The following is a 228,315-nucleotide window of genomic DNA, read 5'->3' as shown; positions in this document are numbered from 1 at the left end:
ATCCGGGCTTGCGCAACATGGGCTGGGGCGTCATCGACGTTTCCGGCAACCGGTTGACGCATGTTGCCGACGGGGTCGTGCATTCCGACGACCGGGATGACTTGGCCCGCCGTCTCGTCACGCTGTACGACGGCCTGCAGGACGTCATCCGGACCTGGACGCCGGACGAGGCGGCGGTGGAAGAGACCTTCGTGAACAAGAACCCCGTCTCCACCCTGAAGCTGGGGCAGGCGCGGGGCATCGCCCTGCTGGCCCCGGCGCGCGAGGGGCTGCCCGTGTCGGAGTACCCGCCCAACCTGGTGAAGAAGTCGGTGGTGGGCGCCGGTCACGCCGACAAGACGCAGGTGCAGGCCATGGTACGCATGCTGCTGCCGGGCTTCCAGCTGTCCAAGGCGGACGCGGCCGACGCCCTGGCCGTGGCCATCTGCCATGCCCACCACAGCCAGACCCGGCGCCTGGTGGGCGGCATCATGGCGGGGGCGGCAAGATGATCGCGAAACTCAAGGGTCTGCTCGACAGCACCGGCCTGGACTGGGCCATCATCGACGTGGGTGGGGTGGGCTATCTCGTCTCCGCCTCCTCCCGCACCTTGCGCCGCCTGGGCGGGGTGGGGGAGGCCGTCTCGGTCCTGACTGAGATGTGGGTGTCGGAAGACAAGATGCAGCTGTTCGCCTTCGCCGACGTGGCGGAGCGGGACTGGTTCCGCCTGCTGACCACGGTGCAGGGCGTGGGCGCCCGCGTCGCCCTGGCCGTGCTGTCCGTGCTGTCGCCGGAGCAGATCGCCCAGGCGCTGATGGCCCAGGACAAGACGGCGTTGACCCAGGCCGACGGCGTGGGCCCCAAGCTCGCCACCCGCATGATCAGCGAACTGAAGGACAAGGTGCCCGCGCTGGCGCTGGCCCCCACTTTGGCGGGCACGCCGGCCGGCAAGACGGACGCGGCGGCCGCGCCCGCCGTCAACGGTGCCGTGGCCGACGCCGTTTCCGCCCTGGTCAACCTGGGCTACAAGCGGCTGGAGGCCTTCGCCGCCGTCACCACCTGCGCCGCCCGTTTGGGCCCTGAGGCCGGCGTTTCCGAACTGATTCGCGCCGGCCTCAAGGAACTGAGCGCATGAGCGGCCCGGAGTCGGACCGTTTGGTGGGCCGCGAACGGGCCGCGGGCGATGGGCAGGACGTGTCGCTGCGCCCCTTGTCCCTGGCCGATTTCACCGGCCAGAAACAGGTACGCGAAAACCTGTCCATCTTCATCCAGGCAGCCCGCTCACGGGGCGAGTCGCTGGACCATGTGCTGCTGTTCGGCCCGCCCGGCCTGGGCAAGACCACGCTGGCCCAGATCGTGGCGAAGGAGATGGGAGCGGGGTTCCGCGCCACCTCCGGCCCAGTCATCGCCAAGGCGGGCGACCTGGCGGCCCTGCTGACCAATCTGCAGCCGCACGATGTGCTGTTCATCGATGAGATCCACCGCCTGTCGCCGGCGGTGGAGGAAATCCTCTATCCGGCCATGGAGGATTTCCACCTGGACCTCATCATCGGCGAGGGGCCGGCCGCCCGCTCCGTCCGCATCGACCTGCCGCCCTTCACCCTGGTTGGCGCCACCACCCGCTCCGGCCTCATCACCCGCCCCTTGCGGGAGCGATTCGGCATTCCCCTGCGCATGCAGTTCTATGAGCCGGAGGAGTTGCAGCTGATCGTCAGCCGTGCTGCCCGCCTGCTGGACATGACGCTGCTGCCAGAAGGGGCGCTGGAGATCGCGCGCCGCTCGCGCGGCACGCCCCGCGTGGCCGGCCGCCTGCTGCGCCGGGTGCGCGATTTCGCCGCCGTGGCCGGCGCCACCGAGATCGACGCCCGCGCGGCCGACATCGCCCTCACCCGGCTGGAGGTTGACCGCCTGGGCTTCGATGCCATGGACCGGCGCTATCTCAATTGCATCGCCAACAATTACGGTGGCGGCCCGGTTGGGGTGGAGACGCTGGCGGCCGCCCTGTCGGAACAGCGCGACGTGCTGGAAGAGGTAATCGAGCCCTATCTGATCCAGCAGGGTCTGCTGCAGCGCACGCCGCGCGGCCGCCTGCTGACCGACATGGGCTATCGCTATCTGGGCCTGCCCGCCCCAGTGAGCACCCCGGCGCGCCAGCTGGACCTGCTGGGGGCAATGGATGTGGAAGGGCCGGATGCGGAGGAGGGGCCGGATGTCTGAGGCCCTTAACACGCTTGGGGGCCATCTCTCCGGCCACATGGTGGGCGATGTCCACCATTTCCCCGTCCGGGTCTATTACGAGGATACGGACGCCGGCGGCATCGTCTACCACGCCAATTATCTGCGTTATGCCGAGCGGGCGCGGACGGAGATGCTGCGGGTGCTGGGCGTGCCGCATGCGGAACAGGTGGCGACGACCGGCGTCGCTTTCGCCGTGCGCCGCTGCATGATGGACTTCCTGGCTCCGGCCCGGCTGGAGGACACACTTTTGGTGCGCAGCCGCATCACCAGTGTCACCGGCGCCACGGTTTTAGCGGAACAGACCATATACCGGCCACAAAGTGGTGGCATCGTGCCACCCGGCCAGGCCACGGAAGACGACCAGGTACTGGTCCGGCTGACTTTGAAACTGGCCTGCATCAACGCCCAAGGCCGGGCGGTGCGGGTCCCAACGCCAATGGCGCGGGCCTTCGCCCGTTTGGGTATTGGTGGCGCTGAAGGCGAAAAGATCAATTCGAAGGGTGACGGCGCGTCGGCGGACGCCCCGTCCGAAGAGTGAGAGTGGCGATGCAGCATCAGATCATGAATTTCGTGGCCCTGGGCGCCAATCCGGCGGCGGACCTGTCGGCCCTCAGCCTGTTCATGACGGCCAACTGGCTGGTCAAGGCCATCATGCTGGGGCTGCTGGCGGCCTCGGTCTGGGTGTGGGCCATCATCTTCGACAAGTCGATCAAGCTGCGCCGCATGAAGGCCGCCGCCGCCGATTTCGAGGAGCAGTTCTGGTCCGGCGGTTCGCTGGATCAGCTGTATGAAGAAGTGGGCAAGGCCCCCAGTGACCCGCTGTCCGCCACCTTCGCCGCCGGCATGCGCGAATGGCGCCACGCCAACGAGCGCGGGCTGACTTCCTCCGGCGCCATGCGTGCCAACCTGGCCCAGCGCATCGAGCGCGTCATGTCCGTGACCGTCAGCCGCGAGATGGCCCAGACCGAGCGCTACATCACCGTGCTGGCCACCGTCGGGTCCAACGCCCCCTTCGTCGGCCTGCTGGGCACGGTGTGGGGCATCATGCACAGCTTCACCAGCATCGCGGCGGCCGGTAACACCAGCCTGGCGGTCGTGGCCCCCTCCATCGCCGAGGCGCTGTTCGCCACGGCCCTGGGCCTGGTGGCGGCCATCCCGGCCAGCATCGCCTACAACAAGTTCTCCTCCGACATCGCCCGCTTCGGCGATCGGCTGGACTCATTCGTGACAGAATTCAGCGCCATCCTGCAGCGCCACCTGGAAGAGCGGGGCTGACATGGGCGCGTCGCTATCGGGAAAGCAGTCCACCGGCCGGGGGCGCCGCCGCGCGCGTCCCATGGCCGACATCAACGTGACGCCCATGGTGGACGTCATGCTGGTGCTGCTCATCATCTTCATGGTGACGGCGCCCCTGCTGACCGTGGGCGTGCCGGTCGACCTGCCCAAAAGCAAGGCCCCGGCCGTCCCGGGCCAGGATGAACCGCTGGTCGTGTCCATCCGCGACAACGGCGACGTCTACCTCAACGAGACCAAGACGGACCTGACCGACCTGGTGCCGCGCCTAGCCGCCATCAGCCAGAACAACCCCGACGCGCGCATCTTCGTGCGGGGCGACAAGTCCCTGGCCTACGGCCGCATCGTCGAGGTCATGGGGGCGATCAGCAGCGCCGGCTACAAGAAGGTGTCGCTGATCGCGCAATTGCCTGACACCCCGGCCCGTCGCTAGCAGGAAGCCAGACCGATCCCATGCGTCCGGCCATCATCTTTTCAGTCGTCCTGCACGTCGCGCTGCTGCTGCTGGCGATCCTTGGCCTGCCTTTGCTGAAAAGCGAACCGCTGGTCATGTCTGAGCCCGTGGCGGTGGAGATGGACATCAGCGAGCTGACCAACACATCGGTCAAGCCGCCGGAAACCCCGCAGCCGCCGGCACCCAGGGCGCCCGAGCCGCAGCCCGACCCGACCCCGCCCACCCCGCCGCAGCAGCAGGCCGAGTCCGAGCCCACCCCGCCGCCGCCGGAAAAGGTGCCGGAAAAGCCGACCCCGCCCGAGCCGCCTAAGCCGGAACCGCCCAAGCCCGCGCCCACCCCACCGCCCCCGCCGGAGCCTGAGGCCCTGCCCATCAAGAAGATGGAGGTGCCTAAGGTGGAGGAGCAGAAGACGGTGGAGCTGGAACAGCCCAAGCCTGTGCCGAAGCCGGAACCAAAGCCTGAGCCCCCCAAGCCGGAACCCAAGAAGCCTGAGCCGCCGAAGAAGGATACGCCGTCGCTGGACAGCATCCTGAAGAACGTGGACAAGCTGAAGGAAGACAAGCCCAAGGACACGGCGAAGGACACCCCGGCGAAAGACACGCCGAAGACACAGCAGACCTCGGTGGCTCAGCCTCAATCCGACCATCTTTCGGCGTCAGAACAGGATGCCTTGCGCTCGCAATTGGCGGGTTGCTGGGCGGTGCCGGCTGGCGGCAAGGATGTGGACAAGATGAGCGCCGACATTCGCGTCACCTTCGACAGTTCCATGCGCGTCACCAAGGTGGACTACGTGTCCGGCAACGGCTCGCTGTCCAACCCGACTTATCGCAGCTTCGTGGAAAGCACCCTCCGCGCGCTGCAGAAGGATCAATGTTCGACCTTGCGCCTGCCCAAGGAAAAGTACGGCGGGGCCGGGTCCATCGTGTTCACGTTCAGCCCGAAGGACATGTTCTGATGACCACGCGACAGACGCTAACCGCCTTACGGCGCGCCATCGCCCTGGCTGCCGTGATGATCATGGCGGTCGCGGTTCAGGCCAAGGCCGAGCTGCATCTCGATATCACCCAGGGCAATGTCCAGCCGCTGCCCATCGCCGTCACCCAGTTCTATGGTGAGGCAGTGGGCGCGCAGATCGCCAACGTGGTCGAGGCCGACCTGGAACGCTCCGGCCTGTTCCGCCCGCTGGACCACCGCGCCTTCATCCAGACGCCGGACCAGCTGGCCAACGGCCTGCCGCGCTATGGCGACTGGAAGGTCATCAACGCCCAGGCCCTGGTCAGCGGCACGGCCAGCGTGCAGCCCGACGGCCGGCTGAAGGTGGAGTTCCGCCTGTTCGACGTGCTGGCGCAGCAGCAGCTGACCGGCCTCGCCTACTTCACCCAGCCCGACGGTTGGCGCCGCATCGCCCACATCATCGCGGACGCCATCTATAAGCGCATCACGGGCGAGGACGGCTACTTCGACACCCGTATCGTCTACATCGCCGAATCAGGTCCGGCGACGGCGCGGCAGAAGCGGCTGGCCATTATGGACCAGGATGGCGAGAACAACCTGTATCTGACCGATGGCCGGGTGCTCGTGTTAACGCCGCGTTTCTCCCCCACGGCTCAGGAAATTACATACCTGAGTTACTTCAACAACAGGCCTAGGGTGTACATCTTCAACGTGGATACCGGCCGGCAGGAGGTTTTGGGTGACTTCCCCGGCATGACCTTCGCCCCGCGCTTCTCGCCTGACGGCAACAAGGTCATCATGAGCCTGGCCCAGAATGGCAACACCGACATCTATCTGCTGGACCTGCGCACCCGCCGTCAGACCCGCCTGACCGACAATCCGGCCATTGATACCGCGCCATCCTTCTCGCCCGACGGAAGTAAAATTACTTTCGAATCTGACAGAGGCGGAAGTCAGCAGATCTATACGATGAATGCTGACGGCACGAATGTTCAGCGCATTACTTTCGGCGCCGGCAAGTATGGCACGCCGGTGTGGTCACCCCGTGGTGACCTCATCGCCTTCACACGGATCAACGGTGGCCGGTTCTCGATCGGCGTGATCCGCCCCGACGGTTCCGGTGAGCGCGAATTGAGCACCGGCTACTTGGTTGAGGGCCCGACCTGGGCGCCCAACGGTCGTGTCCTTATGTATTTTAAGGAAAAGCCGACGGGTGAGGGCGGTCGCCAGCGCCAGGTCCGCCTCTACTCCATCGACCTCACCGGACGCAACGAACGGCAGATGCTGACGCCCACGGACGCCTCCGACCCCGCTTGGTCGCCCTTGATTCCGTGATAAGCCCACAGTACTTTCGCAGCGCAAGAGCGACGTAAGACTTGTCGGTCTACAGAGACGGGAATAAGTGGCGGTGGCGGCTTGACAGCTGCCGCCGCCACCTCACTTCAATCGAGATCGCGGTCGCGATAATAGCAATCCCACTTTAAAGTTGTCCGTAGGGGGTCTCAAACTATGCGCATGAACTATCTGAGCCTGTGTGCTGCTCTGGCCCTGGTGGCCGCTTGCTCCTCCACGCCGGAGAAGAAGGCCGAAGTCGCCACCGGCGGTACCGCCACCACCACCACTGCTCCGCAGCCGACCAAGCCGACCGGTCCGGTCCCGGGTTCCAAGGAAGACTTCGTGGTCAACGTTGGTGACCGCGTGTTCTTCGGCTACGACAAGTTCGACCTGACCCCGGAAGCCACCGCGACCCTGGATAAGCAGGCCGCCTGGCTGAAGAAGTATGGCCAGGTCACGATCACGATCGAAGGCCACGCTGACGAGCGCGGCACCCGCGAGTACAACCTCGCCCTGGGTGAGCGTCGCGCCAACGCCGTGAAGAACTACCTGACCGCCACCGGTGTCGACCTGGCCCGCGTGCAGGTGATCAGCTACGGCAAGGAGCGTCCCGCCGTCCTCGGTTCCAACGAGGCCGCCTGGGCGCAGAACCGTCGCGGCGTGACGGTCATCAACTAAGCTGCCCCACTCGGGTGGTTGGTTAAAAGGGCGCCGTTCGACCCCGTGGGGGTCGGGCGGCGCCTTTTTTCTTGGCGTCCGCTTTACTGTCCGCTTACTGGGCGAATAGTACTTTTGGGCAGAATAATACTGCTTATGAGGTAAATGGGCCTGCGGACGCCCCTTCCGGGCGGGCGAGTCCCGCGCTAAGGTCGCGCTTGGCGGGCCGCCTGGCCCTTGCCAAGCTTGTCTTCCGTTCCCCGCTGATCCTTCCCCGGAACCGATCCATGACGCCGTCGCTGTCGTCCCCGACCCTTTCCCCTTCCCACAACCGTCGCGGTCGCCGCTGGTGGCAAGGCGCTTCCCGCTGGATGGCGCTGTGCGGCATGGCCGCCCTGGTCGCCGTCCCGCTGCTCGCGCCGGCGCCGGCCGGGGCGCAAAGCCGGGACATGCAGGACCTGCTGAACCGCCTGTCCCGCCTGGAGACGGACGTTCAGACCCTGTCGCGGGACGTCTACCGCAACGGCGTCAAGCCCTCGGGCCCGATGACCGGCACCCCCGGTGGCGGCGGCTCCTCCGCGGCGGCGGAGATCGAGGTGCTGAAGCTGCAGATGGAAACCCAGACGCAGCAGCAGACCGGCAAGTATGAGGAGCTGGCCTACCAGGTCAGCCAGATGAAGGAGCGGCTGGACAAGCTGTCGGCCGACATCGACCTGCGCCTGCAGAAGCTGGAGGACAAGGCCGGTATCGGCTTGGGCGCCTCCACCGGTGGCGGCGACGCCGGCACCCCGCCATCACCTGATCTCAAGGGCGGTGGCAAGCCGCCGCTGCCTGGCACCGACACCGGCCCGGTGCCGCCCCCGGGCGGCAACAAGGGCGGCGCCCCGGCCACGGCGCCCGCCGATTCCGGTGGTACCCTGCCGGCCGGCCCGGCGCAGGACCAGTACGACTACGCCTTCAACCTGCTGCGCCAGGGCGACGCCCCCAACGCGGAAAAGGCCTTCACCCAGTTCCTGAAGCAGAACCCCGACAGCCCGCTGGCCTCCAACGCCCAGTACTGGCTGGGGGAGACCTTCTATATGCGCGGCAACTACAAGTCCGCCGCTGTGGCCTTCGGTGACGGCTACAAGAAATACCCGAAGAGCAACAAGGGCGCCGACTACCTGCTGAAGCTGGCGCTGTCCCTGGACGGCCTGGGCGACAAGGCCAGCGCCTGTGTGGTGCTGAAGCAGCTGGACGCCGACAAGGACGCCGCCCCCACGCTGAAGCGCCGGGGCGAGGACCAGAAGAACCGCCTGGGCTGCAAGTAAGAGGGAGGGGGGCGCCATGGGCGACGGCCGGGCGCCCCCCGCATCATTCATGGAGCCAGGCGAGTCGCGGGGTGTGGCGGTCGATGACGCCCAATTCGCGCGCCTTTTGGCCCCGTTGGGCCCGTTTGAGACCGCCCCCACCCTGGCCGTCGGCGTTTCAGGCGGCCGCGACAGTTTGGCGCTGACCCTGTTGGCCGACCGTTGGGCGCGCGCCCAGGGCGGCCGGGTCGAGGCTTTGACCGTGGACCACGCCCTGCGGCCGGAGTCGGCGGCGGAGGCGGCACAGGTCGGCCGCTGGCTGGCGGCGCGGGGCATTTCCCACACCATCCTCACCTGGACGGGCGCCAAGCCCGCCACCGGCTTGCAGGCGGCGGCACGGCAGGCGCGCTACGACCTGCTGGCCGCCGCCTGCCGGGCGCACGGCATCCTGCACCTGTGCCTGGCGCATCACCGGGAAGACCAGGCGGAGACCGTGGCCCTGCGCCAAGCCGGTGGCAGTGGGGTGGAAGGCTTGGCCGGCATGGCCGCCGCCCGCGCCCTGGCTGATGTGCGCCTGCTGCGTCCCCTGCTGACCGTCAGCCGCGCCGATCTTGGTGCAACCTGCCGGGCTCTTGGCCAGCCCTGGATCGACGACCCCTCCAACCTTATGGAGCGCTATGCCCGGGGCCGGCTGCGGCGCCAGGGCGTGCCGCTGGGCGAGCTGCTGGCCCAGGCGGCGCAGGCGGGCCGCGCGCGGTCGGTGCTGGAGTCCGGCCTGGCCGACGCTGTGGCCCGCCATGTGCTGCTGGCGCCCGAAGGCTATGCCGTCGTGGATGTGGATACCCTGGGGGAGCTGCCTAGGCCCGTGGCCTTGCGCCTGCTGGCCGGCTTGGCGGCGGTCGTGGGCGGGCAGCCCTACCTGCCGCCGATGCAGGGGGCGGAGCGTCTGCTGACGGCCTTGCCCGGCTTGTGGGCACCCGAGGCTGGCGCCTTGGCGCTGACCCTGGCCGGCACCCAGGCGCGGCGGCTGGGCGGTGCCGGGGACAGGCGACGCTTGTTGTTATTGCGCCAGGCGGGACGCATGGCGCCGCCGGTCCCCCTGACGCGCGCGGCCACCCGCTGGGATGGGCGTTTCCAGGCGGTCGGGGACTGTGGGGAGGGGGCGCTGACGCTGGGCGCCCTCGGCTCGGTCGAGGCGCGCCGGCTGGCGGCGCTGGATCTGCCGGCGCTTGTCCGGATTCCCAAAGCGGTTTGGCCCACCCTGCCGGCCCTGCGCCGGGACGGCCTGCTGGTGGCGGTGCCACATTTGGCCTGGACCGTGGAGCCGCTTTCGACGGGCGAGGGGACGCCGGTGGGGGAGGGAACCTTGCCCCGGCTGGCGTTCCGCCCGCTGTCGCCCCTGGCACCTCCCCCGTTTTTGCCGCCTATGGAGGCCGGCCTAGACGTGATGGCAGTTGTCTCTGACGCCCGCGTCATTATCTAATGGAAACGGTCCCGATGGATATCCGCGTGAAATGCGCGAAATCCGCCGGGTGGGCTGCGACCCCCGCCATTGAAACCGGCCATGCGGGCCGGGTGGCAGGGCGCAGTTGGTCGAGGAAAGGCTGAGAGACGTGAACAACTTCGGTAAAAATTTGGCGCTGTGGGCTTTTATCGGCGTCTTGCTGTTCGTTCTGTTCAACCTTTTCCAGACTTCCACCAATCGGACGACGCAAGCCAGCATCCCCTTCAGCGAACTGCTGGAAGAGGTTGATCGCGGCACCGTCGCCGACGTGACGATCAAGGGCCCGCAGGTCACCGGCCATTACCGCGACAACCGCACCTTCTCGACCTACGTGCCGCCGGAAAGCAATCTGGTGACCCGGCTGGCCGACAAGAACGTGAAGATCACTGCGGTGCCGGACGACAGCGGCAACCCGACCCTGTTCAGCATCATCATCTCCTGGCTGCCCATGCTGGTGCTGATCGGCGTGTGGATCTTCTTCATGCGCCAGATGCAGTCCGGCGGCGGCAAGGCCATGGGCTTCGGCAAGAGCCGCGCCCGCCTGCTGACCGAAAAGGTGGGACGCGTCACCTTCGACGACGTGGCCGGCATCGATGAGGCCAAGCAGGAACTGGAAGAGATCGTGGAGTTCCTGAAGGACCCGCAGAAGTTCCAGCGCCTGGGCGGCAAGATCCCGAAGGGCGTGCTGCTGGTGGGCCCGCCGGGTACCGGTAAGACCCTGACGGCCCGCGCCGTCGCGGGTGAGGCCAACGTGCCGTTCTTCACCATCTCCGGCTCGGACTTCGTGGAAATGTTCGTCGGCGTGGGCGCGTCCCGTGTGCGCGACATGTTCGAGCAGGGCAAGAAGAACGCCCCCTGCATCATCTTCATCGACGAGATCGACGCCGTCGGCCGCCACCGTGGCGCCGGCCTGGGCGGCGGCAACGACGAGCGTGAGCAGACCTTGAACCAGCTGCTGGTCGAGATGGACGGGTTCGAGGCGAACGAGGGCGTCATCCTCATCGCCGCCACCAACCGTCCCGATGTGCTGGACCCGGCCCTGCTGCGCCCCGGCCGCTTCGACCGCCAGGTGGTGGTGCCCAACCCCGACGTGCAGGGCCGTGAGAAGATCCTGAAGGTCCACATGCGCAAGGTGCCGCTGGCCCCCGACGTGGACGCCCGCACCATCGCTCGCGGCACCCCCGGCTTCTCCGGCGCCGACCTGTCCAACCTGGTGAACGAGGCGGCCCTGCTGGCCGCGCGCGCCGGCCGCCGCGTGGTCGGCATGGGCGAGTTCGAGGCCGCCAAGGACAAGGTCATGATGGGCGCCGAACGCCGGTCCATGGTCATGACCGACCGGGAAAAGAAGCTGACCGCCTATCACGAGGCCGGTCACGCCCTGGTCGGCCTGTTCATGCCGGAGAGCGACCCCCTGCATAAGGTCACCATCGTGCCCCGCGGCCGTGCCCTGGGCGTGACCATGAGCCTGCCGGAGCGTGACAAGTACGCCTATTCCAAGATCGAGCTGGAATCCAAGCTGGCCATGATGTTCGGTGGCCGCGTGGCGGAGGAGCTGATCTTCGGGGCGGAGCAGGTGACCACCGGCGCCGGCAACGACATCCAGCAGGCCACCAACATGGCCCGCCGCATGGTGACGGAATTCGGCATGAGCGCGCGGCTGGGCCGGGTGCGCTATAACGCCAACGAGCAGGAGGTGTTCCTGGGCCATTCCGTGACCCAGCAGCAGAACATCTCCGAAGCCACCTCTCAACTGATCGACGAGGAAATCCGCCGCATCATCGAGGAGGCCGAGGGCCATGCCCGCCGCATCCTGACGGAGCACATGGACGACCTGCACAACGTCTCCAACGCCCTGCTGGAATACGAGACGCTGTCGGGTGACGAGGTCCGCGCCCTGCTGCGGGGCGAGAGCATCGTGCGTCCGGAATCGACGGAGCCGCCCAAGGTGCCGCCGCGCGGCGTCGGCCGCCGCACCTCGGTGCCCACCACCAGCGGCACCACCAGCGCGGAACCCGGTCCCTTCACGCCGGAGCCGCAGCCCGGTACCTGATTCGGGTTTGGCTCGTTCACAGAACCCCCGGTCGCCCTGGCGCCCGGGGGTTTTGTTTTTTCGGTGGCGATCCGCCGTGGGGCAGGGCTGTCGCCAGGGCGGATGACGCCGGCGCGGGCAGGGGACTAGGATCGCGGCATCGCGTGAGAGGACATTCATGCCATCCGACCTGCCTTCCGTCCCGTTGGACCCGTGGACTTCCGGGGCGCCCGTTGCCGCCGAAGACGTGTACCTGACCCCTGTGGGCCTGCTGTCCGGCTTGCACGCCCCCGATGGCCATCCGCTGGCGGGTACGGTCTTGTCCTTCACGCAGGTGGAGGTGGCGGTGCGCCGCCCTGGTGCCGTCGCCCGCAAGGTGATGGAGTCGCGCGAGTTGGCCGCCTGGGCCGCTGCCGCCGGGGTGGGCGAGGCTATCGGCCGGCGCCTCGCCGCCCTGTCAGCGCCGCGCCCGGCCTTTGCCGGCCTGGACCTTTCCCGCCCCCTGGTGATGGGTATCGTCAACGTCACGCCCGACAGCTTCTCCGATGGGGGGGACTACGCCGCCGCCGATGCCGCCATCGCCCATGGACGGGCCCTGATGGCGGCCGGCGCCGATATCCTGGACATCGGCGGCGAGAGCACGCGGCCGGGCGCCGCCCCGGTGTCGCCGGCGGAGGAGGCCGCGCGAGTGGTGCCTGTCATCCGCGCGCTGGCGGCGGTGGGGGCGGTCGTCTCCGTCGATACCCGCCACGCCCCGGTCATGGCGGCGGCGCTGGATGCCGGCGCCCGCATCATCAATGACATCAGCGCGCTGGAGGGTGATCCCCACAGCCTGGCCCTGGTGGCGGCGCGCGGCTGCCCGGTCGTGCTCATGCACATGCAGGGCGACCCCCGCACCATGCAACTGGAGCCGCGCTACGCCGACGCCGCCCTGGACGTCATGGACTATCTGCTGGCGCGGGTGGAGGCGTGCGTGGCCGCCGGCATCCCCCGTGCACGTATCGTCGTCGATCCGGGCATCGGCTTCGGCAAGACGGTGGCGCATAATCTGGACATTCTGTGCCACACGGCGCTCTATCATGGCACCGGCTGCGCCCTGCTGGTGGGCCTGTCGCGCAAGCGATTCCTGGCCGCCCTGTCGCGGGGAGAGGCGCCCAAGGACCGGTTGGCCGGATCGCTGGCCGGCGGCCTTGCCTGCCTGGACCGGGGCGCGCATATCCTGCGGGTGCACGATGTAGCGGAGACGGTGCAGGCGCGGGCCCTGTGGCAGGCGCTGCACGGCCACAATGTTTAGACTTTTGACGGCGGCGTGAAAGACGATGGCGCGTAAACTCTTTGGTACCGACGGCATCCGGGGCACGGCCAATAGCGAGCCCATGACGGCGGAGACGGCCCTGAAGGTGGCCATGGCCGCCGCCCTGCAGTTCCGCCGCGGCAACCACCGCCACCTGGTGGTCATCGGCAAGGACACCCGCCTGTCGGGCTACATGCTGGAACCGGCGCTGGTGGCCGGCTTCGTCTCCATGGGCATGGACGTGACCCTGGTGGGCCCCATGCCCACGCCGGCGGTGGCCATGCTGACGCGGTCGCTGCGCGCCGACATGGGCGTCATGATCTCCGCCTCGCACAATCCCTATTACGACAACGGCATCAAGCTGTTCGGGCCCGATGGCTACAAGCTGTCCGACGAGGTCGAGGCCGCCATCGAGGCGCGCATGGTGGAGGGCTTCAGTGATCTGGCCGGTGCCAAGGATCTGGGCCGTGCCCAGCGCCTGGACGACGCCATCGGCCGCTATATCGAGCAGGCGAAAGCCACCTTCCCGCGCGGCCTGCGCCTGGATGGGCTGAAGATCGTGGTCGATTGCGCCAACGGCGCCGCCTACAAGGTGGCGCCCAAGGTGTTGTGGGAACTGGGGGCCGAGGTCATCCCGGTGGCAGTGGCGCCCGACGGCTTCAACATCAACAAGGAGTGCGGCGCCACGGCGCCCAAGGCCATGCGCGACGCCGTGGTGGCCCATGGTGCCCACCTGGGCATCGCCCTGGACGGCGACGCCGACCGCCTGATCCTGGCGGATGAGACCGGCACCCAGATCGACGGCGACCAGGTCATGGCGCTGATCGGCTGCGCCTGCGCCGATGCCGGCACCCTGCGCGGCGGCGGCGTCGTGGCCACCGTCATGTCCAACCTGGGCCTGGAACTGCACCTGAAGGGCCGGGGCCTGAGCCTGGCCCGCACGCCGGTGGGCGACCGCTATGTCGTGGAGCATATGCGCGAGCATGGCTACAACGTCGGTGGCGAACAGTCCGGCCACATCGTCCTGTCCGACCATGGCACGACGGGCGATGGCCTGGTGGCAGCCCTGCAGGTGCTGGCCGTAATCCAGCAGTCGGGCAAGCCAGCGTCGGAGGTGCTGCGTGTCTTCCAGGCCCTGCCGCAGGTGCTGAAGAACGTGCGGTTCGAGCCGGCGGGCGGCACCACGCCCCTGGCTGCCACCCGCGTTCAGGACGCCATCCGCGCCGGCGAAGCCCGGCTGGGCGGCACCGGTCGCGTCCTGATCCGCAAGTCGGGCACCGAGCCGCTGATCCGCGTCATGGCGGAGGGCGACGACCAGGGCCTGGTGACGGCGGTGGTGGACGACATCGTCGCCGCCATCAAGGACGCCGCCCCGGCGCCCGCCTCCAAGGTCGCGGAATAAGGCCATGCGCGGCCGTGTCCTGATCGTCGCCGGGTCCGACAGCGGCGGCGGCGCCGGTATCCAGGCGGACATCAAGGCGGTGACGGCGCTGGGTGGCTACGCCATGACGGCGGTGACGGCCCTGACGGCGCAGGACACCCATGGCGTCCAGGCGGTGATGCCCGTTCCGCCAGAGTTCATCGCCCTGCAGATGCGGCTTTGCCTGGCCGATATCGGCGCCGACGCGGTCAAGACCGGCATGCTGGCCTGCGCCGAGGTCATCGAGACGGTGGCCGAGGTACTGAGCGAGGTGGGCGTGCCCGCCCTGGTGGTCGATCCGGTCATGGCGGCCAAAGGCGGCCAGCGCCTGCTGGAGGATCGCGCCGTGTCGGTGGCGATCACGCGGCTGCTGCCCATCACCACGCTGCTAACCCCCAACACGGTGGAGGCGGCGGCCCTGACCGGCCTGCCCCTGGAAAGTTTCGAGGGTGACAGCCTGGACGGCATGCGCCGCGCCGCCGACCGCCTGCTGGACTTCGGCACCCACGCCGTGCTGGTCAAGGGCGGCCACCGCGCCGGCCCGGTGGTGACCGACCTGCTGGTCACCCGGGGTGGGGAACACAGCTACAGCGCCCCCCGCTTCGACAGTGTGCACACCCACGGGACCGGCTGCACCTTGGCGTCGGCCATCGCCTGCGGCTTGGCCCAGGGGCTGGCCGCGCCCCAGGCGGTGGAACGGGCGCACGCCTACGTGCAGGAGGCCATCCGCACCGCGCCCGGCTTCGGCGGCGGCCATGGCCCTTTGAACCACATGCACACGGTCAGGCCGTTTCCCTAAACAAAACTCTCCCCCATGGCGGCGGGCTCTGAGAGCAGATCGGCCAGGATGCGCAGGCCGTGTTCCAGCACCTCCACCCGCTCCACCCCGCCGATGCAGACGCGCACGGCGTGGGGCGTGTCGCCGCGGGCCACGGCGAAGGCGTCGGCCGGCGTGACGCGCACGCCCCGGCTTAGCAGCGCGCGGGCGAAATCCTCGCGCCGCCAGGGCTCGGGCAGGGGCAGCCACAGGTGCGGGCAGGCGGGGTCGGAGGCGGCGCCAGGCAACAGGCGGCGGGCCTGGGCCTGACGGTCCGCTACCAGGGCGCGACGCTGAATGGCGCTTTCCATGGCCGCGCCGGACAGGATGAACTCCGCCGACAGCTCCGCCCCCAGCGGGTTGACCCCCAGCAGGGTGGCGCGCAGCAGGGTACGCACCCGGTCCATCAGGGGCGGCGGGCACAGCAGGAAGCCGGTGCGCAACCCGGGCATCAGGTTCTTGGACAGGCTGGTCAGGAACAGCACCCGCTCCGGATCCAGCGCCACCAGGGCCGGCGGGCCGGCGTCGTCGGCCAGGAAGCCGTAGACGTCGTCCTCCACCACCCGGATGCCGGCCTGCCGGCAGACGGCCATTACCGCCTGGCGGCGGTCGGGCCTTTGCGTCACCGTGGTGGGATTGTGCAGGCGCGGCATGCAATAGAGCGCGTGGGCGCCATGGGCGCGGGCCGCCTGCTCCAGCGCGTCGGGCAGCAGGCCCCCGTCATCCATGGCCACGGGTACCAACCGCAGATCCAGCAGCCCGGCCAGGGGCTTCACCGCCGGATAGGACAGTTGCTCCACCAGCAGGCTGTCGCCGGGCCGGGTGATGGCGGCCAGGGCCAGGTGCATGGCGTTCTGCCCCCCGGCCGTGGGCAGCACCAGGGCCGGGTCCACCGTCAGGCCTGTGGTCTGGGCGATCCACGCCGCCCCGGCCTGGCGGTGGCGGGCGCTGCCGTTCACGGGCGGGTAGTGCATGAGGCCCGACAGGTCGTTGCGCGACGCCAGGCCCAGCAGCGCCTGGCGCAGCCGTTCCTCGTTGGGGTGCTGCGCCAGGGCGTTGACCGACAGGTCGATGATGCCGGTGTTGTCCACCGGCGCCTCCGTCGGCCGGGGATCGCGCACGAAGGTGCCGCGCCCGACCTCCCCTCCGATCAGGCCGCTGCGCTCGGCTTCCGCGTAGGCGCGGGTGACCGTGCCCACGGTGACGCCCAGGCGCCAGGCCAGATCCCGATGGGTGGGCAGCTTGGCGCCGATGGGCAGGGCGCCGCTGCCGATGTCGTCCTGCAGGGCGGCGGCGATGGCGCGATAGCGCGGGCCCGGGCGGTGGCTGATGTCGGGCAGCCAATGTGGCTGCTTCTCGGTCATTGTCATGGCGACAATATCGGCATTGATGAAGATATGTCTCTGTTCTATTCCGGAATTGTCCCCATTGTCATCCGCCATAATGCGCCGACACTGTCATTGCCGCCCTACCGGAGGAGGTTTCCCCATGCGCCTGCCCATCTATCAGATCGACGCCTTCACCAGCGCCGCGTTCGGCGGCAACCCCGCCGCCGTGGTGCCGCTGGACGCCTGGCTGCCGGATGCGACGCTGCAGGCTATCGCCATGGAGAACAACCTGTCGGAGACGGCCTTCTTCGTGCCGCCGGGGCCGCAGGATGACGGCGCCTGGGGCCTGCGCTGGTTCACCCCGGCGGTGGAGGTCGACTTATGCGGCCACGCCACCTTGGCCACCGCCCACCTGATGATGAACATCCTGCACCCGGGTACGGAGCGCGTGGTGTTCCGCACCCAGAAGGCCGGCTTGTTGACCGTGGCGCGGGAGGAGGGAAGGCTGACCCTGGACTTCCCCGCCCGCCCGCCTCAGACGCCGGACAGGGTGCATGATGGCCTGGTCGCGGCCCTGGGCGGGCCGGCTCCCGCCGCCATCCTGGCCGCGCGGGATTACCTGGTGGTCTACGACGATGCTGCCGCCGTGCGCGCCTTGACCCCCGACATGGCCGGGCTGCTGGACATCGACCGTTTCGCCGTCATCGTCACCGCGCCGGGGGATGAGCCGGGCGTGGATTTCGTCTCCCGCTTCTTCGCGCCGGCCAAGGGCGTGCCGGAAGACCCGGTGACGGGGTCGGCCCATTGCACCCTCATTCCCTATTGGGCGCGGCGCCTAAACACCGACCGCCTGTCCGCCCGTCAGGTGTCGCGGCGGGGCGGGGCGCTCACCTGCCGGCTGGATGGCGATCGCGTGCGCATCGGCGGCGACGCTGTCCTGTTCCTGGAGGGGTATATCCATATCTGACCCCGCGCCCGCTGGTTCCGAGCGTCCGCCCACTGCTTCTCACTGGAAAGGGGAGCGGTCTATGCCGTTCAGCCGATTGATCCGGCCCCCATCTTTTGGGGAGGATGCCCGAATGCTTCGGAGTCGGAAGGGGTATGGCGTCGGTTGGTCTGCCCCCAACTGATGGTTTGGCCCTTCCGCTCCGGGTGACCCCGACCACAGGGTGCAAAATCCCTCCGTTTTCGCCGGCATGCCGGTTACGGAAGGGGTGGTTGCGGACATAGCCGTTTACCCGGCCCTGTGGATGCGGGATGATGCGCGACGCATTCATAAAACCGGGCGTTCAAGCTGTATTAACACTACGGCCGCGCCCAGCTATTCGTTGGAGCCAGGGTCCCGGTGGAAAGGCAACAGCAACTGGTCGGAACGGTGAAAACCGCGTTCGAGCTGCACAGCCTGCACAATGACCAGTGGCTTCTGGTCAAGGAAGGGCCTGACCTGCGGCAGATTGAGCCCGCGGCCGCCCTGCTGATCGACCGCAAGGAGGTCGACGGCGTGCGTATCGTGCGCCGCCGCGATTACCTGGACCACGACTTCAAGAGCCACATCACCGTGCGCAAGCGCTTGCGCCCCGGTGTGGCGGAAACCGACCCGCTGCAGATCGCCAACCCCGGTCGCGACGCCTCCTGGTGCGACAAGCCGGAGGATTTCACCGGCGACGTCCAGCGGCAGGTCATCCGCGGCCTGTTCGCCCGCTATCTGGACGATGTGCGCGTGACCCCGCTGGAAGTGCTGTATTACGAGGTGGCGGCCCGCGCGCTGGACAACGCCGGCACGCTGGTCCAGGGCGCGCTGCAACGCCTGGCCAGCCAGCAGGTGCGCGGCAGCCAGCAGAGCGCCGTGTCGCGCATGAAGGAACTGATGGCCATGGTGGACGACGGCCTCAGCCGTCTGTTGGCCAAGGCCAAGGGCAACCCCGTGCCGCCGCTGGCGCCGGGCGGCCTGAAGGCGTTGTCGGACAAGCTGGCCGCCGGCGGGGCGGACCCCATCCCCGGCCTCTATCGCGCCACCGCCGCCTATCTCGCCGGCTGCAAGAGCTGGATGGAAAAGCTGGACCGGCTGTTCCGCCTGTTCAGCCCCGAGCTGACGGTGCGCGAGATGCGCATCATCGACAGCATCGCCGCTGAGATCATGGGTTCCTCCCTGGCCTTGCGCGAGTTGGTGGGGAAGGAGGCCGATCGCATCGAGCTGGTGCTGAACGCCATCAACCTCTATGTCGGCAAGCTGGGCAAGGTGGAGATGGACGCCGCCGGCAGCCACCTGCCGGGCGTCATCACCCTGTCGGAACTGCTGGCGCAGGGTGTGCTGCCGCGCACGCTGGCGGAGCTGCGCCTGGGCCTGCTGCGCCACCTGCACGCCCGCCTGCCGTTCCATGGCGAGCGTAACATTCAGGACGAGTTGCGCGCCCTGGTGCGCATCCAGGACCACCTCAAGGTCACGGCGCCCACCCTGGTGAATGACGAGGAAATCCAGGAAGCCATCGCGCTGCGCGCCGACAAGCTGATCCAGCCGGAAGCCATGTCGGACGTCATGGCCCTGGCCCGCGGCACCTATTCCAAGATCAACCTGATCCTGAGCCTGGTGAACATGGCGCCGGGCCGCCAGGCCAAGGCCAAGCTGGCGCCCTACCTGCGCTCCCTCATCGTGCCGGACGACATCGTCTGGGACATGGGCTGCCAGAATCGGCGTATGGACATCATCCAGCCGCTGAGCGAGCTGTCCGACCGTATCCAGAACGCCGGCCTGCCGGAAACCTCCAAGCGGGAGATGCTGGACATTCTGGACAGCGCCCTGTTCGAGACGGTGCGAACGGAGATCGTCGGCAACCAGGCCATGGGCTTCGCCGACCGCATGCTGGCCCTGATCAACACCTGCGGCGGCCTGCCGGAGGGCAGGGCCCGCACCTTCGCCAGCGAGACGCTGACCACCGCCCTGCGCCGTCCGGAGTTCATCCTGAACTATCTGGAGCGATTCGAGAGCGCCACGGAGCGGCGGGACAACTACTTCAAGCTGTGTGAGAATCTGGCCGCCAGCCGCCTGGTTCCGCCGGCCCTCATCCCCCACGCGGCGGCCTGATCCCGCCACCCTGTCCATATTCGAAAGGATGTTTCGCCGCGCGTTCCGGCATGGCAGCAATGTGTCGCCACCATGCCGTCATGATTGACGTTCTTGCGCGGCGCCCATAATGTCCGCGGCGGGACACGCCTCCCCAACGAGGCGCAACTATTCTGCAAGGAATAGCATCATGACCGTACCGCCGAAGCCCGAGAGCCGGCCGTCGAATCCGAATTTCTCCTCTGGTCCCTGCGCCAAGCGTCCGGGTTGGACGCTGGAAGCCTTGAAGGGCGCCCTGGTGGGCCGCTCGCACCGGTCCAAGCCCGGCAAGGCCAAGCTGCAAGAGGTCATCGACCGCAGCCGCGCCCTGCTGAACATTCCGGCCGATTACCGCATCGGTATCGTCCCGGCCTCCGACACCGGTGCCGTGGAAATGGCCCTGTGGTCGCTGCTCGGCGCCCGTGGCGTCGACATGGTTGCCTGGGAAAGCTTCGGCAAGGATTGGGTGACCGACGTCGTGAAGCAGCTGAAGCTGGCCGACGCCCGCACCTTCACCGCCGGCTACGGCAAGCTGCCGGACCTGACGCAGGTCGATTTCAAGAACGATGTGGTCTTCACCTGGAACGGCACCACCTCTGGCGTGCGTGTGCCCGATGGTGAGTGGATCGCGGCCGACCGCGAAGGCCTGACCATCTGCGACGCGACCTCCGCCGCGTTCGCCATGGACCTGCCCTGGGACAAGCTGGATGTCGTCACCTGGTCCTGGCAGAAGGTGCTGGGCGGTGAGGCGGCCCACGGCATGCTGGTGCTGAGCCCCCGCGCCGTCGCCCGCCTGGAAAGCTATAAGCCGGCATGGCCGCTGCCCAAGATCTTCCGCATGACCAAGGACGGCAAGATCGTCGAAGGCATCTTCAAGGGCGAGACCATCAACACCCCCTCCATGCTGGCGGTGGAAGACGCCCTGGATGGCCTGCGCTGGGCCGAGTCCGTGGGCGGCCTGAAAGGCCTGATAGAACGGTCCGAAAGCAACCTGGCCGCGGTGGCCGATTGGGTTGCGGCCGGCACCACCGCGGCCTTCCTGGCCGAGGTGCCCGCCACCCGCTCCTGTACCTCCATCTGCCTGAAGTTCGCCGACCCGAAGCTGGCCGGTCAGACGCCGGAAGTCCAGGCTGAGGTGGCGAAGAAAGTGGCGTCCCTGCTCGAAAAGGAAGGCGTTGCGCTGGACGCTGGCGCCTACCGCGACGCCCCGCCCGGCCTGCGCATTTGGGGCGGCGCCACGGTGGAGCGGTCCGACATCCAGGCGCTGCTGCCCTGGATCGACTGGGCGTACGCCACGGTCGCGGCCGAACTGGTCGCCTGAGCCGCACCTTAGCGTCTTACACGCCTTTCCTGACATACGGCCTGGCGCCGCCTGGTACACCCGGAGTCCATCCGGGGGCGGCGCCGGCCCATCCTCCAAAAGGATCGCAGAGCCATGCCCAAGGTTCTCATTTCGGACAGCCTGAGCCCCCGCGCCGTCGAGATTTTCAAGGAGCGCGGCGTCGAGGTCGACGTCATCACCGGCCTGAAGCCCGACGAGCTGAAGGCCATCATCGGCAAGTACGATGGCCTGGCCATCCGCTCGTCCACCAAGGTCACCAAGGAAGTGCTGGCCGTCGCCACCAACCTGAAGGTGGTCGGCCGCGCCGGCATCGGCGTCGACAACGTGGACGTGCCCGCCGCCACCGCCAGCGGCGTGGTGGTCATGAACACCCCGTTCGGCAATTCCATCACCACCGCCGAGCACGCCATCGCCATGATGTTCGCGCTGGCCCGTGAAATCCCGGCCGCCAACACCTCCACCCATGCCGGCAAGTGGGAAAAGAACCGCTTTATGGGTGTCGAGCTGTACGGCAAGACCCTGGGCGTCATCGGCTGCGGCAACATCGGCTCCATCGTCGCCGACCGCGCCGTGGGCCTGAAGATGCGCGTCGTCGCCTTCGACCCCTTCCTGTCGGCCGAGCGCGCGCAGGACCTGGGCGTGGAGAAGGTGGAGCTGGACGAGCTGCTGCGCCGCGCCGACTTCATCACCCTGCACACGCCGCTGACCGACGCCACCCGCAACGTCCTGGATGCCAAGGCCCTGGCCAAGACCAAGCCGGGCGTGCGCATCATCAACTGCGCCCGCGGCGGCCTGATCGTCGAGGCCGACCTGAAGGCGGCGCTGGACAGCGGCCATGTCGCCGGCGCCGCCCTGGACGTGTTCGCCGAAGAGCCGGCCAAGGAAAGCATCCTGTTCGGCAATGAGAAGATCATCTGCACGCCGCACCTGGGCGCCTCCACCACCGAGGCGCAGGAGAACGTGGCCCTGCAGGTGGCCGAGCAGATGTCCGACTTCCTGGTGACCGGCGCCGTGGTCAACGCGCTGAACATGCCCTCGGTCTCGGCCGAGGACGCGCCCAAGCTGAAGCCCTACATGAAGTTGGCCGAACAGCTGGGCGGCTTCGCCGGCCAGATCACCGAGACCGGCCTGAAGTCGGTGACGGTGGAGTATGAGGGCCAGGTTGCCGACCTGAACACCCGCCCGCTGACCGCCATCGTCCTCATGGGCCTGCTGTCACCCCTGCTGGCGTCGGTCAACATGGTCAACGCCCCCGTCATCGCGCGCGAGCGGGACATCAAGGTGGCGGAGACCAAGCGGGACGACGCCGCCGACTATCAGACCTTGATCCGCGTGGTGGTGCAGACCGAGCGGGCGACCCGCACCGTGGCCGGTACCCTGTTCGGCGGCGAGAAGCCCCGCATCGTGCAGATCGAGGAAGTGCCGGTCGAGGCGGAGCTGAGCGAGCACATGCTGTTCATCCGCAACGAGGATAAGCCCGGCTTCATCGGCAAGCTGGGCACCACCCTGGGCGACGCCGGCGTCAACATCGCCACCTTCCACCTGGGCCGCACCGAGGCCGGCGCCAACGCCATCGCCCTGGTGTCGGTGGACCAGGAGGTGGCGGACGGGCTGCTGGAACGCATCCAGGGCCTGCCCAGCGTGGTCCGCGCCAAGGCCCTGCGCTTCCAGGCCTGAGGCGGAACCCGCATCATCATCAGGAAGGCCGCCTCGGAGAGACCTGGGGCGGCCTTTTCTTATGCCCACAGCTTCGCGTCAGGATTGTTTCGGAACCGAACCAAATAAATCCGGCTATATGCGCAAGGGTTGATTTTGTGCGTCCCGGCCCCTGTTCTTCTGTGGTATTAGAAGGCACCGGGTTGGCCGTTCCGGCAGGGGACACCCGGCCACCATTCCCGGCCACCGATCCAGCGACACCCTAATCAACCTCAGGTGCCATCGATGAGCTCCACGCCCACCAGTCTGTCGAAGACCGAGTTGTCCTCCGCCCTCCAGGAAATCAGCCGGGAACTGGAAGGCCTGCGCGCCGAGATCGAAAAGGTGGGCACCGTCGCCCAGCAGATTGACGCCATTGCCAAGCAGACCAACCTGCTGGCCCTGAACGCCACCATCGAAGCCGCTCGCGCGGGTGAGGCGGGCAAGGGCTTCGCCGTCGTCGCCGGCGAAGTGAAGAACCTGTCGGGCCAGACCGCCGCCGCTACCGCGGAAATCTCCGCCGTTCTGCAGAGCCTGACCAAGCGCACGCAGCACCTGGGCCAGCTGGTCGAGCGGGCGATCACCTCCGCCTGATAAGGTTGCGGCGGCTCGTTCAAGAGTCGCCCTGGTATTCGCGGGCCCGCGCGGGGGATGCACCCTCAAGCGCGGGCCTGTTTCTTTGCAGGCCCCCACAGGTTTTTTGAGTGACCCTTTGACGGTGCGGCTCTGGGGCAACGAACAATTTCGGATATGGCGACTCTTTCCGATTTTCCGTCATTTCCATCCCCGCCGTTTTGTGACTTATTCTTACGGGGTAGGGGCGGCGGGCGGCCGTCCTAAAAAAGGCTATCTATAGGGGTAGCAAATCGACAACCGCCCAGCCCGCATGAGGGGGCCGTGGATCGCGCCCCGGACCAGATGGCGTAGGGAGAGCACGTGCTGTTCGCGGAGGGACCACAGGCGGCCGGCCATCTCGCCCAACGGGCGATGGAGCGCATGCGCGCCGAGGCGGTGGCCCCGCACCCGCACAACTTCACCGTCTGGTACGCCTACTGCAGCGGCCGCTATCCCGACCTGACCCGGGCGGTGGACATCATCGCCAGCAACGGCCTGGCCTTCACCGAGGCGCGCTGCGCCGACCTCTATCACAAGTTCTTCGCCGCCGATGACGAGATCCAGGCCATCCAGGAGATCGGCGTGAAACTGACCGAGGCCTTGGCCGGCGTCACCGGCGCCGTCGCGTCCGCCGGCAGTGATGTGGGTAATTTCGGCGCGGCCCTGAAGGTGTTCCAGGGCCAGGTTGACCTGTCCGACACCCTGGATCAGTTGCGCGGCGTCATCCGCGCCATGACGGAACAGGCGCAACGCGTGGCCGTGCGTAACCAGTTCCTGCAGACCCAGCTGAGCGACAGCGCGCAACAGCTGGAAACCATGCGCCGCGACCTGGACACCGTGCGGCGCGAGGCCATGACCGACGCCCTGACGGACCTGGCCAACCGCAAGCAGTTCGACCAAGCCCTGCGCGAGGCCGCCGCCACCGCCATGGAGGATGGCCGGCCCCTGTGCCTGCTGATGATCGACATCGATTTCTTCAAGAAATTCAATGACAACCACGGCCATGTTGTGGGCGACCAAGTGCTCAAGCTGGTGGGGCGCACGTTGAAGGACTCCGTGCGCGGCCGCGATACCGCCGCCCGCTTCGGCGGTGAGGAATTCGCCATCATCATGCCGGAATGCACCCTGGACGAGGCGCTGGCCTTCGCGGAGAAGACGCGGGCCACCATCGCCAACCGCCGTATCGTCAAGCGCACCTCGGGCGCCGCCATCGGCAACATCACCCTGTCGGTGGGCGTGGCGCTGTATGAGCCGGGGGAGTCGCTGGGCCGCTTCGTCCAGCGCGCGGACGAGGCGCTTTATATGGCCAAGCACGAAGGCCGTAACCAAGTGCGCGCCCACGTGGATACCGAAGCGGCGTTTGTTTGAGTCCCTCAAACGGCGGGCGCGGGCATCCGCCCGCTTGCCTCATCCTCGATTTCCAGTCCGCTGACGCTTCCCGGAAATCTGCGGCGGCCGCAGTCGCGGCCTAGTTTTACAAGCCAATGGGAAGGGTGAAGATGCCTTCAGCGCCTCACCACTTGCGCTCGGTCTTCATGCCGCCGGCGTTGATGGCGTCCAGGAAGGGGCTGCCGGTCGACTTGCGGTCACGCGTGGCGCGCAGGGTGCCCTGGGCCCGGGTGGCGGCCACTACCTTGATGGCGGCCTCGGTGGCGTCGGTGTGGATTTGGTGCCGCACGTCCGATTCCAGCGACTCGAACGCCTCACGGGCGAAGACCAGCGCATTCTCCGACCGGGTTTCCAGAACCTGGCGCAGGGCGTTGGCCGCCATCAGGCATTCCAGCCGCTCCGGCCCCGACAGATCGTCCAGGACGTCGGCCAGGATGCCGATCGCTTGCAGCGTCTTGGTGTCGTTCAAGCGCAGGTTCATCGGTTCACTCCCCGCTTCGCCAGCCGCCGCCCGAAGGGGCTGCGGAACCGTACGAACGGCTTCATCACGTTGATCATTATCTTTCCACCATATGAACCTCTCGCGCAACGGGATAGGTGCCCGGCCTTTAGGGGAGGGCCCCCCGGCGAAAGAGGGAGAGGACAGGGAAAAGGCCACGGCGGGGGCAGACGAGCGCCGCCTTGTGCTATATATGTTCCCATCATGACCGATCTGTTTTCCCGTCTGGACCCGCCCGCCCCCAAGCCCGCCGAGCCGCAGAAGGCGGAGCCGGTGCCGCCTGCCGCTACTCCCGTGATGACGCCCCGCCCCGCCCCAGCTCCGCCCCCCTCAATGCCTCCCCATGGGCCGGCCGGCTGGTCGCCCGCCTATCTCGATGCGCTGAACCCGGCGCAGCGTGAGGCGGTGGAGTCGCTGGACGGCCCCGTCCTGGTGCTGGCCGGCGCCGGCACGGGGAAGACCCGGGCCCTGACCACACGCTTGGCGCACCTGCTGATGACCCGGCGCGTCAGCCCCTGGAACATCCTGGCCGTCACCTTCACCAACAAGGCGGCGCGTGAGATGCGGGAGCGCGTGGGCGCGCTGATGGGCACGGACACCGAGGGCTGGTGGATGGGCACCTTCCACGCCCTGGCCGCCCGTATCCTGCGCCGCCATGCCGAGCTGGTGGGCCTGACCTCCAGCTTCACCATCCTGGACACCGACGACCAGCTGCGCCTGCTGAAGCAGCTGATGGAGGCGGAGGGGGTGGATGCCAAGAAGTGGCCGGCCCGCCTGCTGCTGTCGGTCATCGAGCGCTGGAAGGACCGGGCCCTGCCGCCCGACCGCCTGCGCCCCGAGGACGCGGGTGAGGCCGCCGGTGGCAAGGTGCTGACCCTCTACCGCCAATACCAGGACCGCCTGCGCACGCTGAACGCCTGCGACTTCGGCGACCTCTTGATGCACAACATCACCCTGTTCCAGGCGCATGCGGACGTGCTGGCGGATTACCATCGCCGCTTCCGCTACATCCTGGTGGATGAGTACCAGGACACCAACGTGGCGCAGTATCTGTGGCTGCGCCTGCTGGCCCAGGGGCATCACAACATCTGCTGCGTCGGCGACGACGATCAGTCCATCTACGGCTGGCGCGGGGCGGAGGTGGGCAACATCCTGCGGTTCGAGCAGGACTTCCCCGGCGCCAAGGTTATCCGCCTGGAACAGAACTACCGCTCCACCGGCCATATCCTGGGCGCCGCCGCCGGTGTCATCGCCCACAACCAGGGCCGCCTGGGCAAAACCCTGTGGACCGAGGCCGAGGGCGGGGAGAAGGTGCGCCTGCGCGGCCTGTGGGACGCCGACAGCGAGGCCCGCTGGGTGGGGGACGAAGTGGAGGCGCTGCAGCGCAAGGGCACCAGCCTGGACCAGATGGCCGTGCTGGTGCGCGCCGGCTTCCAGACCCGCGAGTTCGAAGAGCGCTTCATCACTCTCGGCTTGCCCTACCGTGTGGTGGGTGGCCAGCGCTTCTATGAGCGCCTGGAAATCCGCGACGCCATGGCCTACCTGCGCGTCGTGGCCCAGCCGGCCGATGATTTGGCGTTCGAGCGCATCATCAACACGCCCAAGCGCGGCATCGGGCCCGCCACCATCCAGCAGCTGTACCAGACCAGCCGGGTGCTGGGCGTGCCGTTGCTGGAGGCCACCTGGCGCCTGACCGAGACGGATGAGCTGAAGCCCAAGGTGCGCGGCACCCTGCGCGGCCTGGTGGAGGATTTCGCCCGCTGGCGGGCGCAGATGGACACCGTGCGTCACACCGACCTGGTCCAGTCCATCCTGGATGAGAGCGGCTATACCCGCATGTGGCAGGAGGACAAGACGCCGGAGGCGCCGGGCCGCCTGGAAAACCTCAAGGAACTCGTCAACGCCATGGGCGAGTTCGAGAACCTGTTGGGCTTCCTGGAGCATGTTAGCCTGGTGATGGAGAACGCGGAGACGGTGGATTCCGCCCAGGTCTCGCTCATGACCCTGCACGGCGCCAAGGGACTGGAGTTTGACGTGGTCTTCCTGCCCGGGTGGGAGGAGGGCGTGTTCCCCAGCCAGCGCACCCTGGATGAGAACGGCATCGCGGGATTGGAGGAGGAACGGCGCCTGGCCTATGTCGGCATCACCCGGGGCCGCAAGCGCGTCTACATCAGCCACGCCGCCAACCGCCGCATCCACGGCACCTGGTCCACCAGCCTGCCGTCACGCTTCATCGGGGAACTGCCGGATGATCACATCGCGGTGGAGAACGATCCCGGCCTGACCTCAGGCCATTGGGGGCAAGGGATGGCTGGTGGCGGCAACGATGGCGGCTACGGCCGGGGCGGTTCTTCCTGGGGTGCCCGCAGCGACAGTTTCAGCGACAGCTTCAACCGCATGGGACGCCAGGCGCCCGCCGGGAACCGCACTAGCCGCCTGATCGAGGGCACGGCCCTGGACGTCACCCCGCGCGCGCGCCCCGACGCCCCCTTCCGCCCCGGCGCCCGCGTCTTTCACCAGAAGTTCGGCTACGGCGTGGTCAAGGCGGTGGAAAACGACAAGTTGGAAATCTACTTCGAACACTCCGGCACGAAGAAGGTTATGGACAGCTTCGTCGTGCCGGCGGACCAGGCGGGGAAATAGAAATAGGGTCAGGGGCGCAAACCCTCACGCCCGCTCGTACGTGCCGGTCAGGGTGCCCCAGGCCAGCACGGTCTGGGGCGTCAGGGCGGCCAGCAGGTCGGCCAGGCTGGGCAGGTCCGGCAGGGCCAGCGGGTGTTCCAGGGCCAGCAGCTGGAAGACGTAGCGGTGGGGGCCGTGGCCGTGCACCGGACGCGGCCCGGCATAGCCGACGCGGCCGAACAGGCCCCGGCCCAGGATGACGCCGTTGCCCACCTGGGGGCACAGCTCCCCCTCCTCGAAACCCTTGCGTTTGGGGGCGATGGCCGTGGCCAGCAGGTGGGTCACCGGCCGGGGCAAGGGCGCGTCCGGGTCCTGCATCACCAGGGCCAAGGCCGCCGTGCCGGCGGGCACGCCCGTCCAGGTGAGCGTCGGGGATAGGTTCTCGCCCACGCCGCTGCCGGCATGGCGTCGGGGAATGGCCGTGCCCTCGGCGAAAGCGGGGCTGCTGAGGCACAGGCTGGCCGGCGCATCCTTCACCAGGGGATGGTTGACGACCAGGCGGGCATCCCCCGCACGCAGGCCCCGCAGCAGGCGGCCCAGCCAGTGGCGTTTGGGCGCGGCGGGGCGCGTGCCGTGGCCGCGGTCCAGGATCAAGGGGGGCAGGCCGCTGTCCAGGGTGGTCCTCATGCGGTTCCTCCCGCGTCAGGGTGATGAGCGGCGCCCAGGTGAGGAGGTGACGGCGGCGGCGGCCCGTGTTATGCGAGGATGGTCTCGCATAACGGATAGTTGAGGATGCCCTCGCAAAAGTCAACAGCCGCCCCGAATACCGCCCCCGATGCTGCCCCCAACGCGGCCGGGCGGGCGCCCAAACGGGCGCGCGGGCGGCAACGCGTTGCTGCCTTGCTGGACGCCGCCACCGTGGTGTTCGCGGAAAAGGGCTATGACGCGGCCACGATGACGGAGATCGCGGCACGGTCCAGCACGGCCATCGGCTCCCTCTACCGCTTCTTCCCGTCCAAGGAGGCCCTGGCCGAGGGGCTGCTGCACCGCTATGGTGAGCGGGCGGGGGCCGGCCTGGATGCCATCGCCGCCCGGGCGCCCGCGCTGACAGCGGCCCAGATGGCGGATGCGCTGCTGGATTTGATGATGGCGCTGAAAAGCGAGCGCACCGCCCTGAAGGTACTGATGGATGCCCGGGTGGACGGCGCCAACCGGCGGCAGTACCTGCGCGGTGTCATCCGCGGCCGTATGGCCGGTGTACTGTCCGCCCATGCGCCTGGACTGTCGGCGGAACGGGCCGACCTCCTCTCGGTCATGTTGCTGCACCTGATGAAGACCATTCCTGAATTGGCGGAGGAGGCGGAGGCCGCGGCCCTGTTCCAGGAGATGCGGCTGGTGCTCTCCGCCTATCTCGCGGCGGCGGTGGCCGGAGGCTGACACGCCGCTAGGGTCAGCGGCAGAACGTCCCTGGCAGAATGCCCCCCTGCTAAAACGCCCACTGGCGGCCGGGGGTCGGGTTGCTGTTATGGTGGCCATCACGCGGCGCGGTTGGAAGTCAGGTCAGCGATGTCGGCATCAGGTCCTTGGGAACGGTTCGTCTGTGGCGAGCCTGTGCCATGGTTCAACGGTCCCACCCATACACATCCCCGGTTCGCGCTGGACACGGTGGCCGGCCGCCATGTGCTGCTGGGCTTCTTCGCGTCGGCCGGGGAGGCGGTGGGGGCCGGCATGCTGCGCACGGTGGCCGCGCACCGCGCCTTGTTCGATGACGACCGGGTCTGCTTCTTCGGCGTCACCACCAACCCCGGTGACGATGCCGCCGGCCAAGTCACGCCGCAGCTGCCCGGCATCCGCTATTTCCTGGATTACGATTCCAGCCTCAGCCGGGGCTATGGCGCCGTCGGCGCGGATGGTGTCCACACGGGCTTCTGGCTGCTGCTGGATCCCACCCTGCGGGTCCTGATGGCGGCACCCGCCGCCGAGGCGGACCGGGTGATGTCGGCGGTGGCGGCCCTGCCGCCCCCTGATCTGCACGCCGGCATGGCGGTGCAGGCGCCCGTGCTGGTGGTGCCCCGGGTGTTCGAGCCCGACTTCTGCCGCCTGCTGATCGCCCTGCATCAGGATCGCGGCGGTTTGGATTCCGGCGTGATGAACGAGGTCGATGGCCGGCTGGTGGGGGTCTACGATTATAGCCGCAAGCGCCGCCGCGACTATTTCATGGAGGAGGAGGCGCTATGCCAGGCGGCGACCCAGCGCATCGCCCGTCGCCTGTTGCCCCAGGTGCGCCAGGCTTTCGCCTTCGAGGCCACGCGCATGGAGCGTCATGTGGTCGCCTGTTATGACGCGGCGGAGGGCGGCTATTTCCGCCCGCACCGCGACAACACCTCCGCCGGCACCGCCCATCGCCGCTTCGCCGTCACCCTGAACCTGAACACGGAGGACTATGAGGGCGGGGAACTGCGTTTCCCCGAATTCGGCCCCCGCACCTATCGCGCGCCCACCGGCGGCGCCGTGGTCTTTTCCTGCAGCCTGTTGCATGAGGCCCTGCCGGTCACCCGGGGCCGCCGCTATGCCTATCTGCCCTTCCTGTTCGATGAGGCGGGGGAGCGACAGCAGCGCGAATACCGGGAATGGGCGGCGCAGGCCGACGCCCGATCCACCGACTAAAGCGTATCCAGCGCTTCCACCACTGCCGCCATCACGGCCGGCCAGTCGCCCGGTGCCGGCTGGCGGAACAGGCGCATCGACGGGTACCAGGGGCTGTCCGTGCGATCGTCCATCCACCGCCACTCCGCCACGTAAGGCAGGAGCAGCCAGGTGGGCCGCCCCAGAGCCCCTGCCAGGTGGGCCACGGCGGTGTCCACGGTGATGACCAGATCCAGGGCGCTGATGGCCGCCGCCGTCTCGGCGAAGTCGGTAAGGTCCGGTCCCAGGGGGCTGAGCCCTGCTACCGGCGCCCCGTCCTTCTGCAGGCTGTGCCAGGCGATGTCCGCGCGGCGCAGCAATGGCGCCAGCGTTTCCGGCGGCAAGGAACGGTGGCGGTCGTTCCAGTGGCCGGGATTGCCCTGCCACACCAGCCCGGCGGTCAGGCGCCGGCCGTTCCGGCTCTCCGCGATGCGCGGGCCCCATCGCAGGCGACTGTCTTCCGGCGCCCGCAGATAGGGGACGGACCCGCCGGGCAGGGTGTCGAGCGTGACGCCCAGGCGCCCGGGCAGGCTCATCATCGGCAGGTGGGCATCGGCCTGGGGCAGGTCGCCGATGCCGGGAAAGTCTGCAGAAAGGGGCAGCAGGGCAGGGCGAACCGCCGCCAGGTCCAGCAAATCCCAACTGGCCTCGATCAGCCGGATCAGTTCCGCCCGCGTTTCCACCACCAGGCGCGCGTTGGCGGCCCGCGCCGCGGGCGCCAGGAAGCGCAGCATCTGCAAGGTGTCGCCCCAGCCCTGTTCGGAATGGACCAGCAAAGCGCCGCCGCCCAAGTCCTCGCCCATCCACAGGGGCATGGGGAAGGGGCGGCGCTGCGCCGCCAGACCCGCATTGCCCGTCCAGCGCCATTCGGCTTCGGCCCAACCCTCGGCCAGGCGGCCAAGCTTCAGCAGAACCTGCGACCGGTTCCACCGGATCTTGGCGTCGTTGGGGGCCAGCGCCAGGCCGGCGTCATAGGCGGCGAGCGCGCCCATGCTGTCGCCGGTGTGATCCAGGATCGTGCCCAAATTGATCCAGGCGGGCCGGTGGGCCGCGTCCGCCGCCACGGCATGGCGATAGGCCTGGATGGCGGCGGGGCCGTCGCCCAGCCCCTCATGCACCTTGCCCAGATTGTGCCAGGAATCGGCGCTGCCCGGGGCCAGCGCCACCGCCCGCTCCAGGCAGCGCCGGGCGCCCTGCAGGTCACCTTGCTCCGTCAGGCAGACGCCCAGATTGCTGTAGGCGTTGGTATGGTTGGGATTGGCGGCGATGGCCTGGCGGTGGTGGTCCGCCGCCTCGGCCAGCCGGCCCAGGGACTTCAGCGCGATGCCCCGGTTGTCCAGCAGGGCGGCGTCGCGGGGTGCCAAGGCCAAACCCGCCTGGAACAGGCGGTCGGCCTCGGCGGCATCACCTTGGGCCAAGCGCAGGGCGCCCAGGTTGCTGAGCGCGTCGCGGTGCTCCTGCCGCTCCGGCCCCGTCTGCTCCATCAGCCGCTGATAAGCCGCCGCCGCCCGGGACAGATCCCCTGCGCGGTGCGCGATCAACGCTACTCGGAACAGGGCTGCGGGGGTGCTCATCTTGGGGGCCGGTCCTTGCCGTGGCGTGCCGTGATAAGACCGGCTGCCCGGCGGCAATTCAAGGCAATTGGGTGGAGGGGTCGCAGGGCTTCGCCGTTACGCCCGTGTTACAAACCACCCCGCGCCTTGGCCGCAAGTGCCTGATATAAAGGGCCCAACCTGCGGAAGCCCGGGTCGCCGGCTTCCGCCCATGAACATCGGGGGCTTTGCTGAATGTCGGGCAAGATCACTCTACGCCGCGCCGTCCTGGCGGCGGCGTCCACCGTTTCCCTGCTGACGCTGACCCTGCCGGCGCGCGCCGCCGACGATCCCAAGGTCGATCCCAAATACATCTGGGACCTGAGCGACTACTACAAGTCGCCGGCGGACTGGGACGCCGCGCGGGCCAAGATCAAGGCCGAACTGCCGGGCCTGGCCAAGTACAAGGGCACGCTGGCCAAAGGGCCGGCGGCCACGCTGGCGGCGCTGGAGGCCATCTACGGCGTCTATCATGAGCTGGAGCAGGTGGGCACCTACGCCAGCACCATCGCCAGCACCGACACGCGCGACGCGCCGGCGCAGGAGCGGGACGGCCTGGCCCAGGACCTGTCGGGTGAGGTCTCGGCCGCGACCGCCTGGCTGTCGCCGGAGATCCAGGCGCTGGGCACCGCCAAGGTCGATGCCTACCTGAAGGCCGAGCCCAAGCTGGCCAAGTTCGGCTTCGCCCTGCATGACGCGCTGCGCCTGAAGCCGCATACCCTGGGGGCGGAGGCCGAGGGGGTCCTGGCGGCGCTGAGCCCGGCGCTGGGCGGCGGCGGCACCACCTACAACCTGCTGTCCAACGCCGACATCGACTGGCCCACCATCACCCTTCCCAATGGGCAATCGGTGAAGCTGACCCAGGCCAATTACCAGAAGTATCGCGAGGATCCGGACCGCGCCGTGCGCAAGGCCGTGTTCGACGCCTTCTGGACCAAGTTCGGCCAATACGCCAACACCATGGGCTCCACCTTGGGCAACACGGTGCAGGGCGACGTCATCCAGTCCAAGCTGCGCCATTACCCGTCGGCGGTGGCGGCCTCGCTGTCCAACAACGACATTCCCGAGGGCGTCTACCGCACCCTGGTGGCGGAGGCCAACAAGGGCCTGCCCACGCTGCACCGCTATTTCAAGCTGCGTCAGCGCATGCTGAACCTGCCCGACCTGCACTATTACGACATCTATCCGCCCCTGGTGTCGTCCGACGCCAAATTCCCCGTCGAGGAGGGCGAGAAGCTGGTGCTGGCGGCGGTGAAGCCGCTGGGGGACGACTACCAGAAGGCGCTGGCGGACGGCTTTGCCCATCGCTGGATGCATGCCTATCCCCAGGAGGGCAAGCAGTCCGGCGCCTACCAGACGGGCGTCTACGGGCTGCACCCCGTTGTTTTCCTGAACTATCAGGACAACTACAACTCCGTCTCCACGCTGGCCCATGAATGGGGCCACGCCATGCACACCACCTTCGCTAACCGCACCCAGCCCTATGAGCTGGCGGGCTATTCCCTGTTCATGGCGGAGATCGCGTCCACGGCGAACGAATTCCTGCTGTCCGACTACATGCTGGCCAACGCCAAGACGCGCCAGGAAAAGCTGCTGTACCTGGGCAATGAGCTGGAGACCATCCGCGCCACTTTCTTCCGCCAGACCATGTTCGCCGAGTTCGAACTGCAGGTGCATGACGCGGTGGAGAAGGGCGAGCCCATGTCGGGCAAGCGCATGACGGAAATCTACCTGGGCCTGCTGCGCAAGTACCACGGCGCCGACCAGGGCGTGATGCAGATCGATCCGGTGTACGCGGCGGAATGGGCCTTCATCCCCCATTTCTACCGGCCCTTCTACGTCTACCAGTACGCCACCTCTATCTCCGCCTCTGCCTATTTCACGGAGAAGATCCGCGACGGGGGGCCGGCGGCGCGCGACACCTACCTGGCGGCGCTGAAGGCCGGCGGGTCGGACTATCCGGTCAACGTGCTGAGGAAGGCCGGTCTGGACATGGCCTCGCCGGCCCCCTACCAGGCGCTGGTGCGGCGCATGGACGCCGTCATCACCGAGATGGAACGGTTGCTGGATCAGAAGGACAATTGAGGCGCCTTCCTGGCGGAAGGCTGCGTTCACACGCCACGCAGGCTCACGGCCCACCGGGCCGCGGACGCAGTCACGTCCGATACATATCCCGGCTGTTCGGCCGGGATATGTATGAGGCTTCACAGGCGAATCAGCACCGTCTATAGAGAAACAGCAGGTTCCGGCGGGGCAGCCCGCCGGAACCTTTTGCCATGGGCTTTCATGATTTTGCGGGAGTGTGGTGATGTCGGGCATGTGGCGGGTCGCACTGACGGTGCATGAGGATGTAGTGCAGAACTTCGCCCAGGTGCTGGAGAGCCATGTCGACGCCGTGTCCACCTTCGAGTTGGAAGAGGGCGGCAACTGGCTGATCGAGGGCACCAGCCATGGCGAGCCCGACCAGTCCCGCCTGGTGGCCCGTGTCACCGTCCTGGCCATGGCCCTGGGCGTGCCGCAGCCCCAGATCGAGGTGGAGCCGCTGGCCCCCATCGACTGGGTGACCCAGACCTACCTCAGCTTCCCGCCCATCCGCGCCGGCCGCTTCTTCGTCCACGGAAGCCACCACAAGAAGCCGGTGCCCGCCGGTGCCATCGGCTTGCTGATCGAAGCCGCCATGGCCTTCGGCTCCGGTGAGCACGCCACCACCCAGGGCTGCCTGCGCGCGCTGAGCGACCTCAACAAGTCCATGCCCGTCACCCGGGCGCTGGACATGGGCTGCGGCTCCGGCATCCTGGCCTTCGCCATCGCCAAGCTGTGGCACGCCCCGGTGGCGGCGGTGGACATCGACGCCCTGTCCATCATGATCGCCGCCGAGAACGCCCGCCTGAACAAGGTGGACAAGCTGGTGACCTGCCGCGGCGGCGACGGCTACCGCACCCCCATCGTGCGGCAGAAGGGCCCCTATGACCTGATCGTCGCCAACATCCTGGCCCGCCCCCTGGCCCGCATGGCGCCGCAGCTGCGCCGCAACCTGCGCCCGGGCGGTGTCGCCGTGCTGTCCGGCCTGTTGGCCCGGCAGGAGAAGCTGGTCATCGCCGCCCACCGCCGCCAGGGTCTGAAGCTGGTGCGCCGCTACCAGATCGGCGAGTGGAACACGCTGGTGATGAAGGGCTGAGGCCCCCAAATCCAAAACTTCTAGAATCCAAAATTTCCATGATGTTGAACGCCGGTCCCGCCCAGGGCCGGCGTTCGTCTTTTCCGGGCGCGTTTTCACGCCTGTAAATTCATGTAACGCGTGTGTAAACGCGGCAGACAGGGGCGGGCTGCCAAGCGTATCACGAAGGCCTTGGGCACCACCGTCCCGCACGGACGTACGGCCCAACGGATACGGCATCGGGCGACCGGCGCCGGTAAGTCGCGGCGGGGGTCTTCTCCCCGCGTTGGTCCCCGCCGCGACGCTTCCCCCCCCCTCGCATGAGGGCTTCCCACCAAAAAATTTGATGCTGTCAAAAGCCTCGCCTACACTGGCGGCAAGGGGGCTTTAGGGTGGTCACGGGGCAAGGCCCGCGACGTCCGGGATGCCAACAGGCGCATGTCCTTGCGCGCGTGCGTGCCGCGTCCTAGCTTCGTCCCCCAAATCAATCGGCCGCCGATCCTCGCGGCCTTGAGAGAGGCGTCTTATCCGTGGATAGCACCCATCATACCCCGCACCCCGCCGTTGAACCCTACCGGGGCGATGCCGAACTGGCCCGCCTGCTGAAGGCCGCCGGCATCGACCGTGACGTGGCCGGGGTGCGGGAGTTGCTGCGCGGGGTGCGGGCGGCGCCGGAGGATGTGGACCCGAGCCATTTCCTGGCCCTGTTCGGCCGCGACCTGCCGGAGGAACTGGCGGCCCAGCTGGCCGCCTTGAAGTCCTTGATCGAGGCGCCGCCCCCGCCGCAGGTGGGCGACATCGCCGCCCGCGTGGCGGCGCTGCGCGCCGAACTGGCGCGCATGGATTTGGACGGGTTCGTCATTCCCCGCGCCGATGAATTCCAGGGCGAGTACGTGCCCGCCCGGTCGGAGCGCCTGGCCTGGATCACGGGCTTCACCGGCTCGGCCGGTGTCGCCGTGGTGATGCGCGACCGCGCCGCCGTCTTCGTCGACGGCCGCTACACCCTGCAGGCCGAGGCCCAGGTGTCCGCCAGCCTCTATGAGCGCCACCATCTGACCGAAACCTTCCACGGCGACTGGATCGCCGGCATCGTGAAGAAGGGCGGCCGCATCGGCTATGATCCGTGGCTGCACACCGTGGGCTGGATCGACCGCATGAAGACGGCCCTGGGCCGCGCCGGCGCGGAACTGGTGGCGGTCGACACCAATCCGCTGGACGCCATCTGGCACGACCGCCCCTCCGCCCCGCTGGGGCCGGTGGTGGCCCAGGCCCTGGCCCAGGCCGGCCAGTCCTCCGCCGACAAGCGGGCGGAGATCGCGGCCGAGCTGAAGCGCAATGGGGAACTGGCGGCCGTGCTGACCCAGCCGGACGGTATCGCCTGGCTGCTGAACATCCGCGGCGGCGACGTGCCCAACACGCCCCTGCCGCTGTCCTACGCCCTGTTGACCAACGACGGCGACGTCGACCTGTTCATCGACAGCCGCAAGCTGGTGCCGGGGCTGGAGGTCCACCTGGGAAATCAGGTCTCCGTCCGCAAGCCGGAGGAATTGCGCGGTGCCTTGGAGGCCATCGGCGCCACCGGCGGCAAGGTGCGGGTCGACCCCGTCTGGACGGCGTCCTGGGTGTTCGACCGCCTGACCGAGGCCGGTGCCCGGGTGGTGAAGGAACGCGACCCCACCGTCTTCCGCAAGGCCGCCAAGAACACGGTCGAGATCGCCGGCACCCGCGCCGCCCATGCCCGCGACGGTGTCGCCGTCACCCGTTTCCTGCACTGGCTGAGCGGTGCGGCGGCGGCCGGGACCCTGACGGAGATCGAGGCGTCGGACCGCCTGTTCGAGTTCCGCAAGGAACAGCCCATGTTCCGGGGCACCAGCTTCGACAGCATCTCCGGCGCCGGGCCCAATGGCGCCATCGTCCATTATCGCGCGGCCCCCGAGACCAACCGCGTGCTGGAGAAGGACAGCGTCTACCTGATCGACAGCGGTGGGCAGTACCTGGATGGCACCACAGACATCACCCGCACGGTGGCCGTGGGCACCCCGCCGGCCGACGCCAAGCGCCACTTCACCCTGGTGCTGAAGGGGCACATCGCGCTGGCCACCCTGCGCTTCCCCAAGGGCACCACCGGCTCGCAGATCGACATCCTGGCCCGCCAGTTCCTGTGGGCCCAGGGCCTGGACTATGACCATGGCACCGGCCATGGCGTGGGCAGCTTCCTGTCGGTGCATGAGGAATCGGCCCGCATCGCCAAGGCCCCCAACGCGGTGGCCATGGTGCCGGGCATGATCCTGTCGAATGAGCCCGGCTATTACCGCACGGGCCAGTACGGCATCCGCATCGAGAACCTGGTGCTGGTGCGGCCGGCGGCGGACATTCCCGGCGGCGACCACCCCATGATGGCGTTCGAGACCCTGACTCTGGCGCCCATCGACCGCAATCTGATCGAGCCCGCGCTGCTGACGGAGGCGGAAAAGGCTTGGCTGAACGCCTATCACGCCCGCGTGGCGGAAAAGGTGGGCCCCCAGCTGGAGGCGGACGCCGCCGCCTGGCTGGCCACCGCGACGGCGCCCATCTGAGATAACCGGCGGGTTTGCGCGGCCGCCGGCATCCTTTAAGCTGCCGCCCTCAAGGCAGGGGGCGGCAGTATAGGGGGGCGGCAGTGGATCGGCGTTCATTCCTGACGACAGCGGGCACTGCCGCCGTCATCGCGTCTTCGACTCCGGCGGCGGCGGGCGGCCCGGCCTCGATCAAGCCGCCCATGCTGCGGCCCCCGATGTTGCGGGCGGGCGACAAGGTGGGCGTGCTGGACCTCAGCACTGCCGTCTATGACCCCGCCGTCGCCGACCGGGTGGCGGCCGTCATCCAAGCCCTGGGCCTGGTGCCGGTGCTGTCGCCGCATCTCTTCGACCGCTCGCGGGCCTTCAAGGCTTCCGTCCAGGAGCGGCTGTCCGACCTGCACGGCTTCATCACCGACCCCGCCATTCGCGGTGTCTTCTGCGCGCGCGGCGGCTATGGCATCAGTGAGATCGTGGACCGGGTGGACTACGACCTCATCCGTCGCAACCCCAAGATCTTCCTGGGCTTCAGCGATCCGACGCTGCTGCACCTGGCCATCGCGCGCAAGGCGGGCTTGGTCGCCTTCCACGGCCGCATGCCGGGCCTGGCCAAGTTCACGCCCTTCTCGCTGGAGGCGCTGCGCCGCGCCGTCTGCGCGCCGGAGCCCCTGGGCCTCCTCTCCAATCCGGAGGAGGGCAATCTGCTCCGCCCCAACTACCCGCTGCGCACCATTGCGCCCGGCCAGGCCGGTGGCCGGCTGGTGGGTGGCAACCTGTCCATGATCATGGCCGCCATGGGCACGCCCTGGGAGATCGACACGCGCGGCGCCATTCTCATGGTCGAGGATGTGGACGAGGCGCCTTACGCCATCGCCCGCATGTTGTGGACCCTGCGGCACGCCGGCAAGCTGCAGACCGCCGCCGGTATCGTCGTCGGCGCCTGCGCTGGCTGCGACAAGCCCTCCGACGCCTCGCCCTATGGCCTGAACGAGGTGTTCGACCTAGTGCTGGGCGACCTGGGCATCCCCGTCTTCTCGGGACTGGCCTTGGGCCACACCGACGAGACCCTGACCCTGCCCCTGGGCGTCGAGGCCCACCTCGACGCCACGGCCCACACCCTGACGGTGCTGGAGAGCGGGGTGGTGGGGTAAAAAGGAGGGGGAGTGGATGAGACTTCTTGCTAAATATACAAATCACACCGGGTTCTTAGACAATAATTTATTTCGATTCTCGCAACCGAAATCGCTGAATGACTTTCGGGAAGCGCTGCCGGAGGTTCTATTTAGCGGATATTCTGATGAAGATTGGGCGGTGGCGTACGCAGACGCAGCTAGTGTTGGTCTGGATGGAGCTCCTCGAAGCACGATTGAGGCGTTATTTCTAGCGTCGTGCCCAGCCCATCGCTACGATGAAGAGAGCTTCCCTGGCTTGTGGCCAATGTCGGAGCCACGTTTAAGAGCGGAACCTTTTTCTAAAATATCGGAATTTGATCAGGCGATATCCGAGCGAGTTGTCGAATTATATAACAATTATGCTAACGAGAATTTTGCCATTTTTAGTCTTTCGTCTAAACTTATTTCAGAGCCAATGTGGGCCTATTATGGTGGAAGCCATTCAGGTTTGCAGGTCCGCTTTTGGCAAGATCACCTATTCTTTAGGGATCGCTCGCATCCTGTTCAATACAGTGACGAGCCTGTTCGCGTATCTAATCAAGGTGGAATGCTACGTATCTGTGGCCAAAGAATTAGCATCGAAGAAGCTCTGGATCGGAAAATTGAAGAGGCCATAAAATCTAATGGGTTCCCGCTAGCAATATTATTAAGGAAGAAAATTGATTGGCAACATGAAGAAGAGGTTCGCCTGCTAAGAATGGTGAGTGAGGCAGTGAGGTCCGATAGCATTGACAAATTTGGAAATCGAGTCTTCCTATTTGAAATTCCATCGCAGGCGATACATTCAATCGTGATAGGTTACGATGCTGGAAAAGAATTTATTGATGAAATAATAGGAAAAGTCAAATCATCAGATCGATGGGGAAATATTGAGATTTATCGTCGTGTGCGCGGACTTATCGGCGTATTGGAAGAGAGAATTCTATAGAAATCGATACTTTTTCTCGTAGAAAAAGGCCCGACGGATCGCTCCGCCGGGCCTTGTCTTACACTCTGGGCTCTAAAGGGCTCAATGCCCGCCCGACATGGCCTTCACGATCTCCTCGGTCACCTTCTTGGCGTCGCCGAACAGCATCATGGTGTTGGGGCGGAAGAACAGTTCGTTCTCCACGCCGGCGTAGCCGGCACCCATGGACCGCTTGATGAACAGCACGGTCTTGGCCTTTTCCACGTCCAGGATGGGCATGCCGTAGATGGGGCTCGAGGGGTCGGTCTTGGCGGCGGGGTTGGTGACGTCGTTGGCGCCGATGACGTAGGCGACGTCCGCCTGGCCGAAGTCGCGGTTGATCTCCTCCAGCTCGAACACCTCGTCATAGGGCACGTTGGCCTCGGCCAGCAGCACGTTCATGTGCCCGGGCATGCGACCCGCCACCGGGTGGATGGCGTACTTCACGTCCACGCCTTCCTTCTTCAGGATGTCCGCCATTTCGCGCACGGCGTGCTGGGCCTGGGCCACGGCCATGCCGTAGCCGGGCACGACGATGACGCTGGAGGCGTTCTTCATGATGAAGGCGGCGTCGTCGGCCGAGCCGGACTTGAAGCTGCGGTCGCCCGCCGGGCCCGCCGCGGCGCCGGCGGCGGCGTCACCGCCGAAGCCGCCCAGGATGACGTTGAAGATGGACCGGTTCATCCCCTTGCACATGATGTAGCTGAGGATGGCGCCGGAGGAGCCGACCAGCGCGCCGGTGATGATCAGCAGCGGGTTTTGCAGGGTGAAGCCGATGCCGCAGGCCGCCCAGCCGGAATAGCTGTTCAGCATGGACACGACCACGGGCATGTCGGCGCCGCCGATGGGCAGGATCAGCAGGAAGCCCAGGCCCAGCGACACCAGGATGATCAGCCAGAAGAAGAAGGCGCTCTGCGTCGTGCACAGCAGCAGGATCAACAGCACCAGGCCCGCCGCCAGCGCCGCGTTCAGCGGGTGCTGCATGGGGAAGACCAGGGGCTTGCCGCTCATGCGGCCGTCCAGCTTCAGGAAGGCAACCAGCGAGCCGGTGAAGGTGATGGCGCCAATGGCGATGCCCAGGCTCATCTCGATGAGGGAGCCGACATGGATGTCGCCGTCCGTGCCGATGCGGTATTCCTCCGGCGCGTAGAAGGCGGCGGCCGCGATGAACACGGCGGCCAGGCCCACCAGGCTGTGGAAGGCTGCCACCAGCTGGGGCAGCGAGGTCATCTTGATGGTGCGGGCGATGTGGGCACCCGCGGCACCGCCGATGGCAATGCCGACGATGATCAGCACCGCCGCCAGGACGGAGAACTGCGGCAGCACGAACAGGCTGGTGATGATGGCGATGGCCATGCCGGCGATGCCGTAGGCGTTGCCGGTGCGGGCCGTTTCCGGGCTGGACAGCCCGCGCAGCGCCATGATGAAGCACACGGCGGCCGCGAGATAGGCGAGCGAAGTCGCGATCAGCATGATGGTCCGGCCCCCTTACTTCTTGGCGCCCTGGGCAGGGGCCTTTTTCTTGTACATGGCCAGCATGCGCTGGGTGACCATGAAGCCCCCGAAGATGTTCACCGACGCCAGGATGACGGCCAGGAAGCCCATCACCATGGAGAAGCCGAAGTGGTGGGCGCCCGTGGCGATCAGCGCGCCGACGATGATGACCGACGACACGGCGTTGGTGACGCTCATCAGCGGGCTGTGCAGGGCCGGCGTCACCCGCCAGACCACGTAGTACCCAACGAACACCGCCAGGACGAAGACCGTCAGGCCGGTGACGATGAAGGGCATGCCCTGCTGGGCCTGGTCGGTGGCAATCTGGGTCGCCTGGTTGGCCACGTTGGCGGCCTGCTCGGCCAGCTTCTGCGCGTTGGTGGCGAGGTCGGCCGCGTTCTTGGCGTAGTTTTGCGCGTCCATGGGGCTTACTCCGCTTTCTCAGGCGCGGCGGCCGGTTCGGCGGCCGGGGCGGGTTCAGGCGCGGGCGCCGGGGCGGGCGGCGGGGCGAAGGTCGGGTGGACGACGGCGCCGTCACGCGTCAGGGCCGTGCCCTTGATGATGTCGTCGTTCCAGTCGATCTTCAGCGCCTTGGATTCCTTGTCGACCAGGGGGGTGAGGAAGTTCAGCAGGTTCTTGGCGTAGAGCGCGCTGCTGTCCACGGCGATGCGGCTGGGCACGTTGGTGTGGCCCACGATCTTCACGCCATATTTCTCGACGATCTTCCCGGGCTCGCTGCCCTCGACATTGCCGCCCTGTTCCACTGCCAGGTCCACGACCACGGCGCCGGTCTTCATGGTCCGCAGCATGGCGTCGGTCACCAGCACCGGGGCCTTGCGGCCGGGGATCAGCGCCGTGGTGATGACGATGTCCTGCTTCTTGATGGTCTCGGCCACCAGGGCCGCCTGCTTGGCCCGGTACTCGGCGCTCATCTCCTTGGCATAGCCGCCGGCGGTCTGCGCCTGCTGGAACTCCTCATCCTCCACCGCGACGAAGGTGGCGCCCAGCGACTGCACCTGTTCCTTGGTGGCCGGGCGCACGTCGGTGGCCGAGACGATGGCGCCCAGGCGGCGGGCGGTGGCGATGGCCTGCAGGCCCGCCACGCCCACGCCCATGATGAAGGCGCGGGCCGGCGGCACGGTGCCGGCGGCCGTCATCATCATGGGGAAGGCGCGGCCGAACTCGTACGCCGCGTCCAGCACGGCGCGGTATCCGGCCAGGTTGGCCTGGCTGGACAGCACGTCCATGCTTTGCGCCCGGGTGATACGGGGGATGAACTCCATGGCGAAGGCGTCGACGCCGGCGTCGGCGTAGCTCTTCACCCGCTCGGCATCGCCGTAGGGGCTGAGAATGGCGGCCAGCTTGGCGCCGCGCTTGATCAGCGCCAGCTCTTCCGGTTCCGGCCGCTGCACCTTCAGCACCACGTCGGCGTCGGCCAGGGTGCTGGCGGCGTCGGGCGCGATGGTGGCGCCGGCGGCGGCGAACGCGTCATCGGTGATGGCGGCGCCGACACCGGCGCCCGTCTCGATGGTGACGTCGAATCCGAGCCCGACGAATTTCCGTACCGTCTCGGGCGAGGCGGCGACGCGCAACTCCCCCGGTCGACGTTCTTTAAGTACGCCGATTTTCATTGGTTACGCTCCCCATGATCGCTGGACCCCGTGACGCTGGGTTTGGGCCAGCTGGATTCAATTTGGCCGCGAGAACGTCCTTATCGCGGAAGGGTGATGACGCTGGGCCACCATGACCTATCCGGTAATCTTTGTGAAGAAGCGGAGGGGTGCGCGCATGGAACCGTCACGATACGTGCAAGGCTCCGCAGCAAAAGTGATTAATGCCATCCATTCGTCCCCCTCTCCATTGCCAGGGTGTACAGTCGAAAGTGGAATTGTCCACCGGTTACCATAAGGGCCAGCCATGCGAGACGCCGAGATGGGCCCCCATCGAATTGGGTGCCTCAGGAGGAGATAGGGTGGGCGAGGGCGCGCCGCGAGGCCAGGGGCGAAAAAGGCCTATGCGGGACATTGGGGTGGTTTGGTCCAAATCGCGCCGTTAAACTGCGCCCGGTGTTCCCCCGTCCGGCGTTGAACCGTCATCAGACAGCAACGGCCTTACAGGATGCGGGTGACGCCCATGTGGACGAGAGAGTTCGTGATGACCGATTCCCATGCACTGGCCGCGGCCGGGCGCGCCCTGTTCAAGGAACTGACGGAAGCCGGCCGCCCCGTGGTGGGCGTGGGCATCGGTGAGGGACTGATCTATCTGCGCGTCACGGCGCCGGACCATGGCGCGCCGGAGAACTACAACGGCTATCCCGTCGTGGTGTTCGGTGAGGACGGCGCGCGCCGCCATTAAGAGCGCTATACTCCCCCGGCCCATGATGGGGAGAGCCGGACGGGGTTGGATATGGGCCGGAAGTTCGGAAGGTTGGACGGGGCTGCCGCGGTACCGGCGCCGGATTCCCAGCCGGGCCTCTGCGCCCTGTGCGACCGGCCCCTGGTGCCCGGCCCCTCCGTGGAACAGCATCACCTGGTGCCGCGCAGCCAAGGCGGACGAGTGACGGTGCCGCTGCACCGCGTCTGCCACCGGAAAATCCATGCCGAATTGAGTGGGCGGGACCTGGCCGGGGCTTACGCCACAGTGGACGCCTTACGCGCCCATCCCGCCATTGCCGCCTTCATCCGCTGGGTGGCCAACAAACCCCCGGAGTTCGTGACCCGGACGGAGCCGCGGCGGCGCTGACCATCATAGGCCGCGACCCCGTGAAGGGTTCAGCGAAGACCCGTGCACGGTTCTTTAGGAAAATCATTTCAACGTACTTGAATACATTGATATATCCGGAAGTATTATGTCATCAAGAGGTTAAGGGAAAATTATCTAATCAGAACACAACATCCTCCTGGATAGGTCGGAGATATGCCTAAGTCTTAGCCGGGCGCGGGCCGGGAGGAAAAAATGTTCTCTTTTGCGAATATCAGAATAACCGCCAAGATATTAACTCTACTTGGAATATTGGGTGTTTTCGCCTTGATCGCGTCTGGGTTTGCCGCCACCCGGATGATGGCCATCGACGAAAGTTACGGCCGACTGCTGAGCGGCGCATCGAAGGCTAGCCTGGCGGTGGCGCGGGGCAACCGCAGTTTGGTGTTTATCGAGCGTTCCATCTATGAAGCTATGACGGTGACTGACGACGCCGGCAACGCCAAGGCCGACGCGAACTATCGCAAAGGCGCCGATGCCTATGAGAGCTTCATGGAGGAGGCGAAAGCGGCCTTGCCCTCCCGGGCGCCGGACATCGCGGCCCTCCAGCAGGAGATGCGGGCCTTGCTGGCACCATCGGGCATTTGCGGTCAAACGGTCGATGCCGCGACGAAGTCGAGTAATCCCGAAGAGAACGTTCGTATCAGCACCACCATGATGGGCCCCAAGTGCGACCCGGCGATGCTGAGCCTGCTGGACCGCCAGGCGAAGCTGGCCGATGACATTCGAGGGGAAGCCGGCGCCATCGCCAGACAGAATCATTCAGACACCATCAGCACCATCTGGTCGGTCTTCGGGGTCGTGCTTGCCGGGCTGGGTCTGGTTGGGGGCTTGGCGTCCTACCTGGCGATAACCGGCATCGGCCGTCCGCTGCAGCGCGTTGTGGGCGGCTTGATTGGCCTGGGACAGGGGAACTATGACCTGGAGATGGCCGGCGCGGAACGGCGCGACGAGGTCGGCCAAATGGTCCGGGCCTTCGATGAGTTGAAGGTCGGCCTCATCAGGGCGCGTGAGCTTGAAGCCGCCCAGAAGGCGGAGCAAGAGGAGAAAGCCCGCCGGGCGGAGCGGGTGGCCCGCATCACCCGGGGTTTCGAGGCCAAGATCTCGGAATTGTCCAACAGCCTTGCCGCCGCGGCCAATGAGATGGACGCCACGGCCAAGGCGATGTCCAACAATGCGGAGGAGACCAACCGTCAGGCCATGGTCGTGTCGTCCGCGGCGGAGCAGACATCCGCCAACGTGCAGACGGTGGCGTCCGCGGCGGAGGAACTGTCGGCCTCCATCCAGGAGATCGGGCGCCAGATGGGACGCACCATGCATACGGTCAACGACGCAGTCACCGAGGCGCGCAGTACCGACCAGGTGGTCCAGACCCTGTCCAGCGGGGCGGAACGCATTGGTGACGTGGTCCGGTTGATCGCCGACATCGCCGCCCAGACCAACCTGTTGGCCCTGAACGCCACCATCGAGGCGGCGCGGGCGGGGGAGGCTGGCAAGGGCTTCGCCGTCGTGGCCAGCGAGGTCAAGAGCCTGGCCACCCAGACGGCCAAGGCGACGGATGAGATTGGCGCCCAGGTCGGCGAAATCCGCCAGGCGGCATCCGACGCGGTGGGGGCCATACAGGCCATCGCCCAACGCATCCAGGACATCAGCGGCATCGCGTCGGCCATCGCCGCGGCGGTGGAGGAGCAGGAGGCATCCACCCACGAGATCGCCCGCAACGTTCAGGAGGCCGCACGGGGGACCGAGGCGGTGACGACCAACATCGCCGGCGTTTCGGAGGCCGCGTCCAGCACGGGGACCGCGGCCGCACAGGTTCAATCCTCGGCTTCGCTACTGGCGCGAGACTCGGATACCTTGAAGCGGACGGTCGGTACCTTCACCGCGGAGATGAGTGCCGCCTGATCCGGCGCTGTCCAATAATTTGATCCAGACGACTTTTACGCAGACGGCCCGGGTGTGCTCCCGGGCCGTTTCGTTTTGGGTCCGGTACCTGGGCTTGGCACCTGGGGCTTGCCATCTTCCAAAACGCAGGCATGACAAAAGCCGCCCACTGAGCTTCAGGGGCGGCTCCGTCCGTGCGTCTAACAGCGCGTGAGAGGCTTAGTAGCCCTCGCGCTCCAGACGCTTGCGCAGCAGCTTGCGGGCGCGGCGAATGGCCTCGGCCTTCTCACGGGCGCGCTTCTCCGAGGGCTTCTCGTAGTTGCGACGCAGCTTCATCTCGCGGAAAATGCCTTCGCGCTGCATCTTCTTCTTGAGAGCGCGGAGGGCCTGATCGACGTTGTTGTCACGAACCAGCACTTGCACGGGACGTCACCACTCCAAACAGAGTAAAAGGTTAACGGGTAATAGCCAAGACGCACGGTCGCGCAGGCAGCCCGATCGGAGGCCGGTGGTATAACACAGGCCCCCCGCCCTGTGAAGTGAATCCCGCCATGGCCGCGCGGGGCCCCCATGCGTTCCCGGGATGGGCGTTCCCGGGATGGGCGTTCCTAGGATGGTGGGGGGCGTGGAATTTCCCTGAGACCGCTTTATCCAAAGGACAGGCGGCGGGGTCCGGGGTGACAGGGCGCCGAATCCCGTGGAAACTACCGGGGTAGCACCTATATCGGGGTAAGGGCGCGCCGGCGCGGGGCCTGGCGGCACTTGATCCAAGATCCGGGGAAGGGGGAACGTTGGCCATCCTGAAGATCGCCCGCATGGGCCATCCGGTGCTGCGCCGTCCGGCCGTGCCGGTGGAGGAGCCGATACCCGCGGTGGTCCGCCAACTGGCCCAGGACATGATTGAAACCATGGTCGACTCCTCGGGCGTGGGCTTGGCGGCCCCCCAGGTGCATGTCGGCTGGCGCGTCATCGTCTTCCGCGTCCCGGCGGAGCGGGCGGGCGGGGAAACCGTCGATGTCCAGGTGCTGGTCAACCCGGTGGTGGAGCCCCTGTCGGAGGAAATGCAGTTCGGCTGGGAAGGGTGCCTGTCCATTCCCGGCCTGCGCGGCGCCGTGCCCCGCTACAACCACATCCGGTATCGCGGCCTGGCCCTGGACGGGTCGGTGGTGGAACGCGAGGCGCGGGGCTTTCATGCCCGCGTGGTACAGCATGAATGCGACCACCTGGACGGGGTGCTGTACCTGGATCGCATGAACGACCTCCGCTTCCTCAGCTTTACGGAGGAAATGAAGTATTTCGGCACCGAGTCGGTGCCCAAGCTGCCCGGTTGAGCCGATTCACCGTTTCCCTTTGAGGGGGTAGAGGCGGATGGCGGTGCGCGCCTATACTGGCGCAAACCCCGCGGCCGCCGGCCGCCCGTCCGTTGCAAGGGACAGCCCCATGGTCACCCCTGACACCCCCGCCCAGTCCACGTCCCGCCCTGACGATGACGTGGTGGATGAGCGCATGGTTTTGCGCGATCGGCTCATGCTGGCCGTCCTGCCGCACGTGGCCTTCGACGGCTGGTCGGCCGCGGCGCTGCGCCAGGGCGCGGCCGACGTGGACATGGGGGCGGCCCAGCTGGCGGCCCTGTTCCCCGGCGGTGTGGCCGACGTGGTCGCGCAGTTCAGCGACTGGGCCGACCGCGCCATGCTGGCGCAGCTGGCGGGCCGGGATCTGTCCACGATGAAGGTGCGGGCGCGGGTCACCCTGGCGGTGCGCGTGCGCCTGGAACTGCTCGCGCCGTGGGCGGAGGCGGTGCAGCGCGCCAGCTCCTTCCTGGCGCTGCCCACCCATGCCGGGTTGGCCGCCCGCCTGCTGTACCGCACGGTGGATGCCGCGTGGTACGCCGCCGGCGACCAGGCGACCGATTTCAACTATTACACCAAGCGGGCCCTGCTGGCCGCGGTGCAGACCGCCACCGTGCTGTATTGGTTGAGCGACCGGTCGCCCGACCATGCCGACACCTGGGCCTTCCTCGACCGCCGGATCGAGAACGTCATGGCGGTCGGCAAGGGCATCGCCACCCTGTCGCTTCCGAAGCTGTCCTCGCTGAAAGGCTGGGGCGGCCTTGTGCCTTCCCCCCTGCGCTTCTCCCGCCATCTGCGCCAACGGGTGTGATGGGGCGGGTGTGATGGGTAACGGGCGGGCGATCGCGTCGGCCACCCCATGAAGAAAGGGCCCGGACGGGGATGTCCGGGCCCTTCGCCATTCAGCGCCACAAGGCCGCGCTTACTTGTCGTGGCTGATTTCCGTGTCCTTGGTTTCCCGCACGAACAGCAGGCCGATCACGAAGGTGATGGCGGCCACGATGATCGGGTACCAAAGGCCGGCGTACATCTGGCCGGTGGTGACCACGATGGCCAGCGAGATGGCGGGCAAGAAGCCGCCGAACCAGCCGTTGCCGATGTGGTAGGGCAGGGACATGGAGGTGTAGCGGATGCGCGACGGGAACATCTCCACCAGCATGGCGGCGATGGGGCCGTAGACCAGGGTCACGTAGATGACCAGGACCCACAGCAGGAAGGTCAGCGCCGGTTTGTTGATGGCGGCATCATCGGCCTTGGCCGGGTAGCCGGCGGCCTTCACCGCGTCGGCCACCGCCGCGTCGAACGCGGCCTTTTTCTCCTTCGCGTCGGGGGCCTTGGCATCATAGCTGTCGATGACCGTGTCGCCGATCTTGATCTGCGCCACGGAACCGGCGCCGCCGTCGACCGCGCTGTAGGGCACGCTCTTGCCCACCAGCGCAGCCTTGGCCACGTCGCAGCTGGACGTGAACTTGGACGTGCCGGCCACGTTCAGCTGCCAGGTGCACTCGGCCGGATCGGCGGTGACCGTGGCCGGGCTGGCGGCCATGGCGGCCTCCAGCGCCGGGTTGCCGAAGTGGGTGATGCCACGGAAGATGGGGAAGTAGGTCAGGATGGCCAGGGCCAGGCCGGCCAGGATGACCTTCTTGCGGCCGATGCGGTCCGACAGGCTGCCGAACACCACGAAGAAGGGGGTGGCGAACAGCAGGGCGACGGCCGCCAGGGTGTCGGCGGTGTTGGGGTCGATCTTCAGCGTGTTCTTCAGGAAGATCTGGGCATAGAACTGGCCGCAATACCAGACGACCGCCTGGCCGGCGACGACGCCGAACAGGGCCAGCAGCACGAACTTCAGGTTATAGAGGTTGCCGAAGCTTTCCAGGATGGGGGAGGACGAGGTCTTGCCCTCGGCCTTCATCTTCTTGAACAGCGGCGATTCGTCCAGCTGCAGGCGGATCCACAGCGACACAGCCAGCAGCAGCAGCGACACCAGGAAGGGAATGCGCCAGCCCCAGGCCTCGAAGTCCGCCTTCGGCAGGCTCATGCGGCAGGCCAGGATGACCAGCAGGGACAGGAACAGGCCGCCGGTGGCGGTGATCTGGATCCAGGCGGTATAGGAACCGCGCTTGCCGTGCGGCGCGTGCTCCGCCACGTAGGTGGCGGCACCGCCGTACTCGCCGCCCAGGGCCAGGCCCTGCAGCAGGCGCAAGCTGATCAGCAGGATGGGTGACAGCACACCCACCGAGTCATAGCTGGGCAGGAAGCCGATGACGGCCGTCGACAGGCCCATGATGACGATGGTGACGAGGAAGGTGTACTTGCGGCCCACCAGATCGCCCAGCCGGCCGAAGACCAGGGCGCCGAAGGGTCGGACGAAGAAGCCGGCCGCGAAGCCCAGCAGCGTGAACACGTCCTTGGCGCCCTGCGTCGGCAGGCCCGAGAAGAAGCGGGCGCTGATGATGGAGGCCAAGGCGCCATACAGATAGAAATCATACCACTCGAACACGGTGCCGAGGGACGAGGCGAAGATGACCTTGCGCTCCTCCCTCGTCATGCTGGTCGAGGCCCCATTGGTACTGCTGCTGGCGATGTTCGCCATCGTGACTTCCTCCCATGGATGTTCTGGTATTGGCTGGCGGCGGGGCTGGTGCTGGCGTTCACGCTCCTGGCCCGGGACCGTCCCGGCCCGGTGGCGGCGCCGTGCCGCTGGTGGCCCCGCGGGGCCCGGTAACGGGCGTCCGGTTGGACGTCTTAAGTCGGATTGCTGCCGCTGGCCCCCCTTCGCGTATATGTCCCCCCGGCCCTGGACGCGCATGCCCCTGGGCCTGACACTCAACCGCTTTGGCGGACCCCGTTGGCCGGAGCCTCATGCGGGTCGCCCTGCCGGGGCCCGCGTTCGCCGGGTGTTACCGCTACCCCAGGTGCCACCGCGGCCATTTGCCGCCTGGACAAAGGATGCCGTCACCGTCCCAAGCCTTGCAAAGGTAGCACCTCAGTCTTGAGGCGGCAACATGGCATTCACCTGGCAACGCACGTCAAATCAAAAGGATAGCGGCGCGTTTCCAACGGTTTGGGCGGTGTCGTAAAAAATTTATGAAGGGTGTTGCAACCCGCTGCCTCACCCGGCAAAGTGCGCCCCGCGTGGGCCTGTAGCTCAACGGTTAGAGCCGGCCGCTCATAACGGTCTGGTTGCCAGTTCGAATCTGGCCGGGCCCACCAATCTTTTCAAAGACTTAGCTGTTTGCGGTGGGGAAGTGCGCCCCGCCTGTAAATGAGCTGTAAGTGCAACGCGCATTGGCGGATGCCTGTGACCTGCCAGGAAAATCCACAAACATTTCAGGGCAATGAAATCCGGAGGAGCGGACTGGTCGGGTGCGCCCGTTTCCCAGGCTTCCCGGCGAGTTAATGATTCAAACAGACGGTTAGCTAGGGTGGCCTGTATCGGTATGTAAAGCCACTGGCGGCCATACGCCATGATCGACTTCAGAAAGAATTAGGTGGATTTCCTATTATCTATTGGAATTTCATCTGCTTTTATGGAGTCTATTTAAATTTCACTCGATATCTGTCGTATTTGTCGCTGATTGTTCCATAAATTGTTAATCTTGAACTGACTTTGGGCCCAAGCAGGTGAAATTTTATTGAGTTTCCCCGCTCAGCCCCACAGGCATGACAGTGGCGCGGCCGCCAGCTTATCCCCAAAGGGAACGAAGTCGGCGCTGTCATACAGGATGACGCCATAAGCGAACCGCTCCCCGCAGGCTTCGGCCAGCGCCTTGAGGCCGGTGAAATCGGTGGCCTTGACGGTGGCGCTGGCTTTCACCTCGATGCCTACGATCATCCCATCATCACGTTCTAGGATGACATCCACCTCGCGGCCGTCGCGGTCCCGGAAATGGTGGGCGGTCACCCGCAGGTCTGAGCCGCTGATGAGCTTCAGCACTTCCGAGAAGACGAAACTTTCCAGCAGGGCGCCGAAGGCCGTGCGGTCGGCCTTGATCCGGTCGAACGTGAGCCCCCGCACGGCTGCCAGCAGGCCGGAATCGAGGAAATGCAGTTTGGGCGTCTTGACGATTCGCTTCAGGGCGTTGGTGAACCAGGGCTGCACCGTCGCGACCAAGAAAATCTGTTCCAGCAGCGCGACATAGCGCTGGCCGGTCTTGTGGCTGACGTTGATACCCGCGCCGAATTGCGAGTAGTTGACCAACTGGCCGGCGTGCTCGGCCAGTAGGCGCACGAATTTCGGCAGCTCGGTGAGCTTTTCCACATCGGCGATGTCTCGCAGGTCCCGCGTCAGGATCGACGTGAGGTAGGCGCGTGCCCAATCTTGTCGGCGCCGTTCGCTGTCGCGGCTGATCGATTCCGGGAATCCCCCGGCCAAGACGACGCGGATCAGCTCGTCACCGACAAGCGCGTCCGGTTGAGGGCCTAGCCTGCCGTCGAACAGGCGTTCCAAGAAGCTGGGTGTCCGGCCGGCGATTTCGGCTCTGGCCAAGGGCAGCATCTGGATGGTTTCCATTCGCCCCGCCAGGCTATCGGCGATCTTGGGCAGGGTGAGCACGTTCGCGGAGCCCGTGAGCAGGAAGCGACCGGGACGATAGTCCTCATCAACGGTCTTCTTGATCGCCAGCAGCAGGTCCGGCGCGCGCTGCACCTCATCGATGATGGCCTGATCTAGCCCCCGGATGAACCCAGCTGGATCGGATTGGGCGGCGGCGAGGGCGGTTTGATCATCGAGCGTGATATAGGCGCGGTTGTCCGTTCCCATCTTGCGGACGAGCGTGGTCTTGCCGGCCCGGCGCGGCCCCACGACCAGGACGACGGGGGTGTCGGAAAGGGCTTCCTCCACCCGATGCGCCACAAACCGTTCGAACATGCTCACCCTCAAAGCGTCGGCCGATTGGGAATATCATATTCGGCCAATTGGAAGTCAACAGTCCGCTAATTGGTAGTCAGATGAGCGCTGCCTGGGAGTGGTGGCCGGGCCAACGGCCCGGCTGTCGCGGGATCAGTCGCGCGCCAGGTGGGTGATCTTTTCGAACATGGCGGCGGCCAGGTCCCGTAGCTCGCGATGGGCGGCGTCTACCTTCCCCGCCAAGTCCCGGTTTCTCAAGCCCTTCTTTTCCCGTATCGTCTTCTCCAAGCGGCCCTGGATGCCGTCCGGTAACGATAAGGGGGATGGCATGGCGGTGGGGCGGATGAAGGGTCTGGCCGTTGGCGTGGGCCGGCGCGATCTGTTGGCCGGTGCGGGTGCGGCACTGATGCTGGCGGGTTGCGCAGTCAATGTAGAGGGGGGCCGGCATGGCGGCGTGACCGAGGCGGCGCGGTCGCCCCTGGCGCTGACGCCCATCCGGGCCACGCCGGATCGCATCACCCGCATCACCGTCTGCACGCGCCCCTTTCGCGCCCAGGGCCCCCGGCTGGAGGTGGAGCGCATCGGCCAGAAGCTGGTGGTCCACCATTACGGCCACGGCGGCAGCGGCTGGTCCCTATCCTGGGGGACGGGCCTGGTCGCGACGGAGAAGGCCATGGCCCTGGGGGAGCGCGACATCGCCGTCATCGGTTGCGGGGCCATCGGCCTGACCACGGCGCTGCAGCTGCAGCGCGCCGGTGCCAAGGTCACCATCTATGCCAAGGACCTGCCGCCTGACACCCGGTCCAGCTTCGCCACCGGCGTCTGGTCACCGGATTCGCGCATCTGCCTGGAACAATACGCCACGCCGGAGTTCAAGGCGCTGTGGGCACGCATGTGCCTGACCTCGTTCCAGGCCTATCAGAGCCTGCTGGGCCTGCCCGGCACCCCCATCGAGTGGGTGGACAACTACAACGTCTCCGACCAGGCCAACCGGGAGCGCCACGAGCCGGTGACCGACGGCCGGCCTCCCTTCGCCGACGCCTTGCAGCACGAGCTGTTGCCAACCCTGACACCCCATTCCGTTGATGTGCCGGCGGGTCTGCATCCCTTCGGCGCGCGCTTTGTTCGGCGCAACACCAACATGGTGTTCAACATTTCCAGCTACGCCCGCCTGTTGCTGGATGAGTTCCACGCCAACGGCGGCCGCATCGAGGTGCGGGAATTCCACACCCCGGCGGATTTCGCCGGCGTTGCTCAGAAGGTGCTGGTGAACTGCACCGGCTACGGCGCCCGCGCCCTGATGGGCGACAACTCCATCATCCCGGTGCGGGGCCAGCTGGCGCGCATGATCCCGCAGGAGGATGTGCACTACGGCCTGTTCTACAACGGCGTGTCCTTCGTGCCCCGGCGCGACGGCTTCGTCTTCCAGGCGGTAGGGCCGGATGATTATTACGGCTACAACGACGACACCATCGAGCCTGACCGCCCGCTGGCGGAGCAGTCGGTGCGCATCATCGCCGGCCTGTTTCCACCGCCGGCCTTCGGTTAGCAGCCCATCCCCTCCGCCACCGCCGCCACCTGTTGGCGCAGCCAGACATGGCCGGGATCGGCCTGGTGGCGGGGGTGCCAGGCGGCCATGAAATCATAGCTGCGCCGGTTGGGCAGGGGCAGGTCGAACAGGTCCAGCTTCTCGGCATAGCGGCGGGCCAGGCGGCTGGGCAGGACGCAGAGATAATCGGTGGCCAGCAGGATGGGCACGGCCAGCATGAACTGGTGGATGGACAGGGCCACCCGCCGCTGCCGCCCCAGCCGCTCCAGATCCTCATCCACGAAACCGACGAAGCCGCCGCCGTTGGTGGACACCAGGATGTGCTCCTGGGCGCAATAGCCGTCCAGGTCCAGGGGCCCGGCGCCGCGCGGATGGCCCTTGCGCTGGGCCACCAGATAGCGCTCCCCCGCCAGGCGGCGCACGATCATGCCGGTCTGGACCATGTTTTGCGAGCCGATCAGCAAATCCACCTCGCCCCGCTGCATCTGGCCCAGGATGCGTTCCGCGTTGGGCGCGCGGAAGGACAGGCGGATGCCCGGGCCCGCCACGGCGCGCAAGCGCTCCATCAAGCCCAGCCCCACCGCCACCGTGCTGTTGTCACTGGCGGCGATGGCGAAATCGCGGGTGGCCGTCAGGGGGTCGAAGGCCGGTGGCCGGCGCACCACCGTCTCCAGCTCCTGCAAGGCGGCGCGCAGGGGAGTCTGCAGTTCCAGCGCGCGGGTGGTGGGCACCATGCCCCGGCCGGTTTCCGACGGCACGAACAGGGGATCGTGGAACAGGTCGCGCAGGCGGGCCAACTGCGCCGACAGGGCCGGCTGGCTGATGCCCAGGCGCGCGGCCGCCCGGGTGACGTTGGCCTGGTCCAGCAGCGCGTCCAGCGAGACCAGCAGGTTCAGGTCCACGCCCCTCAGATCGATCATGGTTATGGGTCCAATATTGACGATCGATTTCAATTATAGCCAAACGGAAACTATCTCACCAGGGCATCGCCTAACCCTGATCGTGAGGCAACCATGTCCCAATCCCGCTCTCCGGATGCCGCCGCCGATTGGCCCGCTTGGCCCCTGCGCCTGCTGGCGCTGGCTTATTTCACCATGGGCACCGGCACCCTGGCGGTGGTCGGGGCGTTGCCCCCGATCGCCGCCTCGCTGTCTTTGCCACCCAGCGCGGTGGCGCTGATGGTGTCCGCCTTCGCCGCCACCTTCGCCGTCGCCGCCCCGGTGGTGCAGATGGTGGCGGGACACCTGCCGCGCCGCACCCTGTTGCTGGCCGGCCTGGGCATCCTGGGCGCCTGCACCCTGCTGTCGGCCGGGGTGGGCAGCTATTCCGTGCTGCTGATCTTGCGCATCGTCTCGGGCGTGGGGGCCGCCTGCGTCGGGCCGGTGGTGTCGGCCCTGGGCAGCACCCTGGTGCCGCCCCAGCGGCAGGGCCGGGCCCTGGCCATTGTCTTCAGCGGCATGACCATGGCGTCGGTCGTCGGCCTGCCGCTGTCCGCCTGGCTGGGGGAACAGATCGGCTGGCGCCCCATGTTCGTCGGGCTGGGCGTGTGGACCTGGGGCGTGGCGCTGGCCATCGCGCTGGGCGTCAAGGACCGGGGGCGGGGTCATGCCCTGGGCTTGGGGCAGCTGGCGGCCGTCCTGCGGCGCCCGGGGGTGGCGGGGGGCGTCGCCCTGATGGTCTGCCAGATGGCGGGACTGTTCACCACCATCACGCTGATCAACCCGCTGCTGCGCGACCGCTTCGGCGCCGATACGGCGCAGACGTCGCTGGCCCTCATGGTGCTGGGGCTGTCGGGACTGGCCGGCAATTACCTCGCGCGCTGGCTGGCCGACCTGTGGTCCGCCGACCGGCTGGTGGCCGTCAGCCTGGGCGGCCTGACCGTCATGTTCCTGGCCATGGCCGGCGCCCCGGCGCGGCTGTGGGCCGCCTTGGCCCTGCTGGTGCTGTGGGCGCTGGCCAACGATCTGTTCATGCCCTCGCAGCAGCGGCGCATGGTGGAACTGGCGCCGGAGGTGCGTGGCCTGGTGCTGGCCCTGAATTCGTCGGCCCTCTATGTCGGCATGGCCGCCGGCTCCTTCACTGCCGGCGCGGTTGAGCCCCTGGCCGGCGTGGGCACGCTGCCGCTGGTCTCGGCCGGCTTCATGGCCGCGGGCTTGGGGCTGCTGGCCGTCACCCGGCGGCGGGGCGCCGTGGCGAGCGCCACCAAGACTGTCCAAACCCGGGCCGCCTGCCCTGCGGCGCGATGACCCGGCGGTTGCAATTCCGTCGTTTTTTCAGAGATGTGGGATTGATTTATGGCGCCGGCTCCGCACTTTCTAGCGGCAGCCGGCCGCAAGGGACCTGATCGGGGACCCATCCTTGGCCAAAGGCTGACATCCAGGGAGGGAAGGGAACAATGTCTCGCGTCTCCGTCATCGCGCTGGCCCTGGGGCTGGCCGTGTCCAGCCTGGCGCTTACCGCCAGCGCCGCCACCGCGCCGTCACCCGCGATCACCGCCGCCGTCGCCGACAGCAACCGGCCCCAGGCCGACAAGGATCGCGACACCGACCGCAAGCCGGCCGAGATGCTGGCCTTCGCCGGCGTGAAGGCGGGCGACAAGGTGGTGGACTTCATGCCGGGCGCCGGCTACTTCACCCGCCTGTTCGCCAAGGCGGTCGGCCCCAAGGGCCGGGTCTATTCCCTGCTGCCCAATGAAATCGCCACCCGCTCGCAAAAAGCGGTGGACGGGCAGAAGGCGCTGGCGGGGGACAAGGCCTATGGCAACATCGTGCCGCTGGTCGAGCCCGTGAACGCGCTGACCTTCCCTGAGAAGGTGGACGTGGTCTGGACCTCGCAGAATTACCACGACGTCCACGCCTTCATGGGCGCGGAGGCGGCGGCGGCCGTGAACAAGGCCATCTTCAACGCGCTGAAGCCCGGCGGCGTCTATATCGTGCTGGACCATGTGGCCGAGGCCGGTTCCGGCGTGCGCGACACCAATACCCTTCATCGTATCGATCCCGAAACGGTGAAAAAGGAGGTGGAGGCCGCGGGCTTCGTGCTGGAAGGCCAGGACGATGCCCTGCATAACACGTCGGACAACCACACGCTCAAGGTCTTCGACCCCGCGCTGCGCGGCCACACCGACCAGTTCATCTTCAAGTTCCGCAAGCCGAAGTAATAAGAGTCCCTCATGACCGGGGCTGCGCCAGGGCCGTTTTGGCCATTGCGCAGCCCTTTGTTTTTGCGGACCCTTTAGCCATCAAGACCAAGAAGGGGGACGGGGCGTGGCGAAGGGAATCGCGGCATTGGCCGTTGGTCTGGTGATGGTCACCGTAGCTGCGGCTACTGGGCAGATGACGGGCGTGGCGCTGGCCGGTACGGCCGAGACCCCCTACCGGGTGCTGGACGGCTATGCCCGCCACGGCCACCAGGAACGGCTGAACACCCCGGCCGATGAGGTCGACTGGCTGCGCAAGAACCGCTTCATGCATGGCGAGCTGGACGATTTCCCGGCCGACGCCATCGTGCTGCACCGCGTGGATGTGGAAACCTACTTGGACCAGGCGGGCTTCCAGGGCAGCTACACCCATTTGTCCTACGGCTTCACCGACCCAACCGACCTGTGGGTGGTGCGCAAGCCGGGCACGGCGCCCTTCACCGTGGTGCGCGGCTTGCCCGGCGCCGGCGGCATCACCACCCAGGTGGCGGAGTTGCAGGCCCTGGGCGCGCGCCGGGTCATCCATGTCGGCACGGCGGGCCTGCTGTCGCCGGACGTGCCCTATGGCCAGATCATCGTATCGGATGGCTCCTACCGCGATGGCGGTGCCTTCCTGCTGGCGCCCGACGCCAAGCAGCAGGTGGCACGGCCGGACCAGGAGTTCACCGCCCGGGTGCGCGCCGCCGCCGCCCGCTCCGGCCTGCCCAGCGCCCGGGGCATCGGCTACACCATGCCCATCTACTATTTCCAGCCGGGCAGCATCTTGCGCGACCTGCTGGCCATCAAGGGTTCGGACAAGCCCACCTTCGTGGAGATGGAGGAGGGGCCGTTCTTCACCCTGGCCACCCTGATGGGCCTGAAGGCGGCCAGCGTGGTCGTGGGGTCCGACCGTCTGGTCAACGACGGCGGGCGCCTGCACCAGTCGCTGTGGGACGGTGACCTGGACGCCCTGGAACTGGCGGCGTTCAAGGTGGCGGTGGATGCGGTGCAGCGGCCTTGAACGGGAACCGGAACCCTGTGACCGGCCTCACCTCGAAAAGCCGCGCGGGCGTGCTTAGGTAACCCTTGGCAGTTCCGTCGCGGTTCGAAGAAAGGCCGGTCCCCCCGTGTCGCTTCCCATTCCCTTGTCCGTCCTGGACCTTTCCCCCATCGTCGAGGGCGGCACCGCCGCCCAGGCTCTGCGCAACACGCTGGATCTCGCCCGCCATGCCGAGGCCCTGGGCTACCGCCGCTTCTGGGTGGCGGAGCATCACAACATGACGGGCATCGCCAGCGCCGCCACCTCGGTGGTCATCGGCTACATCGCCGGCGGCACCAAGAGCATCCGCGTGGGCGCCGGCGGCATCATGCTGCCCAACCATGCCCCGTTGGTGATCGCGGAACAGTTCGGCACGCTGGAGTCCCTCTATCCCGGCCGCATCGACCTGGGTCTGGGCCGCGCGCCCGGCAGCGACCAGCGCACCGCCTGGGCGCTGCGGCGCGACCGCTCGGACAACGGCGACAACTTCCCCCGCGATGTGCAGGAGCTGCAGGCCTATTTCCGCCCGGCCCAGCCGGGGCAGGCGGTGCGGGCCGTGCCCGGCGCGGGCCTGGACGTGCCCCTGTGGATCCTGGGCTCCAGCACCTTCGGCGCCCGGCTGGCGGCGGAGTTGGGGTTGCCCTACGCCTTCGCCTCGCACTTCGCGCCCGACCAGCTGCTGGAGGCGCTGCACGTCTACCGCCAGTACTACAAGCCTACTGCCGCCAATCCCAAGCCCCACGCCATGGTGGGCGTCAACGTCTTCGCCGCCGAAACGGATAAGGAGGCGGAGGTGCTGTTCACCTCCCTGCAGGATCGGTTCGTGGCTTTGGCCCGCGGCAACCCCGGCCCCTTGCGCCCGCCGCAGCCGGGTGTGGAGTGGAGCCCGGAGGAACGCGCCTGGGCCGACCGGGCGCTGCGCTGCTCCGTCGTGGGTGGGCCGGAGACGGTGCGCCATGGCCTCGGCGCCATCCTGCAACAGACCGGCGCCGATGAGATCATGGTTACCGCCGCCATCCACGACCATGCCGCCCGGCGGCGGTCGTTCGAGATTACGGCCCAGGTCGCCGGGCTCGCGCCGCGTATCAATTGAGGCACCGGGCGGAACGCGCCGGACTGGATTAAAAAAAGGGCCGCATCTCCGGTGTGGGGATGCGGCCCTTCTCGTCACTCAAGGGGCTACTTCCCCATGGACTTGTCGCGGGCGGCCTTGAACTCCGCCTTGTCGTACCATTTCGGCCAATCGGTGCCGAAGGCCAGCGGGCGGCTGAGGTCATAGATCATGTTGACCTCCATGGCGCCGCCGCTGAGGTCCAGGTCCGGCGACCATTTGTCCGACGGCTGGTGGTAGTGGAGGCGGGTGAACTCGTCCTCCTTGGTCTTGCCCCACTCGGCGCCGTTGGCCACGCTGTCGATGCCGCTGTGGGCGTAGATCACCGGGATGCCGATCTTGGCCAGGTTGAAGTGGTCGGAGCGGTAGTAGTAGCCGCGCTCGGGGAAAGGCTCCTGGTTCAGGGCCATCATGTGGGCGTCGGTCCAGGCCTTCAGCCTGTCCTCCAGGTCGGACTTGCGCCCGCCCACCAGCACGATGTCGCGGGTCAGGCCCACGCTGCTCAGCATATCCATGTTGAAGCCCGCGACCGTCTTGTTGGGCGCGAACAGGGGATGCTGGGCATAGTACTCGGACCCCAGCAGGCCCTGCTCCTCCGCCGTGTAGGCGATGAACAGCAGGGTGCGGTCGGGCTTGGGGCCCTTGGTGTAGCGCTTGGCCAGCTCGATCAGGCCGGCGACGCCGGAGGCGTTGTCCATGGCGCCGTGATAGATGGTGTCGCCGTTGATGGCGGGGCCGATACCCAGGTGGTCCCAGTGCGCACCGACCAGGACCATCTCGTCCGGGTGCTTGGTGCCCGGGATGGTGCCGATGACATTGTGGGAGATGACGTCGCGCTCCGTCGGCGTGATGCCGACCGACATCTTCAGGGGCAGGGGCACGGCCTTGAAGCCGCGCCGCGCGGCGCTGTCCTTGAGGGTGTTGAAGTCCAGCCCGGCGGCCTGGAACACGGCCTTGGCCTGGTCCAGCTGCATCCAGCCTTCCACGGCGGAACGGGTCTTCAGCCCGCCGTCGGCCGGCATCAGGCTCAGCTTGGGGATGCTGCCGCCGTTGGCGACCACGCCCCAGGGATAGCCCGCGGCGCGCGTCTCATGCACGATGATGGCGGCGGTGGCGCCGTGGCGGGCGGCCTCCTCGAACTTGTAGACCCAGCGGCCGTACCAGGTCATGGCGCCGCCGCCGAACAGGGCGGGATCGCCGGTGGCATAGCCGGGGTCGTTCACCAGGATGACCACCGTCTTGCCGCGCACATCGACGCCGGCATAGTCGTCCCAGCCGAATTCCGGCGCCGTGATGCCATAGCCCACGAACACCATGTCGTTGTCCTTGACCTCGACATGGGGGGTGCGCTGGCGGGTCCAGACGATCATGTCGCTGAAATACTCCAGCGACAGCGGCGCGGCCTTGGGGCCGGTGATGACCATGGGGCCGTCGGCCTTGCTGACGATCTCCGTCAGCGGGACGTCCTGCAGATAGCTGCCGTCCACGGCGGGCTTCAGGCCGATCTTCTTGAACTGGTCCTGGATGTAGGCGATGGCCTTGTCCTCGCCCGCCGTGCCGGGCTTGCGGCCCTGGAATTCATCGGATGCCAGGATGCGGATGTGCTCGGACAGGGCCTGGGCCGTCACCGGGGCCACGTCCTTGGTGACCTTGCCGGCCGCCAGCGCCGGCGTGGCCACGGCCACTGCGAGAGCCAGCGCCGCCGTGCCTTTCAGCAGGCGGGCGCGTCTGGTGTGGGTTCGCATGGGTTTCTTGCGTTCCTTATCTTTCCCGGGGCGCGTCCATTGGCGCCCCTCAAACCGCCCATACCCCCTGCCTGGGGTTACAGGCGCCGGCAGGGTTACGGCCCAGTTGGGCCGCTCCCCCGACTGAAAAAAGGCCGCCGCACCCCTCTGCCGGGGTATGGCGACCTTTACACTCATTTGCCCTGGGACTTGTCCCGGGCGGCCTTGAACTCGGCCTTGTCGTACCACTTGGGCCAGGCATCGCTGGACGCCAGGTCGCGGCTGATGTCGTACCACATGTTGACCTGGACGGCGCCGCCGCGCAGGTCCATGGCCGGCGACCATTCGTCGGACGGCTGGTGGTAGTGCAGGCGGGTGTACTCCTCCTCCTTCGCCTTGCCCCACTCCGCGCCGTGCTCCACGCTGTCGATGCCCATGCCGGCGTCGATGACGGGGATGCCGACCTTGGCCAGATTGAAGTGGTCGGAGCGGTAGTAATAGCCGCGCTCGGGGAAGGGCTCGGGATTCACGACCATGCCGTGGGCATCGGTCCAGGCCTTCAGCCGTTCCTCCAGGTCGGACTTCTTGCCGCCGACCAGGACCACGTCATGCACGGGACCCAGCACGCCCAGACCGTCCATGTTGAAGCCGGCCACCGTCTTGCCCACTGGGTACAGGGGGTGCTGGGCATAGTATTCCGAGCCCAGCAGGCCTTGTTCCTCGGCGGTGTAGGCGATGAACATCAGGGTGCGGTCCGGCCTGGGACCGTGCATGTAGCGCTTGGCCATCTCGATCAAGCCGGCGATGCCCGTGGCGTTGTCCAGCGCGCCGTTATAGATGGTGTCGCCGTTGACCGCCGGGCCCACGCCCAGGTGGTCCCAGTGCGCGCCCACCAGCACCACCTCGTCCGGACGCTTGGCGCCGGGGACGATGCCGACCACGTTGTGCGAGACGACGTCGCGCACCACCGGGGTGATGCCCACCGACATCCTGGCGTTCATGGGCACGGCCTTGAAGCCGCGCCGGGCGGCGCTGTCCTTTAGCGTGCCGTAGTCCAGGCCGGCGGCCGCGAACAGCTCCTTGGCCACGTCCAGCTGCACCCAGCCTTCCACGGCCGACCGGCTCTGCAGCCCGCCGTCGGCGGGCATCAGGGTCAGCTTGGGCACGCTGTTGCTGTTGGCGACCACGCCCCAGGGGTAACCGGCGGCGCGCGTTTCATGCACGATGATGGCGGCCGCGGCGCCATGGCGGGCCGCCTCCTCATACTTGTAGGGCCAGCGGCCATACCAGGTCATGGCGCCGCCGCCGAACAGGGCGGGGTCGCCGGTGGCGAAGCCCGGGTCGTTCACCAGAATGACGACCGTCTTGCCCTTCACATCCACGCCGGCATAGTCGTCCCAGCCGAACTCCGGCGCCGTAATACCGTAGCCGACGAAGACCAGGTCGCTGTCCTTCACCTCGGCATGGGTGGTGCGCTGCCGGTTCCAGACGATCATCTGGCTGAAGTATTCGTACGACAGGCTCTTGGCCTGGCCGTCCTTGCCCGTGGCGGTGAACACCATGGGGCCATCGGCCTTGCTGGTGATCTCGGTCATGGGCACGTCCTGAAGGTAGCCCTTCGCGCCGCCGGCCGCGGGCTTCAGCCCGATCTTTTTGAACTGGTCCTGGATGTAGGCGATGGTCTTCTCCTCGCCCACGGTTCCCGGCTTGCGGCCCTGGAAGTCGTCGGAGGCGAGGATTTTGACGTGGGCCGACAAGGCCTCGGGCGTTACCGGGGCGGCGTCCTTGGCCTGCCCCACCGCCGCGGCCCCGACATCGAGCGCGAGGGCCGCGGCGAACAGCGCCTTGGTCCCTGTGCGTAGTCTGGCTCCCATAAGTGCGAATCCCCATTGTCTTGGTCGTGTCGCCGGCGGTTACCCCGCGATAGCGCCGCTTGGGGCGAGAGCATACGGGGGTACCGGCCGGGATTCCAAGACCCTGGGCGGGCTTGCTGACGAAAGTTGGATATTGGATATGGCGGCGTGACCGCCCTGTCGCCATGCCGGTACGGAAAAGGCCGGCCATCACTGGCCGGCCCCATCACTTCAATAAGGACTGGTGGGACAGGGTTCAGGGCGGGGACTTAGGCGTCCACGCGGGTGCCCCACAGGTCGTATTCTTCGGCGTGCTCCACGGTCACCTGGACGATGTCGCCCACCGCGACGCTGGTGTCGCCGTTCAGGAAGACGCTGCCGTCGATTTCCGGCGCATCCGCCGCGGAGCGGCCGATGGCGCCTTCCTCATCGACCTCGTCGATGATGACGTCGATGGTGCGGCCCACCTTGGCCTGCATGCGCTCCTCGCTGATGGCCTGCTGGTGGGCCATCAGGCGGTTCCAGCGCTCTTCCTTCACCTCCTCCGGCACGGCGCCCTCAAGGGCGTTGGCGGGGGCGCCGTCCACGGCCTCATACTTGAAGCAGCCCAGCCGGTCGATCTTGGCTTCCGACAGCCAGTCCAGCAGGAACTGGAAATCCTGCTCCGTCTCGCCGGGGAAGCCGACGATGAAGGTGGAGCGGATGGTCAGGTCGGGGCAGACGTCGCGCCAGCCGCGAATCCGGTCCAGCACCTTCTCCTGGTTGGCCGGCCGCTTCATGGCCTTCAGCACGTTGGGGCTGGCGTGCTGGAAGGGAATGTCCAGATAGGGCAGCACCAGGCCTTCCGCCATCAGGGGAATGACCTCGTCCACATGCGGGTAGGGGTAGACGTAGTGCAGGCGCACCCAGGCGCCCAAGGACCCCAGTTCACGGGCCAGGTCGGTCATGTGGGCGCGGACTTTGCGGCCCTTGAACTCGCTCTCGGCATGGCGCAGATCCAGGCCATAGGCGCTGGTGTCCTGGGAGATGACCATCAGCTCGCGCACGCCGGCGTTCACCAGCCGCTCCGCCTCGCGCAGCACATTGCCGGCCGGCCGGCTGGCCAGGTCGCCGCGCAGCGAGGGGATGATGCAGAAGCTGCAGCGGTGGTTGCAGCCCTCGGAAATCTTCAGATAGGCGTAGTGGCGCGGCGTCAGGCGCAGGCCCTCGGGCGGCACCAGGTCGGTGTAGGGGTTGTGCACCGGGGGCAGGTGGTCATGCACCGCCGACACCACCTGCTCGTACTGGTGGGGGCCGGTGACGGCCAGCACGTTGGGGTACATCTCCCGGATGCGGTCCTCTTCCACGCCCATGCAGCCGGTGACGATGACGCGGCCGTTCTCGCGCATGGCCTCGCCGATGGCATCCAGGCTTTCCTGCTTGGCGCTGTCCAGGAAGCCGCAGGTGTTGACCAGAACCACGTCGGCGTCGTCATAGCTGGGCGACACCTCATACCCTTCCGAGCGCAGCTTGGTCAGGATGCGTTCGCTGTCCACCAGCGCCTTGGGGCAGCCCAGGCTGACGATGCCGACCTTCGGTGCGCCATTGGGGGACGGGGTATTGGTGATGAGGGTGGGCTTGCTCATGGCGGCGCTCGGGAATCCAAAAGGGCGCCAGCAGGGGGACCTTGTGCCGCATGCGGTCGGCGGGGTCTCTCTCGAAAGCGCGCTTACACTATACTATAAGGTGAGCGTCCGACCTTGGTGGTGCCGCCGCCCGTCTGGCCCGGGTATATAGCGGCACCGGGGCCGTTTGCCCATCCCCCGCGCTGTCCGGAGCGCGTGCCAGGCGCGCAGGGGAGGGGCCCGCAATTGTGGGGCCGCCCCCTGTCCTGGACGCACGGCTTACCCTGGATTTTTGAGTCCAGAGCGCTTGACGGGCGGGGCCGACCTCCATATAGTCCGCCCACATTTTTCGAGGGGCAGGCTGTAGGCCGCCCTTGCGGGCTAGACGCTGTCTCTCAAAAAGACCCCCTCGAAAATCTGTATAGCCGCACCCGAGTCCTTGTTCGGACGGCGTTTGCAAGGCCCGCGCGGAGCCAGTCAGTGCTTCGTGACGGGACTTTCGTCGTTCTGGGCATGCGTTTGGGTGCCTTGTTGTTGGAACTGTGAACCGAGAGCGGTAGATGCCGACGATCAACCAGTTGATCCGCAAGTCCCGTGAGGGCGTGCCGGAGCGGGACAAGGTCCCGGCGTTGCAGGAATGCCCCCAGAAGCGCGGTGTCTGCACGCGCGTCTACACGACCACCCCGAAGAAGCCGAACTCGGCGCTGCGTAAGGTCGCCCGCGTGCGGCTGACCAACGGCCACGAGGTCATCAGCTACATCCCCGGCGAGGGTCACAACCTGCAGGAACACTCCGTGGTGATGATCCGCGGCGGCCGTGTGAAGGACCTTCCCGGCGTGCGCTATCACATCATCCGCGGTTCGTTGGATACCCAGGGCGTGAAGGACCGTCGCCAGCGCCGGTCCAAGTACGGCGCCAAGCGTCCGAAGTAAGGAGTTAGTCTATGTCCCGTCGTCGTCGCGCCGAAAAGCGTGAAGTCCTGCCGGATGCCAAGTATGGCGATACCGTGCTGACGAAGTTCATGAACTGCCTGATGTACGACGGTAAGAAGTCCGTCGCCGAGCAGATCGTTTACGGCGCTTTGGAGCGTATCGAGGGCAAGGTGAAGGCTGATCCCATTCAGCTGTTCCACGATGCCCTGAACAACGTCCGTCCCTACCTGGAAGTGCGTTCCCGCCGCGTCGGTGGTGCGACCTACCAGGTGCCGGTTGAGGTCCGTCAGGACCGCGCCCAGGCCCTGGCCATCCGTTGGCTGATCGCCGCCGCCCGCGGCCGGTCGGAGAACACGATGACCGAGCGCCTGTCGGGTGAGCTGCTGGACGCGGCCAACCAGCGCGGCGTTGCCGTGAAGAAGCGTGAAGACACCCACCGTATGGCGGAGGCCAACAAGGCCTTCTCGCACTACCGGTGGTAAGGTTGGGACCTGCTTAGGCCTTAAGGAATCATGGCGCGCTCCCATCCTCTCGATCGTTATCGGAACATCGGCATCTGTGCCCACATTGATGCCGGCAAGACGACGACGACCGAGCGGATCCTGTACTACACCGGCAAATCCTATCGCATGGGCGAGGTCCACGAGGGCACCGCCGCGATGGACTGGATGGAGCAGGAGCAGGAGCGCGGCATCACCATCACTTCGGCGGCCACGACCTGCTTTTGGCGTGACCACCGGGTGAACATCATCGACACCCCCGGGCATGTCGACTTCACCATTGAGGTCGAGCGGTCCTTGCGGGTGCTGGATGGTGCGGTGGCGCTGTTCGACGCTGTGGCCGGGGTCGAGCCCCAGTCGGAAACCGTGTGGCGGCAGGCGGACAAGTACCGCGTGCCGCGCATGTGTTTCGTGAACAAGATGGACCGGGTCGGCGCCGACTTCTTCGGCACCGTTCAGATGATCCGGGAGCGGCTGGGCGCCAATGCGGCGGTCCTGCAGCTTCCCATCAAGACGGAAGCCGGCTTCTCCGGCGTCGTCGACCTGGTGAAGAACAAGGCCATCGTCTGGAAAGAAGAGACGCTGGGTGCCGAGTTCTTCGAGACGGAAATTCCGGCCGTCCTGGCCGCGCAGGCGAGCGAATACCGCGCTCGCCTGGTCGAGCAGGCGGTGGAAATGGATGAGGACGCCACGGAGCGCTACCTCGAGGGTGAGGAACCCGACGAGGCGGCGCTCAAGGCGCTGATCCGCAAGGGGACGATCGCGCTGCGCCTGGTTCCGGTGCTGTGCGGCTCGGCCTTCAAGAACAAGGGCGTTCAGCCGATGCTGGACGCCGTTGTCGACTTTCTGCCCTCGCCGCTCGACATCGCCGATGTCGCCGGCGTGACGCTGGACGGAGAGCCGGCCAGCCGGCGGACGGACGACGCGGCGCCCTTCGCCGGCTTGGCGTTCAAGGTGATGAACGATCCTTTCGTCGGCGCGCTCACCTTCGTCCGGATTTATTCGGGGCGGATGGCGGTCGGCGATCGCGTGCTGAACGCGAGCAAGGGTGAGAAGGAGAGCGTCGGCAAGATGTTGCTGATGCACGCCAACACCCGGGAAGAGATCGAGGCGGCCTGCGCGGGCGACATCGTCGCCCTGGCGGGGCTGCGGAACACGACGACGGGTGAAACCCTGTGCGATCCGGAAGCGCCGCTGGTGCTGGAACGCATGGAATTCCCGGAGCCGGTGATCGAGGTGGTGGTCGAGCCTAAGACCCAGGCGGATCACGACCGGATGGCGATGGCGTTGCAGCGACTGGCGTCGGAGGATCCGTCCTTCCGTGTCGGCCGTGACTCCGAGACGGGGCAAACCGTCATCGGCGGCATGGGCGAGCTGCACCTGGAGATCATCGTCGATCGCATGCGCCGGGAATACCGGGTGGAAGCCGACGTCGGCGCGCCGCAGGTGGCGTACCGGGAAACCATCGCCCAGAAGGCGGAGGCGGCCCACACGCTGAAGCGGCAGGTCGGCGCCATGGGGCAGTACGCCCAGGTGACGCTGTCCTTCGAGCCGTCCGAGCCCGGCAGCGGGTTCCGGTTCGAGAACAAGGCGGGCAGCCATCTGCCCAAGGAATTCGCCCACGGGGTCCAGAACGGCGTCGATGCCGCCAAGGACAGTGGGGTGATCGCCGGGTTCCCGGTGATCGATCTGAAGGTAGAGTTGGTCGACGGTGGTTTCCACGACGTCGACAGCTCCGTCGAGGTGTTCGAGCAGGCCGCTCGCGCCGCTTTCAAGGAAGGGATGGCGAAAGCCAAGCCCATTCTCCTGGAGCCGGTGATGGCGGTCGAGGTGGTCACCCCCGACGACTACATGGGTGATGTCATCGGCGACCTGAACAGTCGCCGGGGACAGGTGACAGGAATGGATCAGCGGGGCAATGCGCGCGTCATCATTGCCAGGGTCCCGCTGGCCAACATGTTTGGGTATGTGAACAACCTGCGCTCGATGAGCCAGGGCCGGGCGCAGTACTCGATGCAATTTGACCACTATGAGCCGGTGCCGGCTGCCATCGCGGATGTCGTTCGCGCCAAGATGGCCTGATCTGGCAGAAGTCAAGAGAAGGAAGAGTAACCATGGCGAAGGCGAAATTCGAGCGCACCAAGCCGCACTGCAACATCGGCACCATTGGTCACGTTGACCATGGCAAGACGTCGCTGACGGCTGCGATCACGAAGGTGCTGGCTGAGACCGGTGGCGCGACGTTCACCGCGTACGACCAGATCGACAAGGCGCCGGAAGAGAAGGCGCGCGGCATCACGATCTCGACGGCGCACGTCGAGTACGAGACGGCCAACCGTCACTACGCCCACGTCGACTGCCCCGGCCACGCCGACTATGTGAAGAACATGATCACCGGCGCAGCGCAGATGGACGGCGCGATCCTGGTGGTGTCCGCCGCCGACGGCCCGATGCCGCAGACCCGTGAGCACATCCTGCTGGCCCGCCAGGTCGGCGTGCCCGCGCTGGTGGTGTTCATGAACAAGGTCGACATGGTCGACGACCCCGAGCTCTTGGAGCTGGTGGAGCTGGAAGTGCGCGAGCTGCTGAGCAGCTACGACTTCCCTGGCGACGACATTCCGATCGTGAAGGGCTCCGCCCTGTGCGCCCTGGAAGACCGCAGCCCCGAGATCGGCAAGGAAGCCATCCTGGAGCTGATGAAGCAGGTCGACGCCTACATCCCGCAGCCGGAGCGTCCGGTTGACAAGCCCTTCCTGATGCCGATCGAAGACGTGTTCTCGATCTCGGGCCGCGGCACCGTGGTGACCGGCCGTGTCGAGCGCGGCATCGTGAAGGTGGGCGAGGAAATCGAGATCGTCGGCCTGAAGGCGACGGTGAAGACGACCGTGACCGGCGTGGAAATGTTCCGCAAGCTGCTGGACCAGGGCCAGGCTGGCGACAACATCGGCGCGCTGCTGCGCGGCACGAAGCGTGAAGACGTCGAGCGCGGCCAGGTTCTGGCCAAGCCCGGCTCGATCACCCCGCACACCAAGTTCGTGGCCGAAGCCTACATCCTGACGAAGGAAGAAGGCGGCCGTCACACCCCGTTCTTCACCAACTACCGTCCCCAGTTCTACTTCCGCACCACGGACGTGACGGGCATGGTCTCGCTGCCGGAAGGCACCGAGATGGTGATGCCGGGCGACAACGTGCAGGTCACCGTGGAGCTGATCGCCCCGATCGCCATGGACGAAGGCCTGCGCTTCGCCATCCGCGAGGGCGGCCGCACCGTCGGCGCCGGCGTGGTCGCGAAGATCATCGCCTGATAAGTACCAACTGATTTGATTGACGGTGTGCGGTGCCGATGCTATTCGGCACCGCTTCCAACCAAGGTTTAGGACGATGGAAAGCCAGAATATCCGGATCCGCCTGAAGGCGTTCGATCATCGCGTGCTCGACCAGTCGACCAGCGAGATCGTGAATACGGCCAAGCGGACCGGTGCCCGGGTGCGCGGTCCGATCCCCCTTCCGACCCAGGTCGAGAAGTTCACGGTGAACCGCAGCCCGCACATCGACAAGAAGTCGCGTGAGCAGTTCGAGATCCGTACCCACAAGCGCCTGCTGGACATCGTCGATCCGACCCCGCAGACCGTGGACGCGCTGATGAAGCTCGACCTGGCCGCCGGCGTCGACGTCGAGATTAAGCTGTAAGTTTGAGTTGAGGGACCTCTCCCCCTGAGGATGTCCCCTGTTAGGAGAAGAGACTAAAATGCGATCCGGTTTGATCGCGCAGAAGCTCGGCATGACCCGCATCTTCACGGATGAGGGTGAGCACGTGCCGGTGACTGTGCTGAAAGTCGACAATTGCCAGGTCGTCTCCCACAAGACCGAAGACCGGGACGGGTACACCGCCCTGGAAATCGGCGTGGGCAAGGCCAAGGTGAAGAACGTCACGAAGGCTGAGCGCGGCCACTTCGCCAAGGCGAAGGTTGAGCCGAAGAAGAAGACCGTGGAGTTCCGGGTGACCCCGGACGCCCTGGTCGAGGTCGGTGCGGAGATCACCGTCGACCACTTCGTCGCTGGCCAGTTCGTGGACGTCACCGGGACGACCATCGGTAAGGGCTTCGCCGGTGGCATGAAGCGCTGGAACTTCGGCGGCCTTCGCGCCACGCACGGTGTGTCCGTGTCGCACCGTTCGCACGGTTCGACCGGTCAGCGCCAGGATCCGGGCCGCACCTTCAAGAACAAGAAGATGGCGGGTCACCTGGGCGTTGAGCAGGTCACCACCCAGAACCTGAAGGTCGTCTCGGTCGATGTCGAGCGCGGCCTGATCCTCGTCCGCGGCGCCGTCCCCGGCTCCGAAGGCGGTTACATCCTGGTCAAGGACGCCGTGAAGAAGAAGCTGCCGGAGGGCGTTCCCTTCCCGGCCGCCTTCCGTGCGCCGACGCAGGACGCTCCTGCCGCGCAGGAGGGCTGAGCATCATGAAGACGACCGTTAAGAACCTGAAGAACGAGCAAGTCGGCGAAATCGAGCTGGACGACGCCGTGTTCGGCCTGCCGGCCCGCGCCGATCTGCTGGCCCGCATGGTGAACTGGCAGCTGGCCAAGCGCCGTCAGGGCTCGCACAAGACCAAGGGGATCTCCGAGATCTCCGGCACGACCAAGAAGCCGTGGAAGCAGAAGGGCACCGGCCGTGCCCGTCAGGGCTCCCTGCGCTCGCCGCAGTTCCGCGGCGGTGCGGTGATCTTCGGTCCGGTGGTGCGCAGCCATGAGCACGACCTGACGAAGAAGGTCCGCAAGCTGGCCCTGAAGACCGCCCTGTCGGTCAAGGCTGCCGAGGGCAAGCTGATCATCCTCGACGACGCCCGCGCCGAGACCCACAAGACCAAGGCGCTGGTCGAGCAGTTCGGCGCCCTGGGCCTGAACTCGGTTCTGATCATCGACGGCGCCAACCTGGATGAGAACTTCGTCCGGGCCGCTGGCAACATTCCCCACGTGGATGTGCTGCCGGAGCAGGGCGCCAACGTGTACGACATCCTGCGGCGCGACACCCTGGTGTTGACCCGCAACGCGGTCGAGCAGTTGGAGGCTCGCCTGAAATGAGCAAGAACGCGAAGCCGTTTGTGAGCGCCGAGCGCATGTACGACCTGATCGTCGCGCCCGTCATCACCGAAAAGTCCACCCTGGGCTCCGAGCATAACCAGGTCACCTTCCGGGTGCCCCTGGATGCCACGAAGCCCGAGATCAAGCAGGCCGTCGAAGGCCTGTTCAAGGTCAAGGTGACGGCCGTGAACACCATCGTCTCGAAGGGCAAGACCAAGCGCTTCCGGGGCATCGTGGCTCGCCGGTCCGACTTCAAGAAGGCCATCGTGACCCTCGCCGAAGGGCACACGATCGACGTCACCACCGGCGTGTGAGGGCATTAACGATGGCACTTAAGACTTACCGTCCCATTACCCCGAGCCTGCGTCAGCTGGTGCTGGTCGACCGCTCGGAGCTGTACAAGGGCAAGCCGGTTAAGCGTCTGACGGAGGGCCTGAGCGGCACCGGCGGTCGTAACAACACCGGTCGCATCACCGCGCGTCGCATGGGCGGCGGCCACAAGCGCCGTTACCGTCTGGTCGACTTCAAGCGCAACAAGTTCGACGTCCCCGCGACGGTCGAGCGTCTGGAGTACGATCCCAACCGGACGGCCTTCATCGCTCTGATCCGTTATCAGGACGGCGACCTGGCCTACATCCTGGCTCCGCAGCGCCTGAAGGCCGGCGACGTCGTCGTCGCCGGTGAGAAGGTCGACGTGAAGCCCGGCAACGCCATGCCGCTGAAGAACATCCCGGTCGGCACCATCGTCCACAATGTGGAGCTGCGTGCGGGCAAGGGCGGGCAGATCGCCCGTTCCGCCGGTACGTTCCTGCAGCTGGTGGGCCGCGACCAGGGTTACGCCCAGCTGAAGCTGCCCTCGGGCGAGCTGCGCATGGTCCGGGGCGAGTGCATGGCCACCATCGGTGCCGTGTCCAACCCCGACCAGTCCAACACCGTGATCGGCAAGGCCGGTCGCAACCGTTGGCTGGGCCGTCGTCCGTCCGTCCGTGGCGTCGCCATGAACCCGATCGACCACCCGCACGGTGGTGGTGAAGGCCGTACCTCCGGTGGCCGTCATCCGGTCACGCCGTGGGGCAAGCCGACCAAGGGCAAGAAGACGCGTAGCAACAAGAAGACGGACGGCCTGATTATCCGTCGTCGTCGCTCTAAGTAAGGAGTAGGACCCGTGACCCGTTCCGTCTGGAAGGGGCCGTTCATTGACGGCTACCTTTTGAAGAAGGCAGAGAAGGCGCGCGCGTCCGGCCGCAACGAGATCATCAAGATCTGGTCGCGCCGTTCCACGATCCTGCCCCAGTTCGTCGGTCTGACCTTTGGCGTTTACAACGGCCATAAGTTCCTGCCGGTGCTCGTGACCGAGAACATGATCGGACACAAGTTCGGTGAGTTCTCCCCGACGCGGACTTTCTACGGCCACGCGGCCGACAAGAAGGCGAAGAGGAAGTAAAATGAGCAAGCCTCAATCTGAACGGCCTTTCGCCGACAACGAGGCTGCGGCGCACGGTCGGATGATCAAATCCAGTGCCCGCAAGCTGAACCTCGTCGCCCAGATGATCCGCGGCAAGGAAGCCGGCACCGCGCTGGCCATGCTGACCTTCTCCAAGCGCCGCATCGCCGGCGAGGTGAAGAAGGTCCTGCAGTCGGCCATCGCCAACGCCGAGAACAACCACCAGCTGGACGTTGACCGTCTGGTGGTCGCTTACGCCACTGTGGGCCGTGCCCTGGTGATGAAGCGCTTCCATGCCCGGGCCCGCGGTCGCGGCGCCCGTGTCGAGAAGTCTTACAGCAACTTGACCGTGGTGGTGCGCGAGCGCGCCGAGGAAGCCACGGGGGAGACCGCGTAACATGGGTCAGAAAGTCAACCCCATCGGGCTCCGCGTCGGTATCAACCGGACCTGGGACAGCCGCTGGTTCGCCAGCCGCGACTACGCCACGCTGCTGCACCAGGACCTGCGCCTGCGCAAGCACCTGCAGGGCAAGCTGGCCGCGGCCGGCGCCTCGCGCATCATCATCGAGCGGCCGGCCAAGAAGGCCCGCGTCACCATCCACACGGCCCGTCCGGGTGTGGTGATCGGCAAGAAGGGCGCCGACATCGAGAAGCTGCGCACCGATCTGGGCCGCATGACCGGTTCCGAGGTCAGCCTGAACATCGTCGAGATCCGCAAGCCGGAACTCGACGCCCGGCTGATCGCCGAGAACATCGCCAGCCAGCTGGAGCGCCGTGTCGCCTTCCGTCGCGCCATGAAGCGCGCCGTGCAGTCGGCCATGCGTCTCGGCGCCCAGGGCATCCGCATCAACTGCGGCGGCCGTCTGGGTGGTGCTGAGATCGCTCGTATGGAGTGGTACCGCGAAGGTCGCGTGCCGCTGCACACGCTGCGCGCCGAGATCGATTACGGCACGGCCACGGCTAAGACCACCTACGGCACCTGCGGTGTCAAGGTGTGGGTGTTTAAGGGCGAAATTCTGGCGCACGATCCGTTCGCCCAGGACAAGCGCGCCGATCAGCAGCCCGTCGCGGCGCGCTGAGGGTGAACGGATACTAGAGGGCAATTGCCATGCTGAGTCCGAAACGTACTAAGTACCGCAAGCAGCACAAGGGGCGCATCCACGGCGCCACCAAGGGCGGCAGCCAGCTGAACTTCGGCGCCTTTGGCCTGAAGGCGGTCGAACCGGCGCGCATCACCGCGCGCCAGATCGAGGCGGCCCGCCGCGCGATCACCCGTCACATGAAGCGTCAGGGCCGGGTCTGGATCCGGATTTTCCCGGACGTGCCGGTGTCGAGCAAGCCCGCCGAAGTCCGCATGGGCTCCGGTAAGGGTTCGCCCGAGTTCTGGGCGGCCCGCGTGGCCCCCGGCCGCATCATGTTCGAGCTGGACGGCGTGCCGGCGGACCTCGCCAAGCGCGCCTTCGAGCTGGCCGCTGCCAAGCTGCCGATTAAGACCCGATTCATCACCCGCCTGGGTGAGGGAGCTGAGGCATGACCAAAGCCGTCGACCTGCGCACCAAAAGCGTGGATGAGTTGCAGGACCAGCTCTTGCAGCTGAAGAAAGAGCAGTTCAATTTGCGCTTCCAGCGCGCCTCCGGGCAGCTGGAGAATACCGCGCGTGTCGGCCAGGTTCGGCGCGACATCGCTCGGATTAAGACCATCCTGGGCCAGCGGGAAACCGCTGCGCCCGTGTCCTGACAGGGGGAAGCGTTATGCCCCGGCGTGTTTTGCAGGGCACGGTTGTGAGCGACAAGGGCGACAAGACCGTCATCGTGCTGGTCGAGCGTCGTGTTATGCACCCCGTGTACAAGAAGTTTATTAAGCAGTCGAAGAAGTATGCTGCTCATGACGAGCAGAATGCTTATAAGGCTGGCGACACGGTGACGATCGAAGAGTGCCGTCCGATTTCCAAGCGGAAGCGGTGGGCCGTCGTCGTGGAAAGCGCCGCCCCGTCGGGCGCCGCCGTCTAACTGTTTTGCTTAAGGAAGCCAAACCATGATCCAGATGCAAACCAACCTGGAGGTCGCTGACAACAGCGGCGCGCGCCGGGTGCAGTGCATCAAGGTGCTGGGCGGCTCCATGCGGAAGGTCGCGGCCGTTGGCGACGTTATCGTCGTCTCGGTCAAGGAGGCCATTCCGCGGGGCCGCGTGAAGAAGGGTGACGTGCACCGCGCCGTCATCGTTCGCACCGCCAAGGAAATCCGTCGCACCGACGGTTCCGCCATCCGCTTCGACCGCAACGCGGCCGTGCTCATCAACAAGCAGGGTGAGCCGATCGGGACCCGTATTTTCGGGCCGGTCACGCGTGAGCTGCGCGCCAAGAAGTTCATGAAGATCATCTCCCTGGCGCCGGAGGTCCTGTAAATGTCGAAGATTAAGAAGGCCGACAAGGTCGTCATCATCGCCGGCAAGGACAAGGGCAAGCAGGGCGAGGTGATCGCCGTTCTGCCGAAGGAGAACCGCGTCAAGGTGCGCGGCGTGAACCTGGTCAAGAAGCACCAGCGTCCGACTCCGACCCAGCAGGGTGGCATCGTTGAGCTCGAGGCGTTCATCGACGTCTCCAACGTCGCCCATGTCGACCCCAAGACCAACAAGCCGACCCGCGTCGGCTACCGGATCCTGGAAGACGGCCGCAAGGTCCGTTTTGCCAAGGTTTCCGGTGAAGTCATCGACCTGTGAGGCGCGTTATGGCTGCCAGGCTTAAAGAACATTACGATTCCGTCGTTCGCGCCTCGCTGAAGAGCGAGTTCAACTACGCCAACGACCTGGAAGTGCCGCGGATCGAGAAGATCATCATTAACATGGGCGTCGGCGAAGCCACGTCCGATGGTAAGAAGATCAACGCCGCCGTCACCGATCTGACCGCCCTGTCCGGTCAGAAGCCGGTGGTGACCCGCGCCCGCAAGTCCATCGCGCAGTTCAAGCTGCGCGAGGGCATGGCCATTGGTTGCAAGGTGACCCTGCGCCGTGACCGCATGTACGAGTTCCTGGACCGTCTGATCACGATCGCCCTGCCGCGCGTCCGCGACTTCCGCGGCGTGTCGGGCACGAGCTTCGACGGTCGTGGCAACTACGCCATGGGTCTCAAGGAGCAGATCATTTTCCCGGAAATCGACTACGACCGCGTGGACGAGATCCGGGGGATGGACATCATCATCGTCACCACGGCGAAGACCGACAAGGAGGCCAAGGCCCTCCTGAAGGGCTTCCAGATGCCGTTCGCGAACTGAGCGGCAGGAGCTTCCCATGGCCAAGACCAGTTCTGTTCAGAAGAACAAGCGCCGCGAGCGCCTCGCGAAGCAGTACGCCGGCAAGCGTAATGCTCTGAAGGCCATCGCGTCCGATCGTACCCTGCCGCCCGAGGAGCGGTTCGCCGCTCGCCTCAAGCTCGCCGAGCTGCCGCGCAACTCCAGCCCGACCCGTATTCGGAATCGCTGCGAGCTGAGCGGTCGTCCGCGTGCTTTTTACCGCAAGTTTAAGCTGTCTCGTATTGCCCTGCGCGACCTGGCCTCGACCGGCCAGATCCCGGGCATGACGAAGTCCAGCTGGTAATCGGAGGTTCGGGAAATGGCGTTGAGCGATCCCTTGGGCGATATGCTGACCCGCATCCGTAATGGACAGCGGGCCCGCATGCAGTCTGTCACCAGCCCGGCCTCGAAGCTGCGCACCAACGTTCTGGAGGTGCTGAAGCGCGAGGGTTACATCCGTGGCTACTCCCTGGACACGGTTCGTCCGGGCGTCCATAGCGTGCGTATCGAGCTGAAGTATCACGAAGGCGAGCCTGTCATTAAGCAGGTGCAGCGCGTGTCGAAGCCCGGCCGCCGCATTTACTCCAAGATCGCCGATCTGCCGCGGGTCTTTAATGGCCTCGGCATCTCGATCCTGTCGACGCCCCGTGGCGTCATGTCGGACAGCGAGGCCCGTGCCGCCAATGTTGGCGGCGAGGTCCTCTGCAAAGTGTTCTAAGGAGCTGGCCACATGTCTCGTATCGGCAAGCATCCGGTGCCCGTTCCGGCCGGCGTGACCGTTCAGGTCACCGGCCAGGACGTCACCGTGAAAGGCAAGCTGGGCCAGCTCAGTCTGACCCTGGTTGACGACATCTCCGCCACGCTGGAAAACGGCGCTGTGGTGGTGAAGCCCGCGAACGACAGCCGCAAGGCTCGCGTGAACTGGGCCACCTCCCGCACGCTGCTGGCCAACATGGTCAAGGGTGTCGACACCGGCTTCACCAAGAACCTCGAGATCACGGGCGTGGGTTACAAGGCCGCCGTCCAGGGTCAGGAACTGCTCCTGAACCTGGGCTTCAGCCATGACGTGCGCTTCCCGATCCCGGCCGGCATCACGATGAAGTGCGACAAGCCCACTTCCATCTCGATCACCGGTTTCGACAAGCAGAAGATTGGCCAGGTTGCGGCTGAGATCCGCGCGTACCGTCCGCCCGAGCCCTACAAGGGCAAGGGCATCCGGTACGCGGATGAGGTCATCATCCGCAAAGAAGGCAAGAAGAAGTAAGGCGCACGATCATGAGCAATGCAAAAGTTCTGAGCGCGCGCCGCAAGCAGCGGGTGCGCACGCGGGTCCGGAAGCTGGGGCAGGGGCGTCCGCGCCTGTCGGTGTTCCGTTCCAGCCAGCACATCTACGCCCAGGTCATCGACGACGTGGCGGGCCAGACCAAGGCCGCGGCTTCGTCCATCGACAAGACCCTGCGTGCGGAGCTGAAGACTGGCGCCGACATCGAAGCAGCCAAGGCCGTCGGCAAGCTGATCGCCGAGCGGGCCAAGGAAGCCGGCATCACGGAAGTGGTGTTCGATCGCGGTTCGTACCTGTTCCATGGCCGGGTCAAGGCCCTGGCCGACGCCGCGCGCGAAGCCGGCCTGCAGTTCTAAGGGGTAGCGATTATGGCACGTAACGAGAGGGACGGCGGCAACAGCGGCGGTCGCGAGCGTGGCGGGGACCGGGATCGTACACCCCGGGACCGTGAGGAAAGCGAGCTGGTAGAAAAGCTCGTTGGTATTAACCGCGTCGCCAAGGTGGTGAAGGGTGGCCGTCGCTTCGGCTTCGCCGCCCTGGTCGTGGTGGGTGACGCCAAGGGTCGCGTCGGCGTTGGTTCGGGCAAGGCCCGCGAAGTGCCGGAAGCCATCCGCAAGGCCACCGATCAGGCCAAGCGCTCCATGATCCGCGTGCCGCTCCGTGAGGGCCGGACGCTGCATCATGACGTGCATGGCCACTTCGGCGCCGGCAAGGTGGTGCTGCGCACCGCCGACGCTGGTACCGGCATCATCGCCGGTGGTCCGATGCGCGCGATCTTCGAGGCTCTCGGCGTCCAGGACGTCGTGACCAAGTCGGTCGGGACGTCGAACCCGCACAACATGATCAAGGCGACCTTCGACGCCCTGTCCCAGTGCGTCAGCCCCCGCGCCGTCGCCGCCCGCCGTGGCCGTCGCGTCAGCGATATCCTGGGCCGCCGCGAGGCCGGTGCCGAGGCGAAGGAGAGCGCGTGATGAGCGAGAAGAACACCGTCATCGTGACCCAGATCGGCAGCCCGATCGGCCGCCAGAAGGACCAGCGGGCGACGCTGGTGGGTCTTGGTCTCAACAAGCTGCACCGTACCAGCGAGCTGGAGGATACCCCTTCGGTCCGTGGTATGATCGCCAAGGTGCAGCACCTCGTGCGCGTCGAGAAGGCCTCCTGAGGCCTTCCCGATACGGCTTGAAGGGATAAAGTCATGAAGCTTACGGATATTCGCGACAACCCGGGCGCCCGCAAGGCGCCCACCCGGGTTGGTCGGGGCATCGGCTCCGGCAAGGGCAAGACCGGCGGCCGTGGCGTGAAGGGTCAGACCTCGCGTTCCGGCGTGTCGATCAACGGCTTTGAAGGCGGTCAGATGCCCCTGCATCGCCGCCTGCCGAAGCGCGGTTTCAACAACCTGTTCGGCACCGACTACTCGGTGGTGAACGTCGGCACCGTCCAGAAGGCCATCGATGAGGGCCGCCTGAACGCCGCCGACGTGATCACCGCCGAGGTGCTGGTCGCCGCCGGCCTGGTGCGCCCGTCCCGTGACGGCGTGCGCCTGCTGGCCAAGGGCAGCATCACCGCCAAGGTGGCGTTCGATGTTGCCGGCGCTTCCGCCGCGGCCGTGGCCGCCGTGGAAGCTGCTGGCGGCTCGGTCAAGGTGCCCGCGGTCGAAGCGGCTGCCGAGTAATTAAGGAAGTGCGGTCGGCGTTCGTGATAAAAGCGAGCGCCGGCCGTCTTTCTTTCTGCCGCAGGTCTCCCCATCTGGGGTGGGACCCGTTAGGGGGACCGGCGACGGTCCCTTTTCTTTTGTCTTTTTGATACCGTCTGTGCCGCGCCCCTGAGAGGCGCCTCGATAGGAACGGATTCCATGGCTTCAGCCGCCGAGCAGCTCGCCGCTAATCTTAATTTCGGCTCCTTCGCCAAGGCCACGGAACTGAAGAAGCGGCTCTGGTTCACCCTGGGAGCGCTCATCGTTTTCCGCCTGGGCACCTACATTCCCCTGCCGGGCATCAACGTTCAGGCCTTCGCCGACGTTTTCAACCAGGCCAAGGGCGGCATCCTGGGCATGTTCAACATGTTCGCGGGTGGCGCCATCGAGCGCATGAGCATCTTCGCGCTCAATATCATGCCCTACATCTCCGCCAGCATCATCGTGCAGCTGCTGACGGCCGTGATCCCCAGCCTCGAAACCATGAAGAAGGAAGGCGAGGCCGGCCGCAAGAAGATCAACCAGTACACCCGCTACGGCACGGTGATCCTGGCCATCTTCCAGTCCTACGGCCTGGCCGTGGCGCTGCAGGGCGCCAAGGGCGGCACGGTAATCGATCCCGGCCCCTTCTTCATCATCAGCACCGTGGTCACCATGGTGGGCGGCACCATGTTCCTGATGTGGCTGGGTGAGCAGATCACCGCCCGGGGCGTGGGCAACGGCACCTCGCTGATCATCTTCACCGGCATCGTGGCGGCCCTGCCGAAGGCGCTGATGCAGCTGCTGGAACTGGGCCGCACCGGGGCCATCGGCTTCGGCATCCTGGCCCTGCTGCTGGCCGTCGCCGTGGGCGTGATCTTCTTCATCGTCTTCATGGAACGCGCCCAGCGCCGGCTGATCGTGCAGTATCCGAAGCGCCAGGTGGGCAACAAGGTCTATGGGGGGGAAGCCTCGCACCTGCCCTTGAAGCTGAACACCTCGGGCGTCATCCCGCCGATCTTCGCCAGCTCGCTGCTGCTGCTGCCGGCCACCGTCACCGGCTTCTCCGGCGGCACCGGTCCGGAGATCCTGCAGACCATCGCCCGCTATGTCACCCATGGCCAGCCGCTCTATATCGTGCTGTACATGGCGCTGATCGTGTTCTTCAGCTTCTTCTATACCGCGGTCGTGTTCAACCCGACCGAGACGGCGGAGAATCTGAAGAAGTACGGCGGTTTCATCCCCGGTATCCGTCCGGGTAAGAACACCGCGGACTATCTGGACTTTGTTCTCACCCGTTTGACGGTGTTGGGTGCCGGCTACCTGGTGGTGGTTTGTCTATTGCCCGAACTGTTGATGGCCAAGAACGCTATTCCTTTTTATTTTGGCGGCACCAGCCTGCTAATTGTGGTAACGGTGACTATGGACACGGTCGCCCAGATCCATTCGCATCTGTTGGCGCATCAATATGAAGGCCTCATCAAGAAGGCAAAGCTGAGGGGGAGGCGTGGATGAACCTGATTCTTCTGGGGCCGCCGGGCGCCGGCAAGGGAACGCAGGCGCAGCGGCTTGAACGGAAGTTCGGGTTGGTGCAGTTGTCGACGGGCGACATGTTGCGGGCGCTGAAGGATAGCGGCAGCCCGCTGGGTCAGCAGGCCAAGGAGATCATGGCCGCCGGCAAGCTGATGCCGGACGCGATCATGGTCGAAATGATCGCCGACCGCATCACCCAGCCGGATTGCGCCAAGGGCTTCATCCTCGACGGTTTCCCCCGCACGGTTCCGCAGGCCGAGGCCCTGGACCGTATGCTGGCGGACAAGCACCTGAAGCTGGACCACATCATCGAGATGGTGGTGGACGACGCGGCTCTGGTGGAGCGTGTGACCGGCCGGTATACCTGCGCCAAATGCGGCGCCGGCTATCACGACAAGTTTCACCAGCCCAAGGTGGCGGGCGTCTGCGACATCTGCGGCTCGACCGAGTTCAAGCGCCGGGCCGACGACAACGCCGAGACCTTCACCAAGCGTCTGGCCGAATACCATGCACTGACAGCGCCCATCCTGCCCTACTACCAGGGCAAGGGCGTGCTGAAGCAGGTGGACGGCATGGCGGAGATCGATGAGGTCACCCGTCAGTTGGAAGCCATCATCGCCGCCTGAGCCTCGGGCGTCGCGTTTATCCGAATAGGGAAGGGCCGTTTCTCCGGTGGGGGAGGCGGCCTTTTCCCTTTGGTGGCCCATCACCTGGCTGCATGCCCGGTGTGGGCGCCGCCCGCGTGCAGGGGAATCGCTTGAAGGGGGTTATGCGGACTGTGTGATGACGGCGTGAAGGTATTGGGTATCCCATGCGGCGGATTTTCTTCGGACTTTGAGGCTGTGCTTATCCTTTGCGCCGCGCAGGAGGTTCAAGGCCATGTGTCGGATGGTTGCCATGTTGTGGGGGCCGTTGCCGGATCTGAGACGGCTCAAGTCTTCATGGAAGACGACATCGAGGACCCAGTGGAGCCGGTTTTCGATATGCCAGTGGGCTCGGACGGCATGAGCGAAGAGGCGCGTGTCGAGTTTTTGAGATGACAGGTAGTATCGGCGTTCCCGGCTGGTTTTGCCGTCACGCTCGATCTCGGCTTCGACCATGGCGATGGCCTTGAGGCCGGGGAAGCGGGGCTCGCCGGGGAAGCGGCGGTCTGTGGTAAGCCAGTCAACTTCGTGGCTGACGACATGGCGGCGCACCTCGATGCGGCCGTGCTCGCCATCGGTCGTGTCGAACGTGTCGGCGGCAGGCAGATCGTCGAAGTGGCGGATGACCTCGCTGTGCAGGTTGGGCCAGTTCTCTTTGATGGCCAGCAGGTAATCGGCGCCTTTATCGAGAATCTTCTGGGCGATCTTGGTCTGGCAGCCCATCGCATCGATGGTGACGAGCGCCCCGGTCAACGCCAAGCGGTCGAGCAGCAACGGAATGGCCGTAATCTCATTCGACTTGGCCTCGCAAGCTTGCTGGCCCAGCACCAAGCGCTGCCGGCTGGCCCAGGCTGAAACGAGATGCAGCGGATTGCGATCCTTCGCCCGGTCATGCGTCCGCCGCGAGGTCTTACCGTCGATCGCGACGATGTCGGGCTCGGCCTCGCGCAGCCCCTCGACCCAGTCGCCGAAGCATCGCGCAAAAAGATCGCCGTCGAGCGCGTTGAGGATGTCGTTCAGCGTATCGTGGCTCGGAATCCCGCCCGCATAGGGCAAAAACCGCCGCAGGAAATCCCGGTTCATCGTGCCCCAGCGCCGAATCTCGACGAAATCCTCAGCCCCCGCGATCGTTGCGCAGAGCACCACAAGCAGAATCTCCGGCAGTGGATAAATGACCTTCCAGGATTGCCGCGGATCGCTGAGCGCCGCAAAATGGTCGAGAAGCGAACCGGCCATCGAGAACTCCAGATCAATGGAGCCTCCTACGAATCACAGATCGCCACCGCTCCGAAAGCCCCGTCTTGTCAAGACCCGCTTCAAGCGATTGCCGTGCGCCCGCGTGGGCGCGGTTGACATCCGGTCGCGCCTGCGTATACTCCCGCATCCGATCCGCTTTGGGCTTTGGCCTTGCGGGTCCGGATGAAACCAACTCTCGGCCCTGGCGCCCCTATGGGGTGGCGGGACGGAGTTGGTTCGTATGTGCATTTGGAGATCCTGGAGTTTCCAGGTTTTCTTCGGATGAGATGCCCCGAAGGTCATTGGACGTCCCCGCCACGGGAGCCGGTGATCAGGCGGGGTGTGGACGAAGATCGCATCGCCCGGGCGTGACGCCGGGGCGGGCATGAACGATGGAGAAAGCGCGTGGCGCGTATCGCTGGCGTTAATATTCCCACCGCGAAGCGGGTGGAAATCGCCCTTCAGTACATTCACGGCATCGGTCCCTTCATGGCGAAGGAGATCTGCGGCAAGGTCGGCATTCCCCTGGAGCGCCGCGTGCATCAGCTGACCGACGACGAAGTCCTGCGTATCCGCGAAGTCATCGACAGCGACTACTCGGTCGAAGGCGACCTGCGTCGCTCTGTCGCCATGAACATCAAGCGGCTCATGGACATGGCCTGCTACCGCGGCCTGCGTCACCGCAAGGGCCTGCCGGTCCGCGGTCAGCGCACGCACACCAACGCGCGCACCCGCAAGGGCCCGGCCAAGCCGATCGCCGGTAAGAAGAAGTAAGCTGAAGGACTGATAAGAAATGGCAAAGCCCAACGCTTCTGCCGCCCGGCTTCGTCGCCGCGAGCGCAAGAACATCACCTCGGGCGTGGCGCATGTGAACGCCTCGTTCAACAACACCATGATCACCATCACCGACGCCCAGGGCAACACCATTGCCTGGTCCTCGTCGGGTATGATGGGCTTCAAGGGTTCGCGCAAGTCGACCCCCTACGCCGCCCAGATGGCCGCCGAAGACGCGGGCCGCAAGGCCCAGGAACACGGCATGCGCACCCTGGAAGTGGAAGTGAAGGGTCCGGGTTCGGGCCGTGAGTCCGCCCTGCGCGCCCTGCAGTCGGTCGGCTTCCAGATCACGTCCATCCGCGACGTGACGCCGATTCCGCACAACGGCGTTCGCCCGCCGAAGAAGCGCCGCGTCTGATCGTTCTACCGATTACGGAGGCGGCCCCGCGGCCGCTTCCGGTCCAAACGCTTCCGCGTTTCCCCGCCGCCCCGGGACCGGCTTTCGCATGCCATCGCGATCGCCCATGCATGGGGGAGGTGGTCAGGTTCAGGACAGGGCGCCGGTCGCAGGACCGGCGCCCTGATCCGCACCCGACAGCGGTGAAACCGGGTGTCGTGTCCTCCCGATGGCATTAGAGGCAACTACCCGTGATTCAGAAGAACTGGCAGACCCTGGAAAAGCCCAGCAAGCTCGACGTGAACGTCGGTGCCGATCCGCGCCGTGAGGCCACGATCGTCGCCGGCCCGCTGGAGCGTGGCTTTGGCCTGACCCTGGGCAACGCCCTGCGCCGCGTCCTGCTGTCGTCCCTTCAGGGGGCGGCGGTCACCGCCATCCACATCGATGGCGTCCTGCACGAATTCTCCTCCATCCCCGGCGTCCGCGAGGACGTGACCGACATCGTTCTGAACATCAAGAACATGGGTCTGAAGATGGAGGGCGAGGGCCCGAAGCGGCTGCGCCTGCGCGCCGAAGGCCCCAAGGAAGTCACCGCCGGCATGATCGAGGTGACGGGTGACATCGAGGTGATGGACCCGGACCTGGTGATCTGCACCCTGGACGCCGGCGCCCGCCTGAACATGGAACTGACGGTCGAGAAGGGCAAGGGCTACGTCCCCGCCAGCCAGAACCGTCCGGAAGACGCCCCCATCGGCCTGATCCCGATCGACGCCCTGTACAGCCCCATCCGCAAGGTGGCGTACAAGGTGGAGAACACCCGCCTGGGCCAGCGCACCGACTATGACAAGCTGTCGCTGTCGATCGAGACCAACGGCGCGGTGACGCCCGAGGATGCCGTGGCCATCGCCGCCCGCATCCTGCAGGACCAGCTGCAGCTGTTCATCAACTTCGAAGAGCCGCAGGCCGTCACCGCGTCGGAGAAGTCCGACGAGGTGCCGTTCAACAAGAACCTGCTGCGCAAGGTGGACGAGCTGGAACTGTCTGTCCGTTCGGCCAACTGCCTGAAGAACGACAACATCGTCTACATCGGCGACCTGGTGCAGAAGACGGAAGCGGAAATGCTCCGCACCCCGAACTTCGGCCGCAAGTCGCTGAACGAGATCAAGGAAGTGCTGTCCCAGATGGGCCTGCACCTCGGCATGGAAATCCCGAACTGGCCGCCCGAGAACATCGAGGACCTGGCCAAGCGTCTGGAAGAGCCGTACTGAGCTTGATTTGAGGTTCTCCGCATCCGGTTACGGCCGGGTGCGGAGTACAGGGCATAGGGCCCACCCCCGCCGTACCGGCCAGCGCCCCTTACAGGCGCAGGCGGGCGTTTCGGGGATCGTCATAGGTGTCGGCATCCGACACCCGGACATGAAAGGAGAAGCACCATGCGTCACGGCGTTTCCGGGCGTAAGTTCAGCAAGACCTCTACCCACCGTCTGGCCATGTTCTCCAACATGGCCAATGCCCTGATTAAGCACGAGCAGATCAAGACGACCCTGCCGAAGGCCAAGGACCTGCGGCCGATCGTCGAGAAGCTGATCACGCTGGGCAAGAAGGGCGGCCTCGCCAACCGTCGCTTGGCGTTCGCGGAGCTGCGCGACAACGCCATGGTCGACAAGCTGTTCACCACCGTTGCCGAGCGTTACAAGGATCGCCAGGGTGGCTACACCCGCGTCCTGAAGGCCGGCTTCCGCTACGGTGACATGGCCGCCATGGCCGTCATCGAGCTGGTGGACCGCGACGTCTCCGCCAAGGGCCAGGACAGCGGTCCGGTCCAGGTGACGGAGACCGAGGAAGAGGCGGCCTGAGTCTAGGCTGTTCCACTTCCGGAATGGTAAGGGAAAGGGCGGATCCGCGAGGGTCCGCCCTTTTTCATTACCCCACCGGCGGGCCGGTTGGGGGCCCCTCGTGTAAGGCAAGGCTGGGCGGGCATGGCCGCGTTTTCCACTCTCGACGGGTAGGCAGCAAATCGCGCATCCTGCGGCCCGTCCATCGCCGGCGCGACAGGCGCGCCACCGCGCGGACAGGAGGATGAACCGGTGCGTATTTTGGGGATCAAGGCGGCAATAGCCTGCCTGCTGTTGGCGGGGCTGACCGGCTGCATGGCGCTGCCGTCGCAGCGCGAGGGCAAGCTGGACACCCACGCGGCCTGCGTGGCCCGCTGCAACCGCGACAGCCAGGTATGCGGAGACACCAAGGCCGGGCAGAGCGATCATACGCCCGAGCTGAACAACGGCATGTGCCAGCGCGACCTGAAATCCTGCCTGAACCGTTGCGGCGACCCGGGCTGAACCCTATCTCACCCCAGTCCCCTCGTTTCGATCAGACGTGAGAGTTTTTCCCCGTGACGCTTGAAACGCCGTTCCGCCGCTTGGTCTCCCGTTGCGCCCTGGTGGCCGTTGCCGCCGGCCTGGCCTTGACGCCACCGGCCCTGGCCCAGCAGGTGCCGCAGAGCCGGGAGCAGATCACGCTCAGCTACGCCCCGCTGGTGAAGCGGGCGGCGCCGGCCGTGGTCAACATCTACAGCCGCCGTGTCATCAAGCAGCGCGTGTCCCCCTTCATGGAGGACCCGTTCTTCCGCCAGTTCTTCGGCGACGCCTTCCGCGGCGTCCCGCGCGAGCGGGTGGAGTCCTCGCTGGGCTCCGGTGTCATCATCCGGCCGGACGGCCTGATCGTCACCAACGACCATGTCATCAAGGACGCCGACCAGATCACCGTGGTGCTGGCGGACCGGCGGGAGTTTCCCGCCAAGGTCATGAGCGCGGACGAGAAGGTGGATTTGGCCGTCCTGCGCATCGACACCAAGGGTGAGAAGCTGCCCACCCTGGAGCTGGGCGACAGCGACAGCATCCAGGTGGGTGACCTGGTGCTGGCCATCGGCAACCCCTTCGGCGTGGGCCAGACGGTCACCAGCGGCATCGTCTCGGCGCTGGCCCGCACGGGCGTGGGCGTGTCGGACTTCAACTTCTTCATCCAGACGGATGCCGCCATCAACCCGGGCAATTCCGGCGGCGCGCTGATCACCATGGATGGCAAGCTGGCCGGCATCAATTCGGCCATCTATTCGCGCAGCGGTGGCTCGGTCGGCATCGGCTTCGCCATCCCGGCGGACATGGTGCGGTCCGTCGTCACGGCGGTGGAAAGCGGCGGCAAGCTGGTGCGGCCATGGATGGGCGCCAGCGGCCAGCCGGTGACGCAGGAACTGGCCACCAACCTGGGCCTGCCCCGGCCCCAGGGCGTGCTGGTCAACCAGTTGAACCCCAAGGGCCCGCTGGAGCAGGCGGGCGTGAAGGTGGGTGACGTGGTCACGGCGGTGAACGGGCATCTGGTCGATGATCCGGAAAGCCTGCGCTATCGCATCGCCCTGTTGCCCGTGGGCGGCAACGCCACCCTGACCGTGATCCGCAAGGGCGTCGAGACCAAGCTGCCGGTGAAGCTGATCGGTCCGCCGGAAGACCCGCCCCGGGATGAGACGGCGCTGGACGGCCGCCAGCCCTTCGCCGGTACCACCGTCGCCAACATCAACCCGGCGCTCGCCGAGGAGGTCGGCTATGCCGGCAATTCTGACGGCGTCATCGTGCTGAAGGTGCAGCCCGGCACCACCGCGCAGGCCCTGGGCTTCCAGCCGGGCGACGTGGTGGTGAAGGTGAACGGCCAGCCCATCACCCGCGTGGCCGACCTGAAGCGCGTGGTGGCCCAGCCGCAGCGCCGCTGGGACTTGGCCGTCCGCCGGGGTGACCAGGTGCTGACGCTGAGTGTCGGCGGGTAAGGACAACAGGGGCGGCTGACGCGGTTTCCCGCCGCGTCATTCATGGAAACGTCGGCATACAGGTCCGGTGCCGGGCAAAAGGACGATGCCAAGCCGCCCCCCGCTCTGGCATGGTGTTCCGGGTTTGTATCCGGGGTGTGTGGCCGGGGTGTGTGGAACGTCATGGTGAAGAGCGGATCGGGTTCCCTGTTTGAGGCGGAGGCGCCGCGCCCGCTGGCCGACCGGCTGCGGCCGACGGCGCTGGACCAGGTGGTAGGGCAGGAACATCTGCTGGGTCCCAAGGGGCCCATCGGCCGCATGGTGGCGGCCCACCGCCTCAGCTCCATGGTGCTGTGGGGCCCGCCGGGCTGCGGCAAGACCACCATCGCCCGCCTGCTGGCGCAGGCCACCACCCTCGCGTTCGAGCCCCTGTCCGCCGTCTTCTCCGGCGTGGCCGACTTGCGCAAGGTGTTCGAGGCGGCCAAGCAGCGCCGCCAGGCGGGCCAGGGCACCCTGCTGTTCATTGATGAGATCCACCGCTTCAACCGCTCCCAGCAGGACGGCTTCCTGCCCTATGTCGAGGACGGCACCGTCACGCTGGTGGGCGCCACGACGGAGAACCCGTCGTTTGAGCTGAACGCCGCCTTGCTCTCCCGCGCGCAAGTCTTCGTCCTGAACCGCTTGGGAGAGGAGGCGCTGGAGAAGCTGATCGGCCGGGCGGAGGCGGAGGAGGGGCGCGCCCTGCCGCTGACCGAGGATGCGCGGGCGGCGCTGAAGGCCATGGCCGATGGCGACGGCCGCTATTTCCTGAATTTGGTGGAGGAGATCTACGCCGTGGTGCGGCCGGGCGAGGATCCGCTCGACACCAATGCCCTGACCGTGGCGGTGCAGCGGCGCATGCCCCTCTATGACAAGGCGCAGGAGGGGCACTACAACCTCATCAGCGCCCTGCACAAGTCGTTGCGCGGTTCGGATACCGACGCCGCCCTCTACTGGTATTCCCGCATGCTGGCAGGGGGCGAGGACCCGCGCTACATCGCCCGCCGCCTGGTGCGCTTCGCCAGTGAGGATATCGGCATGGCCGATCCCCAGGCTCTGACCATCGCCCTTGCCGCCTGGGACGCCTATGAGCGCCTGGGCAGCCCGGAGGGGGAACTGGCCATCGCCCAGTGCGTCATCTATCTGGGCACCGCCCCCAAATCCAACGCGGCCTACATGGCCATCAAGCAGGCCCAGCGGGCGGCCAAGGAGACCGGCAGCCTGATGCCTCCCATGCACATCCTGAACGCGCCCACCCGCCTGATGAAGGACCTGGGCTACGGCAAGGGCTACAACTACGACCACGACACGGCCGACGGCTTTTCCGGTCAGAACTATTTCCCCGACGGCATGGCGCGGCGGGAGTTCTATCAGCCGGTGGAGCGGGGCTTCGAACGCGAGATCAAGAAGCGGCAGGACTATTGGGCGAAGCTGCGCCAGCGAGCGGCCGAGGGCGGTGGGGAGGGCTGAGGCCTGCCCTGATGGGCTATGGCCTTGAAATCATTTGCGGCAACCGGGGGCCTTCGGGCACCTCTATCGCGGAACGCGCGCCGGCATTTCGCGCGCCCTCCCTATTGAGGATTTCATGGACCGCAGACAGTTCCTGTCGGCCGCCGCCGTTCTGGCCGCCGCGACCGCTCCGATGACGCCCACCCTGGCCGAGGCCGTCCCCGCCGCTCCCCTGAACCCGCCCGGCATTCGCGTGGCCGGCATCCGCATGATCCCGGTGGCGGGGGGCAAGTACAAGGTCTGGACCAAGAAGATCGGCAGCGGCGCCGTGAAGGTGCTGCTGCTGCACGGCGGCCCCGGCTTCAGCCATGAATACCTTGAGGCGATGGAGTCCTTCCTGCCCGAGGCCGGGATCGAGATGTACTATTACGACCAGCTGGGCTCGAACAATTCCGACCAGCCGGACGATACCAGCCTGTGGACCCTGCCGCGCTTCGTGGAGGAGGTTGAAGAGGTACGCCAGGGATTGGGCCTGGACCAGTTCGTGCTCTACGGCCATTCCTGGGGTGGCATCCTGGCCATCGATTACGCGCTGAAATACCAGAAGCACCTGAAGGGCCTGGTCATTTCCAACATGGCCGCGGGGATCCAGTCCTTCCTGAAGCGCGTCAATTCCCTACGCGGCCTCATGAAGCCGGAATCCCAGAAGGTGATCCGGGAGCTGGAGGCGAAGCAGGCCTACGACGATCCCGCGTACGAGAAGATCATGATGGAGGAGTTGTACCCCCAGATGATCTGCCGCCTGGACCCCTGGCCGGAGCCCGTCACCCGCGCGTTCCGGCACGCCAACCTGGCCATCTACAACCAGATGCAAGGCAAGAGCGAGTTGGAGGTGACGGGCAACCTGAAGGATTGGGAGCGTTGGGACGCGTTGCCCCGGATCAAGGTGAAGACCCTGACCATCGGCGCCATCCATGACGAGATGGATCCGGAGGATATGAAGCGCATGGCGACGCTGATGCCCAACGCCCGCTCCGTCATCTGCCCGCAGGGCAGCCACCTGTGCATGTGGGACGACCAGGACTTCTACTTCAAGAACCTGATCCCGTTCCTGAAGAGCGTGTGACCTCTACGGCGCGGGCGTAGTCCTTGGCCGCCTGCACCACGTGGGTGACGGCGCGGGCGATGTCGTCCGGCGGCTCGCCCTCGCGGTCCAGGGCGCTGTCATCCGTCGGCACGCCGCGCACCAGGGCGCCCAGCCGCGTCGTGGCGGCCTCGCAATAGCCGATGCGCCGGGCGTCGGGCGGGCCGGGGATGGTGCGCTCGTCCAGCCAGGCGACGGTGGCGGCGCCCGCCAGGCGGCGCAGCGTTTCCAGCACGGCGCCGGCCTCGTCCAGGTGCGCCTTGCGCCGGCGGCCCTCCAGCACCATGCGCTGGCGCGTGACCTCGGCCGCCGTGCTGGCCAGGCCGGCGGCCCGGCGGGCGGCGTCGATCTCGGCATAGGGCGTCTGGCCCGCCCGGACCACCAGCGTGGCGTAGCGCATGTTGGCCTCCACCGCCGCCGCCAGCTTGTGGGGGAAGCTCTTGGGCTCCCGCTCCGGCCACAGGACCAGGCAGCCGGCCAGGCCGATGACGCTGCCCAGCGTGTTGTTGAAGGCGCGGGCCAGGGCGATGCCCTCGCCGTGGGCGTTCAGGCCCGGATGCAGCAGGTCGGCCACCAGCACGAACAGCGGCGTCAGGAAGGTGACGAACAGGCTGTAGCTGACGGAGCGTAGGGCGATGGTGGCGGCCGCCAGGGGGAAGATGGCGGCCAGCAGGGCGAGGGGCGTGGGCAAGGCGACGGCCAGGAAGGCGGCCGCGGCACCGCCGATGACGCTGCCCACCACACGTTCCAAGGTGCGCGGCCAGGTGGTGGCGGCCTGCGGCTGCATCACCACCACCGCCGCCATGGTGGCCCAGTAGGCATAGGCGACGTCGAGATAGGCGGTGACGGCGTAGGTCACCGTCACCACCAGGGCCACGCGCAGGGCATGGCGCGCGATGGGGGAGGAGGGGACCAGGGCCAGGCGCAGGGCGCGGGCGGGCGTCAGGCGGCGGCGCGGCGCCTCATCCTGTTCGGGGACGGTGGCCAGCGCGCCGTCATCCAGCGGCGGGGCCCAGGCGCGGGTCAGGTCGGCCAGGGCCTGGGCGCAGACCTGGGCCACGCGACCCACCAGGTCGTGCGCCGGCCGGGCGACGCGGTCCAGCACCTCCGCCTCATAGGCCACCAGGGCACCGTCGGGGGCCGAGCGCATCACCTGGCGGCTGGTGCGGGTCAGAGCGGCGCGCAGCTGGCGCAAGGGCAGCGTGTCGGCATCGGTGGGCGCGCCGGCGGCATGCGGCTCCAGGTCATAGCCCAGCGCGATCAGGCCGGCGAAGATGCGTTCGCCCGCCTCGATGGCGGCCAGCAGGGCGCGGCGGATGTCGCGCCCGTTACCGCGGCCAGCGGAGAAGCGGCCCACGGCGGCGCGTGCCCGCTCAATCGTGTCGCGCACCGCGCGGCGATGCTCGGCGGCATGCGCCTTCCAGCGCGCGTCCTGGGTCGCGCCGCTGGCGTGCAGGGTCAGCAGTTCTGCCGTCATGTCGCCGAGTTCGGAATAGATGGCGGCGACGGCGCGGCGGGCGGGGGCGTAGGGATGGATGCGCCACAGCACCAGGCACAGGGCCACGGCCCAGCCGCTACCCGCCAGGAAGACGCCGGACAGGCGCAGGGCGTCCAGGGGCGCCATGGGATAGCCCACGGCCACTACGGCGACGCAGCAGGCCAGCACGCCCACCTGGGTGGCGGCGGGGCCGTAGACGCGGCTGAGGCAGCAGATGAACAGCGCCCCGAACAGGGCCGCCGCCGCCCAGACGGTCCCCAGTGCCGCCACGGCACTGACCGCGCCGGCCATGGCGGTGCCGATCAGGGCGAAGCCGCCCATGGCGCGCAGCCGTACACCGAAGGGCCCGCCGGGATCGGCCAGGCAGGCCCAGAAGGCGGCGAAGGCCGCCCACGATAGGATGGGCTGGTCCAGGTACAGCGCCAGCGTGACCATCAGCGCCACCGCCGTGGCGGCGCGCAGGCCCTCGGTGATGCCGATCTGCTCCGGCGTCAGCGCGAACGAGCGCGCCTGCAGCCAGCGCGCGAGCCGGGCCAGCGGGGACGATCGGTCGGTGGGCACCGTGTGGGCGTGGGACATGGAAACTCAAGTAGGCGAACGGGTGGCCAGGGCAACGGTAACCAAGATCGTTCGCAGATGCAGCATTGGCGTGTGCATTGCGGCATTGCTGTCGGGGCGACTGGCGCTTCCCGGTGTGTGCGGCCTGTGCAATGATCGCGCAAGGGTTGCGGGAGGTCTGCGTGCTGCACTGGTTATTGCGAATCGCTTTTTGGTTGTGCCTATCGGTGGCAACGGCTGTCATTCTGCTGGTGCTGCTGTGGAAGGCGGCAGAGCTGGATCAGCAGGCGACAGAGGACGAAAAGTTACCCATCTTCGTCGCGATGGTGGACGGGCTGGCGGACGCCTTGACCGACTTCGGTTCCCGCGATCCCGTCTATGCTTCCCTGGATGGGCGTATTTTTCCTGACGACCTGTTGCGAGAGGTGCGGGCGCGGCAGCCCGGCATCCCCATTCTATCCTGTCCCCCGACATCAAAGCGCGACCGGAGGTGTGCCGAGGGCTACCGGGATGCCTTCGATGGTGATGGGCCGCAGCCGCTTGTCGATGTGACCCGGTTCGAAATACCCCTCTGGCACCTCGCCCAGGTTCGTTACACCTTCCACAACGGATCGGGCGAACGGATCCTGATCAAGGTTTTTGGCAAATGGCGGATCATCCACCGCTGGGACATCCATGTGCTGGTGACCAAGATCCTGGATGAAGACGATGACGAGTCTCCTGCTGAGGATGAGGCGCCGAAGCAGCTAAAGGTGCCACGGAGCGGTCCCTAAGCCAGCCGGTCAGCGGGCCGCCACCCTTTCCTCCAGCGCCGCCTTGACCGCGGCCATCGGCGCCGTCCAATCGCCCAGGCGCGTCTGCCGGAACAGGCGCAGGGATGGGTACCAGGGGCTAGTGTCGCCCCTGTCGTGCCAGCGCCAGTCGGTGGTGGGGGACAGCAGCAGGAAGGCGGGGATGTCCAGCGCGCCTGCCAGGTGGATGCAGGCGCTGTCGGAGCCGATGACCAGGTCCAGCCCGGCCACCAGGGCGGCGGTGTCGGCCCAGTCGCGGATGGAGGCGGCGGCATCGCGGATGCGGCCGGGAGGGATGACCGGGTCGGTCAGGGCGGCCTTGGCCGGACCCATCTGTAGGCTGACGAATTCCACGCCCGGTACGTCCAACAAGGGCAGCAGCGGCGCCAGGCCGGGGGAGCGCCAATGGTCGTCCGGGAAATCCGGATTGCCCTGCCAGAACAGGCCGACGCGCAGGCCCCGCTTGGGGCCCAGCATCTGCGTCCAGCGCAGCTTGCGGCCGGGGTCGACCTTCAGGTAGGGGCCCGTCCAGGGCATGGCGGCGGGTTCGGGGCAGAAGCGGCCGGGCAGGTCCATCATGGGGACCTGTGCGTCCCAGGGCAGCGGTGCAAGGGAAGGGGCGCTGGGCGCCGGCGTCTGCGCGTCCACCACCACGGCGCCGTAGCCCTGGGCCGCCACCAGGGGGGCCAGGCTCGCGGGCACCTCGATGGTCAGGCGGGCGCCGGCCGCGGTCAATTGGGGCAGGAAGCGCAGGCACATCAGCGTGTCGCCCACCCCCTGCTCATGCCACACCAGCAGGCGCAGGCCGGCCGGGGTGCCCATGGATGCGCTGGTTGACCAGGCCGGCAGGCCCTGGTGCCGGGGCGGCTTGGCGGCGGAGGGCCAGCGCCAGCGATAGTGCGCGAAGCCCTCGCGGTAGCGGCCCAGGCGCAACAGGCACAGGGCTACGCCGAAATTGGCCACCGGGTCCTGCGGCGCCAGGGTGGCGGCCACCTGGAAGGCGGCCAGCGCCTCCTCCGACCGGCCCAGCAGGCGCAGCAGGACGCCCAGGTCGCGGTGGGGCAGCAGGGCGTCTGGCCGGCGGCGCGCCGCCTCCGCCAAATGGGCCTCCGCCTCCTCGAAACGGAACAGGCTGGTCAGGGTGTTGGCCAGGGCGCAGCGGGGCAGGGGGGCGTCGGGGGCGGCGCTGACGGCGCGCGACAGCAGGCTGACGGCCTCGGCCGCGTCGCCGGCGCGGCGTTTCAGTTCCCCCAGGTTGTTCAGGGCCAGGATGTTGAAGGGATCGCGCGCCAGGACGTGGCGGTACCAAGTCTCCGCCTCGCCCCCACGGCCCAGCCGTTCGCACAGGCGGGCCAGCTCCGTCACCGTGGGCAGGTCGTCGGGTGTCCGCTCCACACAGGCGCGCAGGGCGTCGGCGGCGGCCGAGAGCCGTTCCAGCCGGGCCAGCAGGCGGGCCATGTTGCGCAGGGCGTCGGCATGGCTGGGGTTCAGGCGCAGGGCCTGGGTGTAGGCGGTCAGCGCCTCATCCGTGCGGCCCAGCGTGTCCAGCACCTGGGCATGGTTGGCATGAAAGTCGGCCACGCCGGGGCGCTGCGCGATGGCCCGGGCGATCAGGGGCTCCGCCTCCGCCGCCCGTCCCGCCTGGGCGGTGGCGACCCCCAGCAGGTGCAAGGCGTCGGGCTGTTCCGGCTCCTGCGCCAGCAGCGACGCATAAAGCGCGCCGGCATCCGCCAGGCGGCCCGCCCGGTGATGCTCCAGCGCCACCGCCAGGACCTCCCCGACGGTGCGCATACTCCGGGTCCTGGGTGCCTCTGGTGCCATACCCTAGTGATATCTCCAAGGGCGCGGGCACGCTAGCGGCGGAGCTCACATCCCTTTGGTTACATTCGGTCCGGTCTGGGGTTCGGTGGGCGTGTCTTCGGTCGTCGCCCGGTGGCGCGGGCGGAACCAACGCAGAAGGCGGGGCCATAGACCCACTGGCGGGCCGATTTCTTCCTGGGGTGCGTCCGCCTCCGGTCCGTCTTCCACCGCCGCCTGGCCAACCGTCGTCTCCGCCGATGGGACCATCTGCTGCCGCATCTCCGCGAAGTCGGCGACCGCTTGGCCCTGTAGCATGCGGAAGCCCGCGTCCAGCGCGTGATGGACCAGGGCCAGGCTGTCGCAATGGGTGAGGATGCAGCGGTCGGCGCCCAAGGTGCGCACCAACTGGCGCAAGGTGGCGCCGCTCGGCACCGTGTGCGGTCGCAGGGCGGCCGCCGTCTCACCATCGGCCGCGGGAACCCCCGGCATCAGACGCAACAGCACATCCTTGGGCACCGTGGCCTCGGCCGCCCGGTCCACCGGGACGTGATCCAACACCATCAGGCACTGGCGGCGCCGGCCAACGGCCAAGGCCTCTTCCACTGCGTCGGGGGCCACCAGCCACTCGGCGTATGGAAGCTCGATCGCCAGGCGGGCATGCCAATGGGCCGGCAGTTCGTCCAGCAGGGCCGCGAAGGCGCCCTGACGCACGCTGCCAGCATGAAGCTTGATGGCGATGGGCAGGCGCGGCGACATTTCGTCATGCAGCAGATGGTGCAGCATTCGCCGGTCCAGGATTTCGGTCACGCGGGCGTGCATCCAAGGGGCGCCGATGATGGTGACGTCGAACAGGCGCTCCAGCGCGGTCAGATCCACCGTCTGCTCCAGCATGATCGGCTCCAGCGAGATGCCGTCGTCACCAACCCGGTAAACGGGTTGGCGGCGGATCAGGGATGACAGGTCCGCACCGTGCAGTCCGCGTTCGATGCGCAGCAGGGCGACCACCTCATCTGTGGCGGGTGACGGCGTGGCCAGGGATTTGTCGCCCATCAGGATGCGCAGGCAGGCGACCAGAGGCTTGGCCTCACCGGGCAGATCAAACCAATGGACATCGACCTTCCCCTGGTGCGCATCGGCGAACACGGTGCAGACACGGTCGGTCGCGGCCAGCAATGTCTCGCCGCTGTCCGCATCGCCGATCAGAAGCCAGCCATAAGAGCCTATGCCATAAGTATTAATCCCAACGGTATGATCTGTGGATGCTGCGGCCGCCTTTAATTCCGCATCAACAATTCTGTGGATGACTGGTTCATACGCATCCACAACCCCCGACAGATCAAGCAATGCTGCCCGGCATTCCTGCTTATTCTGTATAATACTGGCGATATGTGCCAGTACGTCCGGCGTATTTTTGGCCATGATATGTATTCCTCGCGGCTATTATGGCCATTCGCGCCTCATTCCGGCGCTATGGTTATTGTACATCCGCTTATAGATTTGCTGTGATGATTTGAATCAATTGGATTTTTGCGGCCTGCGCTACATTTGAAGGCCAAAGCCGGTCAATGTTAATTGTCGATCGCAATATCAACTCTTGCCGGGGTGCCGCCGATCGACGCCGTGCCGGCGCCTTTCCGTGACGAGCCGCCTGTGACTGGAACACAATGACTGATCTCTGGCACCCCGAAGGACCACGTCCTGAGTTGGGCAAGATGGGTACGGCATCCGGGCCGATGCCCAAACGGCCGAACCCAGCCAAGTTCACCACCTTGCCACCCCCGGCGGAGGAGTCGGATGAATGGGTCATCAGTTACATGGACATGGTCACGCTGCTGATGGTCGTCTTCCTGGGCATGGTGGCGATCCTGGGCATGAAGGGAAGGCTGGCCGCCACGCCGGTGGATGCCGGCACCGTCGCGGCCCGGCGCGACGGTGCCGCCCCGGATGAAATTTTCACCCCCCGGGCTGAAGCATTCTCCGATGAACGACCGACGGCCGCTTCGGCGCCCGCTGACGGCATGTCCGGCGGAGGGGCCGCCCTGACACCGGCGGCGCAGGCCCTACTGACTCAGTTGGAGGCGGCGGGGAAGCCGGCCGACCTTGACGTCATCCTGTCGGATCGCAAGCTGACGATTGCCATCAAGGACCGTATCCTGTTCGCTTCCGGCAAGGCGGATCTGGCGCCGCCCGGCCGGCAACTGCTGGCGAACGTGGCCCGCAGCCTGCGCGTGCTGACGGGCGTCATTGCGGTCGAAGGCCATACCGATGATGTCGCGATCGCCACGGCCCGCTTTCCCACCAACTGGGAACTCTCCTCCGCCCGCGCCAGCGCCGTGGTGCGGGAACTGATCGCCAACGGGGTGGAGCCTGGACGCCTGCGGGCGGTGGGCTATGCCGACACCAAGCCCCTGGACGTGCACGACCGGGCGGCGAACCGGCGGGTGACCATCGTGGTCGAGCGTTGAGGGCTGCGCTCGGGACCAGGTATCGCTACCCTGCACGACGCCCTGCACTCATCCCCCACGGAAGGCCCTCCATGTCCTATGAAGAAGACCTGCGCCGCATCGCCTTGCAGGAACAGCGGCTGATGTTCGAGCGCTTCGGGCAGGAGGAGGCCTGGGCCCTGGGCGTGTGGTTGCGCCAGGCGGGGCTGGAGCGGGGCGGGGCGCTGGTGGTCGATGTGTCGCTGCACCGCCAGCAACTGCTGCGTCTGGCGGTGGGGCCGGCCACGCCGGACCATGACGACTGGGTTCGCCGCAAGCGGGCCACCGCGCTGCACTTCGCCCGCAGCTCCTACGCCATCGGCCTGAGCCTGGCGCAGCAGGGTACGACCTTGGAGATCAAGAGCGGCCTGCCGCATCGCGACTACGCCAGCCACGGCGGCGCCGTGCCCCTGGTGGTGGCGGGCGCCGGCTGCATCGGCGCGCTGACCGTCTCCGGCCTGCCGCAGCGTGAGGATCACACGCTGGCCATGGCGGCGCTGGCCCATGTGCAGGGCCGCGACATCAGCGATATCGTGCTGGTGTAGTCCGCACGAACATGGCGGCGCACTTCGCGCCGCCATAGGCCGCGACCGCAGCCGCCGGAGATTTCCGGGGAGCGTAGTGGACTGGAAATCGAGGAGAACGGGCGCGGATGCGTCCGTTAACGGTCTAAGGTGATCGGCCCGTCGCGGGTGGTCCCGGTGTTGGACTCGGGCGCCTTGGTCAGGGTGTCGCCCCGGCTGCGCTTTTCCTCGTGCTTGCCGTAGATCTTGTCCAGGCGCTCAAACTCCGCTTTGTGGAAGGCCTCGACCTCCTCCCGGTTGCCGAACTGGGGGGCGGTGATGATGATGTCGTCGATGGGGCCGTCGGTGCGCGGTGGTTCGACCGCATCGGGATCCTTGGGCGGGGCGGGCGGGGCCGCTACCTTGACCACCGAGGTGGGCAGGCCGTTCTTGTCCAGGCCCGGCTTAGGGGCGTCGGGCTTGGACTGTGCGTCGGCCTGAGTCGCGGGCGCGGCAGTCGTGGGCGCGGCGGCGGGCTGCTGGGCCGGCGCCGTCTGGGCCCGGGCGGCCGGGCCGGCAAGAACCGTCAGGGCGAACGCCACCGTGCCCAGTAGGGCGGGCAGGGGACGGGCGGAAGAAAGCCAATTACGGGCGAACACGGGGAAAAACTCCGCAGCGACGGTTATATAGCTTACCACGTGGGACCGCCCTGCCAACTGTTCCCTGCCCAATGACCATGCGCGCGTCCGTTGCAGACAGGGCAGGGGTGGGGTGGTTGAAAAGCGGCCATCCGCCGCCTCGCAGTACCGCGACAGGCGAAGGGCGCGCACGCCAAGGGTCAAGGCCAAGGGCGAAGGAGAGGCTGGTGCCGGTCTTTGATGAGTATATCGGTATCGACTGGACGGGGGCCCTGCCCGCCCGGGGTATCGCGATTGCCCGCGTCCGGCCGGATGAGGCAGCGGTTCACCTGGTGCCGCCGCCCGGCCGGCACTGGAGCCGCCGCGAGGCCATGGACTGGGTGGCCGATCGCCTGGCGGGCCATCACCGCGCCGGCGGCCGCGCCCTGGTGGGCATCGACTGCGGCTTTTCCCTGCCTTATGTGGCGGGTGTGGGCTACCTGGATGGCCGCGCCGGCGGGGTGGACGACCTGATGGGCCTGTGGGACCTGGTGGATGAGGCCGCCGGCGACGGCATCGGCGCCGATGACTTTTGCGGCACCCCGGCGCTGGCCGACCCGCGCCTGGGCCCCAGCTTCTGGCTGGCGGGGCGGCGGCCCGCCCACTGGACGGATGCGGAAGGCGGGGGCAAGCGCCGCTGGGTGGAACTGGTGGCCGCCCGTACCGGCGCCGGCACCCCCGTTTCCGTCTTCAACCTGGCGGCGGCGTCCAAGCAGGTGGGCAAGGCCTCGCTGGCCGGCATGCGCTCGCTCCGCCACCTCAAGGGGCGCCTGGGCGATGCGCTGGCGGTGTGGCCGGCGGAAGCGCTGACGGGGCCGGAGGGTGCGGCCCGGTCGGCGGTCACGGAGATCTATCCCACCCTGTTCCGGCGCCGCGCGCACGGCCTGGCCAAGATTCGCGACTGGGCGGATATGGCGGCGGCCCTGGCAAAGGTTGGCTGCCATGCGGGGGCGGGGGTGCCGGCGGCCTTTGACGACCACGCGGGGGATGCCATGATCGCCGCCGCCGGCATGATGCGCTGGGCGTCCCTTGACGATGTCTGGGCGCCCAAGGGGCTGGACACCGGCACGGCGCGGCGCGAAGGATGGATTTTTGGCGTCACCGGCGATATGTCGGGCGGCGACATCGCCATTGGCGGGGCCGCCGCCTTCGGGGGTCGGGGATGAACCAGGTTATCGTCGTCGCCGTGGGCGGCGCCTTGGGCTCGGTGCTGCGATATCTGTCGCAGGTTTGGCTGGGGCGTTGGCTGGGGCTGGATTTCCCCTGGGGCACGCTGTTCGTGAACGTCGCGGGCTCCGTGCTCATGGGCGTGCTGGCGGAGGCCGCGGGCCGGGCGTGGCATCCCTCGCCGGAGCTGCGCACCTTCCTGGCGGTGGGCATATTGGGCGGGTTCACCACCTTCTCCTCCTTCTCGCTGGACATCGGCACGCTGGTGTCGCGGGGGGATTGGCCGGTGACGATGCTGTATTTCATGGCGACGCTGGTGGTCGGCGTCGGCGGTCTTTTTGTGGGCATGGCCCTGGTACGTGCGGTGATGTCATGAGTGATGAGGGTGGCCGTAAGGTCGAGACGCGGACCGTGACCGCTGACGAGGCGGAGATGCGTCTGGACCGCTGGTTCAAGCGGCATTTCCCGGCGCTGCGCCATATCCAGCTGGAAAAGCTGCTGCGCACCGGCCAGGTGCGGGTGGACGGCGGCCGCGTCAAGGGCGCCACGCGCCTGGAGGCCGGGCAGTCCGTGCGCATCCCCCCCATGCCCGACCTGGCGCCCCTGGCGCCGGGCGCCGTGACGCGCAAGGAACGGCCGGTCCTGTCGGAAAAGGAAGTGAAGGCCCTGCGCGACGCGGTGCTGTACCGCGACGGCGACGTCATCGTGCTGAACAAACCCGCCGGCCTGGCGGTGCAGGGCGGTACCGGCCAGAACAAGCACCTGGACGCCATGCTGGACGTCCTGACCTTCGACGGGAAGGAGCGGCCCAAGCTGGTCCACCGCCTGGACAAGGATACCAGCGGCTGTCTGGTGCTGGCCCGCACCAGTTTCGCCGCCACCCGCCTGGCCGGCTATTTCCGGGGCAAGGAGGCGCGCAAGTACTATTGGGCCGTCACCGTGGGTGTGCCCAAGCAGTACCAGGGCAAGATCGACGCCGCCCTGGCCAAGGAAGCCGGCACGCGCGGCGAGCGCATGGCGGTGGACGAGGATGAGGGCGCGCGCGCCGTCACCCTGTACCAGGTGATCGAGAACGCGCACCGGCAGGCCGCCTTCGTCGCCCTGTGGCCGTTGACCGGCCGCACCCATCAGCTGCGCGCCCACATGGTGGCCATCGGCACGCCCATCCTGGGCGATGGCAAATACGCGGGGCAGGAGGCCTTCCTGCCTGGCGGTGCCGAACTGCCGCGCCAGTTGCACCTGCACGCCCGCCGCATCGTCATCCCCAACCCGCGCGGCGGCAAACCCATCGACGTGACGGCCAACCTGCCGCCGCACATGGCCAAGACCTGGGAATATTTCGGCTTCGATATGAAAGACGGCGATCCTTTCGCCAGCTACGTCTGACCGCATGTCCGCCTTCAACCGCCTGGCCCTGTTCGATTGTGACGGCACGCTGGTGGACAGCCAGCACGCCATCATCGCCGCCATGGCCGCGGGCTTCGCCAGCCAGGGCCTGACGCCACCGACCGACGAGGCCGTGCGGCGCCAGGTGGGCCTGTCGCTGGAGGTTGCCGTGCTGGGCCTGCTACCCGAAGGGGTGGGGGCGGGCGCCGTGGCCGGCATCGTCGCCGCCTACAAGGACGCGTTCTTTGCGAACCGGGCCAACGGCATCGCGGAAGAACCGCTTTACCCGGGCCTGGTGGCCGCGCTGGATGCGCTGGAGGCGGCGGGTTTCCTGCTGGGCATCGCCACGGGCAAGTCGCACCGGGGCCTGGTCGCCACGTTGAACCATCACGGCCTGGGCGGGCGCTTCATTACCCTGCAGACGGCCGACCGTGCCCAGGGCAAGCCCTCGCCGGACATGGCCCTGCGCGCGATGGCGGAGGCGGGGGCCGATCCGGCCAGCACCGTGGTCATCGGCGACACCAGTTACGATATGCAGATGGCGCGTAACGCCGGGGCCGCCGCCCTGGGCGTGGCCTGGGGCTATCACGCCCCGCAGAGCTTGCTGGCGGCCGGTGCCGCCCGCGTCTGCCACGATTATGCCGAGGTGCCGGCGGCGGTGGCCGCCCTGGTGGCGGCCTGAAACTCGGGTGTGAGATTGGGAACGATCTGATGAAGCGGATTTACAAGACGGTGGCCGTGGTGCCCGGCACGCCTGGTGGCTGGCAGGTTCAGCTGGACGCCCGCATCCTGAAGTCGCCGGCCAAGGCCGACCTGGTGTTGCCAACCGAGGCGCTGGCCCGGGCGGTGGCGGCGGAATGGGACGCCCAGGGCGACACCGTCGTGCCGGACAGTATGCCCATGATGCAGTTGGCCTCCACCTGCATCGACCGGGTGGGACCGCAGCGCGCCACCATCCTGGACGGGGCGGCAGCCTATGGCGGCACCGACCTGCTGTGCTACCGCGCCGTCGAGCCGGCGAAGCTGGCCGAACGGCAGGGGCGTGGCTGGCAGCCGCTGCTGGACTGGGCGGCGTTGCGCTATGACGCCCTGCTGCAGACCACCACCGGCATCATGCACCGCGCCCAGGACCCGGTGGCCCTGAACGCGCTGAAGCGTGCGCTGGAGGCGCTGGACGACTGGCAGCTGACCGGCGTGCAGAACGCCGTGGCGCTGACCGGGTCGCTGGTGCTGGGCCTGGCCCTTTTCGAGGGCCGCATCGATGCCGACCAGGCCTTCGAGCTGGCCGAACTCGACGAGTCGTTCCAAATCGAGCAGTGGGGCGAGGATGATGAGGCCAGGGACCGGCGCGCGTCGCTGAAGGCCGACATCGCTGCCAGTTTACGTTACCTGGAGTTCCTGAAGGCCTGAGCCGGCGGCCGTCAGAAAACATTGGAACTGGGCGCGCAGCGTCGCCTTATATGCGGTGCAACAACCGTTATGCCCCGCCTATAAAGGATCCGTGCCCCATGACCTTCGACCAGCTTGAAGCCAAGATGCGCGCCTCGCTCTCCCAGTTCACCGGCTTGGGCGCCAAGGTGAAGTTCGACTTCGGCACCGACGGGGCCCTGTTCCTGGATGCGACCAAGGTGCCCACCGTGTCGCGCGACCCGGTGGACGTGAACACCACCCTGAAGATTTCGCTGGCCGATTTCGTGAAGCTCAGCGAAGGCAAGCTCAGCCCCACCCTGGCCTTCACCTTCGGCAAGCTGAAGGTTCAGGGCGACATGGGTGTGGCCCTGAAGCTGGCCGGCATGCTGGACGATTGAGCCGCGCTGCCGATGAGGGAGACGCCGGCGGCTGTCCATTCCGCCGGCGCTTCTTGGCGAGCACTGCGTGGGAAGGGATCAGGCCGGCTTGATGGCCTGGGCGAAGCGGAACAGGAACTGCGGGTCGACCTCCGCCTTCACCTTTTGCAGGTCCTTGTAGTTCTGCGCGTAATAGGCGCTCTGCCAGTCCTGCAGCGCCGGGTCGGGGAAGTTCTGGTAGGCGCCCCCCGTGGGGGTGAGGCGCCGCACCTTGTCATAGAATTGCTGCTGCCAGACCAGGTTGTCCGACACCAGGCTGGGCGGATCTCGCAGTTCCCACCAGTTGACCTCGCTGGAGAACAGCCAGTCGAAACCGCGGTGGACGAAGGCCGTGTCGGTGGGCGCCAGCCTGTTCACCTCGCCGCCGACCTGGAAGAACTTGAAGGCGGACGGCAAGCTGGTGCCGGGCATGGCCCGGGCGGTGGCGATCATGTCCGCCACCGCCTTTTCCGTCAGGTTCTCCGTCTTCAGGAAGACGGACTGCTCCCGGTAAAAATACGGGAAAGCTTCTTCCGACAGGAAGTCCTGCGCCTCCCAGTAGGGCAGGTCTTTTTCAATCTTGTGTGGCTCGTCCGCCTGCTCCAGCAGGTTGCCGAACAGCTCCTTCAAGGGCGGCGTGCCCTGATGGGCCTGCCCCATGACGGAGATGACGATGTCGCCGCCCTGGGCCCGTTGCTCCGGCGTCGGGGCCGTGGCGGAAATCTTGCAGCCGAAGCCGGGGGGCGCCTCTTGCAGGCGGTGCAGCAGTTCGTACAGCACCCGTTCCTGGTTCTTGCTCCAGTTCAGGATGAACACTGTGACCGTGCTGACCGGGTAGGTCTGGACAGTGAAGCTGGTGTTGACGCCGAAATTGCCGCCGCCACCGCCCCGGCAGGCCCAAAGCAGCTTGGAATTGTCGGTGGCGTTGGCTTTCACCTTCTCACCATTGGCCAGGATCAGATCGGTGGACCGCAGCAGGTCCGACCCAATGCCGTGGAGCCGCATGTTGAAGCCGACGCCACCGCCCAGCAGGAAGCCGGCGGCGCCTACACCCTCGCACCGGCCATGTGTGATGGTGCGGCCCATGCGTTCCAGCGCCCGGTAGACCGCCACGTTGATGGCGCCGCCGCCGATGATGACGCGGTCGCCATCCGCCTTGATCTTGGCCATGGGCGACATGTCGATCAACAGGCCGGAGGTGGTGGAGAAACCGGCGTAATTGTGGCCGCCGGATCGCACGGCGAAGGGCGTGTTGGTATTCTGCGCCCATTTCAGGCAGGCGCTGACGTCCGCGTCGGTCTCGCAGCGGGCGATGACGGCAGGGCGCTGGGAATAAGACAGGTTGTTGACCTGGGAGTAGTTGCCGAAATAGGCGTCGTTGGGCAGGACCAGGTCGCCCTTCATCCCCCGCGCCAGGTCGGACCAGGCCCCTTTGCTGATCACGTGGGGCAGCGGATGCAGTTCAATGCCGGGATCGGCCAGCAGCTGCTGCGCCTTGGCCGGTAGGCTGGCCCCCGCCGCCAGGGCGCCCAGCCCCTTGAGGAAGGACCGCCGTGCCGTTGCCGTCTCGAATGCCCCCATCGCGAACTCTCCCTTTAATCACCTGTTGTATGAGGATTGTTTCCACTATTTGAAGGGGCGTGACAAGTAGGACTTTCCCGCATCGCGTGTTGTGCCGCGATCGTTGGCGGGAAGGCCATGGGCGATGAGGTCAAAGAGTGCGATCGAAGAAGGCGGTCGAGAGCGCCTCTTTCAGGCGATAGATCTGGGCCAGCACCGTGTCCACCGGGCGCCAGGCTGGTGGCCAGCCCCGTGTCGGCGGCGGCGCCCCTGCAGGTGGTATTGGGGATGGCGGACAACGGCGTCATCTTCAGCGACGGTATCAAGGCCGATTTCCTGGAATTCAACGCCGGCACCCGCGCCGCCATCGGTATCGCCGACCGGCGCGGGCACTTGGTGGTTTAGGCTCTTTAGGGCCCCTGGGACGCGGCCCCGTCCGCCGGAGCGGGTACCCCCTGTTGAAATGTAAATGGGTGGAGCGGGGGCAAGCCGAAGGCCGGATGGCCCGCCGGCGTTTGAAGCAACGTTACCTTTTCAAACTCAGCCACACATTGTGGCCATCGTGGAAGGAGGTCACCTCCACCGTTTCGCCCGCCATCAGGTCCAATGGCCGGCGCGGCAGGTAAAGGCCGGGCTGCCAGCCCGAGGCCTCGGTGGGGATGAGGGGGCTGTTCTCGAATTCCACCCCGTCCCACAGCTTCAGCCATATCCACTGCAGCAGGCCGACGCAGCGGCCGTCGGCGGTCACCGGCACGGCCAAGTGGCCGCGCCAGCTTTGCCCCGGCTGGGGGTCGGCCAGGTCCACGGTCAGGACCTGGAAGGGGGCGGACAGGGGCCTGAAGGGCATGATCCGGTCAAGCCGGACGGCGCGGGGGGCCAGGCGGTTGAACTCGTCAAGGACGAAGCCGCAGGCCTCCTCCACGAAGAAGGTCCGCTCCATCACCCGGCTTTCGGCCAGCAGGGCGCGCACGCCCCCCGCCTGGGGGATGATGCGCGCCTCGGGTGTCAGCAGCCGGTCCCTGGCATCGCGCACCGCCGGCAGCACCCGTTCCGACAGCAGGTCGCTGGATAGAATTTCAGAAACCAGCAGGTCGGCCGGGCGCGGCAGATCCTTGCCCACGGTCACGGTGCCCGACGGTTTGGCGATGACGGTGACGCGATCGGCGTAGCCGTTGGTGGCGATGATGGCGCGCGCCGTCTCCGCGATGACGGGATCGGCCTCGCAGGTGTAGACATGGGCGGCGCCGGCCCGGGCCGCCATCATGGCCAGCAGGCCGGAGCCAGTGCCGATCTCCAGCACGATGTCGCCCGGGCGCACAGCAGCGGTGATCGCCGCCTCATAGGCCGCGTTGCGCTCGACGTCGTTCATCATGGGCACGTGCCAGCGTGGCGTCAGGGCGGTGCGCAGCTTGGCCAGCTGCAGTTCCGCCTCGATGAAGTCCGGCTTCAACTCCAGCGCCGTCTCGGTGTGCACCACCGCTTCCGCCAGGCGGCCCAGGTCGCGCAGGGCTGCCGCCAGATTGAAGCGGTTGATGGGGTCGTCCGGCTCCGCCGCCACGGCGCGGTTGAAGCTCTCCGCCGCCTCGTTGGCGTGGCCCAGCTTCTGATGGCAGAGGCCGATGTTGAAGTCGCGGCCGCGCCAAGTGGGGTCCAGGCTGACGGCCTTGCGGAAGGCGTCCAGTGCCTCTTTCCACTGGCCCAGATGCTTGCGCACCGTGCCCAGGTTCCAGTGCACGGCGGAGGCGCGCGGCAGCATGCGGGCCACCTCGCGGTACACGGCCTCCGCCTCCGCCCAGCGGCCCTGGTTCTGGTGCTCCACCCCCTGGGCGAACAGTTCCTCGGCGGGGACGGTGGGGCCGACGGGCGGCTTGGGAGGCTTGGCCATGGGGGCAGGCGGTTCCTAAAAGGAGGGAAAGGTCAGGGCTTGAGACTGCGACCGAAGCGGGTGCTCCAGTCGCCGCCGGGGCAGGTCAGGTCGCTCTCGGCCTTGCAGAAATGGTTGGTGTAGGCGGTGAACTGCGCGCGGGCGATCACCCGGTCCAGCGGCACGAACCCCAGGTCGGGATAGGGGAAGCGGCTGTCCTGGCTGTTGTCGCGGTTGTCGCCCATGAGGAAGACATGGCCTGCGGGCACGGTATAGACGCCGGTGTTGTCGGCCGGACCTTCATCGCTGCGCTGCAGGACGGCATGGCGGGCCAGGCTGCCGTCGGTGGCCGGCAGGTCCTCCACATATTCCGTCACATGCACGGTACGGCCGTGGTCGTCGCGATAATCGTAGGCGCCCGTCTCATGCCGGCCGATCACCTGACCGTTCAGCACCAGCCGGCCGTGGGCCAGTTGCACCGTGTCGCCCGGCAGGCCGATGACCCGTTTCACCAGGGCCTCCGGCGCGCCCTCCGGCTTCAGCACGACAATGTCGCCCCGCTGCGGCAGGTGGGACAGCAGGCGGCCGTCGGCGGTGGGAATGAACCCCTCCGGCAGGGTGATGTCCGGGGAATGGCGGCTGTAGCCGTAGGCGTACTTGGCGGCGATGAAGTGGTCCCCCACCGCCAGGGTGGGCAGCATGCTTTCCGACGGCACGTAGTAGCTGCCGAAGGCGAAGGCCCGGAAGGACAGGACGCAGACGCCCCAGATCAGGATGAAGCGACCCCATTCCAGTACCGCGCGCCGCATCGCCTTCCTCCGTTCCCTGGTCGTAGGCCCGTCGGGCCGTCGCCGGCGATGATGCCGAAGGGCGGCCGGCCTTGTCCATCCCGCCGTTGCCGCGCGGGAACCGGGCGCCGCCTTGACCGTTGGCGTCGGAGGGTGGGGGACGCTATATCCTTGACCCCGTTAATCCTTCGCCGAGGGAGCCTGCCATGGCTGAACCCGCCGACCGTGTCGCCACCCATGTCGTCCTGCGGGGCCGGGTCCAGAGCGTCTTCTACCGCAACTGGACGGTGGAGCAGGCGCTGGAACTGGGCCTGGACGGGTGGGTGCGCAACCGGAACGACGGCACGGTGGAGGCCCTGTTCGCCGGTCCGCCCGCCGCCGTGGCGGACATGGTGATCCGCTGCCGCCGGGGGCCGACCCATGCCCGGGTGGCCGAGGTGGACGCCGCGCCAGGGACCGATCCGGGCGCCACCGGCTTTCACAAGCTGCCGACTATCTGAAGCCAGCGGCATGAGCCTAAGCTCATGACGTAGGACGCGACCGCGTCCGCCGGAAGTTTCCGGGGAGCGGAGCAGACTGGAAACTGAGGATAAGCCTAGGGCGCGGATGCGCCCGCCCGGCGTCTGAGGGAACCCTGAAAGAAAAGGCCGCGTGGCCTGGTCAGGCGGCACGCGGCCTTTTGAAATTTGGGAACCGCCGGCGGATTAGCTGGCGGCGGCCTGCTGCCGGGCTTCGTTGGGATCGCGCAGGACGTAGCCGCGGCCCCAGACGGTTTCGATGTAGTTGCTGCCGTCCGTCGCCTGCGCCAGCTTCTTGCGCAGCTTGCAGACGAAAACGTCGATGATCTTCAGCTCCGGCTCATCCATGCCGCCATAGAGATGGTTCAGGAACATCTCCTTGGTCAGGGTGGTGCCCTTGCGCAGGGACAACAGCTCCAGGATACCGTATTCCTTGCCCGTCAGGTGCAGGGGCTGGCCCGACACCTCGACCGACCGCGTGTCCAGGTTCACGGTCAGCGCGCCGGTGCGGATGACGCTTTCCGAATGGCCCTTGCTGCGGCGGACGATGGCCTGCATACGGGCCAGCAACTCGCGCTTGTCGAAGGGCTTGGTCAGGTAGTCGTCGGCACCGAAGCCCAGGCCCTTCAGCTTGGCGTCCAGCTCCGTCAGGCCGGAGAGGATCAGGATGGGCGTGGTCACCCGGGCCGACCGCAGGCGCCGCAGCACCTCATACCCGTCGATGTCGGGCAGCATCAGGTCCAGGATGATGATGTCGTAGTCATACAGCTTACCGATCTCCAGGCCGTCTTCGCCAAGATCGGTTATATCAACGATGAACCCTTCGGATTTGAGCATCAATTGGATGCTCTTGGCCATCGACGGATCGTCTTCTACGACCAGTACTCTCATGGGCGTCTTCCTTGAAAGGGGTGTAGTCTCAAGGGAGCGGGGAGGTTAACTGCCGACTAGGTTAACAGATGCCGCGACATTATGCTATGCGGGTAAGGCTATCCTTTAGCTATCCCACCCGTTGTGGGCACCACTCCGGAACCCGTCGCGAGATTGGGACGATCCGGGGCCGTAACAGCTTGATAAAACCGGATTTAGGGCGTGAGAGGCCGGCCATGATGTACGATCCCAACCTCCTGATCCCCGAGATCGAGGCGCTGGCCCCCTTCAAGATCTTCGGGCGGGTCACGTCGGTGCTGGGCATGCTGGTGGAGGTCGGTGGCGTGGAACGCCGGCTGTCCATCGGCGGACGGTGCCGCGTCATCTCGCGCGGGGGACGGCCCGTGCCATGCGAGGTGGTCGGCTTTCGCAACGGCAAGGCCCTGCTGCTGCCCTACGGCACGCTGGAGGATATCGGCCTGGGCTGCCGCGCCGAGGTGAGCGAGGGCCAGCCCGAGATCCACCCCACGCCCGCCTGGCTGGGCCGGGTGATCAACGCCCTGGGTGAGCCGCTGGACGGCAAGGGGCCCTTGCCCCTGGGCCCCGTGGGCAACCCGATCAAGGCAGCACCCCCCCAGGCCAGCACCCGCAAGCGGGTGGGGGAGAAGATCGACCTGGGGGTACGCTCCATCAACACCTTCCTGTCCTGCTGCCGTGGGCAGCGCATGGGCATCTTCGCCGGTTCGGGCGTGGGCAAGTCGGTGCTGATGTCCATGCTGGCGCGCTACACCGCCGCCTCCGTCACCGTCATCGGCCTCATCGGCGAACGCGGACGCGAGGTGCAGGAGTTCATCGAGGACGACCTGGGGGAAGAAGGCCTGGCCCGCAGCGTGGTGGTGGTGGCCACCAGTGACGAGCCGCCGCTGATGCGCCGCCAAGCCGCCTACATGACCTTCGCCGTGGCGGAGCATTTCCGCGACCAGGGGCTGGACGTGCTGTGCATGATGGACAGCGTCACCCGCTTCGCCATGGCCCAGCGCGAGATCGGCCTGTCCGCCGGCGAGCCGCCCACCACCAAGGGCTATCCGCCCACCGTGTTCGCCGAGCTGCCGCGCCTGCTGGAACGGGCGGGCCCGGGGGCGGGCGACGGCACCATCACCGGCCTGTTCACCGTGCTGGTGGACGGCGACGACCATAACGAGCCCATAGCCGACGCCGTGCGCGGCATCCTGGACGGCCATATCGTCATGGAGCGCCGCATCGGCGAGCGCGGGCGTTATCCCGCCATCAACATCCTGCGTAGCGTCTCGCGCACCATGCCGGACTGCAACACGGATGAGGAGAACGCGCTGGTCATCGCCGCCCGCCGGCTGATGTCCTCCTACAGCGATATGGAGGAGATGATCCGCCTGGGTGCCTATCGCCGGGGCAGCGACCCGCAGGTGGACCGCGCCATCGAGCTGAACCCCCACATCGAAGGCTTCCTGCGCCAGGGCCGGCACGAGCGCAGCGACCTCGCCACCGGCTACGCCCAGCTGCAGGCCATCCTGAACGGCGCCAGTTGGCCCGTCTGAGCCGAGCCAAGGTCACGCTAACCCATGAAAAGCCTGAAGGCCCTGATCCGGCTGCACAAGAACCAGGTGGATGACAAGCGCCGCCACCTGACGCAGCTGCGCGACCAGGAGGACCGGCTGACCCTGCAACGCCAGCAGTTCGAGGCCCAGGTGGAGATGGAGCGCCAGCTGTCCGGTACCTCCGTCGACATGGCCATGGCCTTCGCCAGTTACCTTCCCCAGATCAAACTGCGCCGCAATGCCATGGAAACGGCGCGCCAGCAGCTGATGATCGCCATGCAGCGGGCGGAAGAGGACCTGGCCCAGGCCTTCCAGGAGCTGAAGCGCTTCGAACTGGCGGAGGAGGAGCGCATCCGCAAGGAGAAGGCGGAACTGGCCCGCAAGGAGGCGATGATGCTGGATGAGGTCGCCGCCCAGCGCCACCTGCGCCAGCAGGAAGAGGGGGGGATGGGGGAGGAATAGGACGCCCGGTCGGAAGGAATACCCAGTTATTTCCCGGCCCACCGGTGGTTGAAACTGCTCCGTCGTCCTTTACATCGGTGCAGCGGGAGGATGTGTCCCGATATCCCAGGTTGAACCTTCCCGGCGGTGGAGGTGAACGTGTTGGCCTTCGACAAGGACGGCTGGGCGGTGGATCCCAAGATCACGGTAGCGCGTCGGCCCAATCTGGCGCATGGCCGCATGACAACGGTCAGCGGCATCATCGTCCATCAGACGGGCGCCAGCACGGCGTCGTCCACCCTCAACAGTTATCTGCAGGACGGCGCCAATGGTGCGCATTTCCTGATCGACAAGAACGGCGATATCTACCAGACCGGGTCCGTCTTCTGGCGGCAATGGCATGTGGGCAAGCTGAAGCCGCGCTGTATGCTGGAAAAGCGCTGCACACCGGTCGAGGTGAAGAACTTCACCCATATGACTTACGCCGAGATCAATACCTATGAGATGAAGAAGGCGGTGCCCGACCGCTATCCCGCGAACGACGACTCCATCGGAATCGAGTTGGTTGGCGCCCCCACCGGGACCGGGCCCAATCAGGGCTATGAGACGGTGACGGCGGAGCAGAATGCGTCCCTGGCTTGGCTGGTCAAGGAACTGACGGAGAAATTCGGCGTGCCGATGACGGAGGTGTTCCGCCATCCCGCCGTGTCCCGCAAGAACGAGCACGAGGCGGAGTCCGCGCGATGGTAAGGTTTTCGGCCCTTCTGGTGACACTGCTGCTGGTTGCGCAGGCTTCCGCCCAGGCCAAGCCCACTTCCTTTGTCATAAAGCGCGTGCATGTCGAGCAGGCCGGAATCTGGCAGGAAAAGTCGGATGGTGACGAAACCAGGGAGAGGTGCGCCCGTTTCCATTTGAGCGACAAGGCGGCCACGCGCTGGTTCGCCAAGGCCAAGGAGGTGACGGAGCATGCCTGGCGGGAGGAGTTGGATTGGACCCAGTGCTTCGCCAAGGGCACGCTGACCACGGCAGACGGCAAGACCTACGCCTGGGATCTGGACCGCTCCGGCCGGGGGCACGTCAAGGTCTCCGACACCGTCTCGACCTACCTGTCGGGGCCTGAGCTGCCTTTCGCGAAATAGCCTTCAGTTGAAATCATCGGGGTGCGGACCCAGGCGGCCGCGCGGGTCGTCCAGGCCGGCGATGCGGGCCTTGTCCGCCTCATCCAGGCGGAAGTCGAAGACGGCGATGTTCTCGCGGATGCGGTGCGGGGTGGCGGACTTCGGGATGACGCCCAGGCCCAGGTCCAGGTGCCAGCGGATGACGATCTGCGCCGCCGTCCGTTCATGCTTGCGCGCGATTTCCACCAGCACCGGGTGGTCCAGCAGCTTGCCCTGGCCCAGCGGGCTCCACGACTGGGTGACGATGCCGTGTTCCTCATGGAAGGCGCGCAGCTCGCGCTGCTGGAACCGGGGATGCAGTTCGATCTGGTTCACGGCCGGCACCACGCCCGTCTCCTCGATCAGCTGGGCCAGCTGAGGGGTGGTGAAGTTGGAAACGCCGATGGACCGGGCCTTGCCCGTTTCCCGCAAGGCGATCAACGCCCGCCACGTCTCCACATAGCGCGCGCGGGCCGGTGTCGGCCAATGGATGAGGTAGAGGTCCACGGCGGGCAGGCCCAGGCGCGACAGGCTGTGGTCCAGCGCCGCCACCGGCGCCTCCGTGCCATGGCTGTCATTCCACAGCTTGGTGGTCACGAACAGGCTGCGGGCGGTGATGCCCGTGCTGCGCAGGCCCCGGCCCACGCCGGCCTCATTGCCGTAGATGGCGGCGGTGTCGACCAGCCGGTACCCCGCCTCCAGGGCCGCTCCCACCACAGGGGCGGCCAAGCTGTCCGGCGTCTGCCAGACGCCCAGGCCCAGCTGGGGCATGACGCGGCCGTCGTTCAGGGTGAGGGTGGGTTGGCTGTCCATGGGGCGGATCCCGCTTGTTCACGTCCGAGTGTTCATGGCTGAGGGCGTTAACCAAGGTGGGGCGGCCTGGCCCTGAAACAAGGGGCGCTATATCCGCGTGGCGGGACCCATGCCGCCGCTGCCGGCGCTGGCGGCATGATCGACCCAGCCATGGGCGCCGGTCTGGAAGGCCAACCCGCCGCTGTAGCCCACGGCCGCCAGGCTGTTGCTGTAGATGCCGTGCAGTTCCCGCGTCAGGCTGCTGGGCAGCAGCTGGCGGGTGCGGATCACCAGGTCGAAGCGGCCGGTCCAGATCAGGCCGTCCAGCTGCATGGGCCCCAGCTGCGACAGCTGCAGGTCGATCAGGAAGCGGCGCAGCGGGCGGTTGCGAACCCCGCGCGCGCCGCCTTCCTCTTCCTCGCTCTCTTCGTCGTTGATGGCGCGGACATGGACCTGCAGGCGCCCCACCTCATCGCCGAAGGGCACGGCGAAGGTGCGCCAGCCCTCCTTATTGGGTTCCGCCGCCTGGGTGGCGATGCTGTTGAAATCATCGGTGAGGCGGGCGGACAGGCGGCCGCGTCCCGCCTTGCTGAGCGTCGACATCGCCTCCGACCCCAGCCAGCCGCTGGCGTCGCCGCCGCGCAGGGCCGCCAGGAAGACCACCAGGGTCTTGGTCAGCTGCGGCGTGGGGCGGGGCAGCACGCTGTTTATCAGCTGGTGCGCCAGGGCCGGGTCGCTGGCGGCGATGACCGCCAAGGCCTCCCGCAGGGCTGGCCAGTCGCGGCCCCGCGCCGGGTCGATGGGCGGCGGCACGGCGTCCAGCTCCGGTGCCGCGGCGGCGGTGGCCAGCTGCACCTTGGTGCCCACGGGCAGGTCGGCGCGGGCCTGCAATAGCAAGGTGCCCCGGGGGGTCTCCACCACCGGCTGGCCGGTGCGGGTCAGGGCCACCACCGTGCCGGCCAGGGGCGGCAGGACACCCGGCCGGGCCAGGGCGGGGTTCAGCGGCGCCTCCGCCGCATCCTCCGGCGGCAGGATGCCGGGGCCGGCAGCGGGGGCGGCTTCCAAGGGCATACCCGGCCGCTGCACGGACAGCAGGGTGAAGCTGAGCGTCTGCCCCGGGCTGGGGCTGGTGGGCGTGCGCAGGGGTGGGGTATAGGCGCCGGCCGGCGCCGGAAGGGGCGTGCCGGGCAACGCCGCCTGAGGGGCTGAGGAGCCGGGCGCCAGGGTTGTGGCAGGCGCCATGCCCGACGGCTGGGATGGAACGCCAAGAGGGGAGGTCGCCATACCGCCACCCATGGCCGCCGATGGCCCGGCTTGGCCGGCGGGCACGGCCAGCGCCGGGGGGGCGGTTGGGGCCTGCGGAGACGGAACTTGGCCTGCAGATGCCGGCGTGGTCTGCGCCCATAGATTCGTCAGGGGCGCCGCCGCGACAGTGGTGGCCTGTGGCGCTGTGGGCTGTGGCGTTGGAGGCTGTGGTGCCTGAGCGCTCGGGATAGGCGCCGCCGCTGGCGGTGTGGCCAAGGTGGTCGGCTGCCCCTGCGGCGGCATGCCAGCGGGCAGGGGGGAGAAGGGGGCGGCGGTGCCGGAGGGCAAGCCGGTGCGAACGAAGCTGGGCCGTGCTGCGCTCAGGAACAGGCCGCCGCTGACGAAGGGCGCCTCATCCGTCACTGGGGGCACAATGGTGGCGGAGGGACCGGCGCCCGGTTGCGGCACCGGCGTCGCCGCGCCGGACTGCGTCAGTGCTGTCTTGGACGGCCCGAGATCCGGCAGGAACTCCGGTACGCCCAGGGCGGACAGCAGGGTGGCGGCATGGCCGAGTGACTGGAACGCCGCTGGTTGGGACGCCGTTGGTTGGGGCGGCGCTTGAGGGGCGGGCTGTTGCGTTGGCGTCGGGAATGGCGCGCCGCTGGTGGGGGGCGCTTGCGTCCCTGCCGGGCCGGTGTCGGGTGCGGCGGTGCCGGGCGTCACCGGAGCAATGGGTGATGGCGTGGCGGTTTGGGTGGGGGCCGGGTTCGCTGAGGAGGGAGCCGGTGACGACACGCCCGTGGTGGGCTGGCCGTCGGGCCCTGGTGTGGCGGTGGCTGGTGCGCCGCCACCGCTGGGCACCGGTGCTTGAGGCGTCGGCGCGATGCCGGGCAGCAGGTCGGCCAAGGAGGGCGGGCTGGCGCCGGCGCCAGTGCCGGGCATGCCGACTGTCGTCTGCGCGAACAGCAGATTCGCCAGGGTGCTGGCGGCTGAGGCGGGAACGGGGGTGCCCGTGGGGGTGTTCTGGCCGCTGGCTGCCGGCAAGGCCGTTGATGGGCTTGCCCCAGATAGGGTAGTCCCAGACGGGGTAGTCGATGAGGGCTGGCCGGTGCCGGTGGTGGCATCTGAGTCGGTAGCGCCAGCACCCGTGCCCGGAGCGGTGGCGCTCGTCTGCGGCGCTGTGGCGGCGCTGCCGCTGGCCACTGTGGCGGTGGGACTGGGGGCCGGCTGGTTCGGGGACTGCTGCGGGGAGTCGTCCGTCAGGTCGGGCTGGTCGCCGGTGTCGCCCCGAGCGCCGACGATCAGGCCCAGCCCCTGGCCTTGGTTGACGTCGGATACCGGCGCCTGGGTGTTGGGCGCCGGCGTGCTGGCGCTGTTGGATGCGGGGGCGGGGTTCAGCAGGACGGCGGCCAGCGTCGTGCCCACCTGCAAGGCCGGCAAGCCGGCGGCGGGGTTGGGCAGCTGGACGGCTGGCTGCGGCTGGGGTTGGGCGGCCGCTGCGGCTTGGCCGCTGCCGCCAGTCTGCGCGGCCCCCTGGGCTGCCCCTTGCGTCGCCGCCTGCGCCACCACGGTGGCGGTCAGCGCGGCGCCCGTGGTCTGCGCCGGAATTTGCAGGGTGACCGGTCGGTCGGTGGGCAAGGGGGCTTCGGTGCGGACCTGCACGTCGCCGGCGGCGGTACGCACTGTGGCTTGCTCGCCCTGCTGTTCCGTGACCATGCCGCTGACGGCCAGGGCCCGGGCGAGGCCGGTCAGCTTGTCCGGCAGTTGGGTCACCGTGACCTGTCCCAGCACGGTGGGGGCGGCGCCGCCCCCGGCGCCAGCCGTCTGGGTGATGATGGACGGTGTCTGGACGCCGCTCATGGCCGAAGGCTCCACCCCTCAGGGGGCGACCCCAGTCCGATCAGCGCCGTCCAGCCGGGGGCCACGCCGGATCAGCCCCCTTGGTTCAGGCGGTTGGCCACCATCTCGATGTCATGGGCGGCATCGGAGGTGGGGAAGCGCATGAACAGGGGCGACTGGTTGCGGATGGCCTCGCGCACCTTGGCGTCGCGCCGCACGATGCCGCCCAGCTTGGGCGACATCTTCAGATAGCGCTGGCAGACGGTCAGCAGCTTCTCATACGTCTTTTCGCCCAGCGCCTTGCTGTCGGCCATGTTGATGACCACGCGCAGGTCGGCCATGGGGTTGGCCTGGTAGCTGAGCTTCAGGAAGGCGTAGGCGTCGGTGATGGAGGTGGGCTCGTCCGTCGTCACCACCAGGGTGGTGCCGGCCGGGCCGGAGAAGGTGCGCACCATGCGGTCCACGCCGGCACCCAGGTCGATGACCACCCAGTCATAGCTCTTGGCCACGTCCGCCAGCTCCGTGCGCAGCTGGGTCAGCCGTGCCGGCGGCAGGTTGGCCAGGCTGCCGGAACCGCTGCGGCCGGCGATGATGTCGAACCCGCCTTCGGGGAAGCGCTGGGCCGCCCCCTGCAGGGTCACCATGCCGTCGATCACCTGACCCAGGTCGCGCTTGGGCATCAGGCCCAGTTGGATGTCCACGTTGGCCAGGCCCAGGTCGCCGTCGAACAGCAGGATACGCTTGCCGCTGCGCGCCAGGGCGTGCGCCAGGGTGACGGAGAAGAAGGTCTTGCCCACGCCGCCCTTGCCGCTGGCCACGGCCAGGATGTTCTGGCGCCGCAGGGGCATGACGTTGTCGGCGGTGGCGAGGGCCGCCGGCGCGCCGGTCGGGGAGAGAAGGTCGTTCATGCGTGGGTCCCCGTTTGCTTGGCGCGGCGTTCGCTGGTTTCAGAGCCGGGCATCATCAGGCGGGCGAGCGATGTGGGTGAGAGGGGTGTCAGGCCTTCGGCCGCGCGCGGGCTGGTGCTGGCGTCGCACAGGGCCAGGCCGGCCTCGTGCGCGGCGGTCAGCATGCTGCCCAGGCGCCGGGCCATGTCCAGGCGGGTGGTCAGCAGGCGGCGGGCGCCCAGGGCACGGAAGGCGCGGGCCATCTCCGACGCCTCCACCGGATCCATGCCGGCGGGCAGCACCAGCACCGGCTCGATGTCGGCGGCCACCAGGAAATCGCGCAGATCGTTCAGGTCGGCTTGGCTGTAGGGATTGCGGCCGGCGCTGTCGACCAGCACCTGCTCCGCCCCCCGCTGCACGTCCAGGGCGTCGGCCAGGGCCAGCGGATCCTCCACCGTCATCAGCCGCAGCTTCAGCACGCGGGTGAAGGCGGCCAGCTGGTCGATGCCGCCCGCGCGCACCGTGTCGGTGGAGATGACGCCCACCGGCCGGCCCTTCAGGGCGGCGCGGGCGCACAGCTTGGCCACCGTCAGCGTCTTGCCCGCACCCGGCGGGCCCACCAGCATCAGCGGCTTGGGAAAGCGCCCCTCGGGCAGGGGCTGGAAGGTGAAGACGGATTCCAGGGCCGCGGCCAGCAGGGTCTGGGCGTCCTTGGCGTCGAAATCGGCGATGCTGTCCATCAACCGCTGGTTCAGGTCGGCCGGCAGGCCGTGGCGGAACAGGATGTCCGTCACCTGGTCGGCGGGGTCGGGGGCCAGCGGGTTGTGGTAGCGATCATTGATGGCGGGCATGCCCGGAACGGGGATGGACTCCTCCACCGCCGCCGTCACCCGGACGCCGACGCCCTCTTCTTCGCGCGTGGCGACGATGATGGCGTCATCCCCCAGCACCTCCCGGACAAGGCGCATCGCCTCACCCATGGTTGGGGCATGAAAGGACTTCAGCCGCATGATTGTCCTGCCCTAGGGGCCATATCCACTCCACCTCCCCACAGGGGCCCACCCCCGAGGGACCCTGCCACCGGAACCGCCGCGGCTGCACCCGCCGCCCACGGCATCTGAAACCCCAACCTCAACCCTGCGCCGAAGCGGCCGAACGCTTCCCGGTTCGGCCATCCTGGCACGGCACCCCCCTAAGGGCGCTGCGCCAGGTCATTTGCGCGTATGCGGGCATTAACCCGGCTTGTCTGCCGTCAAAAGGACAAATACGTCAAGGACCCAAGGATGGCATCTTATTCGGACCGTTGCATCAGCGATAAGGGCGTGCGGGCGCAGCTTCCGGCCCGCCGTGTCATTTACACCGCGCTTGCTTAATTTTGCGTTAGCCATGTTCGGCGACGCCCCCGCATCATCCGGGCGGAAGACCGCTTCGTCCTGCCGCCGCCCCGCTATTTCTGTACCCCCGGCCGCCCCTACGGCTCTTACACTTGTCCCAAGGTCTTGATCTTGGCCTTGGGATGGATTTCGTTCTGCGACATGACGGCGGTGGCCGGCCGGAACCGCTCGATGATGGACCGCACGAAGGGCCGGATGCCCGGGCTGGTCAGCAGCACCGGCGATTCCCCCATCATGGCGTGGCGGTCGTAGGTCTGGCGCACGGCGGTGATGAATTGCTGCAGGCGCGACGGCGCCATGGCCAGGTTGCGCTCGTCGCCTTCGCCCACGACGGATTCGGCGAAGGCCTGCTCCCACTCCGGCGACAGGGTGATGAGGGGGATATAGCCCTGGTCGTTGGTATGGCTGTCGGAGATCTGGCGCGACAGCCGGGCGCGCACATGCTCCGTGATCTGGGTGATGTTGCGGGTATAGCCCGTCGCCTCCGACACGCCTTCCAGGATGGCCGGCAGGTCGCGGATGGAGATGCGCTCGGCCAGCAGGCTCTGCAGCACGCGTTGCAGCGCGCCCACACCGATCTGGCCGGGGATGACGTCGGCCACCAGCTTCTGTTGTTCCTTGTTCAGCTCGTCCAGCAGCTTCTGGGTCTCGGCATAGGACAGCAGGTCCGCCATGTTGTCGCGCACCACCTCGGTCAGGTGGGTGGTCAGCACGGTGGGTGGGTCCACCACGGTGAAGCCCTTGAACAAGGCCTCCTCGCGATAGGCCGGCTCGATCCACATGGCGGGCAGGCCGAAGGTCGGCTCCGTCGTCACCTCGCCCGGCAGCTGGATGGGCTCGCCGCGCGGGTCCATGCACAGCAGCATGTTGGGGCGCACGTCGCCGCGGCCGGCCTCGATCTCCTTGATGCGGATGACGTAGCTGTTGGGCGGCAGCTGCAGATTGTCCTGGATGCGCACGGCCGGCATGATGATGCCGATCTCGCTGGCCAGCTGGCGGCGCAAGCCCTTGATCTGGTCGGTCAGGCGGTGGCCGGCGTCGGTGTTGATCAGCGACAGCAGGCCATAGCCCAGTTCCAGGCGGATGAGGTCGATGGCCAGGGCGGAGGAGATGGGCTCCTCCGGCGCCGGCAGGGGGGCGCCGCCGGGGCCGGCCGGGGCACCGGGCGCGCCGCCGGCTTCCGCCCCCACCATCTGGTCCGACCGCTGCTTGCGTAGGCGCGGCAGGTAGTAGGCGCCGGCGAACAGGGCGATGGCCAGCGAGACGAAGGGCAGGAAGGGCAGGCCCGGCAGCAGGGCCAGGGCGCACAGCAGGAAGGCGCTGAGGCCCATGGCCGAGGGATAGAAGCTCAGCTGCCCGAACAGCGCCTTGTCGGCGGACCCCGTCTGGCCCGACTTCGACACCATGAGGCCGGCGGCCAGCGAGACGATCAGCGCCGGGATCTGGCTGACCAGGCCGTCGCCGATGGTCAGCTGGGTGTAGGTGGCGCCCGCCTTCAGGAACGACATGTTCTTCTGGCCGACGCCGATGATCATGCCGACGACGACGTTGATGAAGGTGATGACCATGCCGGCCACGGCGTCGCCGCGCACGAACTTGGACGCACCGTCCATGGCGCCGAAGAACTGGCTTTCCTCTTCCAGTTCGCGCCGGCGCTTCTTGGCCTCGCCCTCGTCGATCAAGCCGGCCGACAGGTCGGCGTCGATGGCCATCTGCTTGCCGGGCATGCCGTCCAGGGTGAAGCGCGCCGCCACTTCGGCGATACGGCCGGAACCCTTGGTGATGACGGTGAAGTTCACCATCACCAGGATGGCGAACACCGTCACGCCGATGATGAAGTTACCGCCCATGATGAAGCCGCCGAACGCCTGGATGACGTGACCGGCGGCCTGGGTGCCTTCATGCCCGTGGCCCAGGATCAGGCGGGTGGACGCCATGTTCAGCGCCAGGCGCAACATGGTGGACACCAGCAGGATGGTGGGGAAGGAGCTCATCTCCAGCGGCTTCTGAATGCTGAGCACCGTCATCAGGATCAGGACGGAGAAGGTGAAGGAAACGGCGAGGCCGAAGTCCAGCAGGAAGGTCGGCAGCGGTATGACCAGCATGACCAGAATGGTCACGATGCCCAGCGCGAACAGAATCTCCGTCCGCTTCAGCAGTGCCGGACCGGCGGTCCGCGCGTTGCCGAACAGGGACTGCAGCATGTTGCCGCCGGAGGCCGCGGTCTGGTCAGCCATGGTCTCTCTTCCCGGTGCCTGTCAGGGGTCCGTTTCCTCGCCTTACATCGCCGCCCGGTCCAGCTCGCCACCCGCCGGCGGCGGCACGGCCACGCCCTCGTCGCTGTACTGCTTCAGCTTGTTGCGCAGGGTGCGGATGGAGATGCCCAGGATGTTGGCGGCATGCGTCCGGTTGCCCAGGCAATGGCTGAGCGTGTCGATGATCAGGTCGCGCTCCACATCCGCCACGCTGCGGCCCACCAGGCCGGCGGTGCCGGAGGCGCCGGGCTCGCCAGCCGCACCGGCCGCGGGCTGGGCGGCGGCGGTGGCGCGGGCGGCCACCGGGGCCACCGCGCTGTAGCCTTGCGCGGGTGCGGCCGGTTCGGCACCGGTCAGCAGGATGGCGTCGGTGCCGATCTCCGTCCCGCGCGACAGCAGCACGGCGCGGTGCATGGTGTTCTCCAGCTCACGCACATTGCCGCGGAAGCGATGGGCCTGCAGCATGGCCATCGCCTCCGGGCTCACCCTGCGTTCCGGCAGGCCGTTGGCCTCGGAATATTTGGTGGCGAAGTGCTGCGACAGGATGGCGATGTCGGCCGGGCGTTCGCGCAGGGGCGGCAGGATCAGGTTCACCACATTCAGGCGGAAGAACAAGTCCTCGCGGAAGCGGCCGGCCCGCACCTCTTCCTCCAGGAAGCGGTTGCTGGTGGCCAGCACGCGGATGTCCACCTTCACCGGCTGAGTCCCGCCCACCCGGTCGATCTCCCGTTCCTGGATGGCGCGCAGCAGCTTCGCCTGAAGGCGGATGTCCATCTCCGAGATTTCGTCCAGCAGCAGGGTGCCGCCGTTGGCCTCCTCGAACTTGCCCACGCGGCGTGCCACGGCGCCGGTGAAGGCGCCCTTCTCATGGCCGAACAGCTCTGATTCCAGCAGGTTTTCCGGGATGGCGGCGCAGTTGACGGAGACGAACACCGCGTTGGCCCGGCGGCTCTTGCGGTGGATGTAGCGGGCCATCAGTTCCTTGCCGGTGCCGGACTCGCCGGTGATCAGCACGCTGGCGTCGCTGGGGGCGATCTGGTCGGCCAGGCGCAGCACGCTACCCATGGAGGGGTCGCGGCTGACGATGGCGTGGCTCTCCTCCGCCACCGCCTCCAGCACGGCGGCGATCAGCTGCGCGTCCGGGGGCAGGGGGATGTACTCCTTGGCGCCGGCGCGGATCGCCTTCACCGCCGCTTGCGCGTCGGTCGCCACGCCGCAGGCGACCACCGGCACGGTGATGCGTTCTGTCTTCAGCGCCTCGATCAGCATGGCGACGTCCAGCTTGACGTCGATCATCACCAGATCGGCGCCCTGGCCGCCGCGCAGGGCGTTGAGGGCACCGCCGATGCTGTCGGTGTGGGCGACCTTCGCGCCCTTCTGGAGCGCGATCTTGCCCGCCGCCGTGATGTAGCCTTCCAGCGTCCCTACGATCAGCAACCGCATCGCTCAAAACCCTTTCAAACCGGGACGCCCCACCGGGGACGCGTCCGTCGTCCAACCATCAATCGTAATGGTTCAGCCGCAGCTCCGGCGGCAGAACCGTGTTCATCATCATCTCCAGCCGGCGCGGATTCTCCTGCCGGGCGATGGAGATGGCGCCCAGCATGAACAGCGTGTCCACGATGGCCTGGGCGTCGGTGTTGCGTTCCAGCTTTCCGGCCAGCGGGGCCAGGGCCATGTTGCCCACGAGCGCGCCGTAGAAGGTCGTCAGCAGGGATATGGCCATGGCCGGGCCGATGGCCGCCGGGTCCTGCAGGTTGCCCAGCATCTGCACCAGGCCCACCAGCGTGCCGATCAGGCCCATGGCCGGCGCCACTTCCGAGGCGCGGCGCAGCACGGCGGCGCCATGGCGGGACCGTGCCTGCTGCGCCTCGATCTCCGTGCGCAGGATGCGCTCCACATCCTCCGCCGCGATACCGTCCACCACCAGCTCGATGGCCCGGGCCTGCAGGGGTTCCACCCCCTTGTCCTTCATCAGCGGCTGCAGGGTCAGCGGGCCGTTGCGGCGCGCCGCCTCCGCCATCTGCAGGACGTAGCCGGAGACATCGGCGATGTCGGCCACCGGCCGCATCAGGGCGCGGGCCAGCTGGCGGCGGCAGGCCGCCAGGTCTTCGCGCGCGAAGGACACGATGGTGACGGCGATGGTGCCGCCCACCACGATCATGAGCGAGGGCACGTTGATGAAGGCCCGCGCGTGCCCGCCGAAGGCCAGGGCCGAGAACACCAGCGCGAACCCCGCCGCCAGGCCCAGCACTGTGGTCAGGTCCAGCCCATGGCGCACCCGCACCGGCTCCGGCAGGGGGGCGGACGCCGGCGCCTGGGCCCCCGCCGGATGGGCCGGTCCCTTGGCCTCGTTCGCCGCCTCCGGCGCCGGCGCGGCCGCAGCCACCCGTCCGGCGGCGGTGCCGGCGGCGCGCAAGGTCGGGGAAGGAGGGCGGCTGTTCAACGGTTTCTCTTTTCTCGATTACGGATCAGGTGCGTTCGGACTTGATGATTTCCGTCATGGTCACGCCCAGGCGGTCTTCCACCACCACCACCTCGCCGCGCGCCACCAGGCGGTTGTTGACGTAGATGTCGATGGCCTCGCCCACCTTGCGGTCCAGTTCCACCACCGCGCCGCGGCCCAGCTTCAGCAGCTGGCTCACCTGCATGGTGCATTTGCCCAACACGGCGGAAATCTGAACCGGGATGTCGTAGACGGCCTCCAGGTCCTTCACGATAGGGGCGCCGTCGGCGTCCATGCCTGCTTGGCCGTCGAAATCGTCCAGGCTCATCGTTTCCCTCGTTTCTCACCGCCGGGGCCGGGCCCGGTCACGCATCCTAACAACACTGGCCCATACCATGGTGGCCTATCACGGCCTATACGCTCATTCCGCCGCTTCACGGCCATCTTCCAGGGGACGCCCCAGGTTGCCGGCGATGCGGTCGATCTCGGCCCACAGGGCGGCGACGTCGCGCTCGGCGCCGCCGTCGCCCCAGTCGGCCTTGCAGTCCAGTTCCCCGGCGCGGGGATCGGCCACCACGGCGACGGAGCCGGCGAAGCCCTGCCGCGCCGCCATGTCCTCGATCTTCTCCTTGATGGGGGCCAGCCAGTTCTCATGCACGCGCACCAGCAGGCGCGGTTCATCCGACAGCTCCGCCAGGAAGGCGTTGACCGATGCCTCCACCTCCACCAGGCCGTGGCGCTTGACCATGGCGGGGAACAGCTTGCGCACGATGGCCAGCGCCATGCGGATGGTGTTCTGGGCCCGCAGCGCCCGGCCGTGCGTCTCCGCCTGGATCAGTTGCCCGACGCTGCCCTGCAGTTGGGCCAGCACGTTGGCCAGCGCCAGCGCCGACTGGTCGGCGCCGGCCTGCATGCCCTCGGCATGGCCCTGGGCGTAGGCCGCCTCGCGCGCCATGCGCACCTGCTGCTGCAGGTCGGCCAGGCTGAAGGTGGGTTCCGGCGGCGGTGGGGGCGGCGGCGGCGGTTCCGGCGGCAGCTCGGGCACGGGCGGGAGCTGTTCCTCCGGCACTTCGACGCGGCGGCCCTCGGGGTCGAAGGAATTGTCGAACAGGAATCTGCGGATGTTGGTCATGGGCTACGTCCGCGCTCAATTTTCCTGGTACAGCCAGTTCCGGATGATGGACACGGCCTCTTCCGGGTGCTTCTCGACGATCTCGCCCACCTTGCGCAGCGAGGAGGCGCGCACGCGGCCGTCGACGCGGTTGATGTCGATCATCTGTTCCAGTTCCTCGTTGGCCTGGGCGGCCTCCAGCGCCAGCTCGCGGGCCAGGGCGCCGCCGCCGGGACCGGCCAGCTGCGGCACGCCGCTCTGGTCGGACAGCAGATCGGGCTCCTCGTCCAGCTGCGGGGTCCGGTCCAGGGCGCGGGCCACCAGCGGCCGGATGACCAGCAGGATGACCAGGATGGCGACGATGGCCAGCACGATGGTTTCGGCGATGCGGAACACATCCTGCTTGGGCAGGCCGAACAGCGTCTCTTCCTTGGCCTCCAGCTCGCCCTCGGGGGTGGCGAACTTCATGCTAACCACGTCCACGGTGTCGCCGCGCGAACCGTCGAAGCCGATGGATGACTTGACCAGGGACCCCAGCTTCTGCAGCTCGTCATCCGAGCGCGGCTGGTACTGGGCCACACCCTTGTCGTCGGGCACGTAATTGCCGTCGACCAGCACGGCGACCGACAGGCGGCGCACCTGCCCGGCCTCGCGCTCGTGGACCTTCACGGTCTTGCTGATCTCGTAATTGATGCGCTCGTTGGTCTTGGTGGTTTTGGAACTGGAAGAGCCGTTGGTGGTGTTCTCGGCGTTGGCGGAGGGCAGGTTGTTCGCCACCGTCACCGGGTCCTGGCCTTCCTTGTTGATGTCTTCCGAGTTCTCGTTGTTGGTCTCGGTGGAACGCACGACCTGGCTGTCGGGGTCGAAGATCTCGCTGTTCGTCGTGATGTGGTCGAAATCCATGTCGACCGTCACCTCCGCCCGCACCTTGCCCATGCCCACGGTGCGGCCCACGATCTCCTCGACCTTGTCGGTCAGGCGCTGCTGATAGGCGAGGCGCTTCTCTTCCGCCGTCGCCATCATGGCTTCCTTGCTGTCGGAACCCATGCCCCGGGCCAGCAGGTTGCCCTTGTCGTCCACCACCGAGACCATGTCGGGCTGCAGTCCCGGGACGGACGCGGCGATCAGGTGCTGGACGCTGGCCACCTGTTCCTTCTTCAACTGCTGGCCGGGCCGCAGGCGCAGGACGACGCTGGCCGTGGCCTTCTGCGTCTCACGGCTGAACAACTCGCGCTTGGGCAGCACCAGGTGGATGCGGGACTGCTGCACCGGGGCCAGGGTGTTCACCGTGCGCGACAGCTCACCTTCCAGCGCGCGCAACTGCTGGACGGACTGCATGAAGCTGGTGGTGCCCAGGCTTTCCGCCTGGTTGAAGATCTCGTAACCGACGTTGCCACCGGTGGGCAGGCCCTGCTGGGCCATCAGCATGCGGATGCGGCCCACCTGGTCGGCCGGCACCTCGATGCGGGTACTGTCCGGGCTGACCTGGTAGGGCACCTTGGGCTGCATCTGGTCCAGCTGCTGCACGATGGCGCCGCCGTCGCTGGGCGACAGGTCGCTGTACAGCAGGGCCATGTTGGGCGAGGAGCCGTTGAACAGCAGGAAGCCGAACAGGGCCAGGATCAGCAGCGCGACGCCACCGATGGCGCCCAGCCGCACCGGCCCCAGATTACGCAAGGTCTGCAACAGGTTTTCCAAGGTCCGCTCCCGGGCCGGCGGTCACCGAAAAATCACAACGGAGTCTATAGTGTCGACTCCGTGTTTGCCAGGATTGTGGGAACGTTCAGGGAATGAAATAGGGGGTGCTGGGCAAAAATTTCCTACACACCGCAAAGTGTGTCATTTGCGTCACGCATTTTGCCAGTTGATGGAGTGTTGCATTCAACAAGAGCTACCTCGGCGGCGAAATCTGCAAAATGCAACGATTGGGAAAGACGTCGCCCAAGCGACTTGACTATATTTCGCTAATTAGCTAAATACCGTTATCATGAATCGCGTCTTCAAAGCCCTGGCCGATCCCAGCCGCCGCCGCATCCTTCAGTTGCTGCGCGAGGGGCCTTTGTCGGCCGGCGACATCGCCCGCCATTTCGACCTGGCCAAGCCTACCCTGTCCGGCCATTTCGCCGTACTGCGCGAGGCCGACTTGGTGGACCAGGAGCGTCAGGGCACCACCATCTACTACCGCCTGAACCTGTCGGTGCTGGAAGAGGCGCTGTCGGGCCTCATGGACAGCATGGGGATAGGGCAGGGGGAGCGGGTGGCCCATAGCCCCGGTCTGGTCAAGCCGGGGAAATAGCGGTCCCCGCGAGGAGTATGCATATGTCCGCTCGGTTCTATTGGCTGATGACGGCCCAGATCCTGGCCGTCATGGCGCTGGCCAGCCTCTATACGCTGACGCAGGTTGGGATGGAGGCGACCCTGCCCATCCATTGGGGCGCCAACGGTCAGGTCAATGGGGTCGCCCCGGCACCTCAGGCGCTGGCGATCCTGCCTCTGACCGTCGTGGGATGGGCGGCGCTCATGGCCTTGCTGGCCCGGTTTTCGCCCAGCGCGGCGGCCCTGGCGCGGTCAGGGACCGCCTGGCGTACGGCCTGTCTGTCGCTGACCGGCATGCTGGCGCTGACCCACTTCGCCCTGGTGGGCGGCGCCTTGGGCCACCCGGTGGACATGGGCCGCACCCATGCGCTGATCATGGGTGTGTTCCTGATCCTGATGGGCAATGTGATGGGCAAGGTGCGGCAGAACGGTCTGCTGGGCATCCGCACGCCGTGGACGCGCAACGACGAATGGGTGTGGGACCAGACGCACCGCTTCGGTGGCCGGCTGTTTGTGGCCGGCGGCTTCCTGCTGCTGGCCCTGACCTTGTGGCTGCCGCCGGCCCTGATCCGGGGGCCCCGCCTGACGATGGCGGTGCTGCTGCCCCTGGCGTTGATCTCGGTCCTCCGCTCCTACCTCTACTGGCGCGTCCGGCCCAGCCGCTGAGCGTCAGGCGGGAAAGGTCAGCAGCGTCAGGCCCAGCCGCACCCACATCGCCGCCAGCACGGCCATGGATACGATGAACACCGCCGCCCGGTGCAGCACGTTGTTGTAGGTCAGGTGGATGGCGCTCTGCATGACGCGCAGCGCCACGAAAACCCAGGCCAGCGCCTCATAGAGATGGTCGCCCTGGCGCAGCACCATCAGCACCACGCAGATGACGTAGAACAGCGGCGGCACCTCCAGCAGGTTGTTGAAGGCGCGCTGGGCGGTGGCGCAACCGTCCGTCTGGGTGCCCGCCGTGAAGTTGCGGAAGTAGGACAGCCGGACATTCCCCCGCCTCACCGCCCGCACCCGCATGACGAACAGCCGGAGGCCCACCAGCAGGGTGAACAGGAACAGGACCAGCATGGGGAAGTACAGGGCGATGCTGCTTGTCATGGCCATCCGTCGCGTCAGGAAGCGTCGTGAAACAACTTAAGATTTTTTACGTCGGAGAGAAGGGCGGCATGGTGATGCCTGGATTTTCCTGCGCTGGGGGCTTATTCTTTCCCCCATGAATACCTCGACCCGCCAGCACCCCGAAGAATGGGAGCGTGACCTCGCCATTAGCGAGGAAGAGATCGCGCGCGGTGAAGGTGTGGCGCTTTCGGATGTCTTGCGGGATTTGCGCGAGAGTGCTGCCCGGATCCGCGCGAAGCGAGAACACTCCAGTCTTCGCCCGGCCGCGCGGCGCTTGTGATCCGGTTATCGCCGCGCGCGTTGCGGCATATCACCAATCTTCGTGATCATTACGAGGCCTTGGGCCGTGATGCGGCCATTTTAAACTTGGCGAACGTGTTGGAGGAAGCGGCCGCGCGCATCCAGGCGAATCCCGGTGATGGCTTGCCGGCTCCGCGACCATATCCGCTACTGGCGAAACCTGGCCGATTGTGGCTGCACGTCAAGGATTATTGGATCGTCTACACGACGGCCGCGCCTCGCTCCATCGTGGGCGTATTTTATGAGACGGCCAACATTCCTCGGCATCTCTGAACGCCATAAGAAAAGGGCCACCCGGTTTCCCGGATGACCCCCTTTCACATAAGAACATAAGGCTGCCTAGAACCGCACCTTGACCGTACCCAGGACCTGGCGCGGCGGCTGGGGGAAGGCGCCCAGCGGGCCGTTGTCGTCGGCCTCGATCAGGTTCACCTTGCGGTCGAACAGGTTGCGCACCGTCAGGCTCAAATCCACGGTGTCCTGATGGGGCGGCGTCCACGTCCAGGTGGTGTTCCACAGGGCGTAGCCACCGCTGACGCGGCTGTTCTGGCTGTCGTAGGCATAGTCGCCGAACATCTCCACCCACAGCTTGCCCGACAGGCCCAATGCTGGGATACCCTGGTTCAGGGCGACGCTGCCCGTGTGCCGGGGCACGCCCTGCACCCGCTTGCCGGTGAAGTCGCGCTGGATCAGCGTGTCGCTTTCCACGAAGCGGTCGTCCAGCCAATAGGCTTCGGTGTAGCCATAGGTGACGTCGGCCGACAGATGGGGCAACAAGCTGTCCAGCCGGGCGCTGCCCGCCAGTTCGACACCCTGCGACAGCTGCTCCCCCGTGTTGAAGGTCTGCGGCACGCCATTGACCTCCACCACCTGCAGCAGGTCGTGGCGCTGCAGGCGATAGACGGTGACGCTGCCCGACAGCAGGCCGCCGAAGGCGTCGCCCTTCACGCCGGCCTCCACATTGTCCGCCAGTTCCGGGTTCAGGCCGGTCTGGCGGCTGCGGAAGGACCACAGCGGCCCGAAGGCGGCGGAGAAGCCCTGGCCGTAGGCGACATAGGCGCTGACCTCCGGCGTCACCTTCCAGGTGACCGAGGCCTTGGGGCTGAAATGGGCGTTGTCGTCATAGGCAGTGCCGCCTGGCGTGATGGTGCCGTTGGGCCCGCCGCTGGTGGTGTCGCCATAGAGGACGTGGCGCTCGAAGTAGTCATAGCGCCCGCCCACGTCCAGGGTGACCGGCCCGAAGGTCCGGTCCACCTGCAGATAGGCGGCGTAGGCCCGTTCGCGGCCATAGGCGTTCAGCTGGGTGTCCGTCACCCATGCATCGGTGTCGATGTTTTGGCCGGTCAGGATGCTGCGCTGCTCACCGTAGTAGTAGGTGTCGTCCAACTGGCCGGTCCAATGCTCGGTATGGTGGGCGCGCACCTGCTCGGCGCTGACGCCGCCCAGCACTTGCCAGGGGCCGTGGGTCCAGGACAGCTGCTGCTCGCCATAACCCGTGACGGTGTTGCCGTCGACGCGGAAGCCGGTGAAGGTGACCGAGCCGGCGCTGGGGTCGTACTCGTTGGCGAAGCCCTGCAGGGCGGATGTCAAGGCCTGGCGGATGTGCAGCTTGGTGGTGGCCACCAGGCCGTCGGCCAAGTCACGCTCATACGTCGCCGTGGCCGTGGCCATGCGCTTGTAGAAGCCGGCGTTGTCCTCGTTCCAGTTGGCCTCGCGGCCGCCCGGCAGGTTGATCAGTTCACCCCGGCTGTCCACCGGCAGTTCTCCGGCCAGCTGCTGGCGGGTGTCCACCCAGGTGGCGGTGACGGTCAGGCGGCCGGCATCGCCCATGTCCAGCTGGTGCTTCAGGAACAGGTTGGTCTCGTTGCGGCCGGTGCGGTCGCGCCAGCCGTCGCCCCGCTCATGCCCCACGTCCAGCAGCAGGGCGCCGCCCTTCACGGTGGGCGTCTGCAGCAGGGCGTCGCCGTGCAGCCAGCCGTCGCTGCCGGCCTGCAGGGTGACCTCGCCCTTGGTCTCGTCGGTGACCTCGCGGGTCAGGTAGTTGATGGTGCCGCTGATGGCGCCCCGGCCGTACAGCGCCGACATGGGGCCGCGCACCACGTCCACCCGGCCCACCGCGCTGTAGGGCAGCTGTTCCAGGTCGACCTCGTCATCCCCGGTGACGTAGGGGATGCCGTCCATCATCACCACCAGCGTGTCGTTGTGCACCTTGCTGGGCACGCCGCGCAGGGTGATCGAGGTGTAGGTGCCCATGTCGTTCTTGGACACCAGCACGCCCGGCAGGTCCGTCAGTTCGTCGCCGATGAACAGCACACCCTTCTGTTCGAACTCGTCGCGCGACACGGTGGACACGCTGGCGGGCACGTCGCGCAGGGCCTCGGCCCGGCGGGTGGCGGTGACGATGATCTGGTCCAGCGGAGAGTCGCTGTCAGCGGCGGGGGCCACGGAGGCGGGTGTCTGCCCGCCGGTGGTATGGGGGTCGTCGGTATGTCGGCCGGTGGTATGGTCGGCGGTATAGGAGGACGAAACGTCTGCGGCCAGGGCGGCCGAAGCCGAGAGGACGGGCGAACCCGCCAGGATGGTGGACAGCAGCAGCAGACGGCGCATCGTTTCAGAAGCCTCCTCAGGTCTTTGAATGCGGAAATGTGGGAAAACGGCGCCGGTGTACCCTATCCGTCGCAGGCTGCGAAGGCATGAACGCGCCGTGGCCGGAGATGGGCGGTATGTCCCGCTAAAAGGGACGGCGCCGGGCACCCCTTGTCCCGTCGCCTGTGCAGGCCGCTTCACGCTCTGGGGTGGGCCTCAGACTTTAAGGATAATGCCTGGGGCCGATGTATATCTTATAAGACTGCAAAACCGGGATCCGCGACGTTTTGCCTGCTTGGGTATGGGGCCCGGGGGCTGGCGGTTGTGCGGACGAGGCGTGGGGTTGGGTCGCAGATGCCGACGGGTGGGCTGACAGGGCTGGGCGTGATGCCCGCCGTCCGACGGGCGGCGGCTGGCGTGGTTTTCAACCGCGTTAAGGCAACTGTCACCGTTTTGCCCCATGATGCCACCGGTCCCGATGTCGCCTGTACCCGTTCGCTCCCGGAGAAGTCCCGATGAATCGTCGCACGGCCGCCGCCGCGCTGGTCCTGGTCCTGGTCGCCGCCTATGGCGGTTACCGCGTGTGGGACGCCAAGTCCGGGGCGGGGACATCCGGGATTGGGCCGGAGGCCTCGGCCACGCCGGGCAAGCGTGGTCCTGGCAATAACAACAGTGACCCGGTGCCGGTGGTGACGGCGCGCGTGCGGCGCGGCGCCATGCCCATCGACGTGGCCGCCGTGGGCACGGTGCAGCCCATCTCCACCGTGCAGGTGCGCGCCCGCATCGACAGCCAGCTGATGGCAGCGAAGGTGGAGGAGGGGCAGGAGGTCAAGTCCGGCGACCTGCTGTTCCTGCTGGACCAGCGCCCGGCCAAGGCCGCCCTGATGCAGGCGGAGGCCAACCTGGCCCGTGACCAGGCCAACCTGGGCCAGGCGCGGTCCGACGCCAAGCGCAACGCCGACCTGTTCGCCCGCGGCGCCGTCTCCATGCAGCAGAACGAGCAGGCGTCGGCCACCGCCAAGGCGCAGGAGGCCACGGTGCTGGCCGACCAGGCGGCGGTGGATCAGGCGCGCCTGACCGTGGCCTTCACTGAAATCCGGTCCCCCATCGACGGGGTGGTAGGCAGCATCCAGCTGCGCCCCGGCAACCTGGTGAAGGGCAGCGACAGCGGCTCCACCCTCACCACCCTGGTGCAGGTGGCGCCCATCAACGTCGCCTTCACCGTGCCGGAGAAGCATGTGACGGCGGTGCGCCAGGCCCTGCGGTCCGGCCGGCCGCCCCTGGTCTCGGCCAAGACCGCCGACGGCCTGGTCGCCGCCACGGGCCGCCTGGTCTTCATCGACAACAGCGTGGACGCGCAGTCCGGCACCATTCAGCTGAAGGGCCTGTACGACAACAAGGACCGTGCCCTGTGGCCGGGCCAGTTCGTGGACGTCACCCTGCACCTGGGCATGGAGGCCGACGTACTGTCCGTGCCGGCGGTGGCGGTGCAGCGCGGCCAGGCCGGCCCTTACGTGTTCGTGGTCAAGGCCGACGACACGGTGGACATGCGCCCGGTGACGGTGGGGCGCTTTGCCGAGCAGGGTGCCGTCATCGCCAGCGGTGTCGAGGCGGGTGAGCGGGTGGTGGTCGAAGGCCAGCTGCGCCTGGTGCCCGGTGCCAAGATCGTGGAACGCCCGGCCACCCAAGGGGGCGGGGTCGAGGCAGACAGCGCCAATCCCAGCGCAGGCGCCGCGCAGGCCAGCGGAAAGGCGCGCACGTGAACATTTCCGAGCTTTGCATCCGCCGGCCGGTGATGACCGTCCTGCTGACGGCGGCCCTGATCCTCAGCGGCGTGCTGGCCTACAAATACCTGCCGGTGGCGGCCCTGCCGCGCGTGGACTTCCCCGTCATCAGCGTGTCGGCCAGCCTGCCGGGCGCCAGCCCGGATACCATGGCGTCCTCCGTCGCCATTCAGCTGGAGCGTGAGTTCTCCACCATCGCCGGCATCGAGAGCATCACCTCCAGCAGCGTGCAGGGCAGCACCAACGTCAACATCCAGTTCGAGCTGGACCGCGACATCGACAGTGCCGCCCTGGACGTGCAGGCGGCCCTGTCGCGGGTGCAGCGGCGCCTGCCCATCGAGATGACGACCCCGCCCAGCTACCGCAAGGTGAACCCGGCCGACCAGCCGGTGCTGCTGCTGGCGCTCAGCAGCGCCACTCTGCCGCTGAGCCAGGTGGACGAATACGCCGAAACCCTGCTGAGCCCCGCCCTGTCCACCCTCAGCGGCGTGGCGCAGGTGCAGGTTTGGGGTGCCCAGAAGTTCGCGGTGCGCATCCGCCTGAACCCAGAGGCGCTGACCGCCCGCGGCATCGGCGTGGATGAGGTGCAGAACGCCATCGCCGCCGCCAATTCCAGCTCTCCCGTCGGTGTCGTCTCCGGCTCGGCCCAGCAGCTGATCCTGGAGACCAACACCCAGCTGTTCGACGCCCAGAGCTTCTCGCACCTGGTCATCGCCACCCGCAACGGCGCGCCGGTGCGCCTGGGCGACGTTGCCAGCGTCATCGACGGGGTGGAGAATGACCGCACCGCCAGCTGGTTCAACGGCACCCGCACCATCGTGCTGGCCATCCAGCGCCAGCCCGACGCCAACACGGTGGAGGTGGTGGACGCCGTGAAGCGGGTCATCCCCACCTTCAAGGCCAGCCTGCCGCCGTCCATCAACATCAGCGTGCTGATCGACCGCTCGCTGTCCATCCGGGCGGCGGTGGAGGATGTGCAGTTCACGCTGATCCTGACCATCGGCCTGGTGGTCATGGTCATCTTCCTGTTCCTGCGCAAGGTCAGCGCCACGCTGATCCCCGGCATCGCCGTGCCCATTTCCCTCATCGGCGCCGCCGGCGCCATGAAGGCCTTCGGCTTTTCCATCGACAACATCTCGCTCCTGGCGCTGACCCTGTCGGTGGGCCTGGTGGTGGACGACGCCATCGTCATGCTGGAGAACATCGTCCGCTACATCGAAGAGGGCATGAGCCCGTTCGAGGCGGCGGTGAAGGGCAGCCGGGAAATCGGCTTCACCATCGTGTCCATCACCCTGTCGCTGGTGGCGGTGTTCATCCCCATCTTCATGATGGGCGGCGTGGTGGGCCGGCTGTTCCATGAGTTCGCGGTGACGGTGACCTTGGCCATCGCGGCCTCGGCCATCACGTCGCTGACGCTGACGCCCATGCTGTGCAGCCGCTTCATCAACCATGACCACCATGCCAAGCCCAACCGGTTCGAGCGGGTGACGGAGGCGGGGTTCCAGGCCTGGCTCAGGGGCTATGACCGCACCCTGACCTGGTGCCTGGCCCACCGCCGCGTGGTGGTGGCCGTGTTCTTCGCCACCCTGGTGGGCACCGTGGTGCTGTTCCAGCAGGTGCAGAAGGGCTTCTTCCCCACCGAGGACAACGGTCAGATCTTCGCCCAGACGGAAGCCCGGCAGGACATCTCCTTCGACGCCATGATCGCCTTGCAGCAGCAGGTGGCGGCGGCGGTGGCCAAGAACCCCTATGTGGAGACCTTCATCTCCTCCGTCGGCGGTGGCGGCAACGTCACCAATGCCGGCCGGGTCTTCATGTCGCTGAAGGACCGCGCCCACCGCCCCAAGATGGAGGCGGTGCTGCAGAGTTTACGCCGGGACGTGGCCGACATCCCCGGCATCAACGTCTTCTTCCAGCCGGTGCAGAACCTGAACGTCTCCGGCCGTCAGTCCAAGAGCCTGTACCAGTACACGCTGCAGGGCCTGGACCAGCCGCAGCTGTACCAATGGTCGGACCGGCTGATGCAGAAGATGGCGCAGATGCCGCAGTTGCAGGACGTGACCAGCGACCTGCAGCTGTCCGGCCAGAACGCCTCCATCCATATCGACCTGGACAAGGCCTATATGCTGGGCCTGACCGCGGAAAACCTGCGTTCCAGCCTCTACAGCGCCTTCGGCACGCGCCAGATTTCCACCATCTATACGCCGACCAACGATTACGAGGTGATCCTGGAGCTGTCGCCGGAGGCGCAGAAGTCGGCGGACGTGCTGAACCGCATCTACATCCGTTCCGACAGCGGCAAGCTGATCCCCCTGGGCGCCGTGGCCCGTATCGACCGCACCTCCGGCCCCATCAGCGTGAACCACCAGGGGCAGCTGCCGGCCGTCACCCTGTCGTTCAACCTGACGCCGGGCGTCTCGCTGGGGGCTGCCGTGACGGCCATCGAGGGGGTGCAGCGCGACATCGGCATGCCGGACAGCATTTCCGGCAGTTTCCAGGGCACCGCCCAGGTGTTCCAGCAGGCGCTGGCCAACCAGGGCCTGCTGCTGCTGACGGCCGTGCTCGTCATCTATGTCGTACTGGGCGTGCTGTATGAAAGCTTCATCCACCCGCTGACCATCCTGTCCGGCCTGCCCTCGGCGGCCGTGGGGGCGGTGGGCTCGCTCATGCTGTTCGGCTTCGACCTCAGCGTCATCGCCATCATCGGCGTGCTGATGCTGATCGGCATCGTGAAGAAGAACGCGATCATGATGATCGACTTCGCACTGGAGGCCCGGCGCGAGGGTGCTGCGCCGCAGGACGCCATCTACCGCGCCTGCCTGCTGCGCTTCCGCCCCATCATGATGACCACCATGGCGGCCCTGATGGGCACGTTGCCGATAGCGCTCGCCTCCGGCGCCAGCGCCGAGCTGCGCCAGCCCCTGGGTGTGGCCGTGGTCGGCGGCCTGGTGGTGTCGCAGATGCTGACGCTCTACATCACCCCGGTGCTGTACCTCTACATGGAGGATTTCAGCCGCTGGATCGACCGGCAGCTGCACCGCCAGAAGACCCGCCGCGCGGCCCGCCGCCTGGTCCCCGCCAACACCGACGGCCGCGCCAACGCCGCGGAGTAGGTGCCTCCGCCGCGTTGGCCCTCCGGTGCGTCAGGCGGCGCGGATGCCGCGCAGGAAATTGTCCACGTCGCCGCGCATGCGTTCGGCATTGCGGGCGAGGTCGCTGGAGGCGGACAGCAGTTTCTGCGCCACCGATCCCGTGGTCGCCGCCGCCTCGGTCAGGCCGCCGATGTTGGCGCTCATTTCCTGGGTCTCGCTGGCCGCTTCGGTGACGTTGCGGGCGATCTCCCGGGTGGCGGCGCCCTGTTCCTCGACCGCCGCCGCGATGCCGGACGAAATGGTGCGGATCTGGTCGATGACGCCGCTGACGGTGCGGATGGCGGCGACGGCCTGCGCCGTTTCTTGCTGGACATCGGCGACCTGGGCCGTGATCTCCTCCGTCGCCTTGGCCGTCTGGGTGGCGAGGGTTTTCACCTCGCTAGCGACCACAGCGAAGCCCTTGCCCGCCTCGCCGGCGCGCGCCGCCTCGATGGTGGCGTTCAGGGCCAGCAGGTTGGTCTGGCTGGCGATCCCGGCCACCAGCTGAACCACCTCGCCGATCCGGCCTGCCGATTGCGACAGGCTCAGCATCATGGTGTTGATCTTGCCCGTCTGGTCCGCCGCTTCGACGGCGATGCGGGCCGCGTCCGCCACCTGGCGGCTGATCTCGCTGATGGACGCGTACAACTCCTCCGACGCGGCCGCTACCGTCTGCACATTGGTGCTGGCCTGGCCGGCGGCGGTGGCGGCGTCTCGGGCCTGAATGCTGGCCCGGTCGGCCACGTCGCTCATCGTCTCCGTGGTGTGGTGGATTTCGTTGGCCGCCTCCGCGCTGCGCTGTATCAGGCCCATGACGCTCTGCTGGAAGGTGTTGGCGATGGCCTCGCGCTCCGACTTCAGCGCTTCGGCGGCGCGGCCGGCCGCCTCCCGCCGTTCCTGCTCCTTGCGGTCCAGTTCCATCAGGCTGTCGCGGAACACGGTCAGGGCCCGCGCCAGTTTGCCGATCTCGTCTCCCCGCGTGGCGTGAGTGATGGTGATATTCCGGTCACCGTCGGTCAGGCGCACCATGGCATCGGTGATCGCCTCCAGCGGGTGCGTGATGGTGCGCACCAGGTAGAGCGACAGCCCGAGGATGGCCAGGCTCACCACCGCCAGGGCGGTGCCGTAGGTCATCAGGCGCTGATGGAACAGGGTGTCGATGTCATCGATGTAGACACCGGCGCCCACCAGCAGCTTCCATGGGGCGAAGGGGCGGATTGAGGCCAGCTTGGGCACGGGCGCATCGCCCTGCTTGCGGGGAAAGGCGTAGGCCACGTCCCCGCCGCCGGCCCGCGCCGCCTCGATGAACAGCCGGATGAACGGAACGCCGTTCGGATCCTTGAGGTCGATCAGGTCCTTGCCTTCCATCTGCGGCTGGGGACCGACGACCTGGGCAATCCCGGTATCGCTGTAGACGAAGATGTAATTGCCGTTGGCGAAGCGGATGGCGCGGATGTCGGTCTTCACGCGCTCCAGCGCCTCCGCTTCGCTGAGTTTTCCGTTGCTCGACAGGTCGTGATAATAGGCCAGGAGGCTGGTTGCCGACTCGACCTGTCGCACCATCTGTTCCTTGCGGCCTTCCAGCATCAGGGTGCGCTCATGGAACGTGCTCAGGATGGCGATGATGATCATCGCGGCGACCGGCAAAAGGACGGCCGCCAGGATTTTAACCCTGACGCTCACGGATCTTGGCATGCCGCTCTCCCTTATGGGTTGTTTTATAAGGGGAATTAGGGCGATTCGGAGGCCTTGTTCAAGGTTGGCGGGTCGGTTTGTAAATAATAATTTAAATATACGGCGTGCGAATTCCGTCGAAACTTGTCTGATCCGGGCAGGGGGCACCTAGGGCTCAGATCACCTTGCCTTCGAACGGGTGGCTGCCGTCGCGGCTTTCCACCTCGATCACCCACAGGTCGGGATCGCGGCGGGTGGCGCGTTCGATGAAGGCGTCGGCCTCCGATTCCGGCACCTGGGCGCCATTCAGCCCCGGGAACCAGCCCAGCCTACCGTCGATGTCGCGGCTCTGGGTGTAGACCTTGGCGCCCTGGAAGGGGATGACGACCTTCAGCAGGATCAGCCCGCTCTCCGCCTCGCCCTTGCGCAGGACGTAGACGGGGATGCTGTCGGCGGCGCAGCGGCGCAGGTGCAACTGGACCCAAAGGGCGGTGGACAGCCGGTCGTCGGACATGGTCCCGGGGTTCCTGAAGGATTGGACGGGAAAAGCGATCAAAGCGGAGCGGGGCGCGACATTGCGGCTTGCCATCCGCGCCGCCGCCCGGAAAGGTGCGCCCGTATCTATAGGGTTCCACCGCTTCCGAGGCCAGACTCATGACGTCATCCGCCCCGCCCGCCCACCGCCTGGGCCGCGTGCTGCTCACCAACGACGACGGCATCAACGCGCCGGGCTTGGCCCTGCTGGCCGAGTTGGTGGCCGGGGTGGCGGAGGAGGTCTGGGTGGTGGCGCCGGAGAAGGACCAGAGCGGCATGTCGCGCGCCGTCACCCTGACCACGCCCCTGCGGGTGGAGGAACGGGGGGAACGCCGCTACGCCCTGACCGGCACGCCCAGCGACTGCGCCATCTTCGGCCTGCGCCACCTGCTGAAGGACAATCCGCCGGACATTGTGCTGTCCGGCATCAACCGGGGCGCCAATGTGGGTGACGAGGTGCCGTATTCCGGCACTGTGGCGGCGGCCCTGACCGCGCGCCTGCTGGGCGTCCCGGCCATCGCCTTCAGCCAATCCTTCGCCAGGGGTGGCCAGGTGCGCTGGGACACGGCGCGGGCGGTCTTCGCCCGGTCGCTTGACTATGCGCTGGACCTGCGGGTCGCCGCCAATGCCGTGCTGAACGTGAACTTTCCCGACGTGGACGCGGTGGACGTGGGCGACGTGGTGCTGACGCGGCAGAGCCGGGGCACCCTGGACCGCATCGACGTGGAACCGCGCGCCGACATGCGCGGCGGCACCTATTACTGGATGGCCTTCCGCCGCCACATGCCCATCCTGGGGCCGGACACCGATGCCGGCGCGCTCAAGCACGGCCTGGTATCGGTGACGCCCCTGGGCTTCGACATGACCGCCCCGGAAGGCATAGCCTGACCAAACCGGCCCAGACGGCATAGCCTGACAGAGACCACCCTGGCCCGCCCTTTGCTTCCGTATAAAGGGAAGGGGGCCGGCGGCCGGCCCCCAGGATTCCCGGATTAGACGGGAAGCCAGGCCAGCCAAGGGGTTTCGCCATGTCGGGCGTGTCGTTGTTCCAAGGAAAGATTTACCGGGTGGGCAGAAGCGTGCTGGTGCTGGGCCTGGCGCTGGGTGCCCTCAGCGGCTGCGTCGTGGTCGATGCCGCCGGCACCGCCGTGGGCACGGCGGCCGACGTGGCCGGCACTGCGGTCAGCACCACGGCCAAGGTCGTCACCGCGCCGGTGAGATAAGTTTCCCACCAAACGCCGGGTGCGGTCGGATCCAAGCTATGAAACGGCGCTTCATAGCTTTGGTGCTCAGCCCAGTTCAATCCTGTTGCGGCCGGCGTTCTTCGCGCGATAGAGCGCGGCGTCGGCCGTCAGGTTCAGGGCCTTGGCGTCCAGCCCGGGCTTCAGCCCCACCACGCCGCCCGAGAAGGTCACCTGGAACTGGGTGTCGCCGTGCACGTAGGGGATTTCGCTGAACTGCTGGCGCAGCAGGTTCAGCCGCTCCGCCGCGTGCTCGGGCCGCGTTTGCGGCATCAGCACGGCGAACTCCTCACCACCGTAGCGCCCGATCATGTCGCTGCGCCGCAGCCGCTGCTGCAACAGGCGTGACAGGCCCTTGATGACCCGGTCACCGGCCCCGTGGCCGTAGCGGTCGTTGACCTTCTTGAAATGATCGATATCCAGCATCGCGAAGGACAGGTCCGTACCGTCGCGCTGGGCGCGGGCCACTTCGGTCGCCAGCAAATCCTGGATCATGGGGTGGTTGTAGGCGCCGGTCAGGCCATCGCGCACCATCAGCGCCTTCAGTTGGCGGGCGCGGCGGGCACGGGCGCGCACGGTTTCCGCCAGGTCGCCCAGGTCGACCGGCTTGGTCAGATAGGCATCGACGCCCGTGCGCACCGCGGATCGGTGCGTCTCCGTGTCCAGGTCCGCCGTCAGGAAGACGATGGGCAGGGCCAGCAGGCCATCATACTGCCGCAGGACCGACGCCAGTTCGAAGCCCGTGCACTGGGGCATGATCAGGTCGGTGACCATCAGGTCGGCGTTGTGGTCATACAGCGCTTCGACCGCCTGCAGCGGGTCGGTCACCAACCGCGTCTGCATGCCGGCGGACTGCAGCGCCATCTCGTAATAGGCGCCCAGCGTGGCGTCGTCGTCCACGATCAGGATGCGTAGCGGCTGGTCGGGGTCGCGTTCCGTCAGGCGGTCCAGATGGTTGACCAGGGCGTTGGCGTCCGGCGGCTTCACCACATAGGCGTCGCAACCGGCCCGTGCCGCCGCCAGCCGCGCGGCGAAACCGGTGGCGGACGACAGTGCGAGGCTCGGTATCTTGCGCCCCCTGGCGTCCGTCATCCGCGTGGCGCTGGGGATCATGCCGTGCGGGTTGATGTCCAGGATGATCGCTTCCGGTGCAGCATCGGCCACGGCGGCGGTCAGGGCGTCGCCATCGGGAAAGGCAGTCAGCTTATAGCCGTAGGCGGCCAGGATGTCGGCCAGATCCTCGGCCCCCGGGCCATCGGCCTGCATCAGATAGACGGAACGGTAAGTCCCCTCGCTGGACAGGGCGGGGGCGATGGGCAGGGCATTGACGGCGGGGGCGGATGGGGCGGCGCCGGTGATGGCTCGCTCCAGTCCGTCGATGGCGGCACGGAGCACCGGCAGGGCGACGGCCCCCATCTGGTCGATCACCTCCTCCAGCGCGCGGGCGGCGACGCTCAGGTCCGGCAGGCCGAAGGTGGCGCCGGAGCCGGCCAGGGAATGGGCGTGGCGCGCCAGGTCGGCGCGGGCAGTGGTGGCGTCGTGGCCGTCCAGGCCTTCCAGCGCCTCGGCCGCCTGCCGGATTTGCGCCAGGCGATCCGGCAGGCCGGCCATGAAGTCCTGGCGGATTTTCTCCACCCGCGCCAGCAGGTCCGCTGGCAGGGGCGGCATGATGGGCGAAGTGTCCTGGATCATGTCGGGCCCGCGCCGCCCCACAGCTCGCGGACGGTGTTGGGTAGGCTCATGGGGTCGAAGGGTTTGGCGATCACGCCCACGGCGCCGATTTCCTTGAACCTCTGCACCTCGGATGGCTGCACCTTGGCGGTCATGAAGGCGATGGGGACGCCGGCCAGGGACGGGCGCTGGCGGATGGCGGCCAGCGTGGCGGGGCCGTCCATGCCGGGCATCATGGCGTCCAGCAAGATCAGCTGGGGCGTCCAACCATCCAGGATTTCCAAGGCGCGGGCGCCGGATTCGGCCATCTGCACGTCAAAGCCACCGACATGGCGCAAACTGAGTTCGACGATGGCGCGGATGTCCGGCTCGTCATCGACATAGAGGATGCGGTTCAGTGACTCGGCCATGCTGCCTCGCGGTGGTCGTGTGCGATGGACTTGGGTGCCATGGTCTTTGGAGGGACACGCCGGCGCGTCCCCGTGGCGCTACAATGCGCACCAGGGTAGCCGCCGGGGCCAGCGGGCGCAAATGGAGTTCGGGCGACAGTCGGCCACAGGCTGCCGGGCCGCCAAGGTGGCGTTCAGGGTGGCTAGGGGATATCGGCGCCCGCAGGCGCGTCGGACCGGGCGTCGATGCGTCTGGACGGCAGGGTCAGCACGAATTCCGTGTCGCCCGGGTGGCTGGTCAGGGTCATGTGTCCGCCGTGACGCTCCACGATGGCCTTGACGATGGACAGGCCCAGGCCATTCCCGCCTTTCTGCCGGCTGTCCGACGAGTCCGCCTGGGCGAATTTCTGAAACAGGCGTGGCTTGAACCAGTCCGGCACGCCGGGGCCGTTGTCGTGCACCGAGAGGCGGACGCGGCCGTCCTCCCTGTCGCCCTGCACGGTCACAGCACCGCCCGCGTTGGAATATTTGATGGCGTTGGACACCAGGTTGGCCAGCACCTGCCGCAGGCGTCGCGGGTCGCCCACCACGGGGAGGGAACCGGCGGAAATGTAGCGCAGGGTGACGCTGTGCTCCTCGGCCATGGGGCGCAGCGTGGCCACCGTCTCCGCCGCCAATTCCCCCAGGTCCAGCTTGTCCGCCTTCAGATCCAGGGTGCCGGATTCAATGCGCTCGATATCCAGCAGGTCGTTGACGATGGCGATCAGCCGTTCGCTGTTGCGGTCGGAGATGCGCAGCAGGTTCTGCGCCTGGATGGACAGGGCGTCGGGCATGCCCAGCGCCAGGCGGATGGATCCGTGGATGGAGGTCAGCGGCGTGCGCAATTCATGGCTGACGGTGGAGATGAAGGCGTCCTTCATGCGCTCCACCTCCTTGCGATGCGTGATGTCGCGCAGCACCAGGGTGTAGAGGGGGCGGTCGTCCAGCTGGGTGGTGGTGACGGTCAGTTCCGCCGGGAAGCGGCGTTCCTCGCCGCGCACCTCGACCTCGCGGGGGCTGTTCCCTTCCAGCGCCAGGGGCAGCCACAGGGTGCCGGCTGCCTCTTCCAGCACAGCGCTGGCGGCGGCGTTGGCCCCGGCCAGGCTGGGCAGGGTCAGGAACTCGTCCACCGGCAGGCCCAGCAATTGGCGCACGTCGCGGCCCAGCATGCTGGCGCCGGCGCGGTTGGCGGACAGGATAACGCCCGCCTCGTTGATGGTCAGGACGCCGTCCGCCAGGCTGTTCAGGATGCTGTCCAGCCGCTCGCGGCTTTCCTGCACAGTGGCCAGCATGCGGCGTTCCAGGGCCTGGCGGTCCGCCCGTTGGCGCTCCCGCGCCTGTTGCTGTTCCTTCAGCGATTGCAGGGCGCGTGCCATGGTGCCCAGCTCATCGCTGCGTCCGGCACCGGTGACCGTGACGCTGGCGTCGCCCCGGGCGATGGCGCGCAACGCGGCGGTCAGGGCCAGGATGGGCAGCACCAGGCTGCGGGACAGCAGGACCCAGATGCCGAGGGCGGTGGCGACGATCATCAGGCCACCCACCAGGATGCCCCGCACCCCCTCCGACTGGGCGTTCTGCTGCTTCACCAGATGCTCGTCCAGCATCTCGCGTTCCGCCGTCGCGATGGCGTCCAGCGTGCCGCGCACCGCATCCATGGAGCGCTTGCCCCCCAAGGCTCGGGCCTGGTCGCGGGCCAGGGCCCGCGTCGTGGGGTCCGTGGCCATGGTCAGGGTGGGGTTGGCGTAGCCGTCCTGCCAATCGCGCACCTCGGCACGCAGCGTATCCACCCGCCGCCGCTGGTCCGTGTCGCCCTGGGTCAGCGCCTCCAGCCTTGCCAGGCGACTTTCCTGCGATTGCATGGCCTGGCGGGTCGGCTCCAGGAAGGTGGGATCGCCCGCCACGATATAGCCGCGCAGGCCCGTCTCCTGGTCCAGCATGGCGGTGCGCACCGCTTCCACCGCCTGGATGACGGCCAGGGCCTGCTGGCTGTCGCGGGTGGTGCTGACGATGACGTCGATCCGGCGCATGCCCCACAGGCAGACCGCGGCCGCCAGGACGAACAGCAGGGTGAAGGCCAGGAACAGGCGGCGGGGAATGGACAGGCCCTGAAGGGCGCGCGCTGGGGTGTCGTCGGGTGGGATGGGGATGTCGGCGCCGGCGGCGTGCGCGTCGGCGATGGTCGCGTCCGGGGACGGCCGGGCGCTTTCCTGCGTACTGGTTCTTTCGGTGCCGCCGTGGGCGGCGCTGTCAGCCGGGGCGTTCAGGTCCAGGATCATCCGCTTTCGTCTTGCCGTCCGGGGCGCCCCCGGTCATGGGGTGCGGCTGACAAGCAGGCTTGCCCCTAAACGTTAACAATTCCACTATGGGGGCACCCATTGCGGGTAGGCGGGGCAATGGTTCCCGCGCGGTCCCCGGGGGTCGGGGCCGCCTCATGCCGAGGGGTGATTCCACGCCGTTTGCGCATGATCACCAAGGGTGCATATGGTCAGGATTTCGCGAACTTGGGGGATACTTTAGCCCTAGGCCATGCCGGATCCGGCCCCGATCCCGGCGCACCGCCCAGGGAAATCGGGCAGGCGGCGGGAGAAGGGCCCCGGCCATGCGCGTGAATCTCCCCTGCTCAGGGGTGACATGCCGCATGAGCCCTTGGAAAAGGTGGCGGAACGCGCTAGATATCCGCCCGCCCGGGAGGTAATGCGGCGTGCCGTCGACCCCCCGGCCTTTTTTCATGCGGGTCCTTTCAGGGCCCGCGCTCGTTTTTGAACATCCCCCGCGCCGGCTTCATTCTTTTGCACCGGACGTTGGACGACGGAGCCCTCTAATGCCCCGCAGCACACCGCTGGACGACATTCGCAACATCGGCATCATCGCCCACGTCGATGCCGGCAAGACGACGACCACTGAGCGCATCCTGTACTACACGGGTCGCAAGCACACGATCGTCGACATTCATGACACCAAGGACCTGAAGTCGTCGACCACGACCGACTACCTGGAACAGGAACAGAAGCGCGGCATCACCATTCAGTCCGCTGCCGTGTCCTGCTTCTGGAAGGACAAGAAGATCAACCTGATCGACACCCCAGGCCACGTGGACTTCACCATCGAGGTGAACCGCTCCCTGCGCGTGCTCGACGGTGCCGTGGTGGTGTTCGACGGCGTGGCCGGTGTGGAGCCCCAGACCGAGACCAACTGGCGCCTGGCGGACAACTACAACGTTCCGCGTATGTGCTACGTCAACAAGATGGACCGTTCCGGCGCCAGCTTCAGCCGCTGCGTGGACATGATCCGCAAGCGCTTGGGCGCCACCCCGGCCGTCATCCAGCTGCCGCTGGGCTCGGAAGACAACTTCCAGGGCATGATCGACCTCGTCGAGATGAAGGCTTACGTCTGGTTCTCCGAGGAAAAGGACAGCCAGTGGGAGATCTGGGACGTCACCGACGACCTGGCCGACAAGCTGAAGATCACCAACGCCTACGACCGTGAGTTGCTGAGCAAGGTTGGCGAGTACCGCGCCGAGCTGATCGACACCTGCCTGATGCAGGACGACGCGGCCATGGAGCAGTACCTGGAGTCCGGTGAAGAGCCGGCCCCCGCCGTGCTGAAGGAATGCCTGCGTCTCGGCACCCTGAAGGGCGACTTCACCCCGGTCCTGTGCGGTTCCTCGTACAAGAACAAGGGCGTGCAGCAGCTGCTGGACGCGGTCGTCGCCTTCCTGCCGTCGCCGACGGACGTCGAGGCCATCAAGACCGTGGACCCGGACGGCAACCCGAACGGCGAGCGCAAGTCGTCGGACGACGAGCCCTTCGCCGGTCTGGCTTTCAAGGTCATCAACGACAAGTACGGTTCGCTGACCTTCGTGCGCGTCTACTCGGGCGTCGTCGCCAAGGGCACCTCCCTGCTGAACACCACCCGCGGCAAGCGTGAGCGCATCGGCCGTATCGTGGAAATGTTCGCCAAGGAAGCGAACGACCTGGAAGAAGCCCGCGCGGGCGACATCGTGGCCTTCGTCTCGCTGGCCGAGACGGATACCGGTGACACCCTGTGCGATGCCACCGCCCCGGTGGTGCTGGAGCGCATGCGCTTCCCCGACCCCGTGATCAGCGTGTCGGTGGAGCCGAAGAACCGTGCCGACCAGGACAAGTTCGGCGCCGCCATCGGCAAGATGGTCCGCGCGGACCCGTCCCTGCGTCTGGAAACGGACCGCGACACCGGCCAGACCCTGCTGCGCGGCATGGGCGAGCTGCACCTGGAAGTGACGCTCGACCGTATGCGTACCGAGTTCGGCGTGGAAGGTGTGATGGGTCGCCCGCAGGTGGCCTACCGCGAGACGATCACCAAGACCGTCGAGTACACCTACACCCACAAGAAGCAGACCGGCGGTTCGGGCCAGTTCGCCGAAGTGAAGATCCGCTTCGAGCCGAAGGAACGCGGCGCTGGCTTCACCTTCGTGGACAAGGTCGTCGGCGGCACCGTGCCGCGCGAATACATCCCGTCGGTGGGCAAGGGCCTGGAAGTCCAGAAGGAAGACGGCGTCCTCGCCAGCTACCCGACCGTGGACTTCGAAGCCACGCTGCTGGACGGTAAGTACCACGAAGTGGACTCGAACGCCCTGACGTTCGAAATCGCCGCCAAGGCCTGCTTCCGCGAAGGCATCCGGACCGCCGGTCCGATCCTGCTGGAGCCGGTGATGAAGGTCGAAGTGGTGGTTCCGGACGATTACCTGGGTGACGTGATCGGCGACATCAACCGTCGTCGCGGCACAGTGCTGGGCCAGTTGGAGCGTGGCCACAACATCGCCGTCGAATCCCATGTGCCGCTGTCCGAAATGTTCGGTTACATCGGTCAGCTGCGCGGCATGACCTCGGGTCGCGGCTCCTACACCATGGAGTTCTCGCACTACGACCCGGTGCCGAAGAACGTGGCCGACGAAATCATCGCGAAGAGCGGCAAGGCCGCCTGAGCCTGATTTCAAAGGTAAAGAGTGCAAGAGCGGCCGCCCCACCTGGGGCGGCCGTTTCTTTTTAAGCGCGATCCGGGAACGGCCGGGCATGGTACAGCCACGGGACAGACGCCCGGTCGCTTAGCTTGAAGCCGCCTGGCCTGAACCCGCTTGTTCAACAGGGATTTGGGAGCCGGGCGCGTTTCTGGATGAACGCGCCCGGCGTCAGCTGGGGGTACCCAGGATGCTGTTCATCCAGGCGTTCACCTGGTCGCTGGAGAAGGCAGCGACCTGGGCGCCGGTGACGGCGAGAGCCAGTCTCTGGCCCATGGTGGACAGCTGATCGGTGGTCAGCGCGTAGGCTTGGGCGGTGGTCAAGGCCGCGACCTGGCTGGTGCTGAGCTCCCGCACGTCATCGGTGGTCAGCGCGTGCACCTGGCTGGTGGTCAAGGCTTGAAGCTGCGCGGTGGATAGCCGCTGCACCTGGTCGCTGGTCAGGGCCGACAGGTTGTCGGTGGTCAGGCCCGCCACCTGGCTGGTGGCCAGCGCCGCCACCTGGGTGGTGGACAGCCGCTGCATCTGGTCTGTGGTCAGCCCGTCCAGCTGCGCCGTGCTCAGCACCCGGATTTGGGCTGTGGTCAGGGCGCGCAGGTCGGCGGAGGGCAGGGCGTTCAACTGGTCGCTGAGCAGCACCTGCACCTGGTCCGTGGTCAGCTTGGACACCTGGGTGCTGCTCAACGCCGCCACGCTGTCGCTGTTCAGCGCCAGCAGCTGGTCCGTCGTCAGGGCGGTTACCTGCGCGGTGGTCAGCACCCTCACGTCGGCCGTGGCCAGGGCGTTCAGCTGGGCCGTCGTCAGGGTCTGGATCTGCGCGGTGCTCAGGCCCGTCACCTGGGCCGTGGTCAGCGCCCCCAGCTGGTCGGTGGTCAGCGCGTTCAACTGGTCGCTGGTCAGCCCCGCCAGCTGGCCGGTGGTGAAGGCCGCCAGGTTGGCCGTGCCGAGATTGGCCAGTTGATCGGTGGTCAGCGCCCCGATCTGGGCTGAGGTCAGGCTGCGGATGTCCGCCGTGGGCAGGGCCACCAGCTGGTCGCTGGTCAGCACGTGAATCTGTCCGGTGCCCAGCTGGGACACCTGCGCGCTGGTCAGCGCCGCCACGTGCAGGGTGTCCAGCGCCAGCACCTGGTCGGTCGACAGGCTGTTCAGCTGCGCCGTCGACAGGGCCCGCACGTCTGCGGTGGTCAGTGCGTTCAGCTGGCCGGTGGTCAACGCCCCCACATGGGCGGTGGTCAGCTGTGCCACCTGGGCGGTGGTCAGGGCCGCCACGCTGTCGCTGTTCAGGGCGGACAGCTGGGCCGTGCCCAGCACCGTGATCTGAGCCGTCGTCAGCGACCGCACGTCGGCCGTGGTCAGGGCGTTCAACTGATCGGTCGTCAGTGCCCGCACCTGGTCGGTGGTCAGGCGGATCACCTGGGCTGTGGTCAGCGCCGCCACGGTGTCGGTGCTGAGCGTCGACACCTGGGCGGTGGACAGCGCCGCCACTTGCAGGCTGTTCAACGCCCGCACCTCAGTGGTGGTCAGCGCGTTCAGCTGATCGCTGCCTAGCGCCTGCAGCTGCGCGGTGCTCAGGCCGGCCACCTGCTGCGTGGTCAGGCCCGGCAGCTGGTCGGTGGTCAGAACCTGGACTTCATCGGTGGTCAGCACCCCCAGCTGGGCGGTGCTGAGCGCCGCCAGGTTGGTGGTGCCCAGCGTCGACAGCTGGGCCGTGGTCAGGGCCGCCACCTGGGTCGTGGTCAGGGTACGGATGTCGATGGTGCTGAAGGCGTTCAACTGGTCGCTGGTCAGCGCGCGCACCTGGTCGGTGCCGAGCTTGGACACCTGGGCGCTGGTCAGGGCGCCGGCGTTGTCGGTGCTGAGCGCGGCCAATTGCGCTGTGGTCAGGGCGGCGACCTGGGCCGTGGTCAGGGCGCGGATGTCGGCGGTGTTGAGCGCGTTCAGCTGGTCGGTCGTCAGCGCTGCGACCTGGTCGGTGGTCAGCTTGGCCACCTGGGCGCTGGTCAACGCGGCCGTGCCGTCGGTGTTCAGGCTGGACAGCTGGCTGGTGCTGAGCGCCTGCAACTGCGCCGTTGTCAATGCCCGGATGTCGGCGGTGTTGAGCGCGTTCAGCTGGTCGGTGTTCAGCACCCGCACCTGATCGGTGGTCAGCTTCGCCACCTGCTGAGTAGTTAGCGCCGCCACGGTGTCGCTACTCAGGCTGGACAGCTGATCCGTGCTGAGCGCGCCCAGCTGTGCGGTGGTCAGCGCGCGCACGTCGGCGGTGTTGAGCGTGTTCAGCTGATCGCTGGTCAGCGCCTGCACCTGCGTGGTGGTCAGCTTGGCCACCTGCAGCGTGCTGAGGGCCTCCGTTTGGTCCGTGGTCAGCGCCGCCACCTGGGCGCTGGTCAGCCCGCCCAGCTGGGTGGTGGTCAGTGCTGCGAAGTTGCCGGTGGTGAGCGCGGACAGCTGGTCGGTGGTCAGGCTGGTCAGCTGGGCGGAGGTGAATTCCCGCATGTCGGCGGTGGTCAGGCTGTTCAGCTGGTCGCTGGACAGCGCCCGCAGCTGGTCGCTGGACAGCCGGGTGACCTGCGTGCTGCTGAGCGCCGAGAGATTGTCCGAGCCCAGGGCCGACAGCTGGGCGGTGGACAGGACCGCGACCTGGGCGGTGGTCAGATTGCGAACATCCAGGGTGGTCAGCGCGTTCAGTTGATCGCTGTTCAGGATTTGAATCTGGCCGGTCGACAGCCGGGATACCTGGGCGCTGCTGAGGGCCGCCACCGCGTCCGTGCCCAGGTTGGACAGCTGGTCGGTGGTCAGCGCCGCCAACTGCGCCGTGGTCAGCGCCTGCACGTCGGCGCTGCTCAGGGTGTTCAGCTGGTCGCTGGTCAGCGCCTGGGTTTGCGCGGTGCTGAGCTTCGCCACCTGCAGCGTGTTGAGGGTGCTGGTCTGGGCGGTGGTCAGCGCCGTTATCTGCGCGCCCGTCAGGCCCGCCAGCTGCGTGGTGGTCAGGGCCGCGAAATTGCCGGTATTGAGGTTGGACAGCTGGTCCGTGGTCAGGGCCGACAGCTGGGCCGAGGTGAACTCGCGGATGTCGGCCGTGGTCAGGCCGTTCAGCTGGTCGCTGGTCAACGAGGCCACCTGGTCGGTGCTGAGCTTCCCGATCTGGGCGCTGGTCAGCGCCGACAGGGTGGCGGCCGTCAGCGTCGACAACTGGCCGGTGCCGAGCGCGCCGACCTGGGCGGTGGTAAGGGCACGGACGTCGATGGAGCCCAGGGCGTTCAGCTGGTCGCTGGTCAGCGCGGCCACCTGGTCGGTGCCGAGCCTGCTGATCTGGACGCTGGACAGCGCCGCCACGGTGTCGCTGCCCAGGGCCGACACCTGGGCCGTCGTCAGGGCCGCCAGCTGCGCGGTGCCCAGCGCGCGGATATCGGCGGTCGACAGCGCGCCCAGCTGGTCGCTGTTCAGCGCCTGCACCTGGCCGGTGCTGAGCTTGGACACCTGCAGGGTGTTGAGCGCGGCCACCTGATCGGTGGTCAGCGCGGCCGCCTGGCCGGAGGTCAGCCCGCCCAGCTGCAGGGTCGACAGCGCGGTGAAGTTGGTGGTGCTCAGGCCGGCCAGTTGGTCCGTGGTCAGCGCCGACACCTGGGCCGACGTGAATTCCCGCATGTCGGCGGTCGACAGCGTGTTCAGCTGGTCGCTGCTGATGGCCTGCAGCTGGGTGCTGGTCAAGCCCACGATCTGGTTGCTGGCCAGGGCGCCCAGGTTATCGGAGGTCAGGTTGGAAAGCTGGTCGGTGGTGAAGGCCGACAGCTGGGCGGAGGTGAATTCACGGATGTCGGCGGTGGTCAGCGCGTCCAGCTGGTCGGTGGTCAGGGCCCTGACCTGGGCGCTGGACAGCTTGTTCACCTGGGCGCTGCCCAGCGCCGACAGGTTGGTGGAGCTGAGGGTGGACAGCTGATCCGTCGTCAGCACCGCCACCTGGGTGGAGGTGAGGGCGCGCACGTCGGCCGTGGACAGGGCGTTCAACTGGTCGCTGTTCAGCGCCTGGACCTGGTCGGTGGAAAGCTTGCCCACCTGCAGGGTGCTGAGGGCCGCCACCGTGTCGCTGCCCAACGCTGACACTTGGCTGGTGGTCAGCGCCAGCAGCTGTGCCGTGGTCAGCGCCCGGACGTCGGTTGGCGTCAACGCGTTCAGCTGGTCACTGTTCAGCGCCTGGATCTGGTCCGTGGAAAGCTTGGACACCTGCAGCGTGGTCAGGCTGGCGACCTGGTCGGTGGTCAGCGCCGCCAGCTGGGATGATGTCAGGCCGCCCAGTTCCGTGGTCGTCAGCGCCGAAACCGCCGCCGTGCTGAGGCCGGCGATCTGCTCGGTCGTCAGGGCCTGCACCTGGGTGGAGGTGAACTCCCGCATGTCGGCGGAGGTCAGCGCGCCCAGCTGGTCGGTGGTCAGGACGCGCACCTGGGCGCTGGTGAAGCCCACCACCTGGTTGCTGGCCAGGGCCGACAGGTTGTCGGAGCTGAGGTTGGATAGCTGGTCGGTGGTCAGGGCCGACAGCTGGGCGGACGTGAGCTCCCGTATGTCGGCGGTGGTCAGGGTGTTCAGCTGATCAGAGCCCAGCGCCTGGATTTGGCTGCTGGACAGCTTGTTGACCTGGGCGCTGCCGAGCGCCGACAGGTTGTCGGAGCCCAGGGTGGACAGCTGCTCCGTCGTCAACGCCGCGACCTGGGCGGAGGTGAGGGCGCGCACGTCGGCGGTCGACAGGGCGTTCAGCTGGTCGCTGGTCAGCGCCTGCACTTGGCCGGTGGACAGGCGGGTCACCTGCAAGGTGCTGAGCGCGGCGACGGTGCCGGTACCGAGGGTGATGATCTGGTCGGTCGAGAGGGCCGCCAGCTGGCCGGATGTCAGGGCGCGCACGTCGGCGCTGTTGAGCGCGCCCAGCTGATCGCTGGTCAGCGCCTGTACCTGGGCGGTCGCCAGGTTGGCCACCTGCAGCGTGGACAGCACCGCCACCTGGTCGCTGGTGACGGCCCCGAGCTGCGCGGTGGTCAGGCCGGCCAGCTGGGTGGTGCTGAGGGCCGTCACCACGCCGGTGGAAAGGCCCGCCAGCTGATCGGTGGTGAGGGTTCCCACCTGGGCGGAGGTGAATTCGCGGATGTCGGCGGTCGTCAGCGTGTTGAGCTGATCGGTGGTCAGCGCTTGCACCTGGGTGCTGGTGAAGCCCACCACCTGGTTGCTGGCCAGGGCCGACAGGTTGGTCGAACTGAGGTTGGACACCTGGTCGCTGGTCAGGGCGCCGAGCTGGGCCGACGTGAATTCCCTCAGGTCGGCGGTGGTCAGGCTGTTCAGCTGGTCGCTGGTCAGCGATTGCACCTGGGCGCTGGACAGCTTGCCCACCTGGCTGCTGCTGAGCGCCGACAGGTTGGTGGAACTCAAGGTCGACAGCTGGTCGGTGGTCAGCACCGCGACCTGCGTCGTCGTCAGCGCGCGGATATCTGCCGTGGACAGGGCGTTCAGCTGGTCGCTGGTCAGGGCGCGGACCTGCGCCGTGGTCAGCTGCGCCACCTGGGCGGTGGTCAGCACGCTGGTGGCGGTGGTGCCGAGGGCCGACAGCTGGTCGGACGACAGCACCGCCAGCTGGGCCGTGGTCAGCGCGCGCACGTCGGCGGTGGAGAAGGCGCTCAGCTGGTCGGTGGTCAGCGACCGTACTTGGCTGGTGCTGAGGCCCGTCACCTGCTGGGTCGTCAGGCCCGCCACCTGGTCGCTGGTCAGTATCGCCAGCTGGTCGGTGCCGAGCCCCGCCAGCTGCTGGGTCGTCAGCGCCGACAGGTTGGCGGTGGCCAGGGCCGACACCTGGTCCGTGGTCAGCTGCGCCACCTGGGCCGAGGAGAACTCGCGGATGTCGGCGGTGGTCAGGGTGTTAAGTTGGTCGCTGGTCAGCGCCCGGACCTGGGTGCTGGACAGGCCCGTGACCTGGGCGCTGCCGAGGGCCGATAGGTTGGTGGAGTTCAGTGCGGCGATCTGGTCGGTGCCGAGCGCCCGCAGCTGCGCGCTGCTGAGCGTGCGGACGTCGGCGGTGGACAGCGCGTTCAGCTGGTCGCTGGTCAGCGCGCCCACCTGGGTGGTCGACAGCTTGGCTACCTGGGCGGTGGTGAGGGCGGCGGTGTTGTCGGTGCTGAGCGTTGACAGCTGGCTGGTGCTGAGTGCCGCCACCTGGGCGGTGGTCAGGGCGCGGATGTCGGCCGTGTTCAGCGCGTTCAACTGGTCGCTGGTCAGTGCGTTCAGGATGCCGGCCGACAGGCTGGCCACCTGGGCGGTGCTGAGGGCGGCCATCGTGTCGCTGCTGAAGGACAACAGCTGGTCGCTGGTCAGCGCCCCCACCTGCGCCGTGGTCAGGATGCGCACGTCGGCGCTGTTCAGCGCGTTCAGCTGGTCGCTGCTGAGCGCCCGAAACTGGGCCGTACTGAGCTTGAACACCTGCAGGGTGGTGAGTGCGCCGACCTGGTCGGTGGTCAGCGACCCCACCTGGGCCGTGCCCAGGCCGGCCAGCTGCGTGGTCGACAGCGCCGCCACGGTGGCGGTGCCCAGGGTGGAAATCTGGTCGGTTGTCAGGGTCGCCAGCTGGGCGGAGCTGAACTCCCGGATGTCGGCGCTGCCCAGGGCGTTCAACTGGTCGCTGGTGAGCGAGCGCAGCTGGGCGCTGTTGAGGCCCGCTACCTGGCTGGTGCTGAGTGCCGCCAGATTATCCGACGCCAGGGCCGACACCTGGTCGGTCGTCAGCTGCGCGATCTGGGCGGAGGTGAATTCCCGGATGTCGGCCGTGGACAGGGCGTTCAGCTGGTCGCTGGTCAGGGACCGCAGCTGCGCGCTGGACAGGCCGATGACTTGGGTGCTGCTGAGCGCCGACAGGTTGGCGGTGCTGAGGGTCGACAGCTGGTCCGTGGTCAGGGCCGCCAGCTGCTGGGAGCCCAGCGCCCGCACGTCGGCGGTCGATAATGCGCCCAACTGGTCGCTGCCGAGCGCCCGCAGCTGGGTGCTGGTCAGGCGCGTGACCTGGGCCGTCGACAGGGCGTTGAGGGCGTCGGTGCCCAGGTTGGTGAGCTGGAGGGTGCTGAGCACCCCGATCTGGGCGGTGGACAGGGCGCGGATGTCGGCGGCGGACAGGGCGTTCAACTGGTCGCTGTTCAGCGCCTGGACCTGGGCCGTGGTCAGGCCCGCCACCTGGCTGGTCGCCAGGCCCGCCACCTGGTCGGTGGTCAGCGCCGTCACCTGTGCCGTGGTCAGGCCCAGCATCTGCGTGCTGGACAGGCTGGACAGGCTGGCCGTGGTCAGGCCCGACAGCTGGTCGGTGGTCAGCTGCCCGATCTGGGTGGAGGTGAATTCCCGCAGATCGGCGCTGTTCAGCGCATTAAGCTGGTCGCTGCCCAGTGATCGCACCTGAGTGGCCGACAGGCGGTTGATCTGCGTGCTGCTGAGGGCTGACAGGGTGGCGGTGCTGAGGGTGGACAGCTGGTCGGTGGTCAGCACCCCGATCTGGGCGGTGGTCAGGGCGCGGATGTCGGCCGTGGACAAGGCGTTCAACTGGTCGCTGCCCAGCGCCCGGACTTGGCCGCTGGACAGCGCGGCCACCTGCGCGGTGCTGAGGGCCGCCAGGCTGTCGGTGTTGAGGCCCGCGACCTGGTCGGTGGTCAGGGCTGCGGTCAGGGCGGTGGCCAGGACGCGCACGTCGCCGGTGCTGAGCGCGTTGATCTGGTCGCTGTTCAGCGCCTTCAGCTGCAGGCTGGACAGGCCCGTCACCTGGTTGGTGGCCAGGTTCGCCACCTGGCTGGTGCTGAGCGCGCCCACCTGGTCGGCCGTCAGGCTCGCGATCTGGGCGGAGGTCAGGGCCGACAGGTTGGCGGTGCTGAGGCCCGCCACCTGGTCGGTGGTCAGCGCCTTCACCTGGGTGGACGTCAGCGCGCGGGCGTCCGCCGTGTCGAAGGCGTTGATCTGGTCGCTGGACAGCGCTTTCAACTGGGCGGTCGTCAGGCGCGCAACCTGGACGCTGGTCAGCGCCGCCACGTTCAGGGTGGTGAGGTTGGACAGCTGATCCGTGCTTAGTGCCGACAGCTGCGCGGTGGTCAGCGCCGCGATGTCGGCGGTGGTGAAGGCGTTCAGCTGGTCGCTGGTCAGGCCCCGCACCTGGGCGGAGCCGAAGCCGGCCACCTGCAGGGTGGTCAGGCCGGCCATCTGGTCGGTGGTCAGCGCCGACAGCTGGTCGGAGGTGAAGCCGTTCAGCTGGGTGGTGGTGAAGCCCGAAATGGCGCTGCCGCTCAACGCCGAGAGCTGGTCCGTGGTCAGCGCCCGCAGCTGGCCGGAAGTGAAGGCGCGGACGTCGGCAGAGGGCAGGGCGCCCAGCTGCTCCGTGGTCAGTACCTTGATCTGGGCCGACGTCAGCTGCGCCACCTGGACGGAGGACAGCGCCGCCACGTTGGCCGTGGTCAGGTTGCCCACCTGGTCGGTCGTCAGGCCGGCGATCTGCGCCGTGGTCAGGGCGCGGATGTCGGCGGTGCCCAAGGCATTCAGCTGGTCGCTGCTTAGCCCCTTGACCTGGGCGGCGGCCAACTGCGTCACCTGGCTGGTGGACAGGGCGGCCAGGCTGTCCGTTTCCAGGTTGGCCAGCTGCGCCGTGGTCAAGGCCGTCAACTGGCCGGAGGTCAGGGCCCGGATGTCGGCCGTGGATAGGGAGTTCAGCTGGTCGGTGCTGAGCGCCCGGATCTGGGCCGAGCTCAGGCGCGCGACTTGGGACGAATCCAAGGCGGCCAGGCCATCCGCGCCCAGCGCGCGAATCTGCCCCGTGCTCAGGGCGGCCAGCTGTGCCGAGGAGAAGACCTGTACCTGGCTGGAGCTGAGGGCGCCGACCTGCGCCGTCGTCAGCTGTGTCACCTGCGTGGCGCTCAACGCCGCCAGGCTGGTGGTGGCCAGGGCGCCCATCTGGTCGGTGGTCAGGGCGGCCAACTGCAGGGCGCTGAACAGGCGCACGTCGGCCGTGGCCAGGGCGTTCAGCTGGGCGGTGCTGAGCGCCCGGATCTGCGCGGCCGACATCAGCAAGGTCTGGTTGGTGGTCAGGGCGGCCACGCCGCTGGTGCTGAGGCCGGCGAGCTGGGCGGTGGACAGCTGCAGAATCTGCGTGGCGGACAGCTCCCGCACATCGGCGGAGGTCAGGCCGTTCAGCTGGTCCGTGGTCAGGGCCTGGACCTGGGCCTGGCTCAGCCGGGCGACCTGGGCGCTGTTCAGCGCCGACAGGTTGGCGACGCTCAGGCCTGCAATCTGTTCCGTCGTCAGGTTGGCGATCTGCGCCGTGGTCAGGGCGCGGAAATCATCGGTGCTGAGCGCGTTCAGCTGGGCGTTGTCCAGCACCCGCATCTGGGTGGCGCTCAGGCTGGCCAACTGCTGGGTGGTCAGGCCGGCCATCTGGCTGGTGGTGAAGACGTTGACCTGGGCTGCGGTCAGGCCCAGCATCTGGCCGGCGCTGAGGGCCGAGAGGTTGCGGGTGCTGAGCGCCACCACCTGATCGGTGCTGAGTGCCGCCAACTGTATACCGGAGAATTCCCGCATATCCGCGGTCGTCAGGGCGTTCAGCTGATCGGTGGTCAGCGCCCGGACCTGGGCGGTGGTCAGCAGCGCCACCTGGCTGCTGCTGAGCGCCGACAGGTTGGCGGTGCTGAGGCCCGAAATCTGGTTGGCCGTCAACCCGGGCACCTGCGCCGTGCTGAGGGCCTGGATCTGGCCGGTGGACAGGGCGTTCAGCTGGCCGGTGGACAAGTAGCCCACCTGGGCGCGGCTGAAATCGCGGATGGCGGTGGTGGACAGGCCCGACAGCTGGCTGACGGTGATCGCCTCCACTTGGCTGGAGGTCAGGGCTTGCACCTGGTTGGACTTCAGCGCTTCGAGATCGGCGGGGCTGAAGGCGGCGATATCCTCATCGCTGAACGCCTGCAGCTGCTGGGCGCTGAACACCATCTGGCTGGCCGTGAAGGCCGTGACCTGGGTGGATGAAAGAACAGCGATCTGGGCGGTGGTAAGGGCCGCGACGTCCTGAGTGGTCAGGGCCTGAATAGCCGCTGTCGAATAAGCCGCGATCTGCGATGGCGGTACAGTACCGATAGACGAAACCATCACCCTCTCCGATCACATCTCTTTGAGATGTTTCACACTCGGCACCACCACGCCCCTTCTGGGCGCACCCACAGCCACGTGGGTCTTCAACCCCCCGCCGCGCCCCTTATGGAAACAGCGGAAGTACTTTGTGTCCCAGGAGGGCCACCCCGTTCTGGAGCCGCCCGCACCCGGGGGTGCGCGAGTATTGATCCGACGCCGACTTACCCAACCTGGATATACAGAGCCACTTTAATTTGGATAAAACTTAACCTCAAGGCTAGTTTCGTAGACAACCCGGAAGAACAGGATGGGCCGCCACTTGGCTGTGCTGGCCACCCTCCGGTGGGGGCGTTCGATTCACGGGAGGTTAATGTGTCACGGCTTTTGAGACGCCGGTGTAATACCCGACCGTTGACTGCCGGTTGATTTCCGGGGCCCGGCCCCTCCCCACTCACCCGCCAGCGCCCCAGCGAAAGCGTAACTGGCCGAAGGTTGAAGAACCGCGGCGTGTCGGATATTCCATCAAGAATAAGCATCGCGTGGATGTACATCTATTGAGGGGGGTCTGATAGATGCGCTGGTTCAATGACCGGACGATCAATCAGCGGCTTTGGGTTCTGGTGGGCGTCGCCGTGCTGGCGGCACTGGTCTACATTGCCATCGGCGTGGCGCAGCAGCGCACGCAGCTTTACGAGAATCGCCGCGACATGGCGCAGGACGCGGTGGGGGCCGCGCAGACCATCGTCGAGGCCTACATCCAGAAGGAAAAGCAGGGTGCCCTGCCCAGGGCCGACGCCCAAGCGGCGGCCCTGGCGGCCCTCAGGGCCCTGCGCTTCGCCGGTGAATACGTCTTTGTCAACGACACCAAGGGTGTCCTGGTCATGAACCCGAGCCGTCCGGATCTGGAGGGCAAGGACATGACCGACTTCAAGGACCCCGCCGGGACCTACATGTTCCGCGACTTCGTCGCCATGGCGACAGGGCCGCAGAGCCACGGCTTCGTGCCCTACAAGTGGCCGCGTCCGGGCCAGACGGAACCGGTGGACAAGCTGTCCTATGTGACCCTGGTCCCGGCCTGGGGCTGGGTCCTGGGTTCCGGCGTCTACCTGGACGACGTGCAGGCGCAAGGGCGGGCACTGGTCATGGGCGGCGTGGTCGAGGGCGTCATCGCCCTGCTGCTGGTGGGCTCGCTATCCTTCGTCATCGCCCGCAGCCTGTCGCGCAGCCTGGGTGAGCTGACGGGCGACATGCGCCGCCTGGCCCAGGGCGACCTGGCCGTCACCATCAGCGGGACCGAGGCGCCCAATGAACTGGGCGAGATGGCGCGCGCGCTGCAGGTGTTCCGCGACAACGCCCTGGCCAACCGCCGGCTGGAGGAGGAGCAGGAGGCCGCGCGGGAGGCGCAGCAGCGCCGGCATGACGCGCTGGAGGTCCTGGTGCGCGACTTCAAGGCCATGGTGGCGGGCAAGCTGCGCTCGGTCGCTGCCGCCGCGACGGAGCTGGAGGCGACCTCTGGCGGCCTGCGCGAACAGGCGGAAATCACCAGTGGACTGGCGGTGACGGTGGCCACGGGCGCCACCGCCGCCAACCAGAACGCCCAGACCGTGGCCGCCGCCACGGAAGAGCTGACGGTGTCCAGCTCGGAAATCGGCCGCCAGGTGGAATTCACCGCCGCCACCACCGCCCGCGCGGTGGAGGAGGCACGCAAGGCCAGCACCGTGATGGCGGAGCTGTCGGATGTCGCGGCCGGCGTGCAGACGGTGGTGCAGCTGATCAACGATATCGCCGGGCAGACCAACCTGCTGGCGCTGAACGCCACGATCGAGGCAGCGCGGGCGGGTGAGGCCGGCAAGGGCTTCGCCGTGGTGGCGCATGAGGTCAAGTCGCTGGCGGGCCAGACGGCCAAGGCGACGGAGGACATCGCCAACCGAGCCGCCGCGGTGCAGACGGCCGCCGCCGATGCCGTGTCCATCATCACCTACATCACCGACGTCATCGAGCAGATGGGCGGCAACTCCGCCACCATCGCCTCGGCTGTCACCGAGCAGGGGGCGGCCACCACCGAGATCAGCCGCAACGTGCAGGAGGCGGCGGCCCGCACGGCAGAGGTGGCGGGCAACATGAACACGGTGGAGGAAAGCGCCCAGTTCACGCTCAGCGCCTCCAGCCAGCTGCATTCGGCGGCGGGCGAGCTGTCCGCCCAGGCGGAACAGCTGCAGATGGAGGTGGAGGAGTTCCTGGGCGCCATGGAACGGGCCGGCGACCGCCGCCAGTTCGAGCGCATCCCGGCCGACCTGGCCATCAGCGTGCAGTGCATGGCCACGGGAAAGCCGGGCCCGGTCTACCCCGGCCGCACCATCGACCTGTCGGCCGCCGGCCTGTCCGCGCGCATCGGCCACATGGCCAACAAGCCGGGCGACGACCTGCTGGTGGGCGGCCTGGGCGACCATGCCATCCCCGGCCGTGTCGCCAGCATCGTCGACGGTGTCGTGCGCATCCAGTTCCGCATGAACGAGGACAGCATGAACATGATGCAGCAGGCTCTGAAGAAGGCTGGCGTGACGCTTTGACGACGTCTTGACCATCGGGGGGCGGACAATAACGCATGGCTGAGGGGACGAGGTGTCCTTGGCCATGTGGTGCCCTTGGTTGCAGTATCGGGCGCGATTGATTATGTGGCCTTACAGTCCCCATTCGCGCCCGCCCCTTTTTAGGAGATCACATCCCATGTCCACCGCCCTGCGCGTCGCCATCCTCGGTGCCTCCGGCTATACCGGCGCCGAACTGGTCCGCCTGCTGGTCCGTCATCCCGACGTCCGCCTGGTGGCCCTGACGGCGGAGCGACAGGCCGGCAAGCCTCTGGCCGAGGTCTTCCCCCACCTGGGTGGATATGACCTGCCGGACCTGGTTAAGATCGACCAGGTGGACTGGGACGGCGTCGATTTCGTCTTCTGCGCCCTGCCGCACGGCACGACGCAGGACGTCATCGCCAGCCTGCCGCCGCGCCTGAAGGTGGTGGACCTGTCCGCCGACTTCCGCCTGCACGATGTCGAGACATATGCCACCTGGTATGGTCACGCTCACAAGGCGCCGGAGCTGCAGGCCGAGGCCGTGTACGGTCTGGTGGAAGACAACCGCGCGGCGGTGAAGGCCGCGCGCCTGGTGGCCAACCCGGGCTGCTACCCCACGGCCTCGCAACTGCCGCTGCTGCCGCTGCTGCGCCAGGGACTGATCCTGGCCGACGACATCATCATCGACGCCAAGTCGGGCGTGTCCGGCGCCGGCCGCGACGCCAAGCAGGCCAACCTGTATGGCGAGGTGGCGGAAGGCGTGCACGCCTATGGCGTCGCGGGCCATCGCCACGCGCCGGAGATCGAGCAGGGCGTCAGTGAGGCCGCCGGCAAGCCGGTGGTGCTGAACTTCACGCCCCACCTGATGCCCATGAGCCGCGGCATCCATGCCAGCATCTATGTGAAGCTGGCGCCGGGCAAGACGGCCGACGACCTGCGCGCCGCCCTGGTGGACGCCTACAAGGGCGAGACCTTCGTGCGTGTGCTGCCCGCCGGCGTGGCGCCGCAGACCCGCCATGTGAAGGGTAGCAACCACTGCCTGATCGGCGTCTTCCCCGACCGCGTGCCGGGCCGCGCCATCCTGCTGTCGGTCATCGACAATCTGGTGAAGGGCGCCTCGGGCCAGGCCATCCAGAACATGAACCTGATGATGGGCTATCCCGAGGATCGCGGCCTGGAACAGGCGCCGCTATTCCCGTGATTGGGGTCCCGTGACTGGGTTCCCGTCACCGGGAAACCGCCTTATGTATGGGGCCCGGGCGTTAAGCGCGGGCCTCTTTTCCTTGCGCAACACCAAGACCATCATGCGTCGCATGATGGTTAGGATGCGACTGCGTCCGCCGGAGATTTCCGGGGAGCGTAGCGGACCGGAAATTGAGGAAGCCAAGGCCACGGATGTGGCCGCCCGGCGCATGAGGGAGAAAAAATGACCAATGTCAGCGAGGCCCTCACGACCGTGCGGCCGACGGTGCTGCCCTACAAGGGGGTGCTGCCCCGCATCCACGCCAGCGCCTTCCTGGCCAATGCCATCGTCATCGGCGACGTGGAGATCGGGGAGGAGGCCAGCCTCTGGTACAACGTGGTCGTGCGCGGCGACGTGAACCAGATACGGATCGGCCGCCGCACCAACATCCAGGACGGCACCACCGTCCACTGCACGCATGAGCGCTTCACCACGGTCATCGGCGACAATGTGACGATCGGGCACATGGCGCTGCTGCACGGCTGTGTCATCGAGGACGGCGCCTTCATCGGCATGAAGGCCTGCGTCATGGATGGCGCCGTGGTGGAAGGCGGTGCCATGGTCGCCGCCGGCGCCCTGGTGACCCCGGGCAAGCGGGTCAGGGCGGGGGAACTTTGGGGCGGCAGCCCGGCGCGCCTGCTGCGCCCCCTGACGGAGCAGGACAAGGCCACGCTGCCCCTGACCGCGCCGCACTACGTCCGTCTCTCGCGGCAGTACCTCGACGAGATAGGGTGAGCCGGGACGGGTTGCCGGACGGGCTGATTTGAGTCATGGTCAGCCGGGTCGCGCGTAGCATAATGGGAGGCGCGCTGACCATTTCGCGTGGGGACGCGGCATCGATAAGCCATCTGGGCGTCCCCCGCGCATCACTCACGTGACCTGGTGGAGGGCTCTCCATGACCAAGCCGTCACTGCGAACCGATCATACCAAACACCGTTTTCGTGCCACCGCCGCCCGGCAGGGGCGCCTGCTGGCCCAGTTGCGGCACCCCCACCGCCTGTTGTCGGCCATGGAGGTGAGCGAACAGGCTTTCCGCGCCGCCGGTGCGCTGGCGTTGGCGGAGGCCGTGTTCGGCGACCGTGGCAAGGCGCTGGCCTGGCTGCGCACTGCCGGCTCTCCATGACAGGAGCCGCCGGATAAGCCAGCCTGCCGGAGGCGGCTGGTCGCGTCAGGTCACGACGGCGCCTCGGCGTAGCGGATGATGCTCTGATTTTGGACGCTTGCGACCAGCTCGTCCGTACGGGCCAGAAGCTGCCGTAGCAGGCGCGAGGGATTGGCCTGGTTGTATCCCAGGGTCAGATCGACGGTCGGGGGCACGCCATCCAGCGCCCTGGCCACGACGTTCGGTGTCAGGATGTTTTGCGCATACAGCGGCACCAGCGTGATGCCACCCGTGGACGCGACCAGCGACATTGCCGACGATATGTTCTCGCCCTCGTACTTCGCCTTGAGCGTGATCCCGACCTTCGCGGCGTAGTCCTGGATCACCGACTGCAGGACCGGCGAGGTTCTGGCCGAACTGACATAGGTTTCACGGGCAAGGTCCTGCGGCTGAATTTTCCTGAGGGAGGCTAGGCGATGGCCCGCCGGCAGCACGGCGATCACAGGCTCCTTCGCCAGCAATTTGAAGGATAGGCCCACGCTCTGGGCCTCGGGCCGAAGGAAGGCGACGTCCAGCCTGCCCCGCATCAGGGCTAGGGCGAGATCCGGGGACGAGAGGCTGCTCAGGGTGATTTCGACGTCCGGCGCCTCTTCACGGATGATGCGCAGCAGATGGGGAAGCCACGTGACCTCAAGCCCCACCATGAAGCCGATGGTGAGCACGGGCCTTTCCGGCTGCGCCATGCGGCGCGCGGCGTCGGTCGCCGCCTCGACCTGCAGAAGCGCCAGCCGCGCATGATCAAGGAAAACGCGCCCTGCGGGGGTTAGTGTCACGCCGCGCGCCTGGCGTTCCAGCAGCATCACGCCGACTTCGGCTTCCAGGTCGCGAATTTGCCGGCTCAGGGAGGGCTGAGAGGTGTGCAGCCGCCGCTGGGCGGCGGTCAGCAGACCGCCTTCCTCCGCAACGGCGACGAAATACCGGAGATGCCGCAGTTCCATCGAATCCCTCGCTATGCTTTCGAGGCATAGCTTGAACGTACAAGGTCTTTGTCGCCGGCAGAAGGGCCATTTACGCTCGCCCCGAAGTCAGAACCCGCACTTTGATTGAGACGGAGCGACTTGATGCCGACCATTACCACGACGGACAACGTAACCATCTTTTACAAGGATTGGGGTTCAGGCCAGCCGATCGTTTTCAGCCATGGCTGGCCGCTTACGGCGGACGACTGGGACGCCCAGATGACCTTCTTCCTTCGCCACGGCTACCGGGTGATCGCTCACGACCGGCGTGGTCACGGGCGGTCCGACCAGCCGAGCACCGGCAACGACATGGACCACTGGGTTGCCGACCTCGCGGCCTTGACCGAGCACCTCGACCTGCGCGATGCGATCCACATCGGGCACTCCACAGGGGGCGGCGAGGTGGCTCGCTATGTCGCCCGCCACCCGGAACGCGTCGCGAAGGCGGTACTGGTCGCTTCCCTGACGCCGAATATGTACCGGAGCGAGGACAACCCGTCCGGTCAGCCGCCGGAGTGGTTCGAAGCGATCCGCGCGGGCGTGCTGGGCAACCGATCGCAGTTCTACCGGTTCGTCCCTGAGAATCCGTTCTACGGCTACAACCTTGACGGGGCCGAGCCTTCGGAGGCGATCATCGCGAACTGGTGGCGCCAGGGCATGGCCGGCGGTGCGCTGGCCCACTACGCGACTGTCGACACTTGGCTGGAAGATTACAGCGAAGACCTCAAGAAGATCACGGTGCCGGTGCTGGTGATGCATGGCGAGGCCGATCAAGTCGTCCCCTTCGCCAGCTCCGTGCCGCGCGCGGTCAATTTGCTCAGGAACGGATCGTTGAAGACCTATCCGGGCTACCCGCATGGCATGCTGACCACGCATGCGGATGTCCTGAACCCCGACCTGCTCTCATTCATCAGGTCTTGACGGCATCCTTCCCGGGCGGATGAAGCATGCCCGGCTTTGGCCGGTGTGAAGAGACCATTGGCGGCCGGCGCGGCGCGTCTGGGGGTGGACCGCCTCAGCCCAGGTTGAAATGGGTGATGGCGGCGGCGATGTCGTCGCCGAAGCTGGGGCCCAGCCGTACGGTCGCCACCTCGCCGGGCACACCCTTCAGGCTGGCGGCGTCCAGGCTGGTCAGCAGGGCCATGGGCACGCCCTCGGTCAGGGAGATGGCCTTCAGCGCACGGATCAGGTCCACCCCGCCCAGGCCGTCCATCACGGCCGACGCGATGATCATGTCCGGCGGCACGCGTACGGCCACGGCCAGCGCCTCGATGGGATCGGCCAGGGTGTTGACCTTGAAGCCGCAGGCCGCCAGTTCCGCCGCCACCCGGCGGGCCACGATCTTGTTGGGGCTGACCAGCATGATGTCGACGTCGTGGACTTCCACGTCGGCAATGTCGAACTCATAGCGCGAGGGCAGGGCGCGGATGACGGCGTTGGTGGCCGCCAGGTCCGGCGTGTCGTCACGGTCCGCCGCCTCGGCGATGCGGTCGGCGAAAGTGTGCAGGTCGACGATCTGATTTTCCGTCAGATCCTTCAGGCCCGTCAGGTAGGCCTCCAGACGCTGGGCGATCAGGCTGACCAGCGGGAAGCCGAAGGACGTGCCGGAACCACGCAGGCTGTGGGCGTCGCGCCGGATGGCCAGCAGGCCGTCGGCGGTGGGGATGCGTCCCAGCGACACCGCCTTCAGCGTTTCATACAGCGCGCCCAGGCGATCATGGACATCGTCGCGGAACTCGACCTTGAGCTGTTCAACAAGATCGTCGAAATCGGTCTGCTCAACCATGGCGCCCCTCAAACATATTCCGTGGATCTAGCCCGCGGGCGCGCCGGAGCGCAAGACGCGGACCGTCGCGGCGCTCCAGTGCATTGGTATCGGTTGATGATGCTTGAATGAAAAAGGCCGCCCGGTGTGGGCGGCCTTTTTCAAGTGAACGGCCTCAGGCCGCTTTGCGCAGTTCCAGCCGGCTCCACACGTCCAGCAAGGCATCCACCAGGCGAGCCATGTGATGGTCGTCGTGGAAGGGCGTGGGCGTGATGCGCAGCCGCTCCGTGCCCCTGGGCACGGTGGGATAGTTGATGGGCTGGACATAGATATCGTGCTTGGTCAGCAAATCGTCGCTGGCCTGCTTGCACAGGCGCGGATCACCCACCAGCACCGGCACGATGTGGCTGACCGACGGCATGACCGGCAGCCCGGCTTCCGTCAGCAGGCGCTTCAGCGTGGCCGCCCGTTCCTGGTGCAGCACGCGCAGCTCGTCATGCTCCTTCAGGTAGCGGACGGAGGCGGCGGCGCCGGCGGCGATGACCGGGGCGATGGAGGTGGTGAAGATGAAGCTGGAGGCGAAGCTGCGCACGCAGTCGACCAGGGCGGCCGAACCGGTGATGTAGCCGCCCATCAGGCCGAAGGCCTTGCCCAGCGTGCCCTCGATGACCGTCAGCCGGTCCAGCACGCCGTCACGCTCGGCCACGCCGGCGCCACGGCGGCCGTACATGCCCACGGCGTGGACCTCGTCCAGATAGGTCATGGCGCCGTGCTTGTCCGCCACGTCGCAGATCTCGGCGATGGGGGCGATGTCGCCGTCCATGGAATAGACGCTTTCGAACGCCACCAGCTTGGGGCGGTCGGCCGGGTATCGGCTCAGCAGTTGGTCCAGATGCTCGGGGTCGTTGTGGCGGAAGATGTGCTTCTCAGCACCACTATGCCGGATGCCCTCGATCATCGAGGCGTGGTTCAGCGCGTCGGAGAAGACGACGCAATTGGGCAACAGCTTGGGCAGCGTCGACAGCGACGCCTCGTTGGAGATGTAGCCCGAGGTGAACAGCAGCGCCGCTTCCTTGCGATGCAGGTCCGCCAGTTCCCGCTCCAGCAGCACGTGGTAGTGGTTGGTGCCGGAGATGTTGCGGGTGCCACCGGCGCCGGCGCCGGACTTGGCCAGCGCCTCGCGCATGGCCGCCAGCACCACCGGGTTCTGACCCTGGCCCAGATAGTCGTTGCTGCACCACACGGTCACGTCGCGCGGCGGCTCATCCGGGGAAGGGTAGTAAGAGGCGATCGGAAACTCACCCACGCGGCGTTCCAGATCGGCGAACACGCGATAGCGGCCCTCGCGGCGAAGGCCATCGATCTGGGAGCGGAAAAAGGCTTCGTAATCCATCTGTCCGATGGCTCCTTCGTGGAGCGGTCCTCTAATTCTAGAAGACCGGAGGCAAGCTACCGGTCGATACGACAACCATCACCGACCAAGCGCTCGCTGTCCTCATAGTGGGCAGCGAAATCGCTGCTGGCAAGTGCCGGCAGGCCGCGACCGAGCAGAAGTACCATGCCAGTGGACCGGGGCCATCAGCTTTGATGTTGATCAATTCGGCGGGCAAATGGACCTTAACCCCGAAATCCCGGGGTGAAAAGCCCGGATCCGCTGGACAAATTGCCCAAGCGGTCCGTCTTTGGTCGAACACGGCCCCCTGAGCGGGCGCAACGATATTTTCCATGGACCGGGATGACGGGTAATCAATAGGCGCAGGCGGTACCACCGGCATGCGCCTCCAACGTCTCGGCCAGGCGCTGCGCCGCCCTCAGGATCAGGGGTGGGGGGAAGGCGGCGTAGCCCAGCACCAGGCCCTGGGTACCGCCCCGGCTGGCGTGGAAGCTGCTGAGCGGCGTCACGTCGATGGACCGGGCGCGCGCCGCCTGACGCAGCGCCATGTCGGGGGCCAGGGTGGGGGAAATGCCCGGCACCGTCTTCAGTGTCAGGCCATCTGCCAGCTTGGCCGCCATCTGCAGCCCGGCCGCCGCCGGCGTCAGGGTCAGCGCGCCCGCCCACAGGCGACGGGCGGCGTCGATCAGCGTCTCGCGCCGTTCCTGGTAGGTCAGGCGAGAGCGGCGCAGGTGGGAGGCGAGGTGCCCTTCGTCGATGAACTCCGCCAGCGCGCTCTGCTCCACCACGGGGGCGTGCAACTCGAAGAGGGCGCGCATCTCCAGCGCCCGCTCCAGCAGGTGTTCCGGCACCACCAGGTAGGCGATGCGCAGGCCGGGATAAAGGATGCGCTCGAACCCGCCGACGTGCAGGACGCGGCCGTTCCGCTGGGCGGCTCGGTCCCCCACGCGGTCAAGGCTCATGAGGGTGGCCGGCGGGCGGGTTTCGAAGGTGAAGCCGCCGTCGCCGTCATCCTCGATCACATGGGCGTCGGCGCGCGCGGCCCAGTCCAGCAGGGCTTGGCGGCGTTCCAGGCTCATGACCGTGCCCAGCGGCATCTGGCAGTTGGCGGTGACCACGGCCAGCCGGGCGTCGGGCGCCAGGGCCACGCCCTTGGCGGGATCCAGCCCGTCGGCATCGGCCGGAACGGGCACGGGCGTCATGCCCAGGCGGCGCACCAGCGCCTGCGTCAGCGGGCAGCCCGGGTCCTCCGTCCACACCCGGTCGCCCGGGCTGGCGGCCAGGCCCACGGCCAGGTCCAGGGCAGCGGCGCGCCCGGGCAGGATCAGGATCTGGTCGGGATGGCAGCGCAGGCCGCGGCTGGCCTCCAGGAAGCTGGCCAGCGCCACGCGCAGGGGGCGCCAGCCGGGCGCGCTGTCCCGCTCCAGCGCGCGGGCCGACAGGCTGCGCCAGGAACGGCTGAGCACCCGGCGCCAGGCCTCGATGTCCAGCTGGTCACCGGCGGCGATGCCGGGGCGGAAAGGCAGGGTGGGCGACGGCAGGGCCGTTTCCACCGGTGCCGGGCCCTGGGCGCGCGGCGACGGGGCGCGAACCTCCGCCGGGGCGTAATCGGGGGGCAGGTTTTCCACCACGAAGGTGCCCGAGCCCACGCGGGATTCCAGGTAGCCTTCGGCCGTCAGGCGCTCGATGGCGGCCACGGCGGTGTTGCGCGACAAGCCCATGTCGCGGGCCAGGGTACGGGTGGAGGGCAGGCGCTCGCCGGGCGCCACCACGCCGGTGGCGATGGCATGGCGCAGGCGGTCGAACAGGCGCTGTTGCAGGGAGCCGCCTTCACCGCCGTCCGTCAGCGTGAGCAGGGGCCCGCGTCGGCTTTTCATGGGGCGTCTCCGAAGGGGGAGGCAGGGGGACCGGAACTATCGCCGGAGGGGAACCGGCGGACGGCGCTATGCGCTCGCCGTCCGCCGGGTGCGATCGGGGATGGCCACACGACCATCAGGCCATCCCGTTTCGAACCGGCGGTGGGGAAGGGGCGCCACCACCACCGGTCTCGCATCGGTGCGGAGGGGCCGCCGGGCGGCCCGCGTCCCCCGTGGGGGCTCCGCGAAAGGGGAAGGGTTAGCGGTCCAGGACCTTGCCGCTGGTGGCGTCGACGCGGAAGGACTTCACGGGGATGCCCTCGGCGGTGACGACGGGGACGTTGTAATACTCGTCCTTGCGGGTGGCGCTGCCGACACGCAGGTTGGCCTTGTCGTGGGTCTGCAGATAGGCTTGGACGGCCTTGCGGGCGTCAGAGCTGCTGACCATGGCGTCGTCGGCGAAGGCCGGGGCGGCGGCGCCCACCAGCAGGGCGGTGGCGGTCATCAGGGCGGCGAAACGGTTCATGGTGGTTCTCCTCGGGTGGGGGCTTTTGGCGGGCCGCCGGGTGGGTTTGGCTGAAGTTTGGTCCCCCGGGGGCCTCAGGCTTTCCTGTTTTCGTTGACGGTCCCATCTGACCATGGCCCTGTTTCGCCGAGATTTCCGCCGGGCCGGTCGAATGAAACAGTGCGTAACCGGCCTTGCGGGCATTTACAGTGTCGTTACAACATCCCCGTCGGACGCGGCGGGGATTGCCGGTACAGTTGTCCATGCTTGGATACGCCCTTTGGGAATCGCCTCCGTGGCATCGCCCGGCGGCGCGGATCCGGGCCCGCATATGGGACGAGAGATGTCTGAGAACATTCATCTGCTGGTGGTCGACGACGATCGGGAAATCCGCGATCTGCTGACCCGCTACCTGACCCGCCACGGCTACCGCGTCACCGCCGCTCGCGACGGACAGGAGATGCGCAAGTTCCTGGCTGACCGGAACATCGACCTGATCGTCCTGGACCTGATGCTGCCCGGCGAGGATGGCCTGGCCCTCTGCCGCGCCATCCGCGCGGAATCCGGCCCGCCGGTGGTCATGCTGTCGGCCATGGGCGAGGACGCCGACCGCATCCTGGGCCTGGAGATAGGGGCCGACGACTACCTGCCCAAGCCCTTCAATCCCCGCGAGCTGGTAGCCCGCATCAAGGCGGTGCTGCGCCGGTCGCAGTCGGCCAACGTGGGCGGCAGCCCGGCGGCGGGTGCCTTCAGCTTCGCCGGCTATATGCTGGACCCGGCCCAGCGCCGCCTCAGCGCCGCCTCGGGCGAGGAGATCGCGCTGACCGCCGGGGAGTATGAGCTGCTGCTGGCCCTGGTACAGCGGCCGCGCCGCGTGCTGTCCCGCGACGACCTGCTGGAAATCACCCGCGGCCGCGCCGCCGGCCCCTTCGACCGGTCCATCGACGTGCAGATCAGCCGCCTGCGCCGCAAGATCGAGACCGACCCCGCCGACCCCGCCATCATCAAGACGGTGCGATCCGGCGGCTATATCTTCTCCGCCGAGGTCGGCACGCCATGAGGGCCGTCACCGACCGCATGTCGTATTCCATCTTCGCCGTGCTGGTCGGCGGCATCCTGCTGAGCCAGGCCATCGCGCTGGGGCTTTACCGCACCGACCGGGCCGAAGCCGTGGCCGCGGCGCAGAGCGGGCAGCTGGCCGGCTGCCTGGCCAGCATCGCCGGTGTGGTGGACCACCAGCCGGCCGACATCCGTGACAAGATGCTGGCGGGTCTGCGCGACGGCAATTTCAAGGTCAACGTCGCCGGCACCACCCAGGACGTGTCGCTGGACGTGTATGAGAAGCCCAAGGTGAACCCTCCTGGGCCCCATCACACCGACATGATCGCCCTGCCGCCCTTCGGCACCATCACCACCCCCCCGCCGGAGCCCAAGTACGTCATGGCCAGTCACCAGCTGGCCGATGGCAGCTGGCTGAACGTGCACATTCCCATGGCCGGGGCCGATGCCCTATCGGAACCGGGCTTCCTGGCCTCGCTGGCCGGCAGCGCCGCCGTGGCCATCCTGCTGTCCGCCTGGGTGCTTGGTTTCACCACCCGGCCGTTGCGCCGCTTCGCCGCCGCCGCCGACCGGCTGGGCGTGGACATGAACGCCCCCTCGCTGGATGAGACCGGCCCGCGCGAGGTGCGTTTGGCCGCCGCCGCCTTCAACAAGATGCAGCGCCGGCTGCGCGCCTTCGTGGAGGATCGCACGCGCATGCTGGCCGCCGTGTCGCACGACCTGCGCACGCCGCTGACCCGCATGCGACTGCGCGCCGAGTTCGTGGACGATGACGGCGTGCGCGAAAAGATGCTGGAGGATCTGGGCGAGATGGAGTCGATGATCGGCGCCACGCTGGCTTTCGCCCGGGACGAGGCGGCGCAGGAAACGCTGGAGCCCCTGGACCTCAACCTGCTGCTGTCCCGCGCGGCCGAGGATTATCGTGACGCCGGCAAGCCCGTGGGCTTCAGCCCGGCGCCGGGGCCGGTGCGCGTGGTCGGGCGGCGCACGGCGCTGAAACGCGCCTTCACCAACGTGGTGGAAAACGCCCTGAAATATGGTGTCAGCGCCGACGTGGCCGTGGCCGTGCAGGGTGAGACGGTGGCCGTCTCCGTCACCGATCAGGGGCCGGGCATACCGGAGGCGGAGTGGGACAACGTCTTCCGTCCCTTCTACAGGCTGGAGGCCTCACGCTCCCGCGACACCGGCGGGACGGGCCTGGGCCTGTCGGTCGCCAACGACGTGGTGCGTGCCCACGGCGGTGAAATCCGGCTGGAGAACCGGGTGGAGGGCGGCCTCAAGGTCATCCTGCACCTGCCGCTGGAGGCGGCGCGATAAAACCGCACAGGCGCCGGTGCGGGGTTGGTCTTCCCCTAGGCCGCGGGCGCCGTTGAGGCGGCCCGCACGGTCGGGGGCCGCCTATCGGGCGGGTGAAGCCCCTGGCGGTTCCCCCCTGGCCGTGGCTATGATGCAGTGGTCGAACCCGTGTGGTTGGCACCATCCCGGTTGGGAATGCCAATCGCCCCCGTTTTCCGTCGTGCGCCTCGCCTTCGCGTGCCCTTGAGATTCCGTTATGGCCATTCAGAACCGCATCGCCGATTTCCACGCCGACATGACGGCATGGCGGCATCACATCCACGAAAACCCCGAGGTGGCGTTCGAAGAGACGCAGACCTCCGCCTTCGTGGCCGGGAAGCTGAGCGAGTTCGGGATCGAGGTGCACCGCGGCCTGGCCGGCACGGGCGTGGTGGGCGTGCTGCAGGGGGAGGGACGGGACACCGGCAAGACCATCGGCCTGCGCGCCGATATGGACGCCCTGCCCATGCAGGAGGAGAACACCTTCGCCCACGCCTCCAAGGTGGCGGGCAAGATGCACGCCTGTGGCCATGACGGCCACACCACCATGCTGCTGGGCGCCGCCCGCTATCTCGCCGAGACCCGCAACTTCTCCGGCACCGTGAACTTCATCTTCCAGCCGGCCGAGGAAGGGGCCGGCGGCGGCAAGCGCATGGTGGAGGAAGGGCTGTTCGACCAGTTCCCCTGCGACATGGTCTTCGGCATGCACAATTGGCCGGAACTGCCACCAGGCAAGATGGGCGTGCGCCCCGGGCCGGTCATGGCCGGTGCCGACCGGTTCGAGATCACCATCCAGGGGCGCGGCGGCCATGCCGCCCAGCCGCACCTGGGGGTGGACCCGGTGGTGGTCGCGGCCCAGCTGGTGGTGGCCGCGCAGACCCTGGTCAGCCGTGGCCTCTCGCCCGTGGAATGCGGCGTGGTCAGCATCACCCGCATCCATGCCGGCACGGCCTTCAACATCATCCCCAACGAGGTCAGGCTGGCCGGCACCGTTCGCGCGCTGACGCCCGAGATTCGCCAGCAGTTGGAAGATGGCTTGCGAAATCTGGTGCGGACCCTGCCCCCGGTGTTCGGCGCCACGGGTGAGCTGGTTTATCACCTGGGCTATCCGCCTACCATCAACCACGCCGAGCCTACGGTCATCGCCGCCGCCGTGGCCGCCAAGATCGCGGGGGCGGAGAACGTGCTGGGCGACATGGGGCCCAGCATGGGGGCGGAAGACTTCGCCTACATGTTGAACGCTCGCCCCGGCTCCTATGTCTGGCTGGGCCAGGGCGGCAGCGCGCTGGGCTGCTCCCTGCACAACCCGCGCTATGACTTCAACGACGACGTTCTGCCGATGGGCGCCAGCTACTGGGCGACCCTGGTGGAAACCGTTCTGCCCCGGGTGGCATGATCCGGCCCTGGCCCATCCGCCGGGAGGGGTCCCGGGTCGCGGCTTCCGCCCGCTGTGACAGCCGGGCGGGGGATGGACGTCATGGCCGTCGTGCGGGGCCGGCGCGCCGCATGGCCGCGCTGGGGCTCGCTCTGGGCATGGGCGCCGCCTTGACAGGCTGCTCCGGCAGCTTGGCGTGGTTGGGAGGCGAGCCGCCACCAGATGACAACGCCCTGCCGCCCGCTGTATCCCCCAGCCTTGTTGGGCGCGGCGAATGGCACGGCGGGCTGAGCCGGGCGCAAAGCACGACGTACCTGGTGGCCCGCAACGCCGCCGAATGGCAGTCCCTGTGGGACCTGGTGGGGATGCGTGTCCCGGGCGCCCTGCCGGAACGGCTGATGGCGCTGGGTGTTTTCCTCGGGTCCCGCAACTCATCCGGCGCGGGGGTGGAGGTGGTCAACACCCGCGTGGAACATCGGGATGGCATGCGCGACCGCCTGGTGGTCGAATATCACGAGTTCGACCAGTCTTCGCGCAACACCGCCACAGGCAGCCTGACCAGCCCTTATGCCATCGTCCTGGTGGATTGGTCGGATGCGCCGGTGCGTTTCGCCCGGGTGCCCTGACGTCGTTCCCCCAGGGACGTCGTTCCTTCAGGCTCCGGCGGCCCCGGTCAGGGCCTATGGCGGCCTGCCACCGATTTGTGTTCAGCCAAAGCAAAAGGCCCGGAACTTGGCGGTTCCGGGCCTTTTGCTTATTCAAGCCACAGAACGTTACGCCTGATGTGGCAACACGGTTTCCGGGGGCAGGGGGACCGGGTCAAGCTGGCTGTAGTCAGGGACGATATGGTGCAGCAGGGCCTGCAGGCGGACGGCGTCGGCGGTGGCGCAGGCCGCATCCAGCTCATCCAGCGAGCGGCGCAGGATGGCCAGGTCCACCGCGCGGGGTGACGCCACCAGCACGCCTTCGGCCGAGGTCTGCTCCGGCGGTTCGGCGGCGGCGAACATCTCTTCGTACAGCTTCTCTCCAGGCCGCAGGCCGGTGAAGGTGATCTTGATGTCCTTGTCCGGGCGCAGGCCGGCCAGGCGTATCATTTGGCGGGCCAAGTCGACGATCTTCACCGGCTGGCCCATGTCCAGAACGAAGATGCGGCCACGGTCGTCCCGCCCGGCGTTCATGCCGTAGGCGGAGGCCTGCAGCACCAGCTCCACCGCCTCGCGCACGGTCATGAAGTAGCGGCAGACCTCGGGGTGGGTGACGGTCAATGGGCCGCCGGCGCGCAGCTGACGGCTGAACAGCGGCACCACCGACCCGGTGGAGCCCAGCACGTTGCCGAACCGCACTGTCATGAAGCGGGTTTGCCAGCCCTTGCCGACGCCGCTTGACGCCACGATGTCCAGCGCCTGGCAATAGCATTCGGCGATGCGCTTGGTGGCGCCCATGACGTTGGTGGACCGCACCGCCTTGTCCGTCGAGATCAGCACCATGGCGGCCGCGCCGGCGGCGATGGCGGCATCGGCGACGTTGCGCGTGCCCATGACGTTGGTCAGCACGCCTTCGACCGGGTTCAGCTCCACCATGGGAACATGCTTCAGGGCGGCGGCGTGGAACACCAGTTCCGGCTTCTCCTCATGGAAGACTTCCATGAGGCGGTTGCGGTCGCGGACGTTGGCCAGCACGGCGCGGCAGTCCAGGTCCGGGCAGTTCTCCCGCATCTCCATCTCGATGGAGTAGAGGTTGAACTCGCCATGATCCAGCAGGATCAGGCGGCGCGGCTTCAGCTGCGCGATCTGGCGGGTCAGTTCGGAACCGATGGTGCCGCCGGCCCCCGTGACCAGCACGGTGCGCCCGGCGACCAGGCCGTCGATGGCACCCTTGTCCAGGGCCACCTGGGGGCGGCCCAGCAGGTCCTCGATGACGATGGGGCGCACGGTCATGGGCCCCTCGTTCACGGCATCGCGGAAGTCGGTGAGGTCGGGCAGGCGGGCCAGCACCAGATTCAGCGCCTCGCACTTTTCCACCAGCGCGCCCAGCCTGGTGCCCGACAGGCGGGCGCGGGGGCGGGTCAGGATCAGGCGGCGCGGGCATTGCCCCCCGGCGGCCAGGTCGCCGACCACCGACGACAGCTCAGCCAGGCGACCCAGCACCTTCACGCCGTGGATCTCGCGGCCGATGCGGCCGCCCTTGTCGTCCAGGATGCCGACGACGCGATAGGCGGCGTCGCGATCCGTGGCCATGGCGCGGATGAAAATCTCGGCTTCATCGCCGGCGCCGACCAACAGCACGGGGATGCGGTCGCGGGCGTTGCTTTCCAGGATGCCGGCCAGGCGGCGGTCCTTGGCCAGGCGGTACAGCAGGCGCGGGCCGCCCAGCAGCACCACCAGCACGAACCAGTTGATCAGCGGGACGGAGCGGGGCAGGGCGTCCAGCCGCGTCACCAGGAACATCAGCAGCAGGAAGACCAGGATGGTGGTGGTGACGGCGCGGGCGATGGCCATCAGATCGCGCAACGAGGCGTAGCGCCAGACGCCTGAGTTCATGCCGAACAGGCGGTAGGCAGCGGCGGCGATGATGGTGAAGAGCGCGACGCCGGGAACCAGGGCTTGGGTATAGTGGGTAATCCCATCCCCAACCCTCAGGTACAGCGAAACAACAAACGAAATCCCGGCAACCAAAATGTCATGAAAGTATGCAAGAAAGCGCCGATCAAAAATAAGCGGCAGCCGGAAGATTTCTTTTAGTTTACGCATGGCTCCAGCCTGCGGTTGATTGTTTATGGGCGATTAACAGAGCGTGACGGAGGCACTGAAATCGCATGTTCGAGAATGTATTTCTAAACGCCTGACGCGATCCTGACACCATCCGATACTCTGCTGCAAGTGCGAAAAAGGATTGGCAGGGTATATGCCTACTCCATTAGGCAGGTCGTTTTTCAACGTCCTGCATTGGCCGGCGGCCGGCGGGAGGATATCCAGTCGCCAGCTCCTTGTTAGCGGTACTCCCGAAAGCTTCCGGATGATAGTGGCCAGAAGCATGAAACCATTGGGAATCTAGAGACACGCGCGGCCCGGAAAATAGGTCTTTCCGACTAGAAGGGAAGCGATAAGGGGATGGGTCTGGGGTGCGCCCTCACGAGCGCAACCACGCAAAAATCCCTTTGCTTTTGGGCTTCACCATGGCGGCTTTTCCAGCCGGCCGTTTGGCGCCCGCCGTGGCAGGAGTGGGAGAGCCGGATGTTTTTATACCGGCGTAGTCGCGCTTGAACCGCTCCAGATCCTCACGCAGGCCGAAACGGAAAGACACGTGCAAGACCTGGGAACGGCGGTTTAGGCCGGGGTCCAGTTTTTCTTCCATGCCGAGAAACTCGACGGCCCAACGACCGCGAATATTGGCCCGGATCCAATCTTCCGCCTTGTCCATGTCGCCGGCAGAGCTTAGTTGCAATGTTGTCGTGAAATCTTGCTGCGCGCTCACGCTCGCCTCTCAGGTCATTTCCTGTTGAACGGATCAGGCATGATCGTCCTGGCGTCCCACTCGATCTCGCGACCAGGGACGGTTTGCCGGGCGGCCGGCAGGCCTGTTCCCGAGTCGCCCGCGCGACCCTGCTTCGCGGCGCAGACCTTAGACGACGCCTGCTGCGGGCGACTACGCATCTCCCGGACAGCAAGGGGCCGGAAGCCGTATGGCCGATGGAGATAGATGCCTACCGAGGTATCCCGGCGACGACGGTCGACGCCCTGGCAGGGGCCCCTGCCAGCGGCCATTGAACGCGTCACAGGTGCCGGCGCCGGATCCGGTATCGACAGGGCCGCAGGATCGGGTAGGGTCCCCGCCTCGGTTTTCGCCAGCGGACGTTACCTCCAGATGTTCCCTACCTTGCTTCAGCGCGGCTTCCAGGTGGAGTTCCTGTCCCATGCCCGGGCCATCCTGGGCGTCGACTTCCCCGACGCCATGGCAGAGCTGGACGCCGTCATCGGCGCGCTGTCCATCCCCGTCACGGAAATCGTCGGGTCCGGCGGCGGTGAGGCCAAGATCACCCAGCGTCTGCGTCGTTCCCTGGCCGAGCATGGATGGGAGAAGGCGCACTTCACCATCGAGAAGCGGGTGAACGGCAAGCGGCGCGAGTCCATCAGCCACGAGGTGGACCATGTGCGCGACGTGCCCGGCGTCGGCGTCATCGCGCTGGAGATCGAGTGGAACAACAAGGATCCGTTCTTCGACCGCGACCTGGAGAACTTCAAGCGCCTGCATGCCGAGGGCGTCATCTCCGTCGGCGTCATCGTCACACGGGGCCGCAGCCTGCAGGATGAGATGGTGCCCATGGTGCGCCGCTTCGCCCAAGGCCGGGGCCTGACCTGCGACGCCGACGTGCTGGCCCTGGGCCTGCGTCCCACCACGCGGCAGCAGGATGACGTGGCCCGCCGCATGGCCGGCGGCGCGCCGTCCTTCGCCGAGGCCTGGGCCGCCTCCTTCTGCCAGGACAAGTATGGAGCGGCCACCACCCATTGGCGCAAGCTGGAGGACCGGGTGCACCGGGGCGTGGGCAATCCATGCCCGCTGTTGCTGATCGGCATCCCGGCCGAGGTCGTCACCTTCGACATCCCCCTGTCGGACATGCCCAGGGCGCCGGTCCCGGAACCGGTGGAAGCGGAACTGCCGTTTTTCTGATTCCTCAAGCGCCGGCGGGCCGTCCGGCCTTGGCTCATCCCCGATTTCCAGTCCGCCTTCGGCTTCCCAGAAATCTCCGGCGCCCGCGGCCGCGGGCTGGTCGCTGCGCTCCGGCTTCTCTCACAGCAGGTCGTGCAGGCGGTACCACAGGCCGGCCAGCACCAGCAGGGGCACGCGCCAAGGGCCGCGCACGAAAGGGTGCTGGGGCAGCCGGGCGAAGACGTCATAGCGCTCCGCCTGGCCCATGATGGCCTCGGCCAGCAAGTGGCCGCAGATGCCGGTGAGGGCGACGCCGTGGCCGCTGTAGCCGTGGGCGTAGTAGGTGGTGGGCGACAGGCGGCCCAGCTGGGGCAGGCGGCTGACGGTCATGCCCACGCTGCCGTGCCAGAAATGATCAATGCCCACGTCTTGGAGTTGGGGGAAGCAGTGGACCAGGTCCCGCGCCAGCTTGGGCTTGGCGTCAGGCATCGCCCGGTTGGCGTAGTTGACGCGGCCGCCGAACAGCAGGCGGTGATCGGCGCTGCGACGGAAGTAGTGCAGGCCGACGTTGGTGTCCGACACCGCGTGGTCGCCCGGCAGCAGGGCCGCCGCCCGTTCCGTGCCGAGGGGCTGCGTCGCCAGCATGTAGGTGACGATGGGCACCAGGGTGCGCGTCAGCGGCGGCGCCAGGTCGCCCAGGTAGGCGTTGCCGGCCAGCACCAGGAAGCGGGACCGCACGCGGCCGCGGGGTGTGGTCACCACCGGGGCGGCACCCGTGGTGATGGCCAGCGCGGGCGTGTTCTCGTACAGGCGCGCGCCGGCCTCGCGCGCGGCGCGTCCCAGGCCCTGGGCGTAGGCCAGCGGGTGCAGATGGCCGCTGCCCATATCCTCCAGCCCGCTGTCGTAGCGCGGGCTAGCCAGCAGGGCGCGCAGCGCCTCGCCCTCCAACAGGCGTAGGCGGTCATAGCCTACGGCGTCCGCGTCGCGCAGCTGGGCCAGCAAATCCCGGCGGTGGCGGGGCTTGGCGGCGGCGTTGATGTAGCCCCAGCGCAGGGCGCAGGCTATGCCGTGCCGCTCCACCCGCCGCACCAGCAGGGCCTTGGCTTCCTCCGCCAAGGCCCACAGGTGCCGGGCGTCGTCGGCGCCGCCAAGCCGCGCGATGGCGCTGATGGATTTGTTATAGCCACTGATCAGCTGGCCGCCGTTGCGGCCGGAGGCACCCCAGCCCACCCGCTCCGCCTCAACCACCACCACGTCGTAGCCGCGTTCCGCCAAGGTCAGGGCGGCGGACAGGCCGGTGTAGCCCGCGCCGACCACGCAGACGTCGCAGTCCGTATCGCCGGCCAGCGCCGGGAGGGCGGGGCCGGGCGGGGAGGAGTGGACGTACCAGCTATCTGGCCAACAGGTGCTCATGTCAGCCGGGCAACCAGCGGCACCACAGCGCCAGGGTGGCCCGGCGGCCGTAAAGGGCGGCGTGCAGCAGGGCGCTGGTCAGCACCGCCAGCAGGCCGGCGTACATTACGTCGCTGAAGAAATGGCCGCCCATGCCGATGCGCAGCAGGCCCGCGCCGGCCCCGACGCCCAGCCCGCCATAGAGCCACAGGCGCTGCCGCCGCCGCGCGGTGTAGGCGAAGCTGTGCAGGAAGAAGGCCAGCACGGCATCCCCCGACACGAAGGAGCAGTTGCGCCCGCAATTGGCCTTGGGCGCCGGCAGCACCGGCGGGGTGTAGGGGGCGGCCCCGCCGAACTCCACCACCTGGACGGGGCGGGCGCGGTGCCAATGGTCCTTCAGCACGGCATTGCCTAGGAGGCCGGGCCCGATGGCCAGCGACAGCAGCAGGAAGCCCCAGGCGCGCACGTCGGCCCCCAGCAGGGGCCGGCGGCGCCAGGCGGTCCAGGCGGTGCCAAGGACCAGCACGCCGGCCATCACCCGGGCGCCCACCTGCACCGCCTCGTGCAGCAGGTTGGCCACTGGATCCGCCCGCCAGGCGAAGCCCCCCTGCGGCGTCCAGAACCAGCCGGCCGCGGCCAGGTCCAGGGTGGGTGAAACCGTCGCGTAGGCCAGCAACGCCGCGAGGCCGGTCAACGCCACGAAACTCAGGACGCGGGGAAGGGTTGGGGACGGCATGGCGGCGGGACGATCCGGGAGAATGAGGGGACGTACCCGTCCGCACATACCATTCGATGGGGGCGCTGTCACCTCGGCATAGGCCGCAAGCGCTAGGGTTCCCGCCAGCTTGGGCCGCTGCCATGCCGCATTCCCGCCCCGATATGATGGGACGGTCCCTGTCGATTTTGTCCGGTTCGGGTCGCCCGAGGGCGGCGTCCCCATCCCCCGATATCGAGGTGTACGACCCCATGGCCGTCCTGGAAGAATTCATCCGCTGCAACCGCATCACCGAGGTGGAATGCCTGGTGCCCGACCTCTCGGGCATCGCCCGGGGCAAGATCGTTCCGGCGGAAAAGTTCCTGCGCATCCTGCGGGACCGCGGCTTGCGCCTGCCCGAAAGCGTGTTCATCCAGACCGTGACGGGCGACACCCCGCCCAACAGCGTCACCAATCCCGAGAACTCCGACGTCTACATGCTGCCCGACCCAGGCAGCGTGCGCTTCGTTCCCTGGTACGAGGCGCCCACCGCCGCCGTCATCTGCGACTGCGTCTATGCCGACGGCACCAGCGTGGACATCAGTCCGCGCTGGGTGCTGAAGCGCGTGCTGGAGCTTTATGCCGAGCGCGGCTGGAAGCCCCTGGTGGCGCCCGAGCTGGAATTCTTCCTGGTGGCGGTGAACAAGGATCCGGACTATCCCCTGGTCCCGCCGGTCGGCCGCTCCGGCCGGCAGGAAAGCGGGCGCCAGGCCTTCGGCATCGACGCGGTCAACGAGTTCGACCCCATTTTCGAGGCGGTCTACGATTACTGCGAGCAGCAGGACATCGACGTCGACACCATGAGCCATGAGGCCGGCGCCGCCCAGATCGAGATCAACTTCAACCATGGCGACGCGCTGAGCCTGGCCGACCAGGTCTTCCTGTTCAAGCGCACGGTGCGTGAGGCGGCCATCCGCCACGGCATCTACGCCACCTTCATGGCCAAGCCCATGCAGAACGAGCCGGGCAGCGCCATGCACATCCACCAGTCGCTGGTGGACGCGGAAACGGGGGGCAACCTGTTCGGCCACTCCGATGGCGGCGACACGCCCCTGTTCATGAGCCACATCGCCGGCCTGCAGAAGTACCTGCCCAGCGCCATGCCCCTGCTGGCGCCCAACGTGAACAGCTATCGCCGGCTGGTGCAGGGGTCGGACGCGCCCATCAACGTCCATTGGGGGCGGGACAACCGCACCACCGGCTTCCGCGTGCCCCTGAGCCAGCCGGAGGCCCGGCGGGTGGAAAACCGCGTGGCCGGCGCCGACGCCAACCCCTACCTCGCCATCGCCGCCAGCCTGGCCTGCGGCTATCTGGGTATGGTGCAGGAACTGGAACCCACGGAGCCGGTGAAGGGCACCGCCCATCGCCTGGCCTTCACCTTGCCCCGCCACCAGGGCGACGCCCTGGCCAAGCTGAACGCCAGCCGTCCCTTACGGGACATATTTGGCGAGCGCTTCGTCGCCTGCGTCACGGCGGTGAAACAAGCCGAGGACGCCGCCTACCAGCAGGTGATCTCCAGCTGGGAGCGGGAGAATTTATTGCTTAATGTTTGATGCCCTGCGGGCGCCGGCATCCGCCGGCTTGCCATCCTCGATATCCGGTCCGCTGACGCTTCCCGGAAATCTCCGGCGGCCCCCGTCGGGGCCTACAGCGGCAAGAGCTGTCGCTCTTGCCGCTGGTCTCGCTTCCTAGCGGATGTTGGCCAGAAATCCGTGCACCTGGCCGCGCAGGCGCTCGGCTTCCACCGACAGTTCGCCGGCCGCGGTGCGCACGGTGTGGGCGACTTGGCCGGTTTCGGTCACCGCCTGGCGGGCGGCGGTCACGTTGCCGGAGACCTGCTGCGTGCCCGTGGCCGCCTGCTGGACGTTGCCGGCGATCTCTGCCGTGGCGGCACCCTGTTCCTCCACGGCCGCCGCCACGGCGGCGGTGATCTCGTTCATGCGGTTCACGGTCTGGCCGATGCCGGCGATGGCGTCCACGGCGGCATCCGTCATGCCCTGGATTTCCGCCACCTTGGCCTGGATTTCCTCCGTCGCCTTGGCGGTCTGGGTCGCGAGGTTCTTCACCTCCGACGCCACCACGGCGAAGCCCTTGCCGGCCTCACCCGCCCGTGCCGCCTCGATGGTGGCGTTCAGCGCCAGCAGGTTGGTCTGCCCGGCGATGCCGGTGATCAGCGCCACGATGTCGCCCACCCGCGCGGCCGAGGCCGCCAGGTCGCCCATGGCGGTGCTGGTTCGGCCGACTTCGGCCACGGCGCCGGCCGCGATCTCCGACGACTGGGTGATCTGGCGGGCGATCTCATGGATGGAGGCGCTCAACTCATCCGTCGCGGCGGCCACGGTGGCGACATTGGCGCTGGTCTGCTCCGCGGCGGCGGCGGCCGAGGTGGTCTGGTCTTCCGCTCGGGCGGCGGCCGTTGTGGCCGCGTCTGCGCTGGCCGCCATCTCGGTCGTGGCGGCGGCGATGCCGTCCACCACCGTCTTCACGCTGCCCTCGAACTCGTCGGCCAGGCGGGCCAGGGCGGCCTTGCGCTCCCGCTCCGCCTCTTCCTTCATTCCTTCCTGGCGCTCGCGCAGGTGCACGGCTTCGGCCGAGCGGTCGCGCAGGACGTTGACCGCCTGGGCCAGGGTGCCGATCTCATCCGTGCGGCTGGTGCCCGGCACGGTGACGCTGAGATCGCCGTCGGCAAGGCGGTTGGTGGTGTTGGTCAGGCGCAGCAGGGGGCCGGTGATGCCCCGGCTGAGCCACAGGGCCAGGCCGAAGGTCGCCAACGCCAGCAGCCCCACCGTGCCGGCGGTGCGGTAGCCGCTGGCCCGGGCGGCCGCGTCCACGTCGTCGATGTAGATGCCGGAGGACACGACCCAGCCCCAGCCGCTGGTCAGCTTGTTGTAGGTGGCCTTGGGCGCCGGCGGCGCGCCCGTCTTGGGCGGCCAGACGTAATAGCTGAACCCGCCGCCCTCCTTGGCGCGCTGCAGCTGGTCCTGGGCGTAGTGGACCCCGTTGGCGTCGACGCTGTCCATGTTGCGCTTGCCCTCCAGCGTGCGGCTTTGCCCGCTGGCCAGCGTCAGGCCCGTATCATCGTGGATGATCAGGTAGTGGTCGCCGTCGTAGCGGAACGCGCGGGCCAGGTCCAAGGCCAGCTCCTTGGCCTTGTCCTCCGGCATTTCCCCTGCCTTCGCCTTGGCTTCCAGCGTCTGGATTTGCGATATCGCCGCCTCCACCGCCACGCGGGCGCGGGCCTGCCGCTCCTCCATCAGGGTCCGGCTGGAGGTGACGACGGTGACGGCGCCCAGCGCCGCCAGCGCGATCACGGCCAGCAGCGGGATGAGCAGGATGCGGCCGCTGATGCCGCGCAGCGATTTCAGGAATGACATCGGTTACCACCAGCCAGATAGGGGCCCAGAAAAGGGGTGCGGCTTAACGCCGCCGCTCTAACAGCTGGCTATACCCGGACCTTGGACAAGGCACCGTTGCTATATTGACATCGTTGCCATCACGTTGGAGGCGAATGGTTTAAAGAAACCGTCGCATATAAGTGGCATCGGAGCCATAGGATGACACGTCCACTTGTTCATCCAGCACGGGGCTGAAACCGCGCCGCCGCCAGAAGGCCCCGGAATTATTGACGGACAGCAGCCGCATCTCGCGGAAACCGGCACTCCGCGCCTGCGCCGCCAACAGGTTCACGGCCGCCTCGGCATGGCCCTGGCCGCGCGCGGCGGCGTCGATGGCGATGTCGTGGATGTAATAGATGTCGGCGTCCGCCGGCAGGCCGCCCAGCAGGTGGTTCAGCTTGGGCACGCGGCCCCGCGCATAGGGATGGCTGACGGCATAGCCGCCGATGCTGCCATCGGCCGTCTCCAACGTCAGGCAGCCGGCGGGATAGGCCGCCAGCTTGTCGGCCATGACGTCCAGCGCCTCGAAGAAGTCGACATGGATGGCGCAGGCCAGGGTGAAGGCGTGGGACAGGTCGGCCGCCGTCATGGGACGCCAAGGCATGGGATGGGCACCGGGTTGGACGGAATGGCGAAGCCATGTGCGCCATGGGCGTCACGGCGTCAAGGGGGGATGGGCGCGCCACCCGGCATACGCGTTCAAACCGCTGTCTCGCACAATTATGCATGGCCTGACATGTTGCGGCGCCATTGGTGCCGGGACCGGCGCCGGCGCACCCTTCGCTGCGCGGGGATGCCCCGTTAAGCAGGGGCTTTTCAGAGTGGGCCGACTGATCGGGTGCACCCCGGTGCCAACCCTTTGGGAACCAAATCCATGAAACGCAGTCACCACATCACGTTGGCGGCCCTGGCCGCCGCGACGACGCTGTCGTTGAGCGGATGTGATTCAAAGCATGATCAGGATTGCAAGGCGAACCAGCAGACGGACTGCCGTTCCGGCGGCGGCGGCCATGGCGGGGGCGCGAGCTATGTCGCCGGGTCCAAGTCCGGCGGCGTTGAAACCGGTGGTTTCGGCGAAAGCGCCGCCGCCCACGGCGGGGGTGGCGGTGAGGGAGGTGGCGGCCACGGCGGCGGTGGTGGCGGCGAGTAGGGAGGCCCGCGATCATGGAACGCGTTCGCTTCACCCCCCGGGCCGACTGGATCGCCCGTATCGAATCCCAGGGCCTGACCTATCACTCTCTGGGCCTGCCGCCCGGCAGTGAGGCCGATGGACTGTGGTGGGACGAATCCGCCGCCTACGCCTTCACCGCCGGGGAAGTCGACAGGCTGGAGACCGCGACCAACACCCTGCACCAGCTATGCCTGCAGGCGGTGGCGGCCGTGGTGGCAACGCCGCGCCTGATGGACCGCTTCGGCCTCAGTCCGGCCTACCGGGCCTATGTCATCGACAGCTGGCGGCGGGAGGATCCCGCCCTCTACGGCCGCTTCGATTTGGCTTTCAACCCGGACCGGGAGGAACTGGCCGAGCCCAAGATGCTGGAATACAACGCCGACACGCCCACCACCCTGATCGAATCGGCGGTGGTGCAATGGTTCTGGCTGCGCGACGTCCTGCCCGACGCCGACCAGTTCAATTCCATCCATGAGCGGCTGATCGCCCGCTGGCGGGAAATCAGCCGGCGCCAGCCACCCGGCGCCCTCATCCACCTGTCGTCCTACGCCGACTATGAGGAGGAGTTGAGGACGGTCGAGTATCTGGTGGACACCGCGCGCCAGGCGGGGCTGAACGCCGCCCACCTGCCCATCACCCAGGTGGGCTGGGACAAGGACAAGACGCGCTTCGTCGACGAGGCGGGCCGGCCGCTGGCGCTGTGGTTCAAGCTCTATCCCTGGGAATGGCTGGCGGCGGAACGCTTCGGCGCCCACCTCCCGACCGCCAACCTGACGGTGGTGGAGCCGCCGTGGAAGATGCTGCTGTCGCACAAGGCCATCCTGACCGTGCTGTGGGACCTGTTCCCCGGCCACCCCAACCTGCTGCCCGCTGGCTTCACCGCCGAGGCCGTGGGGCCGGACTGGATCGCCAAGCCCATGCAGGCGCGCGAAGGCGCCAACATCCGGCTTGTCCGCGACGGGCGGGAGATGGCGCATACATCCGGTGGCTACGGGCAGGGGCCGGTGGTCTATCAGCGCGCGGTGGATTTGGCCCGTGACGACGGCCGGCATGTGGTGCTGGGCGCCTGGGTGGTTGGGGATGAGGCGGCCGGCCTCTGCGTGCGCGAGGATCCGGGGCCCATCATCACCGGCGCCTCACGCTTCCTGCCGCACTACTTCCGCTAATCGGATGCGATGACCGGGGCCGCCTTGCTCCGGTCATCGCATCCTTGTTAGGGTCCACCCCATCGGGCCCCGAACCATTCGGGCGGGGGCCTTTTGGGGCAAGCCTGGGGGGTATCCCGCGTGACCGACACGTCGTCCGGCGTCGACCTGATGCAGATCGTGGCCGTGCTGGGTGCCGGCGTCGTGGCCGCCCCGCTGTTCAAGCGGCTGGGCTTCGGCGCCATCCTGGGGTATCTGGCCGCCGGCCTGGCCATCGGCCCCTTCGGATTCCGCATCCTGGCCGATCCGGCGGCGGTACTGCACTTCGCCGAGCTGGGCGTCGTCATGTTCCTGTTCCTCATCGGGCTGGAGATGCGGCCGGCCAAGCTGTGGACCCTGCGGCGCCAGATCTTCGGCCTGGGCGTGGCGCAGGCGGCCGTCTGCGGCGCGCTCATGACCATCGCCGGCGTGCTGGCCGGCTTTTCCCCGGCCGTTGCCTTCGTCGCCGCCATGGGCTTCGCCCAATCCTCCACCGCCGCCATCATCCAGACGCTGGAGGAGAAGGGGGAGATGTCGACCCCCTTCGGCCAGCGCGCCATGTCGATCCTGCTGCTGGAGGATCTGTCGGTGGTGCCCCTGCTGGCCGTCGTGGCGCTGCTGGCGCCGGAGGCCAGCCACGATCTGCGCGGCAGCTGGGTGGGCGTGGCGGTGGCCGCCGCCGCCGTGGCGGTGGTCATCGTGGCCGGACGCTGGGTGCTGAACCCGCTGTTCGGCCTGCTGGCAGGGTCCCGGGTGCGTGAGGCGATGACGGCGGCGGCGCTGGCCGTGGTGCTGGGGGCGGCGCTGCTGATGGAAAGCTCCGGCCTGTCCATGGCCATGGGCGCCTTCCTGGCCGGCGTGCTGCTCTCCGGTTCCGGCTTCCGCCATCAGCTGGAGGCGGATATCGAGCCCTTCCGCGGCCTGCTGCTGGGTCTGTTCTTCATGGCCGTGGGCATGTCGCTGGATCTGTCGGTGGTGGCGGCGGAATGGCGCATGGTGCTGCTGGTGCTGGCGGGCTGCGTCGTCACCAAGGCGGCTGGCATCTATGCCGTGGCCCGCGTCTCCGGCGCCGACTGCCGGGAATCCGTCCAACGCACCACCCTGTTCGCGCAAGGGGGCGAGTTTGCCTTCGTGCTCTACGGCGCCGGCATGGGCGTGGGCGTGCTGGACGGGCAGGTCAATGCCGTCATGACCGCCACCGTCATCCTGTCCATGGTCCTGACGCCCATGACCGTGCGCCTGGTGTGGAGCCTGCTGCCCGAACCGGCGCCGGATACCGCTGGCCTGGCCCGGCCGGATGGTCTCAATGGCGCGGTGCTGATCATCGGCTTCGGCCGTTTCGGCCAGGTGGTCAGCCAGACGCTGCTGGCGCGCGGATTGGACGTCACCATCATCGACACGGATGTGGAGATGATCCAGGCGGCCGCCGGCTTCGGCTTCCAGATCTATTATGGCGACGGCACCAACCTGGACGTGCTGCACGCGTCCGGCGCCGGGCGGGCGCGGGCGGTGGCGGTGTGCGTGGACGGCAAGGACACCGCCAACAAGATCGTGGACCTGGTGAAGTCCAGCTTCCCCCACGCCGGCCTGCTGGTGCGCGCCTACGACCGCCGCCACACCCTGCAGCTGATCGCGGCGGGCGTGGACCTGCAGGTGCGCGAGACCCTGGAATCGGCGCTGGCCTTCGGTCAGGGTGCGCTGGAGTTCCTGGGCTTGCCGGAGGAAGAGGCGCGCGAGACGGCGGAGGAGGTGCGGCGCCGCGACCAGGAACGCCTGGCGCTGGAGCAGGCCAGCGGCCAGTTGGAGGGCTTCAACCAGTTCCGGCCCAGGGAGCCCAAGCCCATGCCCCTGTTCCAGGCCGGCAAGGAGGCGCGGCCGCTCACGCCGGAGACGCGGGAGATCGCGGCGCGGGGCACACCGACCTGATGCCGGGTGGGTGGGCAAAGGTGTTTGTGTTTTCCGGGGCTTGTCCCATAGGGCGCGGACCTGCGCGCAGGGTGTAGTACAAATAGGCGACAGGCCGTCCCCGCTGCTTGACAGGGCCTGTCGCATGGGGTGCAAATGCCGCCGACCAGGGCCTGCAACGGGATACCGGTGGGGCCCGGCCAATTTCCAAGAACGGGGAAGTGGATGAAAAAGAAGCTGGTGCCGCTGCTGGCGGGATTGGTGGTGGCGGTGGCCGGTGCCGCCTGGGCGCAGAGCAAGACGGTCCACGTCTATAACTGGACCGACTATATCGGCGAGACCACGCTGGCCGATTTCACCAAGGCCACCGGCATCCAGACCAAGTACGACGTCTACACCGATCTGGAAACCCTGGAGGCTAAGCTGCTGACGGGCAATTCCGGCTACGATGTCATCGTCCCCACGGCCCAGCCCACCCTGCGCAAGTTCATCCAGGCGCAGGCGGTGCAGAAGCTGGACAAGTCCAAGATCCCCAACCTGAAGAATCTGGACCCGGTGCTGATGGCCCGCCTGGCGGAAGTGGATCCGGGCAACGAGTACGCCGCCATCTACCAGTGGGGCACCGTCGGCATCGGCTACAACCCGGACAAGGTGAAGGCGGCATTGGGCACCGCCACCATCGACAGCTGGAAGCAGGTGTTCGATCCGGAGAACGCCAAGAAGCTGGCCAGCTGCGGCATCGTCGTGCTGGACAGCCCGGCCGACATCCTGCCCTCCGTCCTGAACTATCTGGGCCTGCCACCCAGCAGCGAGAAGTCGGACGACGTGAAGAAGGCGGGGGAGCTGATGTCCAGCATCCGCCCCTACATCAAGACCTTCGTCCCGTCCGTTATCGATCCGCTGGCCAGCGGCGACGCCTGTGTCGCCATCGGCTATTCCGGCGACGTGCTGCAGGCGCAGGCCCGCTCCGGCGGCAAGGTCAAGATCGACTACGCCATTCCGAAGGAAGGTGCCCAGCTGTGGTTCGACACCTTGGCCATTCCGGCCGGGGCGCCGAACGTGGCCGAGGCCTACGCCTATATCAACTACATGCTGGACCCCAAGGTGATGGCCGGCATCAGCAACGCCGTCTCCTACGCCAACGCCGTGCCGGCCTCGCTGCCCCTGCTGAAGCCGGAGATCAAGGACAACCCGCGCATCTATCCACCCAAGGACGTGATGGACAAGCTGTTCACCATCAAGCAGCTGGCCCAGCGGGCGGAGCAGGAGCGCAACCGTACCTGGACCCGTATCAAGACCGGCCGTTAGGCCGCCCGGCCAGGGTCAGGGGAACGGGGCGCCGCCCGCTGGAGGCGCCCCTTTTTCTTGAGCCTTGGCTTGTTTCGCGTTTTTGGCATTTCTGCGCAAAATCGCACCTGCGAAAAAACGCGCGGCCCAGGGCCGCAGACCCCATAGTTCCTGTGGACAGCGGGGGCGCACCCTGGCATTCAGCAGGTTCGGAACGCTATTCCGGGCAGGCGATTCCCCCAATCAGGAAGCGCCCATCGGACGTCCGCCATCGGGCCCACTTCCAGCATCGTGATCCGCCGCCTCATGTCCGACGCCCCCGACCCTCGTCCCCGGCCGGCCGCCACCGGTCCCATCGGCAAATCACCGGCCGCCAAATCACCGGCCGTGAAGTTCGAGCCCTGGCATGATCCGGCCGCCAAGCCGTACATCCGGATCGAGAAGGTGACGAAGCGCTTCGGCGACTTCACGGCCGTGGACAATGTCAGCCTGTCGATCTACCGGGGCGAATTCTTCTCGCTGCTGGGGGGGTCGGGGTCGGGCAAGACGACGCTGCTGCGCATGCTGGCGGGGTTCGAGCAGCCGACCGAGGGCCGCATCTTCATCGATGGCGTCGACATGGCGGGCATCCCACCCTACGACCGCCCGGTCAACATGATGTTCCAGTCCTACGCCCTGTTCCCCCACATGACGGTGGAGAACAACGTGGCCTTCGGCCTGCGCCAGGACGGTGTGCCCAAGGATGAAATTCGCACCCGCGTGGCGGAGATGCTGGAACTGGTGAAGCTCACCCCCTTCGCCAAGCGCAAGCCGCACCAACTGTCCGGCGGCCAGCGGCAGCGCGTGGCGCTGGCCCGATCCCTGGTCAAGAAGCCCAAGCTGCTGCTGCTGGACGAGCCGCTGGGCGCCCTGGACAAGCGCCTGCGCGAGCAGACCCAGTTCGAACTGGTGAACATCCAGGAGAAGCTGGGCGTCACCTTCGTGGTCGTGACCCATGACCAGGAGGAGGCCATGACCATGTCCACCCGCATCGCGGTCATGGACCATGGCGCCATCGCCCAGGTGGGCACGCCCACCGAGATCTACGAATACCCCAACAGCCGCTTCACGGCGGAGTTCATCGGGTCGGTGAACATGTTCGAGGGCAACATCGTGGAATCGGAGCCTGACCACTCCCTCATCCGCTCGGCGGAAGCCGGCTGCGATCTTTATGTCACCCACACCGCCCATCTGGCCGCGGGCAGTCACTGCTGGGTCGCCATCCGGCCGGAGAAGGTCAGCATCACCAAGGAAAAGCCGGCGGAGGCCGACGGCGGCCGCAACGTCACCCGCGGCGTGGTGCGGGAGATCGCCTATCTGGGCGACATCTCCATCTACCAGATCGACTTGGCCTCCGGTAAGCGCGTGCGGGCGACGGCGCCCAACGTGACCCGCCGCACCGAGCTGCCCATCACCTGGGACGATGAGGTCTGGCTGAGCTGGCGCCCGTTCGCCGGCGTCGTCCTGACGGACTGAGGGGAGGGGACCCGCCTTGCCCGTACCTCCGCCTTCCGCCGCACCGCAGCCGTCCGCTGTCCCGCCGTCCGTGGCGCCGCGCACCCTGAAGGACCGCGTGCTGCGCGTTACCCGACGCCTGGGCCTCACCGGCCGGGGTGGCGTCATCCTGGGCCCCTATGCCTGGCTGGTCCTGTTCTTCTTCATCCCCTTCCTGATCGTGCTCAAGATCAGCGTGGCGGAGCCGGCGGTGGGCATCCCGCCCTTCACCAAGCTGATCGAGTGGGTGGACGGCGGGCTGGACGTGCACATCCGCTTCAGCGGATTCCAGGCGCTGTTCGATGACGACCTGTACGTGCTGGCCTATCTGAACTCACTGAAGATCGCCTTCGTCTCGACGCTGTGCTGCCTCTTCATCGGCTATCCCATGGCCTATGCCATCGCCACGGCGCCGGAGAAGCGGCGCGGGCCGCTGCTGATGCTGATCATCCTGCCGTTCTGGACCAGCTTCCTCATCCGCGTCTACGCGTGGATGAGCATCCTGAAGGACGAGGGGCTGCTGAACAACCTGCTGCTCAGCCTCGGCATCATCCATGAACCGCTGAAGATCCTGTACACGGACCTCGCGGTCTATATCGGCATCACCTATTCCTACCTGCCCTTCATGATCCTGCCGCTGTACGCGACGCTGGAGAAGATGGACCACACGCTGCTGGAGGCGGCGGCCGACCTGGGCGCCAAGCCTTGGAAGGCGTTCCTGACCATCACCCTGCCGCTGTCGCTGCCGGGCATCGTCGCGGGCTCGCTGCTGGTGTTCATCCCGGCGGTGGGTGAGTTCGTCATCCCCTCGCTGCTGGGCGGATCCGATACGCTGATGATCGGGCGTGAGCTGTGGAACCTGTTCTTCAACAGCCGTGACTGGCCTTCAGCCTCGGCCGTCGCCATCGCCCTGCTGGCCTTCCTGGTGGGCCCCATCATGATCTTCCAGCACTTCCAGGGCCGCGACCAGGACAAGGGGGCCGCCCGATGAAAAAGTCACGCCTGCCGATGGTGCTGCTGGGCGTCGGCCTGGCCTTCCTGTACCTGCCCATCGTCCTTCTCGTGGTCTATTCCTTCAACGACAACCGCTCGCTGACGGTGTGGACCGGCGCTTCCCTGCGCTGGTACCACGAGCTGATCCAGGATGGGCAGATGCTGGAGGCGGCGTGGCTGTCGCTGCGCATTGCCTTCGCCACCGCCTGCGGCGCCGTGGTGCTGGGCACGCTGGCGGGGCTGATGCTGGCCCGGTTCGGCGCGTTCCGCGGCCGGGCGCTGTTCGCCGGCATGATCTCCGCCCCCCTGGTCATGCCTGAGGTCATCATGGGCCTGGCGCTGCTTCTGTTGTTCGTCAGCGCGGAGCAGCTCATCGGCTGGCCGGCGGGACGTGGGGTGCTGACCATCGTCCTGGCGCACATCACCTTCACCATGTCCTTCGTGGCCGTGGTCATCCAGTCGCGCCTGGTCAGCATGGACGTCTCGCTGGAGGAGGCGGCGATGGACCTGGGCGCGCGGCCGGCCAAGGTGTTCTTCGTCATCACCCTGCCCATCATCGCGCCCGCCATCGTCTCGGGCTGGCTGCTGGCCTTCACCCTGTCGCTGGACGACCTGGTCATCACCAGCTTCGTCTCCGGCCCCGGTTCCACCACCCTGCCGATGATCGTCTTCTCCTCCATCCGTCTGGGCCTGAAGCCGGAGATCAACGCGCTGGCCACCATCGTGGTGGCGGTGGTCGCCACCGGCATCGGCCTGGCGGGTTTTCTGGAGGCCCGCCGCGCCCGCATCCGCGAGCGCGAGGAAAGCCAGGCGGGACGGGTCTAACCCTCTCATCCAAAGCGCTGATTGCCAGCCTGTAGCACAGGCGGAATACTATTCTTTGCAACCGCCCCGATCCGGGGCGGTGGAGGATCGGACGCCATGACCTACACCCCCGGTTCCCCCGCTGCGGCGGGCTTTGTCATGCCCGGTGAGTGGCACCCGCACGACCGCTGCTGGATGGCCTGGCCCAACCGGGCGGAAACATTTCCCAACGGGCTGGACGCCGCCCGCCGGGCCTATGCCGCCGTGGCCAAGGCCATCGCGCAGTTCGAGCCGGTGACCATCGTGGCCCCGCCGGGGGAGGTGGCCGACGCCTCCATCCTGTGCTCGGGCGCGCCGGTCAGCGTCATCCCGGTGCCCCTGTCCGACAGCTGGATCCGCGACAACGGCCCCAGCTTCGTCATCGATGGCAAGGGCGGCATCGGTGGGGTGGACTGGGATTTCAACGCCTGGGGCCGCAACTACGACGATTTCGCGGCCGACACCCAGGTGGCGGCGGAAATCCTGAAGGGCCTGGAGGTTCCCCGCTTCAAGGCGCCCCTGATCATGGAGGGCGGGTCCTTCCATGTGGATGGCGAGGGCACGCTGATCACCACCGAGGAATGCTTGCTGAACCCCAACCGCAATCCCGGCCTGACGCGGGGGGAGATCGAGGGGCACCTGCGCGATTTCTTGGGGATCCGCCAGATCATCTGGCTGGGCCGGGGGTATGAGCAGGACGAGACCGATGGCCACATCGATGAGATCGCCTGCTTCATCCGCCCGGGCCTGGTGCTGGCCATGACTACGGACGATCCCGACGATCCCAACTTCGACACCTTCCAGGACAATATCGAGCGGCTGTCCATGGCGACCGACGCCCAGGGGCGGGAGTTGGACATCGTCACCCTGCGCACGCCGGCGCGCCAGGAACAGGCGGGCGTGCGCCTGACACTGTCCTACACCAACTTCTACCTGGCCAACGGCGGCGTGGTCCTGCCCGCCTTCGAAGACCCCATGGACGCGGAGGCCGCCAAGCTGTTCAGCCGCCTCTACCCCGACCGCCAGATCGTGCAGGTCCCGGCGCTGGACATCGTGCGCGGCGGCGGCGGCATCCACTGCATCACCCAGCAGCAGCCCAAGCCCTGACGCGACAACGCCCTTGGTAGCCAAGGAAAAACCTTGGCTGCCCGTGTTGACTCATAAACTCTACATATGTTGATAATGTGCCATTCCCGGTTACGGGGCGGGATGGGGAGAGGGCATGTTCGCCATGATCGGCCTGGGGGCCGTGTTCCTGTGCGTGTTCGGGTCATACGCAGTCGGCGGCGGCAAGATTGCGGTTATCCTGGATGCTCTGCCGGGGGAGGTGGTGACCATCGGTGGCGCCGCCGTCTGCGCCTTCCTCACCGCCAACAGCACCGATGTCATCCGCCATTCCACCGCGGCGGTGAAGCGCATCTTTCGGGGCGCCCGCTACGGCAAGCGCGAGTACATGGATCTGCTGGCCCTGCTGTACCGCATGCTGAGATCCATCAAGACCAAGGGTGTGTTGTCCATCGAACAGCATATCGAAAAGCCGTTCGAGAGCAGTCTTTTCAACGCTCATCCCCTGGTGTTGCGCGACGTGGCGACGGTGGAGTTCATTACCGACTATATGCGCATGTTCTCCACCGGTGTGGACAGCCCGCTGGAATTGGATGCCCTGATGGAACGGGAGATTGAAAAGGCGCGGCATGAGGATTTGCACCCCGCGCACGCCTTTTCTGTCATGGCGGACGGCATGCCGGCGCTGGGCATCGTCGCGGCGGTCCTGGGCGTCATCAAGACCATGGGATCGATCACCGAGCCGCCGGAGGTCCTCGGCGGGCTGATCGGCCATGCCCTGGTGGGCACCTTTATGGGCATCTTCCTGGCTTATTGCATCGTGGCGCCGGTGGCCGCCCGCCTGCGCGGCATCGCGGAGGAGGAGAACCGCTTCCGCCATGTGGTGCGGGCTGCCATCACCGCCCACCTGGCGGGCTACGCCCCCCAGGTGTCCATCGAGGCGGCGCGCAAGGAAATCCCCACCGAACACATGCCCAAATTCTATGAGTTGGAGGAGGCGCTGGCGGCCGTCGCTTGACGGTGGCCGGCCGCACCAAGGAACCGCCCCATGCCCCGACGTCCCAATATCTCTCGTCAAACCCGGCTGCTGTTCGTGGCCTTGCTGGAACGCCCGCTGGACTGGCGCCACGGCTATGATTTGTCCAAGGAGACGGGATTGAAGTCCGGCACCCTATACCCCCTGCTCATGCGCCTGCATGACCAGGGGCTGATGGCCGCGCGGTGGGAGGAGGCCACCCGGCCCGGCCTGCCGCCCCGCCATGCCTATCGCCTGACGGTGGAAGGGGCGGCGCTGGCGCGAGAGCTGGCGCTGCCAGAGGAGAAGGCTGCCGACGGTGCGGATGGGACGGTGCCGGCATGACCGCCCTTGTTGCCCCGCTGCGTCGGCGGTTGGCCCGCGCGCTCACCCGTCACGCAGCCGATAGCCTGCCGACGCACCGCGCCGCGTGGGGGGAGGCCATGCGGGCGGAGGTGGACGGCATGGCCGATGGGGACGGCCTTTTGCGCTGGGCCCTGGGCTGTGTGATGGCGGGGTATCGTGAGCGCCTAGGTGCCGCCGCGTCCGTGTCCGGTGGCATGGTCGTACGGATGGTGCTGCTGCCGTTGCTGCTGATCGGTCTCGACGCCGTGTTTGGTGGGCGGACGACGGTGATCCTGCATGCTTTGCCCGGCTGCGGTTTCACTGTTCTGGCCGGTGCCTGGGCGGTGATGGCCATCGGCCGGCGCAGGGGGGATGACGGCGTGATTGCGGCCCTACGCGCCGTCCTGGCTGGCCCAAGGCAAGCGCGGCTGGGGCCGGATGGGCTGGAGAACTTCTTAGCCCAACTGATGGCGGCGCTGTGTCAGGGCGATGGTCCGGATCTGGTGCGGCGCGAATTGAGCCTGCCGCTTGGCCGGTCGATATTCGGCGCCTTTCCCACCCTGCTGCACGATCCGCATGTGCGGATGGTGATGGTGGCCGGCCTGGCCAAGCAACCGCTTGGGCCCGTGCTGGAAGGCATCCAGATGGCGCGGTCGCGGCCTGAGGCGGTGTTGCGGCGTTATGGTGACGCGTTAATTTGGATGGGGCTGGTGGCGACGCTGATGGGTGTCATGAAGGCGCTGGACGTGCTGGGCCGACCGGAGGCTTTTGGCCCTTTGGTGGCCGGGGCTCTGGTGGGTATCGGTTTTAGTCTAGTTTGCGCCAAAGGGGTGGTGCGTCCCCTAGCGGATCGGTTTGCCCACGATGTCGAGGATGACATGGCGGTCTATCGCCGCATTGGCGCCGCCCTGGCCGCCGAGGTGCGCTGAAGGTGCGCGTCGTCTGGCGGCCAGGGGGGGCGGCCGCGATCAATTGACCGTCGTCTGGGCCTGCTGCAGCGCGCCGCTCAGGTTGGTGACGCAGCGGTCGTAGGCTTCCGTGCCGGCGGTCAGGCCGGCTTCGCCGCAGGCGGTCTGGCTGCGCTGCTCATGCATCTTCTTGGTCATCGACAGGGTCTGCGTCAGGCTGGCGACGCAGGCGGCGTACTGGGTGTCGGCGGGGCTGACGTGCAGGGCGTCTTGGCAGGCGCGGTCGATGGACGGGTGCACGGTGACGGTTGGCGTGGCGTCGGCGGCCAGGACCGGCTGGGCGGCCAAGGCGAACAGGGCGGCGATCGCGACGACGGAAGATTTCAACATAGCATGATATCCTTCAGGGCTGGGCGTGCCACGCATCCGGCACGCTATGGGTGTGTGAGTCTTTTGTAAGGGTAGGGTCGTTTACTGGATTGGATAATTCAGTTGTTTATGGAACAATCACTGATGTTATTTTTGTGAATATTTGTACAATCCGGCTTTCTTTTTATATTCCCGCTGGACTGCCGCCATTAAGGCACCTGACTCAAGGATACGGATGGCAGCTGCCTGATTTTGCGTTTGGATTCGGCGCGGCGGCGGGCGCATCGTCCTAGGTGCCGCTGGCTGTCGCCGGCGTCAGTCAATGGAAAGCATCCACCATGATCGTCCGGGACCGGCCCGGCCTGCTGCGGCTGTTCTTCATCCTGCGCGGCTCCATCGTCCTGCGCATCCTGCCCCAAGTGCTGGTCATCCTCGTGCTGTCGGCGGGTGTGGTATGGCTGCGCACCACCCATCCGGGCTGGGCGCCCGCCTTCAATGGCGCGCCCTTCGCCTTGCTGGGCATCGCCCTGTCGGTATTCCTGGGCTTCCGCAACAACGCCTGCTACGACCGCTGGTGGGAGGCGCGCAAGGATTGGGGGCAACTGCTCTATACCGTGCGCGACCTGGGCCGGCAGACACTGATGCTGGACCGGGACGGCGAACCGAGAGCCGCGCGGCGCCAGCTGCTACGCCTGGCCATGGCCTTCGGCCATGCCTTGGTCTGCCACCTGCGGCCCGGCGGCGACGCCACCAAGCCCCGTCGCTTCCTGTCGGCCGGACAGTTGGCGGGCTTCGAATCCTCCCGCAACCGGCCGGATTTCCTGCTGCGCCAGATGGGCCAGGTGCTGGCGGAGCTGCTGGCCGGCGGCCATGTCAGCGACATCCAGTACACGATGCTGGAGGGTACGCTGGGTCGCATGTCGGCTGTCCTGGCGGCGTGCGAGCGCATTCGCAACACGCCGGTTCCTTTTGGCTACACCCTGTTGCTGCATCGCACGGCCTATCTGTTCTGCTTCCTGCTGCCCTTCGGCTTCGCCGACGTCCTGCACTGGGGCACGCCCTTCATCACCGGGCTGGTGGCCTACACCTTCTTCGGCCTGGACGCCCTGGGGGACGAATTGGAGGAGCCGTTCGGCACCCGGCTCAACGCCCTGCCTATCGAGGCGCTGGCCGACACCATGGAGATCAATTTGCGCGAGGCGCTAGGGGAGACGGAATTGCCATCCCTGCCGCAGCCCAAGGGCCACGTGCTGATGTGACCGCCGGCGACCCGCGCCCTGAGATGGGGCGCGGGGGCCGAAAGGGCGGTCAGTTCGGGGCCAGCAGCACTTGGTTCAACGCGCCGTCCAGGTTGGCGACGCAGCGCTCGAACCCGTTGGTGCCGGGCATCAGCCCCACCTCAGCGCAGGCGTTGCCGGTGGGCGTCGGGCGCTGGTTCTGGGGTTGGGCGGTGGCTACGGCCTGGTTCAGGGCGGCGACGCAGGCGGCATAATCGGTGTTGTTGACGGTCAGTCCCAAGGTCGACTGGCAGGCATGCTGGACAGCGGCGGTGCCGAGGGCCGTGACGGTGACCGTCAGCGGGGCGGCGGCGAAGGCCGGGGCGGTGACAGTGGCACCCAGCAGGGCGGCGACGACGCCGGTTTTAATAAACATCGGCAAAGTCCGGGTGTTCATGGCCTTTACTCCATGTTGAGAAGGTCGGTTTTTTAAGAGCGGATTTTTAAAGGTTGCCGGCTTCGACAGCGGGCGGAGGCTCAGTTCGCGGACAGCTGGGCCTGGGTCAGGGCGCCGTCCAGGTTGGCGACGCAGCGGCCATAGTCGGCACTGCCGGGGGCCAGGCCCACGTCGGCGCAGGCGGTGTCGGCGGGCGTCTGCGGCTGGGTGCTGGTGGCGCGCGCCTGGGTCAGCGTGGCGACGCAGGCGGCGTAGCCGCTGTCGTTGACGGTCAGGCCCAGGGTCTGCTCACAGGTGTGCTGGATGGTGGTGGCCTCGGGGGTGGCGGCCGGGGCGGCGAAGGCCGGGGCGGCCAGGGTGGCGGGGCCCATCAGGGCGGCGGCGACGGTGATCCTGATCGACGCAGACAGAGTCCGGGTGTTCATGGCCTAAGCTCCTTTAATTTGACATCGCGTTGAGGGAGTTTGGTTTTTCCCGCATTGGGGATGCCAATAAGACGTCGACCAGATCGCTTTATTCCCGGGCACGAAAATTTTTTTGAATTTTTTTTGAGGGGCGGAAAAACTCAGCCTTTCACGAAGGCGCGCAGGCGGGACAGCGCGTCGTCCCACTGTGCCGATACGGCGTCGAGATAGCCGCGCGCCGCCGCCACCGGCTCCGGCTGGAAGGCGAAGCGGCTTTCCCGGCCCACCCGCACGCAGGCCACCAGGCCGGCATCCTGCAGCACGTGCAGATGCTTGGTCACCGCCTGGCGGGTCAGGGTGGTGTCTGCCGACAGGGCGGCGATGGATCGCGCGTGCCCATCGCTGAGGCGGGACAGCAAGGACAGGCGGGTGGGATCGCCCAAGGCGGCGAAGACAGTGGCAGGGTTGGCCGCCGCGACGGCCTCAGTCATTCAGCGGCCCCTCGATATGGGCTCGGATGTTGTGCGCCTGGGCCGTCCACCCGCCCTCGTTCATGCGCAACGCCTCCACCCGGCGATGGTCGGGCAGGGTGTCGAAGCCGCTTTCAGTAATGGTCAGCAGGGTGCCGCCGTCCCGTTCCTCCAGCTTGAATTCCACCAGGGTCGGTGTTTCGCCGGAATAATCTTTCTCCGGATCCACGGCGTAGGGATGCCAGGTGAAGGAGAACAGATGCGGTTCCTCCATCCGCACCACGGTGGCCCGCCACTTCACATGCTCATAGCCCGGGTGGGTGATGCGGCCGGTCGCGTCCTGCCCCGGGACGAAGGGCCCGTCCAGCTTGACCCTGAACCAGGTGCCGAATTCCTCATGGTCGGTCAGGGCCCGCCACACCCGGGCTATGGGGGCCTTCAACTCGATATACTTGCGAATATGATCGGACATTTTGCGCAACCTCCTGGTTGCTGTTTATAGCCCGCCCAAACAAAAACGGCAACCGCGTGGTTGCCGTTTTGATCCAGTAACCGATCTGTACAAGCGCGGGGGCGACGTTTGGTTCGCCGTCATGGCCCGCGAAAGCTCAAATCTTGGTACGCAGCTGCCGCCGCGCCTCATCCGCCAGGGGGTGCAGCGCCTGGGCCGAGGCGTCGGCCACCAGGCTGTAGCCCATGCCGCGGTTGCACCAGGTGACGCCGCCGACATCGTCCTTCTGATGCTCGGTCATGGGGGCGTCGCCGTCGTGCTTCATCGGCCGCACCAGCATGGCGATGCGGTTGCCGCTGCTGTCGTCGTAGAAGAACATGGCGCCCGGGCCGTGGGCCGTGGCGACCAGGCGCCCGCCCATGAACCGGTAGCCGGAGGCCGACAGGTCGGGCACCGCCACCTTGCGGTCCAGCCGCTGCGACACCCAACGCAGCAGCTGCTCCTGCTCGCCGGCGTGCATCTCCACTGGCCGCACGGCGTCGGCGGCGTAGACGCGGTAATTGTCCATGGCCTCCTGCGTCAGCATGCTCTCCGGGTTCATCGACGCCTTGCCGGCGGTGATGCCGTGCATGGACCAGCCGCCGGCCCCGCCGATCAGCACCAGGGCCACGGCGGCGGCGATGTTGCGCCAGGGGCCGGCCCCCGGACCGGAGAGCCACGAGCGCGCCTGCCGGTGTTGCCGCGCCTCGACCAGGCGGGCCAGGTTCAGGTGATCGGGCACCGGCTCTTCCGCGATGGGGGCCAGGGCGGCGCGCAGGGCCTCACGCTGGGCGGTGTAGGCGGCCACGCGCCGGGCGGCATCGGGGTGAGTGGACAGATACTCCTCAACCTCCTCCCGGCGCCGCTCGTCCAGGGCATGGTCGACGTAGGCCTGGAAGTCTTCTTCGGTGATGGGGCGGCCGGCGTTCATTTCACTCTCCTGAAAATTCCAGCGCCAAAAGCGGGGCGGTGGATGGTGGCGCCGCCCTTCGCGGCCTCCTGCGCGGGGGCGCCCTCCATCTTCTGCAACAGCTTCTCCCGCGCCCGGGCCAGGCGGGACATGACGGTGCCGATGGGGATGTCCAGCACCCGTGCCGCCTCGGCATAGGTCAGATCTTCCACCGACACCAGCAACAGCACGCTGCGCTGATCCTCCGGCAGGGTTTGCAGGGCCTGCATCACGTCGGCGTGGTGCAGCGCGTCCTCCTGCGTCGCCGGCCGGGCGATCATGGCCTCGTCCACCCCGTCGTCCAGGGTGAGGTGGCTGCCGCGCCGCCGGTTCTGGCGCATGTGGCTGACGGCCAGGTTGTGCAGGATGGTGAACAGCCAGGTTCGGGCGTCACCGTCCTGCCGCCGCTGGTGCCAGCGGGTGATGGCCCGCTCCAGACAATCCTGCACCAGATCGTCCGCCGTGGCGTGATCTTTCACCAGCGCCCGGGCGTAGCGCCGCAGCGGTGGAATCAGCGGCTCGATCAGCAGCATCATGTCGTTCATGGCACGCATCCCTCGGTCGGGGGTCCACCGTCAGCGACGGGTGCGCCAGGCCGCCATGCTCTGGAACACGCCATCCTTGAAAATGAGGCCATGCATCAGGGCGGCGGACAAGTGGGCGATCACCGTGAGGAACAAAGCGTACGCCAGATAGGTGTGCAGGTGGCGCAAGGACGCGTACAGCCCCCTGTCCGGCGACAGCAGCGGCGGCAGGTGCACAGCACCCCAGACGATGATGGGGTAGCCGCCGGCCGACAGCATGGACCAGCCCACCAGCGGCAGGGCGATCATCAGGGCGTACAGCACCAGGTGCGACAGGTGGGCGACGGCCTTCTGTGGTGCCGGCATGTCCGCCGGCAGGGGCGGCGTACCCTTGGTGGCCCGCACCGCCAGGCGGATCAGCACCAGCAGCAGCAGGGTGGCGCCCACCGACTTATGCAGCGGCACCAGCCAGTTGTGGCTGGCCCCGACGGTGGAGACCATGCCCACGCCGATGAACAGCATGGCGATGATCAGGACGGCCATCAGCCAGTGCAGCAGCCGGGCGGCGCCGCTGAACGTAGTCGACTTCATTGCGCGGACTCCTTGGCGGCGGGCTGGCTGGCAGCGGGTTGATTGGCAGCGGGGGCGGGGAAGGCTTGGTCGGTGGCCAGCGCGCTGGCGGCCGCGGGTTCACCCGTGCGGCGGGTGTAGCCCACGGCGTAGACGGAGGAACGCGCGGCCAGCAGCGGATCGTCGGAGGGCGACACGCCGGCGGGCAGGATGGTGGGGTCGAAGTTCACGTCGCGGCAGGGGCCGTCATCCTCGGTCACCGCGCGGTCGATGGTCAGGGTGCCGACCTCCACCCGCTGCCGGTCGTCCGGCCAGGGCTTGGTGGCGTCGTCGGTGGGATCGCCGTCGTTGGGCAGGATGACGGACAGGTGCCAGACCAGCGGGCCCTGGGCGAGGCGCCCGGCGACCTCATCGAACAGGAAGTCGCGCGGCCGGTCGGCCAGCGTCGCCTTGTCCAGCTCTTCGAACGGCGCCTCGGGCGTGAAAATCCAGCGCACCACCCGGGTTTGGCCCTGGTCGTTGGTGAAGCGGAAGGCGTCGACGCTGTTGTAGTTGGCGTTGGCGAAGCTGCTGGGCAGGGGGGCCTTGGCCATGTAGTCGGCGAAGGCCTTGGTTTCCGGATGCTGCGCCATATAGGCCTGCACCTTGGCTGGGTCGGGCTTACCCGTTGCGGGGTCGGGCGTGGTCGCCAACTGGAAGTCGAGGAATGCCTGCGGCGTGGCCACCGGGAACACGGGCACATGGTTCAGCGCCATGCGCCATTGTTCGCCCTGCGGCAGGTCGAACTTCAGCGCCAGGCTGTGGAAGGTGACGCGGCCATCACCGGCGTTGGGCACGCCGCCGGCCAGCGAGAAGCGGCCGATGACCGGGGTGGTGGCCCGGCGGAACAGGCTGGCCTTGCTGAGGGCCAGGCCCTGGCCGTTGCCGTCGAAATGGCCCACAACGCACAGGCCTTTGGCATGGGCGCGGCGGAAGCCTTCATGTTTGCCGTCATGGCCCTCCAGCGCGTTCACGATCTTGGCGGGCTGCAGCCGCCCGGGCGACAGCCAGCCGCCGGCATAGGCGAAGGCGGCGCTGGCCCCGCCCGCGACGGCGGCGATGGCCAGCAGCGATACCAGGCTGCGGCGGCTGAGGATGTCCTGCACTCGATACCCGGGCATGGGCGGGGTCCCCTTTCGGTTTCAAGGCCCCAAAGGGGGCCGCTACCGAGATGGACGCCGCCCGCGCCGGATTATTCCAGCCGGCCGCAATTTTTTTGAAGCCGCGCGGGTTTATGCGGCCTTGACCGTTTCCAGGAAGCGATTGACGACGGTACGCAGCGTATCGGCCTCCCTTCCCAGCACGTCGGAGGAGGAAATCACGCTACCGGTGGCGGCCCCCGTTCCGTCCGCCGCCTGGCGCACGCCGGCGATGTTGGCGGATACGGTGCGGGTGCCCACGGACGCCTCCTGCACGTTGCGTGCGATTTCCCGCGTCGCCGCGCCCTGCTGCTCCACGGCGGAGGCGACGCCGGTGGTGATTTCACTCATGCTGGCGACCGTGCCGGCGATGCCGTCGATGGCGGTCACGGCGTGCGCCGTTTCCCTTTGGATCGCCTCGACCTGCGCCTGTATCTCCCCTGTCGCCTGGGCCGTCTGGCCAGCCAGCGCCTTGACCTCGCTGGCGACCACGGCGAAGCCCTTGCCGGCGTCGCCCGCGCGGGCGGCCTCGATGGTGGCGTTGAGCGCCAGCAGGTTGGTCTGGTGGGCGATCGCCTGGATCAGATCCACCACTTGCCCAATCCGCTGGGCGGCGGAGGCCAGTTCGGCCATGGACTGGCGAGTGGCCGAGGCCTCCCGCACCGCAGTCGTTGAGGTGGTGGTGGCCTGGTTCATCTGCCGGGATATTTCGGTGATGGATAGACTCAATTCTTCCGCCGCCGCGGCCACCGTCTGCACATTGGCGGAGGTTTCCTCCGCCGCCCCAGCCACACTGTTGGACAAGGCCAAGGTGTCGTCCGCGGACGTGGTCAGGCTGCCGGCCGCGTCACGCAATGAGTGCTCGGCGCTGGAAAAAGCGTGGACCACCCGGTCGACCGAGAGGGCGAAATCCCGCGTGGCCGCCTCCAGGCGCTGGCGGCGCGCCTCCTTGGCCATTTCCTCGGCACGTTGCTGGGCGGCCAGCACATCGGCCGCCATGGCGTTGGCGCGCAGCACGGCGATGGCTGCGGCCATTTCGCCGACCTCGTCGCCACGCTCGCGGAAGGGGACCTCGGCGGCGTAATTCCGGACCGCGAACTGGGTGATGACTTGCCGCAGGGAATCCAGGGGGCGCAACAACTGGCGGATCACCACCCACAGGGTCATGGCGACGACCAGCGCGCAGACGGCGGCCAGGAAAAGGCTGAATAGTAGGTTCAGCCAAGCGGCCCGGCTGAATGCCCGGATATGCCCGCGCACCAAGTCCTCCACCGCGTGCCGGGCGGCGACCGCCCGGGTGATGGCGTCACTGGCCGTCTTGAACCAGGTCTGGGCATCGACGGGATAGGGTATCCCTTGGCTGGACGCGGCCACGATGCGGTCGCGCATCGTGGCAAGCTCCGTCAGCGCGCCCTGGGTGGCTGCGAGTGCGGTCACGAAGGCCGGACCGTGGCGGGCGGCCCGGGCGACGGCCGCCGCGGCACTTTGGGCGGCGGCGCCTTCCGCCTGGCCCAATGCCTCGGTCTGGGCTGGGGAGAGCGGGTTGCCCGCCGCCAGCGCGCTGGACAAGAGGCCCCGCTCCCGTCCCACCTGCTCGCTGAGTTGCGCCAGATCGCCGGTCAGCGCCAAGCTGTCAAGCAGGCGGGTGTCGGTCGATACGGGCAGGGCGTCGCCGATGCGATCCTTGAACGCCAGCATGGCTTCGATGGCCTGCGTCGCTGACGCGAACCAGTCGGCCCGCACCTGGCCTCCACCGCCTTCTCCCGCCCGCCCCACCGTCTTCCAGGCCGCCAGCCGGGCGGCTTCCAGTGCTCGCAGGGTCGTCCGTGCGGCAGCCACGTCCAGGCCGGCGGCCTCCGCATCGGACAGCGCCTGATCGCCTTTCCTGACAGCGTCGTCCCGGGCGGCTTGGGCCGCATCGCGGGCCGCCGGTTCCAGCACCGTGGCCGACAGCAGCACGTTGGTCAGGCCGCGTTCCTTGGCCATCAGGGTGGCGGCCTCCAAAACGGTGGACGTGGCGGTTTCGACCAGGGTGACCCGTTTTGCGGCCGCCAGATTGGTGACGGCTTGCGCGGCCAGTTGAATGGCAAGTAAACATGTTAATGTCGCAAGAATACCGACCATGCTGAGCAATTTTATGCGAATTTTCATGGTATATGCCCTGCAGCTGAAAATTTTTTTTGGGCGCAATGGCGCTCAGATGCAGGTCAAAGAAGGTCGCTATTCCGGTAAATAAGGCGTTAAAGCCAAAGCGTGGCCGAATGGAAATTTCGGGTTATTGTTCGCTATTGATATGGCGCATTGATTCGCCGGGCGTCGTTTTAATGTGCGTAGCCAGGGCAGGCTTCGTCCCCCGCCAGATCGTCGGCGTGCGGGGTGCCCTTGTCGGTTGCGGCGGCGATGGCGGTCAGACTGAGGGCGCATACGGCCAGGCCGGCGCCCAGCCACGGCAGATGGCCGTAGGCCACGCCATGGTCGATGGCGATGCCGCCGAACCAGGCACCGAGCGCGTTGCCCATGTTGAACGCGCCCTGGTTCAGGGTGGACGCCAGGTTGGGCGCGCCGCGCGCCTGGTCCACCACCCGCATCTGCAAGGGGGAGCCGACGGAGAAGGCGGCGATGCCCCACAGCACCAGCGTGGGCACGACGCCCAGGGGCGTGGCGCTGGTCCACACCAGGGCCACCAGGATCAGGGTGATGATGCCGAAGGTGGTCATGACCACGGGCATCATCTTCCAGTCGGCCAGGCGCCCACCCACCAGGTTGCCCACCGTCAGCCCCACGCCGAACAACAGCAGGACGTAGGTTACCTGGTCGGGGGTGAAGCCGGTGACACGCTCCAGCAGCGGGGTGATGTAGGTCAGCACGCTGAACAGGCTGGCGGAGGAGATGACGCTGATCATCATGGCCATGGCGACCTGGGGGCGGCCCAGCACGCGGAACTCGCCCAGCAGGCTGCCGCCGCTGCTGCCGGGCAGGCCGCGCGGCAGCCACAGGGCCAGGGCGGCGGCGGCGATGACGCCGATGGCGACCACGGCCCAGAAGGTGGCACGCCAGCCCAGCTCATGCCCCAGCGCCGTACCCAGGGGCACACCCAGCACGTTGGCCAGCGTCAGGCCGGAAAACATGAGGGAGATGGCCTGGCCGCGCTTGTGCCGCGGCACCAGGCCGGCCGCCACCACGGCGCCAATGCCGAAGAAGGTGCCGTGCGACAGGGCGGTGATGATGCGCGCCGTCATCAGCAGTCCGTACGTGGGCGCCACCGCACAGCAGAAGTTGCCGAAGATGAAGATGCCCATCAGGCCGATCAGCGCGCTCTTGCGCGGCAGCCGCGCGGTCGATACCGCCAGGATGGGGGCGCCCACCACCACGCTCAAGGCATAGGCGGTGACCAGCATGCCGGCCTGCGGGATGGTGACGCGGAGGTCCTGCGCCAGGTCCGGCAGCATGCCCATGATCACGAACTCGGTCGTACCGATGCCGAAGGAGGCGATGGCGAGGGCGAGCAGGGGCAAGGGCACTGGAACCACTCCGGAATCGGCGATGCTATCGTGGGTGCCCTTAGCATCGCCGAAAATAGGTAAGCGCTGTCATGCTGCGTTGCAGCAGGAGGCATGACGCCACGGGATGACGGTCCGGGCCCCTTGGGAAGGCCGCTTATTCCGGCGCGCGCAGCCAGCGCTCGGCCGCCGTCGCCGCCCGTTCCGCATAGTCGGGCTGGTCCGGGCCCAGCAGGGGCAGGCCCCATTCCGCCACCACGCGGGCGATGCCGGCCGCGTCCACGGGCAGGCCCAGTTCCTTCAGGCGCCAGGCCATGTTCATCTCCTGGCCCCAGAAATAGATTCGGGTGGCGCCGGTGTTGGCGGCCATGGTCCGCACCTGAGCCTCACGGTGCAGGCCATGCAGCGGCAGCCAGATGTCGGCCAGCAGCGTGTCGAAGGGCTGGCCGTCCACCGGTGTCCAGGTGTAGGCGTCGCCCTGGTGGATGGTGATCTTGGCGGCGGCCTCGGGCGGCAACTGCCGGAAGATGCCGGACTGTTCCACCGCCGCCAGCACTTCAGGATCGAACTCCACCACCGTGACGGCGGTGACGGCGGGGTTCAGGGCGGCGTTGGCGACGGCCCAGCCCATGCCCATGCCCATCACCACCGTACGCCCACTGGCCAGCTGGCAGCCGATCTCCTGGCTTTCCGTCTCCATGGGCGTCATCGACATCCAGGCGCGGGTGTTGCCGCTGTCGTGGCGGATCAGCGCCGCCATGTTTTCCACCATGCGCGGCCCGGACCAATAACCGGGGCAGATGACCAGGGCCGCCAGCCGCATCTCCCACCGTTCCCCCATGAAGGGCTGGTAGGTGGGGTAGAACAGGGGGAAGGTGGCGGTGTCGGACATGCGGAACTCCGGACCTGAAGGGGTGATCGGGGCCAAGAAAAAAGCCGCCGGCGCCGGGGGGCGCGGGCGGCTTTGATCAACGTCTCAAGGCATCGGGCCTCTGAAGCTCAAGGGTCTACTTCAGATCGTCGGCCTTGCTGATGATGTGGGTGACGATGCCATAGTCCTTGGCCTCTTCCGCCGACATCCAGAAGTTACGGTCCGTGTCCTGCTCGATCTTCTCAAGCGGCTGGCCGGTCTCGCGGGCGATGATGCTGTTCAGACGCTTGCGCATCTTCACGATCTCGCGCGCCTCGATGGCGATGTCGGTGGCCTGGCCGCCGGTGCCGCCCATCGGCTGATGGATCAGGAAGCGGGTGTTGGGCAGGCAGTAGCGGTTTTCCTTGGCCGCACCCAGGAAGATGTGCGCGCCGGCGCTGGCCACCCAGCCGGTGCCCAGGACCAGGACGCGCGGGCGGATAAACTGCAGCACGTCGTGGATGCTGTCGCCGCTTTCGACATGGCCGCCTTGGGAGTTGATCACCAGGCGGATGGGGTCGTCGCTCTCGGCCGCCATGGCGAGCAGCTGGGCGACCGTGCTCTCGGCGATCTTCTGGTTGATCTCACCGAAAAGCAGGATGGTGCGGCTCTTGAACAGGCTCTGGGCCACGGGGGAGAAGGGCGCGCCTTTGGACTTCTCCTCCTTGCCGCCTTCCGGAGCGGACTCGGGGGCGTCGTCGGGTTCTTCGTCGTCGAAGCGGATCGGCAGGGTCACCAGGATCTCCTTGGGAACGAACAAGGCGGGGGCCAAACCGGCGGCCCATCCGCGCACCCTTATCAGGTAGCGGGATTCGCCGCCCCATTCAACCCGCCCGTGACAGAAGGCTTTTACCATGATCGGCTACCCCGGCCGGTCTAGCAAGGGTGGCGCGCCGCTCTCGGCATGGGTAAAGGTTAAAGCCGCATCGGCTGGAGACGGGATCACATGATGGGGCAGGGGCCGGCACCCTTCCTGGAATTGCAGGGCGTGACCAAGCGCTTTCCCAACGGGACGCTGGCGCTGACCGACATCTCGCTGGCGGTGGGTGACGGGGAATTCCTGGCCATCGTCGGGGCCAGCGGCTGCGGCAAGAGCACCATCCTGCGCCATGTGGCCGGCCTGGTGGCGCCCACGGCCGGGCGCATCACCTGGTCCCAGCCGCTGGCTGCGGGCGGTGTCGGGATGGTGTTCCAGGAACCGACACTCATGCCCTGGGCCCGTATCCGGGACAATGTCCGCCTGCCGCTGGACCTGGCCAAGGTGCCGCGCGCCGAGGCCGACGCCCGCGTCACCGCCCTGCTGGCCCAGGTGGGGCTGGCCGACTACGCCCAGGCCTATCCCCGCGAACTGTCGGGCGGCATGAAGATGCGCGCGTCCATCGCCCGCGCCCTGGTGACACGCCCGCGCCTGCTGCTGATGGATGAGCCGTTCGCGGCGTTGGATGAGATCACGCGACAGAAGCTGAACGACGACCTGCTGGCCCTGTGGCGGGAGCAGCGCTTCACCGCCATGTTTGTGACCCACAGCGTCTATGAGGGCGTGTACCTGGCCAATCGCGCCATCGTCATGGCCCCCCGGCCGGGACGCATCCATGCCGACATCCCGCTGGATCTGCCCTATCCCCGGGACGAGGCCCTGCGCACCGACGCCCGATACGCCGCCGCGTGCCGCACGGTTTCCTTGGCTCTGGCCGACGCCATGCGGGGGGCGGCATGAGCGCGCTGCGCCGCTTGGCGCCGGTCATCCTGGGTATGATCGTCCTGGCGGCTTGGGAGGGGTTGGTGCGCCTGCTGGCCGTGCCTGCCTTCGTCCTGCCGCCCCCAAGCGCCGTGGTGGCGGCCCTGCTGGCCGATCCCAACACGTTGGGCCTGTCGCTGTGGTTCACGCTGACCGTCACCTTGCAGGCCTTCGCCCTGGCGGTGACGGGCGGGGTGGCGCTGGCCATTCTGTTCACCCGGTCGCCGCTGCTGGCCTCCGCCCTCTATCCCTACGCCGTCATTCTGCAGGTGACGCCGGTAATGGCCATAGCGCCCCTGCTGCTGGTCTGGGTGGGGTATGAGCGGGTGGATCTGGCGCAGCTGATCCTGGCCTGGATCGTCGCCTTCTTCCCCATCCTGGGCAACACCACCCTGGGCTTGCGCTCGGCCGACGCGGGCCTGCGCGACCTGTTCCGCCTCTATGGCGCCAGCAAGTGGCAGGTGCTGTGGCGGCTGGAACTGCCCTCGGCCTTGCCCTACCTGCTGGCGGGCATGAAGATCTCGGGCGGCCTGGCGCTCATCGGCGCGGTGGTGGCGGAATTCGTGGCCGGCTCCGGCACGGGCAGCGGCCTCGCCTGGCGCATCGTGGATGCCAGCAACCGCCTGAACACCCCGCGCATGTTCGCGGCCCTGGCGCTGCTGTCCCTGCTGGGCATCGCCATTTTTGCCCTGCTGTCGCTGGTGCAGCGCCTGGCGCTTCGGCGCTGGCACGACAGCGAGGCAAGCCACCCTTAGACGCACCAAGGGCATGAGAAGGCTCATGCCCTTGTAGGCCCCGGATGGGGCCTGCTGAACTACTTGTCGTAGTTCAGAAGCGACAAAACAGGCACGTCCAGCTTCTTGCGGCCTTCCAGGAAATCCAGCTCGATCAGGAAGGCGGCGGCGCGCACGTCGGCGCCGACGTCGCGCAGCAGCTTGATGGCGGCGTTCATGGTGCCGCCGGTGGCCAGCAGATCGTCGACCACCACCACCCGCTGGCCCGGCTTCACCAGGTCGGCCTGGATTTCCACCGTGTCGCTGCCGTACTCCAGATCGTAGGAGTGGCGCACCACGTCGCCCGGCAGCTTGCCCTTCTTGCGCACCATGGCGAAGCCCAGCCCCAGCTTCAGCGCCAGGGGGGCGGCCATCAGGAAGCCGCGGGACTCGATGCCCACGATGAAATCGACGCCCGTCTCCTGGATCAGTCGGGCCATGCGGCCCATGGCGACGGCCCAGGCGTCGGAATGGGCCAGCAGCGGCGAGATGTCGTAGAACAGGATACCGGGCTTGGGATAGTCCGGGACGCCGCGGATGTGGCTCTTCAGGTCCATGGGGATAAGGCCTCGGGGGAAACGGAAACGCCCCGGTCCCGGGGCGCGAAATCATAGGGGAGGCTGGTCCGGCACGCCAGCGCCAAGCCGCGCCGCCCACGTCCGGATGATCCGGATGGGCACCGCATGGCCGCTGCTGTTGACCCGCAGCGGGCCTTTCTGTCAAGTGAAGGACGAGCAAGGCCGCCCGGCGCCCCTGTCAGGATGGGGGCGGGGGCCGGCAGGGGCCGGCCCAGTAAAGGGGCGGGCCGGCGAAGGGGCGAGATGGCGGCGGCAGGCAGCGGCGTGATCAAGACGGCATGGGACGGCGACCATTGGTTGCTGGCTGCCCTGGGCCGTTGGGATCTGGCGGGGGCGGAGCATCTGGACACGGCGCTGACCCGCCTGAAGCCGGAGCGCAAGCCGGGCCAGGTGCTGCTGGACCTGTCCGGCCTGTCGGGCATGGATACCGCCGGTGCCCTGGTGCTGGACCGCCTGATCGAGCGCCTGCGGGCAGAGGGGGAGATGGTGGCCGTGGTCGGCGCGACGCCGGCCCAATGCACCCTGCTGCGCGACGTGCGCCGCGCCGTGGTGCGCCACCCCGAGGTCACCACGCCGCATCGGCCCTTCCATGATCTGCTGGAGCGGGTGGGCAAGGGCGCCTTCAGCCTGGCCGAGGACGCGTTCCAGTTGCTGAGCTTCTTCGGGCTGGTGTTCATCACCATCGCCCGCGTGGCCCGCGATCCGCGCCGATTCCGCTGGACGGCCTTCTTCTTCCATCTGGAACAGGTGGGCCTGAACGCCCTGCCCATCATCGGCCTGCTGACCTTCCTGATCGGCGTGGTGCTGGCCTATCAAAGCGCCGACCAGCTGCGGCGATTCGGCGCCGAAATCTTCGTCGTCAACCTCTTGGGCATCGGCATCCTGCGCGAGCTGGGGGTGCTGATCACCTCCATCATCGTCGCCGGCCGCTCCGGTTCCGCCTTCACCGCGCAAATCGGCACCATGAAGGTGAACCAGGAGGTGGACGCCATGCAGGTACTGGGGCTGGACCCCATCGAGATGCTCGTGCTGCCCCGCCTGGCCGCCCTGTTCGTGGCCCTACCGCTGGTCAGCTTCTACGCCGACGTGGTGGGGCTTTTCGGCGGCGCCGTCATGTCCTACGGCACGCTGGACATCACGCTGGGCCAGTTCCTGCGGCAGTTGCAGGTGGCGGTCAGCCCGACCACCATGCTGGTGGGCCTGATCAAGGCGCCGGTCTTCGCCATGGTCATCTCGCTGGTCGGCTGTTTCGAGGGCCTGAACGTGACCGGCAGCGCCGAGAGCGTGGGCAAGCTGACCACCCGGTCGGTGGTCGAATCCATCTTCCTGGTGATCGTGCTCGACGCGCTGTTCTCCATCCTCTTCTCCTATCTCAAGATCTGAGGGCGCCGATGATCCAGGACGGCCCGACTGATATGGCGGTGGGGAATAATGCCGAGCCCGTCATCCAGGTGCATGGCTTGGTCACGCGCTTCGGCCGCCAGACGGTGCATGACGGCGTGGATCTGGAGGTGCGGCGGGGCGAGGTCATGGGCATCGTCGGCGGCTCGGGCACGGGCAAGTCGGTGCTGCTGAAGGAGATCATCGGCCTGTTGCGCCCCACCGCCGGCCGGGTGGAGGTGCTGGGCACCAACATGTGGACGGCCGACAGCGCCGCCCGTCGCAATATCCAGAGCCGCTGGGGCGTGCTGTTCCAGGACGGCGCCCTGTTCAGCTCCATGACCGTGGCGGAGAACGTCATGGTGGCGCTGAAGGAGCACACGGATCTTGAGGACTGCCTGATCCAGGAACTGGCCCGCATCAAGATTTCCATGGTGGGCCTGCCGCCGGACAGTTGTTCCAAATACCCGTCCCAGCTGTCGGGTGGCATGCGCAAGCGGGCCGGCCTGGCCCGCGCCCTGGCGCTGGACCCGGAAATTCTGTTCCTGGATGAGCCGACGGCCGGCCTGGACCCCATCGGTGCCGCCGCCTTCGATGAGCTGATTGGGACATTACAGCGCAGCTTGGGCCTGACCGTCGTCATGGTTACCCATGATTTGGACAGCCTTTATGCCATTTGCGATCGCATCGCGGTGCTGGTCGACCGTAAGATGAGGGTGGGAACCATTGACATGTTGCTGGCGGACACGCATCCCTGGATCCATGACTACTTCCATGGACCGCGCGGCCGCGCGGCCGTGAAGAGCTGAGCAGTTAGGGGCTGAATTCACATGGAAACGCGCGCCAGCTACGCGCTCGTCGGCGGGTTCATCCTGGCACTGACGGCGGCCCTGTTCATCGCCATCGTCTGGCTGGCCAAGGTCCAGTTCGACAAGGCGTCGACCCCTTACCGCATCTATTTCTCCGGCTCCGTCACCGGCCTGGTGGCGGGCAGTCCCGTACGCTATCGCGGCGTGGCCGTGGGCCGCGTCACCGACATCCGCATCGATCCCGGCAACGTGGAACGCATCGAGGTGAAGGTGGAGGTGCCCAAGGACACCCCCATCAAGTCCGACGCCGTGGCCTCGCTGGAACCGGTGGGCGTTACCGGCGGCGTCTATGTCGAGATCGCTGGCGGCAGCCAGGAGGCGCCGCTGCTGCGCGAGACGCAGAATGACGTCGATGTGCCCGTCATCCCCTCGCGCCCCAGCAACATCGCCTCATTGCTGCAGGAGGCGCCGCACCTGCTGGAAAACCTGATCAAGCTGTCGGATAGCCTGGCGGGCTTCATGACGCCAGACAACCAGAAGGCCTTCGCTTCCATGCTGGCCAACCTGGCGTCCACCGCCGGGGCCGCCAACGGCACGGTGCAGGACGCCGGCCATCTTGTGAACGAGCTGCGCGGCAGCGTACGCGAGATCAGCAAGCAGACCGAGGCGCTGCTGGTCGACACTCGCACCACTGTGAACACGGTGGGCAGCGACGCCAAGCGCATCAGCGGCAACCTGAACCAGTCGGCGGAGGACGTGAAGGTCCTGACCCGCAACCTGAACCAGACCGTGGAGCAACTGCGCGGCATGGTGGAGGAAAATCGCGGGCCCATCCGCGACTTCACCTCCAGCGGCCTTTATGACCTGACCCAGCTGATCGGTGACCTGCGCACGCTCAGCAACAACTTGTCGCGGGTGACCAACCGTATCGAGAACGATCCGTCCGGCTTCCTGTTCGGTGGCCGGCAGCGTGGGGTGGAGGTGAAATGAGGGGGGCCTACAAGGGTGCGATGAGCCGCCGCCGCCTGCTGGCGCGCGGGATGGGGGTGATGGGCGGTGGCCTGGCGCTGGGGGCGCTGCCCGCCTGTTCCCTGTTCGACAGCCCGCCGCACGTGGTGCGGCTGACGGCCGCGCGCGAGTTCTCGCCGGCCCCGCCCGTGGGCTGGCAGCTGCTGGTGGGGGTGCCCACCACCACCTCGGTGCTGAACACCACGCGGATCGCGTTGAGCCGCCTGGAGGGGGACTTCGGTTATTTCGATGCCGAGTGGCAGGACCCGATGCCGGAGATGGTGCAGGGCCTGTTGATCGAGTCCTTCGAGTATTCCGGCCGTGTCTCGGGCGTGGGGCGCGAGGGCTCCGGCCTGCGCGCCGACTATGTCCTGCTGACCGACATCCGCGATTTCCAAGCGGAATATCCCCACACGACGGTGGAAGACGTGCCCACCGTGCATATCCGCGTCCAGTGCAAGATGGTGACGCTGCCCCGTCGCACCATCCAGGAAAGCCAGGGCTTCGAAATCCGGGTGCCGGCCAAGTCCACGGGCTTCCCCGCCGTGCTGGCGGCCTATGACGAGGCCTTCCACACGCTGGCCCGGCAGGTGGCCGAATGGGCCCTGCAGCCCGGGCGGCGCGCCGGCGGCGGCGTCTAAGGGAAGGGAACGGCCATGCCCTTCCTTCAGGGCCCCGCGCGCGGCGGTTCCGTTGTCGATGGTCTGCCGTACGAGACCTTGACCCGGCTGGTGGAGGCCGCGCGCGAAGTCAGCCTGTGCACGCGGGTGCTGGCCAAGACCGGCGACACGGTGCTGAGCGAGGTTTTGCGCGACGCGGTGCCGCCGCTGGACCCCTGGCACCATCATCCGCCGGGGGACGTCTACGACAGTGAATACCACGCCCAATACTATTTCCACGCCCACCCGGAGTCGGAACTGGTTGGTGAGGAGATGGGGCACTTTCACACCTTCATGCGGCCCTTGGGCATGCCGGACGGGGTGGCGCCGGCGCCCTTGCCCGATCTCCAGCCCGACACTGACGGCAACGCCGCGCTCAGCCACCTGGTGGGGATTTCGATCGACGGCATGGGCCGGGTAACGCGGTTGTTCACCACCAACCGCTGGGTAACGGGGGAAACCTGGTACGCGGCGGCCGAGGTGGTGCGGATGCTGGAAGGCTTCCAGATCGACCACGCCCGGCCATCCTGGCCGCTGAACCGCTGGATCACCGCGATTGTTAATCTGTACCGATATGAAATTATTGAACTTTTGCAGGAAAGAGATGCGGCTGTCGATCGCTGGCAGGCGGAACACCCCGGCAGTTACGTCTATGATGACCGCGATCTTGAGGTGACATCGGAACGGCTGGTGGACGTGGAGGGCCGCATCCAGGAGTTGGAGCGCGCGCTGCGTCGGCGCAACCGCCAACAATCCCCTATGGGTAATCCCGCGTAGCAGCCCCTGGGGATAGGCGGGTAATATCACCCAAATGGCGTTGGCCAAGATGGGGAAGGCTGTATTATTAGTGGGCAATGGCCACCCGGCATGCATCGGGGGCCTTAATGGTGGTGAAGCCTGGTACCCCCGGTCCGGCCGCGCATGACGGCGGAGGGGTGGGGATGGAAAGCCAGGTGGCCGGTCGGTAGCGAAGGGAGCGGGTTGCCCTGCCAATGTCCGAGACCTTGACGCATCAGGATGTGCAACGGCTTCTGGCCGATCCATCCGCCACGACCCGCGCCGAAATGGCCACCAAGGTTGCCGCCCAGTTCGGCGCCGACCAGCTTTCCCCTTCCGAACGGGCCTTGGCCGAGGATATCGTCCGCCTGATGGCGCGCGACGCCGCCGTGCGCGTCCGTTCCGCCCTGTCGGAGAGCCTGAAGACCTATCCCGCGATTCCCCGCGACGTCGCCCTGCAACTGGCGCGCGATGTGGAAGAGGTGTCGCTGCCTTTTATCGAACTGTCGTCGGTGTTGACCGATGCCGACCTGATCGAGCTGATCAAGACCGGTTCGGAAGCCAAACAATCGGCCGTGGCCAAGCGTCCCGACGTGTCGGAGGGTGTGGCCGACGCGCTGGTGGACAATGGCGCCGAGACCGCTGTCGCCACTCTGATGGCCAACGAGGCCGCCAAGGTGACGGAAGCGGCGCTGACCCGCGTGCTGAACCGCTTCCCCAAGAGCGACGCCGTCCACGCCCCCCTGATCGAACGCGGCAGCCTGCCCGTCACCATTGCCGAGCGCCTGGTGACCATGGTGTCGGAACAGCTGCGCGAGCGGCTGGTGGAACGGCATGAACTGCCGGCCGACGTCGCCAGCGACATCGTCCTGCAGGGCCGCGAAAAGGCGACCTATGAGTTGGTGGGGGTCGCCACCGACGCCCAGCTGGAAACGCTGATTGAGCAGCTGTACCGCAACGGTCGCCTGTCACCGTCGCTGCTGCTGCGGTCGCTATGCATGGGCGACGTGGCTTTCTTCGAGGTGGCGCTGGCCCAGCTGGCCCGCATCCCCACGCCGAACGCCCGCATGCTGATCCATGATGCCGGCAAGCTGGGCATGAAGGCGCTGTTCGATCGCACCGGCATGCCGCAGTCGATCTACCCGGCCATCAAGGTGGCGCTGGATGTCGCCAGCGAGACGGAGTTCGACGGCGGCGAGCATGACCTGGAGCGCCATCGCCGCAAGATGCTGGAGCGCATCCTCACCCAGTTCGAGGAAATGGCCAGCGACGACCTGGACTATCTGCTGAGCAAGCTGACGGACCTGACCACCAAGGTCTGACCTTGGGTGGTGTGGCCGCCACGCTTCCACCATAGTTTCCGGGCACTCCTCCGTGGCCGCCGATCTTCGGCGAGCCCGAGAGGGATGGGGACCTTTTCAATGCTGACATTGACGCTGCGCGCGGCCTGCGCTGCCGCCTTGTGTCTTGCCGTCGCCGCGCCCGCCGGCGCCGGCACCCTGGACATGCCGGCGCTGCAGGCGCGCCTGGACCGCCTGGCCCACGACTTCCCCGGCCAGGCTGGCATCGCCGTGCGCGATGGCGTCACCGGTGCCGAGATGGGGGTAAAGGCGCGGGAGCGCTTTCCCGAGCAGAGCGTGTTCAAGCTGACGGTGGCCATCGCGCTGCTGGATCTGGTGGATCACGGCCGCATGGACCTGGCGCAAAAGGTCACGCTCTACCCCAAGGACCGTTCCGTCTATTGGCAGCCGCTGGCCAAGAACATCACCCCCGCCGGTTGGACCACCACGCTGGACGACCTGATGGCGCGCATGGTGGCGGACAGCGACAACGTCGCCGCCGACACCGTGCTGCGCCTGATCGGCGGCCCGGCGGCGGTGCAGGCCGCGCTGACGGCCCGGGGGCTGGATGGCATCCGCGTGGACCGGGATGAACGCCACCTGCAAAGCGACATCCTGGGCTTGACCTGGAAGGACGCCTATGTCGAACCGGCGGCATTCCGGGCTGCGGCCGACGCCGTGCCAGTCGCCACCCGCCTCGCCAAGCGTGAGGCCTATCTCAGCGACCCGCGCGACACGGCCCAGCCCGCCACCATGGCGCTGCTGCTGGACCGGCTGGACAAGGGCGAGCTGCTGAGCCCCGCCAGCACCCGCCGCCTGCTGGACATCCTGGACCACACCACCACCCAGCCCAACCGTCTGAAGGCCGGCCTGGCGGCAGGTTGGACCGTGGCGCACAAGCCCGGGGCGGGACCTTCCGTCGAAGGCGTGACCCTGGCCAACAACGACGTGGGCCTGATGACGGCGCCGGACGGCCACCGCTACGCCGTGGCGGTCTATGTCGCCAGTGTGCAAGGCCCTCGCGAGCGGGCGGATGCCTTCATCGCCAGCGTGGCGCGGGCGGTGGTCGAAAGCTGGAAGCCGTAAGCGGCGAGAGCGCGGCTTCATTTGAGGGCGCCAGAGCTAGGTCCCGCGTCGCTTGGCCCGGGCCGTCGGCTCCGCTTCCAGAGGATTATCCGGCCAGTAGTGGCGGGGGTAGCGGCCCGCCAGATCCTTCTTCACGTCGCGATAGGTGTTGGCCCAGAAGGAGGCCAGGTCGCGGGTGACCTGAATGGGGCGATGGGCCGGCGACAGCAGGTGCAGCAGCACGGGCACGCCCGCCACCGTCGGCGTCTGCGGCAGGCCAAACAGCTCCTGCAGGCGCACGGCCAGGGTGGGGACTTCACCGGAATAGTCGATGGGCAGGCGCGACCCGCTGGGCACGTCGATATGGGTGGGCGCCTGACGCTCCAGCTCCTGGCCCTGGGGCCAGTCCAGCATGCCGGTCAGTGCGCTGTGCAGGTCCAGGCGCGGCAAATGGCTGGCGCGGCTGATGCCCGGCAGGTAGGGGGCCAGCCAAGTCTCCATGGTGGCCAGCAGCGCCTCGTCCGACAGGTCGGGCCAAGTGTCGGCGCCGCCGGAGCGGTGCAGGAAGCGCACGCGTTCCCGCCACGCCTCCAGCGCCTTGGTCCAGGGCAGGGCCGTCAAGCCCATCTCGCGAATGCCGGCCATCATGGCGGCGGCCATGGCCTCGCCCGAAGGCTGGCTCAGCGCCTCATCCTTCAGCACCAGGCCGAACAGGCGGCGGCGACGACGGGCCAGCACCGCCTGTTCGCGCCCGTCCCAGCTCACCAGCTCTTCGGTCACGATACGGTCGGCGTAGACCTCCTCGATCTCCTCCCGCGTGATGGGGGCCGCCAGGTAGATACGGGCCTCGCGCGCGTCGCCGTCCAGGTCGCCCACCGCCAGCCAATCCTGGCGGGACAGGGCGTCGGCGCTGTCCAGCACCGCCCCCTTGCCGTTGGCCAGGCGGTACTGGCCCTGGCCGCCGGGGCGCTTTTGTGCCAGGCGGTCGGGATAGGCCAACGCCAGCAGGCGGCCGGCGTCCTCGCCGGTGAACGACCGGTCGGTGATGCGCAGCTGGCGCATGATCTGGCGGGCGCTTTCCCGGATCTGGCGCAGGGCGTTGCGGTCGGCCGCCCCGCCGTCCTGGCCGGACAGCAGGTCCAGCCGGCGGCGCAAATCGGCGTCGCGAGAGATGCCGCGCAGGGGATCACGCTCCTCCAGCAGGGCCGCCAGGTGGGCGGCGGCGGCACCCAATCCCAGCTCAACGCCCGTCAGCACCATGTGCGCCAGGCGTGGATGCATGCCCAGCGTGGCCATGCGTCGGCCGTGGGCGGTGATCCTGGATTCGTCATCTAAGGCGCCCAGCTGGCTCAGCAGGGTGCGGGCCTGGGCCAGGGGGGCAGCCGGCGGCAGGTCCAGCCAGGGCAAGGCGGTCACGTCGTCGACCCCCCAGGCGGCCAGCTCCAGCGCCAGGGGGGCCAGGTCGGCGCGCAGGATTTCCGGCGGGGCATAGGGCGTCAGCGCCCGGTCCGCCTGTTCACTCCACAGCCGATAGCAGACGCCGGGTTGCAGGCGCCCGGCACGCCCCCGGCGCTGGTCGGCGGAGGCACGGGAGACGCGGGCCGTTTCCAGCCGGTTCATGCCGCTGCCGGGATCGAAGCGGCCCAGGCGGGCCTGGCCGGCGTCGACCACGATGCGGATGCCGTCGATGGTCAGGCTGGTTTCGGCGATGGCGGTGGCCAGCACCACCTTGCGCTGGCCGGCCGGGGCCGGACGGATGGCCGCCTCCTGCTGGTCCAGCGCCAGGTCGCCATAGAGCGGGGCGACCACCGCGTCGCGGGGCAGGCCGAGATCGGCCAGGGCCTTTTCCGTGCGCCGGATTTCGCCGGTTCCAGGCAGGAAGACCAGGGCGCTGCCCGGTTCCTCCATCAGCGCGCGCTTGACCACGCGGGCCACGGCCGTCTCCAGCCGGTCGGTGGGCGCGGGCTCGACCCAGCGCGTCTCCACCGGGAAGGCGCGGCCCTCGCTGGTCACCATGGGGGCCGCGTCATGTCCCCCGTTGGCCAACAGCCTGGCCACGGCGGCGCCGTCCAGGGTGGCGGACATGACCAGCAGGCGCAGATCCTCGCGCAACAGGTCCTGGGCCTGCAGGCAGAAGGCCAGGGCGAGGTCGGCGTCCAGGCTGCGTTCATGGAATTCGTCAAACAGCACGATGCCCACGCCGTCCAGCGACGGGTCGCCCTGCAACTGGCGCAGGAACAGGCCTTCCGTCACGACTTCGATGCGGGTCGTCGGCCCGACGCGCGTGTCCAGGCGGACCCGGTATCCCACCGTCCCGCCCACGGTCTCGCCCAGGGTGTCGGCCATGCGCTTGGCGGCGGCGCGGGCGGCCAGGCGCCGGGGTTCCAGCATGATGATCTTCCGGCCGGCCAGCCAGGGCTGGTCCAGCAGGGCTAGGGGCACGCGTGTGGTCTTGCCGGCGCCGGGGGCGGCCTGCAGCACGGCGTTGGGCGTGCCGGCCAGGATCCGCAGCAGGTCCGGCAGCACGGCATCGATGGGAAGGGCGGTCTGGTCGATGGGCGGCATGGTGCCGTCATAGCGCGCGGGCGTGCCCGCTGCCAGCCCTTGCGATGCTTTGCTATGATGCGGTTCGCATCTCATCCGCAGGGGAGGGCTGGACCATGTACATCGTCGGCATTGTGATTCCCGTGCCTGGGGACAAGAAGGACGCCTATCGCGCCTGGTCGGAGAACAGCGCCGTGCTGTTCAAGGAATTTGGCTGCCTGGAAATCGTCGAGTCCTGGGAGGATAACGTCCCGGATGGCAAGCAGACCGACATGCGCCGGGCGGTGGCGGCCCAACCGGGGGAGAAGATTGTCTTTTCCTGGCAGGTGTGGCCGGACAAGGAGACGCTGGACGCGGCCGAGGAGAAGATGCGCGACGATACGCGCTTCGACATCCCTGGTGACATGCCGTTCGATGCCAAGCGGCTCATCTACGGCTGCTTCAGCCCGCTGCACGTCATGGGGCGCGGATAGCTCAGGCCAGGCTCAGGGTTTCCAGGCTGCGCTGGAAGTCCTCCGCCCGGTAGGGCTTGGTGATGAAGCCCAGGGAAATGGAATGGGCGCGGTTGCGCAGGATGTTGGCGTCGAGGGCGCTGGTGAACAGGCTGCGGATGCCGAAGCGCTTCCAGATGCGCTCCGCCGCTTCAACGCCGTCGTCACCCCCGCGCAGCATGACGTCCATCAGCACCAGGTCGGGACGGTGATGATCCACCGCCTCGACCGCCTCTTCCACCGACGCGGCCAGGGCGCACACCTCATGGCCCTGCTGCAACAGGATTTGCTGGAGGCCGAGGGCGATCAGCGCCTCATCCTCGACGACCACGATGCGATAACGGGGATGACGGGCCGTGGAGGACCGCTGGGTCAGTTCCCGATCGATTGTCTGTTCGGCACGCACGGCGCAGCAACCTGTCAACGTCGCAAGAAACACCAGGACGCGCCGTTGCCAGGGGCCGACCCAGATTGACTACATTTTTCCGCAAAACGACGTGAAAGGATATCCGCCCTTGCGGAGGAGACCGGTAGGCAACCTGTCATAGTTCACAGGGTCGAGCTCAGTGTGCAGCTGCCGACCTTGGCGTATGGCCAAAAAAGGCCTTGAACAGCCGGGGCGGTCCCCCCGTTAACCCGAACGATATGCATTGACACTTAAAATCCGGACCGGCCCTGTCTACACTGCGCCGGTCTACCCATCTCCCTGGGGCCCGCCTATATCCCTCGGACCCATCCCCGGGGCCGCCTTTGGAAAGTGCAAATGTCCGCTCTCAGCACCGTCATCGTGCCGATCAACCGCGCCGGTTGGCCCTTCATCCTGGCCTTCGCCGTGGTCACGCTCATCCTGTTCTGGCTCTCCACCTTCCTGGGCTGGATCGGGGTGATCCTGACGGCATGGTGCGCCTACTTCTTCCGGGACCCCGACCGCGTGGTGCCCACCCGACCCGGCCTGATGGTCAGTCCGGCCGACGGCCTGGTGCAGATGATCACCAAGGCGGTGCCGCCGCCCGAGCTGGGCATGGGGCCGGAGCCGCTGACCCGCATCAGCATTTTCCTGAACGTGTTCAACGTGCATATCAACCGCACCCCCATCGAGGGCACGGTGACGCGCGCCGAGTACCACCCGGGCAAGTTCCTGAACGCCGCCCTGGACAAGGCCAGCGACCTGAACGAGCGCATGAGCATCCGCCTGGCCATGCCCAATGGGCGCGAGATCGCCTTCGTGCAGATCGCCGGCTTGGTGGCCCGTCGCATCATCTGCACCCTGAAGCCGGGGCAGAGCGTGTCGACCGGTGAGCGCTACGGCCTGATCCGCTTCGGCAGCCGCACCGACATCTACCTGCCGGACGGCGTGCAGCCCCTGGTGGTCGTGGGGCAGAAGGCCCTGGGCGGCGAGACCATCCTGGCCGACCTGGCCAGTGCCGAGCCGCAGCGTCAGGGCGTGGTGCGCTGATGGTGCAACGTCCCCCGAGGACAGGCGGGGGCGCGCTGGGACGGCGGCGCCGGGCCATCCGGCCGCCGCGCCTGGGAGGCCTCACCATCAACAAGCTGTTGCCCAACATGCTGACGGTGCTGGCTTTGTCGGCCGGCATGACCGGCATCCGCTTCGCCACCGAGCAGCGTTGGGAACATGCGGTCGTCGCCATCGTGGTCGCGGCCGTGCTGGACGCGCTGGACGGCCGCATCGCCCGCCTGCTGAACGCGCAGAGCAAGTTCGGGGCGGAACTGGACAGCCTGTCCGACGTGGTCAGCTTCGGCGTGGCTCCGGCCATGATCCTGTACATGTGGGGCCTGAACGAGGCGCGCAGCTTCGGCTGGATCGCCTGCCTGCTGTTCGGGGCTTGCGCCGCCCTGCGGCTGGCGCGCTTCAACACCGCCCTGGGATCGGCCGCGCAGAAGCCGGTGTGGGCCTACAACTACTTCACCGGCGTGCCGGCCCCGGCCGGCGCCGGCCTGGCCCTGTTGCCCATCGTCGCCAGTTTCGAGATGGGGCGCACGGTCGTGGGCCACCCGGCCTTCGTCGTGGTGTGGACCGTGGGCATGGCGGCGCTGATGATCAGCGCCATCCCCACCTTTTCCCTGAAGGGGCTGCGCATCCACCCGCGCTATGTCGTCTTCATTTTCCTGGGCCTGGTGCTGCTGGCAGCCGGTGTCGTCAGCGCGCCCTGGACCACCCTGCTGATCCTGGGCGTGGGCTATCTCGCCACGCTGCCCTTCAGCGTGCGCCAGTACCAGCGCCTGATGACCCAGGCGGAATCGCTGGTGGGTGCCGAGCCGGAAGGGCCAGAGGGCGTGATGACAGAGGGGGCAATGATGGAGGGCACCATGACGGACGGCGCCGTGGCCCCGGAAAGCGTGGTGGACCCAGTGGTGAACGCGACGGCCGGCCAACCGCCGGTGCCGCCAACCGATGGGACGCCGCCGCAGCCCTGACCAACCCTTACTTGTGAGCCACCAACAGCCGGGCGTGGAGATGGACGGGTATTTTCCCGTCCAGTTTCGTTTCCAGCGCCACCGCGGCGGCGATGCGATCTTCCACCGCCGCGCGCCCCTCGGCCGACATCCGGGCCAGGGCGGGGGTGAAGGCCATGTCCAGGGTGGGGCGCCAGAAGGGCTTGGCGGGGTCGGCCAGGGCCGACTGTTCCAGCGAGGTTTCCGACACGGTGTCAAAGCCCGCGTCCAGGAACAGGCGGCCCAACGCGCCCTCTTCGGCGAAGCGGAACAGCACGGCCAACTCCGGCACGCCGCCCAGCGCTTCATCCAGAAGGCGGAACAGGGTGTTGCCGACCTTCGGGCCCCAGCACAGCAAGGCCGCGATGCCACCCGGCCGCAGGACGCGATGCATCTCGGCCACGGCGCCGGCCGCATCCGGCACGAACATCAGGCCGAAGCGGCAGCTGATCCGGTCCACGCTGGCGGGGGCCAGGGGCAGGGCGGTCATGTCGGCCGCCAGGAAGGAAAGGGCGGCGACGCCGGCCCCGCGCCGGCGGGCGCCGGCCAGCATGGCAGGCACAAGGTCGCTGGCCAGCACGCGTCCCCCTTCGGAGCCCTGGGCCGGATTCATATCCTTGGCCGCGGTGATCGCCGGTTCACCGGCGCCGCTGGCCAAATCCAGAAGGGTGTGGTGTGGCTGCAGCGCCAGCGCGGCCAGCAGCGGCTGGTTCAGGCGCGCGGCGGGGTCCGCCATGCTGTCGGCCCAGCGGTCCCAGGCCTGGCTGCTGTCATGCCAGCGGCGGATCTCCCGTTCGCGAACGGGATGTGGGTCGGCGGCCGGGCCGCCGGCGCTCAATGCAGAACCCTGGGGTGGTAATCCTGCGGCTCATGGCCGCCATCGGCCAGGCGGTGGCGCAGCATATCCACCTCTTCCGTCAGGCGCTGGTTGAATTCACCCAGCCGTTCCACCTGGCCGGCCAGGTCGGTCAGGTCGCGCTGTAGCCGCGTCAGGTGGTCCGACGCGGTGCGGGCCAGATTTGACTGGCGCACGGCCAGGCGGCCCAGGCGGCGCCAGACATAGCCAATGGTCATGGCGGTGGCGGCCAGCACCGCCGCGCAGGCGAAGACCAGGAACAGGGCGGGGTGGGCGTTGTCCAACTGCGAAAGCATGTGCGTTCAACCATGGCGGCCGCGGTTCAGGGCGGCGGTCGAAGGGGGCGGTGACCTTTTCTACAAATAAGCGTGGCACCGTCTGGTGAAAAGGCCGCGTGTGCGGCCGCGCCTCACGACAGGCTGGTGGTGGGCTCGGCCACGGTTTCCGGCGTCAGGGCGGCCAGCTTGTCACCGAAGGCGCGCAGAACCGGCAGGAAACGGTCGATCTGGTCGCGGGTGACGTGGGCGTCCGTGCGCAGGATGATGTCGGGTGCCGCCTGCAGCAGCTGAGTCATGCGGAAAGGGCCGATCTGATCATCCAGGAACATGGACAGTCCCATCAGCATGCCCAGGGTCACGTCGTCCGGCGCGCTGGGGGTGTTCAGCACATCGTGCAGCTGTTCCATCAGCGTGTAGGTCAGGACGGACGTGCGTTCGATGAGGTTGTTCTGGGGGATAGGCCGGGACATGGGACTGGCGCTCCTTATCAACACCTGCCCGGTGCAGGGACCCGCGTGCGGCGGCTCCATCCGGGGATGAGCGAACCATAGGCCGCCTCTCGTCACCAAACCGTTAACTGCGCAAGAACGGCGCGCATACCGCACTGTGCGAGGGGATAGGGTGAAGATCGGATGCGGCGCGCAGTATGGTTCCCGCCGCATTAACCCCGCGCGCGAGACAATGGAAGGGGCTACACTGCCGGCCACACAGGGGTCGGCTGGCATCAGGCGATATGGCATCAGCAAAGTCCGGAAAATACTACCGCCTGGACGGCTTGAGCGTTCTGGTGGCCGACGACAACCGCTTCGTGCGCACCATCTTGGTCACGGTGCTGCGGGGCCTGGGCGTCGGCCGCGTGCTGCAGGCGGAGAATGGCGAGGAGGCGACCGCCATCCTGGACGTGTCGACGCAAATCCAGGGGGCCAGTGACATCGACATCGTCTTTGCCGATCATCTCATGGCGCCGGTGGATGGGCTGGAGTTGCTGAAGTGGGTGCGTGAGCACGACCACGACAAGCTGAAGTTCATGCCCTACATCATGATGAGCGGCGAGGCGGATGAGAACGCCGTGCGCATGGCGCGCGACGGCGGGGTCACTGAATACTTGGCCAAACCCATGTCGGTGGCCAATGTCGCTTCGCGCCTGGTGGCCATCGTCGACAAGCCGCGGCCCTTCATTCGCGCGCCGGGCTATATCGGGCCTGATCGGCGGCGGCAGACCTTGCCCTATGCGGGGGACGATCGCCGCGTGATGACGGGCCGCCGCGTGACGCTGGACGGGGCACAGGCGCCCATCGAGGACGAGGCGCTGCCGCCCGTTGGCCAGGCCGTGCCCGAGGTGGCCGCCGAGGAGGCGGGCGGGGCCGTTGGGGCGGAAGCGGCGCCCCCCTCGCCGGAAACTTTGGGCTAACACGGATGGTGGGACATGCCGACTGGCTTTTGGAAAGTTGTGATCCCTTATGGGAGGGACGGGTATGACCGACAAGTCCGATAAAGGCCTGCCTGGGAAGGGCACCCGGGTGGTGGAGATCATCGAGCTGCCGAACAAGTTGCGCGCCAAGGTCGGCGGGGCGGCGGGCAAGCCTGGGCAAATCGACCCGGCGGCCATCGATCGGGCGAGCCGCCACGTGGCCCGCATGGCAGAGGCGCACCAGGCCCAGACCCGCATCGACCTGACCACGTTGCAGGCCGCCTTCGAACAGGCCAAGCGCGACACGGAACATCGCGTCCAGCATCTGCGCAAGGTCTACAAGATTTCCGATGGGATCATGACCCTGGGCCGGACCTTCGGCTACAACCTGCTGTCCGATTTCGCCAATTCCATGAACCACTTCCTGGTGGATCTGGAAAATCCCACCGATGCCCTGCTGACGGTGGTGGGCCTGCACATCGATGCCATGCATGTCGTGGTGCGCGACGACATCAAGGGCGACGGCGGTGAGCTGGGGCAGGCCCTGACCAAATCGCTGGCCCTGGCCCGCGCCAAGCTGATTCATAAGCGTTAACGGAGCCCGCTCAGGCGCCGGGCGGACGCGGTCGTGTCCTGCGCCCGCATGAGGACTGGCCTCATGCGGGTGGGAGTGCTCTTGGTTGCTTACTTGTCCTTGCGGGCGCGGGCGAAGGCGTCTGCCAGGGCGCCGCCGAAGGCGTTGCCGAAGCTGCCGCCGCGCGATTCCTGGGCCTTGCCGCCGCCCTGGTGGGGACGGGGGCCGCCGCCCGGCTTGCCGTCGCGGTCACCGCCCTTGTAGCCGTTGCCCGGTGCCCCCTGAGGGCGGCTGCCGCTGAGGCCGCGATTGTCGTTGCGGTTCCCGGGGCGATTCCCGGGGCGGGCGTCCTCCTGGCGTGGGCCATTGCCGGCCGGACGGGCTGCCTGTTCTTCCAGCCGCATGGTCAGGGCGACGCGGCGGCGCTTTAGGTCCACCTCCAGCACCTTGACCTTGACGATGTCGCCGGCGGTGACGACGGCATGCGGATCCTTCACGAACTTGCCGGCCAGCTGGCTGATGTGCACCAGGCCGTCCTGGTGCACGCCCACGTCGACGAAGGCGCCGAAGGCGGTGACGTTGGTGACCACGCCTTCCAGCACCATGCCGGGCTGAAGGTCCTTCAGTTCCTCCACGCCGTCCTTGAAGGCGGCAGTCTTGAACTCGGGGCGCGGGTCGCGGCCGGGCTTCTCCAGTTCCTTAAGGATATCCTCAACCGTTGGGATGCCGAAACGATCGTCGGCGTAGTCGGCCGGATCCAGGCTGCGCAGGAAGGGCACGTCGCCGATCAGCGTCGCCAAGGTGCGCCCGGTCTTGGCCAGGATACGCTCCACCACCGTGTAGGATTCGGGGTGCACGGCAGACCCATCCAGGGCGGTGTCGCCGTCGCGGATGCGCAGGAAGCCGGCGGCCTGTTCGAAGGCCTTGGGGCCCAGGCGCGACACGTCCAACAGCTGGCGGCGGTTGCGGAAGGCGCCGTGGGCATCACGGTAATCGACGATGTTGCGGGCGATGCTGTCGCTCAGGCCCGACACCCGGGCCAGCAGGGGCACCGAGGCGGTGTTGAGGTCCACGCCCACGCCGTTCACGCAATCCTCGACCACGGCGTCCAGGGTGCGGGCCAGCTTGGTGGGGCTGACGTCATGCTGGTATTGGCCGACGCCGATGGACTTCGGATCGATCTTCACCAGTTCGGCCAGCGGGTCCTGCAGGCGCCGCGCGATGGAGACGGCGCCGCGCAGGCTGACGTCCAGGTTGGGGAATTCCTTGGCCGCCACTTCCGATGCGGAATAGACCGAGGCGCCAGCCTCCGAGACCATGATCTTGGTCAGTTTCAGCTGCGGGAACTGGGCCATGACGTCGGCGGCCAGCTTGTCCGTCTCGCGCGAGGCCGTGCCGTTGCCGATGGCGATCAGGCCGACATTGTGCCGGCCGGCCAAGGCCGCCAGCGTGGCGACCGAGCCCACCCAGTCGCGGCGCGGCTCGTGCGGGTAGATGGTGGTGGTCTCCAGCAGCTTGCCGGTGGCGTCCACCACGGCGACCTTCACACCGGTGCGGATGCCCGGATCCAGCCCCAGGGTGGCGCGCTGGCCGGCGGGCGGCGCCAGCAACAGGCCCTTCAGGTTGCGGCCGAAGACGGCGATGGCCTCATCCTCCGCCCGGTCGCGCACCGTGCCCATCAGGTCCAGTTCCAGATGCAGGGCGATCTTGGTGCGCCAGGCCCAGCGGCAGGTGTCCAGCAGCCAGCGGTCGGCGGGCCGGCCCCGGTCCTGGATGCCGAATCGGTTGGCGATGGCCGCCTCGCAGGGGTGTTGCTGCCCGGGGGCGGGGTCCTCGCCCACCTTCATGGCCAGGTCCAGGATGCCGCCGGCGCGGCCGCGGAACAGGGCCAGGGCGCGGTGCGAGGGCAGGTTGGCCAGGGGCTCCGCCTTGTCGAAATAGTCGGAGAACTTGGCGCCCTCCTCGGCCTTGCCCTCCACGACGGTGGAGACGATGCGGCCGTGTTCCTGGCAATAGCCGCGCAGGAAGCCCAGCAGCTCGGCGTTCTCGCCCATGCGCTCCACCAGGATGGCGCGGGCGCCGTCCTGGGCCGCCTTGGTGTCGGCCACGCCCTTCTCTGCATCGACATAGGGGGCGGCGCTGGTTTCCGGATCGTGGGTCGGATCGTTCAGCAGCAGGTCGGCCAAGGGCTCCAGCCCCGCCTCCCGCGCGATCATGGCCTTGGTCCGGCGTTTGGGCTTATAGGGCAGGTACAAATCCTCCAGCCGCGTCTTGGTGTCGGCTGTCGCGATCTGGGTCTGCAATTCGGGCGTCAGCTTGCCCTGCTCCTCGATGGATTTCAGGATGGCGGCGCGCCGCTCCTCCATCTCACGCAGGTAGCGCAGGCGTTCATCCAGGGTGCGCAGTTGCGTGTCATCCAGGCCGCCGGTCGCCTCCTTGCGGTAGCGGGCGATGAAAGGCACGGTCGAGCCTTCGTCCAGCAGGGCAACTGCCGCCGCCACCTGTTCGGGGCGGGCGGATAGTTCGGTGGCGATAAGGCCGACGATGCGGCGCGCGGTATCGGTCATGGCGGCTTTGGATCAGGCGTGGTGGCAGCGGCAGGTGCCCCCGGACGGGGGCCTAGGCTCATTACCGCGACGCGGCGGGGATCGCCAGTCTTTGCTGCGCCTACTCCCTTGGACAGGGCTTATCCACCTTTCGGGCAGGGAATCGGGCCGGCCGCCGGCGCACTACCCGTGGCTGTTTCAAGGCACCCGCCACTATTCCTGGGGCGTCGTCGCGGCCGGCCTTTCTCTTTTGGACAGGGGAGGGACGTTTTTCCGTGTGTCGCTCCACAGACTTATCCACAAGGTCGGATTATTTCGCGAAGCAAAAACAACGGACCGATAGGAAATGCCCTCTCCGCCCGTGCCAAGGGCGACTGATTTAATCTATGCTGCCCGCCCGGCCGCAATTGGCGGGGCGCCGCCGCTGGGCTTCAGGGGATGGCGGGCAGGGGGGATTGGGGGACATTCGATCCGGACTTTCCTTGACCGTCACGCGCCCCTCTGGTATCGGCGCGGATTGCTGTTATGGTGCCGGCCTCGGTGTCGAAGAGTGAGCTGATGAGCGATATTTTTCGCGAGGTCGATGACGACCTTCGCCGTGAACGACTGGAAAAACTGTGGCGCCAGGTGGGGCCTTACCTGCTGGTGGGGGCCGTGGCCATCCTGGCGGGCACAGCCGCCTACGTGGCCTGGGACCAGTACCGCACCCGCCAGGCGATCGAGCGCACCAGCGCCCTGATATCCGCCACGGAAAAGGTGTCGCCCGCGATTGAGAGCGGCAACGCCAAAGACGCGCTGGCCGCCCTGGCGGCAGTTACGCCCAAGCTGGGTGGCGCGCCGGCTACGTTGGCCCGCCTGCAGGAGGCCGGGCTGAAGGCTGCCAGCGGCGACGCCGCCGGCGCCATCGCCCTCTATGACCAAATCGCCGGCAGCGCCGACAACGATCCGCTGTTCCGCGACCTGGCGCAGATCCTGGCCGTGATGCAGCAGGTGGACACCGGCAACCCCGCGCAGCTGCAGTCCCGTATCGCGGGCCTGACCAAGGGGCCGTGGCGCTATACCGCGCAGGAACTGTCGGGCCTGCTGTATCTGCGTGCCAACGACCTGGCCAAGGCCAGGGAGATTTTCCAGTCCCTGTCTGTCGATCCGGCCGCACCCCAGGGCGTCCGCGCCCGCGCCGCCGATCTCGTCGCCCTCTACGCCGAGCAGAAATGACCAACAAGAACGCCGTCACCGGCCTGCCCTCCACCGAGGCCTTCGCCCGTGCCCCCGCCGCCCGGCCGTCGTCCGCCCGCCCCATGCGGGTCCGCCGCGCCGTCGGCCTCAGCACCGCGCTGGTGGCCTGCATGCTGATGACCGGGTGCAGCATGTTCGACTGGCTGGGTTTCGGCGATGACAACAAACCGAAGGAAAAGCTGGCGGGCAACCGCATCTCGGTGCTGCAGCTGGATCAGCAGATCGAGCCGGACAGCCAGGCCCAGTCCAAGCAGGTGACCCTGCCGGACGCGGTGACCAACACCGACTGGGCCCAGCCTGGCGGCAACGCGGCCCACAATCCGGGTCACGTCACGCTGCCCAAGACCCTGAAAGAGGCCTGGAAGGTCAGCATCGAGGGGTCCTCCAGCGATAACCGGCTGCTGGACGGCCCGGTCGTTTCCGAGGGCAAGGTCTATCTGCTGGACACCGACTTCGTGCTGCACGCCTTCGACGAGGCCACCGGCAAGAAGATCTGGGACAGCGAGATGAAGCGGCCGGACCAGGAAGGTTCCGCCATGGGCGGCGGTGTCGCGGTTGGCGACGGCGCGGTGTTCGTCACCACCGGTTACGGTGAGGCCATCAAGGTTGATCCCAAGGACGGCAAGGTCACCTGGCGGCAGCGTATCGCCGCTCCCATCCGTTCCGGCCCCACGGTCGCCGGCGGCCGCGTGTTCGTCGTGACCATCGACAACCAGTGCATCGTCCTGGCGTCCAACAACCGCGTGCTGCAGTGGACGCACGCCGGTTTCCCGGAGCCGGCGGCCCTGCTGGGCGGCGCCAGCGCCGCGGTCGAGAACGACATCACCATCATCCCCTATTCCTCGGGTGAGCTGTACGCCCTACGTGTCGACAACGGCCATCCGGCGTGGAGCGACAACCTGGCGTCCTCGCGCCGGGGCGCCAACCTGGCCAACCTGGCGGACATCAAGGGCTTGCCCGTGGTGGATCGCGGGCTTGTCTATGCCATCAGCTATTCCGGCCGCATGGTTGCCATCGACCAGCGCACCGGCCAGCACGTCTGGGAACAGGACGTGGGCGGCCAGAACCAGCCGGCCGTGGTCGGCGACTGGGTGTTCGTCGTGAACAACGAGGCCCAGCTGGTCGCGCTGACGCGCGACACCGGCCGTGTCCGCTGGATCAAGCAGCTGGAACGCTGGGAGAATCCGGAGAAGCGCAAGGATCCGATTAACTGGGTTGGTCCTATTGCAGCCGGTGGACGCTTGATTATGGCCAACAGCCTGGGGCAGGTTGTGGAAGCGTCGCCCACCAACGGCGACATCCTCAACAAGATGGAGTTCGACGACCCGATCAGCGTTGCCCCCATTGTGGTCAACAACACCCTGTTTGTGCTGACGGACGACGGCGATCTCTTCGCGTATCGATAAGGCGTTTTAGTTATGGCGAGTCCCCGCCGCTTGACGGTCGCTATCATCGGCCGGCCCAATGTCGGCAAGTCGACTCTGTTCAATCGACTTGCCGGTAAGAAGCTGGCCATTGTCGACGATACCCCGGGCGTCACCCGGGACTGGCGATCCGCCGACGGCTACCTGGCCGGCATCGAGCTGACGGTGGTGGACACCGCCGGCTTGGAAGAGGCGTTCGACGACAGCCTGGAGGCGCGCATGCGCCGCCAGACGGAACGCGCGATTGAACGGGCCGACGTCGGCCTGTTCATCGTCGACGCCCGGGCCGGCATCACGCCGCTGGACCGCCACTTCGCCGCCTGGCTGCGCAAGGGCAAGACACCCATCATCCTGGTGGCCAACAAGTGCGAGGGCAACGCCGGCAAGCCCGGGCTCATGGAATGCTATGAGCTGGGGCTGGGCGATCCGGTCCCCCTGTCCGCCGAGCATGGCGAGGGCATGGCCGACCTGGTGGACGCCCTGACCCCCTACCTGCCTCCCGACGCGCCGGAGGAAGAGGTGGAGGAGGCCGAAGGCCCCCTGGACGACGAGGCGGCCGAGGCCCGGGACAACGCCAAGCCCCTGCAACTGGCCATCGTCGGCCGGCCCAACGTGGGCAAGTCCACCCTGCTGAACAGCCTGTTGGGCGAGGAGCGCGTGCTGACCGGCCCCGAGGCCGGCATGACCCGCGACGCCATCGCTGCGGAGTGGACCTGGCGTGATCGCCCGGTGAAGCTGGTCGATACCGCCGGCCTGCGCCGCCGCGCCCGCGTGGAAGACA

209 protein-coding genes, 1 tRNA gene and 2 pseudogenes (2 of these 212 running past the window's edge) are annotated in these 228,315 nt (G+C 67.5%); 139 read left to right on the top strand and 73 right to left on the bottom strand.

Features of this window, described 5'->3' with window-relative positions; genetic code table 11:
• The 15 genes from ruvC to thiD form a co-directional block, all read left to right on the top strand.
• A protein-coding gene (ruvC, locus tag Y958_RS09525) for a crossover junction endodeoxyribonuclease RuvC (RefSeq protein ID WP_088871799.1) crosses the window boundary here: on the top strand, positions 1-491 show its 3' portion. The gene continues 34 nt to the left of window position 1, outside the view; only the last 491 of its 525 coding nucleotides appear in the window; the start codon falls outside the window, past its left edge; its stop codon occupies positions 489-491.
• Positions 488-1,114, top strand: a complete 627-nt coding sequence (gene ruvA / locus Y958_RS09520) for a Holliday junction branch migration protein RuvA (RefSeq protein WP_088871798.1) — start codon at positions 488-490, stop codon at positions 1,112-1,114. The genes ruvC and ruvA overlap by 4 nt, the downstream gene beginning before the upstream one ends.
• Positions 1,111-2,196, top strand: a complete 1,086-nt coding sequence (gene ruvB / locus Y958_RS09515) for a Holliday junction branch migration DNA helicase RuvB (protein WP_088871797.1) — start codon at positions 1,111-1,113, stop codon at positions 2,194-2,196. The genes ruvA and ruvB overlap by 4 nt, the downstream gene beginning before the upstream one ends.
• On the top strand, positions 2,189-2,755 hold the full coding sequence (locus Y958_RS09510; protein ID WP_276328574.1) for a YbgC/FadM family acyl-CoA thioesterase: 567 nt from the start codon (positions 2,189-2,191) through the stop codon (positions 2,753-2,755). The genes ruvB and Y958_RS09510 overlap by 8 nt, the downstream gene beginning before the upstream one ends.
• Positions 2,756-2,763: 8 nt before the next feature.
• Complete coding sequence (tolQ, locus tag Y958_RS09505) at positions 2,764-3,492, top strand: protein TolQ (protein ID WP_050898128.1); 729 nt, start codon at positions 2,764-2,766, stop codon at positions 3,490-3,492.
• A gap of 1 nt (position 3,493) precedes the next feature.
• A complete protein-coding gene (tolR, locus tag Y958_RS09500; protein ID WP_088871795.1) occupies positions 3,494-3,943 on the top strand; it encodes a protein TolR in 450 nt (149 codons plus the stop codon).
• 20 nt (positions 3,944-3,963) lie between these two features.
• The gene (locus tag Y958_RS09495) at positions 3,964-4,920 is read left to right on the top strand and encodes a hypothetical protein (protein ID WP_088871794.1); all 957 of its coding nucleotides are present in this window, start codon (positions 3,964-3,966) and stop codon (positions 4,918-4,920) included.
• Positions 4,920-6,254 carry a Tol-Pal system beta propeller repeat protein TolB gene (gene tolB / locus Y958_RS09490; RefSeq protein WP_004271538.1) on the top strand — a complete coding sequence of 445 codons (1,335 nt, stop codon included), beginning with the start codon at positions 4,920-4,922 and terminating at the stop codon, positions 6,252-6,254. Before Y958_RS09495 ends, tolB begins: the two co-directional genes overlap by 1 nt.
• Positions 6,255-6,428: 174 nt before the next feature.
• Positions 6,429-6,932, top strand: coding sequence for a peptidoglycan-associated lipoprotein Pal (gene pal / locus Y958_RS09485; protein ID WP_040842912.1), 504 nt, complete (start codon positions 6,429-6,431; stop codon positions 6,930-6,932).
• 266 nt (positions 6,933-7,198) lie between these two features.
• A complete protein-coding gene (ybgF, locus tag Y958_RS09480; RefSeq protein ID WP_145727892.1) occupies positions 7,199-8,221 on the top strand; it encodes a tol-pal system protein YbgF in 1,023 nt (340 codons plus the stop codon).
• Between the two features lie 16 nt (positions 8,222-8,237).
• The gene (gene tilS, locus Y958_RS09475; RefSeq protein ID WP_088871792.1) at positions 8,238-9,683 is read left to right on the top strand and encodes a tRNA lysidine(34) synthetase TilS; all 1,446 of its coding nucleotides are present in this window, start codon (positions 8,238-8,240) and stop codon (positions 9,681-9,683) included.
• Positions 9,684-9,813: 130 nt separating this feature from the next.
• Positions 9,814-11,754, top strand: a complete 1,941-nt coding sequence (ftsH, locus tag Y958_RS09470) for an ATP-dependent zinc metalloprotease FtsH (RefSeq protein WP_088871791.1) — start codon at positions 9,814-9,816, stop codon at positions 11,752-11,754.
• A gap of 157 nt (positions 11,755-11,911) precedes the next feature.
• The gene (gene folP, locus Y958_RS09465) at positions 11,912-13,027 is read left to right on the top strand and encodes a dihydropteroate synthase (protein ID WP_088871790.1); all 1,116 of its coding nucleotides are present in this window, start codon (positions 11,912-11,914) and stop codon (positions 13,025-13,027) included.
• Between the two features lie 25 nt (positions 13,028-13,052).
• Complete coding sequence (glmM, locus tag Y958_RS09460) at positions 13,053-14,429, top strand: phosphoglucosamine mutase (protein ID WP_088871789.1); 1,377 nt, start codon at positions 13,053-13,055, stop codon at positions 14,427-14,429.
• A 4-nt stretch (positions 14,430-14,433) separates the two neighbouring features.
• Positions 14,434-15,246: a bifunctional hydroxymethylpyrimidine kinase/phosphomethylpyrimidine kinase gene (gene thiD / locus Y958_RS09455; RefSeq protein ID WP_088871788.1), complete on the top strand. Its 813-nt coding sequence runs from the start codon at positions 14,434-14,436 to the stop codon at positions 15,244-15,246.
• Here thiD and Y958_RS09450 read toward each other — a convergent pair.
• Complete coding sequence (locus tag Y958_RS09450; RefSeq protein ID WP_186291140.1) at positions 15,243-16,634, bottom strand: aminotransferase-like domain-containing protein; 1,392 nt, start codon at positions 16,632-16,634, stop codon at positions 15,243-15,245. The two genes, thiD and Y958_RS09450, sit on opposite strands and share 4 nt — an antisense overlap.
• A 118-nt stretch (positions 16,635-16,752) precedes the next feature.
• On the opposite strand from Y958_RS09450, the gene Y958_RS09445 reads away from it, so the two are divergent.
• The 6 genes from Y958_RS09445 (at position 16,753) to Y958_RS09420 (ending at position 24,712) form a co-directional block, all read left to right on the top strand.
• A complete protein-coding gene (locus Y958_RS09445; protein WP_088871786.1) occupies positions 16,753-17,559 on the top strand; it encodes a PhzF family phenazine biosynthesis protein in 807 nt (268 codons plus the stop codon).
• A gap of 408 nt (positions 17,560-17,967) precedes the next feature.
• On the top strand, positions 17,968-19,674 hold the full coding sequence (locus tag Y958_RS09440; RefSeq protein ID WP_244411089.1) for a hypothetical protein: 1,707 nt from the start codon (positions 17,968-17,970) through the stop codon (positions 19,672-19,674).
• Between the two features lie 169 nt (positions 19,675-19,843).
• Positions 19,844-21,013 (top strand): phosphoserine transaminase, encoded by a 1,170-nt coding sequence (locus Y958_RS09435; RefSeq protein ID WP_088871785.1) that lies wholly within the window; start codon positions 19,844-19,846, stop codon positions 21,011-21,013.
• 114 nt (positions 21,014-21,127) lie between these two features.
• On the top strand, positions 21,128-22,711 hold the full coding sequence (gene serA, locus Y958_RS09430; protein ID WP_088871784.1) for a phosphoglycerate dehydrogenase: 1,584 nt from the start codon (positions 21,128-21,130) through the stop codon (positions 22,709-22,711).
• Between the two features lie 264 nt (positions 22,712-22,975).
• Positions 22,976-23,323 (top strand): methyl-accepting chemotaxis protein, encoded by a 348-nt coding sequence (locus tag Y958_RS32770; RefSeq protein ID WP_004273812.1) that lies wholly within the window; start codon positions 22,976-22,978, stop codon positions 23,321-23,323.
• 342 nt (positions 23,324-23,665) lie between these two features.
• Entirely contained in the window at positions 23,666-24,712 is a 1,047-nt protein-coding gene (locus Y958_RS09420) for a GGDEF domain-containing protein (RefSeq protein WP_088871783.1), read from the top strand.
• Positions 24,713-24,857: 145 nt separating this feature from the next.
• Here the strand turns inward: Y958_RS09420 and Y958_RS09415 are convergent, their stop codons facing one another.
• The gene (locus Y958_RS09415; RefSeq protein WP_050898563.1) at positions 24,858-25,214 is read right to left on the bottom strand and encodes a hypothetical protein; all 357 of its coding nucleotides are present in this window, start codon (positions 25,212-25,214) and stop codon (positions 24,858-24,860) included.
• 351 nt (positions 25,215-25,565) lie between these two features.
• On the opposite strand from Y958_RS09415, the gene Y958_RS09410 reads away from it, so the two are divergent.
• Positions 25,566-27,875, top strand: a complete 2,310-nt coding sequence (locus tag Y958_RS09410; RefSeq protein WP_244909429.1) for an ATP-dependent helicase — start codon at positions 25,566-25,568, stop codon at positions 27,873-27,875.
• Positions 27,876-27,899: 24 nt separating this feature from the next.
• Here Y958_RS09410 and Y958_RS09405 read toward each other — a convergent pair whose 3' ends face one another.
• Positions 27,900-28,541 carry a YbhB/YbcL family Raf kinase inhibitor-like protein gene (locus Y958_RS09405; RefSeq protein WP_088871782.1) on the bottom strand — a complete coding sequence of 214 codons (642 nt, stop codon included), beginning with the start codon at positions 28,539-28,541 and terminating at the stop codon, positions 27,900-27,902.
• Positions 28,542-28,646: 105 nt separating this feature from the next.
• Here Y958_RS09405 and Y958_RS09400 point away from each other — a divergent pair, with 105 nt between their 5' ends.
• Positions 28,647-29,291, top strand: coding sequence for a TetR/AcrR family transcriptional regulator (locus Y958_RS09400; protein ID WP_088871781.1), 645 nt, complete (start codon positions 28,647-28,649; stop codon positions 29,289-29,291).
• A 129-nt stretch (positions 29,292-29,420) separates the two neighbouring features.
• Positions 29,421-30,521 carry a 2OG-Fe(II) oxygenase family protein gene (locus Y958_RS09395; protein WP_088871780.1) on the top strand — a complete coding sequence of 367 codons (1,101 nt, stop codon included), beginning with the start codon at positions 29,421-29,423 and terminating at the stop codon, positions 30,519-30,521.
• Here Y958_RS09395 and Y958_RS09390 read toward each other — a convergent pair.
• Entirely contained in the window at positions 30,518-32,113 is a 1,596-nt protein-coding gene (locus Y958_RS09390; RefSeq protein ID WP_088871779.1) for a tetratricopeptide repeat protein, read from the bottom strand. The genes Y958_RS09395 and Y958_RS09390 overlap by 4 nt on opposite strands.
• Positions 32,114-32,326: 213 nt before the next feature.
• Here Y958_RS09390 and pepF point away from each other — a divergent pair, with 213 nt between their 5' ends.
• From pepF to Y958_RS31305, 5 genes are all read left to right on the top strand, one after another.
• A complete protein-coding gene (gene pepF / locus Y958_RS09385; protein WP_088871778.1) occupies positions 32,327-34,216 on the top strand; it encodes an oligoendopeptidase F in 1,890 nt (629 codons plus the stop codon).
• 223 nt (positions 34,217-34,439) lie between these two features.
• On the top strand, positions 34,440-35,309 hold the full coding sequence (locus Y958_RS09380) for a 50S ribosomal protein L11 methyltransferase (RefSeq protein ID WP_244909247.1): 870 nt from the start codon (positions 34,440-34,442) through the stop codon (positions 35,307-35,309).
• Between the two features lie 509 nt (positions 35,310-35,818).
• Positions 35,819-37,864 (top strand): aminopeptidase P family protein, encoded by a 2,046-nt coding sequence (locus Y958_RS09375; protein ID WP_088871776.1) that lies wholly within the window; start codon positions 35,819-35,821, stop codon positions 37,862-37,864.
• Between the two features lie 83 nt (positions 37,865-37,947).
• Positions 37,948-38,994, top strand: coding sequence for a S66 peptidase family protein (locus Y958_RS09370; RefSeq protein WP_244909246.1), 1,047 nt, complete (start codon positions 37,948-37,950; stop codon positions 38,992-38,994).
• Positions 38,995-39,010: 16 nt separating this feature from the next.
• On the top strand, positions 39,011-39,943 hold the full coding sequence (locus tag Y958_RS31305; RefSeq protein WP_145960794.1) for a DUF2971 domain-containing protein: 933 nt from the start codon (positions 39,011-39,013) through the stop codon (positions 39,941-39,943).
• Between the two features lie 81 nt (positions 39,944-40,024).
• On the opposite strand, the gene Y958_RS09360 is transcribed toward Y958_RS31305, so the two are convergent.
• The 3 genes from Y958_RS09360 to Y958_RS09350 are packed head-to-tail and all read right to left on the bottom strand — an operon-like array spanning position 40,025 to position 43,086.
• On the bottom strand, positions 40,025-41,434 hold the full coding sequence (locus Y958_RS09360) for an NAD(P)(+) transhydrogenase (Re/Si-specific) subunit beta (protein ID WP_088871775.1): 1,410 nt from the start codon (positions 41,432-41,434) through the stop codon (positions 40,025-40,027).
• Positions 41,435-41,449: 15 nt separating this feature from the next.
• On the bottom strand, positions 41,450-41,878 hold the full coding sequence (locus Y958_RS09355; protein WP_040848625.1) for an NAD(P) transhydrogenase subunit alpha part 2: 429 nt from the start codon (positions 41,876-41,878) through the stop codon (positions 41,450-41,452).
• 5 nt (positions 41,879-41,883) lie between these two features.
• Entirely contained in the window at positions 41,884-43,086 is a 1,203-nt protein-coding gene (locus tag Y958_RS09350) for a Re/Si-specific NAD(P)(+) transhydrogenase subunit alpha (protein WP_088871774.1), read from the bottom strand.
• A 523-nt stretch (positions 43,087-43,609) separates the two neighbouring features.
• On the opposite strand from Y958_RS09350, the gene Y958_RS09345 reads away from it, so the two are divergent.
• From Y958_RS09345 to Y958_RS09335, 3 genes are all read left to right on the top strand, one after another.
• The gene (locus Y958_RS09345; RefSeq protein WP_244909245.1) at positions 43,610-43,810 is read left to right on the top strand and encodes a hypothetical protein; all 201 of its coding nucleotides are present in this window, start codon (positions 43,610-43,612) and stop codon (positions 43,808-43,810) included.
• A 72-nt stretch (positions 43,811-43,882) separates the two neighbouring features.
• Positions 43,883-44,197, top strand: a complete 315-nt coding sequence (locus Y958_RS09340) for an HNH endonuclease signature motif containing protein (RefSeq protein ID WP_244909244.1) — start codon at positions 43,883-43,885, stop codon at positions 44,195-44,197.
• A gap of 285 nt (positions 44,198-44,482) precedes the next feature.
• Positions 44,483-46,120, top strand: coding sequence for a methyl-accepting chemotaxis protein (locus Y958_RS09335; protein WP_186291139.1), 1,638 nt, complete (start codon positions 44,483-44,485; stop codon positions 46,118-46,120).
• 198 nt (positions 46,121-46,318) lie between these two features.
• Here the strand turns inward: Y958_RS09335 and rpsU are convergent, their stop codons facing one another.
• Positions 46,319-46,522 carry a 30S ribosomal protein S21 gene (rpsU, locus tag Y958_RS09330; RefSeq protein WP_012567245.1) on the bottom strand — a complete coding sequence of 68 codons (204 nt, stop codon included), beginning with the start codon at positions 46,520-46,522 and terminating at the stop codon, positions 46,319-46,321.
• A gap of 368 nt (positions 46,523-46,890) precedes the next feature.
• On the opposite strand from rpsU, the gene def reads away from it, so the two are divergent.
• Positions 46,891-47,430 carry a peptide deformylase gene (gene def / locus Y958_RS09325; protein WP_088871770.1) on the top strand — a complete coding sequence of 180 codons (540 nt, stop codon included), beginning with the start codon at positions 46,891-46,893 and terminating at the stop codon, positions 47,428-47,430.
• 109 nt (positions 47,431-47,539) lie between these two features.
• Complete coding sequence (locus Y958_RS09320) at positions 47,540-48,259, top strand: COQ9 family protein (protein ID WP_244909243.1); 720 nt, start codon at positions 47,540-47,542, stop codon at positions 48,257-48,259.
• A 111-nt stretch (positions 48,260-48,370) separates the two neighbouring features.
• Here the strand turns inward: Y958_RS09320 and Y958_RS09315 are convergent, their stop codons facing one another.
• Entirely contained in the window at positions 48,371-50,041 is a 1,671-nt protein-coding gene (locus Y958_RS09315) for an MFS transporter (protein ID WP_088871769.1), read from the bottom strand.
• A 544-nt stretch (positions 50,042-50,585) separates the two neighbouring features.
• Here Y958_RS09315 and Y958_RS09310 point away from each other — a divergent pair.
• A tRNA-Ile gene (locus Y958_RS09310) sits at positions 50,586-50,661 on the top strand.
• Between the two features lie 436 nt (positions 50,662-51,097).
• Here Y958_RS09310 and Y958_RS09305 read toward each other — a convergent pair.
• The gene (locus Y958_RS09305) at positions 51,098-52,318 is read right to left on the bottom strand and encodes an ATP-binding protein (protein WP_088871768.1); all 1,221 of its coding nucleotides are present in this window, start codon (positions 52,316-52,318) and stop codon (positions 51,098-51,100) included.
• Between the two features lie 307 nt (positions 52,319-52,625).
• Here Y958_RS09305 and Y958_RS09300 point away from each other — a divergent pair, with 307 nt between their 5' ends.
• Complete coding sequence (locus tag Y958_RS09300) at positions 52,626-53,846, top strand: FAD-dependent oxidoreductase (protein WP_244909242.1); 1,221 nt, start codon at positions 52,626-52,628, stop codon at positions 53,844-53,846.
• Here Y958_RS09300 and Y958_RS09295 read toward each other — a convergent pair.
• Entirely contained in the window at positions 53,843-54,766 is a 924-nt protein-coding gene (locus tag Y958_RS09295; protein ID WP_088871767.1) for a LysR family transcriptional regulator, read from the bottom strand. The genes Y958_RS09300 and Y958_RS09295 overlap by 4 nt on opposite strands.
• A gap of 93 nt (positions 54,767-54,859) precedes the next feature.
• Here Y958_RS09295 and Y958_RS09290 point away from each other — a divergent pair, with 93 nt between their 5' ends.
• The 4 genes from Y958_RS09290 (at position 54,860) to Y958_RS09275 (ending at position 59,156) form a co-directional block, all read left to right on the top strand.
• Positions 54,860-56,092: an MFS transporter gene (locus tag Y958_RS09290; RefSeq protein WP_088871766.1), complete on the top strand. Its 1,233-nt coding sequence runs from the start codon at positions 54,860-54,862 to the stop codon at positions 56,090-56,092.
• A 149-nt stretch (positions 56,093-56,241) separates the two neighbouring features.
• A complete protein-coding gene (locus Y958_RS09285) occupies positions 56,242-57,006 on the top strand; it encodes a class I SAM-dependent methyltransferase (protein WP_088871765.1) in 765 nt (254 codons plus the stop codon).
• Between the two features lie 106 nt (positions 57,007-57,112).
• Positions 57,113-58,045 (top strand): phosphorylase family protein, encoded by a 933-nt coding sequence (locus Y958_RS09280; RefSeq protein ID WP_145727893.1) that lies wholly within the window; start codon positions 57,113-57,115, stop codon positions 58,043-58,045.
• A gap of 106 nt (positions 58,046-58,151) precedes the next feature.
• Positions 58,152-59,156 carry an LLM class flavin-dependent oxidoreductase gene (locus Y958_RS09275; protein WP_088871763.1) on the top strand — a complete coding sequence of 335 codons (1,005 nt, stop codon included), beginning with the start codon at positions 58,152-58,154 and terminating at the stop codon, positions 59,154-59,156.
• Positions 59,157-59,242: 86 nt separating this feature from the next.
• Here the strand turns inward: Y958_RS09275 and Y958_RS09270 are convergent, their stop codons facing one another.
• From Y958_RS09270 to rimO, 3 genes are all read right to left on the bottom strand, one after another.
• Complete coding sequence (locus Y958_RS09270; RefSeq protein ID WP_081486876.1) at positions 59,243-60,919, bottom strand: M28 family metallopeptidase; 1,677 nt, start codon at positions 60,917-60,919, stop codon at positions 59,243-59,245.
• A 173-nt stretch (positions 60,920-61,092) separates the two neighbouring features.
• Positions 61,093-62,772 carry a M28 family peptidase gene (locus Y958_RS09265; protein ID WP_088871762.1) on the bottom strand — a complete coding sequence of 560 codons (1,680 nt, stop codon included), beginning with the start codon at positions 62,770-62,772 and terminating at the stop codon, positions 61,093-61,095.
• A gap of 248 nt (positions 62,773-63,020) precedes the next feature.
• Positions 63,021-64,376: a 30S ribosomal protein S12 methylthiotransferase RimO gene (gene rimO, locus Y958_RS09260; protein WP_088871761.1), complete on the bottom strand. Its 1,356-nt coding sequence runs from the start codon at positions 64,374-64,376 to the stop codon at positions 63,021-63,023.
• A 539-nt stretch (positions 64,377-64,915) separates the two neighbouring features.
• On the opposite strand from rimO, the gene rpsL reads away from it, so the two are divergent.
• The 27 genes from rpsL to Y958_RS09125 all read left to right on the top strand — a co-directional run bounded on the left by rpsL (position 64,916) and on the right by Y958_RS09125 (position 80,713).
• Entirely contained in the window at positions 64,916-65,287 is a 372-nt protein-coding gene (gene rpsL, locus Y958_RS09255) for a 30S ribosomal protein S12 (RefSeq protein WP_004274236.1), read from the top strand.
• An 11-nt stretch (positions 65,288-65,298) separates the two neighbouring features.
• Complete coding sequence (gene rpsG, locus Y958_RS09250) at positions 65,299-65,769, top strand: 30S ribosomal protein S7 (RefSeq protein WP_088871760.1); 471 nt, start codon at positions 65,299-65,301, stop codon at positions 65,767-65,769.
• Between the two features lie 30 nt (positions 65,770-65,799).
• The gene (fusA, locus tag Y958_RS09245) at positions 65,800-67,869 is read left to right on the top strand and encodes an elongation factor G (RefSeq protein ID WP_088871759.1); all 2,070 of its coding nucleotides are present in this window, start codon (positions 65,800-65,802) and stop codon (positions 67,867-67,869) included.
• Between the two features lie 32 nt (positions 67,870-67,901).
• The gene (gene tuf, locus Y958_RS09240) at positions 67,902-69,092 is read left to right on the top strand and encodes an elongation factor Tu (RefSeq protein WP_088871000.1); all 1,191 of its coding nucleotides are present in this window, start codon (positions 67,902-67,904) and stop codon (positions 69,090-69,092) included.
• A gap of 76 nt (positions 69,093-69,168) precedes the next feature.
• On the top strand, positions 69,169-69,477 hold the full coding sequence (rpsJ, locus tag Y958_RS09235) for a 30S ribosomal protein S10 (RefSeq protein WP_040848411.1): 309 nt from the start codon (positions 69,169-69,171) through the stop codon (positions 69,475-69,477).
• 58 nt (positions 69,478-69,535) lie between these two features.
• Complete coding sequence (gene rplC, locus Y958_RS09230; RefSeq protein WP_040848410.1) at positions 69,536-70,243, top strand: 50S ribosomal protein L3; 708 nt, start codon at positions 69,536-69,538, stop codon at positions 70,241-70,243.
• A 5-nt stretch (positions 70,244-70,248) separates the two neighbouring features.
• Positions 70,249-70,869 carry a 50S ribosomal protein L4 gene (rplD, locus tag Y958_RS09225; protein ID WP_088871758.1) on the top strand — a complete coding sequence of 207 codons (621 nt, stop codon included), beginning with the start codon at positions 70,249-70,251 and terminating at the stop codon, positions 70,867-70,869.
• Positions 70,866-71,183: a 50S ribosomal protein L23 gene (locus Y958_RS09220; RefSeq protein ID WP_088871757.1), complete on the top strand. Its 318-nt coding sequence runs from the start codon at positions 70,866-70,868 to the stop codon at positions 71,181-71,183. Before rplD ends, Y958_RS09220 begins: the two co-directional genes overlap by 4 nt.
• An 11-nt stretch (positions 71,184-71,194) precedes the next feature.
• Positions 71,195-72,022, top strand: coding sequence for a 50S ribosomal protein L2 (gene rplB / locus Y958_RS09215; protein WP_040848407.1), 828 nt, complete (start codon positions 71,195-71,197; stop codon positions 72,020-72,022).
• Positions 72,023-72,034: 12 nt separating this feature from the next.
• Positions 72,035-72,313, top strand: a complete 279-nt coding sequence (rpsS, locus tag Y958_RS09210) for a 30S ribosomal protein S19 (RefSeq protein WP_004273665.1) — start codon at positions 72,035-72,037, stop codon at positions 72,311-72,313.
• A 1-nt stretch (position 72,314) separates the two neighbouring features.
• The gene (rplV, locus tag Y958_RS09205) at positions 72,315-72,710 is read left to right on the top strand and encodes a 50S ribosomal protein L22 (RefSeq protein WP_004273664.1); all 396 of its coding nucleotides are present in this window, start codon (positions 72,315-72,317) and stop codon (positions 72,708-72,710) included.
• A gap of 1 nt (position 72,711) precedes the next feature.
• Positions 72,712-73,392 (top strand): 30S ribosomal protein S3, encoded by a 681-nt coding sequence (rpsC, locus tag Y958_RS09200; protein ID WP_040848406.1) that lies wholly within the window; start codon positions 72,712-72,714, stop codon positions 73,390-73,392.
• A gap of 29 nt (positions 73,393-73,421) precedes the next feature.
• The gene (rplP, locus tag Y958_RS09195; RefSeq protein ID WP_040848405.1) at positions 73,422-73,847 is read left to right on the top strand and encodes a 50S ribosomal protein L16; all 426 of its coding nucleotides are present in this window, start codon (positions 73,422-73,424) and stop codon (positions 73,845-73,847) included.
• The gene (rpmC, locus tag Y958_RS09190; protein WP_040848404.1) at positions 73,844-74,050 is read left to right on the top strand and encodes a 50S ribosomal protein L29; all 207 of its coding nucleotides are present in this window, start codon (positions 73,844-73,846) and stop codon (positions 74,048-74,050) included. The genes rplP and rpmC overlap by 4 nt, the downstream gene beginning before the upstream one ends.
• Positions 74,051-74,064: 14 nt before the next feature.
• Positions 74,065-74,322, top strand: a complete 258-nt coding sequence (gene rpsQ / locus Y958_RS09185) for a 30S ribosomal protein S17 (protein ID WP_004273663.1) — start codon at positions 74,065-74,067, stop codon at positions 74,320-74,322.
• 25 nt (positions 74,323-74,347) lie between these two features.
• Entirely contained in the window at positions 74,348-74,716 is a 369-nt protein-coding gene (gene rplN / locus Y958_RS09180) for a 50S ribosomal protein L14 (RefSeq protein WP_004273662.1), read from the top strand.
• The gene (rplX, locus tag Y958_RS09175; RefSeq protein ID WP_040848403.1) at positions 74,717-75,031 is read left to right on the top strand and encodes a 50S ribosomal protein L24; all 315 of its coding nucleotides are present in this window, start codon (positions 74,717-74,719) and stop codon (positions 75,029-75,031) included. It abuts the gene before it with no gap.
• An 8-nt stretch (positions 75,032-75,039) separates the two neighbouring features.
• Positions 75,040-75,582, top strand: coding sequence for a 50S ribosomal protein L5 (rplE, locus tag Y958_RS09170; protein ID WP_040848402.1), 543 nt, complete (start codon positions 75,040-75,042; stop codon positions 75,580-75,582).
• 16 nt (positions 75,583-75,598) lie between these two features.
• Positions 75,599-75,904 (top strand): 30S ribosomal protein S14, encoded by a 306-nt coding sequence (gene rpsN / locus Y958_RS09165; protein ID WP_004273661.1) that lies wholly within the window; start codon positions 75,599-75,601, stop codon positions 75,902-75,904.
• Positions 75,905-75,919: 15 nt separating this feature from the next.
• Positions 75,920-76,318 (top strand): 30S ribosomal protein S8, encoded by a 399-nt coding sequence (rpsH, locus tag Y958_RS09160; protein ID WP_004273660.1) that lies wholly within the window; start codon positions 75,920-75,922, stop codon positions 76,316-76,318.
• A gap of 12 nt (positions 76,319-76,330) precedes the next feature.
• Entirely contained in the window at positions 76,331-76,864 is a 534-nt protein-coding gene (rplF, locus tag Y958_RS09155) for a 50S ribosomal protein L6 (protein ID WP_004273659.1), read from the top strand.
• Between the two features lie 11 nt (positions 76,865-76,875).
• Entirely contained in the window at positions 76,876-77,238 is a 363-nt protein-coding gene (gene rplR / locus Y958_RS09150) for a 50S ribosomal protein L18 (protein ID WP_088871756.1), read from the top strand.
• Between the two features lie 12 nt (positions 77,239-77,250).
• Complete coding sequence (gene rpsE, locus Y958_RS09145; RefSeq protein WP_040848400.1) at positions 77,251-77,853, top strand: 30S ribosomal protein S5; 603 nt, start codon at positions 77,251-77,253, stop codon at positions 77,851-77,853.
• On the top strand, positions 77,853-78,044 hold the full coding sequence (gene rpmD, locus Y958_RS09140) for a 50S ribosomal protein L30 (RefSeq protein ID WP_040848399.1): 192 nt from the start codon (positions 77,853-77,855) through the stop codon (positions 78,042-78,044). The genes rpsE and rpmD overlap by 1 nt, the downstream gene beginning before the upstream one ends.
• A 33-nt stretch (positions 78,045-78,077) precedes the next feature.
• Positions 78,078-78,554: a 50S ribosomal protein L15 gene (rplO, locus tag Y958_RS09135; protein ID WP_040848398.1), complete on the top strand. Its 477-nt coding sequence runs from the start codon at positions 78,078-78,080 to the stop codon at positions 78,552-78,554.
• A 180-nt stretch (positions 78,555-78,734) separates the two neighbouring features.
• A complete protein-coding gene (gene secY, locus Y958_RS09130; protein WP_040848397.1) occupies positions 78,735-80,069 on the top strand; it encodes a preprotein translocase subunit SecY in 1,335 nt (444 codons plus the stop codon).
• Positions 80,066-80,713 carry an adenylate kinase gene (locus Y958_RS09125; protein ID WP_004273658.1) on the top strand — a complete coding sequence of 216 codons (648 nt, stop codon included), beginning with the start codon at positions 80,066-80,068 and terminating at the stop codon, positions 80,711-80,713. The genes secY and Y958_RS09125 overlap by 4 nt, the downstream gene beginning before the upstream one ends.
• Before the next feature lie 141 nt (positions 80,714-80,854).
• On the opposite strand, the gene Y958_RS09120 is transcribed toward Y958_RS09125, so the two are convergent.
• Positions 80,855-81,967, bottom strand: a complete 1,113-nt coding sequence (locus tag Y958_RS09120; RefSeq protein ID WP_088870575.1) for an ISAs1 family transposase — start codon at positions 81,965-81,967, stop codon at positions 80,855-80,857.
• A 405-nt stretch (positions 81,968-82,372) separates the two neighbouring features.
• Between Y958_RS09120 and rpsM the strand changes: the two genes are divergently transcribed.
• The 8 genes from rpsM (at position 82,373) to Y958_RS09080 (ending at position 89,548) form a co-directional block, all read left to right on the top strand.
• A complete protein-coding gene (rpsM, locus tag Y958_RS09115; protein WP_004273657.1) occupies positions 82,373-82,741 on the top strand; it encodes a 30S ribosomal protein S13 in 369 nt (122 codons plus the stop codon).
• Between the two features lie 19 nt (positions 82,742-82,760).
• Positions 82,761-83,159 (top strand): 30S ribosomal protein S11, encoded by a 399-nt coding sequence (gene rpsK, locus Y958_RS09110; RefSeq protein WP_004273656.1) that lies wholly within the window; start codon positions 82,761-82,763, stop codon positions 83,157-83,159.
• Between the two features lie 230 nt (positions 83,160-83,389).
• A complete protein-coding gene (locus Y958_RS09105) occupies positions 83,390-84,406 on the top strand; it encodes a DNA-directed RNA polymerase subunit alpha (protein WP_040848396.1) in 1,017 nt (338 codons plus the stop codon).
• A 165-nt stretch (positions 84,407-84,571) separates the two neighbouring features.
• Entirely contained in the window at positions 84,572-84,994 is a 423-nt protein-coding gene (gene rplQ, locus Y958_RS09100; RefSeq protein WP_088871755.1) for a 50S ribosomal protein L17, read from the top strand.
• A 231-nt stretch (positions 84,995-85,225) separates the two neighbouring features.
• Complete coding sequence (locus Y958_RS09095) at positions 85,226-85,477, top strand: hypothetical protein (RefSeq protein WP_145727697.1); 252 nt, start codon at positions 85,226-85,228, stop codon at positions 85,475-85,477.
• 53 nt (positions 85,478-85,530) lie between these two features.
• Positions 85,531-86,955 (top strand): DegQ family serine endoprotease, encoded by a 1,425-nt coding sequence (locus Y958_RS09090; protein WP_088871753.1) that lies wholly within the window; start codon positions 85,531-85,533, stop codon positions 86,953-86,955.
• A 162-nt stretch (positions 86,956-87,117) separates the two neighbouring features.
• Positions 87,118-88,443, top strand: coding sequence for a replication-associated recombination protein A (locus tag Y958_RS09085; protein WP_040848392.1), 1,326 nt, complete (start codon positions 87,118-87,120; stop codon positions 88,441-88,443).
• Positions 88,444-88,558: 115 nt separating this feature from the next.
• Complete coding sequence (locus tag Y958_RS09080) at positions 88,559-89,548, top strand: proline iminopeptidase-family hydrolase (RefSeq protein WP_088871752.1); 990 nt, start codon at positions 88,559-88,561, stop codon at positions 89,546-89,548.
• On the opposite strand, the gene Y958_RS09075 is transcribed toward Y958_RS09080, so the two are convergent.
• Positions 89,514-91,643 carry an FUSC family protein gene (locus tag Y958_RS09075; RefSeq protein ID WP_088871751.1) on the bottom strand — a complete coding sequence of 710 codons (2,130 nt, stop codon included), beginning with the start codon at positions 91,641-91,643 and terminating at the stop codon, positions 89,514-89,516. The genes Y958_RS09080 and Y958_RS09075 overlap by 35 nt on opposite strands.
• A 131-nt stretch (positions 91,644-91,774) precedes the next feature.
• On the opposite strand from Y958_RS09075, the gene Y958_RS09070 reads away from it, so the two are divergent.
• Complete coding sequence (locus Y958_RS09070; protein ID WP_088871750.1) at positions 91,775-92,395, top strand: hypothetical protein; 621 nt, start codon at positions 91,775-91,777, stop codon at positions 92,393-92,395.
• Positions 92,396-92,404: 9 nt separating this feature from the next.
• Here the strand turns inward: Y958_RS09070 and Y958_RS09065 are convergent, their stop codons facing one another.
• Complete coding sequence (locus tag Y958_RS09065; protein WP_186291138.1) at positions 92,405-94,204, bottom strand: tetratricopeptide repeat protein; 1,800 nt, start codon at positions 94,202-94,204, stop codon at positions 92,405-92,407.
• Positions 94,205-94,279: 75 nt separating this feature from the next.
• Positions 94,280-95,386 (bottom strand): hypothetical protein, encoded by a 1,107-nt coding sequence (locus Y958_RS09060; protein WP_088871748.1) that lies wholly within the window; start codon positions 95,384-95,386, stop codon positions 94,280-94,282.
• A 560-nt stretch (positions 95,387-95,946) separates the two neighbouring features.
• On the opposite strand from Y958_RS09060, the gene Y958_RS09055 reads away from it, so the two are divergent.
• Positions 95,947-96,678 carry an OmpA/MotB family protein gene (locus Y958_RS09055; RefSeq protein WP_186291137.1) on the top strand — a complete coding sequence of 244 codons (732 nt, stop codon included), beginning with the start codon at positions 95,947-95,949 and terminating at the stop codon, positions 96,676-96,678.
• A 71-nt stretch (positions 96,679-96,749) separates the two neighbouring features.
• The gene (locus Y958_RS09050; protein ID WP_088871746.1) at positions 96,750-97,241 is read left to right on the top strand and encodes a heme-degrading domain-containing protein; all 492 of its coding nucleotides are present in this window, start codon (positions 96,750-96,752) and stop codon (positions 97,239-97,241) included.
• 116 nt (positions 97,242-97,357) lie between these two features.
• Here Y958_RS09050 and Y958_RS09045 read toward each other — a convergent pair whose 3' ends face one another.
• Entirely contained in the window at positions 97,358-97,858 is a 501-nt protein-coding gene (locus tag Y958_RS09045) for a hypothetical protein (RefSeq protein ID WP_088871745.1), read from the bottom strand.
• A 206-nt stretch (positions 97,859-98,064) separates the two neighbouring features.
• On the opposite strand from Y958_RS09045, the gene Y958_RS31900 reads away from it, so the two are divergent.
• The 6 genes from Y958_RS31900 (at position 98,065) to Y958_RS09015 (ending at position 102,237) form a co-directional block, all read left to right on the top strand.
• Positions 98,065-99,042, top strand: a complete 978-nt coding sequence (locus Y958_RS31900) for a hypothetical protein (protein ID WP_088871744.1) — start codon at positions 98,065-98,067, stop codon at positions 99,040-99,042.
• A complete protein-coding gene (crcB, locus tag Y958_RS09035) occupies positions 99,039-99,419 on the top strand; it encodes a fluoride efflux transporter CrcB (RefSeq protein ID WP_088871743.1) in 381 nt (126 codons plus the stop codon). Before Y958_RS31900 ends, crcB begins: the two co-directional genes overlap by 4 nt.
• The gene (locus Y958_RS09030; protein WP_088871742.1) at positions 99,416-100,429 is read left to right on the top strand and encodes an RluA family pseudouridine synthase; all 1,014 of its coding nucleotides are present in this window, start codon (positions 99,416-99,418) and stop codon (positions 100,427-100,429) included. The genes crcB and Y958_RS09030 overlap by 4 nt, the downstream gene beginning before the upstream one ends.
• A 4-nt stretch (positions 100,430-100,433) precedes the next feature.
• Positions 100,434-101,111 (top strand): HAD-IA family hydrolase, encoded by a 678-nt coding sequence (locus tag Y958_RS09025; protein ID WP_088871741.1) that lies wholly within the window; start codon positions 100,434-100,436, stop codon positions 101,109-101,111.
• A gap of 29 nt (positions 101,112-101,140) precedes the next feature.
• Positions 101,141-101,839: an ATP12 family chaperone protein gene (locus tag Y958_RS09020; protein ID WP_088871740.1), complete on the top strand. Its 699-nt coding sequence runs from the start codon at positions 101,141-101,143 to the stop codon at positions 101,837-101,839.
• A 98-nt stretch (positions 101,840-101,937) separates the two neighbouring features.
• Complete coding sequence (locus tag Y958_RS09015; RefSeq protein ID WP_088871739.1) at positions 101,938-102,237, top strand: SCP2 sterol-binding domain-containing protein; 300 nt, start codon at positions 101,938-101,940, stop codon at positions 102,235-102,237.
• 78 nt (positions 102,238-102,315) lie between these two features.
• On the opposite strand, the gene Y958_RS09010 is transcribed toward Y958_RS09015, so the two are convergent.
• Positions 102,316-103,836, bottom strand: coding sequence for an FAD-binding protein (locus Y958_RS09010; protein ID WP_088871738.1), 1,521 nt, complete (start codon positions 103,834-103,836; stop codon positions 102,316-102,318).
• A 219-nt stretch (positions 103,837-104,055) separates the two neighbouring features.
• Between Y958_RS09010 and Y958_RS31895 the strand changes: the two genes are divergently transcribed.
• Entirely contained in the window at positions 104,056-104,220 is a 165-nt protein-coding gene (locus Y958_RS31895; RefSeq protein ID WP_186291136.1) for a hypothetical protein, read from the top strand.
• A gap of 121 nt (positions 104,221-104,341) precedes the next feature.
• Here Y958_RS31895 and Y958_RS09005 read toward each other — a convergent pair whose 3' ends face one another.
• Positions 104,342-105,700, bottom strand: coding sequence for a tetratricopeptide repeat protein (locus tag Y958_RS09005; RefSeq protein ID WP_088871737.1), 1,359 nt, complete (start codon positions 105,698-105,700; stop codon positions 104,342-104,344).
• A 32-nt stretch (positions 105,701-105,732) separates the two neighbouring features.
• Positions 105,733-106,488, bottom strand: coding sequence for a signal peptidase I (gene lepB / locus Y958_RS09000; protein WP_088871736.1), 756 nt, complete (start codon positions 106,486-106,488; stop codon positions 105,733-105,735).
• A gap of 185 nt (positions 106,489-106,673) precedes the next feature.
• Here lepB and Y958_RS08995 point away from each other — a divergent pair, with 185 nt between their 5' ends.
• Entirely contained in the window at positions 106,674-106,967 is a 294-nt protein-coding gene (locus tag Y958_RS08995; protein WP_088871735.1) for an acylphosphatase, read from the top strand.
• A gap of 204 nt (positions 106,968-107,171) precedes the next feature.
• Here Y958_RS08995 and ctrA read toward each other — a convergent pair whose 3' ends face one another.
• Complete coding sequence (gene ctrA, locus Y958_RS08990; protein ID WP_004274493.1) at positions 107,172-107,876, bottom strand: response regulator transcription factor CtrA; 705 nt, start codon at positions 107,874-107,876, stop codon at positions 107,172-107,174.
• 215 nt (positions 107,877-108,091) lie between these two features.
• Between ctrA and fliI the strand changes: the two genes are divergently transcribed.
• The 4 genes from fliI (at position 108,092) to Y958_RS08970 (ending at position 111,009) form a co-directional block, all read left to right on the top strand.
• Positions 108,092-109,429 (top strand): flagellar protein export ATPase FliI, encoded by a 1,338-nt coding sequence (gene fliI / locus Y958_RS08985; RefSeq protein WP_088871734.1) that lies wholly within the window; start codon positions 108,092-108,094, stop codon positions 109,427-109,429.
• A 24-nt stretch (positions 109,430-109,453) separates the two neighbouring features.
• Positions 109,454-109,891, top strand: a complete 438-nt coding sequence (locus Y958_RS08980) for a flagellar FliJ family protein (protein ID WP_088871733.1) — start codon at positions 109,454-109,456, stop codon at positions 109,889-109,891.
• A 138-nt stretch (positions 109,892-110,029) separates the two neighbouring features.
• Positions 110,030-110,620, top strand: coding sequence for a peptidoglycan recognition protein family protein (locus Y958_RS08975; RefSeq protein WP_244909241.1), 591 nt, complete (start codon positions 110,030-110,032; stop codon positions 110,618-110,620).
• A complete protein-coding gene (locus Y958_RS08970; RefSeq protein WP_088871731.1) occupies positions 110,614-111,009 on the top strand; it encodes a hypothetical protein in 396 nt (131 codons plus the stop codon). Before Y958_RS08975 ends, Y958_RS08970 begins: the two co-directional genes overlap by 7 nt.
• 3 nt (positions 111,010-111,012) lie before the next feature.
• On the opposite strand, the gene Y958_RS08965 is transcribed toward Y958_RS08970, so the two are convergent.
• The 10 genes from Y958_RS08965 to fliF all read right to left on the bottom strand — a co-directional run bounded on the left by Y958_RS08965 (position 111,013) and on the right by fliF (position 124,694).
• Positions 111,013-111,840: an aldo/keto reductase gene (locus Y958_RS08965; RefSeq protein ID WP_088871730.1), complete on the bottom strand. Its 828-nt coding sequence runs from the start codon at positions 111,838-111,840 to the stop codon at positions 111,013-111,015.
• Between the two features lie 87 nt (positions 111,841-111,927).
• On the bottom strand, positions 111,928-114,924 hold the full coding sequence (locus tag Y958_RS08960) for a hypothetical protein (protein WP_088871729.1): 2,997 nt from the start codon (positions 114,922-114,924) through the stop codon (positions 111,928-111,930).
• Between the two features lie 71 nt (positions 114,925-114,995).
• Positions 114,996-115,811: a MinD/ParA family protein gene (locus tag Y958_RS08955; RefSeq protein ID WP_004274049.1), complete on the bottom strand. Its 816-nt coding sequence runs from the start codon at positions 115,809-115,811 to the stop codon at positions 114,996-114,998.
• The gene (locus Y958_RS08950) at positions 115,808-116,800 is read right to left on the bottom strand and encodes a flagellar biosynthesis protein FlhF (protein ID WP_088871728.1); all 993 of its coding nucleotides are present in this window, start codon (positions 116,798-116,800) and stop codon (positions 115,808-115,810) included. Before Y958_RS08950 ends, Y958_RS08955 begins: the two co-directional genes overlap by 4 nt.
• A 470-nt stretch (positions 116,801-117,270) precedes the next feature.
• On the bottom strand, positions 117,271-119,421 hold the full coding sequence (gene flhA / locus Y958_RS08945) for a flagellar biosynthesis protein FlhA (protein ID WP_088871727.1): 2,151 nt from the start codon (positions 119,419-119,421) through the stop codon (positions 117,271-117,273).
• Between the two features lie 42 nt (positions 119,422-119,463).
• Complete coding sequence (gene flbD, locus Y958_RS08940) at positions 119,464-120,882, bottom strand: sigma-54-dependent transcriptional regulator FlbD (RefSeq protein WP_088871726.1); 1,419 nt, start codon at positions 120,880-120,882, stop codon at positions 119,464-119,466.
• Between the two features lie 58 nt (positions 120,883-120,940).
• Complete coding sequence (locus Y958_RS08935) at positions 120,941-121,885, bottom strand: motility protein A (protein ID WP_244909240.1); 945 nt, start codon at positions 121,883-121,885, stop codon at positions 120,941-120,943.
• Positions 121,886-121,910: 25 nt separating this feature from the next.
• Entirely contained in the window at positions 121,911-122,213 is a 303-nt protein-coding gene (gene fliN / locus Y958_RS08930) for a flagellar motor switch protein FliN (protein WP_004273939.1), read from the bottom strand.
• 93 nt (positions 122,214-122,306) lie between these two features.
• Positions 122,307-123,017 (bottom strand): FliH/SctL family protein, encoded by a 711-nt coding sequence (locus tag Y958_RS08925; RefSeq protein ID WP_088871725.1) that lies wholly within the window; start codon positions 123,015-123,017, stop codon positions 122,307-122,309.
• 15 nt (positions 123,018-123,032) lie between these two features.
• Positions 123,033-124,694 (bottom strand): flagellar basal-body MS-ring/collar protein FliF, encoded by a 1,662-nt coding sequence (gene fliF / locus Y958_RS08920; RefSeq protein ID WP_088871724.1) that lies wholly within the window; start codon positions 124,692-124,694, stop codon positions 123,033-123,035.
• Positions 124,695-124,983: 289 nt separating this feature from the next.
• On the opposite strand from fliF, the gene Y958_RS08915 reads away from it, so the two are divergent.
• Positions 124,984-125,292, top strand: coding sequence for an autorepressor SdpR family transcription factor (locus Y958_RS08915; RefSeq protein ID WP_088871723.1), 309 nt, complete (start codon positions 124,984-124,986; stop codon positions 125,290-125,292).
• Positions 125,293-125,315: 23 nt separating this feature from the next.
• Positions 125,316-125,978 carry an SdpI family protein gene (locus tag Y958_RS08910; protein ID WP_186291135.1) on the top strand — a complete coding sequence of 221 codons (663 nt, stop codon included), beginning with the start codon at positions 125,316-125,318 and terminating at the stop codon, positions 125,976-125,978.
• Positions 125,979-125,981: 3 nt separating this feature from the next.
• Here Y958_RS08910 and Y958_RS08905 read toward each other — a convergent pair whose 3' ends face one another.
• A complete protein-coding gene (locus Y958_RS08905; RefSeq protein ID WP_186291134.1) occupies positions 125,982-126,413 on the bottom strand; it encodes an MAPEG family protein in 432 nt (143 codons plus the stop codon).
• 115 nt (positions 126,414-126,528) lie between these two features.
• On the opposite strand from Y958_RS08905, the gene Y958_RS31295 reads away from it, so the two are divergent.
• Both Y958_RS31295 and Y958_RS33000 read left to right on the top strand, forming a co-directional pair.
• A complete protein-coding gene (locus Y958_RS31295) occupies positions 126,529-126,714 on the top strand; it encodes a hypothetical protein (protein WP_145727699.1) in 186 nt (61 codons plus the stop codon).
• The gene (locus tag Y958_RS33000; protein ID WP_145727700.1) at positions 126,711-127,007 is read left to right on the top strand and encodes a type II toxin-antitoxin system RelE/ParE family toxin; all 297 of its coding nucleotides are present in this window, start codon (positions 126,711-126,713) and stop codon (positions 127,005-127,007) included. Before Y958_RS31295 ends, Y958_RS33000 begins: the two co-directional genes overlap by 4 nt.
• Before the next feature lie 66 nt (positions 127,008-127,073).
• Here Y958_RS33000 and Y958_RS08900 read toward each other — a convergent pair whose 3' ends face one another.
• Complete coding sequence (locus tag Y958_RS08900) at positions 127,074-129,341, bottom strand: TonB-dependent receptor (RefSeq protein ID WP_088871720.1); 2,268 nt, start codon at positions 129,339-129,341, stop codon at positions 127,074-127,076.
• A gap of 494 nt (positions 129,342-129,835) precedes the next feature.
• On the opposite strand from Y958_RS08900, the gene Y958_RS08895 reads away from it, so the two are divergent.
• Together Y958_RS08895 and Y958_RS08890 are read left to right on the top strand one after the other, a co-directional pair.
• A complete protein-coding gene (locus Y958_RS08895; protein ID WP_088871719.1) occupies positions 129,836-131,083 on the top strand; it encodes an efflux RND transporter periplasmic adaptor subunit in 1,248 nt (415 codons plus the stop codon).
• Positions 131,080-134,217: an efflux RND transporter permease subunit gene (locus tag Y958_RS08890; protein WP_088871718.1), complete on the top strand. Its 3,138-nt coding sequence runs from the start codon at positions 131,080-131,082 to the stop codon at positions 134,215-134,217. Before Y958_RS08895 ends, Y958_RS08890 begins: the two co-directional genes overlap by 4 nt.
• Positions 134,218-134,247: 30 nt before the next feature.
• Here the strand turns inward: Y958_RS08890 and Y958_RS32995 are convergent.
• From Y958_RS32995 to Y958_RS08880, 3 genes and pseudogenes are all read right to left on the bottom strand, one after another.
• Positions 134,248-134,778: pseudogene (locus Y958_RS32995) on the bottom strand (methyl-accepting chemotaxis protein); the annotation flags it as partial.
• A gap of 438 nt (positions 134,779-135,216) precedes the next feature.
• Positions 135,217-135,798, bottom strand: a pseudogene (locus tag Y958_RS32990) (cache domain-containing protein); the annotation flags it as partial.
• Positions 135,799-136,084: 286 nt separating this feature from the next.
• A complete protein-coding gene (locus tag Y958_RS08880) occupies positions 136,085-136,423 on the bottom strand; it encodes a DUF1491 family protein (RefSeq protein WP_088871716.1) in 339 nt (112 codons plus the stop codon).
• A 140-nt stretch (positions 136,424-136,563) separates the two neighbouring features.
• Here Y958_RS08880 and surE point away from each other — a divergent pair, with 140 nt between their 5' ends.
• Both surE and Y958_RS08870 read left to right on the top strand, forming a co-directional pair.
• Positions 136,564-137,331, top strand: coding sequence for a 5'/3'-nucleotidase SurE (surE, locus tag Y958_RS08875; RefSeq protein ID WP_088871715.1), 768 nt, complete (start codon positions 136,564-136,566; stop codon positions 137,329-137,331).
• Positions 137,332-137,471: 140 nt separating this feature from the next.
• Positions 137,472-137,666: a hypothetical protein gene (locus Y958_RS08870; RefSeq protein WP_088871714.1), complete on the top strand. Its 195-nt coding sequence runs from the start codon at positions 137,472-137,474 to the stop codon at positions 137,664-137,666.
• Between the two features lie 66 nt (positions 137,667-137,732).
• Here Y958_RS08870 and Y958_RS08865 read toward each other — a convergent pair whose 3' ends face one another.
• The 3 genes from Y958_RS08865 to Y958_RS08855 form a co-directional block, all read right to left on the bottom strand.
• Entirely contained in the window at positions 137,733-139,376 is a 1,644-nt protein-coding gene (locus Y958_RS08865; protein ID WP_145727701.1) for a diguanylate cyclase, read from the bottom strand.
• Entirely contained in the window at positions 139,373-139,765 is a 393-nt protein-coding gene (locus Y958_RS08860; RefSeq protein ID WP_088871712.1) for a response regulator, read from the bottom strand. Before Y958_RS08860 ends, Y958_RS08865 begins: the two co-directional genes overlap by 4 nt.
• Positions 139,766-139,947: 182 nt before the next feature.
• On the bottom strand, positions 139,948-142,059 hold the full coding sequence (locus Y958_RS08855) for an ATP-binding protein (protein ID WP_088871711.1): 2,112 nt from the start codon (positions 142,057-142,059) through the stop codon (positions 139,948-139,950).
• Positions 142,060-142,604: 545 nt separating this feature from the next.
• Here Y958_RS08855 and fusA (Y958_RS08850) point away from each other — a divergent pair.
• Positions 142,605-144,746 carry an elongation factor G gene (fusA, locus tag Y958_RS08850; protein ID WP_004271358.1) on the top strand — a complete coding sequence of 714 codons (2,142 nt, stop codon included), beginning with the start codon at positions 142,605-142,607 and terminating at the stop codon, positions 144,744-144,746.
• A 204-nt stretch (positions 144,747-144,950) separates the two neighbouring features.
• Here the strand turns inward: fusA (Y958_RS08850) and Y958_RS08845 are convergent, their stop codons facing one another.
• Positions 144,951-154,913: a hypothetical protein gene (locus Y958_RS08845; protein ID WP_088871710.1), complete on the bottom strand. Its 9,963-nt coding sequence runs from the start codon at positions 154,911-154,913 to the stop codon at positions 144,951-144,953.
• 554 nt (positions 154,914-155,467) lie between these two features.
• Here Y958_RS08845 and Y958_RS08840 point away from each other — a divergent pair.
• The 4 genes from Y958_RS08840 to Y958_RS08820 all read left to right on the top strand — a co-directional run bounded on the left by Y958_RS08840 (position 155,468) and on the right by Y958_RS08820 (position 159,832).
• The gene (locus tag Y958_RS08840) at positions 155,468-157,465 is read left to right on the top strand and encodes a cache domain-containing protein (RefSeq protein ID WP_088871709.1); all 1,998 of its coding nucleotides are present in this window, start codon (positions 155,468-155,470) and stop codon (positions 157,463-157,465) included.
• Positions 157,466-157,622: 157 nt separating this feature from the next.
• Positions 157,623-158,666, top strand: coding sequence for an N-acetyl-gamma-glutamyl-phosphate reductase (argC, locus tag Y958_RS08835; RefSeq protein WP_088871708.1), 1,044 nt, complete (start codon positions 157,623-157,625; stop codon positions 158,664-158,666).
• Between the two features lie 225 nt (positions 158,667-158,891).
• Positions 158,892-159,443, top strand: coding sequence for a gamma carbonic anhydrase family protein (locus Y958_RS08825; protein ID WP_088871706.1), 552 nt, complete (start codon positions 158,892-158,894; stop codon positions 159,441-159,443).
• A 161-nt stretch (positions 159,444-159,604) separates the two neighbouring features.
• A complete protein-coding gene (locus tag Y958_RS08820; RefSeq protein ID WP_088871705.1) occupies positions 159,605-159,832 on the top strand; it encodes a hypothetical protein in 228 nt (75 codons plus the stop codon).
• 50 nt (positions 159,833-159,882) lie between these two features.
• On the opposite strand, the gene Y958_RS08815 is transcribed toward Y958_RS08820, so the two are convergent.
• On the bottom strand, positions 159,883-160,809 hold the full coding sequence (locus Y958_RS08815; RefSeq protein ID WP_088871704.1) for a LysR family transcriptional regulator: 927 nt from the start codon (positions 160,807-160,809) through the stop codon (positions 159,883-159,885).
• Positions 160,810-160,932: 123 nt separating this feature from the next.
• Here Y958_RS08815 and Y958_RS08810 point away from each other — a divergent pair, with 123 nt between their 5' ends.
• Positions 160,933-161,751: an alpha/beta fold hydrolase gene (locus Y958_RS08810; protein WP_088871703.1), complete on the top strand. Its 819-nt coding sequence runs from the start codon at positions 160,933-160,935 to the stop codon at positions 161,749-161,751.
• Between the two features lie 94 nt (positions 161,752-161,845).
• On the opposite strand, the gene Y958_RS08805 is transcribed toward Y958_RS08810, so the two are convergent.
• The 4 genes from Y958_RS08805 to Y958_RS08790 all read right to left on the bottom strand — a co-directional run bounded on the left by Y958_RS08805 (position 161,846) and on the right by Y958_RS08790 (position 166,370).
• On the bottom strand, positions 161,846-162,616 hold the full coding sequence (locus tag Y958_RS08805; RefSeq protein ID WP_040848083.1) for an Hpt domain-containing protein: 771 nt from the start codon (positions 162,614-162,616) through the stop codon (positions 161,846-161,848).
• Positions 162,617-162,770: 154 nt separating this feature from the next.
• Positions 162,771-163,988 (bottom strand): 5-aminolevulinate synthase, encoded by a 1,218-nt coding sequence (gene hemA, locus Y958_RS08800; protein WP_004273529.1) that lies wholly within the window; start codon positions 163,986-163,988, stop codon positions 162,771-162,773.
• Positions 163,989-164,341: 353 nt separating this feature from the next.
• The gene (gene pdxR / locus Y958_RS08795) at positions 164,342-165,865 is read right to left on the bottom strand and encodes a MocR-like pyridoxine biosynthesis transcription factor PdxR (protein WP_088871702.1); all 1,524 of its coding nucleotides are present in this window, start codon (positions 165,863-165,865) and stop codon (positions 164,342-164,344) included.
• Positions 165,866-166,103: 238 nt separating this feature from the next.
• Entirely contained in the window at positions 166,104-166,370 is a 267-nt protein-coding gene (locus Y958_RS08790; protein ID WP_040842804.1) for a hypothetical protein, read from the bottom strand.
• 322 nt (positions 166,371-166,692) lie between these two features.
• Here Y958_RS08790 and Y958_RS08785 point away from each other — a divergent pair, with 322 nt between their 5' ends.
• The 4 genes from Y958_RS08785 to Y958_RS08770 all read left to right on the top strand — a co-directional run bounded on the left by Y958_RS08785 (position 166,693) and on the right by Y958_RS08770 (position 170,744).
• Positions 166,693-167,409 (top strand): response regulator, encoded by a 717-nt coding sequence (locus Y958_RS08785; protein ID WP_004271494.1) that lies wholly within the window; start codon positions 166,693-166,695, stop codon positions 167,407-167,409.
• A complete protein-coding gene (locus tag Y958_RS08780) occupies positions 167,406-168,725 on the top strand; it encodes an ATP-binding protein (protein ID WP_088871701.1) in 1,320 nt (439 codons plus the stop codon). The genes Y958_RS08785 and Y958_RS08780 overlap by 4 nt, the downstream gene beginning before the upstream one ends.
• A 235-nt stretch (positions 168,726-168,960) precedes the next feature.
• Positions 168,961-170,139 carry a M20 aminoacylase family protein gene (locus Y958_RS08775; protein WP_088871700.1) on the top strand — a complete coding sequence of 393 codons (1,179 nt, stop codon included), beginning with the start codon at positions 168,961-168,963 and terminating at the stop codon, positions 170,137-170,139.
• A gap of 110 nt (positions 170,140-170,249) precedes the next feature.
• The gene (locus Y958_RS08770; protein WP_050898711.1) at positions 170,250-170,744 is read left to right on the top strand and encodes a hypothetical protein; all 495 of its coding nucleotides are present in this window, start codon (positions 170,250-170,252) and stop codon (positions 170,742-170,744) included.
• A 147-nt stretch (positions 170,745-170,891) separates the two neighbouring features.
• Here Y958_RS08770 and Y958_RS08765 read toward each other — a convergent pair whose 3' ends face one another.
• Positions 170,892-172,868 carry a polysaccharide biosynthesis protein gene (locus Y958_RS08765; protein WP_088871699.1) on the bottom strand — a complete coding sequence of 659 codons (1,977 nt, stop codon included), beginning with the start codon at positions 172,866-172,868 and terminating at the stop codon, positions 170,892-170,894.
• A 379-nt stretch (positions 172,869-173,247) separates the two neighbouring features.
• Positions 173,248-173,592, bottom strand: a complete 345-nt coding sequence (locus tag Y958_RS08760) for a hypothetical protein (protein WP_088871698.1) — start codon at positions 173,590-173,592, stop codon at positions 173,248-173,250.
• Positions 173,593-173,982: 390 nt separating this feature from the next.
• Between Y958_RS08760 and Y958_RS08755 the strand changes: the two genes are divergently transcribed.
• A complete protein-coding gene (locus Y958_RS08755) occupies positions 173,983-174,786 on the top strand; it encodes a BglII/BstYI family type II restriction endonuclease (RefSeq protein WP_088871697.1) in 804 nt (267 codons plus the stop codon).
• A gap of 120 nt (positions 174,787-174,906) precedes the next feature.
• On the opposite strand, the gene Y958_RS08750 is transcribed toward Y958_RS08755, so the two are convergent.
• Both Y958_RS08750 and Y958_RS08745 read right to left on the bottom strand, forming a co-directional pair.
• Entirely contained in the window at positions 174,907-176,178 is a 1,272-nt protein-coding gene (locus Y958_RS08750; protein WP_088871696.1) for an NAD(P)/FAD-dependent oxidoreductase, read from the bottom strand.
• A 1-nt stretch (position 176,179) separates the two neighbouring features.
• The gene (locus Y958_RS08745) at positions 176,180-176,893 is read right to left on the bottom strand and encodes a phosphatase PAP2 family protein (RefSeq protein WP_186291132.1); all 714 of its coding nucleotides are present in this window, start codon (positions 176,891-176,893) and stop codon (positions 176,180-176,182) included.
• A 230-nt stretch (positions 176,894-177,123) separates the two neighbouring features.
• Between Y958_RS08745 and Y958_RS08740 the strand changes: the two genes are divergently transcribed.
• A complete protein-coding gene (locus Y958_RS08740) occupies positions 177,124-178,464 on the top strand; it encodes a glutamine synthetase family protein (protein ID WP_088871694.1) in 1,341 nt (446 codons plus the stop codon).
• A 135-nt stretch (positions 178,465-178,599) separates the two neighbouring features.
• Here the strand turns inward: Y958_RS08740 and Y958_RS08735 are convergent, their stop codons facing one another.
• Both Y958_RS08735 and Y958_RS08730 read right to left on the bottom strand, forming a co-directional pair.
• Positions 178,600-180,285: a methyl-accepting chemotaxis protein gene (locus Y958_RS08735; protein ID WP_088871693.1), complete on the bottom strand. Its 1,686-nt coding sequence runs from the start codon at positions 180,283-180,285 to the stop codon at positions 178,600-178,602.
• 139 nt (positions 180,286-180,424) lie between these two features.
• On the bottom strand, positions 180,425-180,910 hold the full coding sequence (locus Y958_RS08730; RefSeq protein ID WP_088871692.1) for a GNAT family N-acetyltransferase: 486 nt from the start codon (positions 180,908-180,910) through the stop codon (positions 180,425-180,427).
• Between the two features lie 270 nt (positions 180,911-181,180).
• Here Y958_RS08730 and Y958_RS08725 point away from each other — a divergent pair, with 270 nt between their 5' ends.
• From Y958_RS08725 to Y958_RS08675, 11 genes are all read left to right on the top strand, one after another.
• Positions 181,181-181,456 carry a hypothetical protein gene (locus Y958_RS08725; RefSeq protein ID WP_145727702.1) on the top strand — a complete coding sequence of 92 codons (276 nt, stop codon included), beginning with the start codon at positions 181,181-181,183 and terminating at the stop codon, positions 181,454-181,456.
• A 14-nt stretch (positions 181,457-181,470) separates the two neighbouring features.
• Positions 181,471-182,643 (top strand): glutathionylspermidine synthase family protein, encoded by a 1,173-nt coding sequence (locus Y958_RS08720; RefSeq protein WP_088871690.1) that lies wholly within the window; start codon positions 181,471-181,473, stop codon positions 182,641-182,643.
• A 120-nt stretch (positions 182,644-182,763) separates the two neighbouring features.
• A complete protein-coding gene (locus Y958_RS08715; RefSeq protein WP_088871689.1) occupies positions 182,764-184,587 on the top strand; it encodes a monovalent cation:proton antiporter-2 (CPA2) family protein in 1,824 nt (607 codons plus the stop codon).
• Between the two features lie 204 nt (positions 184,588-184,791).
• The gene (locus Y958_RS08710) at positions 184,792-185,874 is read left to right on the top strand and encodes a polyamine ABC transporter substrate-binding protein (protein ID WP_004272791.1); all 1,083 of its coding nucleotides are present in this window, start codon (positions 184,792-184,794) and stop codon (positions 185,872-185,874) included.
• Between the two features lie 366 nt (positions 185,875-186,240).
• Entirely contained in the window at positions 186,241-187,368 is a 1,128-nt protein-coding gene (locus tag Y958_RS08705; RefSeq protein WP_004272792.1) for an ABC transporter ATP-binding protein, read from the top strand.
• A gap of 97 nt (positions 187,369-187,465) precedes the next feature.
• A complete protein-coding gene (locus Y958_RS08700) occupies positions 187,466-188,377 on the top strand; it encodes an ABC transporter permease subunit (protein WP_088871688.1) in 912 nt (303 codons plus the stop codon).
• The gene (locus Y958_RS08695; protein WP_088871687.1) at positions 188,374-189,204 is read left to right on the top strand and encodes an ABC transporter permease subunit; all 831 of its coding nucleotides are present in this window, start codon (positions 188,374-188,376) and stop codon (positions 189,202-189,204) included. Before Y958_RS08700 ends, Y958_RS08695 begins: the two co-directional genes overlap by 4 nt.
• A gap of 96 nt (positions 189,205-189,300) precedes the next feature.
• Positions 189,301-190,329: an agmatine deiminase family protein gene (locus tag Y958_RS08690; RefSeq protein WP_186291131.1), complete on the top strand. Its 1,029-nt coding sequence runs from the start codon at positions 189,301-189,303 to the stop codon at positions 190,327-190,329.
• Between the two features lie 115 nt (positions 190,330-190,444).
• The gene (gene motA / locus Y958_RS08685) at positions 190,445-191,305 is read left to right on the top strand and encodes a flagellar motor stator protein MotA (protein WP_088871686.1); all 861 of its coding nucleotides are present in this window, start codon (positions 190,445-190,447) and stop codon (positions 191,303-191,305) included.
• 30 nt (positions 191,306-191,335) lie between these two features.
• Positions 191,336-191,647 (top strand): PadR family transcriptional regulator, encoded by a 312-nt coding sequence (locus tag Y958_RS08680; RefSeq protein WP_088871685.1) that lies wholly within the window; start codon positions 191,336-191,338, stop codon positions 191,645-191,647.
• Positions 191,644-192,576: a MotA/TolQ/ExbB proton channel family protein gene (locus Y958_RS08675; protein WP_088871684.1), complete on the top strand. Its 933-nt coding sequence runs from the start codon at positions 191,644-191,646 to the stop codon at positions 192,574-192,576. The genes Y958_RS08680 and Y958_RS08675 overlap by 4 nt, the downstream gene beginning before the upstream one ends.
• 39 nt (positions 192,577-192,615) lie before the next feature.
• On the opposite strand, the gene Y958_RS08670 is transcribed toward Y958_RS08675, so the two are convergent.
• Complete coding sequence (locus Y958_RS08670; RefSeq protein WP_088871683.1) at positions 192,616-192,945, bottom strand: hypothetical protein; 330 nt, start codon at positions 192,943-192,945, stop codon at positions 192,616-192,618.
• A gap of 317 nt (positions 192,946-193,262) precedes the next feature.
• Between Y958_RS08670 and Y958_RS08665 the strand changes: the two genes are divergently transcribed.
• The gene (locus tag Y958_RS08665) at positions 193,263-194,183 is read left to right on the top strand and encodes a bestrophin family protein (protein WP_088871682.1); all 921 of its coding nucleotides are present in this window, start codon (positions 193,263-193,265) and stop codon (positions 194,181-194,183) included.
• A gap of 49 nt (positions 194,184-194,232) precedes the next feature.
• On the opposite strand, the gene Y958_RS08660 is transcribed toward Y958_RS08665, so the two are convergent.
• The 12 genes from Y958_RS08660 to Y958_RS08605 all read right to left on the bottom strand — a co-directional run bounded on the left by Y958_RS08660 (position 194,233) and on the right by Y958_RS08605 (position 204,329).
• Positions 194,233-194,598, bottom strand: a complete 366-nt coding sequence (locus Y958_RS08660; protein WP_145727703.1) for a hypothetical protein — start codon at positions 194,596-194,598, stop codon at positions 194,233-194,235.
• 80 nt (positions 194,599-194,678) lie between these two features.
• Complete coding sequence (locus Y958_RS08655) at positions 194,679-195,023, bottom strand: hypothetical protein (protein ID WP_088871680.1); 345 nt, start codon at positions 195,021-195,023, stop codon at positions 194,679-194,681.
• Between the two features lie 140 nt (positions 195,024-195,163).
• Entirely contained in the window at positions 195,164-195,493 is a 330-nt protein-coding gene (locus Y958_RS08650; protein ID WP_088871679.1) for an ArsR/SmtB family transcription factor, read from the bottom strand.
• A complete protein-coding gene (locus tag Y958_RS08645) occupies positions 195,486-195,944 on the bottom strand; it encodes an SRPBCC family protein (protein ID WP_088871678.1) in 459 nt (152 codons plus the stop codon). Before Y958_RS08645 ends, Y958_RS08650 begins: the two co-directional genes overlap by 8 nt.
• Positions 195,945-196,080: 136 nt before the next feature.
• Positions 196,081-196,893: an anti-sigma factor family protein gene (locus Y958_RS08640; protein WP_088871677.1), complete on the bottom strand. Its 813-nt coding sequence runs from the start codon at positions 196,891-196,893 to the stop codon at positions 196,081-196,083.
• Positions 196,890-197,456: a sigma-70 family RNA polymerase sigma factor gene (locus tag Y958_RS08635; RefSeq protein WP_088871676.1), complete on the bottom strand. Its 567-nt coding sequence runs from the start codon at positions 197,454-197,456 to the stop codon at positions 196,890-196,892. The genes Y958_RS08640 and Y958_RS08635 overlap by 4 nt, the downstream gene beginning before the upstream one ends.
• Positions 197,457-197,486: 30 nt before the next feature.
• The gene (locus Y958_RS08630) at positions 197,487-198,026 is read right to left on the bottom strand and encodes a cytochrome b (protein ID WP_088871675.1); all 540 of its coding nucleotides are present in this window, start codon (positions 198,024-198,026) and stop codon (positions 197,487-197,489) included.
• A complete protein-coding gene (locus Y958_RS08625) occupies positions 198,023-199,165 on the bottom strand; it encodes a catalase family peroxidase (RefSeq protein ID WP_244909238.1) in 1,143 nt (380 codons plus the stop codon). Before Y958_RS08625 ends, Y958_RS08630 begins: the two co-directional genes overlap by 4 nt.
• A gap of 111 nt (positions 199,166-199,276) precedes the next feature.
• Positions 199,277-201,307, bottom strand: a complete 2,031-nt coding sequence (locus Y958_RS08620) for a methyl-accepting chemotaxis protein (protein WP_186291130.1) — start codon at positions 201,305-201,307, stop codon at positions 199,277-199,279.
• 197 nt (positions 201,308-201,504) lie between these two features.
• A complete protein-coding gene (locus Y958_RS08615; RefSeq protein ID WP_088871672.1) occupies positions 201,505-202,704 on the bottom strand; it encodes an MFS transporter in 1,200 nt (399 codons plus the stop codon).
• Between the two features lie 136 nt (positions 202,705-202,840).
• Positions 202,841-203,575, bottom strand: coding sequence for a hypothetical protein (locus Y958_RS08610; protein ID WP_088871671.1), 735 nt, complete (start codon positions 203,573-203,575; stop codon positions 202,841-202,843).
• A 115-nt stretch (positions 203,576-203,690) separates the two neighbouring features.
• Positions 203,691-204,329, bottom strand: a complete 639-nt coding sequence (locus Y958_RS08605; RefSeq protein WP_425600660.1) for an ATP-dependent Clp protease proteolytic subunit — start codon at positions 204,327-204,329, stop codon at positions 203,691-203,693.
• A 210-nt stretch (positions 204,330-204,539) separates the two neighbouring features.
• Here Y958_RS08605 and Y958_RS08600 point away from each other — a divergent pair, with 210 nt between their 5' ends.
• Both Y958_RS08600 and Y958_RS08595 read left to right on the top strand, forming a co-directional pair.
• Positions 204,540-205,310 (top strand): ABC transporter ATP-binding protein, encoded by a 771-nt coding sequence (locus Y958_RS08600; protein WP_088871670.1) that lies wholly within the window; start codon positions 204,540-204,542, stop codon positions 205,308-205,310.
• Positions 205,307-206,086 (top strand): ABC transporter permease, encoded by a 780-nt coding sequence (locus Y958_RS08595; protein WP_088871669.1) that lies wholly within the window; start codon positions 205,307-205,309, stop codon positions 206,084-206,086. Before Y958_RS08600 ends, Y958_RS08595 begins: the two co-directional genes overlap by 4 nt.
• Positions 206,087-206,145: 59 nt before the next feature.
• On the opposite strand, the gene Y958_RS08590 is transcribed toward Y958_RS08595, so the two are convergent.
• On the bottom strand, positions 206,146-206,661 hold the full coding sequence (locus Y958_RS08590; protein WP_040846319.1) for an adenine phosphoribosyltransferase: 516 nt from the start codon (positions 206,659-206,661) through the stop codon (positions 206,146-206,148).
• 264 nt (positions 206,662-206,925) lie between these two features.
• On the opposite strand from Y958_RS08590, the gene Y958_RS08585 reads away from it, so the two are divergent.
• From Y958_RS08585 to bla, 7 genes are all read left to right on the top strand, one after another.
• Positions 206,926-208,065: an MlaE family lipid ABC transporter permease subunit gene (locus Y958_RS08585; protein ID WP_088871668.1), complete on the top strand. Its 1,140-nt coding sequence runs from the start codon at positions 206,926-206,928 to the stop codon at positions 208,063-208,065.
• Between the two features lie 32 nt (positions 208,066-208,097).
• Entirely contained in the window at positions 208,098-208,871 is a 774-nt protein-coding gene (locus Y958_RS08580; protein WP_040846328.1) for an ABC transporter ATP-binding protein, read from the top strand.
• Between the two features lie 21 nt (positions 208,872-208,892).
• A complete protein-coding gene (locus Y958_RS08575) occupies positions 208,893-209,861 on the top strand; it encodes an MlaD family protein (RefSeq protein ID WP_040846323.1) in 969 nt (322 codons plus the stop codon).
• On the top strand, positions 209,858-210,520 hold the full coding sequence (locus tag Y958_RS08570) for an ABC-type transport auxiliary lipoprotein family protein (protein WP_088871667.1): 663 nt from the start codon (positions 209,858-209,860) through the stop codon (positions 210,518-210,520). Before Y958_RS08575 ends, Y958_RS08570 begins: the two co-directional genes overlap by 4 nt.
• Positions 210,521-210,535: 15 nt before the next feature.
• Positions 210,536-211,315, top strand: coding sequence for a DUF6969 family protein (locus Y958_RS08565; RefSeq protein WP_088871666.1), 780 nt, complete (start codon positions 210,536-210,538; stop codon positions 211,313-211,315).
• 215 nt (positions 211,316-211,530) lie between these two features.
• Positions 211,531-212,637 (top strand): SpbR family protein, encoded by a 1,107-nt coding sequence (gene spbR, locus Y958_RS08560; protein ID WP_088871665.1) that lies wholly within the window; start codon positions 211,531-211,533, stop codon positions 212,635-212,637.
• A 99-nt stretch (positions 212,638-212,736) separates the two neighbouring features.
• Positions 212,737-213,741, top strand: a complete 1,005-nt coding sequence (gene bla / locus Y958_RS08555; protein WP_186291129.1) for a class A beta-lactamase — start codon at positions 212,737-212,739, stop codon at positions 213,739-213,741.
• Positions 213,742-213,777: 36 nt separating this feature from the next.
• Here the strand turns inward: bla and hrpB are convergent, their stop codons facing one another.
• Positions 213,778-216,285, bottom strand: a complete 2,508-nt coding sequence (hrpB, locus tag Y958_RS08550) for an ATP-dependent helicase HrpB (RefSeq protein WP_088871663.1) — start codon at positions 216,283-216,285, stop codon at positions 213,778-213,780.
• A gap of 95 nt (positions 216,286-216,380) precedes the next feature.
• Here hrpB and Y958_RS08545 point away from each other — a divergent pair, with 95 nt between their 5' ends.
• Positions 216,381-216,737, top strand: coding sequence for a DUF1428 domain-containing protein (locus tag Y958_RS08545; RefSeq protein WP_004273697.1), 357 nt, complete (start codon positions 216,381-216,383; stop codon positions 216,735-216,737).
• 1 nt (position 216,738) lies between these two features.
• On the opposite strand, the gene Y958_RS08540 is transcribed toward Y958_RS08545, so the two are convergent.
• The gene (locus Y958_RS08540) at positions 216,739-217,161 is read right to left on the bottom strand and encodes a response regulator (RefSeq protein WP_186291128.1); all 423 of its coding nucleotides are present in this window, start codon (positions 217,159-217,161) and stop codon (positions 216,739-216,741) included.
• 357 nt (positions 217,162-217,518) lie between these two features.
• Between Y958_RS08540 and Y958_RS08535 the strand changes: the two genes are divergently transcribed.
• Together Y958_RS08535 and pssA are read left to right on the top strand one after the other, a co-directional pair.
• Positions 217,519-218,211, top strand: a complete 693-nt coding sequence (locus Y958_RS08535; RefSeq protein ID WP_088871661.1) for a phosphatidylserine decarboxylase — start codon at positions 217,519-217,521, stop codon at positions 218,209-218,211.
• Positions 218,211-219,191, top strand: coding sequence for a CDP-diacylglycerol--serine O-phosphatidyltransferase (pssA, locus tag Y958_RS08530; protein WP_088871660.1), 981 nt, complete (start codon positions 218,211-218,213; stop codon positions 219,189-219,191). The genes Y958_RS08535 and pssA overlap by 1 nt, the downstream gene beginning before the upstream one ends.
• Before the next feature lie 7 nt (positions 219,192-219,198).
• On the opposite strand, the gene Y958_RS08525 is transcribed toward pssA, so the two are convergent.
• The 3 genes from Y958_RS08525 to Y958_RS08515 all read right to left on the bottom strand — a co-directional run bounded on the left by Y958_RS08525 (position 219,199) and on the right by Y958_RS08515 (position 220,813).
• Positions 219,199-220,047 (bottom strand): class I SAM-dependent methyltransferase, encoded by an 849-nt coding sequence (locus tag Y958_RS08525; protein WP_244909237.1) that lies wholly within the window; start codon positions 220,045-220,047, stop codon positions 219,199-219,201.
• The gene (locus Y958_RS08520) at positions 220,044-220,361 is read right to left on the bottom strand and encodes a hypothetical protein (RefSeq protein WP_040848512.1); all 318 of its coding nucleotides are present in this window, start codon (positions 220,359-220,361) and stop codon (positions 220,044-220,046) included. The genes Y958_RS08525 and Y958_RS08520 overlap by 4 nt, the downstream gene beginning before the upstream one ends.
• A gap of 113 nt (positions 220,362-220,474) precedes the next feature.
• On the bottom strand, positions 220,475-220,813 hold the full coding sequence (locus Y958_RS08515) for a hypothetical protein (RefSeq protein WP_004273698.1): 339 nt from the start codon (positions 220,811-220,813) through the stop codon (positions 220,475-220,477).
• Between the two features lie 263 nt (positions 220,814-221,076).
• On the opposite strand from Y958_RS08515, the gene Y958_RS08510 reads away from it, so the two are divergent.
• Positions 221,077-221,754 (top strand): response regulator, encoded by a 678-nt coding sequence (locus Y958_RS08510; RefSeq protein WP_186291126.1) that lies wholly within the window; start codon positions 221,077-221,079, stop codon positions 221,752-221,754.
• Positions 221,755-221,818: 64 nt separating this feature from the next.
• Positions 221,819-222,349, top strand: coding sequence for a hypothetical protein (locus Y958_RS08505; RefSeq protein WP_004273263.1), 531 nt, complete (start codon positions 221,819-221,821; stop codon positions 222,347-222,349).
• Between the two features lie 89 nt (positions 222,350-222,438).
• Here Y958_RS08505 and Y958_RS08500 read toward each other — a convergent pair whose 3' ends face one another.
• Positions 222,439-224,895, bottom strand: coding sequence for a Tex family protein (locus tag Y958_RS08500; protein ID WP_088871658.1), 2,457 nt, complete (start codon positions 224,893-224,895; stop codon positions 222,439-222,441).
• A gap of 537 nt (positions 224,896-225,432) precedes the next feature.
• Between Y958_RS08500 and Y958_RS08495 the strand changes: the two genes are divergently transcribed.
• The 3 genes in view from Y958_RS08495 to der are tightly spaced (at most 12 nt apart) and all read left to right on the top strand, a layout consistent with a single transcriptional unit that may run on beyond the window.
• Complete coding sequence (locus tag Y958_RS08495) at positions 225,433-226,089, top strand: tetratricopeptide repeat protein (protein ID WP_186291125.1); 657 nt, start codon at positions 225,433-225,435, stop codon at positions 226,087-226,089.
• Positions 226,086-227,516 carry an outer membrane protein assembly factor BamB family protein gene (locus tag Y958_RS08490; protein WP_244909236.1) on the top strand — a complete coding sequence of 477 codons (1,431 nt, stop codon included), beginning with the start codon at positions 226,086-226,088 and terminating at the stop codon, positions 227,514-227,516. Before Y958_RS08495 ends, Y958_RS08490 begins: the two co-directional genes overlap by 4 nt.
• Positions 227,517-227,528: 12 nt before the next feature.
• Positions 227,529-228,315: the 5' portion of a ribosome biogenesis GTPase Der gene (gene der, locus Y958_RS08485; protein WP_088871656.1), read on the top strand. It continues 602 nt past the right edge of the window; the window shows 787 of its 1,389 coding nt (coding positions 1-787); the start codon lies at positions 227,529-227,531; its stop codon lies off the right edge, out of view.

The sequence above is a fragment of the Nitrospirillum viridazoti CBAmc genome (genome assembly GCF_000730165.1).
Classification (GTDB): Bacteria; Pseudomonadota; Alphaproteobacteria; order Azospirillales; family Azospirillaceae; genus Nitrospirillum; species Nitrospirillum viridazoti.
The sequence above is the reverse complement of the archived record's forward strand: the minus strand, read 5'-3'. Positions and strand labels throughout refer to the sequence as shown.

Bases quoted from the DNA above. Each gene is read 5' to 3' on its own strand.
- ruvA (WP_088871798.1), top strand. From the start codon at position 488: ATGATCGCGAAACTCAAGGGTCTGCTCGACAGCACCGGCCTGGACTGG.
- ruvB (WP_088871797.1), top strand. From the start codon at position 1,111: ATGAGCGGCCCGGAGTCGGACCGTTTGGTGGGCCGCGAACGGGCCGCG.
- Y958_RS09510 (WP_276328574.1), top strand. From the start codon at position 2,189: ATGTCTGAGGCCCTTAACACGCTTGGGGGCCATCTCTCCGGCCACATG.
- tolQ (WP_050898128.1), top strand. From the start codon at position 2,764: ATGCAGCATCAGATCATGAATTTCGTGGCCCTGGGCGCCAATCCGGCG.
- tolR (WP_088871795.1), top strand. From the start codon at position 3,494: ATGGGCGCGTCGCTATCGGGAAAGCAGTCCACCGGCCGGGGGCGCCGC.
- Y958_RS09495 (WP_088871794.1), top strand. From the start codon at position 3,964: ATGCGTCCGGCCATCATCTTTTCAGTCGTCCTGCACGTCGCGCTGCTG.
- tolB (WP_004271538.1), top strand. From the start codon at position 4,920: ATGACCACGCGACAGACGCTAACCGCCTTACGGCGCGCCATCGCCCTG.
- pal (WP_040842912.1), top strand. From the start codon at position 6,429: ATGCGCATGAACTATCTGAGCCTGTGTGCTGCTCTGGCCCTGGTGGCC.
- ybgF (WP_145727892.1), top strand. From the start codon at position 7,199: ATGACGCCGTCGCTGTCGTCCCCGACCCTTTCCCCTTCCCACAACCGT.
- tilS (WP_088871792.1), top strand. From the start codon at position 8,238: ATGGGCGACGGCCGGGCGCCCCCCGCATCATTCATGGAGCCAGGCGAG.
- folP (WP_088871790.1), top strand. From the start codon at position 11,912: ATGCCATCCGACCTGCCTTCCGTCCCGTTGGACCCGTGGACTTCCGGG.
- glmM (WP_088871789.1), top strand. From the start codon at position 13,053: ATGGCGCGTAAACTCTTTGGTACCGACGGCATCCGGGGCACGGCCAAT.
- thiD (WP_088871788.1), top strand. From the start codon at position 14,434: ATGCGCGGCCGTGTCCTGATCGTCGCCGGGTCCGACAGCGGCGGCGGC.
- Y958_RS09450 (WP_186291140.1), bottom strand. From the start codon at position 16,634: ATGACAATGACCGAGAAGCAGCCACATTGGCTGCCCGACATCAGCCAC.
- Y958_RS09445 (WP_088871786.1), top strand. From the start codon at position 16,753: ATGCGCCTGCCCATCTATCAGATCGACGCCTTCACCAGCGCCGCGTTC.
- Y958_RS09435 (WP_088871785.1), top strand. From the start codon at position 19,844: ATGACCGTACCGCCGAAGCCCGAGAGCCGGCCGTCGAATCCGAATTTC.
- serA (WP_088871784.1), top strand. From the start codon at position 21,128: ATGCCCAAGGTTCTCATTTCGGACAGCCTGAGCCCCCGCGCCGTCGAG.
- Y958_RS32770 (WP_004273812.1), top strand. From the start codon at position 22,976: ATGAGCTCCACGCCCACCAGTCTGTCGAAGACCGAGTTGTCCTCCGCC.
- Y958_RS09415 (WP_050898563.1), bottom strand. From the start codon at position 25,214: ATGAACCTGCGCTTGAACGACACCAAGACGCTGCAAGCGATCGGCATC.
- Y958_RS09410 (WP_244909429.1), top strand. From the start codon at position 25,566: ATGCCTCCCCATGGGCCGGCCGGCTGGTCGCCCGCCTATCTCGATGCG.
- Y958_RS09405 (WP_088871782.1), bottom strand. From the start codon at position 28,541: ATGAGGACCACCCTGGACAGCGGCCTGCCCCCCTTGATCCTGGACCGC.
- Y958_RS09400 (WP_088871781.1), top strand. From the start codon at position 28,647: ATGCCCTCGCAAAAGTCAACAGCCGCCCCGAATACCGCCCCCGATGCT.
- Y958_RS09395 (WP_088871780.1), top strand. From the start codon at position 29,421: ATGTCGGCATCAGGTCCTTGGGAACGGTTCGTCTGTGGCGAGCCTGTG.
- Y958_RS09390 (WP_088871779.1), bottom strand. From the start codon at position 32,113: ATGAGCACCCCCGCAGCCCTGTTCCGAGTAGCGTTGATCGCGCACCGC.
- pepF (WP_088871778.1), top strand. From the start codon at position 32,327: ATGTCGGGCAAGATCACTCTACGCCGCGCCGTCCTGGCGGCGGCGTCC.
- Y958_RS09380 (WP_244909247.1), top strand. From the start codon at position 34,440: ATGTCGGGCATGTGGCGGGTCGCACTGACGGTGCATGAGGATGTAGTG.
- Y958_RS31305 (WP_145960794.1), top strand. From the start codon at position 39,011: ATGAGACTTCTTGCTAAATATACAAATCACACCGGGTTCTTAGACAAT.
- Y958_RS09360 (WP_088871775.1), bottom strand. From the start codon at position 41,434: ATGCTGATCGCGACTTCGCTCGCCTATCTCGCGGCCGCCGTGTGCTTC.
- Y958_RS09355 (WP_040848625.1), bottom strand. From the start codon at position 41,878: ATGGACGCGCAAAACTACGCCAAGAACGCGGCCGACCTCGCCACCAAC.
- Y958_RS09350 (WP_088871774.1), bottom strand. From the start codon at position 43,086: ATGAAAATCGGCGTACTTAAAGAACGTCGACCGGGGGAGTTGCGCGTC.
- Y958_RS09345 (WP_244909245.1), top strand. From the start codon at position 43,610: ATGACCGATTCCCATGCACTGGCCGCGGCCGGGCGCGCCCTGTTCAAG.
- Y958_RS09320 (WP_244909243.1), top strand. From the start codon at position 47,540: ATGGTCACCCCTGACACCCCCGCCCAGTCCACGTCCCGCCCTGACGAT.
- Y958_RS09315 (WP_088871769.1), bottom strand. From the start codon at position 50,041: ATGGCGAACATCGCCAGCAGCAGTACCAATGGGGCCTCGACCAGCATG.
- Y958_RS09305 (WP_088871768.1), bottom strand. From the start codon at position 52,318: ATGTTCGAACGGTTTGTGGCGCATCGGGTGGAGGAAGCCCTTTCCGAC.
- Y958_RS09300 (WP_244909242.1), top strand. From the start codon at position 52,626: ATGGCGGTGGGGCGGATGAAGGGTCTGGCCGTTGGCGTGGGCCGGCGC.
- Y958_RS09295 (WP_088871767.1), bottom strand. From the start codon at position 54,766: ATGATCGATCTGAGGGGCGTGGACCTGAACCTGCTGGTCTCGCTGGAC.
- Y958_RS09290 (WP_088871766.1), top strand. From the start codon at position 54,860: ATGTCCCAATCCCGCTCTCCGGATGCCGCCGCCGATTGGCCCGCTTGG.
- Y958_RS09285 (WP_088871765.1), top strand. From the start codon at position 56,242: ATGTCTCGCGTCTCCGTCATCGCGCTGGCCCTGGGGCTGGCCGTGTCC.
- Y958_RS09270 (WP_081486876.1), bottom strand. From the start codon at position 60,919: ATGCGAACCCACACCAGACGCGCCCGCCTGCTGAAAGGCACGGCGGCG.
- Y958_RS09265 (WP_088871762.1), bottom strand. From the start codon at position 62,772: ATGGGAGCCAGACTACGCACAGGGACCAAGGCGCTGTTCGCCGCGGCC.
- rimO (WP_088871761.1), bottom strand. From the start codon at position 64,376: ATGAGCAAGCCCACCCTCATCACCAATACCCCGTCCCCCAATGGCGCA.
- rpsL (WP_004274236.1), top strand. From the start codon at position 64,916: ATGCCGACGATCAACCAGTTGATCCGCAAGTCCCGTGAGGGCGTGCCG.
- rpsG (WP_088871760.1), top strand. From the start codon at position 65,299: ATGTCCCGTCGTCGTCGCGCCGAAAAGCGTGAAGTCCTGCCGGATGCC.
- fusA (WP_088871759.1), top strand. From the start codon at position 65,800: ATGGCGCGCTCCCATCCTCTCGATCGTTATCGGAACATCGGCATCTGT.
- tuf (WP_088871000.1), top strand. From the start codon at position 67,902: ATGGCGAAGGCGAAATTCGAGCGCACCAAGCCGCACTGCAACATCGGC.
- rpsJ (WP_040848411.1), top strand. From the start codon at position 69,169: ATGGAAAGCCAGAATATCCGGATCCGCCTGAAGGCGTTCGATCATCGC.
- rplC (WP_040848410.1), top strand. From the start codon at position 69,536: ATGCGATCCGGTTTGATCGCGCAGAAGCTCGGCATGACCCGCATCTTC.
- rplD (WP_088871758.1), top strand. From the start codon at position 70,249: ATGAAGACGACCGTTAAGAACCTGAAGAACGAGCAAGTCGGCGAAATC.
- Y958_RS09220 (WP_088871757.1), top strand. From the start codon at position 70,866: ATGAGCAAGAACGCGAAGCCGTTTGTGAGCGCCGAGCGCATGTACGAC.
- rplB (WP_040848407.1), top strand. From the start codon at position 71,195: ATGGCACTTAAGACTTACCGTCCCATTACCCCGAGCCTGCGTCAGCTG.
- rplV (WP_004273664.1), top strand. From the start codon at position 72,315: ATGAGCAAGCCTCAATCTGAACGGCCTTTCGCCGACAACGAGGCTGCG.
- rpsC (WP_040848406.1), top strand. From the start codon at position 72,712: ATGGGTCAGAAAGTCAACCCCATCGGGCTCCGCGTCGGTATCAACCGG.
- rplP (WP_040848405.1), top strand. From the start codon at position 73,422: ATGCTGAGTCCGAAACGTACTAAGTACCGCAAGCAGCACAAGGGGCGC.
- rpmC (WP_040848404.1), top strand. From the start codon at position 73,844: ATGACCAAAGCCGTCGACCTGCGCACCAAAAGCGTGGATGAGTTGCAG.
- rpsQ (WP_004273663.1), top strand. From the start codon at position 74,065: ATGCCCCGGCGTGTTTTGCAGGGCACGGTTGTGAGCGACAAGGGCGAC.
- rplN (WP_004273662.1), top strand. From the start codon at position 74,348: ATGATCCAGATGCAAACCAACCTGGAGGTCGCTGACAACAGCGGCGCG.
- rplX (WP_040848403.1), top strand. From the start codon at position 74,717: ATGTCGAAGATTAAGAAGGCCGACAAGGTCGTCATCATCGCCGGCAAG.
- rplE (WP_040848402.1), top strand. From the start codon at position 75,040: ATGGCTGCCAGGCTTAAAGAACATTACGATTCCGTCGTTCGCGCCTCG.
- rpsN (WP_004273661.1), top strand. From the start codon at position 75,599: ATGGCCAAGACCAGTTCTGTTCAGAAGAACAAGCGCCGCGAGCGCCTC.
- rpsH (WP_004273660.1), top strand. From the start codon at position 75,920: ATGGCGTTGAGCGATCCCTTGGGCGATATGCTGACCCGCATCCGTAAT.
- rplF (WP_004273659.1), top strand. From the start codon at position 76,331: ATGTCTCGTATCGGCAAGCATCCGGTGCCCGTTCCGGCCGGCGTGACC.
- rplR (WP_088871756.1), top strand. From the start codon at position 76,876: ATGAGCAATGCAAAAGTTCTGAGCGCGCGCCGCAAGCAGCGGGTGCGC.
- rpsE (WP_040848400.1), top strand. From the start codon at position 77,251: ATGGCACGTAACGAGAGGGACGGCGGCAACAGCGGCGGTCGCGAGCGT.
- rpmD (WP_040848399.1), top strand. From the start codon at position 77,853: ATGAGCGAGAAGAACACCGTCATCGTGACCCAGATCGGCAGCCCGATC.
- rplO (WP_040848398.1), top strand. From the start codon at position 78,078: ATGAAGCTTACGGATATTCGCGACAACCCGGGCGCCCGCAAGGCGCCC.
- secY (WP_040848397.1), top strand. From the start codon at position 78,735: ATGGCTTCAGCCGCCGAGCAGCTCGCCGCTAATCTTAATTTCGGCTCC.
- Y958_RS09125 (WP_004273658.1), top strand. From the start codon at position 80,066: ATGAACCTGATTCTTCTGGGGCCGCCGGGCGCCGGCAAGGGAACGCAG.
- Y958_RS09120 (WP_088870575.1), bottom strand. From the start codon at position 81,967: ATGGCCGGTTCGCTTCTCGACCATTTTGCGGCGCTCAGCGATCCGCGG.
- rpsK (WP_004273656.1), top strand. From the start codon at position 82,761: ATGGCAAAGCCCAACGCTTCTGCCGCCCGGCTTCGTCGCCGCGAGCGC.
- rplQ (WP_088871755.1), top strand. From the start codon at position 84,572: ATGCGTCACGGCGTTTCCGGGCGTAAGTTCAGCAAGACCTCTACCCAC.
- Y958_RS09085 (WP_040848392.1), top strand. From the start codon at position 87,118: ATGGTGAAGAGCGGATCGGGTTCCCTGTTTGAGGCGGAGGCGCCGCGC.
- Y958_RS09080 (WP_088871752.1), top strand. From the start codon at position 88,559: ATGGACCGCAGACAGTTCCTGTCGGCCGCCGCCGTTCTGGCCGCCGCG.
- Y958_RS09075 (WP_088871751.1), bottom strand. From the start codon at position 91,643: ATGTCCCACGCCCACACGGTGCCCACCGACCGATCGTCCCCGCTGGCC.
- Y958_RS09070 (WP_088871750.1), top strand. From the start codon at position 91,775: ATGATCGCGCAAGGGTTGCGGGAGGTCTGCGTGCTGCACTGGTTATTG.
- Y958_RS09065 (WP_186291138.1), bottom strand. From the start codon at position 94,204: ATGCGCACCGTCGGGGAGGTCCTGGCGGTGGCGCTGGAGCATCACCGG.
- Y958_RS09055 (WP_186291137.1), top strand. From the start codon at position 95,947: ATGCCCAAACGGCCGAACCCAGCCAAGTTCACCACCTTGCCACCCCCG.
- Y958_RS09050 (WP_088871746.1), top strand. From the start codon at position 96,750: ATGTCCTATGAAGAAGACCTGCGCCGCATCGCCTTGCAGGAACAGCGG.
- crcB (WP_088871743.1), top strand. From the start codon at position 99,039: ATGAACCAGGTTATCGTCGTCGCCGTGGGCGGCGCCTTGGGCTCGGTG.
- Y958_RS09030 (WP_088871742.1), top strand. From the start codon at position 99,416: ATGAGTGATGAGGGTGGCCGTAAGGTCGAGACGCGGACCGTGACCGCT.
- Y958_RS09025 (WP_088871741.1), top strand. From the start codon at position 100,434: ATGTCCGCCTTCAACCGCCTGGCCCTGTTCGATTGTGACGGCACGCTG.
- Y958_RS09020 (WP_088871740.1), top strand. From the start codon at position 101,141: ATGAAGCGGATTTACAAGACGGTGGCCGTGGTGCCCGGCACGCCTGGT.
- Y958_RS09015 (WP_088871739.1), top strand. From the start codon at position 101,938: ATGACCTTCGACCAGCTTGAAGCCAAGATGCGCGCCTCGCTCTCCCAG.
- Y958_RS09010 (WP_088871738.1), bottom strand. From the start codon at position 103,836: ATGGGGGCATTCGAGACGGCAACGGCACGGCGGTCCTTCCTCAAGGGG.
- Y958_RS09005 (WP_088871737.1), bottom strand. From the start codon at position 105,700: ATGGCCAAGCCTCCCAAGCCGCCCGTCGGCCCCACCGTCCCCGCCGAG.
- lepB (WP_088871736.1), bottom strand. From the start codon at position 106,488: ATGCGGCGCGCGGTACTGGAATGGGGTCGCTTCATCCTGATCTGGGGC.
- Y958_RS08995 (WP_088871735.1), top strand. From the start codon at position 106,674: ATGGCTGAACCCGCCGACCGTGTCGCCACCCATGTCGTCCTGCGGGGC.
- ctrA (WP_004274493.1), bottom strand. From the start codon at position 107,876: ATGAGAGTACTGGTCGTAGAAGACGATCCGTCGATGGCCAAGAGCATC.
- fliI (WP_088871734.1), top strand. From the start codon at position 108,092: ATGATGTACGATCCCAACCTCCTGATCCCCGAGATCGAGGCGCTGGCC.
- Y958_RS08980 (WP_088871733.1), top strand. From the start codon at position 109,454: ATGAAAAGCCTGAAGGCCCTGATCCGGCTGCACAAGAACCAGGTGGAT.
- Y958_RS08970 (WP_088871731.1), top strand. From the start codon at position 110,614: ATGGTAAGGTTTTCGGCCCTTCTGGTGACACTGCTGCTGGTTGCGCAG.
- Y958_RS08965 (WP_088871730.1), bottom strand. From the start codon at position 111,840: ATGGACAGCCAACCCACCCTCACCCTGAACGACGGCCGCGTCATGCCC.
- Y958_RS08960 (WP_088871729.1), bottom strand. From the start codon at position 114,924: ATGAGCGGCGTCCAGACACCGTCCATCATCACCCAGACGGCTGGCGCC.
- Y958_RS08955 (WP_004274049.1), bottom strand. From the start codon at position 115,811: ATGAACGACCTTCTCTCCCCGACCGGCGCGCCGGCGGCCCTCGCCACC.
- Y958_RS08950 (WP_088871728.1), bottom strand. From the start codon at position 116,800: ATGCGGCTGAAGTCCTTTCATGCCCCAACCATGGGTGAGGCGATGCGC.
- flhA (WP_088871727.1), bottom strand. From the start codon at position 119,421: ATGGCTGACCAGACCGCGGCCTCCGGCGGCAACATGCTGCAGTCCCTG.
- flbD (WP_088871726.1), bottom strand. From the start codon at position 120,882: ATGCGGTTGCTGATCGTAGGGACGCTGGAAGGCTACATCACGGCGGCG.
- fliN (WP_004273939.1), bottom strand. From the start codon at position 122,213: ATGAGCCTGGACGATTTCGACGGCCAAGCAGGCATGGACGCCGACGGC.
- Y958_RS08925 (WP_088871725.1), bottom strand. From the start codon at position 123,017: ATGACCAACATCCGCAGATTCCTGTTCGACAATTCCTTCGACCCCGAG.
- Y958_RS08915 (WP_088871723.1), top strand. From the start codon at position 124,984: ATGAATCGCGTCTTCAAAGCCCTGGCCGATCCCAGCCGCCGCCGCATC.
- Y958_RS08910 (WP_186291135.1), top strand. From the start codon at position 125,316: ATGTCCGCTCGGTTCTATTGGCTGATGACGGCCCAGATCCTGGCCGTC.
- Y958_RS08905 (WP_186291134.1), bottom strand. From the start codon at position 126,413: ATGACAAGCAGCATCGCCCTGTACTTCCCCATGCTGGTCCTGTTCCTG.
- Y958_RS31295 (WP_145727699.1), top strand. From the start codon at position 126,529: ATGAATACCTCGACCCGCCAGCACCCCGAAGAATGGGAGCGTGACCTC.
- Y958_RS08900 (WP_088871720.1), bottom strand. From the start codon at position 129,341: ATGCGCCGTCTGCTGCTGCTGTCCACCATCCTGGCGGGTTCGCCCGTC.
- Y958_RS08895 (WP_088871719.1), top strand. From the start codon at position 129,836: ATGAATCGTCGCACGGCCGCCGCCGCGCTGGTCCTGGTCCTGGTCGCC.
- Y958_RS08880 (WP_088871716.1), bottom strand. From the start codon at position 136,423: ATGTCCGACGACCGGCTGTCCACCGCCCTTTGGGTCCAGTTGCACCTG.
- surE (WP_088871715.1), top strand. From the start codon at position 136,564: ATGACGTCATCCGCCCCGCCCGCCCACCGCCTGGGCCGCGTGCTGCTC.
- Y958_RS08870 (WP_088871714.1), top strand. From the start codon at position 137,472: ATGTCGGGCGTGTCGTTGTTCCAAGGAAAGATTTACCGGGTGGGCAGA.
- Y958_RS08865 (WP_145727701.1), bottom strand. From the start codon at position 139,376: ATGATCCAGGACACTTCGCCCATCATGCCGCCCCTGCCAGCGGACCTG.
- Y958_RS08860 (WP_088871712.1), bottom strand. From the start codon at position 139,765: ATGGCCGAGTCACTGAACCGCATCCTCTATGTCGATGACGAGCCGGAC.
- Y958_RS08855 (WP_088871711.1), bottom strand. From the start codon at position 142,059: ATGATCCTGGACCTGAACGCCCCGGCTGACAGCGCCGCCCACGGCGGC.
- fusA (WP_004271358.1), top strand. From the start codon at position 142,605: ATGCCCCGCAGCACACCGCTGGACGACATTCGCAACATCGGCATCATC.
- Y958_RS08845 (WP_088871710.1), bottom strand. From the start codon at position 154,913: ATGGTTTCGTCTATCGGTACTGTACCGCCATCGCAGATCGCGGCTTAT.
- Y958_RS08840 (WP_088871709.1), top strand. From the start codon at position 155,468: ATGCGCTGGTTCAATGACCGGACGATCAATCAGCGGCTTTGGGTTCTG.
- argC (WP_088871708.1), top strand. From the start codon at position 157,623: ATGTCCACCGCCCTGCGCGTCGCCATCCTCGGTGCCTCCGGCTATACC.
- Y958_RS08825 (WP_088871706.1), top strand. From the start codon at position 158,892: ATGACCAATGTCAGCGAGGCCCTCACGACCGTGCGGCCGACGGTGCTG.
- Y958_RS08820 (WP_088871705.1), top strand. From the start codon at position 159,605: ATGACCAAGCCGTCACTGCGAACCGATCATACCAAACACCGTTTTCGT.
- Y958_RS08815 (WP_088871704.1), bottom strand. From the start codon at position 160,809: ATGGAACTGCGGCATCTCCGGTATTTCGTCGCCGTTGCGGAGGAAGGC.
- Y958_RS08810 (WP_088871703.1), top strand. From the start codon at position 160,933: ATGCCGACCATTACCACGACGGACAACGTAACCATCTTTTACAAGGAT.
- Y958_RS08805 (WP_040848083.1), bottom strand. From the start codon at position 162,616: ATGGTTGAGCAGACCGATTTCGACGATCTTGTTGAACAGCTCAAGGTC.
- hemA (WP_004273529.1), bottom strand. From the start codon at position 163,988: ATGGATTACGAAGCCTTTTTCCGCTCCCAGATCGATGGCCTTCGCCGC.
- pdxR (WP_088871702.1), bottom strand. From the start codon at position 165,865: ATGAAAAGCCGACGCGGGCCCCTGCTCACGCTGACGGACGGCGGTGAA.
- Y958_RS08790 (WP_040842804.1), bottom strand. From the start codon at position 166,370: ATGAACCGTTTCGCCGCCCTGATGACCGCCACCGCCCTGCTGGTGGGC.
- Y958_RS08785 (WP_004271494.1), top strand. From the start codon at position 166,693: ATGTCTGAGAACATTCATCTGCTGGTGGTCGACGACGATCGGGAAATC.
- Y958_RS08780 (WP_088871701.1), top strand. From the start codon at position 167,406: ATGAGGGCCGTCACCGACCGCATGTCGTATTCCATCTTCGCCGTGCTG.
- Y958_RS08775 (WP_088871700.1), top strand. From the start codon at position 168,961: ATGGCCATTCAGAACCGCATCGCCGATTTCCACGCCGACATGACGGCA.
- Y958_RS08770 (WP_050898711.1), top strand. From the start codon at position 170,250: ATGGCCGCGCTGGGGCTCGCTCTGGGCATGGGCGCCGCCTTGACAGGC.
- Y958_RS08765 (WP_088871699.1), bottom strand. From the start codon at position 172,868: ATGCGTAAACTAAAAGAAATCTTCCGGCTGCCGCTTATTTTTGATCGG.
- Y958_RS08755 (WP_088871697.1), top strand. From the start codon at position 173,983: ATGTTCCCTACCTTGCTTCAGCGCGGCTTCCAGGTGGAGTTCCTGTCC.
- Y958_RS08750 (WP_088871696.1), bottom strand. From the start codon at position 176,178: ATGAGCACCTGTTGGCCAGATAGCTGGTACGTCCACTCCTCCCCGCCC.
- Y958_RS08745 (WP_186291132.1), bottom strand. From the start codon at position 176,893: ATGCCGTCCCCAACCCTTCCCCGCGTCCTGAGTTTCGTGGCGTTGACC.
- Y958_RS08740 (WP_088871694.1), top strand. From the start codon at position 177,124: ATGGCCGTCCTGGAAGAATTCATCCGCTGCAACCGCATCACCGAGGTG.
- Y958_RS08735 (WP_088871693.1), bottom strand. From the start codon at position 180,285: ATGTCATTCCTGAAATCGCTGCGCGGCATCAGCGGCCGCATCCTGCTC.
- Y958_RS08730 (WP_088871692.1), bottom strand. From the start codon at position 180,910: ATGCCTTGGCGTCCCATGACGGCGGCCGACCTGTCCCACGCCTTCACC.
- Y958_RS08725 (WP_145727702.1), top strand. From the start codon at position 181,181: ATGAAACGCAGTCACCACATCACGTTGGCGGCCCTGGCCGCCGCGACG.
- Y958_RS08720 (WP_088871690.1), top strand. From the start codon at position 181,471: ATGGAACGCGTTCGCTTCACCCCCCGGGCCGACTGGATCGCCCGTATC.
- Y958_RS08710 (WP_004272791.1), top strand. From the start codon at position 184,792: ATGAAAAAGAAGCTGGTGCCGCTGCTGGCGGGATTGGTGGTGGCGGTG.
- Y958_RS08695 (WP_088871687.1), top strand. From the start codon at position 188,374: ATGAAAAAGTCACGCCTGCCGATGGTGCTGCTGGGCGTCGGCCTGGCC.
- Y958_RS08690 (WP_186291131.1), top strand. From the start codon at position 189,301: ATGACCTACACCCCCGGTTCCCCCGCTGCGGCGGGCTTTGTCATGCCC.
- motA (WP_088871686.1), top strand. From the start codon at position 190,445: ATGTTCGCCATGATCGGCCTGGGGGCCGTGTTCCTGTGCGTGTTCGGG.
- Y958_RS08680 (WP_088871685.1), top strand. From the start codon at position 191,336: ATGCCCCGACGTCCCAATATCTCTCGTCAAACCCGGCTGCTGTTCGTG.
- Y958_RS08675 (WP_088871684.1), top strand. From the start codon at position 191,644: ATGACCGCCCTTGTTGCCCCGCTGCGTCGGCGGTTGGCCCGCGCGCTC.
- Y958_RS08670 (WP_088871683.1), bottom strand. From the start codon at position 192,945: ATGTTGAAATCTTCCGTCGTCGCGATCGCCGCCCTGTTCGCCTTGGCC.
- Y958_RS08665 (WP_088871682.1), top strand. From the start codon at position 193,263: ATGATCGTCCGGGACCGGCCCGGCCTGCTGCGGCTGTTCTTCATCCTG.
- Y958_RS08660 (WP_145727703.1), bottom strand. From the start codon at position 194,598: ATGAACACCCGGACTTTGCCGATGTTTATTAAAACCGGCGTCGTCGCC.
- Y958_RS08655 (WP_088871680.1), bottom strand. From the start codon at position 195,023: ATGAACACCCGGACTCTGTCTGCGTCGATCAGGATCACCGTCGCCGCC.
- Y958_RS08650 (WP_088871679.1), bottom strand. From the start codon at position 195,493: ATGACTGAGGCCGTCGCGGCGGCCAACCCTGCCACTGTCTTCGCCGCC.
- Y958_RS08645 (WP_088871678.1), bottom strand. From the start codon at position 195,944: ATGTCCGATCATATTCGCAAGTATATCGAGTTGAAGGCCCCCATAGCC.
- Y958_RS08640 (WP_088871677.1), bottom strand. From the start codon at position 196,893: ATGAACGCCGGCCGCCCCATCACCGAAGAAGACTTCCAGGCCTACGTC.
- Y958_RS08635 (WP_088871676.1), bottom strand. From the start codon at position 197,456: ATGAACGACATGATGCTGCTGATCGAGCCGCTGATTCCACCGCTGCGG.
- Y958_RS08630 (WP_088871675.1), bottom strand. From the start codon at position 198,026: ATGAAGTCGACTACGTTCAGCGGCGCCGCCCGGCTGCTGCACTGGCTG.
- Y958_RS08625 (WP_244909238.1), bottom strand. From the start codon at position 199,165: ATGCCCGGGTATCGAGTGCAGGACATCCTCAGCCGCCGCAGCCTGGTA.
- Y958_RS08620 (WP_186291130.1), bottom strand. From the start codon at position 201,307: ATGGTCGGTATTCTTGCGACATTAACATGTTTACTTGCCATTCAACTG.
- Y958_RS08610 (WP_088871671.1), bottom strand. From the start codon at position 203,575: ATGTCCGACACCGCCACCTTCCCCCTGTTCTACCCCACCTACCAGCCC.
- Y958_RS08600 (WP_088871670.1), top strand. From the start codon at position 204,540: ATGATGGGGCAGGGGCCGGCACCCTTCCTGGAATTGCAGGGCGTGACC.
- Y958_RS08595 (WP_088871669.1), top strand. From the start codon at position 205,307: ATGAGCGCGCTGCGCCGCTTGGCGCCGGTCATCCTGGGTATGATCGTC.
- Y958_RS08590 (WP_040846319.1), bottom strand. From the start codon at position 206,661: ATGGACCTGAAGAGCCACATCCGCGGCGTCCCGGACTATCCCAAGCCC.
- Y958_RS08585 (WP_088871668.1), top strand. From the start codon at position 206,926: ATGGCGGCGGCAGGCAGCGGCGTGATCAAGACGGCATGGGACGGCGAC.
- Y958_RS08580 (WP_040846328.1), top strand. From the start codon at position 208,098: ATGGCGGTGGGGAATAATGCCGAGCCCGTCATCCAGGTGCATGGCTTG.
- Y958_RS08575 (WP_040846323.1), top strand. From the start codon at position 208,893: ATGGAAACGCGCGCCAGCTACGCGCTCGTCGGCGGGTTCATCCTGGCA.
- Y958_RS08570 (WP_088871667.1), top strand. From the start codon at position 209,858: ATGAGGGGGGCCTACAAGGGTGCGATGAGCCGCCGCCGCCTGCTGGCG.
- Y958_RS08565 (WP_088871666.1), top strand. From the start codon at position 210,536: ATGCCCTTCCTTCAGGGCCCCGCGCGCGGCGGTTCCGTTGTCGATGGT.
- spbR (WP_088871665.1), top strand. From the start codon at position 211,531: ATGTCCGAGACCTTGACGCATCAGGATGTGCAACGGCTTCTGGCCGAT.
- bla (WP_186291129.1), top strand. From the start codon at position 212,737: ATGCTGACATTGACGCTGCGCGCGGCCTGCGCTGCCGCCTTGTGTCTT.
- hrpB (WP_088871663.1), bottom strand. From the start codon at position 216,285: ATGCCGCCCATCGACCAGACCGCCCTTCCCATCGATGCCGTGCTGCCG.
- Y958_RS08545 (WP_004273697.1), top strand. From the start codon at position 216,381: ATGTACATCGTCGGCATTGTGATTCCCGTGCCTGGGGACAAGAAGGAC.
- Y958_RS08535 (WP_088871661.1), top strand. From the start codon at position 217,519: ATGTCCGCTCTCAGCACCGTCATCGTGCCGATCAACCGCGCCGGTTGG.
- pssA (WP_088871660.1), top strand. From the start codon at position 218,211: ATGGTGCAACGTCCCCCGAGGACAGGCGGGGGCGCGCTGGGACGGCGG.
- Y958_RS08520 (WP_040848512.1), bottom strand. From the start codon at position 220,361: ATGCTTTCGCAGTTGGACAACGCCCACCCCGCCCTGTTCCTGGTCTTC.
- Y958_RS08515 (WP_004273698.1), bottom strand. From the start codon at position 220,813: ATGTCCCGGCCTATCCCCCAGAACAACCTCATCGAACGCACGTCCGTC.
- Y958_RS08510 (WP_186291126.1), top strand. From the start codon at position 221,077: ATGGCATCAGCAAAGTCCGGAAAATACTACCGCCTGGACGGCTTGAGC.
- Y958_RS08505 (WP_004273263.1), top strand. From the start codon at position 221,819: ATGACCGACAAGTCCGATAAAGGCCTGCCTGGGAAGGGCACCCGGGTG.
- Y958_RS08500 (WP_088871658.1), bottom strand. From the start codon at position 224,895: ATGACCGATACCGCGCGCCGCATCGTCGGCCTTATCGCCACCGAACTA.
- Y958_RS08495 (WP_186291125.1), top strand. From the start codon at position 225,433: ATGAGCGATATTTTTCGCGAGGTCGATGACGACCTTCGCCGTGAACGA.
- Y958_RS08490 (WP_244909236.1), top strand. From the start codon at position 226,086: ATGACCAACAAGAACGCCGTCACCGGCCTGCCCTCCACCGAGGCCTTC.